This is a genomic window from Streptomyces sp. NPDC048507, assembly GCF_043199995.1.
In the GTDB taxonomy this organism is placed as follows: domain Bacteria; phylum Actinomycetota; class Actinomycetes; order Streptomycetales; family Streptomycetaceae; genus Streptomyces.
Genome location: NZ_JBICWZ010000005.1, coordinates 170,941 through 347,547, shown reverse-complemented (window position 1 = coordinate 347,547; position 176,607 = coordinate 170,941). Strand labels below are relative to the sequence as shown.

148 protein-coding genes and 2 riboswitches (1 of these 150 only partly in view) are annotated in these 176,607 nt (G+C 72.3%); of the genes, 87 read left to right on the top strand and 61 right to left on the bottom strand.

Annotation, left to right across the window (positions count from 1 at the left end; all coding sequences use genetic code 11):
• Positions 1-110: 110 nt before the first annotated feature.
• The 5 genes from ACGFXC_RS17530 to ACGFXC_RS17510 all read right to left on the bottom strand — a co-directional run bounded on the left by ACGFXC_RS17530 (position 111) and on the right by ACGFXC_RS17510 (position 3,513).
• Positions 111-707 carry a PepSY domain-containing protein gene (locus ACGFXC_RS17530; protein ID WP_393713640.1) on the bottom strand — a complete coding sequence of 199 codons (597 nt, stop codon included), beginning with the start codon at positions 705-707 and terminating at the stop codon, positions 111-113.
• A gap of 140 nt (positions 708-847) precedes the next feature.
• Complete coding sequence (locus tag ACGFXC_RS17525; RefSeq protein ID WP_393713817.1) at positions 848-1,324, bottom strand: MarR family winged helix-turn-helix transcriptional regulator; 477 nt, start codon at positions 1,322-1,324, stop codon at positions 848-850.
• Positions 1,325-1,409: 85 nt separating this feature from the next.
• Positions 1,410-2,210 carry an AIM24 family protein gene (locus tag ACGFXC_RS17520; protein WP_393713815.1) on the bottom strand — a complete coding sequence of 267 codons (801 nt, stop codon included), beginning with the start codon at positions 2,208-2,210 and terminating at the stop codon, positions 1,410-1,412.
• 14 nt (positions 2,211-2,224) lie between these two features.
• On the bottom strand, positions 2,225-2,875 hold the full coding sequence (locus ACGFXC_RS17515) for an AIM24 family protein (protein ID WP_351830126.1): 651 nt from the start codon (positions 2,873-2,875) through the stop codon (positions 2,225-2,227).
• A complete protein-coding gene (locus ACGFXC_RS17510) occupies positions 2,875-3,513 on the bottom strand; it encodes an AIM24 family protein (RefSeq protein ID WP_351830128.1) in 639 nt (212 codons plus the stop codon). Before ACGFXC_RS17510 ends, ACGFXC_RS17515 begins: the two co-directional genes overlap by 1 nt.
• 150 nt (positions 3,514-3,663) lie before the next feature.
• On the opposite strand from ACGFXC_RS17510, the gene ACGFXC_RS17505 reads away from it, so the two are divergent.
• The gene (locus ACGFXC_RS17505; RefSeq protein WP_393713638.1) at positions 3,664-4,008 is read left to right on the top strand and encodes a DUF3817 domain-containing protein; all 345 of its coding nucleotides are present in this window, start codon (positions 3,664-3,666) and stop codon (positions 4,006-4,008) included.
• Positions 4,005-4,301: an MTH1187 family thiamine-binding protein gene (locus ACGFXC_RS17500; protein WP_351830131.1), complete on the top strand. Its 297-nt coding sequence runs from the start codon at positions 4,005-4,007 to the stop codon at positions 4,299-4,301. The genes ACGFXC_RS17505 and ACGFXC_RS17500 overlap by 4 nt, the downstream gene beginning before the upstream one ends.
• Before the next feature lie 30 nt (positions 4,302-4,331).
• Here the strand turns inward: ACGFXC_RS17500 and ACGFXC_RS17495 are convergent, their stop codons facing one another.
• Entirely contained in the window at positions 4,332-5,330 is a 999-nt protein-coding gene (locus ACGFXC_RS17495; RefSeq protein ID WP_393713636.1) for a DUF5937 family protein, read from the bottom strand.
• Between the two features lie 279 nt (positions 5,331-5,609).
• On the opposite strand from ACGFXC_RS17495, the gene ACGFXC_RS17490 reads away from it, so the two are divergent.
• The 4 genes from ACGFXC_RS17490 to ACGFXC_RS17475 all read left to right on the top strand — a co-directional run bounded on the left by ACGFXC_RS17490 (position 5,610) and on the right by ACGFXC_RS17475 (position 9,748).
• Positions 5,610-7,037 carry an MFS transporter gene (locus ACGFXC_RS17490; RefSeq protein WP_393713634.1) on the top strand — a complete coding sequence of 476 codons (1,428 nt, stop codon included), beginning with the start codon at positions 5,610-5,612 and terminating at the stop codon, positions 7,035-7,037.
• 21 nt (positions 7,038-7,058) lie between these two features.
• Positions 7,059-7,568 carry a MarR family winged helix-turn-helix transcriptional regulator gene (locus tag ACGFXC_RS17485; protein ID WP_393713632.1) on the top strand — a complete coding sequence of 170 codons (510 nt, stop codon included), beginning with the start codon at positions 7,059-7,061 and terminating at the stop codon, positions 7,566-7,568.
• A gap of 63 nt (positions 7,569-7,631) precedes the next feature.
• Positions 7,632-7,961, top strand: a complete 330-nt coding sequence (locus ACGFXC_RS17480; RefSeq protein ID WP_393713630.1) for a DUF3817 domain-containing protein — start codon at positions 7,632-7,634, stop codon at positions 7,959-7,961.
• A gap of 86 nt (positions 7,962-8,047) precedes the next feature.
• Positions 8,048-9,748 carry a methylmalonyl-CoA mutase gene (locus ACGFXC_RS17475; protein WP_393713628.1) on the top strand — a complete coding sequence of 567 codons (1,701 nt, stop codon included), beginning with the start codon at positions 8,048-8,050 and terminating at the stop codon, positions 9,746-9,748.
• A 76-nt stretch (positions 9,749-9,824) separates the two neighbouring features.
• Here ACGFXC_RS17475 and ACGFXC_RS17470 read toward each other — a convergent pair whose 3' ends face one another.
• Positions 9,825-10,463 (bottom strand): TetR/AcrR family transcriptional regulator, encoded by a 639-nt coding sequence (locus tag ACGFXC_RS17470; protein ID WP_393713626.1) that lies wholly within the window; start codon positions 10,461-10,463, stop codon positions 9,825-9,827.
• A 248-nt stretch (positions 10,464-10,711) separates the two neighbouring features.
• Here ACGFXC_RS17470 and ACGFXC_RS17465 point away from each other — a divergent pair, with 248 nt between their 5' ends.
• The 4 genes from ACGFXC_RS17465 to ACGFXC_RS17450 all read left to right on the top strand — a co-directional run bounded on the left by ACGFXC_RS17465 (position 10,712) and on the right by ACGFXC_RS17450 (position 14,937).
• Positions 10,712-11,704, top strand: a complete 993-nt coding sequence (locus ACGFXC_RS17465) for a tetratricopeptide repeat protein (RefSeq protein ID WP_393713624.1) — start codon at positions 10,712-10,714, stop codon at positions 11,702-11,704.
• Between the two features lie 594 nt (positions 11,705-12,298).
• On the top strand, positions 12,299-12,949 hold the full coding sequence (locus ACGFXC_RS17460; protein ID WP_393713622.1) for a DUF6230 family protein: 651 nt from the start codon (positions 12,299-12,301) through the stop codon (positions 12,947-12,949).
• Between the two features lie 103 nt (positions 12,950-13,052).
• Positions 13,053-13,607, top strand: a complete 555-nt coding sequence (locus ACGFXC_RS17455; RefSeq protein ID WP_393713620.1) for a DUF6114 domain-containing protein — start codon at positions 13,053-13,055, stop codon at positions 13,605-13,607.
• Positions 13,597-14,937 (top strand): hypothetical protein, encoded by a 1,341-nt coding sequence (locus tag ACGFXC_RS17450; protein WP_393713618.1) that lies wholly within the window; start codon positions 13,597-13,599, stop codon positions 14,935-14,937. The genes ACGFXC_RS17455 and ACGFXC_RS17450 overlap by 11 nt, the downstream gene beginning before the upstream one ends.
• Positions 14,938-15,009: 72 nt before the next feature.
• On the opposite strand, the gene ACGFXC_RS17445 is transcribed toward ACGFXC_RS17450, so the two are convergent.
• The 5 genes from ACGFXC_RS17445 to pta all read right to left on the bottom strand — a co-directional run bounded on the left by ACGFXC_RS17445 (position 15,010) and on the right by pta (position 24,604).
• Positions 15,010-15,549, bottom strand: a complete 540-nt coding sequence (locus ACGFXC_RS17445; protein ID WP_393713616.1) for a hypothetical protein — start codon at positions 15,547-15,549, stop codon at positions 15,010-15,012.
• On the bottom strand, positions 15,546-19,421 hold the full coding sequence (locus ACGFXC_RS17440) for a hypothetical protein (protein ID WP_393713614.1): 3,876 nt from the start codon (positions 19,419-19,421) through the stop codon (positions 15,546-15,548). The genes ACGFXC_RS17445 and ACGFXC_RS17440 overlap by 4 nt, the downstream gene beginning before the upstream one ends.
• A 301-nt stretch (positions 19,422-19,722) precedes the next feature.
• Complete coding sequence (pyk, locus tag ACGFXC_RS17435) at positions 19,723-21,153, bottom strand: pyruvate kinase (protein ID WP_393713613.1); 1,431 nt, start codon at positions 21,151-21,153, stop codon at positions 19,723-19,725.
• 62 nt (positions 21,154-21,215) lie between these two features.
• Positions 21,216-22,430: an acetate kinase gene (locus ACGFXC_RS17430; protein WP_393713611.1), complete on the bottom strand. Its 1,215-nt coding sequence runs from the start codon at positions 22,428-22,430 to the stop codon at positions 21,216-21,218.
• 77 nt (positions 22,431-22,507) lie between these two features.
• Positions 22,508-24,604, bottom strand: a complete 2,097-nt coding sequence (gene pta, locus ACGFXC_RS17425) for a phosphate acetyltransferase (RefSeq protein WP_393713609.1) — start codon at positions 24,602-24,604, stop codon at positions 22,508-22,510.
• A 275-nt stretch (positions 24,605-24,879) separates the two neighbouring features.
• Here pta and ACGFXC_RS17420 point away from each other — a divergent pair, with 275 nt between their 5' ends.
• Positions 24,880-25,905: an ATP-dependent 6-phosphofructokinase gene (locus tag ACGFXC_RS17420; RefSeq protein ID WP_393713607.1), complete on the top strand. Its 1,026-nt coding sequence runs from the start codon at positions 24,880-24,882 to the stop codon at positions 25,903-25,905.
• A 136-nt stretch (positions 25,906-26,041) separates the two neighbouring features.
• On the opposite strand, the gene ACGFXC_RS17415 is transcribed toward ACGFXC_RS17420, so the two are convergent.
• Entirely contained in the window at positions 26,042-26,665 is a 624-nt protein-coding gene (locus tag ACGFXC_RS17415; RefSeq protein ID WP_393713605.1) for a helix-turn-helix domain-containing protein, read from the bottom strand.
• A 383-nt stretch (positions 26,666-27,048) separates the two neighbouring features.
• On the opposite strand from ACGFXC_RS17415, the gene ACGFXC_RS17410 reads away from it, so the two are divergent.
• Both ACGFXC_RS17410 and trxA read left to right on the top strand, forming a co-directional pair.
• Positions 27,049-27,480 (top strand): MerR family transcriptional regulator, encoded by a 432-nt coding sequence (locus tag ACGFXC_RS17410; protein WP_393713603.1) that lies wholly within the window; start codon positions 27,049-27,051, stop codon positions 27,478-27,480.
• A gap of 29 nt (positions 27,481-27,509) precedes the next feature.
• Positions 27,510-27,872, top strand: coding sequence for a thioredoxin (gene trxA / locus ACGFXC_RS17405; protein ID WP_393713601.1), 363 nt, complete (start codon positions 27,510-27,512; stop codon positions 27,870-27,872).
• Here the strand turns inward: trxA and glgB are convergent.
• The 4 genes from glgB to ACGFXC_RS17385 form a co-directional block, all read right to left on the bottom strand.
• A complete protein-coding gene (glgB, locus tag ACGFXC_RS17400; protein ID WP_393713599.1) occupies positions 27,859-30,189 on the bottom strand; it encodes a 1,4-alpha-glucan branching enzyme in 2,331 nt (776 codons plus the stop codon). The two genes, trxA and glgB, sit on opposite strands and share 14 nt — an antisense overlap.
• Positions 30,186-31,622, bottom strand: a complete 1,437-nt coding sequence (locus tag ACGFXC_RS17395; RefSeq protein WP_393713597.1) for a maltokinase — start codon at positions 31,620-31,622, stop codon at positions 30,186-30,188. The genes glgB and ACGFXC_RS17395 overlap by 4 nt, the downstream gene beginning before the upstream one ends.
• A 156-nt stretch (positions 31,623-31,778) precedes the next feature.
• Positions 31,779-33,485, bottom strand: a complete 1,707-nt coding sequence (treS, locus tag ACGFXC_RS17390) for a maltose alpha-D-glucosyltransferase (RefSeq protein ID WP_393713595.1) — start codon at positions 33,483-33,485, stop codon at positions 31,779-31,781.
• The gene (locus ACGFXC_RS17385) at positions 33,482-35,476 is read right to left on the bottom strand and encodes an alpha-1,4-glucan--maltose-1-phosphate maltosyltransferase (protein ID WP_393713593.1); all 1,995 of its coding nucleotides are present in this window, start codon (positions 35,474-35,476) and stop codon (positions 33,482-33,484) included. The genes treS and ACGFXC_RS17385 overlap by 4 nt, the downstream gene beginning before the upstream one ends.
• Before the next feature lie 486 nt (positions 35,477-35,962).
• Between ACGFXC_RS17385 and glgP the strand changes: the two genes are divergently transcribed.
• Positions 35,963-38,599 carry an alpha-glucan family phosphorylase gene (gene glgP / locus ACGFXC_RS17380; protein WP_393713592.1) on the top strand — a complete coding sequence of 879 codons (2,637 nt, stop codon included), beginning with the start codon at positions 35,963-35,965 and terminating at the stop codon, positions 38,597-38,599.
• Positions 38,600-38,608: 9 nt separating this feature from the next.
• Here the strand turns inward: glgP and ACGFXC_RS17375 are convergent, their stop codons facing one another.
• Complete coding sequence (locus tag ACGFXC_RS17375; RefSeq protein WP_393713591.1) at positions 38,609-39,610, bottom strand: Lrp/AsnC family transcriptional regulator; 1,002 nt, start codon at positions 39,608-39,610, stop codon at positions 38,609-38,611.
• 125 nt (positions 39,611-39,735) lie between these two features.
• Between ACGFXC_RS17375 and ACGFXC_RS17370 the strand changes: the two genes are divergently transcribed.
• Positions 39,736-41,277, top strand: coding sequence for an MFS transporter (locus tag ACGFXC_RS17370; RefSeq protein ID WP_393713589.1), 1,542 nt, complete (start codon positions 39,736-39,738; stop codon positions 41,275-41,277).
• A 212-nt stretch (positions 41,278-41,489) separates the two neighbouring features.
• Complete coding sequence (locus ACGFXC_RS17365; protein WP_393713587.1) at positions 41,490-41,978, top strand: hypothetical protein; 489 nt, start codon at positions 41,490-41,492, stop codon at positions 41,976-41,978.
• Between the two features lie 67 nt (positions 41,979-42,045).
• Here the strand turns inward: ACGFXC_RS17365 and ACGFXC_RS17360 are convergent, their stop codons facing one another.
• Both ACGFXC_RS17360 and ACGFXC_RS17355 read right to left on the bottom strand, forming a co-directional pair.
• A complete protein-coding gene (locus ACGFXC_RS17360) occupies positions 42,046-43,509 on the bottom strand; it encodes a nitronate monooxygenase (protein WP_393713585.1) in 1,464 nt (487 codons plus the stop codon).
• A 225-nt stretch (positions 43,510-43,734) separates the two neighbouring features.
• The gene (locus ACGFXC_RS17355) at positions 43,735-46,008 is read right to left on the bottom strand and encodes a M4 family metallopeptidase (RefSeq protein WP_393713583.1); all 2,274 of its coding nucleotides are present in this window, start codon (positions 46,006-46,008) and stop codon (positions 43,735-43,737) included.
• 381 nt (positions 46,009-46,389) lie between these two features.
• Here ACGFXC_RS17355 and ACGFXC_RS17350 point away from each other — a divergent pair, with 381 nt between their 5' ends.
• Positions 46,390-47,877: a sugar transferase gene (locus ACGFXC_RS17350; protein WP_393713581.1), complete on the top strand. Its 1,488-nt coding sequence runs from the start codon at positions 46,390-46,392 to the stop codon at positions 47,875-47,877.
• Positions 47,878-47,892: 15 nt separating this feature from the next.
• On the opposite strand, the gene ACGFXC_RS17345 is transcribed toward ACGFXC_RS17350, so the two are convergent.
• Entirely contained in the window at positions 47,893-48,843 is a 951-nt protein-coding gene (locus ACGFXC_RS17345) for a GDP-L-fucose synthase family protein (RefSeq protein WP_393713579.1), read from the bottom strand.
• 236 nt (positions 48,844-49,079) lie between these two features.
• Between ACGFXC_RS17345 and gmd the strand changes: the two genes are divergently transcribed.
• The 4 genes from gmd to ACGFXC_RS17325 all read left to right on the top strand — a co-directional run bounded on the left by gmd (position 49,080) and on the right by ACGFXC_RS17325 (position 54,230).
• Entirely contained in the window at positions 49,080-50,093 is a 1,014-nt protein-coding gene (gmd, locus tag ACGFXC_RS17340; RefSeq protein WP_393713577.1) for a GDP-mannose 4,6-dehydratase, read from the top strand.
• A 246-nt stretch (positions 50,094-50,339) separates the two neighbouring features.
• The gene (locus ACGFXC_RS17335; protein ID WP_393713575.1) at positions 50,340-53,114 is read left to right on the top strand and encodes a LamG-like jellyroll fold domain-containing protein; all 2,775 of its coding nucleotides are present in this window, start codon (positions 50,340-50,342) and stop codon (positions 53,112-53,114) included.
• A 78-nt stretch (positions 53,115-53,192) separates the two neighbouring features.
• Complete coding sequence (locus ACGFXC_RS17330; RefSeq protein WP_393713573.1) at positions 53,193-53,891, top strand: hypothetical protein; 699 nt, start codon at positions 53,193-53,195, stop codon at positions 53,889-53,891.
• A 108-nt stretch (positions 53,892-53,999) separates the two neighbouring features.
• Positions 54,000-54,230 carry a hypothetical protein gene (locus ACGFXC_RS17325; protein ID WP_393713572.1) on the top strand — a complete coding sequence of 77 codons (231 nt, stop codon included), beginning with the start codon at positions 54,000-54,002 and terminating at the stop codon, positions 54,228-54,230.
• Between the two features lie 8 nt (positions 54,231-54,238).
• Here ACGFXC_RS17325 and ACGFXC_RS17320 read toward each other — a convergent pair whose 3' ends face one another.
• Positions 54,239-55,363, bottom strand: coding sequence for a glycosyltransferase (locus ACGFXC_RS17320; protein WP_393713570.1), 1,125 nt, complete (start codon positions 55,361-55,363; stop codon positions 54,239-54,241).
• On the bottom strand, positions 55,360-55,899 hold the full coding sequence (locus tag ACGFXC_RS17315; protein WP_393713568.1) for a WcaF family extracellular polysaccharide biosynthesis acetyltransferase: 540 nt from the start codon (positions 55,897-55,899) through the stop codon (positions 55,360-55,362). Before ACGFXC_RS17315 ends, ACGFXC_RS17320 begins: the two co-directional genes overlap by 4 nt.
• Before the next feature lie 105 nt (positions 55,900-56,004).
• On the opposite strand from ACGFXC_RS17315, the gene ACGFXC_RS17310 reads away from it, so the two are divergent.
• Complete coding sequence (locus tag ACGFXC_RS17310) at positions 56,005-57,504, top strand: hypothetical protein (protein ID WP_393713566.1); 1,500 nt, start codon at positions 56,005-56,007, stop codon at positions 57,502-57,504.
• A 30-nt stretch (positions 57,505-57,534) separates the two neighbouring features.
• Here the strand turns inward: ACGFXC_RS17310 and ACGFXC_RS17305 are convergent, their stop codons facing one another.
• A complete protein-coding gene (locus tag ACGFXC_RS17305; protein WP_393713564.1) occupies positions 57,535-58,515 on the bottom strand; it encodes an Lrp/AsnC family transcriptional regulator in 981 nt (326 codons plus the stop codon).
• Between the two features lie 314 nt (positions 58,516-58,829).
• Between ACGFXC_RS17305 and ACGFXC_RS17300 the strand changes: the two genes are divergently transcribed.
• Positions 58,830-60,290, top strand: coding sequence for an MFS transporter (locus ACGFXC_RS17300; protein ID WP_393713562.1), 1,461 nt, complete (start codon positions 58,830-58,832; stop codon positions 60,288-60,290).
• Positions 60,287-61,468, top strand: a complete 1,182-nt coding sequence (locus ACGFXC_RS17295) for an amidohydrolase (protein ID WP_393713561.1) — start codon at positions 60,287-60,289, stop codon at positions 61,466-61,468. The genes ACGFXC_RS17300 and ACGFXC_RS17295 overlap by 4 nt, the downstream gene beginning before the upstream one ends.
• A gap of 15 nt (positions 61,469-61,483) precedes the next feature.
• Here the strand turns inward: ACGFXC_RS17295 and ACGFXC_RS17290 are convergent, their stop codons facing one another.
• Genes ACGFXC_RS17290 through ACGFXC_RS17280 form a run of 3 tightly spaced genes read right to left on the bottom strand, consistent with a single transcriptional unit; the run spans position 61,484 to position 65,633 of the window.
• The gene (locus ACGFXC_RS17290) at positions 61,484-62,698 is read right to left on the bottom strand and encodes a hypothetical protein (protein ID WP_393713559.1); all 1,215 of its coding nucleotides are present in this window, start codon (positions 62,696-62,698) and stop codon (positions 61,484-61,486) included.
• Entirely contained in the window at positions 62,695-64,431 is a 1,737-nt protein-coding gene (locus ACGFXC_RS17285; protein WP_393713557.1) for a lipopolysaccharide biosynthesis protein, read from the bottom strand. The genes ACGFXC_RS17290 and ACGFXC_RS17285 overlap by 4 nt, the downstream gene beginning before the upstream one ends.
• Positions 64,428-65,633: a glycosyltransferase family 4 protein gene (locus ACGFXC_RS17280; protein WP_393713813.1), complete on the bottom strand. Its 1,206-nt coding sequence runs from the start codon at positions 65,631-65,633 to the stop codon at positions 64,428-64,430. Before ACGFXC_RS17280 ends, ACGFXC_RS17285 begins: the two co-directional genes overlap by 4 nt.
• 172 nt (positions 65,634-65,805) lie before the next feature.
• Between ACGFXC_RS17280 and ACGFXC_RS17275 the strand changes: the two genes are divergently transcribed.
• Entirely contained in the window at positions 65,806-66,288 is a 483-nt protein-coding gene (locus tag ACGFXC_RS17275) for an adenylyltransferase/cytidyltransferase family protein (protein WP_393713555.1), read from the top strand.
• Here ACGFXC_RS17275 and ACGFXC_RS17270 read toward each other — a convergent pair.
• A complete protein-coding gene (locus ACGFXC_RS17270; RefSeq protein ID WP_393713553.1) occupies positions 66,269-66,991 on the bottom strand; it encodes a CDP-alcohol phosphatidyltransferase family protein in 723 nt (240 codons plus the stop codon). The genes ACGFXC_RS17275 and ACGFXC_RS17270 overlap by 20 nt on opposite strands.
• An 89-nt stretch (positions 66,992-67,080) precedes the next feature.
• Positions 67,081-69,285: a glycogen debranching protein GlgX gene (gene glgX / locus ACGFXC_RS17265; RefSeq protein WP_393713811.1), complete on the bottom strand. Its 2,205-nt coding sequence runs from the start codon at positions 69,283-69,285 to the stop codon at positions 67,081-67,083.
• A 286-nt stretch (positions 69,286-69,571) separates the two neighbouring features.
• On the opposite strand from glgX, the gene ACGFXC_RS17260 reads away from it, so the two are divergent.
• The 8 genes from ACGFXC_RS17260 (at position 69,572) to ACGFXC_RS17225 (ending at position 79,288) form a co-directional block, all read left to right on the top strand.
• Positions 69,572-70,768: an Ig-like domain-containing protein gene (locus ACGFXC_RS17260; protein WP_393713551.1), complete on the top strand. Its 1,197-nt coding sequence runs from the start codon at positions 69,572-69,574 to the stop codon at positions 70,766-70,768.
• Positions 70,769-70,925: 157 nt separating this feature from the next.
• Entirely contained in the window at positions 70,926-73,070 is a 2,145-nt protein-coding gene (locus ACGFXC_RS17255) for a choice-of-anchor A family protein (RefSeq protein WP_393713549.1), read from the top strand.
• A 149-nt stretch (positions 73,071-73,219) separates the two neighbouring features.
• Positions 73,220-73,924 (top strand): L,D-transpeptidase family protein, encoded by a 705-nt coding sequence (locus tag ACGFXC_RS17250; RefSeq protein WP_393713547.1) that lies wholly within the window; start codon positions 73,220-73,222, stop codon positions 73,922-73,924.
• 112 nt (positions 73,925-74,036) lie between these two features.
• Positions 74,037-75,284, top strand: coding sequence for an Ig-like domain-containing protein (locus ACGFXC_RS17245; protein WP_393713545.1), 1,248 nt, complete (start codon positions 74,037-74,039; stop codon positions 75,282-75,284).
• Positions 75,285-75,371: 87 nt separating this feature from the next.
• Positions 75,372-76,139, top strand: a complete 768-nt coding sequence (locus ACGFXC_RS17240) for an enoyl-CoA hydratase/isomerase family protein (protein ID WP_393713543.1) — start codon at positions 75,372-75,374, stop codon at positions 76,137-76,139.
• A gap of 167 nt (positions 76,140-76,306) precedes the next feature.
• The gene (locus tag ACGFXC_RS17235; RefSeq protein WP_393713541.1) at positions 76,307-76,915 is read left to right on the top strand and encodes an ATP-binding protein; all 609 of its coding nucleotides are present in this window, start codon (positions 76,307-76,309) and stop codon (positions 76,913-76,915) included.
• 391 nt (positions 76,916-77,306) lie between these two features.
• A complete protein-coding gene (locus ACGFXC_RS17230) occupies positions 77,307-78,104 on the top strand; it encodes a polysaccharide deacetylase family protein (RefSeq protein ID WP_393713539.1) in 798 nt (265 codons plus the stop codon).
• Complete coding sequence (locus ACGFXC_RS17225) at positions 78,101-79,288, top strand: YncE family protein (protein ID WP_393713537.1); 1,188 nt, start codon at positions 78,101-78,103, stop codon at positions 79,286-79,288. Before ACGFXC_RS17230 ends, ACGFXC_RS17225 begins: the two co-directional genes overlap by 4 nt.
• Before the next feature lie 162 nt (positions 79,289-79,450).
• Here the strand turns inward: ACGFXC_RS17225 and ACGFXC_RS17220 are convergent, their stop codons facing one another.
• Positions 79,451-80,692 (bottom strand): cytochrome P450, encoded by a 1,242-nt coding sequence (locus ACGFXC_RS17220; protein ID WP_393713535.1) that lies wholly within the window; start codon positions 80,690-80,692, stop codon positions 79,451-79,453.
• Positions 80,673-81,422 (bottom strand): tRNA-dependent cyclodipeptide synthase, encoded by a 750-nt coding sequence (locus tag ACGFXC_RS17215; protein ID WP_393713533.1) that lies wholly within the window; start codon positions 81,420-81,422, stop codon positions 80,673-80,675. Before ACGFXC_RS17215 ends, ACGFXC_RS17220 begins: the two co-directional genes overlap by 20 nt.
• A gap of 256 nt (positions 81,423-81,678) precedes the next feature.
• Here ACGFXC_RS17215 and ACGFXC_RS17210 point away from each other — a divergent pair, with 256 nt between their 5' ends.
• The gene (locus tag ACGFXC_RS17210; protein WP_393713809.1) at positions 81,679-81,891 is read left to right on the top strand and encodes an EF-hand domain-containing protein; all 213 of its coding nucleotides are present in this window, start codon (positions 81,679-81,681) and stop codon (positions 81,889-81,891) included.
• Positions 81,892-81,939: 48 nt separating this feature from the next.
• Here ACGFXC_RS17210 and ACGFXC_RS17205 read toward each other — a convergent pair whose 3' ends face one another.
• Genes ACGFXC_RS17205 through ACGFXC_RS17185 form a run of 5 tightly spaced genes read right to left on the bottom strand, consistent with a single transcriptional unit; the run spans position 81,940 to position 85,179 of the window.
• Positions 81,940-82,491: a PadR family transcriptional regulator gene (locus ACGFXC_RS17205; protein ID WP_393713531.1), complete on the bottom strand. Its 552-nt coding sequence runs from the start codon at positions 82,489-82,491 to the stop codon at positions 81,940-81,942.
• A gap of 38 nt (positions 82,492-82,529) precedes the next feature.
• A complete protein-coding gene (locus ACGFXC_RS17200) occupies positions 82,530-83,369 on the bottom strand; it encodes an energy-coupling factor ABC transporter ATP-binding protein (RefSeq protein ID WP_393713529.1) in 840 nt (279 codons plus the stop codon).
• Positions 83,366-84,115, bottom strand: a complete 750-nt coding sequence (gene cbiQ, locus ACGFXC_RS17195; protein ID WP_393713527.1) for a cobalt ECF transporter T component CbiQ — start codon at positions 84,113-84,115, stop codon at positions 83,366-83,368. Before cbiQ ends, ACGFXC_RS17200 begins: the two co-directional genes overlap by 4 nt.
• A gap of 3 nt (positions 84,116-84,118) precedes the next feature.
• Positions 84,119-84,475: an energy-coupling factor ABC transporter substrate-binding protein gene (locus tag ACGFXC_RS17190; protein ID WP_393713807.1), complete on the bottom strand. Its 357-nt coding sequence runs from the start codon at positions 84,473-84,475 to the stop codon at positions 84,119-84,121.
• Positions 84,476-84,480: 5 nt separating this feature from the next.
• Positions 84,481-85,179, bottom strand: coding sequence for an energy-coupling factor ABC transporter permease (locus tag ACGFXC_RS17185; RefSeq protein ID WP_393713525.1), 699 nt, complete (start codon positions 85,177-85,179; stop codon positions 84,481-84,483).
• Between the two features lie 27 nt (positions 85,180-85,206).
• Positions 85,207-85,400, bottom strand: a riboswitch (cobalamin riboswitch).
• Positions 85,401-85,675: 275 nt separating this feature from the next.
• On the opposite strand from ACGFXC_RS17185, the gene ACGFXC_RS17180 reads away from it, so the two are divergent.
• Positions 85,676-86,410 (top strand): flavodoxin family protein, encoded by a 735-nt coding sequence (locus ACGFXC_RS17180; protein WP_393713523.1) that lies wholly within the window; start codon positions 85,676-85,678, stop codon positions 86,408-86,410.
• A 54-nt stretch (positions 86,411-86,464) separates the two neighbouring features.
• Here the strand turns inward: ACGFXC_RS17180 and ACGFXC_RS17175 are convergent, their stop codons facing one another.
• The 8 genes from ACGFXC_RS17175 to gcvT form a co-directional block, all read right to left on the bottom strand.
• Positions 86,465-87,001, bottom strand: coding sequence for a hypothetical protein (locus tag ACGFXC_RS17175; protein WP_393713522.1), 537 nt, complete (start codon positions 86,999-87,001; stop codon positions 86,465-86,467).
• A gap of 76 nt (positions 87,002-87,077) precedes the next feature.
• Positions 87,078-87,485, bottom strand: a complete 408-nt coding sequence (locus ACGFXC_RS17170) for an SsgA family sporulation/cell division regulator (protein ID WP_393713520.1) — start codon at positions 87,483-87,485, stop codon at positions 87,078-87,080.
• Between the two features lie 320 nt (positions 87,486-87,805).
• Entirely contained in the window at positions 87,806-88,120 is a 315-nt protein-coding gene (locus tag ACGFXC_RS17165; protein WP_393713518.1) for a hypothetical protein, read from the bottom strand.
• Between the two features lie 211 nt (positions 88,121-88,331).
• Complete coding sequence (locus ACGFXC_RS17160) at positions 88,332-89,714, bottom strand: L-serine ammonia-lyase (RefSeq protein WP_393713516.1); 1,383 nt, start codon at positions 89,712-89,714, stop codon at positions 88,332-88,334.
• Positions 89,715-89,845: 131 nt separating this feature from the next.
• Positions 89,846-91,501 carry an APC family permease gene (locus tag ACGFXC_RS17155; RefSeq protein ID WP_393713514.1) on the bottom strand — a complete coding sequence of 552 codons (1,656 nt, stop codon included), beginning with the start codon at positions 91,499-91,501 and terminating at the stop codon, positions 89,846-89,848.
• A gap of 156 nt (positions 91,502-91,657) precedes the next feature.
• On the bottom strand, positions 91,658-92,914 hold the full coding sequence (glyA, locus tag ACGFXC_RS17150; RefSeq protein ID WP_393713512.1) for a serine hydroxymethyltransferase: 1,257 nt from the start codon (positions 92,912-92,914) through the stop codon (positions 91,658-91,660).
• Between the two features lie 17 nt (positions 92,915-92,931).
• A complete protein-coding gene (gene gcvH / locus ACGFXC_RS17145; protein WP_393713511.1) occupies positions 92,932-93,315 on the bottom strand; it encodes a glycine cleavage system protein GcvH in 384 nt (127 codons plus the stop codon).
• A 115-nt stretch (positions 93,316-93,430) separates the two neighbouring features.
• Entirely contained in the window at positions 93,431-94,546 is a 1,116-nt protein-coding gene (gene gcvT, locus ACGFXC_RS17140) for a glycine cleavage system aminomethyltransferase GcvT (RefSeq protein ID WP_393713509.1), read from the bottom strand.
• A 183-nt stretch (positions 94,547-94,729) separates the two neighbouring features.
• Positions 94,730-94,833: riboswitch (glycine riboswitch) on the bottom strand.
• A 178-nt stretch (positions 94,834-95,011) separates the two neighbouring features.
• Between gcvT and ACGFXC_RS17135 the strand changes: the two genes are divergently transcribed.
• The 11 genes from ACGFXC_RS17135 (at position 95,012) to ACGFXC_RS17085 (ending at position 107,244) form a co-directional block, all read left to right on the top strand.
• On the top strand, positions 95,012-95,671 hold the full coding sequence (locus ACGFXC_RS17135; RefSeq protein ID WP_393713507.1) for an AAA family ATPase: 660 nt from the start codon (positions 95,012-95,014) through the stop codon (positions 95,669-95,671).
• Between the two features lie 66 nt (positions 95,672-95,737).
• Positions 95,738-96,472, top strand: a complete 735-nt coding sequence (locus tag ACGFXC_RS17130) for an enhanced serine sensitivity protein SseB (protein ID WP_393713505.1) — start codon at positions 95,738-95,740, stop codon at positions 96,470-96,472.
• 56 nt (positions 96,473-96,528) lie between these two features.
• Complete coding sequence (locus ACGFXC_RS17125; protein WP_393713503.1) at positions 96,529-97,269, top strand: enhanced serine sensitivity protein SseB C-terminal domain-containing protein; 741 nt, start codon at positions 96,529-96,531, stop codon at positions 97,267-97,269.
• Positions 97,270-97,978: 709 nt separating this feature from the next.
• Complete coding sequence (locus tag ACGFXC_RS17120) at positions 97,979-98,971, top strand: ABC transporter permease (RefSeq protein ID WP_393713501.1); 993 nt, start codon at positions 97,979-97,981, stop codon at positions 98,969-98,971.
• 94 nt (positions 98,972-99,065) lie between these two features.
• On the top strand, positions 99,066-100,775 hold the full coding sequence (locus tag ACGFXC_RS17115) for an ABC transporter substrate-binding protein (RefSeq protein ID WP_393713805.1): 1,710 nt from the start codon (positions 99,066-99,068) through the stop codon (positions 100,773-100,775).
• Positions 100,776-100,937: 162 nt separating this feature from the next.
• The gene (locus ACGFXC_RS17110; protein ID WP_393713499.1) at positions 100,938-101,939 is read left to right on the top strand and encodes an ABC transporter permease; all 1,002 of its coding nucleotides are present in this window, start codon (positions 100,938-100,940) and stop codon (positions 101,937-101,939) included.
• Positions 101,940-101,971: 32 nt separating this feature from the next.
• The gene (locus ACGFXC_RS17105) at positions 101,972-103,033 is read left to right on the top strand and encodes an ABC transporter ATP-binding protein (RefSeq protein ID WP_393713803.1); all 1,062 of its coding nucleotides are present in this window, start codon (positions 101,972-101,974) and stop codon (positions 103,031-103,033) included.
• Entirely contained in the window at positions 103,030-104,151 is a 1,122-nt protein-coding gene (locus ACGFXC_RS17100; RefSeq protein ID WP_393713497.1) for an ABC transporter ATP-binding protein, read from the top strand. The genes ACGFXC_RS17105 and ACGFXC_RS17100 overlap by 4 nt, the downstream gene beginning before the upstream one ends.
• 258 nt (positions 104,152-104,409) lie before the next feature.
• Positions 104,410-105,066, top strand: a complete 657-nt coding sequence (locus tag ACGFXC_RS17095) for a trimeric intracellular cation channel family protein (RefSeq protein WP_362123862.1) — start codon at positions 104,410-104,412, stop codon at positions 105,064-105,066.
• A 42-nt stretch (positions 105,067-105,108) separates the two neighbouring features.
• The gene (locus ACGFXC_RS17090; RefSeq protein WP_393713495.1) at positions 105,109-105,963 is read left to right on the top strand and encodes a thioesterase family protein; all 855 of its coding nucleotides are present in this window, start codon (positions 105,109-105,111) and stop codon (positions 105,961-105,963) included.
• Positions 105,964-106,080: 117 nt separating this feature from the next.
• A complete protein-coding gene (locus ACGFXC_RS17085; RefSeq protein ID WP_393713493.1) occupies positions 106,081-107,244 on the top strand; it encodes a cysteine desulfurase family protein in 1,164 nt (387 codons plus the stop codon).
• On the opposite strand, the gene ACGFXC_RS17080 is transcribed toward ACGFXC_RS17085, so the two are convergent.
• Positions 107,241-107,969, bottom strand: coding sequence for an N-acetylmuramoyl-L-alanine amidase (locus ACGFXC_RS17080; RefSeq protein WP_393713491.1), 729 nt, complete (start codon positions 107,967-107,969; stop codon positions 107,241-107,243). The genes ACGFXC_RS17085 and ACGFXC_RS17080 overlap by 4 nt on opposite strands.
• Positions 107,970-108,040: 71 nt before the next feature.
• On the opposite strand from ACGFXC_RS17080, the gene mnmA reads away from it, so the two are divergent.
• Positions 108,041-109,171 (top strand): tRNA 2-thiouridine(34) synthase MnmA, encoded by a 1,131-nt coding sequence (mnmA, locus tag ACGFXC_RS17075; protein WP_393713490.1) that lies wholly within the window; start codon positions 108,041-108,043, stop codon positions 109,169-109,171.
• Positions 109,172-109,181: 10 nt separating this feature from the next.
• On the opposite strand, the gene ACGFXC_RS17070 is transcribed toward mnmA, so the two are convergent.
• Positions 109,182-110,105, bottom strand: a complete 924-nt coding sequence (locus ACGFXC_RS17070; RefSeq protein ID WP_393713488.1) for an NADP-dependent oxidoreductase — start codon at positions 110,103-110,105, stop codon at positions 109,182-109,184.
• Between the two features lie 123 nt (positions 110,106-110,228).
• Between ACGFXC_RS17070 and ACGFXC_RS17065 the strand changes: the two genes are divergently transcribed.
• From ACGFXC_RS17065 to ACGFXC_RS17010, 12 genes are all read left to right on the top strand, one after another.
• Positions 110,229-111,209, top strand: coding sequence for a GlxA family transcriptional regulator (locus tag ACGFXC_RS17065; protein ID WP_393713486.1), 981 nt, complete (start codon positions 110,229-110,231; stop codon positions 111,207-111,209).
• Between the two features lie 107 nt (positions 111,210-111,316).
• Positions 111,317-111,658, top strand: coding sequence for a DUF1330 domain-containing protein (locus ACGFXC_RS17060; protein ID WP_393713801.1), 342 nt, complete (start codon positions 111,317-111,319; stop codon positions 111,656-111,658).
• A 46-nt stretch (positions 111,659-111,704) separates the two neighbouring features.
• Positions 111,705-112,394: an SDR family oxidoreductase gene (locus ACGFXC_RS17055; protein WP_393713485.1), complete on the top strand. Its 690-nt coding sequence runs from the start codon at positions 111,705-111,707 to the stop codon at positions 112,392-112,394.
• Positions 112,391-113,374: a methionine synthase gene (locus tag ACGFXC_RS17050; protein WP_393713483.1), complete on the top strand. Its 984-nt coding sequence runs from the start codon at positions 112,391-112,393 to the stop codon at positions 113,372-113,374. Before ACGFXC_RS17055 ends, ACGFXC_RS17050 begins: the two co-directional genes overlap by 4 nt.
• Before the next feature lie 30 nt (positions 113,375-113,404).
• Entirely contained in the window at positions 113,405-115,609 is a 2,205-nt protein-coding gene (gene ligA / locus ACGFXC_RS17045; RefSeq protein WP_393713481.1) for an NAD-dependent DNA ligase LigA, read from the top strand.
• A 407-nt stretch (positions 115,610-116,016) separates the two neighbouring features.
• The gene (locus ACGFXC_RS17040; protein ID WP_393713480.1) at positions 116,017-118,224 is read left to right on the top strand and encodes a putative bifunctional diguanylate cyclase/phosphodiesterase; all 2,208 of its coding nucleotides are present in this window, start codon (positions 116,017-116,019) and stop codon (positions 118,222-118,224) included.
• A gap of 130 nt (positions 118,225-118,354) precedes the next feature.
• A complete protein-coding gene (gene gatC, locus ACGFXC_RS17035) occupies positions 118,355-118,651 on the top strand; it encodes an Asp-tRNA(Asn)/Glu-tRNA(Gln) amidotransferase subunit GatC (RefSeq protein ID WP_007266718.1) in 297 nt (98 codons plus the stop codon).
• A gap of 5 nt (positions 118,652-118,656) precedes the next feature.
• Positions 118,657-120,150, top strand: coding sequence for an Asp-tRNA(Asn)/Glu-tRNA(Gln) amidotransferase subunit GatA (gene gatA, locus ACGFXC_RS17030; protein ID WP_393713478.1), 1,494 nt, complete (start codon positions 118,657-118,659; stop codon positions 120,148-120,150).
• On the top strand, positions 120,147-120,392 hold the full coding sequence (locus ACGFXC_RS17025; RefSeq protein ID WP_393713477.1) for a hypothetical protein: 246 nt from the start codon (positions 120,147-120,149) through the stop codon (positions 120,390-120,392). Before gatA ends, ACGFXC_RS17025 begins: the two co-directional genes overlap by 4 nt.
• A 36-nt stretch (positions 120,393-120,428) precedes the next feature.
• Positions 120,429-121,922: an Asp-tRNA(Asn)/Glu-tRNA(Gln) amidotransferase subunit GatB gene (gene gatB, locus ACGFXC_RS17020; RefSeq protein WP_393713799.1), complete on the top strand. Its 1,494-nt coding sequence runs from the start codon at positions 120,429-120,431 to the stop codon at positions 121,920-121,922.
• Positions 121,923-122,072: 150 nt separating this feature from the next.
• Positions 122,073-122,585 carry a hypothetical protein gene (locus ACGFXC_RS17015; protein WP_393713475.1) on the top strand — a complete coding sequence of 171 codons (513 nt, stop codon included), beginning with the start codon at positions 122,073-122,075 and terminating at the stop codon, positions 122,583-122,585.
• Between the two features lie 92 nt (positions 122,586-122,677).
• Positions 122,678-123,412, top strand: coding sequence for a siderophore-interacting protein (locus tag ACGFXC_RS17010; RefSeq protein WP_393713473.1), 735 nt, complete (start codon positions 122,678-122,680; stop codon positions 123,410-123,412).
• A gap of 26 nt (positions 123,413-123,438) precedes the next feature.
• On the opposite strand, the gene ACGFXC_RS17005 is transcribed toward ACGFXC_RS17010, so the two are convergent.
• A complete protein-coding gene (locus ACGFXC_RS17005) occupies positions 123,439-124,248 on the bottom strand; it encodes a GNAT family N-acetyltransferase (RefSeq protein WP_393713797.1) in 810 nt (269 codons plus the stop codon).
• Positions 124,249-124,308: 60 nt separating this feature from the next.
• On the opposite strand from ACGFXC_RS17005, the gene ACGFXC_RS17000 reads away from it, so the two are divergent.
• The 5 genes from ACGFXC_RS17000 (at position 124,309) to ACGFXC_RS16980 (ending at position 131,317) form a co-directional block, all read left to right on the top strand.
• Complete coding sequence (locus ACGFXC_RS17000) at positions 124,309-124,704, top strand: signal peptidase I (RefSeq protein ID WP_393713471.1); 396 nt, start codon at positions 124,309-124,311, stop codon at positions 124,702-124,704.
• A 251-nt stretch (positions 124,705-124,955) separates the two neighbouring features.
• On the top strand, positions 124,956-127,187 hold the full coding sequence (locus ACGFXC_RS16995) for an MMPL family transporter (protein WP_393713469.1): 2,232 nt from the start codon (positions 124,956-124,958) through the stop codon (positions 127,185-127,187).
• Between the two features lie 56 nt (positions 127,188-127,243).
• Entirely contained in the window at positions 127,244-127,828 is a 585-nt protein-coding gene (locus ACGFXC_RS16990) for a hypothetical protein (RefSeq protein WP_393713467.1), read from the top strand.
• A 188-nt stretch (positions 127,829-128,016) separates the two neighbouring features.
• Complete coding sequence (locus ACGFXC_RS16985; protein WP_393713465.1) at positions 128,017-128,184, top strand: hypothetical protein; 168 nt, start codon at positions 128,017-128,019, stop codon at positions 128,182-128,184.
• A gap of 79 nt (positions 128,185-128,263) precedes the next feature.
• Positions 128,264-131,317, top strand: coding sequence for an AAA family ATPase (locus ACGFXC_RS16980; RefSeq protein ID WP_393713463.1), 3,054 nt, complete (start codon positions 128,264-128,266; stop codon positions 131,315-131,317).
• An 87-nt stretch (positions 131,318-131,404) separates the two neighbouring features.
• Here the strand turns inward: ACGFXC_RS16980 and ACGFXC_RS16975 are convergent, their stop codons facing one another.
• From ACGFXC_RS16975 to ACGFXC_RS16965, 3 genes are all read right to left on the bottom strand, one after another.
• Entirely contained in the window at positions 131,405-131,566 is a 162-nt protein-coding gene (locus ACGFXC_RS16975; RefSeq protein ID WP_393713795.1) for a DUF6191 domain-containing protein, read from the bottom strand.
• 52 nt (positions 131,567-131,618) lie between these two features.
• Positions 131,619-132,866 carry a PQQ-dependent sugar dehydrogenase gene (locus ACGFXC_RS16970; RefSeq protein WP_393713461.1) on the bottom strand — a complete coding sequence of 416 codons (1,248 nt, stop codon included), beginning with the start codon at positions 132,864-132,866 and terminating at the stop codon, positions 131,619-131,621.
• 176 nt (positions 132,867-133,042) lie between these two features.
• Positions 133,043-134,050 carry an aldo/keto reductase gene (locus tag ACGFXC_RS16965; protein WP_393713459.1) on the bottom strand — a complete coding sequence of 336 codons (1,008 nt, stop codon included), beginning with the start codon at positions 134,048-134,050 and terminating at the stop codon, positions 133,043-133,045.
• A 73-nt stretch (positions 134,051-134,123) separates the two neighbouring features.
• Between ACGFXC_RS16965 and ACGFXC_RS16960 the strand changes: the two genes are divergently transcribed.
• From ACGFXC_RS16960 to serA, 6 genes are all read left to right on the top strand, one after another.
• Entirely contained in the window at positions 134,124-135,071 is a 948-nt protein-coding gene (locus ACGFXC_RS16960) for a 2-hydroxyacid dehydrogenase (RefSeq protein WP_393713457.1), read from the top strand.
• Between the two features lie 318 nt (positions 135,072-135,389).
• Entirely contained in the window at positions 135,390-138,260 is a 2,871-nt protein-coding gene (locus ACGFXC_RS16955) for a putative bifunctional diguanylate cyclase/phosphodiesterase (RefSeq protein WP_393713456.1), read from the top strand.
• Positions 138,261-138,488: 228 nt separating this feature from the next.
• On the top strand, positions 138,489-140,375 hold the full coding sequence (locus tag ACGFXC_RS16950; protein ID WP_393713454.1) for an acetolactate synthase large subunit: 1,887 nt from the start codon (positions 138,489-138,491) through the stop codon (positions 140,373-140,375).
• Between the two features lie 31 nt (positions 140,376-140,406).
• Positions 140,407-140,931 carry an acetolactate synthase small subunit gene (gene ilvN / locus ACGFXC_RS16945; protein ID WP_351824957.1) on the top strand — a complete coding sequence of 175 codons (525 nt, stop codon included), beginning with the start codon at positions 140,407-140,409 and terminating at the stop codon, positions 140,929-140,931.
• Between the two features lie 122 nt (positions 140,932-141,053).
• Positions 141,054-142,055: a ketol-acid reductoisomerase gene (gene ilvC, locus ACGFXC_RS16940; RefSeq protein ID WP_393713451.1), complete on the top strand. Its 1,002-nt coding sequence runs from the start codon at positions 141,054-141,056 to the stop codon at positions 142,053-142,055.
• A 303-nt stretch (positions 142,056-142,358) separates the two neighbouring features.
• Positions 142,359-143,948: a phosphoglycerate dehydrogenase gene (gene serA / locus ACGFXC_RS16935; RefSeq protein WP_351824951.1), complete on the top strand. Its 1,590-nt coding sequence runs from the start codon at positions 142,359-142,361 to the stop codon at positions 143,946-143,948.
• A gap of 72 nt (positions 143,949-144,020) precedes the next feature.
• On the opposite strand, the gene ACGFXC_RS16930 is transcribed toward serA, so the two are convergent.
• Positions 144,021-145,553 (bottom strand): MFS transporter, encoded by a 1,533-nt coding sequence (locus ACGFXC_RS16930; RefSeq protein WP_393713449.1) that lies wholly within the window; start codon positions 145,551-145,553, stop codon positions 144,021-144,023.
• Positions 145,554-145,642: 89 nt separating this feature from the next.
• Here ACGFXC_RS16930 and ACGFXC_RS16925 point away from each other — a divergent pair, with 89 nt between their 5' ends.
• Positions 145,643-146,245: a TetR/AcrR family transcriptional regulator gene (locus ACGFXC_RS16925; RefSeq protein WP_393713447.1), complete on the top strand. Its 603-nt coding sequence runs from the start codon at positions 145,643-145,645 to the stop codon at positions 146,243-146,245.
• Between the two features lie 186 nt (positions 146,246-146,431).
• Here the strand turns inward: ACGFXC_RS16925 and ACGFXC_RS16920 are convergent, their stop codons facing one another.
• On the bottom strand, positions 146,432-147,637 hold the full coding sequence (locus ACGFXC_RS16920; RefSeq protein ID WP_393713445.1) for a PucR family transcriptional regulator: 1,206 nt from the start codon (positions 147,635-147,637) through the stop codon (positions 146,432-146,434).
• Between the two features lie 199 nt (positions 147,638-147,836).
• On the opposite strand from ACGFXC_RS16920, the gene ACGFXC_RS16915 reads away from it, so the two are divergent.
• The 4 genes from ACGFXC_RS16915 (at position 147,837) to ACGFXC_RS16900 (ending at position 151,750) form a co-directional block, all read left to right on the top strand.
• Positions 147,837-148,763 carry a proline dehydrogenase family protein gene (locus tag ACGFXC_RS16915; protein ID WP_393713443.1) on the top strand — a complete coding sequence of 309 codons (927 nt, stop codon included), beginning with the start codon at positions 147,837-147,839 and terminating at the stop codon, positions 148,761-148,763.
• A 32-nt stretch (positions 148,764-148,795) separates the two neighbouring features.
• Positions 148,796-150,427 carry an L-glutamate gamma-semialdehyde dehydrogenase gene (pruA, locus tag ACGFXC_RS16910; protein ID WP_393713441.1) on the top strand — a complete coding sequence of 544 codons (1,632 nt, stop codon included), beginning with the start codon at positions 148,796-148,798 and terminating at the stop codon, positions 150,425-150,427.
• A gap of 259 nt (positions 150,428-150,686) precedes the next feature.
• On the top strand, positions 150,687-151,556 hold the full coding sequence (locus tag ACGFXC_RS16905) for a hypothetical protein (RefSeq protein ID WP_393713439.1): 870 nt from the start codon (positions 150,687-150,689) through the stop codon (positions 151,554-151,556).
• Complete coding sequence (locus ACGFXC_RS16900) at positions 151,541-151,750, top strand: hypothetical protein (protein WP_393713437.1); 210 nt, start codon at positions 151,541-151,543, stop codon at positions 151,748-151,750. Before ACGFXC_RS16905 ends, ACGFXC_RS16900 begins: the two co-directional genes overlap by 16 nt.
• Here the strand turns inward: ACGFXC_RS16900 and ACGFXC_RS16895 are convergent.
• A complete protein-coding gene (locus ACGFXC_RS16895; protein ID WP_393713435.1) occupies positions 151,747-152,448 on the bottom strand; it encodes a nitroreductase family protein in 702 nt (233 codons plus the stop codon). The genes ACGFXC_RS16900 and ACGFXC_RS16895 overlap by 4 nt on opposite strands.
• Before the next feature lie 441 nt (positions 152,449-152,889).
• On the opposite strand from ACGFXC_RS16895, the gene ACGFXC_RS16890 reads away from it, so the two are divergent.
• Positions 152,890-153,435: a GNAT family N-acetyltransferase gene (locus tag ACGFXC_RS16890; protein ID WP_393713433.1), complete on the top strand. Its 546-nt coding sequence runs from the start codon at positions 152,890-152,892 to the stop codon at positions 153,433-153,435.
• Here the strand turns inward: ACGFXC_RS16890 and ACGFXC_RS16885 are convergent.
• Positions 153,432-155,462, bottom strand: coding sequence for a phosphocholine-specific phospholipase C (locus ACGFXC_RS16885; protein WP_393713431.1), 2,031 nt, complete (start codon positions 155,460-155,462; stop codon positions 153,432-153,434). The genes ACGFXC_RS16890 and ACGFXC_RS16885 overlap by 4 nt on opposite strands.
• Before the next feature lie 823 nt (positions 155,463-156,285).
• On the opposite strand from ACGFXC_RS16885, the gene ACGFXC_RS16880 reads away from it, so the two are divergent.
• The 3 genes from ACGFXC_RS16880 (at position 156,286) to ACGFXC_RS16870 (ending at position 158,896) form a co-directional block, all read left to right on the top strand.
• Positions 156,286-156,417, top strand: a complete 132-nt coding sequence (locus ACGFXC_RS16880; protein WP_256462237.1) for a hypothetical protein — start codon at positions 156,286-156,288, stop codon at positions 156,415-156,417.
• Between the two features lie 122 nt (positions 156,418-156,539).
• Positions 156,540-157,580, top strand: a complete 1,041-nt coding sequence (locus ACGFXC_RS16875) for a 3-isopropylmalate dehydrogenase (protein WP_393713429.1) — start codon at positions 156,540-156,542, stop codon at positions 157,578-157,580.
• 230 nt (positions 157,581-157,810) lie between these two features.
• Entirely contained in the window at positions 157,811-158,896 is a 1,086-nt protein-coding gene (locus ACGFXC_RS16870; RefSeq protein WP_393713427.1) for a branched-chain amino acid aminotransferase, read from the top strand.
• Between the two features lie 84 nt (positions 158,897-158,980).
• Here ACGFXC_RS16870 and ACGFXC_RS16865 read toward each other — a convergent pair whose 3' ends face one another.
• A complete protein-coding gene (locus ACGFXC_RS16865; protein WP_393713426.1) occupies positions 158,981-160,414 on the bottom strand; it encodes a cytosine permease in 1,434 nt (477 codons plus the stop codon).
• Between the two features lie 157 nt (positions 160,415-160,571).
• On the opposite strand from ACGFXC_RS16865, the gene ureA reads away from it, so the two are divergent.
• From ureA to ACGFXC_RS16835, 6 genes are all read left to right on the top strand, one after another.
• On the top strand, positions 160,572-161,327 hold the full coding sequence (gene ureA, locus ACGFXC_RS16860; RefSeq protein ID WP_393713424.1) for an urease subunit gamma: 756 nt from the start codon (positions 160,572-160,574) through the stop codon (positions 161,325-161,327).
• A gap of 47 nt (positions 161,328-161,374) precedes the next feature.
• The gene (locus tag ACGFXC_RS16855) at positions 161,375-163,057 is read left to right on the top strand and encodes an urease subunit alpha (protein ID WP_393713793.1); all 1,683 of its coding nucleotides are present in this window, start codon (positions 161,375-161,377) and stop codon (positions 163,055-163,057) included.
• Positions 163,058-163,077: 20 nt separating this feature from the next.
• On the top strand, positions 163,078-164,118 hold the full coding sequence (locus ACGFXC_RS16850; RefSeq protein ID WP_393713422.1) for an agmatine/peptidylarginine deiminase: 1,041 nt from the start codon (positions 163,078-163,080) through the stop codon (positions 164,116-164,118).
• A gap of 38 nt (positions 164,119-164,156) precedes the next feature.
• Entirely contained in the window at positions 164,157-164,777 is a 621-nt protein-coding gene (locus ACGFXC_RS16845; RefSeq protein WP_393713420.1) for a TetR family transcriptional regulator C-terminal domain-containing protein, read from the top strand.
• A 334-nt stretch (positions 164,778-165,111) separates the two neighbouring features.
• Positions 165,112-166,734 carry a citramalate synthase gene (cimA, locus tag ACGFXC_RS16840; protein ID WP_393713418.1) on the top strand — a complete coding sequence of 541 codons (1,623 nt, stop codon included), beginning with the start codon at positions 165,112-165,114 and terminating at the stop codon, positions 166,732-166,734.
• A gap of 56 nt (positions 166,735-166,790) precedes the next feature.
• A complete protein-coding gene (locus ACGFXC_RS16835; protein WP_393713416.1) occupies positions 166,791-168,152 on the top strand; it encodes a hypothetical protein in 1,362 nt (453 codons plus the stop codon).
• Between the two features lie 36 nt (positions 168,153-168,188).
• On the opposite strand, the gene ACGFXC_RS16830 is transcribed toward ACGFXC_RS16835, so the two are convergent.
• Positions 168,189-168,800, bottom strand: a complete 612-nt coding sequence (locus tag ACGFXC_RS16830) for a YceI family protein (RefSeq protein WP_393713414.1) — start codon at positions 168,798-168,800, stop codon at positions 168,189-168,191.
• A 259-nt stretch (positions 168,801-169,059) separates the two neighbouring features.
• Between ACGFXC_RS16830 and ACGFXC_RS16825 the strand changes: the two genes are divergently transcribed.
• Together ACGFXC_RS16825 and ACGFXC_RS16820 are read left to right on the top strand one after the other, a co-directional pair.
• The gene (locus ACGFXC_RS16825) at positions 169,060-170,643 is read left to right on the top strand and encodes an acyl-CoA carboxylase subunit beta (RefSeq protein ID WP_393713412.1); all 1,584 of its coding nucleotides are present in this window, start codon (positions 169,060-169,062) and stop codon (positions 170,641-170,643) included.
• Between the two features lie 25 nt (positions 170,644-170,668).
• On the top strand, positions 170,669-170,869 hold the full coding sequence (locus ACGFXC_RS16820) for an acyl-CoA carboxylase subunit epsilon (RefSeq protein WP_351830195.1): 201 nt from the start codon (positions 170,669-170,671) through the stop codon (positions 170,867-170,869).
• Between the two features lie 176 nt (positions 170,870-171,045).
• Here the strand turns inward: ACGFXC_RS16820 and ACGFXC_RS16815 are convergent, their stop codons facing one another.
• The 5 genes from ACGFXC_RS16815 to ACGFXC_RS16795 all read right to left on the bottom strand — a co-directional run.
• On the bottom strand, positions 171,046-171,639 hold the full coding sequence (locus ACGFXC_RS16815; RefSeq protein ID WP_319192543.1) for an ATP/GTP-binding protein: 594 nt from the start codon (positions 171,637-171,639) through the stop codon (positions 171,046-171,048).
• Positions 171,620-172,177, bottom strand: coding sequence for a DUF742 domain-containing protein (locus ACGFXC_RS16810; protein ID WP_393713410.1), 558 nt, complete (start codon positions 172,175-172,177; stop codon positions 171,620-171,622). The genes ACGFXC_RS16815 and ACGFXC_RS16810 overlap by 20 nt, the downstream gene beginning before the upstream one ends.
• 93 nt (positions 172,178-172,270) lie before the next feature.
• Positions 172,271-172,684, bottom strand: a complete 414-nt coding sequence (locus ACGFXC_RS16805) for a roadblock/LC7 domain-containing protein (RefSeq protein WP_030037347.1) — start codon at positions 172,682-172,684, stop codon at positions 172,271-172,273.
• Positions 172,685-172,694: 10 nt separating this feature from the next.
• Positions 172,695-175,892 carry a nitrate- and nitrite sensing domain-containing protein gene (locus ACGFXC_RS16800; protein WP_393713408.1) on the bottom strand — a complete coding sequence of 1,066 codons (3,198 nt, stop codon included), beginning with the start codon at positions 175,890-175,892 and terminating at the stop codon, positions 172,695-172,697.
• Positions 175,893-176,184: 292 nt separating this feature from the next.
• A protein-coding gene (locus ACGFXC_RS16795) for an ATP/GTP-binding protein (RefSeq protein WP_266573764.1) crosses the window boundary here: on the bottom strand, positions 176,185-176,607 show its 3' portion. It continues 162 nt past the right edge of the window; only the last 423 of its 585 coding nucleotides appear in the window; its start codon lies off the right edge, out of view — the gene reads right to left on this strand; the stop codon is at positions 176,185-176,187.

Sequence of the window (176,607 nt, the reverse complement as noted above, 5' to 3'; positions counted from 1 at the left end):
GGCCCCCCCCCCCCCCGCCCCCGCCGGCGGGGCGGGCGGGGCGGCGGGGGGGGGGGGGGGGGGGGGGGGCGCCCCCCGGGGGCCCCCCCCCCCCGCCCCGGCGTCGGACGTCAGCCGTTGTCGTCGCTGCCGTCGTTGTCGTCGTCGGAGTCCGCCGGGACCACCTTGCCGGTCCCGGCGTCGATGCCGACGTTCTTCGTCTTGCCGTCGGAGGCCTTGACCTCCACGTTCCAGTAGTCGGCGACCCCGTTGTCGTTGTCGTCGTCCCATTCCAGCGACCAGACCTTGCCCGGGCCGGCGGCCAGCGCCGCCTTCATCGCCTTCGCGGCGTCGACCTTGGCGGCGACCAGGCTCTTGTACTCGTTGCCGTCGTCATCGTCGTTGTCGTCCTGGTTGCGCTGGGTGACGGCGCCGGAGGAGGAGACCTCCACCTCGGAGTGGCTCTTGCCGTTCTTGCCGACCACGTCCACGTGCCAGACGGACCCGTCCTTGTCGAGGGACTCGACGAAGCCCGGGTACTTCTTCAGGGCCGCGGCCGCCGCTCCCGCGGCGTCGACGTCGGCGCGGGCGGCGGGGGCCGCGGCGGCGGACGGGAGGGTTCTCGTCGCGGCGGACGCGGCCGCTGCGGACGCGGCGGCCGGGCCCGCGAGGAGCAGTCCTCCGGCCAGCAGGGCGGTGACCACGGGGGCGTGGAGCGTGCGCTTCATGGGACCTCCTCGGGCCGGTCGGGGGCCGGCCGGCGATGGGCGGTACCGCCCATTCTGCGGCCGGCCGCCCGACGGGGCGCGGCGGAGCGTCCGCAGGCCCGGGGAGGGCGTCCCCCGCCCCCGGTGGGGGCGGGCTGCGCTCAGATCTTGCCGCGGTTGTCGCGCAGGTGCTCCGCGACGGGCCGCAGCGACTCCCGCAGGGCCGCGAGGGCCTCGGGGGGCAGCAGGTCGATGAAGTGCTCGCGCACCGACGCCACGTGCCGCGGGGCGACCTTGCGCATGGTCTCCATGCCCTCGTCCGTGAGCACGGCGTACAGGCCGCGGCGGTCGGACTCGCAGTTCACCCGGCGCACCAGGCCCGCCGTCTCCATGCGGGTGATCTGGTGGGACAGCCGGCTCTTGGACTGCAGCGTGGCGGTGGCCAGATCGCTCATGCGCATCCGGTGGCCGTCCGATTCCGAGAGGTTCACGAGGATCTCGTAATCGTTGTTGGTGAGTCCGAAGGGCTGGAGATCCTTTTCCAGCTGGTGCATCAGCAGCCTGCTGACGTCCAGGTGGGTGCGCCAGGCGCACTGTTCGGCATCGCTCAGCCAGCGGGTGGCCGTCTCGGTCTCCATGGTCTCCATGAATGAACTCTACCTAAGAAGTTGAATTACGTACAAAGATGGGAGGTGCGGCCGCCGTATCCGGCCGCACCGGGTCTCACAGTCCGAGCCGCCGCTGGATGTCACCCAGCTGTCCGGGCATCCGCGGCACGCCCAGCTGCCCCAGCGGGCCCTGACCGGCCCCCGGGACGCCCTGGGCGTTGCCCGTGGCGGCTCCGGCGCCCACCGCTCCGACCGACTGCTCGGCCATCAGCATCTCCGACGACTGGAGCAGGACCGTCCCCGCCCCGACGAACTCGAACTGGTGCTCCTCGCCCGAGGTGCCGCCGAGGCCGGTGAGCGAGCGCAGCCCGCCCATCACGCCCGTCATGTAGCCGTGGTCGTAGTGGTGGCACGGCGAGGGGCAGTCCGCCCAGCCGACCAGTGCCTGCGGGTCCACGCGCATCGGCGGCTCCATGAACACCACCGGTCCGTTGGACGCCGCCACGAACTTCCCGGTTCCGATCAGGGTCAGGAACCCCGGCACGATCGACTGCTTGAGGGCGAGCGTGGGCTGGTACGCCAGCAGGTTCCCCGACCGGATGGTCAGGTTGCCGTTCTCCAGGTCGTACGAGTTCACGTCGAAGGCCCGGTCGGCCAGCAGCATCTTGCCCTGGCCCTCGGCCACCACCCAGTCGCTGGCGTGCAGCGGCGAGTGGAAACTGGTGCGCAGCAGCCGGTCGAAGCGGCCGTTGCCGATGCCGTTGAACTCGATGCGCCCGTAGTAGGCGATCATCTTGCCCTTCTGCAGGAACCACTGGCTCCCCTTGAGCTCCACGCAGAAGGTGTAGGCGTTCACGTTGTCGTCGGAGGGCAGGCTGTGCGGGTCGAAGACCGTCGGGCCGCCGGGACCGCCCATCACGGGACCGAAGTTCACAGCTTTTCCTCCGAGGCCTGTACGAAGACGGCGCCCTGGCCGGACAGCTCCAGCTGGAACGCCTCGCCCGAACCGCGTCCGACCATGTCCCGCCAGCCCAGTGCGGCGGACAGCTTGTTCCTGACGTCCCCGTGGTGGGCCACGTACGCCTGCGGGTCGACGTGGACCGGCCGGTTCGGGGTGATGGGGAGCTCGATGACCCCGCCGTGGGCCATCACGGCGACGGAGCCGTGGCCCTTGAGGGTGGTGGTGAACAGGCCCTGCCCGGTCACCTGACCGCGCACCATGCCCATGACACCGCCCTGCGAGCCCATGAACATCGTGCCCTGCTGGAGGGTGCCGTCGAAGGCCAGCAGCCGGTCGGCCTCGACGTAGAGCGTCTCGCCGGTCAGGCCGATCACCTGGATGTGGTGGCCGCCGTGGCCGAACATCACGGTGCCGTTGCCCTCGACGCTCATCAGCGGCGTCTGCTCGTTGGCCACCCGGCGCCCGATCATGCCCATCACGCCGCCCTGGCCCCCGGTCAGGCTCGGCGTGAAGGAGACCTCGCCGCGGTAGGCGAGCATCGCCCCGCGCTGGCTGTACATCTTCTGCCCGGGCACCACCTGGGCCTCGACCATCTTCGAGTTGATCTCGCGGAACGGCATCAGACGTCGCCCCCGATGGTGTTGCGCTCGCTGGGCTGCACGTAGACCAGGCCCTCGCCCTCGAAGCGGATCTGGAAGGCCTCGCCGGAGCCCTCGCCGATCAGGGTGCGGAAGGTCACACCGGACTGGAAGGACTGCTGGAGGTTCCCGGTGTGCGCGATGTACGCCCCCGGGTCCACCGACAGCGGGTACTGGGCGCTGACCCGCAGCACCACGGCCGGCCCGTCCGACATGATCGCCGCCTGGCCGGAACCCTCGACGGTCGTCGTGAAGAGCCCGTTGCCGGTGGTCGCGCCGCGCAGACCGGTGAAGGTCGTGCCGGTGCGCAGGCCGGCGTCCGTGCACAGCAGGTTGCTGGACTCGACGTAGAGCTTCTCGCCGCGCAGATTGACCAGATTGATCTCACTCGCGCGGTCTGCGAAGAAGCAGGTGCCGTGTCCCTGTACTTCCATCACCGTCATCTGTTCGCCGGTCAGCCGGCGGGTCACCATGCCGCGGAGGCCTTCGCCGCCGCCTGTCATCTTCTTGAAGGCCATCTGGCCGTCGTACGCGACCATGGCGCCGTTCTTCGCTTTCACGGCGTCACCGGTCAGGTCGACGGCGAGCACCTTGCTGCCTTGGAGTCGGAACTGAGCCACGGGAAAGAAGGTATCGGCAGCGGGCGGGCCCGAACAGGGCCCCGTGGCCGATATGCGCCACACTCGCGCGGGCGCGGGGGCCCGGAACAAGATCGGCGGGGGCGGCTGAGACACTGGTGGGGCCCCGGCCGCCACTCCCGAAGGTTCCACGTGGACATCAAGACCGCCTCCGCCCTGCACCGGCTGCGCCTCATCTCCGTTCCGGAGGCGCTGTCGTTCCCGGCCCTGCTGATCTTCGGTTCGCTGCTGAAGCGGACGACGGACATCGACTACCTGATGATGCCGCTCGGGATCCTGCACGGGATCCTGTTCGTCATCTACGCGCTCTTCCTGCTGGACGTGTGGAACAAGGCGAAGTGGCCGCTCAAGAAGGTCGCCCTCTTCTTCCTGCTCGCCCTGGTGCCCTTCGGCGGGCTCTACGGCGACAAGCTGCTCAAGCGCGACGAGACCGACAGCGTCATCGCCGCCCGCGCGCGTCAGGCGGCCGACGCATGATCATCGCGTTCTCGGTGACCCCGCTGGGGGTCGGTGAAGAGGTCGGCGAGTACGTCGCCGACGCCGTGCGCGTGGTGCGCGAATCCGGGCTGCCCAACCGCACCGACGCGATGTTCACCACCGTCGAGGGGGAGTGGGACGAGGTGATGGACGTGGTCAGGCGTGCGGTGGCCGCCGTGGAGGCGCGGGCGCCCCGGGTGTCCTTCATCCTCAAGGCCGACATCCGGCCCGGGGTCAGCGACGGCATGACCTCGAAGATCGAGACGGTGGAGCGGCACCTCGCGGAAGGCTGACCGCCACCGCCCCGGCCCTCCGCGGCCGGGTTACGGGGAGGCGCCCGCGGCCAGTGCGATGGCCAGCGGGGTGCGTTCGTAGAGCACCTGGCGGCCGTGCCGGGCCGGGATCAGCAGGCCCGCCGCGCGCAGTGCCGACAGGTGGGCGGAGACCGTCGAGGGCGCCAGGCCCAGGCGCGCGGCCAGCGCGGTGGTCGAGGCGGGCTCGTCCAGCGCGCACAGCACCTCCGCCCGGGCCCGCCCCAGCAGCCCGGCCAGCGCGCGCGGGGCCGGTCCGGGCGAGGCCGTCCACAGCGCGCCGATGCCCCGCGCCGGGTACGCCAGCGTGGGCTGCCACGGGGGGTCGTAGCCGCCGGCCACCTCGGGCCAGACGAAGGCGCTCGGCATCAGCAGGAGCCCCTGGCCGCCGAGTTCGCGGTCGTGGTGGGAGGGGCGCTCGACGGTGAGGGTGGCGGTCCCGCCGGACCAGCGCAGACCGGGGTGGAGGCCGTCGAAGAGGGCTTCGAGCCCGCCCGCCGCCAGTCGCCGGGAGTGGAAGAGGACGTCCGCCTCCAGCAGGGCCCGCAGCCGCGGCCAGTGCGGGGCGACCAGCGCCCGCCAGGCGGCCTCCGTCAGATCGGCCAGCTCCGCCACCGCCCGCGCGGGATCCGCCAGCATCCGCCGGCCGAGGGGACTGTCCAGGGCGCCCGGGGTGCAGGCCAGCGACCTGCGGAGGTCTTCGTGCGCCGCCCGGGGATCGTCGGCGGCCGCGCGGACCCGGGCCAGCTCCTCCTCGAAGGTCGCCGAAGGGCCGAGCGGGGGCGGGCTCAGCAGGTCCGGGTGGTGTCCCCGGCGCGGCATCAGCAGCCACAGCGGCCGCAGGTCCAGCCCGGCCGCGTCGGCCCGGACGCGGCGCAGCCAGGGCAGGTGGTACGCCTGCCGGTCCGGGCGCCGCAGCACGCGCACGGCCTCCTGCGTCTCCCAGCGCGGGGAGATCCCGAAACGGCAGCGCAGCAGGTCGGCGGGGCCGAAGCGGTAGTGGTTGCCCATGGGTGCAGTCTCCCCGTCACCGGGCCCGGATTCGCCCCGTACCGAATCCATGGCCCCCGCCCCTCGGTCCGCCCGAAGCTACCTCCCATGTCCCTCTCCCCGGCCCCCGACCCGTCCCGCCCGCCCCGGGCGCCCGCCCCGACCCCGCCGCCCGTTCCCGCGCCCGGTGCCGGCCCGCCGCCCGTTCCGGGCCCGCCGCCCGGTCCGGTGTCCGGTGCCGGCCCGACGCCCGTTCCGGGCCCGCCGGGCGTTCCCGCGCCCGGTTCCGGTTCCGGTCCGGTGTCCGGTGCCGGGCCCGTCCCGGCGCCGGGCCCGCCGGGCGTTTCCGGGCTCGGTTCCGGTTCCGGTCCGGTGTCCGGCTCCGCTCCGGTTCCGGCGTGTGGTTCCGGTTCCGGCCCGGCATCCGGCTCCGGACCGGAACCGGCGGCCGGGGGTTCCGGCGCGGGGTACCGGGGGCTGTTCCGGGTCGGGGAGTTCCGGGCCGTGTTCGCCGCGCACCTGCTGTCGCTGCTCGGCGTCGTCGTTGCCGAGATCTCCCTCACCGTCCTCGTCTACCGAGCCACCGGCTCCGCCCTGATGAGCGCGCTCACCTTCGCCCTCGGCTTCCTGCCCTACGCCCTCGGCGGCACCCTCCTCGCCGGGCTCGCCGACCGGTACCCGGCCCGCCGGCTCCTCGTCGCCTGCGACCTGTTCTGCGCGGGCTGCGCGGCGGCGATGGTCTGGCCGGGCACCCCCGTCGCCGGGATCCTCGCCCTGCGCTGCGCCATGGCCTTCGTCGCCCCGCTGTTCCAGGGGGCCCGCAGCGCCTCCCTGGCCGACATCCTCGGCCCCGGCGAGGCCTTCGTCCTCGGCCGCTCGCTGCTGCGCATGGTGTCCCAGAGCGCCCAGCTCGCCGGCTTCGGCCTCGGCGGGCTGCTGCTGACCTTCCTCGCCCCCCGCGGGGCGCTCGCCCTCACCGCCGCCGGGTTCCTCACCTCCGCCCTGCTGCTGCGCCTCGGCACCCGCGCCCGCCCCGCCCGCACCGCCACCGCCCGCACCGCCACCGCCGCACGGGGCGCGCTCCGCGCCGGGCTCGGCGCCCTGCTCGGCGACCGCCGGATGCGGGCGCTCACCCTGCTGTGCTGGCTGCCGCCCGCCTTCGCCGTCGTCCCGGAGGCGCTCCTCACCCCGTACGCCGACGGCATCGGCGCGGGCACCGGCGCGCTCGGGCTGCTGATGTGCGCGCTCCCCGTCGGCACCATCGCGGGGGAGCTCGCCGCCGGCTCCCTGCTCACCGCCCGCACCCGCGCCCGGCTCACCGCCCCGCTGGCCGCCGTCGCCCTGCTGCCGCTGCTCGGCTACGCCGTCCGCCCCGGCGTGCCCGTCGTCCTCGCGGCGCTCCTGCTGTCCGGGCTCGCGCACGCGTACGCGCTCGACCTCGACCGGATGTACGTGGACGCCGTCCCCGAAGAGCTGCGCGGCCGGGCGATGACCCTGCTCGGCACCGGCCTGATGACCCTCCAGGGCGTCGGCATGGCCCTCGCCGGAGCCGCCGCCGAGTTCTTCCCGGCGCACGCCGTGGTCACCGGCGCCGCGGTCCTCGGCACGGCCGCCGTCCTGCCGCTGCTCGCCGCGCTGCGCGCCACGGAGCCCCCGCGCACGCCGGACCGCCCCGCGCGCTCCGCGCGCCCCGGGCCGAGTGGTGAGACGGGGCTGACCGCCAAATAGCGGCCCGGTAGGGTCTGGTGGGTGCCCAAGCCGCTCAGCCTTCCCTTCGACCCCATCGCCCGCGCCGACGAGCTCTGGCAGCGCCGCTGGGGACCGGTCCCCTCCATGGCCGCGATCACCTCCATCATGCGCGCCCACCAGATCCTCCTCGCCGAGGTCGACGCGGTGGTCAAGCCGTACGGGCTCACCTTCGCCCGGTACGAGGCGCTCGTGCTGCTCACCTTCTCCCAGGCGGGCGAGCTGACGATGTCGAAGATCGGCGAGCGCCTGATGGTCCACCCCACCTCGGTGACGAACACCGTGGACCGGCTGATGAAGGCCGGCCTGGTGGCCAAGCGGCCCAACCCGCAGGACGGCCGCGGCACGCTCGCCTCCATCACGCCCAACGGGCGCGCCGTGGTCGAGTCCGCGACGAAGGCCCTGATGGACATCGACTTCGGGCTGGGCGCGTACGACGCGGAGGAGTGCGCGGAGATCTTCGCGCTGCTGCGCCCCCTGCGCGTGGCCGCCGCCGACTTCGAGGACAAGTAGGGCGGGCGGCGGGGGACGGGGCCGCGTCAAGATCGCGCAAAACGGACGGTTAGGCTCGACGCCATGAAACGAAGCGTGCTGACCCGCTACCGCGTCATGGCCTACGTGACCGCGGTCATGCTCCTGATCCTCTGCGCCTGCATGGTGGCGAAGTACGGCTTCGACACCGGGGCCGGCCTGACCCTCGCGGTCTCGCAGATCCACGGCGTGCTGTTCATGATCTACCTCGTGTTCGCCTTCGACCTCGGCTCCAAGGCGAAGTGGCCCTTCGGCAAGCTGCTGTGGGTCCTGGTGTCGGGCACGATCCCGCTCGCCGCCTTCTTCGTCGAGCGCAAGGTCCGCGCCGAGGTCGAGCCGCTGGTCACGGACGGCCTCGCGACCGCGAAGGCCTAGAGCGGGGCTCGACCGGAATCCCCGGGGAAGGACTCCCCGGGGTTTCCCATCGACATTTACTAGGACGTCCTAGTAAATTCATGGGTATGGATGCTGACGCCATCGAAGAAGGCCGCCGTCGCTGGCAGGCCCGCTACGACAAGGCCCGCAAGCGCGAGGCCGATTTCACGACGCTCTCCGGAGATGACGTCGAGCCCGTCTACGGGCCCCGCCCCGGCGACGCCTACGAGGGGTTCGAGCGCATCGGCTGGCCGGGCGAGTACCCCTTCACCCGAGGCCTGCACGCCACCGGCTACCGCGGCCGGACCTGGACCATCCGCCAGTTCGCCGGCTTCGGCAACGCCGAGCAGACCAACGAGCGCTACAAGATGATCCTGGCCGCGGGCGGCGGCGGCCTCTCCGTGGCCTTCGACATGCCCACCCTCATGGGCCGGGACTCCGACGACCCCCGCGCGCTCGGCGAGGTCGGCCACTGCGGGGTCGCCATCGACTCCGCCGCCGACATGGAGGTCCTCTTCAAGGACATCCCGCTCGGCGACGTCACCACGTCGATGACCATCTCCGGGCCCGCCGTGCCCGCCTTCTGCATGTACCTGGTCGCCGCCGAGCGCCAGGGCGTCGATCCGGCCGTCCTGAACGGGACGCTCCAGACCGACATCTTCAAGGAGTACATCGCCCAGAAGGAGTGGCTCTTCGAACCCGAGCCGCACCTGCGCCTCATCGGCGACCTCATGGAGTACTGCGCGAACGGCATCCCCGCCTACAAGCCGCTCTCCGTCTCCGGCTACCACATCCGCGAGGCCGGGGCCACGGCCGCGCAGGAGCTCGCCTACACCCTCGCCGACGGATTCGGCTACGTCGAACTCGGCCTCTCCCGCGGCCTCGACGTCGACCACTTCGCCTCCGGCCTCTCCTTCTTCTTCGACGCGCACCTCGACTTCTTCGAGGAGATCGCCAAGTTCCGCGCCGCCCGCCGCATCTGGGCCCGCTGGATGAAGGAGGTCTACGGGGCGAAGTCCGACAAGACGATGTGGCTGCGCTTCCACACCCAGACGGCCGGCGTCTCCCTCACCGCCCAGCAGCCGTACAACAACGTGGTGCGCACCGCCGTCGAAGCCCTCGCGGCCGTCCTCGGCGGCACCAACTCGCTGCACACCAACGCCCTCGACGAGACCCTGGCCCTGCCCAGCGAACAGGCCGCCGAGATCGCGCTGCGCACGCAGCAGGTGCTGATGGAGGAGACCGGCGTCGCCAACGTGGCCGACCCGCTGGGCGGTTCCTGGTACGTCGAGCAGCTCACGGACCGCATCGAGGCCGACGCGGAGAAGATCTTCGAGCAGATCAGGGAGCGCGGCCTGCGCGCCCACCCGGACGGCCGGCACCCCATCGGGCCGATCACCTCCGGCATCCTGCGCGGCATCGAGGACGGCTGGTTCACCGGGGAGATCGCGGAGTCGGCCTTCCAGTACCAGCGCGCCCTGGAGAAGGGCGACAAGCGGGTCGTCGGCGTCAACGTGCACCACGGCTCCGTCACCGGCGACCTGGAGATCCTCCGGGTCAGCCACGAGGTGGAGCGCGTACAGGTCCAGGAACTGGCGGCGCGCAAGGACCGCCGCGACGACGCGAAGGTCGACGCCGCCCTCGCGCAGATGCTGGCCGCCGCCCGCGACGGCTCGAACATGATCCCCGCCATGCTGGACGCCGTCCGGGCCGAGGCCACGCTCGGCGAGATCTGCAACGTCCTGCGCGACGAGTGGGGCACCTACACCGAGCCGCCCGGCTTCTGACCGTCCCCGACGCGCACGGGCCGGCCCCGCCCCTCCGGAAGGGGCGCGGCCGGCCCGCGCGCGTCCGCGGGGCGCCTCAGGCGGAGCCGGCGCTGCGCAGACCGTGCATCAGCAGCGCGGTGAAGGCGGCCACCCACAGCTCGTCCACCGGCTCGGAGCTCACGAGCGCGCGGTGCACCACCGTGCCCGCGATCACGTCGAAGATCAGGTCCGTGGCAAGGCCGGCGAGCGCCGGGTCCTCCTCGTACGGAAGTTCCCCGCGCGCCTGGGCCCGTTCGCGTCCCAGTACGACGAGACGTTTCTGCCTGTCCACGATCGCCGACCGGATCCGGTCCCGGAGCGCCTCGTCGCGGGTGGACTCGGAGACCACCGCCATCAGGGCCGTCCGGGCCTCGGGGCGCCGCAGCAACTCCGCGAACTGCAGGACCACGTACTCGATGTCGGCTTCGAGGGAACCCCGGTCCGGGAGCTCCAGCGCGTCGAACAGCTCCGCGACCGCGTCGACGACCAGTTCGCTCTTGCCCGCCCAGCGCCGGTACAGGGTGGTCTTCGCGACGCCCGCCCGGGCCGATACGTCCCCCATCGTCAGCTTCGACCAGCCCAGCTCCACCAGCGCGTCCCGGGTCGCCGCCAGGATCGCGGTGTCCGCCGCCGCGCTGCGGGGGCGGCCGGTGCGGCCGGGCGGAGGGCTGGTGCCGGGGCTGGGGTTGCGCATGGCCGAGACCATACCCGCCAGTAGCGGAACCGCCGGGGGGCCCGTCGCTGTGGTTCAGATCACGGCGCGCGGGCGGCCCGGGGGAGTTACGCTACGGCTCGTAGCGAAAGAGCGACAACCACGCGAAGGCTACTGGCGCCAGGTGGGGACCCGGCGCCGCACCCAGCTCCACCGCGATCCGCACGTTTCGCGGGACGATCTTTCGGGATCCTTTTCGTCGGCGCGCGCACTCGGGGGAGGATGTACGCATGCAGCCCAGAAACATGTCCATGAGCGGCGTCGTCGACCTCGCCGCGGTGAAGGCGGCCGGCGAAGCCAAGGCGAAGGCCGAGCAGGCGCGCGCGGAGGCCGCCCGCCAGGGCGGCGCCGGAGCGGGCAGTGCGCCCGGCGGCGCCGTACCGCCGTCCGCGCTCGTGATCGACGTAGACGAGGCCGGCTTCGAAAGCGACGTCCTCCAGCTCTCCAACGAGGTTCCGGTCGTCCTCGACTTCTGGGCCGAGTGGTGCGAGCCGTGCAAGCAGCTCAGCCCGCTCCTGGAGCGGATGACCGTCGAGGCGAACGGCCGCTTCGTCCTGGCGAAGATCGACGTCGACGCCAACCAGATGCTGATGCAGCAGTTCGGCATCCAGGGCATCCCGGCCGTCTTCGCCGTCGTCGCGGGCCAGGTCCTGCCCCTGTTCCAGGGCGTGGCCCCCGAGCAGCAGATCCGCGAGACCCTGGCCCAGCTGGTCCAGGTCGCCGAGGAGCGCTTCGGCCTCATCGGCCTCCAGGTCGACCCCGGCGCCGAGGGCGCCCCGGCCGAGGAGGCCCCCGAGCCGGCCGGTCCGTACGACGCGCTGCTGGAGGCGGCGGTCGTGGCGCTGGACGAGGGCGACATGGACGGCGCCGTCCGCGCGTACCGGAGCGTCCTGGCCGAGGACCCGGCCAACACCGAGGCCAAGCTGGGCCTGGCCCAGGCCGAGCTGCTGGCGCGGGTGCAGCACCTGAACCCGCAGACGGTGCGCGCCGAGGCGGCCGCGAACCCGAAGGACCCGGCCGCGCAGATGGCCGCGGCCGACCTGGACCTGGCGGGCGGACACGTGGCCGACGCCTTCGGGCGGCTGGTTGACACGGTCCGGGTCACCTTCGGTGACGAGCGGAACTCCGTACGCGTCCGGCTCCTGGAGCTGTTCGAGGTCATCGGAACGGACGACCCCCGGGTCTCCGCCGCCCGTACGGCATTGGCGCGGGTGCTCTTCTAAGCACGTCCGGGCCTTCCCGGGCGCCCACGGGCCCCGGTGATTTGTTGACACGTAGATAAACAGCGGCCGCGCTTTGCCAAATCTTGGCAATCGCGGCCGCTGTTACTCGTAGTAAGTCCAACCCCGTGAACTGTCCGGTTGGTTCGCTCTTCCACCGATCTGTCGTGGCCCACGGTGACACCCTGTGTGGCCGCCCGACGGCGTCGGGTCGCACTCCGGTTATCCAGCCGTTACCCGCCAGTAACGAACCCCCTTGTGCCCCGGCCGGGAATGGACCACGATCGGCGACGCTCGGTCCTTCCCGCAGTGCCGCTCATCCGGAGCCGCGGCGGAGGGTCCCCACCGGGCCGGCCGGTGACAGTGGCACCGGCCGTGGGACAGGGGGGTCTCCACCACACCCGGCGGAGCCTGTCCTCCAGGTTGCGCGAACGCGTGGCCCAGTGGTTGTCGCTCGGGGGTGATCGCCGGTGTACGGGACGTGGCACAGCCATACCCCGCCCTCCTGCGCTCCTTCCCGAGGACGTAGCACTTCTCCCATCCCAGGACGGGCACGGCCCGGACCGGAGATGTACGTCCGAGAAGGAGGAACGAAGTATGAGTTCTCAGGTTCGTGGCGGGACCAGATGGAAGCGCTTCGCGCTCGTCATGGTGCCGAGCATCGCGGCCACGGCCGCGGTCGGTGTGGGTCTGGCGCAGGGTGCCCTCGCGGCGTCCTTCAGCGTCTCCGGCCAGGACTTCAAGGTCTCGGCCGACAAGCTCGACGGTGACGACCTGCTCCAGTACGGCAGCGTCGCCAAGGGCAAGGGCCTGGACGGCAAGGAAGCGTCGCACCCGGTCACCATCTCCGGGTTCAGCAAGGCCAAGATCACCAACATGTGCCAGTCGCTGGTGACGCCGATTCCCGGAATCGGCAACATCACGATGCAGCTGCGGACGGGCAACAAGGGCACGCCCGCGGTCGCGGAGAACATCTACCTGGACGTCGCCGAGCTCGACACCGACGCCACCTTCACCGACCTCGACATCGGTGTCGCGGTGGACGCGGCCAAGGACGGGACGCACCCGACCGGTCCGCAGGCGAACACGGTGGCCAACGGCGCCCTGTTCTCGCAGCGCGCCAAGAAGGCCGTGCTGACGAACGTGCGTCAGAAGGCGTGGGCGACGACGGCGGGGACCTTCACCCTCCCCGACCTCAAGCTCCGCCTGCTCAGTGGCGACGAGCCGTGCTACAAGGACGAGAAGTAGCCGGTTTTGGCCGGGTGACCGCGGGGGCGGGGGCGGACGCCGCCGTCCGCCCCCGCGGGCTCCACAGAGTTTCCGTACCACCGTTTCCAGGGAGCTGTTGTCCATGAACCCCCAGGCCCCGGTTCGCGCCGCAGACGACGCTTGGTTCACCGTGGTGTACTACCGCTTCCGCGCTTGGAGGGGGGAACGGCCCTTCTGGGCGGGTCTCTTCACCGCCCTCGGTGGCGTTCCGATCGCCTACTTCCCGTACGCGGACCTCCGGCTGGGCAACATCACCATCGCCATGGCGACGACCGCCGGAGCCGGCTCGCTGATCATCGGGATCCTGCTGATCACCCTCGGCATCGCCCTGTGGTTCCAGCAGGCCATGCGGGTGTTCGCCGGTGTCGCGGCGATCCTCCTCGCGCTGGTCTCGCTGCCGGTGTCGAACCTGGGCGGCTTCTTCCTCGGATTCCTCTTCTCCCTGCTCGGCGGCGCGCTCGCGCTGTCCTGGGCACCGGGGAAGCCGGAGGAGGCGCAGCCGCAGGACGCGGAGACGGCCGAGGCACACGGATTCGCCGGCGGCTCCCTGCCGTTCCCCGGGCCCCGTGACACGGAGACGGACTACGCGACCGAGAAGACTGCCCACGCCGATGGCGGGAGGAACAGTGCGGGGTGACGAGACGCAGCGGGGCGCGACCCCAGGCGCAGAGTCCCGTGAAAGAAAGGGCCCGCGACACGCGGCGCCCAGGAAGTCGCTGCTGAACAAGCTCCAGATACCCGTCGGGAAGACGATGGCGCTGGCCGCGATGCCGACCGCCGTGCTCGTCGGGATGAGCATCACGCCGAAGCTGGCCCTGGCCGACGAAAAGGACATCCCCTTCGCGCCGGGCCCCTGCGTGACGCGCTCCGACGAGCCCTCCGAGTCGGCATCGCCGTCGCCCTCGAAGACCCCGTCGCCGAGCACGTCGCCCACCGCGACGCCCTCGCCGGGCGCGAGCGGGACCCCGAAGCCGGTCACCACCCCCTCGGGCACGGCCTCCGGCTCCGGTACGCAGGAGAAGGGCAAGGACAAGGAAGCGGACAAGCAGGTGCCCCCGGCGCCCAAGCCGTCCGCGAGCGCGAGCACCTCGCCCTCCCCGTCCCCCTCGGCTCCGGCCAAGAGCACGAACCCGCTCGACCCGCTGGGAGTGGGCGACGCCCTCAAGGGGCTCGTCGACGCGCTCGGCAGGCCGCTCAAGGACGCGCAGAAGCCGGCCACCCCGGCGCCCGCGCCCACCCCGAGCGGAACGGCGAAGGCGAAGGACCCGGCGGCGGACGCCATCCGCGAGGCGGCGCAGAAGGCGGGCGCCGGCGTCAAGGAACTGCCGCAGGACGTCAAGGACACGGCCAAGACGCCGAAGGACGAGACGGGCAAGACCGCCGACGGCAAGAAGGCCGACGACGGGACCGACCCCGACGCCTCGCCCTCGCCGTCGCCCTCCACCTCGGCGTCCACGGACCCGGACGGCAAGCAGCCCTTCCCCTGCCCGACGCTGGACGCCAAGGCCCTGGCCGACGCGAAACTGGACCCGGGCGTCCCGCTCCTGCCGGACGAGCCCTGGTACCTGGACAGCTCGCTGCTGACCCTCTACGGCCTGGACTACGAGGGCATCGTCGAGGTGAAGACGGCGGGCGGCAAGATCAAGAAGGTCCTGAAGTTCACGGCCGACTCGCTGGACATCAAGGACCTGTACCAGACGGTCGGCACCGGCAACACCGTCGCCCACCTGAAGTCCCGCCCGGGCTCCACGTCCAAGATCCGGGACGCCAAGGTGACGATGTACACGGAGAGCCTCAAGGGCAACCTGTTCGGGCTCATCCCGATCGAGTTCACCCCGAACAGCCCGCCGCCCCTGAACGTCCCCTTCGCGTTCTTCACGAACGTCAAGGTCGTCCAGGCCGGCCAGTTCGGCGGCAACCTCACGGTCCCGGGCCTGAAGCAGTACATCGGCCCGGCGGAGAAGTAGTCCGCGACCCCCGCACACGGTGAAGCTCCCGGCAGCACGTTCGCTGCCGGGAGCTTCGTCGTTTCCCGGTGTTTACGGGGTCCAGAGGAAGGTGCTGACGGGGCCGAGCGGCCCCGCCTGCTGCTCCTGCTCCACGAGCCAGTGCTCGTAGGCCCCGGCGCCCTGGAGCCGGATGCCCCAGTGGTAGCCGGGGTCGACGAAGAGCCGTTGCCCGTACTCGAACTGGAACTCGATGCACCGCACCGTGCCGGCCGTCGGGTCCGACTCGGCGTTCAGGGCGTAGCGAGCAGCCGAGACCGACTGCTCGTGAGAGTCGCCGAGGTAGTGGTCGCCCCAGGCACCGAGAGCGAACTCCTCGTCGGTTCCGTCGAGCTCCGGGGGGAGCGCGGGTTCGGCCACCATGTGCAGGGACAGCTGCCCGTGATTGCCGAGGGACTGCAGCCGCAGGAGGCCGCCGTCCTGGACGGCCAGGTACACGCTGCTGCTCAGCGGCGCGAACCGCGGGGCGGGAGCGTGGTCACGGTCGATGTACCCCGGGACCTGGACATCCCAGATCCCGGCGGTGCGCAGTGGTGCGAACACCTTCTCGTACGGATCCGACGTGTGCGTCACTGCGCCCTCGAGACCCACTGCAGACCAGTGATCATTCCGGAGCCGTCCTCGAGCAGGGTGTAGAAGCTTCCGTCCAGCCTCAGGATCAGCGTAAGGCCGTCCCCCTGGAAGACGTAGCCGGCGGGCTCGTTCACCTTGATCGTCGCGATTCCCTTGAACTTCCAGTGCCCCCCGGTGATGCGGCCGAGCATGTCATCGAGCAGCTCCGCACCCTCGTCTTCCTTCCACTTGGGGTACTTCTTGCCGAGCAGGCGCTCCATGTACACACGCTTGCGCGTCCAGTGGTCCTTCCACTTGTTGCCCCCAGGCGTGATCTTGGTGATGCACGGCGGCACCGCGGGGTCGTCCGCTGCGATCGCGGCACGGGCTCCCTTGTCCACGGCCGGGGAAGGGGCAGTGCGCGCGGCGCTCTTGGCCCCGGGGACGAGGCACTGCGGGACCTTGTGTCCGTTCTTGCGGACCTTCTCGATGATGCTCTTCAGGCGCTTGACCGAGCGCGCGCCCGCTTCCGCGGCGTCGAAGAACTTGGCGACGCGCGTGACCACCTTGTAGATGGCCTCGATCACATCACCGACCTTCTTGAGCGGGATGAGGTTGCTGGCCACGTCGAAGAGGGCCCAGAGGCAGCTCTCGACCTCGCGCGTCGCGAAGCAGGCCTTGATGTTGTCCAGGCCCAGCATCGAGATGAGGATGTCGGCACCGTTCGCCTTGATCCAGTCGATGATGCTCGCTCCGACGGCGGCGAGGGCGGCGCGGTACTCGTCCACGCACTGCTGGCCGCATTCGGCCCGGAGGATGGCCTCGTCATCGGGTCCGAGAGCGGTGCCCACCTGGGCGGCGTCCGCAACGCCGGTGTTACCGGCCTGCATGGCCCGCTTGCGGTCCTCTTCCTGCTCCTTGCGCTCCTGCTCCTCGGCCCGGTCGGCCGCGGCGTCAGCGTCCTTGGCCGCTTGGTTGGCGTTGGTGGCAGCCGTTTCGGCCCGGGTGGCCCAGCCCTCGGAGTTGGTCGCGGCGGTGTTCGCGGCGTTCGCCTCGCGAGTGGCGGTGTCGGCGGACGCGTGGGCGTTCGCCGCGCTCTTCTCGGCTTCCGTGGCCTCGTTGTTCGCGGAGGCCGCCTCATTCGAGGCGTCCTGCGCCGCGGACTTGGCGGCGAGCGCTTCGCCGCCCGCGAGGGTGCTGTACTCCTTCGTCTTCGTGTCCGCCTTCTTCGCGGCGTCCGCGGCGCGTGCCGCCTCGGCGGCGGAGGCGCGGGCCGCGGCCATGGAGGTGAGGGCAGCGGCCGCGTCGGCCGCTGCCGCCGCCGACGCCTGTGCGGCGAGCTTGGCATCGCCGGAGGCCTTGTCGGCCAGTGCCTTGGCATCGGCTGAAGCCTGTGTGGCCTCCTTGGCCTTGGCGGTGGCAGCTGCAGACTGCTGCTCGGCCAGCGTCTTCGACGTCTGACCGACCAGGACCGCGAAGGCGGCCGCCGCATCGGTTTCCCGGAAGGTGGTGCCCACCGCGATGGCGGTGTTGGCGGGCTTGACCACTTCGGCGGCCGAGTCACGAGCCGCCATGGCGGCTTGCGCCGTGGCGAAGGCGTGTCCGGCGGTCACTGCCGACCAGGCCGCGGTCTTGGTGGCCTCGGTCTGGGCGGCGCCGGCCTCCGAGCTCGCCTTGACGGCCGCGGTCTGTGCCTTCTTGGCCTCGGTCTCGGCCTTGGTGGCGTTGCCGGCGGCCGCCTCGGCGGCATCGATGGCGTCGGCCGCGGCGGCGTGCGAGGTCGCTGCCGCGGAGAAGCTGGTCTCCCAGGCGGCCCATGCCTTGTCGGCCGCGCTGTTGGCGCGTTCCGCCGCCGCCGTCGAGCGGGTCGCGGCGGCACGCGCCTCCACTGCTGCGGTGCTCGCTTCGCCCGCGGCCTTGTGCGCGGCGGTCGCGGCGGTGGCCGCCTCGTTCGCCGCCGTGCGGGCGGCGGTGGCCGCTTCACGGGTCACGGTCGCGGCCTCGGTGCCGGCCTTCGCCGCGGCTGCGGCCTCGAGCGAGGCCGCCCGGGACGCGGTGGCCTGCTTCTGGCGTTCGGCTTCGGCCGCCCTGTCCCGGGCCTCGACGGCCCGTCGTTCGGCGTCCTCCGCCTTCTCCATTCCGTCCCACGCCGACCCGGCGGCTCCCTGAGCGGTGAGCCGCGCGGTGGATGCCGTCTTCTGCTCGTCCGCGGCGCGCTTCTCGGCGGCTTGGGCCTTCGCGCGTTCGGTCGCGGCGTTCTGGCGTTCCTTCGCGGCGGTGGCCTTCTCCTTCTCGGCCTTCGCGCGCTCCGTCTTCGCCGTGTCGGCCGCCTTGCGGGCGGTCTCCTGGGCGGCCTCGGCGGTGGCCTGCGCGGCCTTCGCCTTGGTGGCGTTGTCCGCGGCTTCCTTCGCCTGGGCCGCGGCCGCGGTGGCGGCGGCCTTGGCCTGGGCCGCGGCCTCCTGGGCGGCGATGCGGCGGAACTCCGTGTTCACCGCGTGCGACTGGGTCTGGGCCAGGGCGTAGAGGGTCTTGCTGTCCGCAACCGTCGCCTTCGCGGCGTTCGACGCGGTCAGGGTGGCCTTCGACGCCGCTTCGGCTGCCGCGGCCGAGGCCTTGGCGACCTGCACCGACTGCTGCGCGAACAGCAGGCCGCGCCCGCGCGGGGTCTTGGCCGCGTCCGCGATGGCCCACGCCTTGTTCTGCGCGGTGTTGGCCTTGTCCGAGGCGGTCTTGGCCGCCGTCGACGCGGCCGCGGCGAGCTTCACCTGGTCGCCCGCCCGGGTGCGGGCCGTCGCCAGGTCCTTCGTCGCCTGCGTGAACACCGCGGCGGCGGGCCGGTTGGAGGCGTTGGCCGGCTGGGCCGCCCAGTACTTCTGCCAGGTGAGGATCTGGTCGGCGAGCCAGGCCTGGCCGAGGGACTCGATCATGGCCTCGGTGGCCTTGCGGGTCTCCGCGGCGGCGCTGACCTCGGCGTTGACGATCTCGTTGCGCGCGGTGGTCTGGGCGGCGTACTCCTGCTCCCACTCCAGGTGCGCCGTGACGACGATCGGGGACATGACCCGGTAGAAGTCGACCGGGTTGCGGCTGTCGCAGACGCCCCAGGCGGCCTTGAGGGCCTCGACCTCGAGCCGGAACTCGACCGAGTCCTCGGCCGGCGCCTGCTTCATGTAGCCGCCGAGCCGCAGGTAGCGGGCGATGTCGCTGGCGGTCGAGGCACCGTAGTTGTACTCGGTCTTGGCCGCGTCGCTCAGCAGCGAGTCGGTGACGAAGTCCAGGTTGAGGTCCTGGCCCTTGAGCTGGGCGGCCAGTTGCCTCGCCTTGTCGGCCGCGGCCTTGGTGGCCGGAGCGTGGCCGTCCTCGCCCAGCCGGTAGTACAGGTTCCGCAGGTCGTAGGTGAAGGCGACGATGTCCTTGTCGAACTGGGGGGCGTACTGCGCGACCCCGCCGCGGCTCCCGGTCTCCCAGTAGACCTTGTTCGACGCCTGCCAGCGGTCCCGCCGGTCGATCGACTCGATGGAGGAGCCCGCGTAGGCGTCCCGGTCCGTGAGCATCGCCTGGCGCAGCGGGTCCATGCCCGTGCTCAGATCGGTGGCCGTGGCGAGCTCGGCCGGGGTGCCGGTCAGGGCCTTGGCGGCAGTCTTCTTCAGCTCCGGGCCGCCGACGTGCAGGGCGAAGCCGCCCGCGCAGCGGTTCAGCCGGGCACTGGTGCCCAGGCTGATGGGCCGGTAGGCGGGCTCGTCGTCCGGCGGGATCTCCACCGCCGAGGCCGGGGCGGCGCTGATGAGGCCGGCCAGCAGGGCGGCGCTGGTGGCGAGGGCGGTGCCGGCGAGGCCGCGGCGTACCGCGGCCCGGATGGCTGGGCTCCGGCCCCTCAAAAGGGTCGATCTGTGCACGTGTCTGCCTTTTCCTTCAGAGTTTTCGAGCAGCCCGAAGGAAGGCGCGTACGTGCGTATGCGCTGGTCAAACGCGTGTGATGAGTGTCCTGCCTTCCCCCAAGGCGTGGCCTGACCCTGTCACGAAGTGGGTTACCTCGGGTAGCGATTTTCAGCCATCCCTACCGGCAGGTAGAAATCGCACAGGAAACACACAGCACGGTCCGGTCCGCTCAACGCACCGAGGGCGGCACTCCGGATCCTCGTGGGGATCCGGAGTGCCGCCCTCGGTCTCTGTGCGGCAGAGGTGGGGTGGCGGGGGTCAGTCGCGGGTGCTGCCGCCCACGTGGTGGACGCGGACCATGTTGGTCGTGCCCGGGACGCCGGGAGGCGAGCCGGCCGTGATGACCATGGTGTCGCCCTCGTTGTAGCGGGCCAGCTTGTGCAGCTCGCCGTCCACGAGGTCGACCATCGCGTCCGTGTTGTCCACGTGCGGGACGACGTAGGACTCGACGCCCCAGCTCAGCGTGAGCTGGTTGCGGGTGTTGACGTCCGTGGTGAAGGCCAGGATCGGCTGGGTCGCGCGGTAGCGCGAGAGCCGGCGGGCCGTGTCCCCGGACTGGGTGAAGGCGATGAGCGCCTTGCCGTCGAGGAAGTCCGCGATCTCGCAGGCCGCGCGGGCGACGGAGCCGCCCTGGGTACGGGGCTTCTTGCCCGGGACCAGCGGCTGGAGGCCCTTGGACAGGAGCTCCTCCTCGGCCGCCGTGACGATCTTCGACATCGTCTTGACGGTCTCGATCGGGTAGGCGCCGACCGAGGACTCGGCGGACAGCATGACCGCGTCCGCGCCGTCGAGGATGGCGTTGGCGACGTCGGACGCCTCGGCGCGCGTCGGGCGCGAGTTGGTGATCATCGACTCCATCATCTGGGTCGCGACGATCACCGGCTTGGCGTTGCGGCGGCACATCTCGATGAGCCGCTTCTGGACCATCGGGACCTTTTCGAGCGGGTACTCGACGGCGAGGTCGCCGCGGGCCACCATGACCGCGTCGAAGGCCGCGACCACGGCCTCCATGTTCTCGACGGCCTGCGGCTTCTCCACCTTGGCGATGACGGGGACGCGGCGGCCCTCTTCGTCCATCACCTTGTGGACGTCCTTGACGTCGTTGGCGTCGCGGACGAAGGACAGCGCGACCATGTCGCAGCCCATCCGCAGGGCGAAGCGGAGGTCGTCGACGTCCTTCTCCGACAGGGCCGGGACGTTCACCGCGGCACCGGGCAGGTTGATGCCCTTGTGGTCCGAGATGACACCGCCCTCGATGACGATGGTCTTGACCCGCGGGCCCTCGACCGCGGTGACCCGCAGCTCGACGTTGCCGTCGTTGATCAGGACCTGGTCACCCTTGGTGACGTCGCCCGGGAGACCCTTGTAGGTGGTGCCGCAGATGGACTTGTCGCCCGGGACGTCCTCGGTGGTGATGGTGAACTCGTCACCGCGCACCAGCTCGACGGGACCCTCGGCGAAGGTCTCCAGGCGGATCTTGGGGCCTTGGAGGTCGGCGAGGACGCCGACCGCTCGCCCGGTGTCCTCGGAGACCTTCCGGACGCGGTCGTACCGCTCCTGGTGTTCTGCCTGGGATCCGTGGCTGAAGTTGAATCGGGCCACGTTCATACCTGCCTCGATGAGCGCTTTCAGCTGCTCATACGAGTCGACGGCGGGGCCCAGCGTGCAGACGATTTTGGAACGGCGCATGGAGCGGATCCTATCGGTTTGTTTCGTAGCGGAATATTCCGTCTGGTGGAAAGTCCAAGTGACTACTGGGTAACCAACGCGTACGCCTGGTTCGCGATCTCCAGTTCCTCGTCCGTCGGCACCACGGCCACGGCCACCCGCGCGTATTCCGCCGAGACGAGCCGCGGCCGGTCGGACCGCTCCGCGTTGGCCTGGAGGTCCAGCGCCAGACCCAGCTCCTCCAGACCGGCCACCGCAGCTTCCCGGACGCCGGCCGCGTTCTCGCCGACGCCCGCCGTGAACACCACCGCGTCCACCCGCCCGAGTACCGCCGTATAGGCGCCGATGTACTTCTTCAGACGGTGGACGTACGCCGCCAGCGCGAGCCGCGCCGCCGGGTCGCCCTCGTCCGCGCGCCGCTGCACCTCGCGCATGTCGTTGTCGCCGCACAGACCCAGCAGACCGCTCTTCTTGTTCAGCAGCGAGTCGATCTCGTCGACGGACAGCCCGCCGACCCGGGCCAGGTGGAAGACCACCGCCGGGTCCAGGTCGCCCGAACGGGTGCCCATGACCAGGCCCTCCAGCGGGGTCAGCCCCATGGAGGTCTCCTCGCACACCCCGCCCCGGACGGCCGAGGCGGAGGCCCCGTTGCCCAGGTGGAGCACGATCACGTTCACGTCCTCGGCCGGCTTGCCCAGCAGCGCGGCCGTCGCCCGGGAGACGTAGGCGTGCGAGGTGCCGTGGAAGCCGTAGCGCCGGATGGCGTACTTGTCGGCCGTCGCCGCGTCGATCGCGTACCGGGCCACGTGCTCCGGCATCGTCGAGTGGAACGCCGTGTCGAAGACGGCCACCTGCGGGACGTCGGGGCGCAGCGAGCGGGCCACCTCGATGCCGGTCACGTTCGCCGGGTTGTGCAGCGGGGCCAGCGGGATCAGGCTGCGGATCTCCGCGAGCACCTCGTCGTCGATCACCGTCGGCCGGGTGAAGCGGGTGCCGCCGTGCACCACCCGGTGGCCGACCGCGGCGAGCTCGGGGGAGTCCAGGCCCATGCCGTCGGCGGCCAGTTCCCCGGCGACGGCCCGCAGGGCCGCCCCGTGGTCCGCGATCGGGCCGAGCCGCTCGCGCCGGCCGCCCTCGGCGCCGGGGCCGGTGAGCGGTTCGTGCACGAGGCGGGAGGTCTCCTCGCCGATCCGTTCCACCAGGCCGACCGCGAGCCGGGACCGGTCCGCCATGTCGAGGAGCTGGTACTTGACCGACGAGGAGCCGGAGTTGAGGACGAGTACGCGCGATGCGGTCACGGGTGCGGTGCCTTCTCGTGGGAGTGGGGGGAGGGTGGGGATGGCGGGGGCGGTGCGCAGCGGTGCGCCGCGGGCCGTCAGGCGGTGGCGGCGGGGCCCCCGGGGCGGGGGCCCTGCGCCTGGATCGCGGTGATCGCCACGGTGGTGACGATGTCCTGGACCAGCGCTCCGCGGGAGAGGTCGTTGACCGGCTTGCGCAGGCCCTGGAGCACCGGGCCGACCGCCACGGCGCCCGCCGACCGCTGGACGGCCTTGTACGTGTTGTTGCCCGTGTTGAGGTCGGGGAAGATCAGCACGCTCGCCCGGCCGGCCACCTCGGACTCGGGCAGCTTGGTGGCCGCCACCGAGGGCTCCACGGCGGCGTCGTACTGGATCGGTCCCTCGATCAGCAGGTCGGGCCGCTGCGCGCGGACGAGCTCGGTGGCCTTGCGGACCTTGTCCACGTCGGCGCCGGAGCCGGAGGTGCCGGTCGAGTACGAGAGCATCGCGATCCGCGGCTCCACCCCGAAGGCGGCGGCGGTGGCGGCGGACTGGACGGCGATGTCGGCGAGCTGCTCGGCGTTCGGGTCCGGGTTGACCGCGCAGTCGCCGTAGACGAGGACCTTGTCGGCCAGGCACATGAAGAAGACGGAGGAGACGATGGAGGCCTCGGGCTTGGTCTTGATGATCTCGAAGGCGGGGCGGATGGTGGCGGCGGTGGAGTGCACCGAGCCGGAGACCATGCCGTCGGCGAGGCCCTCCTGGACCATCAGGGTGCCGAAGTAGTTCACGTCGGTGACCACGTCGTTGGCCAGCTCGACGGTCATGCCCTTGTGCGCGCGGGCCTTGGCGTAGTACTCGGCGAAGCGTTCCCGCAGCGGGGAGGTGGCCGGGTCGATCAGCTGCGCGCCCGAGATGTCGATGCCCAGGTCCGCGGCCTTCTTCAGGATCGCGGGCTCCTCGCCCAGCAGGGTCAGGTCGCAGACCCCGCGGCGCAGCACCACGTCGGCGGCGCGCAGCACCCGCTCCTCGGTGCCCTCGGGCAGCACCACGCGGCGCCGCTCGGAGCGGGCCCGCTCCAGCAGCTCGTGCTCGAACATCATCGGGGTGACCCGCTCGGAGCGGGCGACGGAGAGCAGGCCGCGCAACTCGGTGGTGTCCACGTGCCGCTCGAACAGGCCGAGCGCGGTCTCCAGCTTGCGCGGGGTCGCGGAGTTCAACCGGCTCTGCAGCGCGAAGAGTTCGGCCGCCGTCGGGAAGCTGTTGCCGGCCACCGACACCACCGGGGTGCCGGGCGCGAGCCGCGCGGCCATCTTCAGGATGTGCGGGGCCGGCCGCTCGTTCAGCGTCAGCAGCACGCCGGCGATCGGCGGGGTCCCCGAGGTGTGCGCGGCCAGGGCCCCGATGACCAGGTCGGAGCGGTCCCCGGGGGTGACGACCAGGCAGCCGGGGGTCAGGGCGTTCAGGAAGTTCGGGAGCATCGCGCCGCCGAAGACGAAGTCCACGGCGTCGCGGGCCAGCCCCGCCTCGTCGCCGAGGAGCACCTCGCCGCCGAGCGCCCCGGTGATCTGGGCGACGGTGGGGGCGGAGAGGGACTTGTCGTCGGGCAGGACGTAGCAGGGCACGGGCAGCCGGGCCGCGAGCCGCTCGGCTATCAGGTCGCGGTCCTCGGCGGCCACCCGGTTGACGACCATCGCCACCACGTGGCAGCCCAGGCTCTCGTAGGCGCGGTAGGCGTTGCGGGCCTCGGCGCGCACGGACTCGGCGGGGTGTTTCGTGCCGCCCACCACGGGGACGACGACCGCGCCCAGCTCGTTGGCGAGGCGGGCGTTCAGCGCCAGCTCGTCGGGGAGGTTCGTGTCGGCGTAGTCGGTGCCGAGGACCAGCATGACCTCGTATTCGCGGGCCACCCGGTGGTAGCGGTCGACCAGCCGGGACACCAGTTCGTCGGTGCCGCGCTCGGCCAGGATCGCCGAGGCCTCGTGGTACTCCATGCCGTAGGCCGTCGTCGCGTCCTGCTCGATGCGGTAACGGGCCTTGAGCAGGTCGAACAGACGGTCGGGCCCGTCGTGGAGCAGCGGACGGTAGACGCCGACCCGGCCGGTCTGCCGGGTCAGGAGCTCCATGATGCCCAGTTCGACGACCTGGCGGCCGTCCCCCCGCTCGATACCGGTCACGTACACGCTGCGCGTCACGCGTGCTCTCCGTCCATGTGTGCCTGGGCATCGATTGACCCAGTTAGGGTGGGCTTGACCTCTTGACAATACCTCTGCGGATGGATAGGGCGCCCGCCGGAAAATGGGCCCGTCCGAGGGGGCCGAAAGGCCCTGGGGGTGGATCCGTACGGAGCGCGCCTCCCCCGTGGCACGTGGAACAATCGGACAGGCTTCATCAATACGCCCTTCATATGTACAGCCGTCCGTCCGCACGCGTACGGCCAGGTACGACCAGGAGCAGGAGACACAGCACGATGCGTATCGGAGTTCTCACCGCAGGCGGCGACTGCCCGGGCCTCAACGCTGTCATCCGGTCGGTCGTACACCGCGCCCTGGTCGGGCACGGGGACGAGGTCATCGGTTTCGAGGACGGGTTCAAGGGCCTCCTCGACGGCCACTACCGGCCGCTCGACATCAACGCCGTCAGCGGCATCCTCGCCCGGGGCGGCACGATCCTCGGCTCGGCCCGCATGGAGCGCGCCCGCCTCCACGAGGCCGCCGAGAACGCCCACGAGCTCGCGAAGCGCTACGGCATCGACGCCCTCATCCCGATCGGCGGCGAAGGCACCCTGACGGCCGCCCGGATGCTGTCCGACGCCGGGATGCCGGTGGTCGGCGTACCGAAGACGATCGACAACGACATCTCCTCCACCGACCGCACCTTCGGCTTCGACACCGCCGTCATGGTCGCCACCGAGGCCATCGACCGCCTCAAGACCACCGCCGAATCGCACCAGCGCGTGATGGTCGTCGAGGTCATGGGCCGCCACGCGGGCTGGATCGCCCTGGAGTCGGGCATGGCCGGCGGCGCCCACGGCATCTGCCTGCCCGAGCGCCCCTTCGAGGTGGACGCCCTGGTGAAGATGGTGGAGGAACGGTTCGCCCGAGGCAAGAAGTTCGCCGTCGTCTGCGTCGCCGAGGGCGCGCACCCGGCGGAGGGCTCCATGCCGTACGAGAAGGGCGAGATCGACCAGTACGGTCACGAGCGCTTCGCCGGCATCGGCAACCGCCTCGCCGTCGAGCTGGAACGCCGCCTGGGCAAGGAGGCCCGCCCCGTCATCCTCGGCCACGTCCAGCGCGGCGGCACCCCCACCGCCTACGACCGCGTCCTCGCGACCCGCTTCGGCTGGCACGCGGTCGAGGCCGTCCACCGCGGCGAGTTCGGCAACATGACCGCCCTGCGCGGCACCGACATCGTGATGGCCCCCCTCGCGCACGCCGTCACCGAGCTGAAGACCGTCCCCGACCACCGGATGTACGAGGCCGAGTCCGTCTTCTGACCGGCCCGCCCGGCCCGTGCGGCCGGGACTTGTGGCCCCTCTTGCCTGCCGAACGGCCCCGGTTCGTCTCCCCCTCGGAGCGTCCGGGGCCGTTCGCGCGCACCGGGCGGACGCCGCCCGGCGCCGTGCGTGTGAGCTATCCCGCACCGCCCGCCATCGACCAGAAGCGGTCCACGATCTCCGCGAGGAACTCCCGGCCCGCGTCCCCGGCCCCGGCCGCGCCCTGGCCGCCGCCCCAGCTCAGGGTGGCCACCATCCGCGACTGGTAGTCGTTGTAGAGCCGCTCCAGCACCCGCTCCAGATGGGCCTTGGGCACCGGCAGCAGCTTGGCCAGCGGTTTCACGTACGCCTGCCAGCGGGTGGTCACCGCGCTGCGCAGCAGCCCGGCGAGCTCCTCCTCCTTGCCGGTCGCCGTCACGAACTGCGCGAGGTTCAGACCGAGCGCCGAGGCGAGGGCGGCGGACTGGCGTTCGTTGCCCTTCCAGCGCCCGGTGTCCTCCATCTTCTGGTACGAGCCCGCGTCCAGCCCGACCCGGCGGGCCAGGTCCTCGGGGTCCATGCCCCGGGCCAGGCGGTGTTCGCGCAGGGTGACGGGCTCGGCGAGCAGTTCCCCGGGGGAGCACCAGAGCACGCCGGCGAGCGCCGTGAGTTCGGCGGAGGTGGGGGACTGTTCGCCCCGTTCCCAGGCCATCACGGTTTCGGGCGCGACGAGCAGTCCGTACTGGGCTCGCAGGCCGTAGGCGACATGACCGGGAGCCATGCCCAGGGCCGCGCGCAGACGACGCGCGGCGGGGGCATTGAAAGGTGGGCTGGAGTGCACAGGGCACACGGTAGAAGTGGCTGAGCCATGACGACTACCAACCAATCAAACAAGCTCATAACTCGTAGGAACGTCCTAGGGAGTTCGGCGGTTTGGCCGGGTTTCCCTGCGACTGTCCGGTAATCGGATTGGTCGATGATCCTTCCACAGCGTACGGATCCGGCCACTCCGATTCAGGCGCCTCCCGACACTCGTGGAGTGATCCCCGTCACACCCCGCGAACCCGCCGTCCGTCCCGTCCGTGACCCATGACGAGGGCCCTCGCCCACGGGGGCGGCGAGGGCCCTTGCCTTGACGCCGGCGTCAAGGAATACGGTCGGCCCATGCGCATCGGCGAACTGGCGAAGCGGGCCGGGACCAGCACACGGACCCTCAGGTACTACGAATCGCGCGGACTGCTGGCCGCGCGGCGGACCGGCAACGGCTACCGCGACTACGACGAGGACGACCTGCGCCTGCTGCGGCAGATCCGCACCCTCCGGGACTTCGGCTTCGACCTGGAGGAGACCCGGCCCTTCGTCGACTGCCTGCGCGCCGGCCACCCGGCCGGGGACTCCTGCCCGGCCTCCCTGGCCGTCTACCGCAGCAAGCTCGGCGAGCTCGACGAGCTCATCGGCCAGCTCGCCGGCGTACGGGAGCAGGTCGCCCGGCAGCTGGCCGCCGCCGAAGCCGCCGCCGATGCCGTCGCCGCCGGGGCGCTCGCCGCCGCGGCCACCGGGGACCCCCCGGCGCCGCGCTGCGAGATGACCGGCTGACCGCACCACCCACACGAGAGGGGAACGACATGATCCACGCCCGGGGCGTGTCCGAAGTGACCGACGCCGACTTCACCACGGAGGTGCTGGCGGAGCGACGGCTGCCCGTCCTGGTGGAGTTCACCGCGGACTGGTGCGGCCCCTGCCGCCAGCTCGCCCCCGTCCTGTCCGCCGTCGCCGCCGAGGAGGCCGGCCGGCTCAAGGTCGTCCAGATCGACGTCGACCGCAACCCGGCCACCGCCGCCCGCTACGGCGTGCTCGCCGCGCCCACCCTGATCGTCTTCCGGGACGGCGAACCCGTGCGCCAGATGGTCGGGGCCCGCGCCAAGCGCAAGCTGCTCCAGGAACTCGACGAGCACCTGGAGCAGCGGCCCGCCGTTACGACGGCCTGAGCCAGACCGTCGCCATCGGCGGCAGCGTCATCCGCAGGCTCGCCGCGCGCCCCTGGGCCGGTACCGGTTCGGGGCGCAGCGGCCGGGCGTGGTGGACGCCGCTCCCGCCGTACGCCTCCAGGTCCGTGTTGAGGACCTCGCGCCACTGCGCCACCTCCTGCGGCACCCCGACGCGGTAGCCGTGCCGCACCACGGGCGAGAAGTTCGACACGCACAGCAGCTGCGAACCGTCCTGCGCGTACCGCAGGAAGGCGAACACGTTGTCCTCGGCGGCGTCCCCCTCCACCCACGCGAAGCCCTCCGGCACGGAGTCGCGCTCCCACAGCGCCGGCGAGGCCGTGTACGTACGGTTCAGATCGCGCACGAGGTCCCGTACGCCCCGGTGGTCACCGGCCGCCGGGTAGGAGGAGTCCAGCAGCCACCAGTCCGGCCCGTACGACTCCGACCACTCCGAGCCCTGGGCGAACTCCTGCCCCATGAACAGCAGCTGCTTGCCCGGGTGCGCCCACATGAAGCCCAGGTAGGCGCGGTGCGTGGCGCGCTGCTGCCACCAGTCGCCGGGCATCTTCGAGACCAGCGACCGCTTGCCGTGCACCACCTCGTCGTGCGAGATCGGCAGCACGTAGTTCTCGCTGAAGGCGTACACCATCCCGAAGGTCATGTCGTGGTGGTGGTACTTGCGGTGCACCGGCTCCTTCGACACGTACTTCAGGGTGTCGTGCATCCACCCCATGTTCCACTTCAGGCCGAAGCCCAGCCCGCCCGAATCCGTGGGCCGGGTCACCCCGTCCCAGGCGGTGGACTCCTCCGCGATCGTCACCACGCCCGGGCAGCGCCGGTAGACGGTGGCGTTCATCTCCTGGAGCAGCGCCACCGCGTCCAGGTCCTCCCGGCCGCCGTGCGCGTTCGGCGACCAGTCGCCCTCCTCGCGCGAGTAGTCCAGGTAGAGCATCGAGGCCACCGCGTCCACGCGCAGCCCGTCCACGTGGAACTCCTGGCACCAGTACACGGCGTTGGCCACCAGGAAGTTGCGGACCTCCTTGCGCCCGTAGTCGAACTCCAGCGTCCCCCAGTCCGGGTGCGCGGCCCGGCGCGGGTCCTGGTGCTCGTACAGCGGCCGGCCGTCGAACTCGGCGAGCGCCCAGGCGTCGCGCGGGAAGTGCGCGGGCACCCAGTCGACGATCACCCCGATCCCGGCCCGGTGCAGCGCGTCCACGAGCAGGCGGAACTCGTCCGGGGTGCCCATGCGGGAGGTCGGCGCGTAGAAACCGGTGACCTGGTAGCCCCACGAGCCGCCGAAGGGGTGCTCCGCGACCGGCATCAGCTCCACGTGCGTGAAGCCCAGCTCCTTCACGTACGCGGGCAGCTGCTCGGCCAGCTGGCGGTAGGAGAGCCCGGGCCGCCACGACGCCAGGTGCAGCTCGTACACCGACAGCGGCGCCTGGTGCGGCGCCCGCTGTCCGCGCCGCGCCATCCAGTCGGCGTCCTGCCACTCGTACCGGGAGGCGGTGACGATCGAGGCGTTCGCCGGCGGGACCTCCGCGTAGCGCGCCATCGGGTCGGCCCGCAGGGTGTGGCCGCCGTCCGGGCGGGTGACCTCGTACTTGTACAGGGCCCCCTCGGCGACCCCCGGCAGGAACAGCTCCCACACCCCGCTCGCGCCGAGCGAGCGCATCGGGTAGGCGACCGCGTCCCAGTACGAGAAGTCCCCGCTCACCCGCACGCCCAGGGCGTTGGGCGCCCACACCGTGAACCGGGTGCCCCGCACCCCCTGGTGCTCCATCGGCTGCGAGCCCAGCGCCGTCCACAGCTCCTCGTGCCGGCCCTCACCGATCAGGTGCAGGTCCAGCTCCCCGAGCGCGGGCAGGAACCGGTACGGGTCGTGGACCTCGATCTCGTCGCTGTCGTACGTCACGAGGAGCCGGTAGTCCGGCACCCCGGTCAGGGGCAGCAGCCCGGAGAAGAGGCCGTCCCCGTCGTCGAAGAGCTCCGCGCGCAGCCCCTTGGCGACGATCGTGACGGCCTTCGCGTACGGGCGCAGCACCCGGAAGGCGACGCCGCCGCGCTGCGCACGGGCGCCGAGCACCCCGTGTGGATCGTGGTGGCGGCCCTCCAGGAGCCGGGCCCGTTCCTCCGCGCCGAGCGGGGGAGCCGGCCGCACCCCGTGCGGCGGGGCGCCGCGCCGGGCCCGGGGGGTGCGGGCCCCCTTCGGCGCGGCGGGCGCCTCGGGCTCCGGGACGGCGGCGGCGGGGGCGGATGCGGATGCGGCTGCGGCCTTGTCGCGGACGGTCGGTGACGGCTGTCGTGCGGCGCTCACGCGAGCGGCCTCCTCGGGGGCTTCGGGTGGGGGGTGGCGGCGGGGTTCGCCGGCGGGGGCATGCGGTGGGCCGGCCGCTGGGGTTCCGACAGCCGGCGGATCGCCGCCATCGGGACGTGCAGCCAGTCGGGACGGTGCCGGGACTCGTAGCGGGCCTCGTACACCGCCTTGTCGGTCTCGTACGCGCGCAGCAGGACCGGGTCCTCGCGCGGGTCGCGGCCGGTGGTACGGGCGTAGCCCTCGCAGAACGCCGCGCGGCAGGCGTCCGCCCAGGCGGGGGCGAACGGCCGGTGCGAGCGGGCGGCGTAGTCGAAGGAACGCAGTATCCCGGCGATGTCCCGCACGGCCGGTTCGGGGCGGCGCCGGTCGGCCAGCGGCCGCGCGGGCTCGCCCTCGAAGTCGATCAGCGCCCAGCTGCCGTCGGCGGTGCGCAGGGTCTGCCCCAGGTGCAGGTCGCCGTGGATGCGCTGGGCGGGGACCCCCGCGCCCCGGGAGGCGGCCAGGGCGTCGAAGGCGCCGCGCAGTCCGGCCTCGTACGGCTGGAGCGCGGGCACCTCGCGGACGGTGGCCGCCAGCCGGGCGGTCATCCCGGCGGCGAGCCGGGCCGTCTGCTCGGGGCCCAGCGCCACGGTGGGCAGGGCGGCGGCCAGCGCGCTGTGCACCTCGGCGGTGGCCCGGCCCAGCGCGTGCGCCTCGGCGGTGAAGTCGGCGCCGGCGCCGAGCCGGCGCAGGGCCAGCTGCCAGCCGTCGTGGGAGCCGCGCAGGTAGGGCTGGAGCACGCCCAGGGTCAACGGTTCTCCACCGGGCAGTGCCGCCTCGTACCAGGCGACGGGCGCGGGCACCCGGGAGCAGCCGGCGGCGGCCAGCGCCCTGGGCAGCTCCAGGTCCGGGTTGACCCCGGGACCGACCCGGCGGAACACCTTCAGGATGTACGCGTCCCCGTAGATCAGCGAGGAGTTGGTCTGCTCGCCGGACAGCGGGCGGGGGGCCAGTCCGGCCGGGACGGGGGCGTGCGGGTCCCGGTCGAAGCGCAGCGGCCCCAGGGTGCCGGGGGAGCGCAGGCGTTCCAGCAGCATCGAGGCGAGCCGGGGGTCGCCCAGCGCCTCGTACACGGCCCGGCCCGCGTGGGGTCCGCTCTGCGCGTGCCCGATCAGGGCGGGCGCGAGGGCGGGCGGCAGGGGCGCGGGGCGGATGCCCAGCAGGAGCTGGTAGCAGTCCCCGTCCACGTCGAGCAGCAGGTGCAGCAGCCCCGGGGTGGAGCCCGGTGGGAGCAGCTCGGCCGCGGAGACGGCCCTGATCCTGCTGATGGCGCGGCCCTTGCCCGCGAACCAGCGCTGGGCGGGCAGCCAGGCCCGCAGCATCGGTTCCAGCGGGCCGATCCCGGTGGCCCGGTCGGCCGTCAGCCGGCTCCGGGCGGATGCAGCCTCCGACATGGCGTCGAGTCCTTTCCCCGGGCCGTCACAGAATGCGCAGAGTGTCCCGGATGCGCGGCAGTTGCTTCTCCGGTAGGTGCGAGTGTCGGGTCAGGATGATCCGTACAGGGGCGGGCGATTGACCCGAACGAGTGCCCGCCCCGTACCTCGGCCCCGTCAGTCGGCGCGCTGGTCGCTCCGCAGGCGGAACCAGTAGAAGCCGTGGCCCGCCAGCGTCAGCAGGTACGGCCACTCGCCGATCGGCGGGAAGCGCACGTCGCCCGTGAGCTCCACGGGGACGCGTCCGTTGAACGACCGCAGGTCCAGCTCGGTGGGCTGCGCGAAGCGCGAGAAGTTGTGCACGCACAGCACCAGGTCGTCCCCGAACTCGCGGAGGAAGGCGAGGACGGCCGGGTTGGACGAGGGCAGTTCGGTGTACGAACCGAGTCCGAAGGCGGGGTTCGCCTTGCGGATCTCGATCAGCCGGCGGGTCCAGTGCAGCAGCGAGGAGGGCGACGCCATGGCCGCCTCGACGTTGGTGACCTGGTACCCGTGGACCGGGTCCATGATGACCGGCAGGTTCAGCCTGCCCGGATCGCACGAGGAGAAACCGGCGTTGCGGTCCGGGGTCCACTGCATCGGGGTGCGCACCCCGTCGCGGTCGCCGAGCCAGATGTTGTCGCCCATGCCGATCTCGTCGCCGTAGTAGAGCACCGGCGAGCCGGGCAGCGACAGCAGCAGGGCGGTGAACAGCTCCATCTGGTTGCGGTCGTTGTCCAGGAGCGGGGCGAGCCGGCGCCGGATGCCGATGTTGGCCCGCATGCGCGGGTCCTTGGCGTACTCGGCGTACATGTAGTCGCGCTCTTCGTCCGTGACCATTTCGAGGGTGAGCTCGTCGTGGTTGCGCAGGAAGATGCCCCACTGGCAGCGCTCCGGGATCGCCGGGGTCTTGGCCAGGATCTCGGAGACGGGGTAGCGGCTCTCTCTTCGGACGGCCATGAAGATGCGCGGCATGACGGGGAAGTGGAAGGCCATGTGGCATTCGTCCCCGCCCTTCGCGTAGTCGCCGAAGTAGTCGACGACGTCCTCGGGCCACTGGTTGGCCTCGGCGAGCAGCACGGTGTCCGGGTAGTGCGCGTCGATCTCGGCGCGGACCCGCTTGAGGAGCTGGTGGGTGCGCGGGAGGTTCTCGCAGTTGGTGCCCTCCTCGGCGTACAGGTAGGGCACGGCGTCGAGGCGGAAGCCGTCGATGCCGAGGTCCAGCCAGAAGCGCAGGGCGGACACGATCTCCTCGACGACGGCCGGGTTCTCGTAGTTGAGGTCCGGCTGGTGCGAGAAGAAGCGGTGCCAGTAGTACTGCTTGCGTACGGGGTCGTACGTCCAGTTCGAGGATTCGGTGTCGACGAAGATGATGCGGGCGTCCTGGTACTGCTTGTCGTTGTCGGCCCACATGTAGTAGTCGCCGTAGGGCCCGTCCGGGTCCTTGCGCGACTGCTGGAACCACTCGTGCTGATCGCTGGTGTGGTTCATGACGAAGTCGATGATCACCCGCATGCCGCGGGTGTGCGCGGCGTCCACGAACTCCACGAAGTCGGCGAGGTCGCCGAACTCGGGCAGGACGGAGGTGTAGTCGGCGACGTCGTAGCCCCCGTCGCGCAGGGGCGAGGCGAAGAACGGCGGCAGCCACAGGCAGTCGACGCCGAGCCACTGGAGGTAGTCCAGTTTGGCGGTGAGCCCCTTGAGGTCACCGACGCCGTCGCCGTTGCTGTCGTGGAAGGAGCGGACGAGGACCTCGTAGAAGACCGCCCGCTTGAACCAGTCGGGGTCTCGGTCCTTGGCGGGGGTGTCTTCGAAGGTGTCGTGGACGGGATCGTTGATCATCATGTGGTGGGTGACCCTCCGGTGGGCGGGGACGGTCGCAGAGCGGCCAGCACGTGCGCGGGCGTTCGGCCCGGCTCTAGGCGCACGTAGTTCGCCCTGCCCCAGTGATAGGTCTCGCCGGTGAGCTCGTCGCGCACCGCGAGGGACCCGTGCCAGTCGAGGCCGAGTACCGGCATGTCCAACGAGACCGTCGCCTCCTGGGTGTGGTGCGGATCGAGGTTGACGACCACCAGTACGGAATTGGCTCCGGCGTGCTTCGAATAGGCGATCACCTGTTCGTTGTCGGTCGTGTGGAAGTGGATGTCGCGCAGCTGCTGGAGGGCGGGGTTGCGCCGGCGCACCCGGTTCAGGGTGGTGATCAGCGGGGCGATGGAGCGGCCCTCGCGTTCGGCGGCGGCCCAGTCGCGCGGCCGCAGCTCGTACTTCTCGGAGTCCGCGTACTCCTCGCTGCCGTGGCGCACCGGCTCGTTCTCGCAGAGCTCGTAGCCGGAGTAGACGCCCCAGGTGGGGGAGAGGGTGGCGGCGAGCACGGCCCGCACCTCGAAGGCCGGACGGCCCCCGTGCTGGAGGTACTCGTGCAGGATGTCGGGCGTGTTGACGAAGAAGTTCGGCCGCATCACCGAGGCCGAACGGGTCCCGGCCAGCTCGGTCACGTACTCGGTCAGCTCGGCCTTGGTGTTGCGCCAGGTGAAGTACGTGTACGACTGCTGGAAGCCGACGGCGGCGAGCGCGCGCATCATGGCGGGCCGGGTGAAGGCCTCCGCCAGGAAGATCACGTCGGGGTCGGTCTTGTTGACGTCCGCGATCACCTTCTGCCAGAAGACGACGGGCTTGGTGTGCGGATTGTCGACGCGGAAGATCCGTACGCCGTGCTCCATCCAGTACCGCAGGATCCGGACCGTTTCCGCGACGATGCCGGCCATGTCGGTGTCGAAGTGGATCGGGTAGATGTCCTGGTACTTCTTCGGCGGGTTCTCGGCGTAGGCGATCGTGCCGTCCGCGCGGTGGCGGAACCACTCCGGGTGCTTCTCCACCCACGGGTGGTCCGGGGAGCACTGGAGGGCGAAGTCGAGCGCGATCTCCATGCGCAGCTCGCGGGCGCGGGCCACGAAGGCGTCGAAGTCCTCGATCGTGCCGAGCTCGGGGTGGACGGCGTCGTGGCCGCCCTCCGTCGAGCCGATGGCCCACGGTACGCCCGGATCCCAACTGCCTGCTGACAGAGTGTTGTTGGGGCCCTTGCGGTAGGTGGAGCCGATGGGGTGGATGGGTGGCAGGTACACGACGTCGAAGCCCATGGCGGCGATGGCCGGCAGCCGCTCGGCCGCCGTGCGGAAGGTTCCGCCGACCGGCGCCGCGCCCGGTTCGAGGACCGCGCCCTCGGAGCGCGGGAACATCTCGTACCAGGAACCGAAGAGCGCCCGCTTGCGTTCCACCAGCAGGGGCAGCGCCTTGGCCGCGCTGACCAGCTCCCGGTACGGGCGCCTGGCCAGCGCCGCGTCGACCGCGGGGGCGAGCGCCGCCGCGTACCGCGCGCCGGCCGGCCGGTCCTCGTCGCGCATCGCGTCGGCGGCCGCCAGTACGGCCTCGCGGCCGTCCCGCTTGGGAATCTTGGCCGCGGCCCGCGTGTAGAGCTCCGCGCCCTCCAGCAGGGTCAGGCCGGTGTCGAGGTCCGCCGGGATCTTGATGGCGGCGTGCGCGCGCCAGGTGGCGACCGGATCGCTCCACGCCTCGACCGTGTAGGTCCACCTCCCCTCGATCTCGGCGGACACCCGGGCGCCCCACCGGTCGGTGCCGGGGGCCAGCTCGCTCAGCGGAACGGGCGGGCGCAGCCGCCCGCTGGGATCGCGCAGGACGACGTGCGCCGCCACGGCGTCGTGGCCCTCCCGGAACACGGTTGCGGAAATTTCGAAGACCTCGTCCACGACCGCCTTGGCGGGTCTGGCGCCGCAGTCGACGGCGGGGCGGACGTCCAGCACGGGAATGCGACCGATCATGATGGGATCACCTGGGGGCAGTTCGCAGGGCTCGGTGACAACAGGCCGGCCGCGAGGGCAGCCGGTAGTGCACGCTCTGTTCGCTCTGTTTCTAGCCGCTCGGAAGACGGCTGGGCTGCGGGCATGGCCGCTCCTGTCCGCGTTCACTCGGGTGGCGGGGAAAGGTTGGTGGCGGGTGCGCCGTGCGTGTACCTCGCGTACCCGCAGAGCCCTGCCCCACTCACACCCCGCCCAATCCGCGCTCTCGGTTAACTACTCGTACGTAGTGGCACGCGGATCTCCAAGGCCCGGACCGGCATCCGCCGAGGCTCCGTCAAGTCGGCCGGTATCGAACGCGGTCCGCGGGGCGCGGCGCGCGCCGCCCGCCGCCGGCCGGGGCGGGATGGCCCGGGGGAGGGGGGTGGCGCTAGCCTTCCGGGGGCGTTGCGCGGGTGCACAGCGTGGTGCGGCCGCTCCGATCCGTCATCCCCTGCGAAGGTGGAACACGTGAAGGCTATCCGTCGATTCACCGTGCGCCCCGTCCTCCCCGAGTCCCTCATGCCGCTCGCCGAACTCGCGCGCAACCTGCGCTGGTCGTGGCATACGGAAACCCGCGAACTCTTCGAATCCGTCGACCCCGAAGGCTGGCAGGCCGCCGGCGGCGACCCCGTCCGGCTCCTCGGCGCCGTGCCCGCCGCCCGCCTGGAGGAGCTCGCCGCCGACCGGCGCTTCCTGCGGCGCCTCGCCGTGGCCGTCGCCGACCTCGACGACTACGTCCACGGCGGCCGCTGGTACCAGAGCCACGAGCACAGCGCCGAGCTGCCCGCCGCCATCGCCTACTTCTCCCCCGAATTCGGGATCACCGCAGCCCTGCCCCAGTATTCGGGCGGTCTCGGGATCCTGGCCGGCGACCACCTCAAGGCCGCCAGCGACCTCGGCGTCCCCGTCGTCGGTGTCGGTCTGCTCTACCGGCACGGCTACTTCCGCCAGTCCCTCTCCCGCGACGGCTGGCAGCAGGAGCACTACCCCGTCCTCGACCCGCACGAGCTGCCCCTGGCCCTGCTGCGCCACGAGGACGGCTCCCCCGCCCGGGTGTCGCTCACCCTGCCCGGCGGACGATCGTTGCACGCGCACATCTGGCAGGCCCACGTCGGGCGGGTCCCGCTGCTGCTCCTGGACTCCGACGTCGAGGACAACGACTCCGGCGCCCGCGAGGTGACCGACCGGCTCTACGGCGGCGGCAGCGACCACCGCCTCCTCCAGGAGATGCTGCTCGGCATCGGCGGGGTCCGCGCCGTCCGCACCTACTGCGCGATCACCGGCCACCCCGCCCCCGAGGTCTTCCACACCAACGAGGGCCACGCCGGCTTCCTCGGCCTCGAACGCATAAGGGAACTCGAAGGGGAGCAGGGGCTCGGCTTCGACGCCGCCGTCGAGGCGGTCCGCGCCGGCACCGTCTTCACCACCCACACCCCCGTCCCCGCCGGCATCGACCGCTTCGAGCGCCCCCTGGTGGCCCGCCACTTCGGAGAGGGCGGCGAACTGCCCTCCGTCCCCGTCGACCGGATCCTGGAGCTCGGCGCCGAGACCTACCCGGGCGGCGACCCCGGGGTGTTCAACATGGCGGTCATGGGCCTGCGCCTCGCCCAGCGCGCCAACGGCGTCTCCACCCTGCACGGAGCCGTCAGCCGCGGCATGTTCGCCGGGCTCTGGCCGGGCTTCGACGCGGCCGACGTCCCCATCGCGTCCGTCACCAACGGAGTGCACGCCCCGACCTGGGTGGCCCCCGAGGTGATGCGGCTCGGCGCCCGCCAGATCGGGCCCGGCCGCACCGAGGACGCCCTCGCCGTCGGCGGTTCGCCCCGCTGGGACGCGGTGGCCCAGATCGCGGACCAGGACGTGTGGGACGTGCGCCGCCTCCTGCGCGAGCAGCTCGTCCAGGAGGTACGGGAGCGGCTGCGCGCCTCCTGGAAGCAGCGGGGGGCGGCCGACGCCGAGCTGGGCTGGGTGGACTCCGTCCTCGACCCCGACGTGCTGACCATCGGCTTCGCCCGCCGGGTGCCCTCCTACAAGCGGCTCACGCTGATGCTCCGCGACCCCGAGCGGCTGCGCCGCCTGCTGCTGGACCCCGACCGGCCGGTGCAGATCGTCGTCGCGGGCAAGGCCCACCCCGCCGACGACGGCGGCAAGCGGCTCGTCCAGGAGCTGGTCCGCTTCTCCGACGACCCCCGGGTGCGCCACCGCATCGTGTTCCTGCCCGACTACGGCATGGCCATGGCGCAGAAGCTCTACCCGGGCTGCGACGTCTGGCTCAACAACCCCTTGCGCCCGCTGGAGGCCTGCGGCACCAGCGGGATGAAGGCCGCGCTCAACGGCTGCCTCAACCTCTCCGTCCTGGACGGCTGGTGGGACGAGTGGTTCGAGCCCGACTTCGGCTGGGCCATTCCCACCGCCGACGGCCTCGGAACGGACGAGGACCGGCGCGACGACCTGGAGGCGAACGCCCTCTACGAGCTGATCGAGAGCCGGGTCGCGCCCCGGTTCTACGACCGGGCGGGGCGCAGCGGACTGCCCGTGCGCTGGATCGAGATGGTCCGCCGCACCCTGGTGTCCCTGGGCCCGAAGGTGCTCGCGGGGCGGATGGTACGGGAGTACGTCGAGCGGCTCTACGCCCCCGCCGCCCTCTCCCACCGGGCCCTGGACCCCGCCGCCGCGCGGGACCTGGCCGCGTGGAAGGGGCGCGCCCGGGCGGCCTGGCCCCGGGTTGCCGTCGAACACGTCGAGGCGGTCGCCGAGGCGCCCGTCGGCGGCACCGCCGAGCTCGGCGCCACCCTGACCCTGCGGGTCCGGGTCGCGCTGGACTCGCTCGCGCCCGAGGACGTCGAGGTGCAGGCCGTCGCGGGCCGGGTCGACGCCCAGGACGTGATCCGCGACGGGCGCAGCTTCCCGCTCAAGCCCGCCGCCGGTCCCGACCTGGAGGGCCGCTGGGTCTACGAGGGCCCGCTCGCCCTCGACCGTACGGGGCCCTTCGGGTACACCGTACGGGTGCTGCCGGCGCACCCGCTGCTGGCGACCCCGGCCGAACTGGGCCTGGTCGCCGCGCCGCCGGACGCCGAACCGGTGGGCGGCGTACTGCTGCGCTGACGGCGCGGCTCAGGGGACGGGCGGCGGGTCGACCAGCCGCCCGTCCTCCACCAGCATCCCGGCGCGCTTGATGTTGCGCAGCGTCGGCACCACCTCCACCTGCCGGATCCCGGGCAGCGCGCCGACCCGCTCGGTCAGGAACGTGTACAGCGCGTCGGTGTCCCGGCAGACCACCACCGCCAGCAGGTTCGCCGTCCCGGTCACCGCCGCCGCGAACGGCACCTCCGGGTACCCGCCCAGGGCCGCCCCCACCTCGGCCAGCAGGGCCGGCTTCACGGTCGCCATCAGTACGGTCTCGGCCTCGAAGCCCAGCGTGCGCGGCACGATCTCCACGTCCAAGTAGACCGCCCCCTCGGCGCGCAGCCGCTCCACCCGGCGCCGGGCCGTGGACTCCGACAGCCCGGTGGCCCGGGCCAGCTCCGGGTAGCCCGTACGGCCGTCGCGGCGCAGCACGGCCAGCAGGGACAGCTCGGTGGCGTCCATCGTGTACCGCTCCGTACCGCCCGTCGGGGCGGGCTGCTCCAGCGCGGCCACCTGGTCCGGCCGCAGCACGTCCAGGCCGAACCAGCGTTCCGGGCCGCCCGTGTACATGCGCAGGATGGTGTGCGCGCTGACCCCGGTCACCCGGCGGGTGCGCGGCAGCTTGTCCAGGAGCAGCCCGTCGCGGTCCTCCCGGGTGCGGGCGCGGGTGGTGCAGTGGATGTCGGTGCCGCCGGAGCCCAGGTTCACCCAGGCGACGTCCGGGCGGCGGGCCAGCGCCTCGGCGACCGCGAGCGAGGCGTCCGGCGCGCACTGCACCCGCAGCCAGGACTCGAACAGGCCGACCCGCGGGCCCATCGGCAGCGCGACCACCCGCAGCAGCCCGCTGGTGCGCAGCCTGCGGTAGCGGCGCACGACGGTCTGGTCCGACACCTCCAGCACCTGCGCGAGCCGGCTGAAGGTGGCCCGCCCGTCGATCATCAGGGCCTGGATGAGCGACATGTCGAAGGCGTCGAGCTCCGCGTCTTTCATGGTTTCCATCATCGCAGGGCCCCGGGTAGCGGAAATCCGTCGGCGAACGGGTCCTGGATGGGGGTGCGGCCCGTCGGGCTGTCACCTTGGGACCACCCCCCGCCCGGTTCCCGAGGAGACCTCCCATGCGTAAATGGCTACCCCTGACGGCGGTCTGCCTCGGGGCCTTCATGCTCCTGGTCGACGTCACGATCGTGACCGTCGCCCTGCCCGACATGGCCGAGGACATGGACACCGGCTTCGCCGGCCTCCAGTGGGTGATGGACGTCTACGCCCTCGCCCTGGCCGCCCTGCTGCTCGGCGCCGGATCGCTCGCCGACCGGATCGGGCGCCGCCGCGTCTACCTCGGCGGGCTCGCGGTCTTCGCCGCCGCCTCGCTGGCCTGCGGCCTGGCCACCGGCCCCGCCACGCTGATCGCCTTCCGCGCCGTACAGGGCCTCGGCGGCGCCGCGATGTTCGCCACCACCATGGCCCTGCTCAGCTCCGCCTACCAGGGCCGCGACCGCGGTGTCGCCTTCGGCGTCTGGGGCGCGGTCAACGGCGCCGCCGCCGCGGCCGGACCGATCATCGGCGGCCTGCTGACCGAGCACTTCGGCTGGCGCTGGATCTTCTTCATCAACCTGCCCGTCTGCGCCGTGGCCGTCTGGGTGACGCTCAAGGCCGTGGCCGAGTCCCGCAATCCGCACGCCACCGGCCTGGACCTGCCCGGCATGGCCACCTTCACGGCGGGTGCCGGCGCCCTGACGTACGCCCTGATCCGGGTCGGTGAGAACGGCTGGACCTCCGCCGCCACCCTGGGCCTGCTGGGGCTGGCCGCGGCCGCCTTCGCCGCCTTCGTGGTGATCGAACTGCGCAGCTCCCGGCCGATGCTGGACCTCTCGCTGTTCCGCAGCCCGAACTTCGTCGCCGTCATGGCGGGCGGCCTGCTGCTGTCCGGGGCCGCCTTCTCGTACCTGATGTACGTCTCCCTGTGGCTGCAGTCCGCCGAGGGCATGGGGCCGGTCCGGGCGGGCCTGGTCCTGGTCCCGCTGAGCCTGGCCGCCTTCGCGGTCTCGGCGGTGGCCGGGCGCCTGCTGCACGGGGCCCCCGCGCGGCTGAGCATCGGCGGCGGGCTGCTGCTGATCGGCGTCGGGGCGCTGCTCCAGGCCTGGATGCTGGACGCCGGGGACGGCTGGGCGGCGCTGGTGCCGGGGCTGGTCCTGACCGGTATCGGCGTGGGCATGGCGACCCCGCCGCTGGCGGCGACCGCGATGGCCGCGGTGGCCCCGGCCCGGGCGGGCATGGCGGGCGGCGCGCTGAACACCGCCCGGCAGCTGGGCAACGCCCTCGGCATCGCGGTGCTGGGCGTGGTGTTCCACTCCGGGCTGGTCTCCGGGCTCGGCGGGCAGCCGCGCGAGAGCGCCGACGTGCTGGCCTCCGGCGGGGCCGGGCAGCTGCTCGCGGCGGCCCCGGCCGCGCGGGAGTGGGTGGAGGCCGCCTTCGCGAGCGGGCTGCGGGACACCTTCGTGGCCTCGGGGGCGATGGGCCTGGCGGGCGCGCTCGTGGTGGTCCTGCTGATCCGCCGCCCGGCCGCCGCCGCCGGCGCCCCCACCGCCCCCGCGGCCGGGCGGCCCGGGCAGGCACCCGTACCGGCGCAGGGCGGCCCCGGGGACCGCACCCCGGCCTGACCCCGGCCCGCCGCCCCTGGCGGCGGCCCGCCCGGCCGCCCCGCCCGGACGCCCGGCGGGGCGGCCGGGCGGATGGCTCACGGGCGCTCCGGGAGGGTGAACCTTCGAACGCACTGCGCATGCCGCACCGTTTCCGGCGTCCGCTCCGCTCCTACGCTGCCCGCGGATGCCCACCGGAAGGGCACCCACGGAACCCGAGAAACGGAGCTTTCATGCGTCTGCGCACCACCGCCGCCGCGTTCCTGGCCTCCCTCGCGCTCGTCCTGCCGACCGCCGGAGCGTCGCTGGCCGACCCGCACCACGACGGCCTCGGCGTCCTCTACTACCGCTTCGCCGACGGGGACGGTGACACCCGCACCGGGCAGATCCACCCCGGCGACAACGACACCTGCTACCAGCTCACCCACGCCCAGCGCCACCCGGCCTTCGCCGTGAAGAACGAGACGGAATCCCTGGCGGTCCTCTTCCGGGACGGCAGCTGCGGCGGAGACGCCCAGGAGACCCTGCGGCCGGGCGAGCGGGCGGACGGCCTCAACGTCCGGTCCGTCCTCTTCAAGCCGGCCCGCGAACACCACGGCGGTCACCACGACGACGACAACAACTGGGACGACCGCTACGACGAGGACCGCAGCGCCGCCCCGCGCACCGTGCAGCACCGCGCGGGCGAGCTCTTCGGCCGCGTCATGGGCTCGATGAGCTGATCGAGCCCCGCGCGCGGACGGGCCCGGCACCCCCTGGGGGGCGCCGGGCCCGTCCGTCCGTCCGGCCTCAGGGGCGCGCCGCCGCTCCCGCTCCCGCCGACAGCCACCGCACCACGTCGGCCGCCGTGTAGGGGGAGGCGTCCGGGGACAGCCGGGGCAGGAACGACAGGTCCTTGCCGATCGTGACCAGGGGCGGCTCCGTGCGCCCGCCCGGCCGCCGCTGGGCCAGCCCGATCGTGGCCAGCAGCCCGTTGCACAGGCACCGCTTGCCCTCCGCGTCCGCCGCCGTGCCGCCCTTGCGGACGTACGCGGCCACCGGCTCCGCCGCGCACCGGTAGACCAGTCCGCGCGGACCCCGTACGGGCGTGCGCAGGAAACCCAGGTCGCAGACCCGGCGCCGGGCCGCGGCCACCTCCGGCTCCGAGACCGTCCCCGCCAGCTCCGCCACCTTGAAGGGGAACGAGGTCGGTGAGGCCGCCGGGTCGTTGCGGACCGTCAGGGTGCCGGCGTGCGCCCGGCCGAGGAGCTCCTCGCGCAGGTGCCGGGCCATCCCGGACTCCTCGCACAGCGCGAAGGCACTGCCGATCTGCACCCCCGCCGCTCCCTGCGCCCGGGCGGCGGCCACCGCCTCGGGGCTCGCCTGCCCGCCCGCGAGCCAGAACGGCAGCCCGAGCGCGGCCATCTTCGCCAGGTCGGGATGGTCCCGGGGGCCGTAGACGGGCTCGCCGGCCGCGTCCAGGTGCATCGGCCCGCGCGGCGGGGCGCTGTGGCCGCCCGCCCCGCTGGTCTCGATGACGAACCCGTCCGGGCGGGTGGCCGCGTCCCGGGCCAGGTACGCGGCCAGCACCGGGAGCGAGACGATGGCCAGCACCCGCGGGCGGCGCAGCGGACCGGGCAGGTGCCCCGCCAGCAGCGCGGCCGGATCGAAGAGGTGGTCCAGGGGTTCCTCGTCGCCCTCTACCGCGATCCGGGTGACGCAGCGCTCGTAGCGCGCCAGCCGGGTGGCGAGGGCCGGGATCTGACCGGGGACTCCCGCGCCCACGAGCACGTGGTCGACGCCTGCCAGGATCGCGCCGAACATCGCGGGGGCGGTGGCCAGCTGGATCTTCTCCAGGTAGTTGATGCCGATGACACCATCGTGTCCCTCCTTGGCGAGCCACACCTCGACGAAGTTGCCGAGGACGGTGAGGACCTCCGCCTGCGCCCCGCCGGTCGCGCGCAGCCGGGGGGTGGTGCGCAGCGGGGCGGTGTCGTCGGGCGGGCCGCCCTCGCGGAAGTAGCAGTCCAGCGCGGTCTGGGCGAGCTCGGGGAGCGGGAAGGCGGCCAGGGCGCGGCGGGCGTGACCGCCCGGGTCGCCGCTCTGCAGCACCCGGGCCAGTACGACGTCCAGCGCGGTTCCGGAGACGACGCCGAGCTGGCCGGTGACGGACACGGCCCGGGCCAGGCGCCAGCCGGAGACGCCGACGCCCATGCCGCCCTGGATCAGCCAGGGGTGCGCCGGGGCGGGTGCGTTCGTGGGGGACTGGGGCATGCGGCACGTCCGTCACTCGGTGGTCACCCGAACCTACGGTTGCGTAGGTTCGCTGGTTCCACTATCTCCCCGCCGCCGCCCGCGGCCCCGCGCCGAAGGTCCCGGCCTGACGCCGAAGGTCCTGCGGTCCGGGGGCACATGGAACAGGGCCGCCCGGGGAGGTCTTCTCCCGGGCGGCCCCGTGTCCATCGGTTCAGCTGTGGTTCACCGCGTTCCCCGGAGGGATCAGAAGGTGAGCTTCCAGCTGTCGATCTTGCCGGTGTCGGCGGACGCGAGGTCCGCGACGCGCAGCTTCCAGACACCGCTGGCGGCCTCGGAGGAGGCGTTCACGGTGAAGCTCTGGATGATGTTGTCCGCGCTGCCGCCGGTGCGGTTGCGCAGGTTGTAGACGGAGCCGTCGGGGGCGACGAGGTCGACCTTCAGGTCACCGACGTACGTGTGCTTGATGTCGACGTCCACCTTGAGCGTGCTCGGCGCGTTGCCGGAGCGCGACACGGTGATCGGCGACTCGACCGTGGCGTTGTCGTTGATCGCGTAGTCGTTCGTGTTCTCGAAGACGTTCTGCTGGGAGGTCCCGACCGTCCAGGTGAACGACGTCGTGCCGGTCTTGCTCGCCGAGTCGGTCACCGTGACGGTCACGTTGGACGTGCCCGCGGTGGTGGCCGTGCCGGAGATCAGGCCGGTGGAGGAGTTGATCGACAGGCCGGCCGGCAGGCCGGTCGCCGCGTAGCTCAGCGCACCCGGGTTCGTGCTGGTGGCCTGGACCTGGAGGCTCACCGCGGTGTTGATCTGGGTGGTCTGGTTCGGGATCGCGGTCACCGAGACGCCGCTGGCCGGCGGCCGGGCGCCGACGGCGATGCCGGCCCAGGCGTTGGCCACGTTGTTGTAGATGACCGAGTTCGCGCCGTACAGGTCGGTGGCGGCCTGGAGGGTCGCCGTACGGGCGGCCGCGTAGTTGGTGTTGGACTTGAAGTAGCCCACCGTCAGCGCGCGGAACCAGATCTTCGCGGCGGCCTCGCGGCCGATCGCGGTGACCGGGAGGTTGTCCGAGGTCGGCGAGTTGTAGCTGACCCCGTTGATGACCTTGGCGCCCGAGCCCTCGGACATCAGGTAGAAGACGTGGTTGGCCGGGCCCGACGAGTAGTGGACGTCGATGCCGCCGAGGCCGGAGTACCACGAGTCCTTGGAGGACCCGTCCTTGCTCGGCTTGTCCATGTAGCGCAGCGGCGTGCCGTTGCCGTTGATGTCGATCTTCTCGCCGACGAGGTAGTCACCGACGTCGTTGGGGTTGTTCGCCGTGAACTCGACGTTCGCCGCCATGATGTCGGAGGTCGCCTCGTTCAGACCGCCGGGCTCACCGCTGTACGTCATGTTGCCCGTGACGGAGGTGAGGCCGTGGGTCATCTCGTGCGCGGCCACGTCGATGGAGGTGAGGGGCTTGTTGTTCCCCTGGCCGTCGCCGTAGGTCATGCAGAAGCAGGAGTCGTCCCAGAACGCGTTGACGTACGCGTTGCCGTAGTGGACCCGGCTGTACGGGGCCACGCCGTCGTTGCGCAGGCCGTTGCGGCCGTGCACGTTCTTGTAGTAGTCCCACGTCAGCTGCGCGCCGTAGGCGGCGTCGGCGCCGGCGGTCTGACGGTTGGACGGAGAGCCGTTGCCCCAGGTGTCGGACGTGCTCGAGAAGAGCGTGCCGGTGCCGGAGCTGCCCCCGTTCAGGTCGTAGGTCTTGTGGTTGCCCCGGCCGGCGTCCGTCAGCGTGTAGTTGCTGCCCGACTGCGAGGTGCCCAGGGTGACCTGGCCGCTGTACTGGGTGTTGCCGACACCCTTCTCGATGGCCTGCCACTCGGTGATCTTCGCGCCGGTCTTGGCGTTGGTGATCACGTGCAGCTTGCTCGGGGTGACGCCGTCGCTCTGGAAGCCGCCGACGACGGTCTCGTAGGCGAGGACCGGGGCGCCTTCGGCGGCCCAGATCACCTTGCGGGCCCCCTGCTCGGCCTTGGCGTCCTTGCCGCCGGAGGCCGACAGCGCGGCGAAGGCGGTGCCCTCGGCGGCCGACGGGGTCACGGTGGCGGAGGTGTCCGCGACCTTGATCTCGTGGTTGGTGGCCTTGGTCACGCTCTTGGTGACACCACCCTTGGCGTGGACCGTGAGGTCGCCGCCGAGGACGGGCAGACCGTTGTAGGTCCGCTCGTACGTGGTGTGCGTGGTGCCGTCCGCGTCCTTGACCACATCGCGGACGACGAGCTTCTCGCCGCTGCCGAGGCCGAGGGCCTTGGCGGCCTGCACGGTGGTGGAGTTGGCGTCCGCCAGGAGCGTCGCACGCTCCGAGGCGCTGAGTGCGAGATTGGCCGCGCCCGGATTGGGCTGGGCGACCTTGGCGGCCTGCGACGCGGTGGCGTCGGCGTTGGCGGTACCGGCCTGTATGCCTACGGCGAGCAGGGCTGCCGCGGCTACGAGTGCTGAGGCCGCAGTGGCACGCCTCTGGGGGGTGGAACTCAACGCAGACTCCTTCTGCAAGGGGGGTTCCGGATGGCTGGGTGGGCCTCCGGGCAGATCAGGGCTGGTGCGATGAACGGTCGAAGAGTGCCATCTGTGGGTCGTGATGTCAGGGCCGCGTCAAAAGGTTGGCTGGAAACAGTTCGTTGTCCGAAGATACGTATCCGGTATCCGAACCATTCACCTTCGTGTGCAAGGAAGTGGCCCGAGGCTCGGAATAGTTGATACCGGTTGCTAACGCTTGGGCAACGAGAGGCGCCGTTAACCCAAACGGCATTTAACGTACGGGTGTTTGTCGTACTGTTTCCCGGTGCGACCGATGCCCGTCGCCAGGGGAAGTCACGGGCACGCGCCGCCGCCATAGACCACGTGCCAGGGGGGCCCATGAGGCATGTTCATTTTCCTGCGCAAAGTGTGGCCAGGCCGGCCGCTGATACGGAGGGGCTGACAACCGCTCCGGCGCGGCGGCTCGGTGACAAGGCCCGCCGGTACCTGCCCGCCGCCGTGACCGCGGACTTCGTCGGTGCCGCCGTGCCCGTCGGCCTGGTCTTCGACGCCGCCCAGCAGGCCAGGCCCGTCGCCTGCGCGCTCACCGCCGCCGTGGCGTGGACCGGAGTGCAGGGCCTGCGCCGACGTTACGCCTCGCGGACGCTGGGAGAATCCCGCGGCGTGCTGCCCGTCGTGCACGACTGGCTGATTCTCATCGGTGTCCTGGCCGTCGCCCGTGTGCTGACCGGCGAGAGCACCCCCCGGCTGGCCGCCCTCGGGGCCCTGCTGCCCGCCCTCCTCGTCACCGTCGCCTGCCACAAACTGACCTACCGCCACCTGTCGGCCGCCCGCCGCGAGGCGCAGGCCGTCAGCCGGGTGCTGGTGATCGGCGAACCCGGCGCCGCCGAACACGTCATCTCCCGCCTCGCCGCCCGTACCGACCACCCGTACGTCGTCGTCGGCGTGGTGCCGGTCGGCGAGGGGGCGCCGGCCAGCGGGGTACCCGTCGCCGCGCGGCTGGAGGCCGCGATGCCCGAGGCGGCGGCCGGTGACTGGCCCGCCGTCCTCGGCGCCGTCCGCAGCCACCACGCCGACCTGGTGCTGGTGGCGCCGGGCACCCGGTTCGCGGGGGAGCGGCTGCGCCGAATGGCCTGGGCGCTGCACGACGAGGGCCTGGAGCTGGCCGTCTTCCCCGGGCTGGTGGAGATATCCGTCAAGCGGCTGGAAACCCTCTCCGCGGGCGGGCTCGCCGTCCTGCGCGTCGCGCCGCCCCTGCGCAGGGGGATGCAGACCCTGCTCAAGTCGGCGCTGGACCGGGCCGGGGCGGCGGCCGGACTGCTGCTGCTCGCCCCGCTGTTCCTGGCGGTGGTCCTGGCGATCCGGCTCGGCTCGCGCGGTCCCGCCTTCTACAGCCAGCGCCGGATCGGACGCGACGGCGTCCCGTTCGTCATGTGGAAGTTCCGCACGATGGTGGTGGACGCCGACCGGATGAAGGCCGAGCTGGCGGGGGCCAACGAGAACGACGGCCTGATGTTCAAGATGCGCCGGGACCCGCGGGTGACCCGGGCCGGCCGGCTCCTGCGCCGCACCTCGATGGACGAACTGCCCCAGCTGTTCAACGTGCTGACCGGCAGCATGTCCCTGGTCGGCCCGCGTCCGCCGCTGCCCGAGGAGGTGGCGCGGTACGACGAGGTCGAACTGCGCCGGCTCACCGTGCGGCCCGGCATGACCGGCCTGTGGCAGATCAGCGGGCGGTCGGACCTGTCCTGGGACGAAACGATTCAGCTAGATCTTCAGTACGTCGACAACTGGTCGTTCACCAGTGACGTCGACGTGATGGGCCGTACGATCCGCGCCGTCGTCGACGGTCGCGGAGCGTACTGAGGGGCCGTGGTGGAGTCAGCCCTGCCGGCCCTGGTCGAGCCACCAGCGGTAGGTGGAGGCGATGCCGTCGCGCAGCCCGATGCCCGGCTTCCAGCCCAGCGAGGTCAGACGGGAGACGTCGAGCAGCTTGCGCGGGGTCCCGTCCGGCTTCGAGGTGTCCCAGACCAGGCGGCCGCGGAAGCCGGTCACCTCGGCGACGGTTTCGGCCAGCGCCCTGATGGTGAGGTCCTCGCCGCAGCCGATGTTCACGGGCTCGTCGCCGTCGTACTCGGCCAGCAGCACCGCGCAGGCAGCCGCGAGGTCGTCGACGTGGAGGAACTCCCGTCGCGGGGTGCCCGATCCCCACAGGGTGACCTCCTCGCGCCCCTGCGCCGCGGCCTCGTGGAAGCGGCGGATCAGGGCGGGCAGGACGTGCGAGGACTCCAGGTCGAAGTTGTCGCCCGGCCCGTAGAGGTTCGTGGGCATGGCCGAGACGTACGAGGCCCCGTACTGCTTGCGGTACGACTGGACCTGGACGATGCCGGCGATCTTCGCGAGGGCGTACGCCTCGTTGGTGGGCTCCAGCGGGCCGGTCAGCAGGGAGTCCTCGCGGATGGGCTGCGGGGCGAGCTTCGGGTAGATGCAGGAGGACCCGAGGAAGAGCAGCCGGCCCACGCCGGCGGCGTGCGCCCCGGCGATGACGCTCAGCTGGATGGCGAGGTTGTCCTCCAGGAACTGCACCGGGTAGGTGCTGTTGGCCATGATGCCGCCGACCTTGGCGGCGGCCAGCACGACCGCGTCCGGACGCACGTCGCGCAGGTACGCCCCGGTCGCGGCGGCGTCGCGCAGGTCGAGGTCGGCGCGGCCGCGGGTGAGCACCTCGTGGCCGTCGGCGGTCAGGCGGCGCACGACGGCGGACCCCACGAGGCCGCGGTGTCCGGCGACGAAGACGCGGGCGTGCGGCGGCAGGAGCGGCGAACTTGTCATACCGCCGATGATGCCAGTCCGCCGCCCCGCTCCCGCGCACACCCCGGCCTCCGGGACCCGCTGCCGGGCGCCCCGGGCACGGAGGCTCCCCGGCGAGGAAGTACGGTACGGATCCGGTTACGGAGCCCGGCCCGAACGCCCGGTACGCCCCCCGCCGGGGCCCGGTCCGCGCGACCCGCGCACACCCGAGGCACCGCCTCACCACGACGCACAGCAACGACAACCTGGGGGACCCCATGGGCAAGACCGCACTGATCACCGGCGTCACCGGACAGGACGGCTCGTACCTCGCCGAGCTCCTGCTCTCCAAGGGCTACACGGTGCACGGGCTCGTGCGGCGGTCCTCCAGCTTCAACACGGAGCGGATCGACCACGTCTACCAGGACCCGCAGACCGCCAACCGGTCCTTCGTCCTGCACCACGCCGACCTCTCCGACGGCGTCGCCCTGGTGAACCTGCTGCGCGACATACGCCCCGACGAGGTGTACAACCTGGGCGCGCAGTCCCATGTCCGGGTCTCCTTCGACGCCCCCCTCTACACCGGTGACGTCACGGGCCTGGGCGCGCTGCGGCTGCTGGAGGCCATCCGGGCCAGCGGCGTGGACACCCGGATCTACCAGGCCTCGTCCTCCGAGATGTACGGCGCGACCCCGCCGCCGCAGAACGAGGGCACCCCCTTCCACCCGCGCAGCCCGTACGGCGCCGCGAAGGTGTTCGCCTACTGGACCACGGTGAACTACCGCGAGGCGTACGGCATGTTCGCGGTCAACGGGATCCTCTTCAACCACGAGTCCCCGCGCCGCGGCGAGACCTTCGTGACCCGCAAGATCACCCGCGCGGTCGCCCGGATCAAGGCCGGCCTCCAGGACCACCTCTACCTCGGCAACCTGGACGCCGTCCGCGACTGGGGCTACGCCCCGGAGTACGTGGACGCGATGTGGCGGATGCTCCAGCAGGACGAGCCGACCGACTACGTGGTGGCCACCGGGGTCGCCGCGACCGTCCGCGAGTTCGTCGAGTCCTCCTTCACCCACGCGGGCCTGGACTGGAACGAGCACGTGCGCTACGACCCCAAGTACGAGCGCCCGAGCGAGGTCGACGCCCTCATCGGCGACGCGTCCAAGGCCCAGGAGCTCCTCGGCTGGAAGCCGTCGGTCCTGGTGCCCGAACTGGCCCGGATCATGGTGGACGCGGACGTCCGTCAGGTCGAGGACCAGCTGGCGGGCGCGAGCGTCCGCATCGACCGCTGAGGCTCCCGACTTCCCCTACGATTTGCCGTGTCCCGGTCATCTCCGCATTTCCGCGTGGGGGTGACCGGGGCAAACCTGCCGTATGTCTGAGATGCGCCCTCCGTGCTGAACCCGGTTGATTCCAAGTTGGTATGCAATGGGTCAAGGGAGGTGACCGGGCACTCGCGTGAGCCCTAGTCTGCGCCAGTACATATGGCTGTTCGGATAGTTCCAGCCATCAAACCGGGCGATTGCCCTGGGGGGCTCATGCGTAGATCCAGAGGGCTGACTGCTGCCCTCGCCCTGTCACTGGCCGGTGCCGGCACCGGCCTTGGCCTGGTGCTGATGCCCGAGGCGTCCGCCATCACGCCGCCCGTGGCATTCACCGCCGACGAACTGCCCACGTGGCAGCCGAACGGCGTCGTCTTTGCCATGGACCAGGCGGACGGCACCGTCTTCGCCGGCGGCACCTTTTCGGCGGTCCGGCCGCCCGACGGCAGCGCCGGCACCGAGCAGGACGCCGTGAACTTCGTGGCGCTCGACGCCGCCACCGGCAACCCCACCAGCTGCAAGCTGGACTTCACGGTCGGCGACGGCACCGCGACCGTCCGGGCGCTCGCCGTCTCGAAGGACAAGAAGACCCTGTACGCGGGCGGTTACTTCGGCGCCGTCAACGGCACCCCGGTCTCCAGCCTCGCGGCGATCGACATCGCGAGCTGCACCCCCAAGGCATCGTTCCACCCGAGCGTCCCCGCCACCGTGCGCGCGCTCGCCGTCACCGACGACACGCTCTACCTCGGCGGCGACTTCGGTACGGTCGAGGGCCAGACCCGCGAGCGGTTCGCCGCGGTCGACGCCGGCTCCGGCGCCCTCAAGCCGTTCACCGCCAACGCGGACGAGCCGGGCCGCGCGATCCAGCTCAGCAACGACGGCAAGAACGTCCTGCTCGGCGGGGACTTCTTCTCGGTCAACGGCTCCAACACGCACGCCCTGGCGGTCGTCAACGCCACCACGGGCGCCGTCGCCAAGACCTACTCCACCATCCCCTCCAACTCGGTGGTCAAGCACATCGCGGCCGACGCGACGGGCTACTACACCGGCAACGAGGGTTCGGGCGGCGGCGTCTTCGACGGCCGCATCGGCCTCGACACCTCCTTCAACGAGAAGTGGCGCGACCGCTGCCTGGGCGCCACCCAGTACGTGCTGCCCTACGACGGGGTGCTCTACAGCTCCTCGCACGCGCACGACTGCTCGCTGGAGAACCAGTTCCCCGACGGCAAGCGCAACTTCCTGCTGGCCCAGCAGACCGACCACCAGGGTGCCGCCCCCGCGCCCGTGGACGGTTTCGTGCCGAGCCCGCCGAAGCTGGGCTGGCACCCCACCGCGAACGACGGCATCGGCGAGGGCATCGGCCCGCGCGTCATGTCCGTTTCGGAGAAGGCCGACGTCAAGTACATGTGGGTCGGCGGTGAGTTCACCCTCATCAACGGCGAGCCGCAGCAGGCCCTGACCCGCTTCGCCTCCACCGGCGACGTCGGCGCCCCGACCACCCCGGTCGCCAGCGCGGGCAGCGTCAAGCCCGGCGAGGCCCAGGTCCGCTGGCGCACCAGCTACGACCAGGACGACAGCAAGCTGACGTACCGGATCTACCGCAACGGCTCGGCGACCCCGATCGCCACGGTCGCGGCGGACTCCCTGGAGTGGGAGCGCCCGCAGGCCTCCTGGACCGACACCACCGTCAAGGGCGGCCAGGCCTACAGCTACCGGGTCACCGCCACCGACGGCGCGGGCAACACCAGCGCCCTGTCGGCGAACGTCTCGGTCACCGTGCCGACCTCGGTCCAGTCCTACCCGGACAAGGTCCGCGCGGACGGCGCCAACCTGTACTGGCGCTACGACGACACCGTCAGCCCGTACGTGGCCGACTCCTCGGTCTCCGGCAACACCGGCGGCGTCCAGGTGGCCGCCCCCACGCTGCGCCAGAGCCCCGGCGCGATCACCGGCACCAGCACGGCGATGGGCTTCAACGGCACCACGCAGCAGGTCTACAGCGACCACCGCCAGTCGGTCGGTGCCGCCTTCTCCGTCGAGACGTGGTTCAAGACCAACACCACGCGCGGTGGCAAGCTGATCGGCTTCGGCAACAACACGGTCAACGCGAGCGGCTCCTACGACAAGCAGCTCTACATGACCAACACCGGCCGGCTGGTCTTCGGCGTCTACAACGGCTCCGCCCGCACCATCAGCACCGGTCTGTTCGAGACGTACAACGACAACAAGTGGCACCACGTCGTCGGCACGCAGGGTCCCGGCGGCATGACGCTCTACGTCGACGGCCAGAACAAGGGCACCAACAGCGCCGTCAACTCCACTCCCTACACCGGTTTCTGGCACGTGGGCGGCGACAACCTGAGCAGCTGGCCGACCCGTCCGACCAGCAACTTCTTCGCCGGATCCCTCGACGAGACGGCCGTCTACCCGTCGGCGCTCACCCAGGCCCAGGTCAAGTCCCACTTCGACCTGGCCAAGGCGCCCACCGACACGGTCGCCAAGGTCGTCGCGTCGGAGGACACCTACATCAACCAGGGCGCCCCGAGCGCCGCGTACGGCACGTCCACGCAGCTCGCCGTCCGCGGCAGCTCCGCGTACGAGTCCTACCTGCGCTTCACCCTCCCGGCCGCACCGTCCGGGCAGGTCCTCAAGAGCGCCTCCCTCCAGTTCAAGACCTCCACCCAGGCCGGGGCCGGCACCGCCGACACCGTCTCCGTGGTCCCGGTCACCGGCAGCTGGAGCGGCACGGGCACGACGTTCAACACCAAGCCCACCCTCGGCACCACCCCGCTCGGCACCATCGCGGGCGTGCCGGACGGATCGGCCGTACAGAACGTCGAGCTGGACACCACCGCGGTCTCCGCCGTGCTGGGCAGCGGCTACAGCCTCGGCCTGACCAGCACGGGCACCGACGCCATGTGGCTGTGGTCCTCGGAGTCGACGGCCGCGGACGCCGCTCCGCAGCTGATCCTCACCTTCGGCCAGAAGTAACCGCCTGACGGCGTACGGGGCCCGGTCGACACCTGCCGGGCCCCGTACGCCTTTCCGACCCCGTACGGGAGCCACCTGATGCACCGACGCCCCGCCGCGGCCGCCGTCCTCCTGGCCGCCGCCCTGACGCTGACCGCCTGCGGGTCCGACGGCGACGGCAAGGCCTCCGCCGACGCCGCGGCCACGCCGAAGCCGCCGGCCTCGTCCTCGGTCCCCGACCCGGCGGACGCCCCGCCCGGGACCGCCGCGCCCGCCGCGCCCGGCGCTCCCGATGCCAAGCCGACGGGCCCGGTCCTGCCGGACGCGAAGCTGACCCCGAAGACGGGCACCTTCAAGGAGAACGAGAAGAAGTACCTGAGCGGCCGCGTCCCCGCGAAGACGGACCCGGCCGCCGTCCTCCAGAACGGCCAGGAGACCTGCCAGCGGATCGAACGCACCGCCAAGCGGGACAAGGACGCGGCGGCCGCCGCCATCATCTCCGGCGACATCACCGGAGCGAAGGACGCCGTCGAGCTGCTGTGCCCCGAGCAGAAGCCGGTCCTGGCCGTCGCGGCCCGGGGGTTCGGCGACGCCCCGGCCACCGCTCCGGCCCCCGGCACCTACCGGGCGCTGACCCAGAGCACCACCTGCACCTGGGAGGCCACGGACAAGGACGGCGCCGTGCTCGCCTCGGGACCGCAGGCCCCGCTCAAGGCCGGCGACAGGATCACCGCCACCGTCCCGGCCGGCACCTCCACCTTCCGCTCGACGGGCTGCTACGCCTGGGTCCCCGCGTAGCCGGACCACCCGCCCCGGATCCGCCGCCGCCGCCGCCCGAACTCCCGGGCGGCGGCGGCGTTTCCGCGTCCGTTCGCCGGGTACCCGCGGGTCACCAAGCAGACCCCTGTGGAGGCGATTCCTGTGCGCGGTATAGGCGGTTGCATAGCCCTGATCGTGGTGGGGGCCATCCTCACCTTCGCGAGCGACTGGAAGATGGAGAGCGTCAACCTCGACCTGGTCGGCGTGATCATGATGCTGGCGGGCGCCGTGGGCCTCGGCGTCTACGCGAGCGTCCTCAAGCGCCGCCGGGCCCTGGGCGCCGTCCCCGTCGTCGAGGAACGCCGCGACGTCCTGTAACCCCGCCGTCAGCGCCCGATGCCCCCGTACACGTCCAGCAGGGTGTCGAGGACGGCGTCCATCGAGAAGGACTTCGCGGCCAGTTCGCGGGCGGCGAGCGAGGCCGCGGTGTTCGCGGCCGGGTCCAGGAGGGCGAGCACCGCCTCCGCCACGCCCGCCGGACCCGGCTCGACCGCACGGCCCGCACCCGCGCCCGCGATCTCCCGGGCCAGCCCGTTGGAGTGGGTCACGGCCGGGGGGACGCCCACCGCGAGGGCCTCCAGCACCGACATCGGGAACGGTTCGTCCACCGACGGCAGCACGTAGACGTGCGCCCGGCGCAGCTCCGCGAGGACCTCGTCGGCGGACAGCGCGCCCGGCACCGTGAACCGGTCCGACAGGCCCAGGGCGGTGATCCGGGAACGGACGGCGGGCAGTTCGCCCTCGTCGGGCCCGGCCAACACGAAGTGCGCGTCCGGGTGCGCGGCGAGCACGGCCACCGCCGCGTCCACGAAGTCCACCGGCCGCTTGCGGGCCTGGAGACGGGCCGCGTACAGGATGCGCGGCGGCCCCGCCGGAGCCGGCCGTCCCTCCTGCGCCGGAGTGCCGTTGACCAGCCGGACCGCGTGCGGCAGGGCGCCGCCCACCACCGCCTCCAGCCCCTCCCGCTCGTGCGGGGTCAGGTACAGCAGCGCGTCGGCGCGGCGCAGCAGACGGCGCACCGCCACCGCGTCGAGCACCTTGGCCAGCGCCTTGCCGCTCGGGTCCACCATGCCGTGGGTCTGCAGGACGAGCGGCTTGCCCGCCCGCAGCGCCGCCAGCGCCACCGGCAGCGTCACCAGGTCCCGCGCCAGGTGGACGTGGACCACGTCGGCCTCGCGCACCAGCCGGCCCGCCGAGGCCAGCAGGGCCGGCGACGTCATGCCGCTGAAGCCGAGCGGCAGGATCCGCCGGGCCCGGAACAGGGTGGCGGGAACCCCCTCCACGGAGTCCGGCCACGGGTCGAAGCCCTCCCCGAGGGCCAGCAGCCGGGCCCGGTGCCCGCGCTCCCGCAGCCCCTTGGCCAGGTTCAGCGCGACCCGTACCGGTCCGCCGAAGGCGTGCGAGGGCGAGTGCAGCGTGACCGCGTGCAGGACCTTCGACGTACTGCTCACTTGGGCTCCTCCACCGGGCGGCGGCGCCCGTCCTGGGTCTGCAGGGTCAGTTCCGGCAGGTCCCGGTGGACGACGGAACCGGCGCCCGCGACGGCGCACCGGCCGACCGTCACGCCGGCCAGCACGGTCGCCCGTACGGCCACCCACGCGCCGTCCTCGACCACGATCGGGGCGTTGCGGTAGCGGAAGTCGGTGGCGCGGTGCTCGTGCGAGCCGGTGCACAGCAGCGACTCCTGCGAGAGGCAGACGTGGGAGCCGACGGTGACGGGCTCCAGGTTCAGCAGCCAGGCGCCCTCACCGATCCAGGTGTGGTCCCCGACGGTCAGCTTCCAGGGCCACAGCACGCGCACCTTGTGCCGGATCAGCACGCCCTCGCCGATCTCGGCGCCGAAGGCCCGCAGCAGCGCGACCCGGAGCCGGGCCGGACAGAACCACGCCATGAAGAGGGTGTTCATCACGGCGAACCACAGCGCCTGCGTCAGCAGTCCGCGCCCCTTGTCGTACCCGGCCAGCGTGAAGGCAGGAAGATCGCGCAACAGTCGCCCCTCGTCGTCCCCCGACGCGCCTCCCCGGCCGTCGAACGCTCAGACTAGACTGCGCGCTGATCACGCACAGGGGTGGGGGCAACAGTGGTTACGGACATGCGCAAGCCCGCCGTCGCACCCGCGCCGCCGCCCCTCGCGGACGACTCCCGGTGGGGCCGGGTCACCACCCCGCGCACGCTGCTCTCGCGGGCGCTGTCGGTCCCCCTCGCACTCGGGTTCACCGTCTTCCTGCCGTTCTTCGTCGCCGTGCAGTCCGGCGACGGCCAGCGCGACGCCGCCTTCTGGCTCCAGCTGCTGCTGGCCATGTACGCGGGCGCGCGGCTCTCCGCCATGGTGCTGACCAGTCGGCGCAAGCTGCTCCAGGGCTCCTTCTGGCTCTTCGTCTACATGGCCATGGGCGTGGCCCCGCTCGCCCAGGCCGTCCTCGGCCGCGTCCCCACCCCCGTCGTCGGACCGCGCTCCGACCTCACCGTCGCGATCGGCCTCGTCCTGCTGGGCTGCACGGCCTTCGACGTGGGCGTCCTGCTGGCCCGCCACCGCCCCGCGGGCCGCGCGGGCGGCTCCCCCAAGGAGCCGCGGCCGCTGATGGTGCACCGCAGGCGGCTCCAACTGCTCACCGTCCTGGCCTTCCTGGGCAGTGCCGCCTTCATCGTGAAGCTGGGCGGACCGGCGGTGTTCTTCTCCAGCCGCCAGGAGATCATCGCGGGCATCGAGGAGGCCGGCGTCTCCAACGGCGACGGCCAGGCCGGGCAGGCCCTGCTGCGCGGCTTCGGCACCGTGCCGGCGCTGCTCGCCCTGCTGCTGTACACGCGCTGGCTGATCACATCGAGCTTCGCCCGCCGCAAGGTCTCCGTCATCGTGACCTGGGCGGCGCTCGCGGTCCTCAACCTGATCGTCAACAATCCGGTCTCCAACCCGCGCTACTGGTTCCTCACCGTCATGTTCGCGCTGCTCTTCACGGTCTTCCCGGTGAGCGCCGCCATGTACCGGGTGGCGCTGTCGATGGCCGTGGTGATCGCCCTGCTCGTCTTCCCCTTCGCGGACCGCTTCCGCTACGACGAGAAGAACTACAAGCCCGTCGAGACGACCTCGTTCCTGGAGCCCATGGCGCTCAAGGACTACGACCAGATCGGCATGTTCGCGAACACCATCACCTTCTCCCACTCCGGCCCGGGCCATTTCTACGGGCGCCAGCTGGCCGGATCCGTCTTCTTCGCGGTGCCCCGCTCGGTGTGGCCGGGCAAGCCGCGCGACACCGGCGTGATGGTCGGCCAGTGGATGGGCACGGTCAACACCAACCTCTCCTCCCCGGTCTGGGCCGAACTGTGGCTGGACTTCGGTCCGCTGGGCATGGGCGGCGGACTCCTGGCCATCGGGTACGCGGCCGCCCGCGTCGACCGCCGCTACGCCAAGCGCGCCACCCGCCGCTCACCACCGGGCAGCCTGATCTCCACGGTGGTCCCGCTGGTCGCCGGGTACTCCTTCATCCTGCTGCGCGGTCCGCTGCTCCAGGCCTCGGGCCGGGTGGCCATCGCGGGCCTGTGCCTCGCGCTGGTGGCCACGTACCGCACGGACCGGGTCGCCACCCTGCGCTGAGCGCTCCCCACGGGCGGCGGTCCCGGCAGGTCAGCGGCCGGGCGCCGCCACGATGCCCGCGCGCTTGTACGTCCGCATCAGCAGCGCGGTCTCGGCCGACGTGACGCCCTCCAGAGCGGCGAACACCCTGGTGGTGAAGGCGTGCAGGCCGGCGATGTCCCGATGGCTGGAGTAACCCAGGAGCGGTGCCGCGCCCGTGGTCACCACCAGGTGGCGCACGGCCGGCTCCCGCGCCAGCCGCCGGACGGCGCGGTCGAGCCGGCTGTGCGCCACCCCGAGCCGGAACCGGGCCTCCACCGGGTAACCGAGCACCGCCGGGTCCGCGTGCAGCCGCAGGTGCAGTACGTGCGAGGTCATCAGCCGGGCGAGCCGGCGGCGGGCGGTGCTCTCCCCGACGCTCAGCTCGCGCGCCAGCCGGGTCGTCGACATCCGGGCGTCCCCGTGCAGCAGCGCGACCAGGGCGCGGTCGAGGTCGTCGACGGGGATCGGCGCGGGCAGCGGGGCGCCGGCCGTCACGAGGCGGCGCACCTCGGTCGGCTCGTCGTCGTACGGGGCCCAGTCGGCCGCGGTCAGCAGCAGCCGGAGCACCACCCCCGAATGGAGGTCGACCACCCCGTCCAGGCGGCCCACCACGGTGTCCACCAGGGCCAGCAGCGCCTCGTGGCCGGGAGCGTTGACCTCGGCGTACACCTCCAGCGCGCCGGTGGCCACCTCCACCGAGCGGGTCTCGGGCCGCCGGGCGAGGGCGAGGGCCGTCTCGTGCACCCGGCCCGGGGCGCAGCGCACGGCGAGCTCGGCGGTGATCCCCTCGCCCTGGTACTCGGGGACGAGGGAGGCGGAGAAGCGGACGTGGCCGCCGGCGGTCATGCGGTCCAGGCGGCGGGCGACCGTCCGCTCGTGCACCCCGATGGCCGCGGCGACCTCGGCGAAGGCGGCCCGCGGGTCACGGTGCAGGGCGCGCAGCACCTGGTGGTCGACGGCGTCCAGCAGCGGGAGGGACCCGGCGGTCATCGGTGCCTCCAAGGGGACGGGGCGGGCGGTACGGCGCAGGTCCGCGACGGTACGCCCGCGTGGGCGGCCGGGGCGCAGCCCGCCCGAGACGGGCTCCGTACCGCGCCCGATTGACGGAATCCGCCGCGCGAACGGGTCTCGATGCCGCGTTCACCCGATTATGAGGCCCTCTCTTGCCCGCGGTGCGACCCGCACCGGACATTGTGATGCGGATCGTGCCCCGCCCCCCGCCCCCGCCCCCGCCGGTGCCGGGCCCGGCGCCACGCCCCCTTCCTGCACCGGCCGCCCGGCCGATCCCCGAACAGGTGGTACGTATGACGCCCACGGATGTCCGCGACACCAGACCCGCCGTACGGACGACCCCCGCCGCCGCCGTGATCGCCTCCGTCGCGCTCGTCGAACTCTCCAGCGGCATCACGCAGGGCTTCCTGTCCCCGCTGCTGCGCGGCCTGACGCAGACCCTCGGGGTCACCGCCGCCGACCTCAACTGGATCAGCATCGCCAACCTGCTGGCCAGCGTCGTCTTCACCCCGGTGCTCTCGCGCATGGGCGACCTGTACGGCCACCGCCGCGTCCTGCGCTGGAACCTGGCGCTCGTGCTGCTCGGCTCGGTCCTGGTCGGGCTCAGCCGCTCCTTCCCCGCCCTGCTCGCGGGACAGATCCTCCAGGGCGCCTTCGCGGGCTTCTTCCCGCTCCTCGTCGGCATCCTGCGCAACCGCGCCCGCGCCGGGGCCGACGGCGAGGGGGAGAGCCGCCGCGGCATCAGCTACATGGTCGCCGCCCTCGTCGGCGGCATCGCCCTCGGCCTGGTCGCCAGCGGGTTCGTCGCCAGGACCGTCGACAGCCCGACCGCCGCCCTGTGGGTGCCCGCCGTCGCCATCAGCCTGGCCCTCGCCGTCACCTGGCCGCTGCTCCCCGAGTCCGCGCACCGCCCCGGCGGCCGGATCGACTGGGCGGGCGGCATCCTGCTCTGCCTCGGCCTGGTCGCCGTCATGCTGGGGCTGGGCCTCGGCGGCACCCCGGGCTGGGAGTGGACCTCGGGGCGCACCCTGGGCTGCCTCGTCGGCGGAGTGCTCACCTGCGTCCTGTGGGCCGCCGTCGAACTGCGCGTGCCCGAGCCGATGATCGACGTCCGGATGTTCCGGCACCGCAACGTCGTCGTGGTCTCCCTGGTCACGCTCACCTTCACCTTCGGCATGATCGGACTGCAGGTCGCCAACCCGGTCTTCCTCGGCACCAGCCCGGCCGAGAACGGCTACGGCCTGGGCCTGGACCCCTTCGCCACCGCCCTCGCGATGCTGCCGAACATGCTCTGCCTCGCCCTCGGGGCGCTGCTGGCGCCCGCCGTCGCCGCCGCCGTGTCCGACCGGCTGACGCTGGTCGCCGGTTCGCTGCTGATGGCCGCCGGCTACCTGCTGTCGCTGACCTGCCACGCCGACGGGGCGCTGTTCCTGGCCGGCACGGCCGTCGCCGGGCTCGGCACCGGCTTCCTCCAGCACTCGACCCGCACGCTCGCGGTGGAGTCCGTCCCGGCCGACCGCACCTCGGTGGGTTCCGGCATCAACGAACTGCTGATCAACGTCGGCGGCTCCATCGGCGCGGCGGCCGTGCTCACCGTCTTCGCCGCCCGCACCCCGGCCGGCCGCACCCTGCCCGTCCTGGACGCCTACACCACCTCCTGGACGCTGTGCACGGTGGTCTCGCTGGCCGGCGCCGCCCTCGCCCTGCTCTACCGCACCCCGCGCGCCGCCGGCGCCGGAAAGGAACTCCGATGACCGCCGTGAACGTCCTGCGCGAGCGCGCCCGCACCGTGCTGAGCGCCCGCCAGGACGAGGTGCTCGGGCTGAGCCACGCCCTGCACGCCGATCCCGAACTCGCCTACGAGGAGCACCGCGCCGCCCGCCGGATCGCCGACCTCCTGGAGCGCGCCGGACTCACCGTGACCCGGGGGGCGTACGGACTGCCCACCGCCCTCTCGGCCACCCGCGGCAGCGGGGACCTCGTCATCGGGATCTGCGCCGAGTACGACGCGCTGCCCGGCATCGGCCACGCCTGCGGCCACAACGTCAACGGTGCGGCCGCCGTGTCCGCGGCCCTGGCGCTGGCCCCGCTCGCCGACGACCTCGGCATCACCGTCAAGCTGCTGGGCACCCCGGCGGAGGAGTCCGGCGGCGGCAAGGTCGACATGCTGCGCGCGGGCGCCTTCGACGACGTGGCGGCCGCGATGATGGTGCACGCCGCGCCCTCCGACTCGGTCGGCATGAGCTCGCTCGCCATCAGCAGCTGGAAGGTCGGCTACACCGGCCGTGCCGCCCACGCCGCGGCCATGCCCGAACGCGGCATCAACGCCGCCGACGCCATGATGATCGCGCAGGTCGCCATCGCCGCCCACCGCCAGCAGATGCGGCCCGGCGCGGTCGTCTCCGGCGTGGTCACCGGGGGCGGAACGGCCGCGAACGTCATCCCCGCCCACACGAGCGCCGACTACGACTGCCGGGCCGTCACCAGCGAGGAACTCGCCGAGCTCCAGGCCCGGGTGCGGGCCTGTTTCGAGGCGGGGGCGCTGGCCACCGGCGCGGAACTCGCCCTGGAGGGCGTCGGCAACGACTACGCCGACCTGCGCCAGGACTTCGCGATGGGCCGCAGCTACCTGGGCGCCGCCCGCGACCTGGGCCGCCGCGTCCAGGACTGTGATCCGACGATCCGGGGCGGGTCCACCGACATGGGCAACGTCTCCCACCTCGTGCCCACCATCCACCCGATGATCGGCTACGACTGCGGCGAGGCGATCATGCACAACCCGGAGTTCACCCGCTACGGCACCGGGGACGGCGCCGACCGGGCCGTCCTGGACGGCGGGCTCGCCATGGCGTGGACCGCCATCGAGCTGGCCGTCGACCCCCTGCACCGCGCGGGCCTGCTCTCCCGGCTGGCCGCCCGCTCCGCAGGCTGAGGCGCCCCGCGCCGGTCAGGCGGCCGCGGCGACCTCGGGCGCCGCGGCCGCCAGCCGGGTCACCCGCAGCCACCCCGCCGCCGCCTTCGCCGCCGATCCCAGGGCCAGGCCCCAGGCCGCCCCGGCCACGCCGCCCAGCGCGTACCCGGCCAGCAGCAGGCCCACGGACAGCAGGGAGAAGACCACCTGGAGCGAGAGGGTGGCCTTCGGGTTGAGCACCCGCAGCGTCAGCAGGGCGCAGGTGCCCAGCCCCATCACCGCGTACTGCGCGCCCGTCGCGGGCAGCAGCGCGGAGGCCGCCGCCCAGGTGTCGCCGAGCAGGTGGCGGCCGAGCCGGTCGGGCAGCGCGTACAGGACGGCCGCCCAGCCGCCGCCGAGCACGGCCAGGCCCGCGCCCATCAGCACGGTCAGCCGGACCACCCCGCGCTTTCCCGGGGCCCGGCCCACCAGCGGCGGGCCGAAGGCGTTCGCCGAGTTGAACAGCACGTTGAGCGGCCCGAAGAGGGTGGTCGCCCCGCGCAGCGCGCCGACGGCCAGCGGGGTGGCGAACGCGCCGAGTCCGAGCACCGCGAGCTGGCTGGAGCCGTTGCCCACCGCGAACTCGACCACGAACCGCTGCCCGAGGTGTCCGCGCCGCAGGTAGGGGCGCAGTTCGGCCCGCGCCCCGCGCACGGAGGGCCGCAGCAGCCACAGCCCCAGCGCGAGCGCGGGCAGCGCCGACAGTCCCCAGACCAGCACCAGCCGGGCGGGCGAGGCCCCGGCCGGCTGGACGGCCAGCGCCGCGACCACGCACACCAGCCGGAGGGTGTCGGCGGCCAGCGCCCGCTGGGGGGCCCGCAGCGCGGAGAAGCAGTAGCGCAGCCCGTCCTGTACGAGGACCAGCGGCAGGACGAGCCCCAGCGCGAGGAACCCGCCGCCGGTGGCGCCCGGCAGCGCCAGTCCCGCCACCGCCAGCGCGAGCCCGGCCACCGCGGAGGCGGCCGCGGTGAACAGCACGGAGGAGCGGCACACCACCGCGAGCCGCTCGCCCTTCTCCAGGACCACGGTCTGGCCGACGTAGGCCATGTTCAGCCCGAGGAGCACGGTGAAGGCCACGTAGACCATCGAGAAGCCGGCGAAACCGGAGGCCGAGGACAGCCGGGCGGCCAGCACCAGCACCAGGATGTTCGTGGCGCTGGAGGCGGCCTGGTCCAGGACGGAGGAGACGGCGGCGAGGCCCCGCCGGCTCACCGCCGGCCCGTACGGACCGTGCGCAGGGCCACGGTGTCGCTGCCGTCGCCCGTGAGGGTCTGCTCGGGCTCGGCGGCCCCGGCGGCCCCGGCGGGCTCCCGCGTGAGCGGCTGCGGGGCCGGGGGCCCGGCGGCGGCGCCCTTCGCGGCCCTGCCGCCGCCGGCCCGCTTCTCGCCCGGCAGCGGGGCGTGCAGCACCGCGCCGAGCACGGTGCCGCCTGCGCCGCTGATGAGCTCGCGGATCCGGGCGAGGTCGCTGCGGTGCACCGCGCGCGGATCGCAGACGACCAGGACGCCGTCGACGCGGTCGACGAGGGCGAGGGCGTCGGCGTACGAGAGCACGGGCGGGGCGAGCACCACGACGGTGGAGTTGGGGGAGTCGGCTTCGGAGACCAGCCGGGTGGAGCGCGGGGAGGTCAGCGCACGGGCGACGTTGCGCACGCGTTCGCCGGGGATCAGGTCGAAGGCGCCCGACTCGCCGGCGTCCACGACGAGCTGGCGTCCGTCGGGCCAGTCGGCCTCGCCGCCCGGCGCCGCACCGGAGGCGCCGGGCTGGCTCCAGCGGGGCCGGCCGCCCGCGTCGGTGGGCAGCTGGCTGGCCAGTACGGGGGTGCGCAGGTCGGCCTCGATGAGCAGGACGTCCTTGCCGGTCTCGGCGAAGGAGGCGGCCAGGTTCACGGCCACGGCGGCGGCGGTCTCGCTGGAGCCGCGCGGGGCGACCACCAGCAGCCGGCGCCGGTCGGCGAAGCGGGAGTCGTAGGCGAGGCGGAAGGCGACCGAACGGTACTCCTCGGCGAGCCGGGGGTCGGCCTCGCCGGCCGCGAGCAGCGGTCCGCCGCCGGTCTTGTCCCGGGGCAGGTAGCCCAGGACGGGGGCGCGCAGGGCCCGGGCCACGTCGCCCTCGGAGCGCGGCGCCGGGTCGAAGACGAGCCGGACCCAGGCGGCGAGCAGACCGAGGGCCAGGCCGACGGCCGCGCCCAGCGCGAGCGACATGGGCAGGCCCGGTCCGTCGGGCGCGCCGGGCGCGGTCGCGGGGCTGGTGACCCGGCCGGGGGTCATGTCCAGGGCGGCGAGCTTGGCGATGCTGCTGTTGAGGGTGTTGACCTTGCTCTGCAGGTCGGTCTTGGCGGACAGCGCGGCGTCGCGGGCCGTGCCGGCCGGCAGGTTGCCGGCCTGCCGGGCGGTCTCGTCGAGCTGCTTGGCGACCGGGTCGCGCTGGTCCTCGTACCCCTTGACCATCTTGTCGCGGGTGGCGTCGAGGGCCTCCTGCCGCTTGAGCAGGTAGGCCTCGGTCAGCGCGTTGGCCCGCTTGGCGGCCTCCCGGGGGGAGGAGGAGGTGTAGGTGAAGCGGAGCACCATCGTCTGCGGCGGGTTGGTCACCTGCAGTCCGCCGCGCAGCGCGCCGAGGTCCTTGGCGGGCGTGCCGAGCTTCTTGGCGGCCTGCTCGGCTATGGAGCTGGACAGCGCGACCTGGCGCTCCGAGCCGATGTTGATGGCCTTGTCGGGCGCCAGGCTCGGGTTGAACGGGTCGTCGGTGGGGGCGCGCAGCACGATGTCGGCGGTCGCGACGTAGGTGTCCGCCGTGGAGATGCCGAGGTAGACGCCGCCCAGCAGGCCGATGCCCACGCCCGCGCCGATGAGCCGGCGGTAGCGCAGCAGCTGCTTGAACTGGTCCCGCAGCAGATCCGGCTCGTCCTCGGCCGGGGCGGCTGCCGGGCGGTTCGTCTCGATCACGGCTGGAGACCCCCAAGTGCTTCGTCGATCAGTGCGTCGATGCGGGCCAGGCCCGCCTCACGGCTCAGGTGGGCCGCCACGTGGACGGGCCCGGCGGCGCCCAGCGCGTCCGCGCCCTCGGGGTCCTCGGCCAGGGCCCGTACGGCCTTGAGCAGGGCCGCGGGGTCCTCCGGGGGTACGAGCACCCCCGCGCCGGAACGTTCCACCTCCTGGGCGGTCCCGCCCGCGGCCGCGACGGACGCGACGACGGGCCGGCCGGCCTGGAAGTAGGAGGTCAGCTTGGACGGGACGCTCATGTCGAGCACGGCCGCGTGCTGGGTGACCGCGAGGACGTCCGCCGCCGCGAGGATATCGGGGAACTCCCCGTCGGCGGCAGGGGGGATGATGTCGAGGTTCGGCACGTCGGCGGCCAGCCCGGCGAGGGCGCCGCGCTGGCTGCCGTCGCCCATGAGGACGAAACGGACGCCGGGGTCGAGGCGGGCGGCGCCGACGAGGACTTCGAGCCCCTGCTTGAGTCCCATGTTCCCGGAGTGCAGGACCACGGTCTGGCCGGGCGCCCAGCCCAGGTGGCGGCGGGTCTCCCCGCGCGGCTTGGTGGGCTGCGGCACGTGCGACCAGTTGGGCACGAGGCGGATCCGCGCCGGGTCCACGCCCATGCCGACGACCCGGTCCACGAAGGTCTCGTGGATGACGCCGACCAGCGCGGCGCGCCCCAGCGCGTAGGCCTCCGCGCGCCCGGCCACCGCGGCCGCCTTGTCGCCGCCGCTGATCCCGCTCTGCGCGGCGGCGGCGCCCATGAGGTCCTGGACGACCGGGACGAAGGGCACCTTCCACTTCGCCGCGAGCCGGGCCGCGAGCACGCCGCCCGCCAGGCTGGGCATCTGGGCCAGTACCGCGTCCGGCTTCGGCATCCGGGGCGGGGCCACGGCGCCGTGCAGCAGAATCGATCCTTCAAAAAGGGCGCGCTTGACCGCGGTCTGACGCCGCGGCACCGTGTGCGCGCGCCGGTGCACGGTGACCCCCGCGCGCTGTTCCGTGCGCCGCAGCGCCCCCCGGTACTCCGGCTCGACGGACCAGGCCGGATAGTGCGGCATGCCCGCCAGGACATGGGTCTCATGGCCGGATCGTGCCCAGTGCTCCGCGATCTGGGTGGCGTACGGGCCTATGCCCGCGTGCTCGGGGGCGTAGTTGGTGGAAACCAGCAGCAGGCGCCGGTGACCGGATGTGGACACTGAACGTCCCCTTCTCCCCTGGATGATGCGCACGTCACCCTATGCGTTCACCCACAGGGTGGGGAACGTGCGCGCTATTGTCTGCTAATCCGCCACACCGGGGGGTGTGGCCGCTGGGGGGTAACTGATGACGGAGTACGACATGTCCGAACCTGCCGCGGCCGCGCGCAGACCGTACCGGGTCGGCTACGCGCCCGGGGCCTACGACCTGTTCCACATCGGACACCTCAACATCCTCCGGCACGCCCGGAGCCAGTGCGACTACCTGGTCGCCGGGGTGGTCTCCGACGAGATGGCCGAACGGGCCAAGGGGCGCCGCCCGATGATCCCGCTCGTCGAGCGGCTGGAGATCGTCCGGAGCGTCAAGTACGTCGACGCCGCCTTCGTCGAGACGGTCCCCGACAAGGTGGAGACCTGGAAGCAGGTCCGCTTCGACGTGATCTTCAAGGGCGACGACTGGCGCGGCACGCCCAAGGGCGACCGACTGGAGAAGGACTTCGCCCCCCACGGCGTCGAGGTCGTCTACTTCCCCTACACCGTGCACACGTCCAGCACCCAGCTGCGCCGGGCCCTGGACGCCCTCGCCGCGCCCCAGGCCGAACCCCTCACCGCCGAACGGCGCTGAGCTCCCGGAACCACTTCACGAGGAACGCCACCAGGAACAGCGCGGCGACCGCGCCCAGCCCCGCGTACGCCCAGCGGAACAGCGCCCCGCCGCCCAGCAGCAGGAACACCAGGCTGAACACCCCGTAGTCCACGGGCAGCAACGCCACCGCGCGCAGGGTCGACGGCGCGGCGGCGGCACTGCCCGGGGCGGGCCCGGGCTTGAGCTTCTCGGTCAGCAGACCGCCGAAGAAGGTGACGACCGCCGCGAACTGGAACCCCAGCGGAACCAGCAGCCAGCCGTCCGAGCCCGTCCCGTAGGCCTCGGGGAAGCGGTGGAAGGCGATCAGCACGCAGGTGTGCAGGGCGGTGAGCTTCGCGCAGTCCACGACGTGGTCCAGCCACTCGCCCGCCGCGCTGCCGCCCCCGCGCAGCCGGGCCAGCTGCCCGTCGGCCGAGTCGAAGGCGAAGCCCACCGCGAGCGCGGCCCACACGGCCGCGCCCATTGCCCACGAGGGGGCCGTCAGCGCGACCGCCGCCACGGCGGCGAAGCTGAAGGCGGCGCTGATCAGCGTCACCTGGTTGGGCGTGAGGCCCAGCGCGTACGACCCGGCGGCCAGGTACCGGCCGGCGGGCCGGTTGACGAACCGGGAGTAGAGCGACACGCCCTTCGCCGACTTCTGCGCCCCGCGCAGCTCCCGCAGCGCGGTCCCGACACTCGCCATGCGTACCCCTGAGCCCCTCGATGGCACACGCGTGCCGGTGCACGCGCGTTCGTACGAAGGGCACATCATCGCAGGGGCCCGCGCGCCCCCTACGACACCACCCGGAGCAGCAGCACCGACCGGGCCGGGACCGTCAGCGGCTCACCGCCCCGGTGCCGGGTGCCGGGCGCGTCGGCCTGCGCCTCCCGCGCCGTGTCCAGCACGAGCTCGTACGAGCCCGCCCACGGCGCGCCGGGCAGCACCCACTCCACCGGCCGGTCCCCGGCGTGCAGCAGCGCCAGGAAGCTGTCGTCCGTCACCTGCACGCCCCGCTCGTCACGGCCCGGGATGTCGCGCCCCGACAGGTACAGGCCGACCGCCGCGGCCGGCGCGTACCAGTCCCGCTCCGTCATCTCCTCGCCCCGCGGGGTGAACCAGGCCAGGTCCCGCAGTCCGTCCGCGCCCTGGGCCCGCCCCGAGAAGAACGCCCGCCGCCGCAGCACGGGGTGGGCCTGGCGCAGCGCGATCAGCCGCCGGGTCAGCGCGAACAGCTCGCTCCACGCCGGATCGGACAGCAGCGACCAGTCCACCCAGCCCGTCTCGTTGTCCTGGCAGTAGGCGTTGTTGTTGCCGCCCTGGGTGCGGCCGAACTCGTCGCCCGCCACCAGCATCGGCACCCCGGTCGACAGCAGCAGCGTGGTCAGCAGGTTGCGCAGCTGGCGCCGGCGCAGCGCCCCGATCCGGGGATCGTCGCTCTCGCCCTCCGCCCCGCAGTTCCACGACCGGTTGTCGTTGGTCCCGTCGCGGCCCGCCTCGCCGTTCGCCTCGTTGTGCTTGCGCTCGTAGGTGACCAGGTCGCGCAGGGTGAACCCGTCGTGCGCCGTCACGAAGTTCACCGAGGCGTACGGCCTGCGACCGCCCCACGCGTACAGGTCGCTGGAGCCCGACAGCCGGTAGCCGAGGTCCCGTACGTCGGGCAGCGCGCCCCGCCAGAAATCGCGCGCGGCATCGCGGTAGCGGTCGTTCCACTCCGTCCACAGTGGCGGGAAGGAGCCCACCTGGTAGCCGCCCGAGCCCACGTCCCAGGGTTCCGCGATCAGCTTGACCCGGCGCAGCACCGGGTCCTGGGCGATCACCGCCAGGAACGGCGAGAGCATGTCCACGTCGTGCATGGAGCGGGCCAGCGCCGCCGCCAGGTCGAAGCGGAAGCCGTCCACCCCCATCTCCGTCACCCAGTAGCGCAGCGAGTCGGTGATCAGGCGCAGCACGTGCGGCCGCCCGGCGTGCAGGGTGTTGCCGCAGCCCGTGTAGTCGGCGTAGCGGCGCTGGTCGGACTGGAGCCGGTAGTACGCCCGGTTGTCGATCCCGCGCAGGGACAGCGTCGGGCCCAGCTCCCCGGCCTCCGCGGTGTGGTTGTAGACCACGTCGAGGATGACCTCGATGCCCGCCGCGTGCAGCGCCTTCACCATCCGCTTGAACTCGCCGACCTGCTGCCCGGCGGTCCCGCTGGAGGAGTAGCCGGCGTGCGGGGCGAAGTAGCCGACCGAGTTGTAGCCCCAGTAGTTGCGCAGGCCCCGCCGCAGCAGGTGGTCCTCGTGCGCGAACTGGTGCACGGGCAGCAGCTCCACCGCCGTCACGCCGAGCCGAGTCAGGTGCTCGACCGCCGCCGGGTGCGCCAGCCCCGCGTACGTGCCCCGCAGCTCCTCGGGAACACCCGGATGGCGCATCGTGAACCCGCGCACGTGCAGCTCGTAGATCACCGAATCGGCCCAGGGGGTCTTCGGCCGGACGTCGTCCGCCCAGTCGTCGTCGTCGTGGACGACCACCCCCTTCGGGACGTGCGGGGCCGAGTCCCGGTCGTCGCGCACGGTGTCGGCGATGTACTGCTGGGGCCAGTCCCGCACGTGCCCGTACACCTCCGCGGGCAGCGTGAAGTCCCCGTCCACCGCCCGCGCGTACGGGTCCAGGAGGAGCTTCGCCGGGTTGTGGCGGGCGCCCGTCCAGGGGTCCCAGCGGCCGTGCACCCGGAAGCCGTAGCGCTGTCCGGGCAGCACGCCCGGCACGAATCCGTGCCAGATCTCGTGCGTCAGCTCGGTCAGGGCGCAGCGGGTCTCCCCGCCCCGCTCGTCGAACAGGCACAGCTCCACCGCCTCCGCGCCCTGGGCCCACAGCGCGAAGTTGGTGCCCGCGACCCCGCCGGGCCCCAGGTGGAAGCGGGCTCCCAGGGGATGTGAGGACCCCGGCCACACGGGCGGCGAGGGGTGCGCGGCGGCCCGCAGCACCTGCGCCTGGATCCGCTCGCGCACGACGTCCATGCCGTCCCTGCCCGTCGTCGTCTCCGGTCCGCCCACGGCATTGCTGGCGGCGGCATCCACCGCCTCTTGCTCGGCTGCGCTCGACACTGCCCGCCTCCACGGCTCCTGGGTACCGGCGGGGGAGTGCGGCCCCGGCGTCCCGGCCTGGGCCCGCCCCCGTCTGGTCCTTCCCACTGTTCTGCCCGGACAGTTCTGCCCGGAACGTGCCCGGCCCTCACGTTTCCCCCGGAGGGGGCCGGTCGTTGGACGGGGCGTGACTCTTCTGACGAGGCGGGCAGGGGCGGGCTTGGCCGCCGTGGCGGCGTGGGCGGCCCTGCTGGGCGGCCTCACCGGCTGCACCAAGGACGGCGGCTCCCCGGTGGAGATCGCCCTCCCCGGCAAACCGCGCTCGCCGGACGAGGCGATCCGGATCACCCCCGACGACAACGCCAAGGGGGTGCCGGCCGAGGGCCCGCTGCGGGTGCACGTGCCCGAGGGCCGGCTGGAGCGCGTCGTCGTCACCAAGGTCGAGGACGCCCAGGAGGAGCAGGTCCCGGGCTCGATCGCCGCCGACGGGCTCAGCTGGAGCCCGGACCCCTCGGCCGGACGGCTCGCGCTCGCCGCCAAGTACACCGTCGACGCGGTCGCCCTCGACGGGCACGACCGCCGTCAGGCCCGGCACACCACCTTCACCACCTACGTCCCCGAAGAGCGGTTCATCGGCTACTTCAAGCCCGAGAACCGCTCCACCGTGGGCACCGGGATGATCGTCTCGTTCAAGTTCAACCGCTCCATCAAGCAGCGCGCCGCCGTGGAACGGGCCATCAGCATCACCTCCGACCCCGCCGTGCCCGTCGTGGGCCACTGGTTCGGCGACGAGCGCCTCGACTTCCGGCCCAAGGAGTACTGGAAGCCCGGGACCGAGGTCACCGTCAAGATGGACCTGCGGGACGTCGAGGGCGCGCCCGGCTCCTACGGCATCCAGGACAAGACCATCCGCTTCACGGTGGGCCGCTCCCAGGTCTCCCTCGTCGACGCCGTCGCCCACACGATGGAGGTCCGCCGGGACGGCCGGCTGCTGTCCACGGTCCCCATCACCGCCGGGGCGCCGAAGAACACCACCTACAACGGCAAGATGGTGGTGATGGAGATGTTCGACGTGACCCGGATGAACGGCCAGACCGTCGGCTTCGGGGGCGAGTACGACATCCCCGACGTTCCCCACGCCATGCGGCTCACCAACTCCGGGACCTTCCTGCACGGCAACTACTGGGCCAGCCCCGACACGTTCGGCCACACCAACGTCAGCCACGGCTGCGTGGGACTGCGCGACGACAAGGGCGGCGGCTCGGACACCCCGGCGGGCTGGTTCTTCGACCGGACCCTGGTCGGGGACGTGGTGGAGGTCGTGAACTCGCAGGACCGGGTCGTCGCGGCCGACAACGGGCTGGGCGGCTGGAACATGTCGTGGGCGGACTGGGCCGCCGGCTCGGCCCTCGGCTGACCCCGCCCCCGCTCCGGCGTCCGCGCGGCCCGGCGCCCGCCCCCGCAATCGAGTGATTGTCGGACCGTAATTCCGCCGTGCGGGAGTGTCGTCCGGCCGCCGCGCCCGGGCCCGCCCGCAGCCTGTCAGGGCCATCAGCGGATACGGACGGAGCGTCATGTCAGCAAGGAAGTGGACCCTGGGGCTCGCGATCGGGGCCGTACTGGCCGCCGGGTCCCCCTCGGCCCTGGCGGCGGGCTCCGACGCCCGCCCCCCGGCCGCCCCAGTCCTGCGGGCGCCGCTGCCCGGCGGCCTCGGTCCCTGCGTTCCGGGCCAGTGCCCCAGCCCCTTCCCGCCGATCGGCAGCGACGGCAGCATCAAGGGCCGCGACAACGCCGTCAACATCTTCGCCGGGGGCCAGTACCGGGTCCGCGGACGCGCCTCCGAGGCCGAGGGCCGCCTGGTCGTCCTCGGCGGCTTCGACCAGGACAAGCTGGCCGGCGGGGACTCCCGCTACAACGTCGGGATCGTCGGCGCCGGATCCCTCGTACCGCCGCCCGACGGCGCGGACTTCCTCACCACGGGCGCCGGCGTCACCGTCGCGGCGGGCGAGACCCTGATCGCCGACCGGGGGGTGGTCCGGCACGCGGGCGACGTCACCGGCACCGTGACCGGCACCCTCGTCAAGGACGCGGCCGCCGTCGCCCCGTACGCCGGACTGCGCGACCGGCTCAGCGCCGCCAGCCAGTGCTACGCCAAGGTCGACGGCCGCCCCCGCCCGGCGACCGGCACGGTCGTCAACAGCGGTTCCGAGACGCTGTTCACCGGCGACGGCACCTCCCGGCTCCAGGTCTTCAACGTGGACGCCGACCTGACCGGAGCCCGGGGCGCCCAGCAGGGCGTGCGGTTCACCGGCATCCCGGCCGGCGCGACGGTCCTCGTCAACGTCCTCGGAACCGCCCGCACCATCAACACCTACAGCGGCGGACTGGTGGACACCGATCCGCTCAACGCCTACCGCGAGCGGCTGCTGTGGAACTTCCCGGACGCCGCCACGGTGAACCTGACCGGTACCGGCCAGTTCCAGGGCAGCTTCCTGATGGGCAACCAGGCCTCCGAGACCACCGTGACGCTGCCCGGCATCAACGGACGCTTCTTCACCACGGGCTCGGTCACCCACGGCAGCGACACGGCCGGCGGCGGTGGCCAGGAGTTCCACGCCTACCCCTTCACGGGCGACCTCCCCGACTGCGGTCCGGCTCCCGAGCCGACCGGCGCGGTGGCCGTGACCAAGGTGGACGAGCAGGGCGATCCCCTCGGCGGGGCCGTGTTCGAGCTGTGGCACGAGACCAACGGCCTGCCGGGCCTCCAGACGGGCACCGCGACCCCCGACACCAAGGTGGGCGACTGCACGACCCCGGCGAGCGGCCGCTGCGAGCGCACCGTGGCGCTCGGCACGTACTACTGGCGGGAGACGGCGGCCCCGGCCGGTCACGACCTGCCCGCGAACCCGGTCTTCCCGCTGACGCTGACCCGGGACAACGCCGCGGCCGGGGTCACGGTCCGGGCCGTCAACACCCGCACCCCCGTCCCGGGCGCCAGGGTCGTGCTCCTCAAGACCGACCTGGAGACCGGCGCCCCGCTGCCCGGGGCCCGCTTCGAGCTGTGGCGCGAGACCAACGGCCGTCCCGGCCTCCAGCCCCTCGGCGGGGACGCCGACGAGCGGCTCGACGGCCTCTGCGTGACCGGTCCCCGGGGCAGCTGCACGGTCGAACTGCCGGTCGGCGAGACCTACTACTGGCGGGAGGTCGGGCTCCCGGACGGCTACGAGGACCCCGCCGACCCCGTCACCGCCTTCGAGCTGACGGCGGGCGACGTCGCCCAGGGCCGCGTGGTCACCGTCACGAACCGCAGGACGGGCGAGGACCCGACGGGCTCCCTGCGCGTGCTGAAGAAGGACGACAAGACCGGGCGGCCGCTGCGCGGGGCGGTGTTCGAGGTCTGGAAGGAGACCAACGGCACCCCGGGCCTGCAGACCCGCGGCATCAACGCCGACCGGAAGGCCAAGGACGGCTGCGCGACCGACCGGGCCGGCGTCTGCGACTTCGACGCGCTCTCCGAGGGCTGGTACTACCTCGTGGAGACGGACGTCCCCGAGGGCTACGTCCTGCCGCGCGACCGGGTGACCGGACCGCTGCACGTGACGGAGCGGGCCCCCGGCAACCGCGTCGAGGTCACCGTCCGCAACAAGCGCGACGACCACGGCAAGGGCAAGGGCAAGGGCGAGCACGACGGGCGCGAGGACGACGGCCCGGAGGCCTGACCGCACCCCCGCGGCCGGCCGCGCCCGGCGCCCCGGCTGCGCCGGCGGAGTGAGCCCCTCACCCCGCCGGCGCAGCCGCGCGCGCGGCGCACGGCCCCCGCGGGTTGGCTGGGGCGCGACGGCCCCGCCGGCGGGCCCGAGGAGGACCGATGACCCCGCGCCCGACCCCGCGTACGGCCGCGGCGGCCGCCTTGGCCGCGCTCCTCGCGCTCGCCGCCCTGCCGGCGCCGGCCCTGGCCGCCGCCCCCGGGCCCGAACCGGCCTGCACGGCCGGCACCGGCCCCTACCAGCGGGAGCTGGAGGCCCATGTGGGGCGCCCCGTCGACGGGGTCCAGTCCCCGGCCGACTGCGCGGCCGTCCGCGCCTTCGAGCGCGCGAACGGCGTCACTCCCGCCGACGGGTACGCCGGTCTCGCCGCCTTCCGCACGATGACGGCCGTCGCCGCCCGCGCGAACCCCAACGCGGCGGGCCACTGTCCCGTCCGCGAGCACCGGGTGACCTGCGTCGACCTGGAGCGCCAGCTGCTGTGGGTGCAGAGCGGCCGCCGCGTCGTCTTCGCGCCGGTGCCCGTCCGGACCGGCCGCGACGAGCAGGAGACCCGGCCCGGCTGGCACGAGATCTACTGGCGGCACGAGGACCACTACTCCTCGCTCTACGACAACGCGCCCATGCCCTATGCCCAGTTCTTCGACGGCGGCCAGGCCCTCCACGGGCGGCCCGGGGACCTGTACGCGCACGGCGGCTCGGCGGGCTGCGTCAACCTCTCGGTGCCGGACGCCGAACGCCTGTGGAACCTGCTGTCGGAAGGGGACGCCGTCTACGTCTGGGGTACCAAGCCCGGCACCGACGACTGACGCATCCCCGGTGGCGCCACTTGGGACTGAACGGTGACACGACCGTGCCTTTTCGTACTCCGCCCGTGTGATTTCCTGTCGACAAGCGCGCGACTGTCCGTGCGCGGGGGACATGGGGAGAACACGAGTGAACCTGCAGCCGATACGCGGCCGCGTCCGCACCGGCCTGCCGGCCCTTGTGCTGGGGGCGGCCCTGCTGCTGACCAGCGCGTGCAGCGGCGGCGGAGACAACGGCGGGGGCGGCGGCGGGAGCGACGCCAAGGGGACGACGGCGGGGGCCAAGAGCGGCACCGAGGCCTCCAAGGCCAGCGTCAGCGTCAAGCCGGACGACGGGGCCAAGGAAGTCGCGACGAGCGGCGTCCTGAAGGTCTCCAGCACCGGCGGCAAGCTCAGCGCGGTGACGGTCGCCGACACCAAGGGCAACGCGGTGGAGGGCAAGCTGGCCGGCGACGGCCTGAGCTGGGAGCCCGCCCGCAACCTGGCCGCCGCCACCGAGTACAAGGTGCACGCGGTCGCCAAGGACGAGGCCGGCCGGGAATCCGCGAAGGACACCACCTTCACCACCCTCACCCCGCAGAACACCTTCGTCGGCCACTACACGCCCGAGGACGGTTCGACCGTCGGCGTGGGCATGCCCGTCTCCATCAACTTCACCCGGGGCATCACCAACACCGAGGCCGTCGAGAAGGCCATCACCGTCACGGCCGAGCCCTCCGTGCCCGTCGAGGGCCACTGGTTCGGCAACGACCGCCTCGACTTCCGCCCCGAGAAGTACTGGGCCGCGGGCACCAAGGTCACCGTGAAGCTCGCCCTGGACGGAGTCGAGGGCCGCCCCGGCGTCTACGGCAAGCAGACCCGTACGGTCACCTTCACGATCGGCCGCTCCCAGGTCACCACCGTCGACGCGAGCGCGCACACCATGCAGGTCGTCCGCGACAACCAGGTCCTCAAGGACATCCCGATCACCGCGGGCGCCCCGGCGACGACCACCTACAACGGGCAGATGGTCATCAGCGAGAAGTACAAGGTGACCCGGATGAACGGCGCCACCGTCGGCTTCGGCGGCGAGTACGACATCTCCGACGTCCCGCACGCGATGCGCCTTTCCAACTCGGGCACCTTCGTACACGGCAACTACTGGGCCCCCTCCAGCACCTTCGGCTCGGAGAACGTCAGCCACGGCTGCGTCGGCCTGGAGGACGAACGCGGCGCGGGTGACGACAGCACCCCCGCCGCCTGGTTCTACAACGAGTCCCTGATCGGCGACGTGGTCGTCGTGACGAACTCCAAGGACAAGCAGATCGCCCCGGACAACGGCCTCAACGGCTGGAACATGGGCTGGGCGGACTGGATCAAGTAGTCCCCTCCCCCTTCGACGCGCGTCGGCCCGGTGCTGTGACCCACGGCACCGGGCCGACCCGCGTTAACCGGCGCTAACCTACCCCGCATGACCATCTCTCTCGAAGTCTCCGAAGGCGTCGGCACCATCCTGCTGGACCGCCCGCCCATGAACGCCCTGGACGTCGCCACCCAGGACCGGCTGCGCGAGCTCGCGGTGGAGGCCACCGACCGCGCCGACGTGCGCGCGGTGGTCCTCTACGGCGGGGAGAAGGTGTTCGCGGCCGGCGCGGACATCAAGGAGATGCAGGTGATGGACCACGCGGCCATGGTCGCCCGGTCCCGCGGCCTCCAGGACGCCTTCACGGCCGTCGCCCGGATCCCCAAGCCCGTGGTCGCCGCCGTCACCGGCTACGCGCTGGGCGGCGGTTGTGAGCTCGCCCTCTGCGCCGATTACCGCATCGCCGCCGACAACGCGAAGCTCGGCCAGCCCGAGATCCTGCTCGGTCTGATCCCGGGGGCGGGCGGCACCCAGCGCCTGTCCCGGCTGATCGGCCCCTCCAAGGCCAAGGACCTCATCTTCACGGGCCGCATGGTCAAGGCCGAAGAGGCCCTGGCGCTCGGCCTGGTGGACCGCATCGTGCCCGCCGCGGAGGTGTACGCGCAGGCGCACGCCTGGGCCGCCAAGCTCGCACAGGGGCCGGCCCTCGCGCTGCGCGCCGCGAAGGAGTGCGTGGACGCGGGCCTGGAGGCGGACATCGACACCGGCCTGACCATCGAACGCACGTGGTTCGCGGGCCTGTTCGCCACCGAGGACCGCGAGCGCGGGATGCGCAGCTTCGTCGAGGAGGGCCCGGGCAAGGCGAAGTTCCTCTAGGGGTGCCACAGCGGCGGCGGAGCGGCGGAAGGGGCGTCGTCGCGCACCCCCTGCGGGTGGATTAGCCAGGCCTTAAGGGAACCTTAAGCGGGCCGGAAGATCCACTCACCGTGATCGCCGCACAGCTCAACGTCACCGCAGGTCAGGTCCGTTGTACGCGCTCCCGGTTGCCTTTCGCATATGCCGGGCCGCCCCTCCGGCGCCGGTGGCACCGGAGGGTGTATTCCCCGGGAACGGCCCGGACGGGCGTGTCGGCCGTCCATGATGGGTCCATGGCGGGCCTGGAGGGTGTGGAGCAGCCGCGGCAGCGCGGCGGCGCGTCGGCCGTGCGGCTCACGGCGGCGGTCGAGGACGAACGGGGCCTGAGGGCGCTGGAGTCGTGGGGGAACCCGGCCGAGGAGGAAGTGACGCTGCCGTCCATGCCGGAGTCCGCGAGCGCCGCCCGCCGGCTCACCCAGAGCGTGGTGATCCGCTTCTGGGGCCTCTCGCCGCAGATCGCCGAGCACGCCGTCCTGCTGGTCTCGGAGCTCGTCGGCAACGCGGTGCGCCACACCGGGGCGCGCACCTTCGGCTTACGGATGGTGCGCCGGCGGGGCTGGATCCGGGTGGAGGTGCGCGATCCCTCGCGCGGGCTGCCCTGCCTGATGCCGGTGCACGAGATGGACGTCACGGGCCGGGGGCTGTTCCTCGTCGACAAGCTGTCCGACCGCTGGGGCGCGGACCTGCTGCCGCGCGGCAAGATCACCTGGTTCGAGATGCGCGTCGCCGACCGTTAGGGCCGTACCGGCCCCGGAAAAGCCAGGAACCCCCTGTCGCCGTGATGGGGCGCTGCGGGGGTTCCAAGGGTGCGCCGAGGATCGATGGGGTGTGTGATCCTCGGCGGAGGACTTCGCTCGGGTCAAAGGGAAGCCGTGATTCCGACTATGGCAGACGAGGGTCCAAACGCCAAAAGTCCCAACTCGGACATAAGTGTGCATATCCTAAGAGTTTCCACCTAAATCTTAGGTGAGGTGGGCCACTCACCTCACATTCCATGAATAAGTATCCGCAGCTCTGTGTGAATCACCGACTACCCAGGGGGCGATCACCCACCCGGCCCTCCGGCGACGTAGGTCCCGAAAAGGGTCAATCGTTATCTTCTCGCCCATTCACCCCTTAAATGGGCAGGTGTTCTCACCACCAGGCCGCCGCGCGGCCCTGCGCGCGGGCGCCGCCGCCCTGGCCGGCCTCACCGCCGCCTGCGCGCCGGACCGGACCGCCGCCGGACCCGCCGCTTCCGCCCCCGCCTCCGCCCCCACCGGCCCGGCCCGGGCCAAGCCGGCCCCGGCCGGACCCGCCCCCGCGCCCCGCCGCTTCCCCGGCCAGCCCGTGGAGATCGGCCACGGACCGCGCGACCGTCCCGCCGTCGCCCTCACCTTCCACGGCAACGGCGACCCGGCCATCGCCCGCTCCGTCCTCGCCGAGGCGGAGAAGGGCGGCGCGCGGGTCACCGTACTGGCCATCGGCGCCTGGCTCGACGAGCACCCGGACATGGCCCGCCGGGTCCTGGACGGCGGCCACGAGCTCGGCAACCACACCCAGCGCCACCTGGCGATCAACGACCTGCCCGAGGCGGAGGCCTACGCCGAGATCACCGGCTGCGCGCAGCGGCTCAAACGGCTCACCGGCTCGATCGGCACCTGGTTCCGGCCCTCCCAGACCCAGTACGCCTCCCCGCTCGTCCGGGAGCTGGCCCAGCGGGCGGGCTACCCGCACGTCCTCTCGTACGACGTGGACTCACTCGACTTCACCTCGCCCGGCGCCGCGGCCGTCCTGCGCACCGTCACCGGGACGATCCACGGCGGATCGGTGGTGAGCCTGCACTTCGGCTACGCGGACACGGTCGACGCGCTGCCGCCCCTCCTCGAAGAACTCGCGCGCCGCAGGCTGCGCGCGGTGACCACCACGGAGCTGCTGACCTCATGACGACGAACCGCCTTCCCCGGAAGGCCACCGCGCTCCTCGCCGGACTGGTCCTCGCCGCCCTGGCGGGCTGCGGATCCGGCGCGAAGGGCGAACCGGAGGCGCTGGGCTCCAAGGGGCCGGCCCTCCCCGTCAAGGCCGTCCCGGCCGTCCCTCCGGGCCTCGCCGGGATGCCCCCGGTGCTCGACCCGAACGACGTGTACGCGGCGGACCGGCCGAACCGGCTGTCCCCGGTGGTCAAGGACTTCCCGTCGCGCGTCTACGTGCCGAACACCAACTCCAACACGGTGTCCGTCATCGACCCGGCCACGTACAAGGTCATCGACACCATTCCGGTCGGCATCCAGCCCCAGCACGTGGTGCCGTCCTGGGACATGAAGACCCTCTGGGTCAACAACAACCGCGGGCACACGCTCACCCCGATCAATCCGGCCACCGGTGAGGCCGGAGAACCGGTCGAGGTGCACGACCCGTACAACCTGTACTTCACGCCCAACGGGAAGTACGCGGTCGTCATGGCCTCCATGGACCGCGAACTCGTCTTCCGCGATCCGCACACCATGGACCGCGTGAAAACCGTCCCGGTGACCTGTTTCGGCGTCAATCACGCCGACTTCTCCGCGGACGGCCGCTACTTCATCGTGAGCTGCGAGTTCTCCGGCGAACTGCTCAAGGTCGACACCGAGAAGATGGAGGTCGTCGGCCAGCAGAAACTGCCCTTCGAGGGCGCGATGCCGCAGGACGTCAAGATCTCTCCCGACGGGAAGACCTTCTACGTCGCCGACATGATGGCGCACGGCATGTGGGTGCTCAGCGGCGACAAGTTCGACGTCCCCAAGCTGCTGCCCACCGGCAAGGGCTGCCACGGCCTCTACGTCAGCCGCGACTCCCGGGAGATGTACGTCTCCAACCGCGGCGAGGGCACCATCTCGGTCTTCGACTTCAAGGAGAACCGGCTCACCAAGAAGTGGGAGCTGCCCGACGGCGGCAGCCCGGACATGGGCGGCGTCTCGGCCGACGGCAAGGTGCTGTGGCTGTCCGGCCGCTACAACTCCGAGGTCTACGCGATCGACACCACCAACGGCAAGGAGCTGGCCCGGGTGCCCGTCGGCGACGGACCGCACGGCCTGGCCGTGTACCCGCAGCCGGGCCGCTACTCCCTCGGCCACACCGGCATCTTCCGCTAGGCGCCGGGCCCGCGCACGGGGTACGGCGGTGCCCCGGGAGCTCGCACAGCTCCCGGGACACCGGGTTCGGGGGCGGCGGGTCCGGCCCGGCCCGCTCGGCGGCTGGGCCGGCTCTTTCCGGATCTTGCCCGACCCGCGCCGGCGAGATCCGGAAGGGACGGCCTAGGCCCAGGCCACCGGCAGCCGCTCGGGCAGCCGCTTGATGAACCCCGTCCGCCAGACGAGGTTCTCCGCGGGGACGGCCAGCCGCAGCCCGGGCAGCCGCTCGGCCAGCACCTCCAGCGCGATCTCGGCGTGCGCCCGGCCCAGCGCGGAGGCCGGGCAGAAGTGCCGGCCGGCGCCGAAGGCGAGGTGGGCGTTGGCGGGCTCGCGCTCCAGGTCCAGCTCGTCGGGCCGCTCGAAGGCGGCCGGATCGAAGTTGGCCCCCTCCAGCAGGACCAGCACCAGGTCGCCCTCCTCGACCAGGACGTCCCCCACCCGGACGTCGGCCAGCGCGATCCGCGGCAGGCCGTCTCCCACGGACAGGTTCCAGCGCAGCAGCTCGTCCACCGCCCGGCCCGTGCGCTCCGGATGGGCGCGCAGGTACCCGATGAGCTCCGGGCGCTGGAGCAGGGCGAGGACCGCGAGGACCAGGAACGCGGACGTGGAGACCGCGCCCGCCCCGAAGAGGGACACGGCGACGGTCGCGAACATCTCGTCCGTCAGGTGCGCCGACTCGGGATCGGCCTCCCGCAGCGCGGCGAACCGGCCGAGGAGCCCCGTACGCTCCTCGGCGGGCAGCGCGAGCTGGGCCCGCAGGGCGTCGGCGAAGTGGCCGACGTCCTTGTACCAGTTGAGGGCGGAGTCGGCGAAGGGCTCGCGGGCGGTCATGAACGCGACGTCCAGCCCCGACATCAGCCGCCGCCACTCGGCGAAGGGCACCCCGAGGACCTGGCAGTGCAGGAACGCCGAGAAGGGGTCGGCGAACCCCGCCCGGAGATCCGCCGGCCCGCCCTCGGCGACGAGGGCGTCGATCAGCTCGCCCGCCATCGTGCGCAGTTGCTCCCGCAGGCCCGGCTGGCGCGGGTTGAGCGCCTTCATGACCGCGTTGCGCAGCCCGGCGCTCTGGATGTTCCCCATGTTGTTGACGACCTCGGGCGGGATCGTCAGCGCGTACTGGCGGGGCACCCCGGCGTTCGCGGTGTCCTTGAGGCTGAAGCGGTCGTCCTCCAGCACCTGCTTGGCCAGCGCGTAGCTGCTGACCAGCCAGGCCGGGTCCCCGGTCAGCGTGCGGACCCGGGCGACCGGCGCCTTCTCGCGCAGCCACGCGCACTCCTCGGGGAGCACGTCACCGCGCCGGGAGAGGGGGAAGTCGAGGAGCGGGCGGTCCCTCTCCTGCGTGCCCTCAAGCTGCTCGACGCTCATCGACGGTCCTTTCGGTGGGTGCGGTGGTGGGCGCGGCGGCCGCTTCGGGGCGTACGACGGCGTACGCCTGGTTGCGGGTCGCGCGCAGGCCGCCGCCCCGGGCGAAGAGGACGTCGGTCATCGGCATCTTGACGTGGTAGGCCGCCACCGAGGACGGCACGTCGAGAATGCTCGGGGTGTCCACGAAGAACGGCAGCTCCGCCGCCATGTAATCGAAACAGACCTGCAACTGGGCGTCCGTAATGGATTCACCCTCCGGCAACTTCGAGCCGACAAAGTGGAGGGCCATCTCCTCGCAGCCCTTACGGAATACGTCGTCCGTCTCCAGGAAATGCAGAACGCGTCGGTGCAGAAGTTGGTACACGGGATTGGACTGGAACTCGGAAAGTGCCCTCACGCGGATCTCGGCATGCTGGGGCGCTGATTCCTCGACGCCTTTGAGAATCCTTCTGCGGACCGCTTTGATCTCCTTCGCCGCACGCTTCTCCGCGTGTTCCCGGGTGTATCCGAAGGCGGCGAACATCCGGTCCACGTGGAGGTCCGCGTAGACGAAGTCGACCTGGGCGAAGCGGGTCGTGGCCCATCGGGCGAGGCTGGATATGCGCTCGGAGCTGAAGTAGCTGTTGCCAGGACTCACTCCGATGAGCACATGGTCGCCGTCTTCCCAGATATGGCGGCAGGTGCGAGTGAAGGGCAGAACTTCGAATGATGCGTCAGCTGTGATCGTCACCTGTGTGTGATCGCCCTTGTTGCCGCATGTCCCTGGGAGCCCTGCGCTCCTGGTGTGGCGGCAATGTCTGTACGTTATGCCGTGATCCCGGAGCGTGACAAGTGGAAGGCGTATTTCTTGGCTGGAATTATCACTTCCGCGTTACGGAAGGGTAATTGAATTTCTTTCTGCCGCCCGAACGGGACCCGCGGACGGCACCCGCCCGCGGTGGCGCTACCCTGAGCCGGTCAACAAGCACCAAGAAGGGGTGGACCCAGTGGCGGACATCGAGAGCGCGCGGGCGACGTTCAACAAGTTCGACGTGAACGGTGACGGCTTCATCACGGCCGACGAGTACAGCGCGGCCATGAAGGCGATGGGCGACGCGTTCGTCACCGCCGCGGTCGCGGACGCCGTCGTCGCCTCCAAGGACGCCAACGGCGACCGCCTGCTGAGCTTCGACGAGTTCTGGGCCGCCCTGAACGACTGAGGCCCCGCACCCCGCGCCCCCGCACCGGCCCCCGGTGCGGGGGCGCGCTCAGTTCCCGGGGGCCGCGCCGCCGTCCTCGACCTCTTCGATGGCCTCCGCGAGCCAGCTCAGCCAGAAGCCCTCCAGGGCGATCCCGCCGCGCAGCACCAGCCGGCGCAGCCGGTCCTCCACCGCGTCCCGGTCCGGCGGGAAGTCCCGGGCCTCGATGGCCTCGTACTTCGCCAGCTGCTCCCGGTGCAGCGCCAGATGGCGCCGCAGTTCCGGCCCCAGGCCCTGCAGCCCCACCACGCCCGCCGCGCGCAGCCGCAGCAGCAGCGCGTCGCGCATCGGCTTGGGGTCCTGGCTCTCGTCCACCCAGCGGGCCAGCTCCGCGCTGCCGTCGGGCAGCACCTCGTACTCCTTCTTCTGGCCGCGCACGGGCCCCTCGCTGGGCAGCGCCCGGATCAGCCCGGCCTCCTCCAGCCGCCCGAGCTCCCGGTAGATCTGCTGGTGGGTCGCCGACCAGAAGTATCCGATCGACCTGTCGAAGCGCCGGGTCAGTTCCAGCCCCGACGAGGGCTTCTCCAGCAGGGCGGTGAGGATGGCGTGCGGCAGCGACATGCGGCCATCCTAGGTTTGCCGCTGACCGGCCCGCGGCGCTACGTCGCGGGCGCGCCCGTGCGCCAGGCGGCCAGTTCCTCCGGGACGCGGGGGCCCGGGGCCCGCGCGGCGAGCAGCCCGCGGGCGCGCAGCAGGGCGGTCACGGCCGGGGACCAGGCCTGGCGCAGGCCGGCCGAGGCCAGCAGCTCCGGGTCGGCCAGCAGCTCGCCGGCCGGACCGGTCCGGATGCCCGCCGGGGTCAGCACCGCCGCGTCGTCGGCCCAGCGCACCGCGAGGTCCACGTCGTGGGTGGCCATCACCACCGTGGTGCCCGCCGCGCGCAGGCCGGCCAGCACGTCCAGCAGCCGCTCCTGTCCGTCCGGGTCCAGTCCGGCCGTCGGCTCGTCCAGGATCAGCACGCGCGGGGCCATCGCCACCGCGCCCGCGATGGCCGCCCGCTTGCGCTGTCCGTACGACAGGAGGTGGGTCGGCCGGTCCCGCAGCGCGGTGATGTCCAGCGCGGCGAGGGCGGCCCCGACCCGCTCGCGCACCTCCGGCAGGGGCAGCCGCAGGTTCATGGGCCCGAAGGACACGTCCTGTTCGACGGAGGCCGCGAAGAGCTGGTCGTCCGGATCCTGCACCACCAGCTGCACCGAGGTCCGCAGCCGGGTCAGCCCCGCCCGGTCGTGGGCCACCTCGGCGCCGTCCAGGCGCAGCGTCCCGCTCGCGGGCCGCAGGCCCCCGCTGAGCAGCCGCATCAGCGTGGTCTTGCCGCTGCCGTTGCGGCCCAGCAGGACCAGGGCCCGGCCCTCCTCGATCCCGAAGTCCACGCCGGACAGCACGGCCGGCCCGTCCTCGTAGGCGTAGCCCGCGCCGGCCAGTTCCACCACCACGCTCACAGGTACAGCTCCTTCAGTACGAGGGTCCCCGCGACCAGGGCGGCCAGCAGGGCGGCGGAGGCGGTGAGGAACCGCCAGGACAGCGACGCCTGCGGTACGAGGACCCGCAGCGCGCCGTCGTAGCCGCGCCCGGCCAGCCCCTCCTGGAGCCGGGCGGCGCGGTCGAAGGCCCGGACGAAGGTGGTCGCGGCGAGCCCGGCCAACGAACGCCACACCGCGGCCCGGCTCGTCTGCCCGAGCCGGGCCGCCTGGGCCCGGCGGACCTGCGCCATGGAGTCCAGCAGCAGGAAGCCGATCCGGTACATGACGAGGGCCACGTCCACCACCGGGGCGGGCACCCCGGCCCGCACCAGCCGGGGCAGCACGTCCGAGACCGGGGTGGTGAAGGCGAACAGCAGCACGCCGAGGGAGGCCGCCGAGGTGCGCAGCAGCAGCTCCGCCGCGTGCCGGGGCCCGTCCGGGGCGAGGGCGACGAAGCCGTCCGGGCCGCCCAGCGAGATCAGCAGCGGCAGCGCCCCGGTCACGCAGAAGCCCAGCGGCACCCGGAAGGCCCGCCACAGCTCGCGGCCCGCCACCCCGGCCGGGCCCAGCAGCACGGCGAGGGTGGCGGCGGCGACCAGCGGCCCGCCGGGCCAGGGCGGCAGGCACACGGCGGTGACCGTCAGCCCGAGTCCGAGGAGGGCCTTCTCCAGCGGGTGCCGGCCCCGCCAGCGGCTGCCGTGGGCCGCCACGTCGATCGGCAGCACCGCCTAGGCCTCCGGCGCGCAGGCCGCCGAAGGGGCCTGCGCGGGGCCCGGTGCCGCCGCCTGGGCCAGGCCCTGGCGGCGGCCCTTGCGGACCCCGAAGTAGTACGCGAGCACGCCCGCGCCGAGCGCCGCCTGGAGGGCGAACAGCGCCGACTCGACCTCCCCGGAGGGGGGTTCGTACAGCGGGGAGAACCAGGGCTCGTAGTCCGGCTTCAGTTCCGTGATGGCCGACTCCGCCTGCGCGTCCGCGCCCGCGAACGGCTCTTCCTTGCCGTCGCCGAGTCCCAGCGCGAGCGGGAGCACGGCGAGGGCCGCCACCACGAGCAGCAGCAGGGTGTTGATCTTCGCGTTCCGGGTCATCGCCATCAGAGCGCCGCCTCCCGCTTCGCCGGCGTGCCGCCGGTCAGCTTCGCCACGCCGAGCCGGACCAGGTCGGACCTGCTGGACTGCATCAGCAGCCGCATCACGAGGACGGTCAGCAGTCCCTCGCTCACCGCGAGCGGGATCTGGGTCAGGGCGAAGATGCCCGCGAACTTCTCCAGCGAGCCCAGGAACCCGCCGGCCGGGTCGGGGAAGGCCAGCGCCAGCTGGACGGAGGTCACGCAGTAGGTGACGAGGTCGGCGACGAACGCCCCGGCGAAGACGGTCACCATCAGCGGCGCCCCGGAGGTGCGCAGCAGCCGGTAGGCGGCGTAGCCGGCCCAGGGGCCCGCGATGGCCATCGAGAACACGTTGGCGCCGAGCGTGGTGAGTCCGCCGTGCGCGAGCAGCAGGGCCTGGAAGAGCAGGGTGATCGTGCCCAGCACCGCCATGATCGGCGGCCGGAACAGGATGGCCCCCAGCCCGGTTCCCGTCGGGTGCGAGCAACTGCCCGTCACCGAGGGGATCTTGAGTGCGGAAAGGACGAAGGTGAACGCGCCGGACGCGCCGAGCAGCAGGGTGCTCTCCGGGTTGGCCTTCACCTCGCGGGTGAGGGCGCGGACACCGTGGACGACGAACGGGGCGGACGCGGCGCCCCAGGCGGCCGCGTGCAAGGGGGGCAGGAACCCCTCGGCTATATGCATGGTCGGGAGACCTCTCCAGCACCTCGTGGATGGACGACGTGCCCCGGCCGGTCTCCTGGCTCACGGGTTGATGCCCTGTCTCCGCCTTCCCGGGCCCCTGCGGATTCCCGCGCGGGCCCAGTGGCTTCCCGCAGGAGTGGAGCCGGACTTCCCGATCACAGTGGCGAGGGCCGCACCGGTTTTGCACCGGTTTCCCGAACACCAAGGCCCGCTGACCCTAGTCGCCCGCACGGACCGGTAACAACCCGCCCCGGGCCCGCCGGGCGGCAGGGCGGATTCCGCTTGATGCTCACCCACGGTGGCGCCGGCGCCACCGTCCGCACCAACCGGCCCGCCCGAAGGGGGAGTTCCGCCCACCCCTGCTCCCGGGGACCGGTTGTCCCGGTCGCCCGCGCCGTTCCGCACCCGGCCGCGAGGAGGGTCCCGTCCGGGGGCCGCGGCCCGGACGGGCGCACCCGGCTGGCGTCCCGTCCGTCCCGGGGCGAGGGTGGGAGGCGTGCCAGCCGACTCCTCCGCGCCCGCCGGGTCCTTCGACTACTCGGACCTCTCCGCCGTCTACGTCAACTGCACCCTCAAACGCTCGCCCGAGACCAGCAACACCGAGGGCCTGATCGCCAGGAGCCGCGCCGTCATGGAGGCGGCCGGAGCCCGGACCTCACTGATCCGGGCCGTCGACCACGACATCGCCACCGGTGTCTGGCCCGACATGACCGAACACGGCTGGGAGAGCGACCAGTGGCCGGTCCTCTACAGCCAGATCATGGACGCCGACATCCTCGTGCTCTGCGGCCCGATCTGGCTCGGGGACAACAGCTCCGTGATGAAGCAGGTCATCGAGCGGCTCTACGCCTGCTCCTCGCTGCTGAACGACCGGGGCCAGTACGCCTACTACGGACGCGTCGGCGGAGCGCTGATCACCGGCAACGAGGACGGGGTCAAGCACTGCGCGATGAACGTCCTCTACAGCCTCCAGCACCTCGGTTACGCGATCCCGCCGCAGTCCGACGCGGGCTGGATCGGCGAGGCCGGGCCCGGTCCCTCGTACCTGGACCCGGGATCGGGCGGTCCGGAGAACGACTTCACCAACCGCAACACCACCTTCATGTCCTGGAACCTGATGCACCTGGCCGCTCTCCTCAAGCGAGCCGGGGGCTTTCCCGCGCACGGCAACCAGCGCTCCCTGTGGGACGCGGGCTGCCGCTTCGACTTCCCCAACCCCGAGCACCGCTAGAACCGGACGGGGCCGCCGCGTGCCGTGCGGGCTCCGCGGCGGCCGCCGTCCCGTTCAGCAGGTGTTCGGGTGCGCGATGTCCACCACGTAGCGCTCGGGCGAGTGCAGGACGCTGGTGGTGAAGGCCGGCGGGGTGTCGAAGGCGGCGCCGAAGGTCACGTACCCCTCGTAGTCGCCCGTGAGGGCGAGGCCCTTGAGCTTGCTGAGGTGGATCTGCTGGAGCCGAGGGCCCTGGTAGACGTTCTGCCCCGCGTCGTCGTGTCCGGCGGCGGGGTGCAGGCGGATCTCCAGGAAGTGCTTCCCGGCGAGCGGGACGGGCTTGCCGGACCCGTCGTAGACCAGCTGGGAGACGGGAGTGACGGTGACCGGCGGGGCGGCGCCCTGGAGGTCGATGACGATCCGGTCGTACGTGCAGTGACCGCCCCAGCGGGCGTTGACGACGAGCGGCGTCTGGGTGCGGACCGACGGTGCGGCGGCCGCGCCGGAGGCGGCGGCCGAGGCGGGCGCGCTGAGCGCGAGCCCGGTGACGAGCAGGGCGCCCGTGGCCAGGGCCACGGTCCGGCGACGGCGCGTGCGGTACGGGTGACGCATGACGTCCCCCCGATTCTCGTGAGACGGGGACTGGCCTGTCACCGGGAAGGACATCGTGGGGGGCCCGGCGGTTCCCTCAGTGCGCCAGCAGCGCGCTCAGCTCCGCGTCCAGGTCGTAGTGGCGCCGCTCCTGGCCGCGCGGGACCAGCTCGGTCATCCGCCGGCACAGCTCCCGCACGTCCTTGGCGCGGGCGGAGACCACACAGCTCTGCGCGCCGTTGCTGAAGGCGAGGAACACGCGCGGTTCGGTGCCCCGGCGCAGCGGCCACACCTGTATGTCGCCCTCACCGGTGCCGCAGGTCTGCCCGTCCAGGAGCAGCTCCCGCGAGAAGACCCAGCGGGCGAGGTGCGCCCCGGCGCCGCGGAAGTCGACGGCCAGCTCGTACGGCCGGTCCGTGCGGTAGACGAAGGCGCCGGTCAGGGGGACGGACAGCGGTACGGCCTCCAGCCGCAACGGCAGGACGCGGTGTTCGGTGGTGGCCATGGTGGCTCTGCCTCTCTTCGCGCGGTGGGCCCTCACGTGCCCCCCTTCGGGCACGCTAGCCGACGCGTCCGGCACTCCCCGGGGCCGAAGGTCCCGAGCCGGACGGGCCGCTCGGCCCGATTCCGGGCCCCTCCCGGGGCCCGCGGGCGCCCGCCCCGCGGCCGCGGCGGGCCGGTCGCGCCCCCAACGGTCCACGGGCGGGCCGCACTTGGAGCCGGATGCGGTGCACCCGCGCGCCCGATCGTAGCCGGGACGCGGACGAGCCCGCCCTCCGGGGGAGAGCGGGCTCGAAGGGCCTGCGGCGGCAGGCCGCGCGACCGCTACGGAAGCGGGTTGTAGACCAGCGACTCGTGCGAGTTCGACTGCCCGATGGCGGTGAAGCCGGAGCCGTTGGACTGTGCGCCGTTGTTCTGGTTGGACGCCCCGAAGCCGGACGCGACCTGCTGCGCGGTGGAGGAGTTGCCGAGGTTGCTGCCGCCGACTCCGCTGCCGAGGATCTCGGCGAGTGCCGCGTTCGAGGCGGTGCCCGCCGCGCCGGCCCCGTTGTCCGCCTGCGCCACGCCTCCGAGGAAGGCGAGGGCGAGGGGGAGCGATGCGACAGCCGCCATCACACGGATGCTGCGGATGCTTGCCATGGTGAAGTCCTCCAGTACGCAAAACAGCAAGGTTCCAAGGCGGTTGGCCGACCGCCAGGGGGATTGCGACGTCGTGGGACCAGACTTGCGTACGTGATCATCAAGAAACCAGCCCAGACCGCCTTCTTCCCCCGCAAGCGTGATCAACTCGGTTCAAACATCGAACCGCAGGGAATTTCGCCGACGCGGGACGAAAGCGGCCGGGGCGGGGTCAGCACTCGATGACGTTGACCGCGAGACCGCCGCGGGCGGTCTCCTTGTACTTGACCTTCATGTCGGCGCCGGTCTCCTTCATGGTCTTGATGACCTTGTCGAGGGAGACCTTGTGGCTGCCGTCGCCGCGCATCGCCATCTTGGCGGCCGTCACGGCCTTCACGGCGGCCATGCCGTTGCGCTCGATGCAGGGGATCTGTACGAGGCCGCCGACCGGGTCGCAGGTCAGGCCGAGGTTGTGCTCCATACCGATCTCGGCGGCGTTCTCCACCTGCTCGGGGGTACCGCCCAGCACCTCGGCGAGCGCGCCCGCCGCCATCGAGCAGGCCGAGCCGACCTCGCCCTGGCAGCCGACCTCGGCGCCGGAGATGGAGGCGTTCTCCTTGAAGAGCATGCCGATCGCGCCCGCGGCGAGCAGGAAGCGGACCACGCCGTCCTCGTCCGCGCCCGGCACGAAGTTCATGTAGTAGTGCAGGACCGCCGGCAGGACGCCCGCGGCGCCGTTCGTCGGCGCGGTGACGACCCGGCCGCCCGCCGCGTTCTCCTCGTTGACCGCCATCGCGTAGATCGTCGTCCACTCGCTGCGGTGCATCATCGGGTCGCCCTCGGTGCGCAGCTGGCGCGCCGTGGAGGCGGCGCGGCGCTTGACGCGCAGCCCGCCGGGGAGGATGCCCTCGCGGGACATGCCCCGCGAGACGCACGCCTGCATGACCCGCCAGATCTCCAGGAGGCCCTCGCGGATCTCCTCCTCGGTGCGCCAGGCCTTCTCGTTCTCCAGCATCAGGGAGGAGATCGACAGGCCCGTCTCGTTGGCGAGGCGCAGCATGTCGTCGCCCGAGCGGAAGGGGTACTTCAGCACGGTGTCGTCGAGCTTGATCCGGTCCTCGCCGACCGCGTCCTCGTCCACGACGAACCCGCCGCCGACCGAGTAGTACGTCTTCTCCAGCAGCGGGGTCCCGGACTCGTCGTAGGCGAAGAGCGTCATCCCGTTCGCGTGGTACGGCAGCGAGCGGCGGCGGTGCAGGATCAGCTGGTTCGGCTCGTCGAAGGCGATCTCGTGGACCTCGCCTATCTCCGCGCCCAGCAGCCGCAGGCGCCCGCTCCGGCGGATGCGCTCCACCTCGGCGTCGGCGGTCTCGACGTTCACCGTGCGGGGGGAGTGTCCCTCCAGGCCGAGCAGGACGGCCTTGGGGGTGCCGTGGCCGTGGCCGGTCGCGCCGAGCGAGCCGAAGAGCTCGGCGCGCACGGACGCGGTCTGGGCGAGGACGCCGTCCTTCTTCAGCCGCGTCACGAACATGCGCGCCGCCCGCATCGGTCCGACCGTGTGGGAGGAGGACGGGCCGATGCCGATGGAGAAGAGGTCGAAGACGGAGATGGCCACTGGCGGACTCCCTTGTCTGCTCGTGGGTGGGGAGGGGGCAGGGGTGGTGGATCAGGGGTGGATCTGCGGATTTTGTCCGGCAGACGAGCGTAACGCGTGCAGGTGAACGGTTCGGCTCCCGGACGGGTCGGTCAGACGTGGGTCAGCTCGTGCTCCGGTGCCGTGGAGCCGTCGCCGGGGCCTACGGAGCCGTCCAGGACCGGGTCCGGGCCGGGCAGGCCCGCGTGGTGGGCCCGGACGCCGGCCCGTACCGCCCAGAAGTACGTGACGAGCGCCATGGCGGCCACCAGGGCGATGTCGACGCCCCCGGGGAGCACGCCGCGGCCGCCGAAGTCGGTGGAGCCGAGGAAGGACAGCAGGGACAGGGCGCCGAGGAAGAAGACGATCCACCAGGCGGGGGCGAACTGGCGGCCCAGGTCCTTCTCGCCCTTGCGGGCCAGGACCAGCGCGGCGACCGGGGCGGCCAGCAGGGTCAGGGCGGTGACGATGCCGGTGTTGGGCCACTTGGACCAGTACAGGGCGCAGGCGGCGAAGACGAAGGTCAGGGGGCACAGGAGCTTCGCGGCGGGCAGCCGGAAGGGGCGGGGCAGGCCGGGCTTGGTGCGGCGGAAGACGCCGACCGCGACCGGGCCGATCAGGTACGAGATCACCATCGCGGCCGAGATGATCGGGGCCAGGGTCTTCCAGCTGTGGCCGACGGTCACCAGCAGCAGGACGGAGAAGCCGAGGTTCGTCCACATCGCCGGGCGGGCGGTGCCGTAGACGGGGTGGGTCTGCTTGAGCCGCTTGGGGAAGAACCCCGTCTCGGAGAGGTTCTGCACCATGTACGCGGCGGAGGCCACGTTGGCGATGTTGGAGCCGGCGGGGGAGATGAAGGCGCCGAACTGGAGCATCACCACGACCCAGTGGATCATGAGCAGCTTGGCGAGCTCGGCGAAGGGGCTGTTGAAGTTCACGCCCGACCAGCCGCCGGCCTGGGCCAGGTGCTCCGGCGGTACGGAGCCCAGGAAGGCCGTCTGGAGGGCGAGGTAGATCACCAGGCCCAGGGAGAGCGCGCCGACCAGGGCGATCGGGATGGCCCGGCCCGGGTTCTTGGCGGCGCCGCCGAGGTTGACGACGGCCTGGAAGCCGTTGAAGGCGAAGACGACGCCCGAGGTGGTGACGGCGGTCAGGACGGCCGTCCAGCCGTTCGGGGCGAAGCCGCCGTGGGCGGTGAAGTTCTCGGTGTGGAAGCCGGAGGCGATCAGGGCCGCCACGGCCAGTACGGGGATGGCGAACTTGACGAGGGTGAGGGCGGCGTTGATCTTGGCGAGCAGCTGGACCGACCAGTAGCAGGACAGCCAGAGCAGGAGGGTCAGGCCGAGCGCCACCGCCATGCCGAAGGCGGTCAGCTGGTGGGACTGCGCGTCGACCAGGTCCTTGGCCCAGGAGAAGCTCCAGGAGGACATGTACTGCGTCGCGGCGATCGATTCGATGGGGATCAGCGAGGCCACCGCGATCCACACCGCCCAGCCGGTGATGAAACCGAGCACCGGCCCGTGCGAGATGGCGCCGTAGCGGGCCATGCCGCCGGGGATCGGATAGGCCGCGCCCACCTCCGCGTAGGACATGGCGATCATGCCGATGAACACCGCGCCGATGACCCAGGCGACGAGCGCCGCGGGACCCGCGACCTGTGCGGCCGTACCGGCGCCGAAGAGCCAGCCGGACCCGAAGATCGAACCGATGCCGATCATGATCAGCGCGAAGAGACTGAGGCCCTTCCGGTTCGCTGCGCTCATGTCCATGGGGTGGGTGTCCGTCCTGAAGAGGATTCCTTTATGTGCAGGCTATTTGCCGTTTTTTGAATGTTTCAGGGGCAATGGGTGGCATAAGTCGGGGACATTGGTCACGAAAAGGGCCCGGCCCTGTGGAAAACACGGCCGGGCCCTCCCCCCTCGCCGTTACAGGGAGGGGTACAGCGGGAACTTCGCGGCGAGCGCGGAGACGCGCGCCGAGAGGTCCGCGGCGTCGAAGTCGGGCTTCAGGGCGGCGGCGATGATCTCCGCGACCTCGGCGAACTCCTCGGCGCCGAAGCCCCGGGTGGCGAGCGCCGGCGTGCCGATGCGCAGGCCGGAGGTGACCATCGGCGGACGCGGGTCGTTCGGGATCGCGTTCCGGTTGACCGTGATGCCGATCGAGTGGAGGCGGTCCTCGGCCTGCTGGCCGTCCAGCTCGGAGTTGCGCAGGTCCACCAGGACCAGGTGCACGTCGGTGCCGCCCGACAGGACGGAGACGCCGACCTCGGTGACGTCCGGCTGCACCAGGCGCTCGGCGAGGAGCTTGGCGCCCTCCAGGGTGCGGACCTGGCGCTCCTTGAACTCCTCCGAGGCGGCGACCTTGAAGGACACGGCCTTGGCGGCGATCACGTGCTCCAGCGGACCGCCCTGCTGGCCCGGGAAGACCGCGGAGTTGATCTTCTTGGCCAGCTCCTGCGTCGACAGGATGACACCGCCGCGCGGACCGCCGAGGGTCTTGTGCGTGGTGGTGGTGACGACGTGGGCGTGCGGCACCGGGTTCGGGTGCAGGCCCGCGGCCACCAGGCCGGCGAAGTGCGCCATGTCGACCATCAGGTACGCGCCGACCTCGTCCGCGATGCGGCGGAAGGCGGCGAAGTCCAGCTGGCGCGGGTAGGCGGACCAGCCGGCGACGATCAGCTGCGGCTTGGACTCCTTGGCGAGGCGCTCGACCTCGGCCATGTCGACCTGGCCCGACTCGTCGACGTGGTACGGAACCACGTTGTAGAGCTTGCCGGAGAAGTTGATCTTCATGCCGTGGGTCAGGTGACCGCCGTGGGCCAGGTTCAGGCCCATGATCGTGTCGCCCGGCTTCAGCAGCGCGAACATCGCGGCGGCGTTCGCCTGCGCACCGGAGTGCGGCTGGACGTTCGCGGCCTCGGCGCCGAACAGCGCCTTGATGCGGTCGATCGCGATCTGCTCGACCACGTCGACGTGCTCGCAGCCGCCGTAGTAGCGGCGGCCGGGGTAGCCCTCGGCGTACTTGTTGGTCAGGACCGAGCCCTGGGCCTCCATGACGGCGACCGGAGCGAAGTTCTCCGACGCGATCATTTCCAGGGTCGACTGCTGGCGCACGAGTTCGGCGTCGACGGCGGCGGCGACGTCCGGGTCGAGCTCGTGGAGAGGGGTGTTCAGTACGGACATCAGGATCCCCTGGGGTCTCAGTTGTCGGAGTGGGTGAGCGCGGCGTACTCGTCGGCGGAGAGCACGTCCTTCGGCTCCTCCGAGAGGCGCACCTTGAACAGCCAGCCACCCTCGAAGGGAGCGGAGTTCACCAGCGACGGGTCGTCCACGACGTCCTGGTTGGCCTCGACGACCTCGCCGGAGACGGGGGAGTACAGGTCGCTGACCGACTTGGTCGACTCCAGCTCGCCACAGGTCTCGCCCTCGGTGACGTTGTCGCCGACCGCGGGGAGCTGGGCGTAGACGACGTCACCGAGCGCGTTGGCCGCGAACTCCGTGATGCCGACCGTCGCGACGCCGTCGACGGCGTCCGACAGCCACTCGTGCTCCTTGGTGTAACGCAGCTGCTGGGGGTTGCTCATGACCTGATTCTCCTGGATGCGGGGGAGTGGATGTGAACAGTGGTCTCGCGTACCGGGACGGGCGCACGGGGCGCCGGAACCGCCGTGCGGCCGGCCGGCCCCACGGCGGCGGTGACTACTTCTGCCGCTTGTAGAACGGCAGCGCCACGACCTCGTACGCCTCATGCCTACCGCGAATGTCCACGCCGACGCCGGAGGTGCCGGGCGCGGCGTGCGCCGCGTCGACGTACGCCATGGCGATCGGCTTGCCCAGGGTCGGGGACGGGGCGCCGGAGGTGACCTCGCCGATCACCCGGCCCCCGGCGACGACGGGGAACCCGGCGCGCGGGACGCGGCGGCCCTCGGCGATCAGGCCGACCAGCTTGCGCGGCGGGTTCGTCCCGGCGCGCTCGGCGGCGGCCTCCAGCGCGGCGCGGCCGACGAAGTCCCCCTCCTTCTCGAACTTCACGACCCGGCCCAGGCCCGCGTCGAAGGGGGTGAGCGCGGTGGTCAGCTCGTGCCCGTACAGCGGCATGCCCGCCTCCAGGCGCAGCGTGTCGCGGCAGGACAGGCCGGCGGGCACCAGGCCGGCACCCTCGCCCGCCTTCGTCAGCGCCTGCCACAGCTCCACGGCGTGCTCCGGGGAGACGAACAGCTCGAAGCCGTCCTCACCGGTGTAGCCGGTGCGCGCGATCAGCGCGGGCACGCCCGCGACGGTGCCCGGGAGGCCCGCGTAGTACTTCAGGCCGTCCAGGTCGGCGTCGGTCAGCGACTTCAGGATGCCGGGGGACTCGGGACCCTGCACGGCGATCAGCGCGTAGGCGTCGCGGTCGTCGCGCACCTCGGCGTCGAAGCCGGCGGCCCGCTCGGTGATCGCGTCCAGCACGACCTGGGCGTTGGAGGCGTTGGCGACGACCATGTACTCGGTCTCGCCCAGGCGGTAGACGATCAGGTCGTCCAGGATCCCGCCGTCCTCGCGGCAGATGTGCGTGTAGCGGGCGCGGCCGACGCCGACGGTGGAGATGTTGCCGACCAGCGCGTAGTCCAGCACCTTGACGGCCTCGGGGCCGGTCAGCGTGATCTCGCCCATGTGGGACAGGTCGAAGAGGCCGGCCTTGGTGCGCACGGCGTTGTGCTCGTCGCGCTCACTGGCGTAGCGCAGCGGCATGTCCCAGCCCGCGAAGTCGGTCATGGTCGCACCGAGCTGGCGGTGCAGCGCGTCGAGCGCGGTCAGGCGGGGGGCAGTGCTCATGGGTGTGGCTCCCGGGTCCCAGGGCATGACATGACGAGGACGATCCTCCCCATCTGTCATCGGAACCTGAGAGGTTCGCCGAGAGTTCCCCGTGTGAAGGACGGGACGCCCTGGCTTGCACCTTGGGTGGAGCGCACGGCGGCCGTCGGGGACGGACGCGCGCGGCTCGCTTTTCAGATCTGCCTCATCCACGCGGTACGGGGCCTGAGAGATTCAAGGGAGGTACTTGCTCCTTCGGCGCCCGGGCACGGCCTCGCGGCGTGCCGGGACTCTCCCGCGCGGATTCAAGCGGCCGGTATGCAGTTGGTGTCCAGATGGCGCACATCATTGCACGGGCCGCTCGGGAACGGGCAGTGGGGCCCTGCAGAACGGACGGACCGGAACCGGGACCCCGGGATTACCGTCTCTTTACACTCAGTGGGCATCGGGGTCCCTGCGGCCCGGCATCGGGGGGAGACGATCACTGTGCGGAGATTCGCGGCGCTGACGACGACGGGGCCCCAGCGGTGCGCCGAGGGGGTCCCGGCCCGGCGCGGCCCCCGGGAGCGGACCGCCGGCCCGGTGCGCGACCTGCGCGGCGCCGCCGTCCGAGGGCCGCGGCGGCTCGGCTTCCGGGACGGGGACATCGTGGTGGTCTCCGGGCTGCCCGGCGGCGGCAAGAGCACCCTGATCAAGCGCGCGGCCGAGGACGGCATCGACTCCCAGGACGCCCGCGAACGCTGGGAGCGACGGATGCCGGGGGCCCTGCCGTACGCCGTGTACCGGCCGCTGGTGCGCGCCGCCCACTACTGGGGGCTCTGGCGGCGGCTGCGCTCCGGGGCCTCGGTGGTGGTCCACGACTGCGGCACCCAGGTGTGGGTGCGCGCCCTGCTCGCCGCCGCCGCCCGCAGGCGGGGCCGCTCGCTGCACCTGCTGCTGCTGGACACCACCGCCGAGGAGGCCAGGTCGGGGCAGGCCGCGCGGGGCCGGCGGGTCTCCGCGTACGCCTTCGCCCGGCACCGGGGCGCCGTGGGCCGGCTGCTCCGCGAGGCCGAGGCGGGCCGCCTCCCGGCCGGCTGCGCCTCCGCCGTCCTCCTCGACCGCCGCTCGGCGGCCGCCGTGACCCGGATCGCCTTCCACCGCTGACCGGCGGGCCCGCGGCGGGCGGTAGCCTCGGGGCGACATCGGGGCGGAGCCTTACGGAGGGCGTACATGCAGGGCAGCGGCTGGCCGGCGAACGAATTGGAACAGGTCCTCGGGGCGGCCCTGGGCGCCGCGGACGCCGGTCCGCGCATCCTGGAGGCGCTCGGCCGCAGCCAGGTGTGGGTCCCGCTGCCCCACGGCGGCAGCCCCGGGCACGCCGCCCTCGACCTGCCCACGATGCAGATCGGCGGGGAGGCGTACGTCCCCGTGTACAGCTCGGAGGCCCAGTTCCGCTTCTGCGCCGGGCCCGCCATGGACTTCGCCGTCGCCCCCGCCGTCGAGTTCGCCCGCGGGCTGCCCCCGCAGCTGGGCATCGCCGTGAACCCCGAGGGCGCCGTCGGCGTACCGCTGCCCCCGGCCGCCGTCGCGGAGCTGTGCCGCACCGGGCGGACCGCGCTCGACGGACCCGCCGGCGGCGGCCGCGTCCGGCTGTTCGAGCCCGACTGGCAGGAGGATCCGGTCGACTTCCTCGCCGCCGCCGCCGAGGAGTTCCGCGCCACGGGCGTGGTCGCCGCCGCGCACCGCTGCCTCGCCAGCATCGAGGCCGGGCCGCCCCAGCTCTTCGTCGGTGTCCGCCTGGTGGGATGGGATCCCGCGGCCCGGGACGCCCCGCTGGCGGCCCTCGAACGCGCCCTGGCCCGCGTACCGGCGCCCTGGCCGGTGCAGTTGATCCTGCTGGACGCCGCGGAGGACCCGGTCACGGACTGGATTCGTGAGCGCGTACGCCCCTTCTACCTTCCCTAGCGCCGCTTAAGCTGGTTGGTACGGGTGGACGACGGGCGGACGAAGAGGGGTACCGGGTGAGTGCGTCAGGCACGGCCGCGGCCGGGCAGGTCGAGCACATGCTGCGCCAGGTGACTCCCGGGCGCTATGAGGGCTACGAGTCATTCCTGCACGCCCTCGCCGAGGGCCGGCTCTGGATGCTGCTGTGGCAGGGGCAGCCCGGTTCGCCGGACGCCCAGTACGGCGGCATGGAGGTCGAGGGCCTCGGGTACGCGCCCTGCGTGACCTCGCCGCAGGAACTGGCCGCCAGCGGCTGGAACCGGGGCTACGAGGTGGTCACCGGCCGGGACATCGCCCGCGCCCTGTACCCCGACCGGTGGGGCCTGTGGGTCAACCCGCACGCGCAGGGCGGCGGCCTCGGCGTGCCCTGGGCCGACCTGCGCCGCGTCGCCACCGGTCTGGACCGGATGCCCGCGGGCCCGCTGCGGCTGTCCGAGCCGTCCCTGGAGCTCCCGCAGTTCTACGGACTGCTCACCCAGCACGCCCACCGCACGCCCGCGGTGCGCTCGCTGCGCCGCGCCTGGGTGCAGCCCGCGCTCGGGTCGGCGTACCTGGCGGTGGGGCTCGACCTGTACGACGCCTCAGCGCCCGCGCTGGAGTCCGTACGGGAGATGATGCGCCAGTCCGTCGGCGCGGTGCCCGAGGGCGTGCCGGTGTGCACGGTCGCGCTGGCCGACGAGCACGACCCGGTGGCGATGTGGCTGCGCGCCCAGACCCGCCCCTTCTACGACCGGGAAGGCCAGGCCGCAACCTATTAGGGTCCCGGCCGGCATCGCCGGGGGCCCGCACGGGCCGAGTACCGACCCGCCCACAGGGAGTTGTCCGGCGCTGCCCGGGACCTGAGACGGGTCCCCGCGACGGACCACGGGCCGCCCGGAACCACGGTTCCCGGCGGCCTTCCGCTTGTCCGGATATCGCCCCTGATGGGCGCCCAATAGGCGCACTCCTCTTGCGAGTTGGGCGTCATGTCCGTTTGCGTACCGAACGGACGGTCTTGCTCCGCTGAGCCGTGAGCGGAGTCCGGATAACGGGAACTCAAGGCTCAGATCACGTTTGCGCATCCATTCATCTGCGGGTCTGGCGGCTGGTCGAGCGCCCGATGAAGACTCCCCACCCAAGAGCCGGTCAGTCCTCCCAGGGCCCGGTTCGGCACGTGGTCTTCGCTTGTTGTTTCACACAGCACTCCCGCACTCCCTGCACCTCCCGCACTCCGGCTGCACCGCACTGAGCTCCGCATCCGTTCCGGCATTTCGCACGGCAGTTCGCACCACGCCCCATCCGCACCACCGCACCGCAGCACCACCGCACCGCAGCACCACCGCACCGCAGCAACGTTTCACCGCGCACCTCCCACCGCACTTCGCACGCGCTCCACGTGTCCCGAGCACCCGGAGCGCCCCGCACCAACGCCGCCACAGCGGCGGGCATGGGCCGGCCACCCGTCGGCCGAGAGGGGTCCCCACCACGATGACGGCACCACTGCACGACACGAGCGCGGAAACGCCCGCACCCGTGTCCGTAGCCGACGTCCCTGCCAAGGCCATCGAAGGCCGCTCGCCCGGCCGCATCGCCTGGATGCGGCTCAAGCGCGACAAGGTCGCGCTGACGGGCGGTGTGGTCGTGATCCTCCTGATCCTGGTGGCGGTCTTCGCGCCGCTGATCGTGAGCCTGCTGGGGCACGACCCCAACGAGTTCCACGAGGACATGATCGACCCGGACCTGGGTACGCCGATCGGCTCCTTCGGCGGCATCAGCTCCGACTTCCTGCTGGGCGTCGAACCGACCAACGGACGCGACGTGTTCAGCCGCATCGTCTACGGCGCCCGCATCTCCCTGATCGTCGCCTTCCTGGCGGCCTTCGTCTCGGTGGTCCTCGGCAGCTTCCTGGGCGCCCTCGCCGGCTTCATCGGCGGCTGGGTCGACGGCGTCATCAGCCGCCTCATGGACCTGCTGCTGGCCTTCCCGCAGCTGCTGTTCACCATCGCCCTGGTCTCCGTGGTCCCCAACTCCGTCTGGGGCTTCGAGGGTTCGGGCGTGCGGATGGGCGTCCTCATCCTCGTCATCGGCTTCTTCGGCTGGCCGTACATCGGACGCATCGTCCGCGGCCAGACGATCTCCCTGCGGGAACGCGAGTACGTGGAGGCGGCCCGCAGCCTCGGCGCCGGCCGCGGCTACATCCTCGTCAAGGAGCTGATGCCGAACCTGGTCGCGCCGATCCTGGTCTACGCCACGCTGATCATTCCGACCAACATCCTGACGGAAGCGGCCCTCAGCTTCCTGGGCGCCGGCGTCAAGCCCCCCACCTCTTCCTGGGGAAAGATGCTCTCCGACGCCGTCCCCATCTACCAGGACGACCCCATGTACATGGTGGTCCCCGGTATGACGATCTTCATCACCGTCCTGGCGTTCAACCTCTTCGGGGACGGGCTGCGCGACGCACTCGACCCCAAGGGCAGCTGAACCGCTTCTTCGCTTCACCACCTATGGAGGTTGGACCACCGTGATCCGCAGAAAGCAGGCCCTCGCGATCGCCGCCGTGATCGCCGCCCTGTCGATGACCGCCGCGTGCGGTGGCGACGGGGGCACGAAGGACGCCAACAAGCCGGACGCCGACAGCGCCAAGGGCTACAGCGGTGCCGCCGACGGCGTCATCAACGCCTCCGACACCAAGGGCGGCGAGCTCAAGCTCTGGTCGCCGCAGGACGTCGACTACCTCGACCCCGCCCGCGCCTACTACGGCTTCGTCTGGGACATCCAGCGCCTGTACGTCCGCAGCCTGCTCGCCTACGACGCGAAGCCCGGCAAGGACGGCACCAAGGCGGTCCCGGACCTCGCCGAGGCCCTGCCGGTCGTCTCCAACGACGGCAAGACCTACACCGTCAAGCTCAAGGACGGCGTGAAGTTCGAGGACGGCACGCCGATCACCTCGAAGGACGTCAAGTACGGCATCGAGCGCGTCTTCGCGCAGGACGTGCTGTCCGGCGGACCGACCTACCTGATCGACGTCCTCGACCAGGGCCAGAAGTACCCCGGCCCGTACAAGGACACCGACCCGGACAAGATGGGCCTGAAGTCCGTCCAGACGCCGGACGACAAGACGATCGTCTTCAACCTGGCGAGCCCCAACGCCGACTTCAGCTACCTGCTGGCCATGCCCACCTCCTCGCCCGTCCCGGTGGGCAAGGACACGGGCGCCACCTACACCAACAAGCCGGTCTCGACCGGTCCTTACAAGGTGGAGAGCTTCACCGCCGGCAAGGGCGCGACCTTCGTCCGCAACGAGAACTGGGACCCGAAGACGGACCCGATCCGCAAGGGCCTGCCGGACAAGGTCTCCTTCACGGTGACCACCAACCCGGACGACATGGACCAGCGCCTGCTCTCCGGCGACATCGACCTGGCCATCGACGGCACCGGCGTGCAGCAGGCGGCCAAGAACAAGATCCTCAAGGACTCGAACCTCAAGAAGAACGCGGACAACCCCTTCACGGGCTACATCCGCTACTTCGCCTTCCCGACCACGGTCGCGCCGTTCGACAACATCGAGTGCCGCAAGGCCGTCATCTACGCGGCCGACCCGAAGTCCCTGCAGACCGCCCGCGGCGGCCCGACCAGCGGTGACCTCGGCGCGAACATGCTGCCGCCCGGCGTCCCCGGCTCGGACAAGGGCTACGACCCGTTCGGTCTGACGAAGGGCAAGCCGCAGGAGGCCAAGGCCAAGGAGGCCCTCAAGGCCTGCGGCAAGGAGGGCGGCTTCGAGACCACCATCGCGGTGCGCAACAACAAGGCGCCCGAGGTGAAGACCGCCGAGTCCCTCCAGGCCTCGCTCGCGAAGGTCGGCATCAAGGCGACCATCGACCAGTACGACGGCAAGCTCAACTCCTCCGTGATCGGTTCGCCCGAGAACGTGAAGAAGAAGAACTACGGCATCATCGTCATGGGCTGGGGTGCCGACTACAACTCCGGCTCGGGCTTCCTCCAGCCCCTGGTCGACGGCTCGTTCATCCTGCCGAACGGCAACAACAACTACACGATGATCAACGACCCGGAGATCAACGGCCTGTTCAAGACGGCCGCCGCCAAGTCTCCGGAAGAGGCCGCGCCCTTCTACACGCAGATCAACCAGAAGGTCATGGAGAAGGCGCTCTACCTGCCGATCAACTTCGACAAGGCGCTCGTCTACCACAACCCGCGCCTGACCAACGTCTACTTCAACGAGTCCTTCGGCAAGATCGACCTCGCGACCGTGGGCATCAAGCAGTAACAGCACCGGCCGGCCCCCGGCCCGAGCCTCACGTACCACGTAACACCACAGGCAAGTGCCTTCACCGCACATGCGCTAGTCCGAAGGGCAGGTGAAGGCCGCAGGCGGTGGCCGCCGCCCCCACGAGGGGCGGCGGCCACCCGCGCCGGGCGGCCGACTGCAGTGCTCGTCTACCTCATACGGCGGCTGTTCAACGTCGCCGCCACGCTGCTGGTGGTCTCCGTGGTCACCTTCGGCATCTTCTTCGCGGTCCCGAAGCTGACCGGCAGCGATCCCGCGCTCATGTACGCCGGACGCGAGACCAACGAGACCGCCCTGGCGGGCATCCGCGTCAAGATGGGCTTCGACAAGCCGATCTCCGAGCAGTACCTGCTCTTCGTCAAGGGAATCTTCGCCGGCCGCGACTACGACGGCGGTACGGGCGTCACCCACTGCGCCGCCCCGTGCTTCGGTTACTCCTTCAAGACCGAGGCGCCCGTCTGGCAGACCATGATGGACCGCATCCCCGTCACCCTCTCGCTCGCCCTCGGCGCGGCGGTCATCTGGGTGCTCGCGGGCGTGGCCACCGGCGTCGTCTCCGCGCTCAAACGCAGGACCGCCATCGACCGCACCGTGATGGTCGGCGCGCTCGCGGGCGTCTCGCTGCCGATCTTCTTCACCGGCATGGTCGCCCCGGCGATCTTCGTCTACAGCCTCGGCTGGCTGGACGTCTCCAACTACAAACCCCTGACCGAGGATCCACTGGCCTGGCTCAACAGCCTGATCCTGCCCTGGGTCACCCTCGCCTTCCTCTTCGCCGCGACCTACGCCCGCATCACCCGGGCGACCATGCTGGAAGTCCTCGGCGAGGACTACATCCGCACCGCCCGGGCCAAGGGCCTCAAGGAGGGCGTGGTCATCCGCAAACACGCCCTGCGCTCCACGCTCACGCCGATCGTCACCATGTTCGGCCTGGACCTCGGCGGTCTCCTCGGCGGCGCGGTGCTCACCGAGACCACGTTCAACTTCCAGGGCCTGGGAACGGCGGCCGTCGCCGCCATCAGCCAGGGCGACCTGCCCGTGATCATGGGCGTCACCCTGCTCGCCGCGCTCTTCGTGGTGATGGCCAACCTGATCGTGGACCTGCTGTACGCCGTCATCGACCCGCGCGTGAGGCTGACGTGAGCAAGAACCAGAACAACGGCGCGCCCGCCTTCGTGCCCGAGCAGGCGGGACCGGCCGACGGGGCCCCCTTCCTCTCGGTGCGCGACCTGCGGGTGCACTTCCCGACCGACGACGGCCTGGTCAAGTCCGTCGACGGCCTCTCCTTCGACCTGGAACGCGGCAAGACCCTCGGCATCGTGGGCGAGTCCGGCTCCGGCAAGTCGGTCACCTCGCTGGCCATCATGGGCCTGCACCGCACCGGCAACGCCCGCAGCCGCCCGCACATCTCGGGCGAGGTCGTGCTCGACGGCGAGGACCTGGTCGCGGCCGACGCCGACCGCGTGCGGCGCCTGCGCGGGCGCAAGATGGCGATGGTCTTCCAGGACCCGCTGTCCGCGATGCACCCGTACTACTCGGTGGGCAAGCAGATCGTCGAGGCGTACCGGACCCACCACGACGTCGACAAGAAGAAGGCCCGCACCCGCGCGATCGAGATGCTCGACCGCGTCGGCATCCCGGAGCCGCACCAGCGCGTGGACGCCTACCCGCACGAGTTCTCCGGCGGCATGCGCCAGCGCGCGATGATCGCGATGGCGCTGGTCAACAACCCGGAACTGCTCATCGCGGACGAGCCGACCACGGCCCTGGACGTCACCGTCCAGGCGCAGATCCTCGATCTGATCCGGGACCTCCAGAAGGAGTTCGGCTCCGCGGTCATCATGATCACGCACGACCTCGGCGTGGTCGCCGAGATGGCCGACGACATCCTCGTGATGTACGGCGGCCGGTGCGTCGAGCGCGGGACCGCCGAGAAGGTCTTCTACGGCCCCCGGCACCCCTACACCTGGGGCCTGCTCGGTTCCATGCCGCGCATCGACCGCGAGCAGACCGAGCGGCTGATCCCGGTCAAGGGCTCGCCGCCCAGTCTCATCAACATCCCGGACGGCTGTGCGTTCAACCCGCGGTGCCCGTACGCCGACGTCCCCAAGGGCGGCATCACCCGCACCGTGCGTCCCGAGCTGACCCAGGACGAGAGCCTGCACTGGTCCGCCTGCCACATGTCGCAGGAGGAGCGGACCCGGATCTGGACCGAAGAGATTGCGCCGAAGCTGTGAGCGAGACCGTGACCGAGACGCCCGAGAAGCCCGAGACGCCTGAGACTCCCGAGACGCCCGAGGCCGACCACGGGGACGCGCTGCTGAAGGTGAGCGGGCTGGTCAAGCACTTCCCGATCAGCAAGGGGCTGCTGCGCCGCCAGGCCGGGGCCGTCAAGGCCGTGGACGGCATCGACTTCGAGGTCCGGCGGGGCGAGACCCTCGGCATCGTCGGCGAGTCCGGCTGCGGCAAGTCCACCATGGGTCGGCTCATCACCCGGCTGCTCGAACCGACCAGCGGGAAGATCGAGTTCGAGGGCCGGGACATCACTCACCTGGGCGTCTCCGGCATGCGCCCGCTCCGCCGCGACGTGCAGATGATCTTCCAGGACCCGTACGGCTCGCTGAACCCGCGGCACACCGTCGGCACGATCGTCGGGGCGCCGTTCCGGCTGCAGAAGGTCACCCCCGAAGGCGGCCTAAAGGCGGAGGTGCAGCGGCTGCTGTCGCTGGTCGGGCTGAACCCCGAGCACTTCAACCGCTACCCGCACGAGTTCTCCGGCGGCCAGCGCCAGCGCATCGGCATCGCGCGGGCGCTCGCCCTGAAGCCGAAGCTGGTCGTCGCGGACGAGCCGGTGTCGGCGCTGGACGTGTCGATCCAGGCGCAGGTGGTGAACCTGCTGGACGACCTCCAGGAGGAGCTCGGCCTCACGTACGTGATCATCGCGCACGACCTGTCGGTCATCCGGCACGTCTCGGACCGCATCGCGGTGATGTACCTCGGCAAGATCGTGGAGCTGGCCGACCGCACGTCGCTGTACGGGGCCCCGATGCACCCGTACACCACGGCGCTGATGTCGGCCGTGCCGGTACCGGACCCGAGGCGGCGCGGCGCGAAGAGCGGCCGCATCCTGCTGAAGGGCGACGTGCCCTCGCCGATCTCCCCGCCGTCCGGCTGCCGCTTCCACACGCGGTGCTGGAAGGCGACGGAGATGTGCACGAAGGTGGACCCGCCGCTGGTGGCCCTGAAGACCGGGCACCAGGTGGCGTGCCACCACCCGGAGAACGCCCCCGACCAGGCGCCGGGCGACCCGGCGCTGCCGGGCGCGGCGGACGCGGTGGAGGCGGTCGCGCCGTAGCCCGGCCGGGCGCAGGGGCCGCGGGGGCGGTGGGCCGGAGTAGCGGCCTGCCCACCACCCCCGCACGCCCGGCCCGGCCCCGCCGCCGTCCGGGGCAAGCGGGCCCGGCACCCGACAGGGCCCGCCGGCCCGGCCCCCGCCGGCCCCCGGCGCCCGTGGGTCCGGCACCCGGGCGGCCCGCCGGCCGGCTCCGCCGTACCGTGCGACCGGCGGAGCCAACCGGCGGAGCCACCCCCACCGGCGGGCGACAATGTCGGGGTGCTCCACGATCTCTTCCCGCCCGACGTCCAGCACGCCCTGGACCTCGCGGGCATCTTCGTCTTCGCCACGGCCGGCGCCCTGCTCGCCGTACGCAAGAACTTCGACGTCTTCGGCATCGCCGTCCTCGCCCTCGTCACCGCCCTCGGCGGCGGTCTCTTCCGCGACCTGGTGATCGGCGCCGTGCCGCCCGCCGCCTTCGGCGAGCTCAGTTTCTTCGTCACGCCCCTGGTGGCCGCCGCGCTCGTCTTCTTCCTGCACCCCGAGGTGCAGCGCATCAACCGGGCGATCAACGTCTTCGACGCCGCCGGCCTCGCCCTGTTCTGCGTCACCGGCACCACCAAGGCCTACGAGTACGGCCTGGGCCTGACCGCGTCCGCCGCGCTCGGCCTGGCCACGGCCGTCGGCGGCGGCGTGCTGCGCGACGTCCTCGTCAACGAGGTGCCCTCGCTGCTGCGCGACCGCGAGATGTACGCCGTCCCGGCGATGGCCGGCGCCTCGATGGTGGCCGTCTTCATCGGCCTGGACGTGCTCAACGCCGTGACGACCGGCATCGCCATCGTCACCACCTTCGTGCTGCGCCTGCTCGCGATGCGCTACCACTGGCGGGCACCGCTGGCCTGGAACCGCCGGTCCGCCGTGGCCGAAGAGCCCTAGAAAAAGCTACCGCTCAGTAGCTTAGCGGTGTACCGTCGAGCCATGTCATACGCAGCTGCCCAGGCCGCCATCGGCGACAGCGAGTTCGACCGCGACACCACCATCGCCCCCCGCGCGGGCGAGCCCGGGGTGTACGACGCGGAGCTCTCCGCCGGCTGGACGATCATCACCGCCGTCAACGGCGGATACCTGCTGGCCCTGGTCGGCCGGGCCCTGTCGGCAGCCCTGCCGCACCCGGACCCCTTCACCGTCTCCGCCCACTACCTGACCTCCTCGGTGCCCGGCCCCGCCGTGATCCGCACCCAGGTCGTCCGGGCCGGCCGCGGCCTCTCCACCGGCCAGGCCTCCCTGTTCCAGTTCGACGAGAACGGCGCCGAGGTCGAGCGCATCCGCGTCCTCGCCTCGTACGGGGACCTCGCGGCCCTCCCGGACTCCGCGCACACCACGGCGCGGCCGCCCGTCATGCCCGCCTACGAGGACTGCCTCGGGCCCGAGGCCGGCCCGGCCCCGATCCCCGGCAGCTCCGCCATCGTCGACCGCCTCCTGCTGCGGCTGGACCCCGCGACGGCCGGCTGGGCGGTCGGCGCACCCTCCGGCAAGGGGGAGATGCGGGCCTGGTTCGGGCTGGCCGACGGCCGCGACGCCGATCCGCTCTCGCTGCTGCTCGCGGTGGACGCGCTCCCGCCGACCGCCTTCGACCTCGGCCTGGTGGGCTGGGCGCCGACCGTGGAACTCACCGCGCACGTCCGCCGCCGCCCGGCCCCCGGGCCGCTGCGGGTGGCCATCGTCACCCGCAACCTGGCCGGGGGCTTCCTGGAGGAGGACGCCGAGGTCTGGGACTCCGCGGACCGGCTGGTGGCCCAGTCCCGCCAACTGGCCCGCGCCCCGCGCCCGTAACCCCCGGCCCCCGCCCGGCCCGGGAGCCGCCCCGCGGGGGCCCGGGCGGCCGCCCGCGCGCCTTGCTCGTACCGCGGGGAACCCCCGGGCCGCGGGGACTCGTAGAATCGGGGGATCATGGCCTACCTCGACCACGCCGCGACCACGCCGATGCTGCCGGAAGCCGCCGCGGCGATGACCGCGCAGTTCGCCGCCACGGGCAACGCGTCCTCCCTGCACGCCGCCGGCCGCCGGGCCCGCCGCACCGTCGAGGAGGCCCGCGAGTCCTTCGCCGAGGCCCTCGGCGCCCGCCCGAGCGAGGTGGTCTTCACCGCGGGCGGCACCGAGGCGGACAACCTCGCCGTCAAGGGCCTGTACTGGGCCCGCCGCGACGCGGATCCCGCCCGCACCCGCGTCCTCGCCAGCCCCGTCGAACACCACGCCGTCCTCGATGCCGTGCACTGGCTCGCCGAGCACGAGGGCGCGCGGGTGGAGTACCTGCCCGTCGACCGCTACGGGCGCGTCCACCCCGAGGCCTTCCGCGAAGCGGTCGAGCGGGCCCCCGAGGACGTGGCGCTGGCCACCGTCATGTGGGCCAACAACGAGATCGGCACCGTCCTGCCGGTCCGCGAACTGGCCGCCATCGCGCGCGAGTTCGCCATCCCGATGCATTCCGACGCGGTGCAGGCCCTCGGTCAGCTCGACGTCCGCTTCGGCGACAGCGGCCTCGCCGCCATGACCGTCAGCGGGCACAAGATCGGCGGCCCGTACGGGATCGGCGCGCTGCTGCTGGGCCGCGACCAGAGCCCCGTCCCCGTCCTGCACGGCGGCGGGCAGGAGCGGCACGTCCGCTCGGGCACCCTCGACGTCCCGGCCATCGCCGCCTTCGCCGTCGCGGCGGTGCTCGCCGCCGAGCGGCGCGAGACCTTCGCCGCGGAGGTCGGCGCCCTGCGCGACGACCTCGTCCGCGCCGTGCTGGCCGCCGTCCCCGACGCCGTGCTCGGCGGCGACCCGGACGACCGGCTCCCGGCCAACGCCCACTTCAGCTTCCCCGGCTGCGAGGGCGACTCCCTGCTGCTGCTCCTGGACGCGCAGGGCATCGAATGCTCCACCGGCTCCGCCTGCACCGCCGGCGTCGCCCAGCCCAGCCACGTCCTGCTGGCGACGGGCACCGACCCGCAGCTCGCCCGCGGCACCCTGCGGTTCTCCCTCGGCCACACCTCCACGAAGGAGGACGTCGCCGCGGTGGCCGCCGCCATCGGCCCGGCCGTGGACCGCGCCCGCACGGCGGGCCTGAGCTAAGCGGGGCCCGGCGTCCGAGTCGGCGTCGGCGTCGGTACGGGGGCCGGGGCCGCGAGCTCGGCGCGGACCAGCCCGAGGTAGCGGTCCCAGTCCCAGTGGGGGCCCGGATCCGTGTGGTCGGCGCCCGGGACCTCGGAGTGCCCCAGGAAGTGCGTCCGGTCCGCCGGTATGCCGTAGCGGCGGCAGACATCGGCGGCCAGCCGCGCCGATGCCGCGTACAGGGCGTCCGTGAAGTCCTGCGGGCGGTCCACGAACCCCTCGTGCTCGATGCCGACGCTGCGCTCGTTCATGGAGCGGTTGCCGGAGTGGAAGGCCACGTCCAGCTCGCGCACCATCTGTTCCACGTGGCCGTCCTTGCGGACTATGTAGTGCGCCGACGCCTTGTGGAAGGGGTTCTTGAAGGCGTCCACCGACGACGCGAAGCTGCCCTGGGTGACATGCACCACGATCCGGTCCACCCGGTAGTCCTCGGGCCGGTCCGCCCTGCGCCAGTTCGCCGGGGAGGCGGCCGTCCAGCTCGCCTCCGCGTGGTCCAGCTCGCCCTCCTTGCGGGGCTTGCCCACCCCCGGCAGCAGCCACCAGGCCCGGCCGATCTCCTCCCGGCCCGCGAGCCCCGCCACGGCGAGCACCCCGAGCCCGCCGAAGAGCACCGCCCGCCGGGTCCGCCGCCCGCCCCCCTTGCCCGGATTCCCCCGGTCCTCCTTGCCCTGCCGATCCCGTTCCACCACGTGATCCACCCCCCACAGGCGATAACGCGCCGTACCCCCGCGCGGTTCCCCGTACCCTGGACGGTGCTATGACTGAGAACCTGCCGCGCACCGCCCGCCCCCTTCGCGTCCTGGCCGCCATGTCCGGCGGCGTGGACTCCGCCGTCGCCGCCGCCCGCGCGGTCGAAGCCGGGCACGACGTCACCGGCGTCCACCTGGCGCTCTCCGCGAACCCGCAGTCCTTCCGGACCGGCGCCCGCGGCTGCTGCACCATCGAGGACTCCCGCGACGCCCGCCGCGCCGCCGACGTCATCGGCATCCCCTTCTACGTCTGGGACCTCGCCGAGCGCTTCCGCGAGGACGTCGTCGAGGACTTCGTCTCCGAGTACGAGGCCGGCCGGACCCCGAACCCCTGCCTGCGCTGCAACGAGAAGATCAAGTTCGCGGCGCTCCTCGACAAGGCCCTCGCCCTCGGCTTCGACGCCGTCTGCACCGGCCACTACGCCACCGTCGTCCTGAACGCCGACGGCACCCGCGAGCTGCACCGCGCCAGCGACATGGCCAAGGACCAGTCCTACGTCCTCGGCGTCCTCGACGAGAAGCAGCTCGCCCACGCCCTCTTCCCGCTCGGCGACACCCTCACCACCAAGGAAGAGATCCGCGCCGAGGCCGAGTCCCGCGGCCTCGCCGTGGCGAAGAAGCCCGACAGCCACGACATCTGCTTCATCGCCGACGGCGACACCCAGGGCTTCCTCGCGGACCGCCTGGGCCGGGCCGAGGGCGACATCGTCGACGAGACCGGCGAGAAGGTCGGCACCCACGAGGGCGCCTTCGGCTTCACCATCGGCCAGCGCAAGGGACTGCGCATCGGCCACCCCGCGCCCGACGGCAAGCCCCGCTACGTCCTCGACATCTCCCCGGTGAACAACACCGTCACCGTCGGCCCCGTCGAGGCCCTCGACGTCAGCGCCCTCACCGCGATCCGCCCCCGCTGGTGCGGCTCCACGGCCGCCGCCCCGGGCACGTACACCGCTCAGCTGCGCGCCCACGGCGGCGAGAGCGAGGTCTTCGCCGAGATGGTGGACGACGAGCTGCGCGTCAGCTTCGCCGAGCCGGTCCGCGGCGTGGCCCCCGGCCAGGCGATCGTCCTCTACGACGGCACCCGCGTGCTCGGCTCCGCCACCATCGCCACGACCACCCGGGCCGCCGCCGCGGTCTGATCCGGGGCGGCTACGCCACCGTCAGGACGATCTTGCCGGTGGTGCGGCCCCGCTCGCCGATCTCGTGGGCCTTCGCGGCCTGTTCCAGCGGCAGGACCGTGTCGATCAGGGGCTTCAGCAGGCCCTGGTCGGCGAGGGCGGCGATTTCCCGCAGGCCTCCCAGGTCCGGCTCCACCAGCACCCAGGAGGCGTGCACGCCCCGCGGGTCGGCCGGCAGGCCGTCCGGGCCCGGCAGCGTCACCAGGTGCCCGCCGGGCTTGAGGACCGCCAGCGAGCGCCGTCCGTAGTCCCCGCCCACCGCGTCGAGCACGACGTCCACGTCGCTCACGGCGTCCTCGAAGTCCGTGGTGCGGTAGTCGAGCACCTCGTCGGCGCCCAGCTCGCGCAGCAGCCCGTGCTTGGCCGCGCTGGCCGTGCCGATCACGTACGCGCCGCGGGCCTTGGCGATCTGCACCGCCAGGTGGCCGACCCCGCCGGCCGCCGCGTGGACCAGGACCCGCTGTCCGGCCGTGACCCCGGCCGTGTCCACCAGGGCCTGCCAGGCGGTCAGCGCCGCCAGCGGCAGGGCCGCCGCCTGTACGTGGTCCAGCGCGGCCGGCTTGCGGGCGAAGTGCCGGGCCGGGGCGACCACGTACTCGGCGTAGCCGCCCGCCTGACGCGGGAAGTGCGGCATGCCGTACACCTCGTCGCCCTCGCGGTACAGCGTCACGCCGGGGCCGACCGCCGCGACGGTGCCCGAGACGTCCCAGCCGACCATCGGGACCTCGCCCCAGGCGATGAGCCCGCCGCTGGCCCGGGTCTTCCAGTCCACCGGGTTCACGCCGGCCGCGTGGACCCGGACGAGGATCTCGTTCAGGCCCGGCTCCGGACGCTCCGTCTCGACCTCGGTGAGAACCTCCGGTCCGCCCCACTGGCTCACGACGACCGCGCGCATGACTGTCTCCTTGCTGGTGTTCGGGGTGCTCCGGACGGGGTTTCCCGGCCGGTGACCCCAGCCTGGCGGCATCCGGCCCCGCATGGTGTTGGCCGGACGGCCACCATCTGACAGAATCTGGCCATGTCCGTTGTGCAGAGAATCGCCGTACTCGCCCTGGAGGGCGTCGCCCCGTTCGAGCTCGGCATGCCCTCCCGCGTGTTCGGCAACGCCCGCGCGGAAGACGGCGGCCCCCTGTACGAGGTCACCGTCTGCACCCCCGACGGGCAGCCCGTCGCCAGCGACGCGGGCTTCACCATCGGCGTCACGGCCGGCCCCGAGGCGCTCGCCGCGGCCGACACCGTGATCATCCCGCCCACCCACGCCATGCCCGGGCTGCTGCGCGGCGAGCCCCTGCCGCCGGCCCTCGCCGCCGCCCTCGCCCGGATCCGGCCCGGGACCCGGACCGTGTCCATCTGCACCGGCTCCGAGGTGCTCGCCGCCGCCGGACTGCTCGACGGACGGCGCGCCACCACGCACTGGGTCCACGCCCCGGAGTTCCAGCGCGCCTTCCCGCACGTGCTGCTCGACGAGGACGTGCTCTTCGTGGACGACGGCGACGTCCTCACCTCGGCGGGCGTCGCCGCCGGCATCGATCTCTGCCTCTACCTGATCCGCGCCGACCACGGCACCGCCGTCGCCAACCGCGCCGCCCGCCTGTGCGTCGTACCGCCGTGGCGCGACGGCGGCCAGGCCCAGTACATCGACCGGCCCGTCCCCGAACCCACCGTCGCCACCACCACCGCCACCCGTGCCTGGGCCCTGGAGCGGCTCGCCGAGCCGGTCACCCTCGCCGAGCTCGCCGGTCACGCCCGGATGAGCCTGCGGACCTTCACCCGCCGCTTCCGCGACGAGGTCGGCATGACCCCGGTCCAGTGGCTCACCGTCCAGCGCCTGGAACTGGCCCGCGACCTGCTGGAGTCCAGCGACCTGCCGGTGGACCTGGTCGCGCACCGGGCCGGCTTCGGTTCGGGCAACTCCCTGCGCCAGCACATGAGGGCCTCGCTCGGCACCTCGCCGATCGCCTACCGGCGCACCTTCCGCCCCGCCCTCGCGGAGGCGTGAGCACGCGGGCATGACCTCCGGGGTCATCGCCGCCGCGTGCGCCCCCTGACATGATCGGCACCGAGGGCCGCACCACCGGGTCCGCCGACACGACAGGGGAGTACACCGTGACCGCCTACGCCATAGCCCACCTGCGCCCCGTCACGATGAACGAGGACATCCTCCGCTACATCGAGACCATGCAGTCGACGCTGGACCCCTTCGAGGGCCGGTTCCTCGTGCACGGCGCGGAGGTGGAGGTCCTGGAGGGCCCCTTCCCCGGCACCGTCGTCGTCATCGGCTTCCCCGACATGGACCGGGCCCGCGCCTGGTACGCCTCCGACGCCTACCGGGCCATCCTCCCGCTGCGCACGGACCACATCCCCGCCGAGGTCATCCTCGTCGAAGGGGTCCCGGCCGGCTACGACGCGGCGGCGACGGCCGCGGCCCTGCGCGGGGCCGCGCTCTGAGGCAGCGCGACGCGGCGGCACCGCGCCGGGGTGCGAGCATGGCGGTATGGCTACTCACCTGATCACCGGTGCCGGATCCGGCATCGGCGCCGCCGTCGCGGCCCGCCTGCACGCGCGCGGCGACGACCTCGTCCTCCTGGCCCGCGACGCCGCGCGCGGCAAGCAGCTCGTCGAGCGCTTCCCCGGCGCCGGAGTGCTCGTCGGGGACCTCGCGGACCCCGACCGGCTCTCCTGGGCCTTCTCCAAGCAGGCCGTCCCCGAGCGGATCGACTCCCTCCTGCACATCGCCGGGGTCGTCGACCTCGGACCCGTCGCGGAACTGCGCCCCAAGACCTGGCACCAGCAGCTCAACGTCAACCTCATCGCCCCCGCCGAGGTCACCCGGCTGCTGCTGCCCACCCTGCGCGCCTCCAAGGCCACCGTCGTCTTCGTGAACTCCGGAGCAGGCCTCGCCGCGCACGCCGACTGGAGCGCCTACGCCGCCTCCAAGCACGGCCTCAAGGCCCTCGCCGACTCCCTGCGCGCCGAGGAGAAGCCGAACGGCATCCGCGTCACCTCCGTCTACCCGGGCCGCACCGCCAGCCCCATGCAGGCCAAGGTGCACTCCCAGGAGGGCAAGGAGTACGACCCCGCCCACTGGATCGACCCCGAGTCGGTGGCGACGACCGTCGTCATGGCCGTCGACCTGCCGCGCGACGCCGAGGTCAACGACCTGACCGTGCGGCCGGGCCGGTGACCGCGAACGCCACCGGCGTCGGCTCGCTGCCCGGCGGAGACGCCCGCGAGGCCGCCAAGACCGTCACCGGCTCCTTCGAGGAGTTCCCGTACCTGCCCGAGCTCCCCGCCCGCGGACCCGGCGCCGACATGATCGGCCGCTCGCTCGGCCTGCTCGTCGACCTGTACGCGCACGTCGAGCCCAGCGGCTGGCGCATCAGCGACCGACCCGGCCGCGACACCCGGCGCGCCCGCTCCTGGCTCGGCGAGGACCTCGACGCCCTGGAGGAGTTCACCCAGGGGTACACCGGCCGGCTCAAGGTCCAGGCCGTCGGCCCGTGGACCCTGGCCGCCGCCCTGGAACTGCACGGCGGCGAAGCCCTGCTCCAGGACCCGGGAGCCTGCCGAGACCTCGCCGGATCCCTCGCCGAGGGCGTGCGCGAGCACCTGGCCGACGTCCGCAAGCGCATCCCCGGCGCCGAGATCGTCCTCCAGTACGACGAACCCTCGCTCACCGCCGTCCTGCTCGGCCGGGTCCGCTCCGCCAGCGGCTACCGCACCTACCGGGCCGTCGACCGGCAGGTCGTCGAATCCACGCTCCGGGAGCTGTTCGCCGTCCACGACGGTGAGGTGACCGTGCACTCCTGCGCCCCCGAGGTCCCCTTCGCGCTGCTGCGCCGGGCCGGTGCGACGGGGGTGTCGTTCGATTTCTCCTTGCTCACCGAGCGCGAGGACGACGCCATCGGCGAGGCGGTCGAAGGCGGCACGAAACTCTTCGCCGGAGTGGTACCCGGCGTCGACGGCCCGTTGTCGGACCCGGGCGGTAGCGTCATGGGTGTCAGGAAGCTCTGGCGCAGGCTGGGGCTGTCCCCGGGGACTCTCGCCGAGTCCGTCGTGGTCACCCCCTCGTGCGGGCTGGCGGGCGCCTCGCCCGCCTACGCGCGCGCGGTGCAGGCGCACTGCGTCAGAGCGGCGAGGTCGCTCGCCGACAACCCTGAGTGACGGTCGAGACGGGCCACGGGAGGACACGGCATGGCAGCCGAACAGCAGGACACGGCAGTACCGGCGGCGGTGCGCGAGCAGCACCAGCTGCTCGCCGAGCAGGTCGAGGAGCACCGCTTCCGGTACTACGTGAACGACCAGCCGGTCGTCAGCGACGCCGAGTTCGACACGCTGCTGCGCTCGCTTGAGGCGCTGGAGGAGCAGTACCCCGAGCTGCGCACGCCCGATTCGCCCACCCAGAAGGTCGCCGGGGCGTACGAGACGGACTTCGCGTCCGTCGAGCACCGGGAGCGGATGCTCTCCCTCGACAACGCCTTCGACGACGAGGAACTCGCCGCCTGGGCCGAGCGGGTGGCCCGTGACGCGAACACCTCGGACTACCACTACCTGTGCGAGCTGAAGGTCGACGGCCTCGCCGTGAACCTCACCTACGAGCACGGCCGCCTCACCCGCGCGGCCACCCGCGGCGACGGCCGCACCGGCGAGGACATCACGCCCAACGTCCGCACCATCGCCGAGATCCCGGACCGCCTCAAGGGCGAGCGGATCCCGGCCCTGGTCGAGATCCGCGGCGAGGTCTTCTTCCCGATGGAGAAGTTCGAGGAGCTCAACGCGAGACTCGTCGAGGCCGAGGGCAAGCCCTTCGCCAACCCGCGCAACGCGGCCGCCGGTTCGCTGCGCCAGAAGGACCCGAAGGTCACCGCGACCCGCCCGCTGCACATGGTGGTGCACGGCATCGGCGCCCGCGAGGGCTTCGCGATCGAGCGCCAGTCGCAGGCGTACGAGCTGCTGCACGAGTGGGGGCTGCCCACCGCCCAGCACAACAAGGTGGTCTCCTCGCTCGCCGAGGTCCGCGCCTTCATCGCGCACTTCGGCGAGAACCGGCACTCGGTGGAGCACGAGATCGACGGCGTGGTCGTCAAGCTCGACGAGATCGGCCTCCAGGGCCGGCTCGGCTCCACCGCCCGCGCCCCGCGCTGGGCCATCGCCTGGAAGTACGCGCCCGAGGAGGTCAACACCAAGCTCATCGACATCAAGGTGGGCGTCGGCCGGACCGGGCGCGTCACCCCGTACGCGCAGGTGGAGCCGGTGACGGTGGCCGGCTCTGAGGTGGAGTTCGCGACCCTGCACAACCAGGAGGTCGTCAAGGCCAAGGGCGTGCTCATCGGGGACACCGTCGTGCTGCGCAAGGCCGGGGACGTCATCCCCGAGATCCTCGGGCCGGTGGTCGACCTGCGCGACGGCAGCGAGCGGGAGTTCGTGATGCCCGCCGAGTGCCCCGAATGCGGCACGGAGCTGCGGCCCATGAAAGAGGGGGACATCGACGTCCGCTGCCCCAACGGCCAGACCTGCCCCGCCCAGTTGCGCGAGCGGCTCTTCTACCTCGGCGGCCGCCAGAGCCTGGACATCGAGAACTTCGGCATGGTCGCCGCGGCCGCGCTCACCGGCCCGCTGGAGCCCACCGAGCCGCCGCTGCTGGACGAGGGCGACCTCTTCGGGCTGACCATCGAGCAGCTGCTCCCCATCAAGGCGTACGTCCTCGACCACGACAGCGGGCTGCCCAAGCGGGACCCGAAGACCGGCGAGGAGAAGATCGTCACGGTCTTCGCCAACCAGAAGGGCGAGCCCCGCAAGAACGCCCTCGCCATGCTGGAGAACATCGCGGCGGCCAAGGAGCGCCCGCTCGCCCGCATCATCAACGGCCTGTCGATCCGGCACGTCGGCCCGGTCGCCGCCGAGGCCCTCGCCCGCGAGTTCCGCTCGATCGAGCGCATCGAGCGGGCCACCGAGGAGGAGCTGACGGCCACCGAGGGCGTCGGGGCGATCATCGCCGCCTCCCTCAAGGAGTGGTTCGCCGTCGACTGGCACCAGGAGATCCTGCGCAAGTGGCGCGAGGCCGGGGTGCGGATGGAGGAGGAAGGTTCCGGCGAGGAGGTGGGGCCGCGGCCGCTGGAGGGCCTGACCGTCGTCGTCACCGGCACCCTGGCGAGCCACACCCGGGACGGCGCGAAAGAGGCCCTGCAGAGCCGCGGGGCCAAGGTGACCGGATCGGTGTCGAAGAAGACCTCCTTCGTCGTCGTCGGCGACAACCCCGGCTCCAAGTACGACAAGGCGGTGCAGCTGAAACTGGCCGTCCTCGACGACGCCGGATTCGCGGTCCTGCTCGAACAGGGCCCGGACGCGGCCCGCGAGGCTGCCCTCCCGCTGGACGGCGACGGCGCGGCCGAGCAGTAATCGGGGGACCGCCGCGGCGGCTGCCCGCACGCGGGCACCGCAAGGGAGCGGCCGGGGCGGACGGATGCGCGGCGTGCGGCCGTACGGGCGGGCGCACGCCCGGCGCGGTGTCCGGTGGTAAACGGCCGGTACAGGCCTGGCCGGGGGGCGGTGGCCTGTCGGATCATCGGACGGGTGACCCGGGGGTCCTGGTCCAAACTCACCCGTTCGGCGGATACCGTACTGATGAGGATGGCTGGGTCGCATTCGGGCAACCGCCGCCGACCGCTGCCCCTGGGAGCCTCTCGCGTCCTACTGTTGTGGGGTGTGCCTGTCGTGCACGGCTGCCTGACGCGCTTCCGGCCGTGATGGCATGACACCGGGGCCATCGCGTGACATCGGCATCGCCGGCTGTGAGAGGGACGGGCATGAAACCCACCGAAAGCGCCGACCCGTCACCTGAGTTCGGCGGGGACATCCCGTCCATGCGGGCGGGCCGGCTCGGTGTCCTGGGTGCCAGGACGCCGGGGAACCGCGCCCCCGACGCGGGGCCGGGCGGCCCGGGACGGCGGCGGCGCACCGTGCTGCCCGTCGTCATCGTGGGTCTGTCGGCCGTGCTCCTCCTCGGCGGCTCCCTCTCGGCACTGACCGGCCGTCAGGCGCTGTTCCCCGGGGGCACGGTCGGCTGGGCGCTGGCCCTGCTCACGGGAATCATCGTCGGCCACCTGGTCGCGCTGGGCCGGGACCGCTGGTGGGGCGGCACCGGATCGGGCGCCGCCCTCACCCTCGGCGTCCTGCTCCTCTACGGCTGGGTCCCGGCCGGACTCGTCTCGCTCGCGGTGGTCTCCCTGGTCGGTGCCGCGCGCCGGCACCGCTGGCGGCAGGGCCTGCTGCACGGCTCCGTCGACCTCCTCGGCATCGCCGCCGGGGCCCTGGTCCTGGCCGCCTTCGGCGACGCGCCGACCGTCGAGTCCCCGTGGCTGCCGACCACCTGGGACTTCGCGGCCGTCCCCGAGGTGGTCCTGGTGGCCGCCGCCTACCTGCTCGTCACCCGGATCCTGCTGTGGTCCGCGCTCAACCCGCCCGGCAGCGGGCTGCCCACGGTGGCCCGCACCGCCCTGCTCCGCCAGGCGCTGGTCGCCGCGGCCCTGCTCGGCATCGCCCCGCTGATCTGCGTGGTCGCCTGCGCGAAGCCGGTGCTGCTGCCGCTGTTCGCCGTACCGCTCATCGCGCTCGACTCCACCCTGTGGATCGCCCGGGCCCGGGCCGAGGAGCAGCTGCGCGACACCCTGACGGGCCTGCCGAACCGGCAGTGGCTGCTGGAGCGGACCTGGTCCGCGCTGGACGAGGCGGAGCGGTCGGGCACCCGCGCGGCCCTCGTGCTGATCGACCTGGACCGGTTCCGGGCCGTCAACGACACGCTCGGCCATCTGGCGGGGGACCGGCTGCTGCTCCAGATCGCGGACCGGCTGCGGGAGGCGCTGCCGCCCGACGCGGAGGTGGCCCGGCTCGGCGGCGACGAGTTCGCCGTCCTGCTGCCCGTCGCGGACTCCACCACCAGCGCCCAGCGCGTCGCCCGCCACCTGGTCGCCGAGCTCAGCTCGCCGCTGGACCTGGACGGGCTCACCCTCGTCCTGGAGGCCAGCGCCGGGCTCGCCGTCTTCCCCGACCACGCCCTGGACGCGGAGGGCCTGCTGCGGCGCGCCGACGTCGCCATGTACCAGGCGAAGCGGGACCGGACCGGCGTCGAGGTCTACGAGTCCAAGCGGGACAGCAACACCCCCGACCGGCTCGGCCTCCTCGGTGACCTGCGGCGCGCCCTGGACGCCGGCGAGGTGGAACTCCACTACCAGCCGAAGGTCCGCTTCGACGGGCACGTCGCCGGGCTGGAGGCGCTGGTGCGCTGGGTGCACCCGGAGCGCGGACGGGTCCCGCCCGACGAGTTCATCGCCATCGCGGAGACCTCCGGGCTGATGCCGCACCTCACCGAGTACGTCCTGGAGACGGCCCTCGCGCAGGTCGCCCGGTGGCGGGCCCAGGGCCTGAAGGTGCCGGTCGCCGTCAACGTGTCGCCGCGCGACGTCCACACCCCCGGCTTCGCGGGGGCGGTCGCCGCACGGCTGGCCCGGCACGGGGTGCCGGCGAGCGGTCTCCAGCTGGAGATAACGGAACACGTCCTGCTGGAGGACCCCCAGCGGGCCGCGGACACCATGGCGGGGCTGACCGGGCACGGGGTGAAGATGTCGCTGGACGACTTCGGCACCGGCTACTCCTCGCTCGTGCACCTGCGGCGGCTGCCGGTCAGCGAGCTGAAGATCGACCGGTCCTTCGTCGCCCGCCTGGCGGTCGACGCGCAGGACGCGGAGATCGTCCGGTGCACGGTCGACCTGGCGCACTCCCTCGGCCTGCTGGTCGTCGCCGAGGGCGTCGAGGACGACGAGACCTGGGAGCGGCTGCGGGACCTGGGCTGCGACGCCGTCCAGGGGTGGCTGGTCGCCGCCGCGATGCCTCCCCAGGAGGCCACGGCGTGGCTGCTGGCCCGCGGTGAGCGCGGCTGGCGACGTCCGGCCGACATCACGGCCGAGCTCGCGGCCGCGGCCGCCGCCACCTCGGAAACCCCGACCGGCGCCGGCTGAGGCGCGGCCGGGGCGGCGGGTACGGCGGGCCCGCCGGGCATCCGGGGGTAACCGTTTAGTGGGTCGGGGGGCGGGCCCCATAGGATTGGGCGCGAAACCTACACACTCACCACCCCCAGAGGATCGCTGCATGCCTGGCATCACGCGCGAGGAGGTCGCCCACCTCGCTCGGCTGGCACGTCTGGAGCTGAAGAGCGAAGAGCTCGACCACTTCGCTGGACAGCTCGACGACATCATCGGCGCGGTCGCCCGCGTTTCCGAGGTCGCCGACCAAGACGTTCCGCCGACCTCCCACCCGCTGCCGCTGACGAACGTCATGCGCGCCGACGAGGTCCGTCCGTCGCTCACCCCCGAGCAGGCGCTTTCCGGCGCTCCCGCCCAGGAGCAGCAGCGTTTCAAGGTGCCGCAGATCCTGGGGGAGGACTAACAGCCATGACCGACATCATCAAGCTCACGGCGGCCCAGACCGCCGAGAAGATCGCCTCCGGCGAGCTCACGGCCGTCGAGGTCACCGAGGCCCACCTGGCCCGCATCGACGCGACCGACGAGAAGGTGCACGCCTTCCTGCACGTGGACCGCGAGGGCGCCCTCGCGCAGGCCCGCGCCGTCGACGCCAAGAAGGCCGCCGGCCAGAAGCTCGGCCCGCTGGCCGGCGTCCCGCTCGCGCTGAAGGACATCTTCACCACCATCGGGGTCCCGACCACCGTCGGTTCGAAGATCCTCGAAGGCTGGATCCCGCCCTACGACGCCACCCTGACGCGCAAGCTGAAGGAAGCCGACGTCGTCATCCTCGGCAAGACCAACATGGACGAGTTCGCCATGGGGTCCTCGACCGAGAACAGCGCCTACGGCCCGACCGGCAACCCTTGGGACCTCACCCGGATCCCCGGCGGCTCCGGCGGCGGCAGCGCCGCGGCCCTCGCCGCCTTCCAGGCCCCCCTCGCCATCGGCACGGACACCGGCGGTTCCATCCGCCAGCCCGCCGCCGTCACCGGCACCGTCGGCGTCAAGCCCACGTACGGCGGGGTCTCCCGCTACGGCATGGTCGCCTTCTCCTCCTCCCTCGACCAGGGCGGCCCCTGCGCCCGTACGGTCCTGGACGCGGCCCTCCTGCACGAGGTCATCGCCGGCCACGACCCGCTCGACTCCACCTCCATCGACGCCCCGGTCCCGCCGGTCGTCGAGGCCGCCCGCAACGGCTCCGTCGCGGGCATGCGCGTCGGTGTGGTCAAGCAGTTCGCCGGCGAGGGCTACCAGGCCGGTGTCGTCCAGCGCTTCAACGAGTCGGTGGAGCTCCTCAAGGAGCTCGGCGCCGAGATCGTCGAGCTGGACTGCCCGTCCTTCGACCTCGCGATGGCCGCGTACTACCTGATCGCGCCGTCCGAGTGCTCCTCGAACCTGGCCCGCTTCGACGCCATGCGCTACGGCCTGCGCGTCGGCGACGACGGCACCCGCTCCGCCGAGGACGTCACCGCCCTGACCCGCGAAGCCGGATTCGGCGACGAGGTCAAGCGCCGCGTCATCCTCGGCACGTACGCGCTCAGCTCCGGCTACTACGACGCGTACTACGGCTCCGCGCAGAAGGTCCGCACGCTCATCACGCAGGACTTCGAGAAGTCCTTCGAGAAGGTCGACGTGATCGTCTCCCCGACGACCCCGACCACCGCCTTCCCGATCGGCGAGCGCAGTGACGACCCCCTGGCGATGTACCTCGCGGACCTGTGCACCATCCCGACCAACCTGGCCGGCAACTCCGCCATGTCGCTGCCCTGCGGCCTGGCACCGGAGGACGGTCTGCCGGTCGGGCTCCAGATCATCGCCCCGGCGATGAAGGACGACCGGCTCTACAAGGTCGGTGCCGCCGTCGAGGCCGCCTTCGTCGCGCGCTGGGGTCACCCGCTGCTTGAGGAGGCACCGTCGCTGTGAGCACCAGTGCACTGTCCAAGGCCAAGGGCTTCAAGAAGTCCAAGTCCGGTACCTACCTGTCGATCGGCACCACCGCCTTCGGCGCCATCAGCGTGATCAAGCAGGCCCGCAGGGCCCGCACCGACCACGACACGCTGAAGCTGATCGACGCCGTCGTGTCCGCCGCCGCCATCGCCACCGGCCTCGCGATCCTGTACCGCGAGCTGAAGCGCCTGGGCGACGACGACGTCCTGCTGGGCTGAGAGGGAAGTTTCACCGTGAGCACCTACACCGAACTGATGTCGTACGAGGACGCCCTCGCGTCGTACGACCCCGTCATGGGCCTGGAGGTCCATGTCGAGCTCGGCACCAAGACCAAGATGTTCTGCGGCTGTTCCACCGAGCTGGGCGCCGAGCCCAACTCGCAGACCTGCCCGACCTGCCTCGGTCTGCCCGGCTCCCTCCCGGTCGTCAACGCGATCGGCGTCGAGTCCGCCATCAAGATCGGTCTCGCACTGAACTGCGAGATCGCCGAGTGGTGCCGCTTCGCCCGGAAGAACTACTTCTATCCGGACATGCCGAAGAACTTCCAGACCTCCCAGTACGACGAGCCGATCGCCTTCAACGGCTTCCTCGACGTGCAGCTGGAGGACGGCGAGATCTTCCGCGTGGAGATCGAGCGCGCCCACATGGAGGAGGACACCGGCAAGTCGCTGCACGTCGGCGGCGCCACCGGCCGCATCCACGGCGCCTCCCACTCCCTGCTGGACTACAACCGCGCCGGCATCCCGCTCATCGAGATCGTCACCAAGCCCATCGAGGGTGCGGGGTCGCGGGCTCCGGAGGTCGCCAAGGCGTACGTCGCCGAGCTGCGCGAGGTCATCAAGGCGCTCGGCGTCTCCGAGGCCCGCATGGACAAGGGCCAGATGCGCTGCGACGTGAACCTGTCGCTGCGCCCGACCCCCGAGTCCGCGTTCGGCACCCGCAGCGAGACGAAGAACGTCAACTCGCTGCGGTCCGTAGAGCGCGCGGCCCGCTTCGAGATCCAGCGCCACGCGGCGGTGCTCTCCTCGGGCGGCTCGATCGTGCAGGAGACCCGGCACTTCCATGAGGAGGACGGCTCCACCACGGCCGGCCGCATCAAGGACAACGCCGAGGACTACCGCTACTTCCCGGAGCCGGACCTGGTCCCCGTGGCCCCGGCCCGCGCCTGGGTCGAGGAGCTGCGCGGCGGTCTGCCCGAGATGCCGCGCGTGCGCCGCAACCGGCTCCTCCAGGAGTGGGGCGTCACCGAGCACGACATGCAGTCGATCCTCAACGCGGGCGCGGTGGACTCCATCGTCGCCACCATCGAGGCGGGCGCCGACTCGACGGCCGCGCGCAAGTGGTGGATGGGCGAGCTGGCCCGCAACGCGAACGAGCAGGGCGTCGTCGTCGACGAGCTGCCCATCACGCCCGTCCAGGTCGCGCGCGTCGCGGCCCTGGTGGCGGCCGGTGAGCTCAACGACAAGCTGGCCCGCCAGGTCCTGGAGGGCGTCCTCGCCGGCGAGGGCACCCCGGACGAGGTCGTCGACAAGCGCGGCCTGAAGGTCGTCTCGGACGAGGGTGCGCTGGGCGCGGCCGTGGACGAGGCCATCGCGGGCAACGCGGCCATCGCCGACAAGATCCGCGGCGGCAAGGTCGCCGCCGTCGGCGCCCTGGTCGGCGCGGTCATGAAGACCACCCGCGGCCAGGCCGACGCCGCGCGCGTCAAGGAGCTCATCCTGGAGCGGCTCGGGGTCTCCGAGGGCTGATCCGCCGCCACCTCCCGGCCGTGCAGCGGCCCGCCCCGGACCCCCGGGGCGGGCCGCTCGCCGTTTCCGCTGACGGACGGCCCCCGTCGGATTACCTTGATCCATGTCGGTCCGGCGCGGGGCGGACGGGTTCGACGAGGGGGCGTGCGGGTGGAGATCGGGGCGATGGTCATCGCGATCGTGGGGGTGACGGGCACGCTGGGCGGGGCGCTGCTCACGCAGCGGGGCGCGGAGCGGGCGAAGCGCCGGGAGATCGAGCTCGTCCGGGGGCATGCGGAGGCCCGCGACGACCTGGCGCTGCGGCGCGGCTGTTACGCGGCCCTGAACCGGGACGCGCGCCAGTTCACCACGGCCCTCAACCACCACCTGCACGTGCTGCGGGAACGCTCCGCGGAGGAGGCCGACCGGGAGGCGCTCGACGCGGCGAAGAGCGCGCACCGGGACAGTTACTCCGAGGCGCAGATGATCGCGCCCGACGCGGTGCTGGAGTGCGCCGCCGCCGTCAACCGGGCCCTGAACTCCGTGTACGGGCAGGTCAAAGGCCTGGAGCGGGACGCCCCGGTGGCGGGCGAAGCGATGGTGGCCGCGTCCCGGGCCCAGCACGGCATCTGGGAGCAGACCCGCGCGATGCGGGCCGCCATGCGCGCGGACCTCGGGGTGTAGGGCGTCCGGCCGAAGTCGTTCCCGCATGCGGCCCCGCATCGGCATTTAGGTTAGGCTGCCCTAACTATAGGCCGGTGGGGGAAGGGGCGGACATGGCGGTCGGCAAGGGCTGGGAGGGCGTGGTCCTCAGGCTCATGAGGGGCAAGGACTTCACGTTCACCGTGACGGGGGTGGAGGACGTCACCGAGCACGTCCGGCGGATCCGCTTCACCGACGGCGGGCTGCTGGCGGCCGCCGGGGAGTCCCTGCACCCGACCATGTGGGTCCGCGCCTGGTTCGAGGGCGGGGCCCGGGCGCACCAGCGGGCCTACACCCTGGTCGATCCGGATCCGGCCACCGGGACCTTCGCCTTCGAGTTCGTCCTGCACGACGGGCTCGCCAGCCGGTGGGCCCGCGCGGCCCGGCCCGGCGACACCCTCGAAGCCACCGTCCAGGGCACGGGCTTCGACGCCCCCGCCCCGGAGCCGGAGCGGCTGCTCGTCATCGGCGACCCGGCCTCCCTGCCCGCGATCAATTCCCTGCTGGACGCCTACCCGCGGACCCCGGCCACCGTCTGGTTCGAGACGCAGCACCCCTCGGACGGGGAACTGCCCGTACGGGGCGGGGCGGCCCCGCGCGACGTACGGCGGGTGCCCCGCGGCGGCACCGCCCTGGCCGACCGGGTCAGGGCCGAACTGCCGGAGCTGCTCGGGGCGGACCGGGACGCGGCGTACGTCTGGCTGGCCTGCGACACCGCCACCACCCGCGCCCTCACGGCGTACCTCCGCAAGGACCTCGCCCTGCCCAGGCAGCGCGTGCACGGACTGGGGTACTGGCGCCCGTCCTGAGCGGCGGCCGCCCCGGCGCGGCCCGGTCAGGCGGGCGCGGACCGCAGGTAGGGGGTCGTCACGCCGAGGACGCCGAAGCCCAGCCGCTCCAGGATCGGGCGGCTGTCGTCCGAGGCGTCCACCTGGAGGTACGGGATGCCGCGGGCCGCGGCCACCCGGGCGCGGTGGGCCACCAGCAGGCGGTAGATGCCCCGGCCGCGCCACTCGGGGTCGGTACCGCCGCCCCACAGGCCGGCGAAGGGGCTGCCCGGCCGCATCTCCATCCGCGCCGCGCTCACCGGAACCTCCCCGGCCATCGCCAGCACGGCCTCGATCGTGTCGGGCTCGTCCCGCAGCAGGGTGAGCAGTTGCTCCCGGATCCGGGGCCGGTGCGTGCCGAAGGCCCGGTGGTGGACCTCCATCATCAGCTCCACCCCGGCCTCGTCGGTGACCACCCGCAGGGTGATCCCCTCCGGCGGTTCGACGGCGAGCTCGGCGAGTTCGGCCGTACGGGCCACCAGCAGCGTCTCCGGCGGCTCCGGCACGAAGCCCGCCGCCCGCAGCCGCTCCCCGAGATCGGCCGGCCGGTCGTGGGAGTACAGCTTCCACTCGAACTCGCCGCCGCCCTCCCGCGGCGGGCGGGAGCCGAAGTACGCCACCTGCGCCGCGATCTCCGCGTCCGCCGTGGCCTCGTCGAGGTCCGACCACAGCACGCCGTTCCAGCCGAGCGCGGGCGCGCTCTGCCGGACCACCCCGCCCACCCGTTCCACCCGCGCCCGCGGCGCGTCGGGCGCGGCATCGCGCCGCATCCGCGCGTCGTAGAGGTCGCGCACCTTCAGCAGTTCACTCGCATCCATCGTCATCGGAGCAGCTCACCAGGTTCGGACCGGGTGCGCCAACTGCATTAGCCTCGCCCCGTGAACGACGAAACCGCCATCTACACCGGCCGGGCCGCCCCGGACGCCGCCGCCGACCGGGGCTGGCTCCTGGGACACTTCAAAGAACCCGGCGACCCCCGGCACAGCGAGGACGTCGAGATCAAATGGGGCGTCCACCCCCGCGGCGACGAACGCGCCCGGTGGGTCACCGGCGAGCGGCGCACCGCCCTCCAGGTCCTCATCAGCGGCCGGTTCCGGCTGGAGTTCCCCGGCCGGACCGTGGTCCTCGCGGAGCAGGGGGACTACGTGGTCTGGGGGCGCGGCGTCGACCACTCCTGGTACGCCGAGGAGGACTCGGTCGTCCTCACGGTGCGGTGGCCCTCGGTCCCCGGCTACCGGGCCGATCCCCCGACCTCGGTCCCGCCCGCCGGCTGACCAAGGTCCCGCGCCGCCCCCGCGGCCTGTGACGATGCACACGAAACGGGCCAACGATCACCAAACGCTGAGATCGTCTGACCGAGGTGTAGACCACCCCCGCCCCACCGCACCTCGCCGCACCCCCTCGCGCCCCCGCGCGTCCGGCCGTTCACCCACGCACCGGAACCGTCGGGTCCGCGCGACCGTTCAAGCGTCCTTCGCGTCGGGCCGTACCCCGGTGAGATGCGCACCACCAGGGAGCACGTCCGTTGGCAGCAATCGCGCGGTGGTGCATGCGGCACCGTCTGCTCACCGTTCTGATCTGGCTGCTCACCCTCGGCGCGAGCGCCGCGGCCGCCGGCGCGGCCGGGACCGCGTTCTCCAACGACTACGAGGTCCCCGGCACCGAATCCGCCCGGGCCCACGCCCTCCTGCGCGAGGGCTTCCACGGCCGGGGCGGCGACACCGACACCGTCGTGTGGCGGACCCCGGACCACCAGAGCGTGCGCGCACCGGACGTCGAACGGCGCATGACCCGGGCCCTGGAGACCATCGCCGCCCTCCCCGGCGTCGGATCGGTCGCCGGCCCCTACGGACCGGACCCCGCGGCCGCCGCGCAGATCAGCCCCGACGGGCGCACCGCCTACGCCGTGGTCACCTTCGACCGGCAGGCCGACTCCGTGCCCACGCCCCAGGCCAGGGCCGTGGTGGACGCGGCCCGCAACGACACCACCCGCGCCGACGGCCTCCAGGTGGAACTCGGCGGCCGGGCCGTCGGGCTCACCGAGGCACCCAGCCCGCACCTCGCCGAGGTCATCGGCGTCGCCATCGCCGCCGTGGTCCTCTTCCTCGCCTTCGGCTCGCTCGCCGCGAGCCTGCTGCCCATCGCGACGGCCCTGGTGAGCGTCGGCAGCGCCTACTTCGGGATCACCCTCCTCGGGCACGCCATGCCCGTCGCCGACTTCGCGCCGATGCTCGGCACCCTCGTCGGGCTCGGCGTCGGCATCGACTACGCCCTGTTCATCGTCACCCGGCACCGCAAGGGGCTGACGGGCGGTCTCACCGTCGCCGACGCCGCCGAGCGCGCCGTCGCCACCACCGGCCGGGCCGTCGTCTTCGCCGGGGCCACCGTCTGCATCGCCCTGCTCGGCATGCTGGTGCTGCGGCTGAACTTCCTCGACGGGGTCGCGCTGGCCGCGTCCCTCACGGTCGTCCTGACCGTCGCCGCCTCCGTCACCCTGCTGCCCGCCCTCCTCTCCTGCATCGGGCCGCGGGCCCTGTCGCGCCGCGAACGCCGCAGGCTCGCCGCCGAGGGCCCCCGGCCCGGGACGCCCACCGGGTTCGCCGCCCGCTGGTCCGCCTTCGTCGAACGCCACCCCAAACCGCTCGGACTGCTCGCCGCCCTCCTCATGGCGGTCCTCGCGCTGCCCACCCTCTCGCTCCACCTGGGCACCTCGGACCAGGGCAACAATCCGGCCGGATCCACCACGCGCAAGGCGTACGACCTGCTGGCCGAGGGGTTCGGGCCCGGTACGAACGGCCCGCTCACCGTCGTGGCCCGGCTCGGCGGGGCCGCGGACCACGTCGCCGTGGACCGGCTCGCCGAGGCCGTGCGCGCCACCGAGGGCGTCGCCTCCGCGGGCCCCGCCGTCTTCAACCGCAGCGGGGACACCGCCGTGCTGACGGTCGTGCCCCGCTCCGCCCCGCAGTCCCGGGCGACGAGCGAACTGGTCGACACCCTGCGCCGGGACGTCATCCCGCGCGCCGGGGAGGGCAACTCGATGCGGGCCCACGTGGGCGGGGTGACGGCCGGCTACGACGACTTCGCCGAGGTGATCGTCGGGAAGCTGCCGCTGTTCGTGGGCGTGGTCATCTCGCTGGGCTGCGTCCTGCTGCTCCTGGCCTTCCGCTCGCTGGGCATCCCGCTCAAGGCGGCCGCCATGAACGTCGCGGCCGTCGCCTCCTCCTTCGGCGTCGTCGTCGCCGTCTTCCAATGGGGCTGGGGGAGCGAGCTCATGGGCCTCGGCAGCGCGGGCCCGATCGAACCCTTCCTCCCGGTGATCATGGTGTCCGTGCTGTTCGGACTCTCCATGGACTACCAGGTCTTCCTGGTCAGCCGGATGTACGAGGAGTGGCTGGAGACCGGCGACAACCGGCGGGCCGTGCGCGTGGGACTCGCCGAGACCAGCCGCGTCATCAACTCGGCGGCCGTGATCATGATCTCGGTCTTCCTCGCCTTCGTGCTCAGCGGCGACCGGCTCATCGCGATGTTCGGCATCGCGCTCGCCGTCGCCGTCGCCCTCGACGCCTTCGTCCTGCGCACCCTCCTCGTCCCCGCCCTCATGCACCTGCTCGGCGGGGCGAACTGGTGGATCCCCCGCTGGCTGGACCGCCGGCTGCCCCGCATCAGCATCGAGCCGCCCGAAGGCCGCCCCCGCGCGAAGCTTCCGGCGCCGCGGCCGGACGCCGACCGCGAACGGGCGGCCCCCGCGTCCCGCTGACGGGCGGGGCGGGCCTTCTCAGGAACCTCTCAGAAACGCCGCCTACCGTGCCCGGCATGGACACCACGAAGACCGCCCCGACCGCCGCCGAGGCGGACACCGCCGAGGACAAGGCGGCACAGAACACCCCGGCCGACGCCGGTACCCCCGAGGCAGCCGCCCCCGGGACGTCCGTTGAGGACGCCCAGGTGGACGCGGACGCCGACGAGGACGTCGAGGACGCCGACCCGGCCGCCGCGCAGGGCTCGGGCGTCGGCTCCGCGGCCTCCGCCATCGTCGCCGCCGGTCTCGGTCTCGTCGCCCTCAGCGGCAGCTGGGTGTCCCGGGTGATCGCCGAGCGCCAGACGCTCATCGGCCAGATCGAGTCGGCCAACGCGACCACCGCCAAGGAGAAGATCGCCGCCCTGTACGGCGACGCCTGGCACATGACCGCCCTCGTCAACGGCGTCCTGGCCACCCTGGCCCTCCTCATCGCCGTCTTCGTCCTGGCCCGCCCCGCCTTCGGCGCCCCCGGCCGGGTCCTGCCCGTCTGGGTCCGCTCCGTCTCGTGGGCCGCCGTCGCCCTCGGCATCATCGGCGTCCTGGTCTTCGGCCTCATGTACTTCGACCTCCTCGTCGCCCTGCCCACGGCCGCCGAGTAGGCACCGCCTTAGCCGCCCCCGGCCCCGTACGGCCCCTCCCTAAGTCCCCCGAGGGGCCCCGGGCCGGGGACTAAGGCACCGCGCACCCCGCAGATGCGGCATGCGCCCCATGTGGCGGACCCCTCTGGGACGCGATTCTTGGATCACACCGAACGAGGTGCCCGAGAAACGCAACCAGGGAGTACGAGATGTTCGAGTACGAGATGGCCACCGCCCGCCGCGCCGACCTCATCCGCGAGGCCGAGCTGTTCCGGATGGCCAACGAGGCCAAGAAGGCCCGCGCCGCCTCCTCGCGCGGCCAGGAATCCGAAAGGCCGGTGAGGGCACACCGCAACCTCTTCACCCGCGCCGCGTAGCCCGCGCCGCGGACCGCGCGATCCGGCCGTGATGAGGAGCGCACCGATAACGGGTCCCGCCGAACCGCACTCGTGTGCGATGCTCGGCGACGTGGAGACCAGATCTGTCAGCCCGGTGTTCGTCGGCCGAGCCGACGAACTGGCCGTACTCGTGGACACCCTGACCCGTGCCGCCGGACAGGAGCCGCAGGCCCTGCTCGTCGGAGGAGAGGCCGGTGTCGGCAAGACCCGGCTGACCGAGGAGTTCCTCGGCGAAGCCGCCCGCCACGGCGCAGTGGTGGCCGTCGGAGGCTGTGTGGAGATCGGGGCGGAGGGCCTTCCCTTCGCCCCGTTCTCGACCGCCCTGCGCACCCTGCTGCGCCGGCTCCCCGAGGAACTCGCCGCCGCGGCCGCCGGCCAGGAGGACGAACTCGCCCGGATCCTGCCCGAACTCGGCGAGACCTCCCGGGGTCCCCACGACGAGGAGAGCACCGCCCGGCTCTTCGAGCTGACGGCCCGGATGCTGGAACGCCTCGCCGCCGACCGCACGGTCGTCCTCGTCCTCGAAGACCTGCACTGGGCGGACACCTCCACCCGCCACCTGCTCGCCTACCTCTTCCGCACCCTGGCCAGCGGCCGGCTCGTCCTCGTCGCCACCTACCGGGCCGACGACATCCACCGCCGCCACCCGCTGCGCCCCCTGCTCGCCGAACTCGACCGGCTGCGCACCGTCCAGCGGATCGAACTGCGCCGCTTCAACCGCGCCGAAGTGCGCCGCCAGCTCACCGGGATCCTCTCCGCGCAGCCCGAGGAGAGCTTCGTCGACTCCGTCTTCGACCGCTCCGACGGCAACGCCTTCTTCGTCGAGGAACTCGTCGCCTCCCGCGAGAGCGGCTGCCGCACCGGCCTCACCGAATCCCTGCGCGACCTGCTCCTCGTCCGCGTCGAGGTGCTCCCCGACGCCGCCCAGCGCGTGGTGCGCATCGTCGCCGAGGGCGGCTCCACCATCGAGTACGCCCTGCTGCGCGCCGTGGCCCAGCTCGGCGAGGACGAACTGATCGAGGCCCTGCGGGCCGCCGTCGGCGCCAACATCCTCCTCGCCACCTCCGACGGTGACGGCTACCGCTTCCGCCACTCCCTGGTCCGCGAAGCCGTCAGCGACGACCTGCTCCCCGGCGAACGCGCCCGCGTCAACCGGCGCTACGCCGAGGCCGTCGAGGCCGACGAGACGCTGGTCCGCGCCGAGGAACGGATCATCCGGCTCGCCAACTACTGGTACGCGGCGAACAGCCCCGCCAAGGCGCTGCCCGCCGTCCTCGCCGCCTCCGTCACCGCCCGCCGCCGGCACGCCTACTCCGAGCAGCTCACCCTGCTGGAGCGGGCCATGGACCTGTGGGACACCGCCCCCGACGAGGTCCGCGAGGCCCTGCGTCCGGCGGACTACACCGACGTGTACCCGCCCTGCGGCTGCGACCCGGCGACCACCCCCCTCCAGCGCCTCGACCTGCTCGCCGAGGCCACCGTCGCGGCCCGCTTCGGCGGCGAGCGCGAACGCGCGCTGAAGCTGGTCAAACTGGCCCTGCGGATCCTCGACGAGGACGGCTCCGACCCGCTGCGGGCCGCCTGGTTCTGGACCGAGCGCTCCCGGCTGGTCGCCAACCTCGCCCGCGGCGACGGCTGGGAGGAGATCGCCAGGGCGCAGGAACTGGTCAAGGGACTGCCCCCGTCCCAGGTGCACGCCGACGTCCTGGTCCGGGCCGCGGGCTGGGGCATGCTCCACAACCCCGGCCCCGACAACCTGGCCGCCGCCGAACGCGCCGTCGAGTACGCGCGGATGGTCGGCGCCGAGGAGACCGAACTGGGCGCCCGCATCACCCACGGCAGCCTCCTCGTCGACTCCGGCGACCCGGAGCGCGGCCTCGCCGAGATGCGGACGGTCATGCACCGCGCCGCCGAACTCGGCTTCATCCAGATGGCGGGGCGCGCGCACATCAACCTGAGCTCCCAGCTCGAAGCGATGGGCCGGTCCCAGGACGCGGTGGAACTGGCCGAACAGGGCATCCGGCTCGTCGCCAAGTCCCGGCTGCTGGACACCGAGGCCTGGCTCCGCGGCAACATGGCCGAGAGCCTGTACAGCCTCGGGCGCTGGGACGAGGCCGCGACGGAGGCCCGCCGCACCCTGCGCGACGGACAGGGCGCGCCCCCGCGCGGCATGGCCGCCGCCCGCCTGGTCTACCTGGCCCTGGCCCGCGGCGAACTGACCGAGGCCGCCCACCAGCTGGCCGCCGCCCACACCCACTTCGGCACCCACGACGCCCAGCCCCAGCACCGGCTGCCGCTCCACCGGCTGGCGATCGGCATCGCCGGGGCCGAGGGCCGGCTCTCCGACCTCCGGGCCGAGACCGCCGGGGCCGTCGCCCACGGATTCCCCCTCGGCCACCACCGCTACGCCTGGCCCCTGCTGCTGGCCTCCGCCTCCGCCGAGGCCGACGCCCTGGGACTGCCCGCCGCCGACGCCGGCCGGGAGGAGGCCGTGTCCCTGCTGCGCACGGCCGCCAGGGCCCTGCCCACCCCGGTGCCCGTGTGGGCCGCCCACGCCGAGTACCTCCGGGCCGAGCTGCTGCGCGCCGAGGGCCGCGACACCCCCGCCGACTGGGCCGGGGTCGAGGCCGCCATCCGCCCGCTCCAGCGCCCCCACCTGCTGGCCCGGGTCCGCCACCGCCTCGCCGAAGCCCTGCTGGCCTCCGGTGGTGACCGGGAGCAGGCCGCCGCCCTGCTCCGCGACGCCCACGCCGTCGCCGACCGGCTCGGCTGCCGCCGCCTGCGCGAGGACCTGGCCCTGCTCGCCCAGCGCGCCCGGCTCACGCTGACCCCGGACGACACCCGCCCGGAGCCTGCGGCCCAGGACACCGACCCCCTCGAAGCCCTGGGCCTGACCAGCCGCGAGCGGGACGTCCTGCGCCTGGTCGCCGTCGGCAGCACCAACCGCCGGATCGCGGAGGAACTCTTCATCTCGCCCAAGACGGCCAGCGTGCACGTCTCGAACATCCTGGCCAAGCTGGGCGTCGCCGGCCGGGGCGAAGCCGCGGCCCTGGCGCACCGGCTGCGCCTGTTCACCCCGCTCACCCCGGCCCCGTCGGCGGACCGCGGCTAGGCCGTCTCCTGCGGATCGTGCCGGGTGAAGCGGGCCGGGTGACGCGGGCCGGGCGGCATGGGTCGGGCGGGATCCGGCAGAGGAGGCCTAGGGAGCCCCGCCCTCCGGGCGTATGAGGACCGTGCCGGAGTCGAGGTCTATGGGGCCCCGCCCCGGATCGCCGTCGGTCACATCGGTCCGGGACAGCTCCAGCCGCTTCTGTTCCTCCCGGGTGTGCCGCCTACCCGGGCCGAACAGCTCCTGGATCATGTTGAACACCGCGCCCACCGTGCCTTTCCGCCCCCTCGGGGGCACGAGTCGCTCACTTCACCGTCAGGTTCAGGATCCTGTCGTCGCCCGGTTGCGGCGAGCCGCGCCCGTCCGTCTCGCTCGTGACCAGCAGCAGCTTGTCCCCGCCGAGCGGGACCACCGTGCGCAGCCGCCCGTACTTCCCCTGGAGGAAGGCCTCGGGCTCCGCCACCGGCACGGCCCCCTTCAGCGGGATCCGCCACAGCCGCTCGCCCTTCAGCCCGGCCATCCACACCGACCCCTGCGCCCAGGCGATCCCGCTCGGCGAGGCCTCGTCCGTCTTCCAGACCGCCACCGGATCGCGGAAACCCGCTCTGCCCGCCTTCCCCTCCGCCTCCGGCCAGCCGTAGTTGCCGCCCGGCTCGATCAGGTTCAGCTCGTCCCAGGTGTTCTGGCCGAATTCCGAGGCCCAGAGCCGCTTGTCGTCGTCCCAGGCCAGCCCCTGCACATTGCGGTGCCCGTACGAATAGACGACGGAGTCGGCCTCGGGATTGCCGTGCACCGGCTGCCCGTCCGGGGTCATCCGCAGGATCTTGCCGCCCAGCGACTTCTTGTCCTGGGCCAGCGCCTTGTCCCCGGTCTCCCCGGTACCGGCGTACAGCATCCGGTCCGGGCCGAAGGCGATCCGGCCGCCGTTGTGCACGACCCCCTTGGGAATGCCCCGCAGCACCGTGTCCGGGGCGCCCAGCTGCTGTCCCGGCGCGCGCTGCTCGTCGTAGCGCATCCGCGCGATGCGGTTGTCGGACTCGGTGGTGAAGTACGCGTACACCAGCCGGTCCGAGGCGAAGGAGGGGGACAGGGCCAGGCCCAGCAGTCCGCCCTCGCCGCCCGGCGCCACACCGGGCACCCTGCCGATCTCCGTCACCGCCCCGGTGTCCGTCCGGACCCTGCTGATGGTGCCCTTGTCCCGGGAGGCGACCAGCAGGTCCCCGCCCGGCAGCGGCGCCACGCCCCAGGGCGACTCCAGCCCCTTGGCCGCCTCGCCCGCCACCGACACCGAGCCCTGGGCCGGTGCCGCCGGCCGCTGCGCCGGGCCCGTCGCGCCCGGCGAGGACGCCCCCGCGGGCGGGGGTCCCGGTGGGGATCCGCCCGTACCCGCCGGCGCCCCTCCCGAGGCGGAACAGCCGGCCGTCAGCAGGGCCCCGCAGCCCGCCAGCGCGAACACCGCCAGCCCGCCCCGGCGCCGCGCCCGCCCACCTCCGTACCCCACCGCACCGACCGCCCCGTCCGCACCGTTGCCGGTCCCTCGTCCGTACCGCATGGCCGCACTCCCCTCAGGTCCTCAGGTCCTCCGGTCCCGCCTTCCACCCTTCTCAACATCGCGGGCCCGCCGTCGAGTTCCACCACTCGTACACCCGATCGAGTGGTTGTGCGGATCCGGCCGGGCCGTCCGCCGGTCCGGCCCCCACAGGTCCGGGCCCCCGGGCCCGGGACCCGTCAGTCCCAGGCCCCCACCGCCGCCGGCAGCGCCGCTATCTCGGCCAGCTCGGCGGCCGTGAGCCGCACCTCCGCCGCCCGGGCGTTCTCCGCCGCCCAGTGCGCCCGCTCCGCCCCCGGAACCGGCACCACGTGCGGCCCCTGGGCCAGCACCCAAGCCAGCGCCACCTGCGCCGCCGTGACCTCGGGCCCGCGGCGCCCCGCCACCCGCCGCAGCCCCGCCACGAGCACCTGGTTCGACGCCATGGCGTGCGCAGTGAACCGGGGATGGCGGGCCCGTACGTCGGCGTCCTCGAACCCCTGCCCCGGAGTCAGCGTCCCGGTCAGGAACCCGCTGCCGAGCGGCATCGCCGCCAGCACCCCGACCCCCCGGGCCGCACACCACGGCAGCAGCTGCCACGCCGCCTCCGGGGACCACACCGAAAGCTCCGCCTGCACCGCCGTCACCGGGAACACCTGCTGCACCCGCTCCAGCTGCCGCAGCGTCGAGCGGTAGCCGCGGTCCCCGCGCCGCCCCGCCCCCGGCCCGGCCGCCGCGCCCAGCGCGCAGAACCCGAGCGCCCGCACCTTGCCCGCGCCCACCAGCTCCGCCATCGCGCCCCAGGTCTCCTCGACGGGGACGTCCGGATCCACCCGGTGCAGCTGGTACAGGTCTATGACGTCGGTCCGCAGCCTGCGCAGCGAGGCGTCGCACGCCCGCCGCACGTACCCCGGCCGCCCGTCGGCCACCACGTGCTGCTCACCGGCGCGCAGCCCCACCTTCGCGGACACGAAGGCCTCCGCCCGCCGCTCCCGCAGCACGCGCCCGACCACCAGCTCGTTGGTGAAGGGCCCGTACAGATCGGCCGTGTCCAGCAGGCTGGCGCCCAGGTCCAGCGCCGTGTGCACGGTGCGCAGCGACTCCTCGCCCCGGCGGCGCGAGGGCGCGTAGGCCCAGCTCATCGGCATGCACCCGAGCCCGATGGCCCCGACCGTCAGCGGCCCCGCTCCGATCGCCCTGCGCTCCACCCCTGCGTCCCCCTCCCGCTCCGGACCTCAAACTAACGGCTCGATCCGGTTCCCTTCGCATAGCCTCGTGATCATGACTGCTGCGACCGGGGACGTCTGGCTCCCCTTCCCGGCCGAGGAGATCGAAGGTCTCCCCGGCTCCTTGCGCTACCGACGGTGGGACGGCGAGGAATCGTTCCCCGGCGACCCCGCGGACTGTGTCTTCTACGTCACCCCCTACATGAAGTCCCCGGCGGTGACGCTGCGCCCGTTCGCGCACATGCCCGCCCTGAAGGTCGTCCAGACGCTCACCGCGGGCATCGACAACGTCCTCGGAGGCCTCGACGACCTGCCCCCGGGCGTCCGGCTCTGCAACGCCCGCGGCGTCCACGAGGCGAGCACCGCCGAACTCGCCCTGACCCTCGTCCTCGCCTCCCTGCGCGGCATCCCCGGCATGGTGCGCGGCCAGGACCGCGAGGAATGGCGCGGCGGCTTCTACGACGCCCTCGCCGACCGGTCCGTCCTGATCGTCGGCTACGGATCGATCGGCGCGGCCGTCGAGGACCGGCTGCTGCCCTTCGAGACCGGGACCGTCACCCGCGTCGCCCGCTCCGCCCGCACCGCCCCGCACGGGCCGGTGCACGCCCTGGCCGAGCTGCCCCGCCTCCTGCCCGACGCGGACGTGGTGGTCCTCTGCACCCCGCTGACCGAGGAGACCCGGGGCCTCGTGGACGCCGGCTTCCTGACCCGGATGAAGGACGGCGCCCTGCTCGTGAACGTCGCGCGCGGCCCCGTCGTGGACACCGGGGCGCTGCTGGCCGAGCTGGAGACCGGGCGGCTGCGCGCCGCGCTCGACGTCACCGACCCGGAACCGCTGCCGCCGGGCCACCCGCTCTGGCACGCTCCGAACGTCCTGATCACACCCCATGTGGGCGGCAGTAGCTCGGCGTTCGAACCCCGGGCGAAGCGGCTGGTGGCCCGCCAGCTCGGCCGGTTCGCCGCCGGGGAGCCGGTGGAGAACACCGTCCTCGTCACCGGCTAGCCCCGGGCCGGACGACCGGACCGGCCCCCGGCCGGGCCGCCGACGGGCACGCAGCGCGACCACCCGAATGCGCGGGGTGTCCACAACTCCCCAGGTGGTGACGGAGAGTAGAGAAGGTATGTCGCTGAGTGACGAAAGTGGTGTATCGTCCGGAACAGGGGGCTGCGCCACGTACGTCTGGCGCTGGGGAGTGATCGGACACTTTGGGGGGCGACGGGCGATGCACGGCCAATGGACGAAGGATCCGACGCGGCAGAGCCGCCGGAGGCGACGCTGCCGGGACTGGGCTGCACCGGAACCAGCCGGCGAGGGGGACCGGTGAGCGCCCCGGGGGCGGCGCTCCTGACCCGGCCGCCCGTCGCGGGCGGCGGCAAGGGTCTGGCGGGGCAGCTCGTCCTCGCGGTGGTCAGCGGCGGGTACGCCGTCGGGGCGGCCCTCGGCTGGGGATCCGAGAAACTCGCCAACTTCATGGGCGACTTCGGCCTCAGCGCGGCCGGGTTACTCGCCGCGGTCTCCTGCTACCACTACGCGCGGACCGTGGACCGCCGCGAACGCGGCGCCTGGCTGATGTTCGCCTTCTCCTCGTTCATGGGAGCCCTCGGGAACGCCGTCTGGGGCTGGTACGAGGTGCTCCTCGGCCGGCAGGTCCCCGAGCCCTCGCTCGCCGACTTCGCCTTCCTCTGCTTCGCCCCGCCCGCCATCGTGGGCCTGCTCGTCCTCGCCAAACGCCCGGTCACCCGGGCCGGGTGGGTCTGTCTCGGACTCGACTCCTGGCTCATCGGCGGCTCGCTGCTCACCCTGTCGTGGAGCCTGGCCCTCGCCAACGCCGCGCGCACCGCCCAGTCCGGAGCCCCCGGCAGCGTCCCGCGCGCCGCCCTCTCGCTCGCGTACCCGCTCCTCGACATCGCGCTCGTCTCGATGGTCCTGGTCCTGCACTTCCGCCGCTCCGCGAACAACCGCTCCGCCGTCAACACGGCCATCGCGGCCCTCGCCCTCACCGTCCTGAGCGACGCCCTCTTCACCTCGCCGCTGCTGAACACCACCTACCGCTCGGGCGAGATCCTCGACGCGGGCTGGTTCGCCGGCTCCCTGCTGCTGGCCTACGCCCCCTGGGGCGCCCACCGGCCCGAGCCGCTCGACCGCGGCGGGCAGCGCGCCGACCGCCCGCACAGCCGCCCCATCAGCGGCTCGCTGCCCGCGCTCACCCCGTACCTCGCGGCGGCGGTCTGCACCCTCGGCATCCTCTACAACGTCGTCGACGGCCGGAAGGTCGACCGGATGGTCGTCTTCACCGGCTGCACCGTGGTCCTCGCCCTCGTCATCCGCCAGGGCATCATGCTCCTCGACAACATCGCGCTGACCCAGGAACTGGCCCAGAAGGAGAACCACTTCCGCTCCCTGGTCCAGGGCTCCAGCGACGTGATCATGATCGCCGCGCCCACCGGGACCCTGCGCTACGTGAGCCCGGCCGCCGCGGGGGTCTACGGCCGGGAGGCGGAGGAGCTCGTCGGCAGCGAGCTGGCCACCCTGATCCACCCCGACGACCTCGGCCGCGTGGTCCACGAGGTGCGCCGCTTCCTGGCCGCCCCGCCCACCGAGGAGCCCACGACCCGCATCGAATGCCGGTTCAGATCGGGCGGCGGCGAGTGGCTCAACGTGGAGTCCACCGTCAACCGCCACCAGGGCGGCCTCATCCTCAACAGCCGCGACGTGACCGAACGGGTCCGCCTCCAGGCCCAGCTCCAGCACAGCGCCGAGCACGACCCGCTGACCGACCTCCCCAACCGGGCCCTGTTCACCCGCCGGGTCCGCCAGGCGCTCACCGGCCGCCGGGCCGGGGACCACAGCAGCGCCGTGCTCTTCATCGACCTCGACGGCTTCAAGGCGGTCAACGACACCATCGGCCACCAGGCCGGCGACGAGCTGCTCGTCGAAGCCGCCCGCCGGCTGCAGGACGCCGTCCGCGCCGGGGACACCGCCGCCCGGCTCGGCGGGGACGAGTTCGCCGCGCTGATCCTCGGCGACGGCAGCCGCGACCGCAGCGCCCGCGAGTACCAGGTGCACGAGATCGCCGAGCGGCTGCGGACCACCCTCTCCCAGCCCTACCGCATCGCCGGGAGCGAGGTCCGCGTCGCCGCCAGCATCGGGGTGGCCTTCGCCGACCCCGGCATCACCCCTTCGGACCTGATGCGCAACGCCGACCTCGCGATGTACCGGGCCAAGGCGGGCGGCAAGGACCGCGTCGAGCTGTACGCCCCGCAGATGCAGGCCGAGGTCGTCCGCAAGGCCGAACTGGCGGGCCGGCTGCGCACGGCCCTGCACGAGGGCGAGTTCGCCCTGCTGCACCAGCCGGTGGTCTCGCTGGTCACCGGAGAGGTCGCGGTGGTCGTCGCCCAGGCCCGCTGGCGTTCCGCCCAGGGGATCCTCTTCACCCCCGCCGAGTTCCTCCGGGTGGCCGAACGGGGCGAGGGCGGCGGCTCGGGCGGCCCGGACGCCTCGCGCACCGCCGAACTGGGCCGCTGGCTGCTCGAAGAGGCCGTCGAGCAGGCCGCCGAACGCCACCGGGCCGGTCACGGCGTACCAGTGGCCGTACGGATGACCGCGCAGCGGCTGCTCGACCGCTCCCTGCCCAGGGGCTCGGTGGAGGCGCTGCTGGCCCGGCACGGACTGCCCTCCGGGGCGCTGGTGCTGGAGCTGGCCGCCTCCGACCCCAGAGTGCCCTTCGACGAGCTGGAGCGCCGCCTGACGGCCCTGCACCGCCTCGGGGTCCGGATCGCCCTCGACGGTTTCGGCAGCGGCTACGCGGCCATCAGCGCCCTCCGGCGGCTCCCCGTGGACCTGCTCAAACTCGACCGGGGGCTGGTCGAAGGGGTGGTCGAATCCGCCCGCCTGCACAAGATCACGGCGGGATTGTTGCGGATCGCAAATGACCTGGGCATGCAATCCGTGGCGGACGGCGTCGACCTGCCCGAGCAGGTGGCGGCGCTGCGGGCGATGGGGTGCACTCACGGCCGGGGAGCGGCCTTCTCCGGCCCGCTCGACGAATACAGGCTGCGGCGCGCGCTCGTCAGGGGTACGTTTCCAGTACCGGGCGGTACGGCCCAGCACGCCTTGGCCGCAGGCGCGTCCGGTGGCTCGATGGCCATCCGCAGAGGCTCAAATAATGAGACGCCCGTCCCACCCACTTGACATCCACCTCCCGCCGGAGGGAGGGTCAATGCCATGCGCACCCGAATTCTCGTACTTGGAAAGCGCGTCGGCTGAAGCTGGGACCGTCACGTCCCCGCTCAACGCTACCGACGCGCTCCCCTCGCTTGCCACCCGGCACGAGGGGTTTTTTGTTGCACTGGCACACGCCCCCGGCCCTGATCCGGGGGAACCCCCGCTCCTCGTAAAACCCTCAGCTTCGAGAAGAGAATGCCGATGACCGAGCAGGCCACCGGGGCCCACCATCCGCAGCCGCGGCCCCGTACGGGTGGACACCAGCCCACCGCAGTTGAGCACGTCACGGGTGCGCAGTCCCTCATCCGCTCTCTCGAAGAGGTGGGGTGCGACACCGTCTTCGGTATCCCGGGCGGCTGCATCCTCCCGGCCTACGACCCGATGATGGACAGCGAGAAGGTCCGTCACATCCTGGTCCGCCACGAGCAGGGGGCCGGCCACGCCGCCACCGGCTACGCGCAGGCCACCGGCAAGGTCGGCGTCTGCATGGCGACCTCCGGTCCCGGCGCCACCAACCTGGTGACCCCGATCGCCGACGCGCACATGGACTCCGTCCCGCTCGTCGCGATCACGGGGCAGGTCTCCTCCAAGGCGATCGGCACGGACGCCTTCCAGGAGGCGGACATCGTCGGCATCACCATGCCGATCACCAAGCACAACTTCCTGGTCACCAAGGCCGAGGACATCGCGCGGACCATCGCCGAGGCCTTCCACATCGCCGCGAGCGGCCGCCCGGGCCCGGTCCTGGTCGACATCGCCAAGGACGCCCTCCAGGCGAAGACCACCTTCTCCTGGCCGCCCGCCATGGACCTCCCGGGCTACCGGCCGGTCACCAAGCCGCACGCCAAGCAGATCCGCGAGGCCGCCAAGCTCATCTGCGCGGCCAAGCGCCCCGTCCTGTACGTCGGCGGCGGCGTCATGAAGTCCGGCGCCACGGCCGAGCTGAAGGTCCTCGCCGAGCTCACGGGCGTGCCGGTCTGTACGACGCTGATGGCGCTCGGCTCCTTCCCCGACAGCCACCCGCTGCACGTCGGCATGCCGGGCATGCACGGCTCGGTCACCGGCGTCACCGCCCTGCAGAAGTCGGACCTGCTGATCGCGCTCGGCACCCGCTTCGACGACCGCGTCACGGGCAAGCTCGACAGCTTCGCCCCCTTCGCCAAGGTCATCCACGCGGACATCGACCCGGCCGAGATCGGCAAGAACCGCGAGGTCGACGTCCCGATCGTCGGCGACGCCCGCGAGGTCATCGCCGACCTGATCCAGGCCGTCCAGGCCGAGCTCACCGACGGCAACGCCGGCGACTACACCGCCTGGTGGAAGGACCTCAGCCGCTGGCGCGAGACCTACCCGCTGGGCTACGACCTGCCCGAGGACGGCAGCCTCTCGCCGCAGCAGGTCATCGAGCGGATCGGCGCGCTGGCGCCGCACGGCACGATCTTCACCGCGGGCGTCGGCCAGCACCAGATGTGGGCCTCCCACTTCGTCAAGTACGAGGAGCCCCGCACCTGGCTGAACTCCGGCGGCGCCGGAACCATGGGCTACGCGGTCCCCGCCGCGATGGGTGCCAAGGTGGGCATGCCCGAGCGTGCGGTCTGGGCCATCGACGGCGACGGCTGCTTCCAGATGACCAATCAGGAACTGGCCACCTGTGCGCTGAACAACATCCCGATCAAGGTCGCCATCATCAACAACGGCGCCCTGGGCATGGTCCGCCAGTGGCAGACCCTGTTCTACAACCAGCGGTACTCCAACACCGTGCTGCACGCGGACGACACCGGCCACGGCACGGTGGGCTCCCAGCTCGGCGAGTCGGTCGCCCCGCGCCAGGGCACCCGCGTCCCGGACTTCGTCAAGCTGTCCGAGGCCATGGGCTGCGTCGCGCTGCGCTGCGAGGACCCGGCGGACCTGGACAAGGTCATCGCCGAGGCCAACGCGATCAACGACCGCCCCGTCGTGGTCGACTTCATCGTCCACGAGGACGCCATGGTGTGGCCGATGGTCGCCGCCGGCACCTCCAACGACGAGGTCATGGCAGCCCGGGGCGTCCGCCCCGACTTCGGCGACAACGAAGACGACTGAGCCCAGAGAGCCGAGAGAGAGAACGCCCCACATGTCCAAGCACACGCTCTCCGTCCTGGTCGAGAACACGCCCGGCATCCTCGCCCGGATCGCCGCCCTGTTCTCCCGCCGCGGGTTCAACATCGACTCCCTCGCGGTCGGCGTCACCGAGCACCCCGACATCTCCCGCATCACGATCGTCGTGAACGTCGAGGACCTCCCGCTGGAGCAGGTGACCAAGCAGCTCAACAAGCTGGTCAACGTGCTCAAGATCGTCGAGCTGGAGCCGCACAACGCCATCGAGCGCGAACTCGTTCTGGTGAAGGTCCGCGCCGACAACGAGACGCGCTCGCAGATCGTCGAGATCGTCCAGCTGTTCCGCGCCAAGACCGTCGACGTCTCCCCGGACGCCGTCACCATCGAGGCCACCGGCGGCACCGACAAGCTGGGCGCCATGCTCAAGATGCTGGAGCCGTTCGGCATCAAGGAGCTCGTGCAGTCCGGCACGATCGCCATAGGGCGTGGCGGACGGTCCATCACGGACCGCAGCCTGCGCTCGCTCGACCGCAGCGCCTGACCCCCGCCGCCGCGCCGGAAGCCCGCCCCGGTTCACCGGCTCGAATGGCGAGACCGACAAACTCAGATTCCGTTCCCCGCCGTACGGTGGGAGCAACACCAGCGCACCAAGGAGATATCCCAGTGGCCGAGCTGTTCTACGAGAACGACGCCGACCTGTCCATCATCCAGGGCCGCAAGGTCGCGGTCATCGGTTACGGCAGCCAGGGCCACGCCCACGCGCTGTCGCTCCGTGACTCCGGCGTCGACGTCGTCGTCGGCCTCAAGGAGGGCTCGAAGTCCAAGGCCAAGGCCGAGGAGCAGGGTCTGAAGGTCGTCTCCGTGTCGGAGGCCGCCGAGTGGGCGAACGTCATCATGATCCTGACGCCGGACCCGCTGCAGGCCGAGATCTACGAGGAGTCCATCAAGGACCACCTCAAGGAGGGCGACGCGCTCTTCTTCGGTCACGGCTTCAACGTCCGGTACGGCTTCATCAAGCCGCCCACCAACGTCGACGTCGCCCTGGTGGCCCCGAAGGGCCCGGGTCACCTGGTCCGCCGTCAGTACGAGGAGGGCCGCGGCGTTCCGTGCATCGCGGCCGTCGAGCAGGACTCCACCGGCAAGGCCTTCGAGCTGGCGCTGTCGTACGCGGCCGGTATCGGCGGCACCCGTGCCGGTGTCATCAAGACGACCTTCACCGAGGAGACCGAGACCGACCTGTTCGGTGAGCAGGCCGTTCTCTGTGGTGGTGCCTCCGCCCTGGTCAAGGCTGGTTTCGAGACCCTGACCGAGGCCGGTTACCAGCCGGAGATCGCCTACTTCGAGTGCCTCCACGAGCTGAAGCTCATCGTCGACCTGATGTACGAGGGCGGCCTGGAGAAGATGCGCTGGTCGGTCTCCGAGACCGCCGAGTGGGGCGACTACATCACCGGCCCGCGCGTCATCACCGACGCCACCAAGGCCGAGATGAAAAAGGTCCTCGCCGAGATCCAGAGCGGCGAGTTCGCCAACACCTGGATGGCCGAGTACAAGGCCGGCCTGCCGAAGTACAACGAGTACAAGAAGGCCGACGAGGCCCACCTGCTCGAGACCACCGGCAAGAAGCTGCGCAAGCTGATGAGCTGGGTCGACAACGACGAGAGCTGATCTCGTAGGCGGCGGGGCCGGGACGGATCGTCCCGGCCCCGCCGCGCATCACCCCATCGGCGGGGGGCAGCCGGGCGGGAGGTGGCGGGAATGTAGCCGTCCTGTAGTTCGGATTGTCCACCCCGGCCAATCCCGGACGGGTGATCCTTCCGTACAGGCGGAATTCCGGTTCGGATCCGCCACTACACTGCTCAACACAACGCGTCAGGCCCACAGTGTCGTGCGTCTTCCACGCGGCTACCCCCTCCACCGCCTGCGGCCGTCGGGACGGCCGTCCGCACTGGACTTGTGAGGATGACCCACGTGAGCTCGAAACCTGTCGTACTCATCGCCGAAGAGCTGTCGCCCGCCACGGTGGACGCGCTCGGTCCGGACTTCGAGATCCGGCACGTCAACGGTGCCGACCGCGCGGAGCTGCTGCCCGCGATCGTCGACGTCGACGCGATCCTGGTCCGCTCCGCGACCAAGGTGGACGCCGAGGCCATCGCCGCCGCCAAGAAGCTGAAGGTCGTCGCTCGCGCCGGTGTCGGCCTCGACAACGTCGACGTCTCCGCCGCCACCAAGGCCGGCGTCATGGTCGTGAACGCCCCGACCTCCAACATCGTCACCGCCGCCGAGCTCGCCTGCGGCCTGCTCGTCGCCACCGCGCGCCACATTCCGCAGGCGAACACCGCCCTGAAGAACGGCGAGTGGAAGCGGAACAAGTACACGGGCGTCGAGCTCAGCGAGAAGACCCTCGGCGTCGTCGGCCTCGGCCGCATCGGTGTCCTGGTCGCCCAGCGCATGTCGGCCTTCGGCATGAAGGTCGTCGCGTACGACCCCTACGTGCAGCCCGCGCGCGCCGCCCAGATGGGCGTCAAGATGCTGACCCTGGACGAGCTGCTGGAGGTCGCCGACTTCATCACCGTGCACCTGCCCAAGACCCCCGAGACCCTCGGTCTCATCGGGGACGAGGCCCTGCACAAGGTGAAGCCGTCGGTCCGCATCGTCAACGCCGCGCGCGGCGGGATCGTGGACGAGGCCGCGCTGTACTCGGCCATCAAGGAGGGCCGCGTCGCCGGCGCCGGTCTCGACGTCTACGCGAAGGAGCCCTGCACGGACTCCCCGCTCTTCGAGCTCGACCAGGTCGTCTGCACCCCGCACCTCGGCGCGTCCACGGACGAGGCCCAGGAGAAGGCCGGCATCTCGGTCGCCAAGTCGGTGCGTCTCGCGCTCGCCGGTGAGCTCGTCCCGGACGCGGTCAACGTCCAGGGCGGCGTCATCGCCGAGGACGTCCGTCCCGGCCTGCCGCTCGCCGAGAAGCTCGGCCGCATCTTCACCGCGCTGGCGGGCGAGGTCGCGGTCCGCCTCGATGTCGAGGTCTGCGGCGAGATCACCCAGCACGACGTCAAGGTGCTCGAACTCTCCGCGCTCAAGGGCGTCTTCGAGGACGTCGTCGACGAGACGGTCTCCTACGTCAACGCCCCGCTGTTCGCGCAGGAGCGCGGCGTCGAGGTGCGCCTGACCACCAGCTCGGAGTCCCCGGACCACCGCAACGTGGTGACCGTGCGCGGCACCCTGTCGGACGGTCAGGAGGTGTCGGTCTCGGGCACCCTGGCGGGCCCCAAGCACCTGCAGAAGATCGTGGGCGTCGGCGAGTACGACGTGGACCTGGCCCTGGCCGACCACATGATCGTGCTGCGCTACACCGACCGCCCCGGCGTGGTCGGCAAGGTCGGGCAGGTCCTCGGCGAGGCCGGTCTGAACATCGCGGGCATGCAGGTCGCCCGTGCCGAGGAGGGCGGCGAGGCGCTCGTCGTCCTCACCGTCGACGCCGAGGTTCCGGTGGACGTCCTCGCCGCCATCTCGGACGAGATCGGCGCCGCGTCGGCCCGTACGGTCAACCTCGGCTGACCCTCGCACGACGTCCGAAAGGGCCCGGGGTACCCACCCCGGGCCCTTTCGCGTACCCCCGTCGTACGGTGCTCAGCTCGCCGGAGCCGGAGCCGGAGCCGGAGCCGCGCCGGCCGGGTTGGCGGAGCCGCGGGCCAGGGCCAGGGCGAGGACCGCCGCCGCGAGCAGCAGCGCCGCCCCGCCCCAGGCCGCGTAGTGCATCCCGTGGACGAAGGCCTCCCGGGCCAGCGCCAGCAGCTGCCCGCCCGCCTCGCCGCCGGCCTGCCGCGCGGTGGCGACCGCGCCGCCCAGGGTCTCCCGGGCCGCGGGTGCGGCGCCGGTCAGGTCGGAGCGGTAGACGGCGGTGCCGAGGCTGCCCAGCAGTGCCATGCCGAGGGCGCCGCCGAACTCCTGGCCCGTCTCCAGCAGGGAGGCCGCCGTACCGGCCTTCTCGGCGGGGGCTGAGCCCAGGGCCAGTTCGGTGACCAGGCTCATCACGGTCACGATGCCGCTCGCCAGCACTCCGGCTCCGGCCAGCACCAGCCACAGGGAGTCGGTGCCCGCCAGCGAGATCAGGCCGAATCCGGCGGCTGCCAGGACGAAGCCGGCCGCGATGACGTGGGCCCGGTCGGTCTTCTGCGCCACGGCGGCGCTGACGGGCGCCGCGGCGCCGATGACGACGGAGGGGGCGAGGCTCCAGAGCGCGGCCTCCAGGGTGCCCATGCCGAGTACCGACTGCAGGTACTGGGTGGTGAAGTAGGCCGAACCCATCATGGCGAAGGCGGCGACGGTGATGAGGCCGATGCCGGCGCCGAAGCCGCGGCCCCGGAACAGTGCCCGGCTGATCATCGCGTCCTCGCGGCGGCGCTGGCGGCGGACGAAGACGTACCCGAAGGCGAGACCGACGGCGACGCAGCCCAGGGAGAGCGGCTCGAAGCCCTCGGCGGCGATCTCCTTGAGCCCGTACACGAGGGGCAGTACGGCGGCCGTGGACAGCGGGACGCTGATCAGGTCGAAGCGGCCGGGGGCCGGGTCCCTGAACTCCGGCACCAGCACCGGGACCAGGAGCAGCAGGAGCAGCATCGCGGGCACGTTGATCAGGAAGACCGACCCCCACCAGAAGTGGTTCAGCATCACTCCGCTCAGCACCGAGCCGAGGGCGATCCCGCCGGTCATGGCCCCGGACCACAGGGCGATGGCCTTGGCGCGCTGCTTCTCGTCGCGGAAGAGGTTGCGTACGAGGGCCAGGGTGGACGGCATCAGCGTCGCGCCGCCGACGCCGAGCAGGACGCGGGCCGCGATGAGCATCTCGGGGCTGGTGGCGTACGCGGCGGCGACGGAGGCGAGGCCGAAGGCGGCGGCGCCCATCAGGAGCAGCTTGCGGCGGCCGATCCGGTCGCCGAGCGAGCCCATCGTGATCAGCAGGCCGGACAGGGCGAAGCCGTAGCTGTCGAAGATCCAGAGCTGCTGGGTGGCGCTCGGGTCGAGCTCCCGGGTGATGGCCGGGATCGCGAAGTACAGGACGGAGACGTCCATCGAGACCAGGAGCAGGGGCAGCAGGAGGACGGTGAAGGCGGTCCATTCGCGTCGTCCGGCGAGGCGTGCCGTAGCGGCGGGGTTCGTCATGAGAAGGAATGTACATCCGTCATAAACGCTTGTCTATGACGAATGTATGGAACTTTCGTCTAGGACAGCTGTCTTGCTACGGTGGCGGCATGGGACATCGCGAAGATCTGCTCGAAGGCGCCAAGAAGTGCCTGGCCGAGAAGGGTTTCGTGCGCACCACCGCACGCGACATCGTCAGCGCCTCCGGCACCAACCTGGCGTCCATCGGCTACCACTACGGCTCCAAGGACGCCCTGCTCACCCAGGCGTTCATCGCCCTGATCGAGGAGTGGGGGGAGGGCGTGCACGGTGCCGGCCTCGGCGGAACGGACCGCTCCCTGGAGCGCATGCGCGCCCTGTGGGACGGGGTCCTGGGGCAGCACGAGGCGACCGCCCCCGTCTGGGCCGCCAGCATGGAGGTCGCGCTGAGCGGCGACCGGCTCCCGGAGCTGCGGTCGCTGCTCGCCGCCTCGCAGGCGGAGGGGCGCCGGGGCCTGATCTCGATGCTGACCGGGACACCGGAGGAGGAGGTCACCGAGGAGGACGAGCGCACCCTCGGCACCGTCTACCAGGCGCTGCTCAACGGCCTGATGCTCCAGTGGCTGTTCGATCCGGCGAGCGCCGCCTCGGCGCAGGAGTTCACCGAGGGGCTGCGCCGGGTGGCCGAGGGCCTGACGGGCGCCCCGGTCCCGTCCGCGCCGGAGGCGGGCTGAGCACCCGCCGCGCCCGGGGTGCCCGCCGCGCCCGCCGCGCCCGCCGTGCCGGCCGCGCCGGCCGGGCCCGCCGTGCCGGCCCGGGCCTTCTCGGAGCCGCGTGAGACGTTTCGCCGACCGGGGGCCGAGGGCGCTCCCCAGCCGCTGATCCGGGTCCACCCGTAGCGATGCGTGGACCCCGGGCCGTCAGCCGTGCAGGTGGGAGGCTTTGAGGGCCATGTGGAGCAGGAGCCGGTCCTCGCCCTCGTCCAGGTCGAGCCCCGTCAGCTGCTCCACCCGGCCCAGCCGGTAGTACAGGGTCTGGCGGTGGATGCCCAGCGCCGCCGCGGCCCGGCCCGCCTGGCCGGCGCAGTCGAGGAACACCTCGGCGGTGCGGGCCAGTTCGCGGTGGGCCGGGCCCAGCAGGGAGCGGGTGGCGGGGTCGTCCACGGGGTCGGCCGCCAGTGCGGCCAGCATCCGGTACGGCCCGATCGCCGACCACTGCGCCACCGGCCCGAAGCGCGGCTGCGCGGCGGCCGCCCGGGCGGCGGCGGTGGCCTGCGCCCAGGCCTCGGGCAGCCCGGTGAGCGCTCGGACGGGATCGGACAGCCCGGCGGTGACGCCGTGGCCCCGGCCGCCGCCGCCCGGCGCGCCCGGCGCGGGCGGGGCCGCCGGGGCGGGTGCCGGGCGGGGGAGGAGACGGGCGACCGCGGTGAGGGCCGGCGCCAGGGCGTCCGCCGAACGCAGCCGGAGCAGTACGGCGAGCACCGCCGGGCCCCCCGCCGGCCCGCCCGGGTCCCCGGGGACCACGCACACCGCCGACGCCCCCGGCACCGTCGCCGGAGCCTCCCCGCTCCACGGAGCCACGCACACGGCCGCGTGCAGTCCCTCGGCCCCCGGCCCCAGTGCCAGCCGCAGCGCCGCCACCGCCATGTCCTGCTGCCAGCCCCGGCCCGCGGTGAGCACCGCCAGGAACTCCCGGGACAGGTCGGCGCCCGCCCTGGCCTCCTCGGCGAGCAGCACCCCGATCCGCTGGGCCACCTCCATGGCCGCGTCCAGTGCCTGCGGCCCGGGGCCCGGATCCCGGTCGAGGAGCCACACGTAGCCCTGCACGATGCCCCGGTGGCGCACGGGCAGGCAGATCCGCCCCCGGAAGACCCCCGCCTCCGGGTCGGCCGGGATCCGGACGGGGGCGGTCGCGCGGGTGATCCCGTACGCCTCGAACCAGGACCGGACGGCCGCCGTCGACTGGCGGGTCAGGATCGACCGGGTGCGGACGGGGTCCATGGCGAGGTCGTCGTCGCTGTCGTGGGCGCCGAAGGCGATGAGCCGGAAATCCCGGTTCTCCAGCGTGGCGGGGGCGCCGAGCAGCGCCGAGATCTCATCGACCAGGTCCTGGTAATCGCCCTTCACGCGCCCATTCTCCCACCCCGCGGACGGCCCTTCAGACAGATGTATGAGATCGGGGACACGGATGCGTGACAGCTGTCGATGGCAGAGGATCGTGGAGATCCTTAGGTTTCACGGTGGTTTTACTTGCGTTTTCCTTACGGCCGCGGCCCACCCCGCACGCGTGCCGTAGTCCGCTTCTGCCACCCGTTGGAGGTGCCCCGTGCTGGGTCCCGTGATCCTCGCCGCCTCGCGCAGCGACAAGATGCGCCGCATCGTTTCCGCCGCTCCGGTGACCAAGCCCGTGGTGAACCGGTTCATCCCGGGTGAGACGGTCGACCAGGTCATCCCGATCGTCGGAGAACTCACGAAGGCCGGCCTGGAGGTCACCCTCGACGTCGTCGGCGAGGACATCACCGCCGTGGAGCAGTCGCACGCCGCCCGTGACGCCTACCTCGCGCTGATCGAGCGCCTCGCCGCGCTGGGCCTGGGCGAGACCGTCGAGATGTCGGTCAAGCTCTCCATGTTCGGCCAGGCCCTGGACGGCGGCCACGAGCTGGCCCTCGCCAACGTCCGCCCGGTCGTCGAGGCCGCCGCCGCCATCGGCACCACCGTCACCCTCGACGCCGAGGACCACACCACCCTCGACTCGATGTTCGCCATCCACGAGGAGCTGCGCCGGGACTTCCCGCAGACCGGCTGCGTGATCCAGGCCTACCTCTTCCGCACCGAGGCCGACGCCCGCCGCCTGGCCGCCGCCGGCAGCCGCGTGCGCATCGTGAAGGGCGCCTACAAGGAGCCCGCCGAGGTCGCGTACCAGGACAAGGCCGAGATCGACAAGGCGTACGTCCGGATCATGAAGATCCTGATGGAGGGCGACGGCTACCCGATGATCGGGTCCCACGACCCGCGCCTGATCGCCATCGGCCAGGAGCTCGCCCGGCAGGCGGGGCGCAAGCTGGACGAGTACGAGTTCCAGATGCTGTACGGCATCCGCAGCGAGGAGCACGTGCGGCTCGCCGCCGAGGGCCACCGCATGCGGGTCTACACGGCCTACGGCACCGACTGGTATGGCTACTTCATGCGCCGCCTCGCGGAGAAGCCGGCCAACCTGCTCTTCTTCCTCCGCTCGATGATCACCAAGAACTAGGCACCCCACTAGCTCAAGGAGTTACCAGCCCCATGGATGCTGTCACCCAGGTCCCCGCGCCGGTCAACGAGCCGGTCCACTCGTACGCCCCCGGCAGCCCGGAGCGCGCGCGCCTCGAGATCCAGCTGAAGCAGCTGTCCGAGAACCCCCTCGACCTCCCGATGACGATCGACGGCGCCAAGCGGATGGGCGGTGGCGAGCGCTTCGACGTCGTCCAGCCGCACGACCACAAGTCCGTCATCGGCACCTACGCCAACGCCACCGAGGCCGACGCGCGGGAAGCCGTCGACGCCGCCCTCGCCGCCGCCCCGGCGTGGCGCGCGATGTCCTTCGACGACCGCGCCGCGATCATCCTGCGCGCCGCCGAGCTGCTGTCCGGCCCGTGGCGCGAGAAGCTGGCCGCCTCGACGATGCTGGGCCAGTCGAAGACCGTCCAGCAGGCCGAGATCGACACCCCGTGCGAGCTCGTCGACTTCTGGCGCTTCAACGTCCACTTCGCCCGGCAGATCCTCGCCGAGCAGCCCGCCGCGAACTCCGCGGGCGTGTGGAACCGCAGCGACCACCGCCCGCTGGAGGGCTTCGTCTACGCGATCACGCCGTTCAACTTCACGGCCATCGCCGGCAACCTGCCGACCGCCCCGGCCCTGATGGGCAACGTGGTCGTCTGGAAGCCGTCCCCGACGCAGACCCACTCCGCGGTGCTCCTGATGGAGGTCCTGGAGGCGGCCGGCCTGCCCAAGGGCGTCATCAACCTGGTGACCGGCGACGGCATCGCCGTCTCCGAGGTGGCCCTGAACCACCCCGAGCTGGCCGGCATCCACTTCACCGGCTCGACCAAGACCTTCCAGTACCTGTGGAAGACGGTCGGCAACAACATCGAGAAGTACCGCTCCTACCCGCGCCTCGTCGGCGAGACCGGCGGCAAGGACTTCGTCGTCGCGCACCCGTCCGCCGACCGCGGCATCCTGAAGACCGCCCTGACCCGCGGCTCCTTCGAGTTCCAGGGCCAGAAGTGCTCGGCCTCCTCCCGCGCCTACGTCCCGGCCTCCATCTGGAACGACGGCTTCAAGGAGCAGTTCGCGGCCGAGGTCGACGGCATCGCCATGGGTGACGTCCGCGACCTGGGCAACTTCATCGGCGCGGTCATCGACGAGCGCTCCTTCGCGAAGAACAAGGCCGCGATCGACCGTGCGAAGGCCGACCCGACCTGCACGATCGTCGCCGGCGGCACCTACGACGACTCCGAGGGCTACTTCGTGCGCCCGACGGTCATCGAGTGCACCGACCCGGAGAACGAGGTCTTCACGACCGAGTACTTCGGCCCGATCCTCGCGATCCACGTCTACGAGGACGACAAGTACGACGAGATGCTCGCGCAGATGGAGAACGTCTCGGCGTACGCCCTGACCGGCGCCGTCATCGCGCAGGACCGCTACGCGGCCGCCGACACGATGGAGAAGCTCCGCTTCGCGGCGGGCAACTTCTACATCAACGACAAGTCGACCGGTGCCGTCGTCGGCCAGCAGCCCTTCGGCGGCGGTCGTGCCTCGGGCACGAACGACAAGGCGGGCGCCGCCTCGAACCTGCTGCGCTGGACCTCGACCCGCTCCATCAAGGAGACCCTGGTCCCGCCGACCGAGTACGGCTACCCCCACATGGGCTGACAGCCCCCAGCCGAACCCCGCCCCCGCTCCGGTACCCCCAAGTCCGGAGCGGGGGCGGTCCCGTTTCCCCTCCGGCATCCGTCGACCAGTGCTAGCGTGGGCGCAGTTGTCGGTACGGCGACCCGTCTCCTCAACCTCGGACCCCGGCGCGTCCGAGGGGAGCCAAGCTCTCTCACGAGACCCCGTACGCGCAGTACCGACCGAGGCTGTACGTCGGATCCTCACGCCACCGGGCCGGGCGGAGCGCAGGAGGACACGTATGCCCGGAACCACCCGCAACCGTGACCGTGCGGCAGAGCTGTGCAGCGAGGCCACGGGTGTGCCGTACCGGACCTCGCGGAGCTGGGCCGCCCGCGGGCTGATCACGCGGCGGTGCCCCGTTCCCGACGCCGATCACCCGGACCAGCGCGCCCTCGAAGCAGCCGTGGTCCTCCACCTCACGGGCGATCCGCTGAAGAGCGGGCTGCTGAGCATCACCCGGGTGGTCCCCGCAAGGGACGGGCTGGAAGTGTGGCTGTGCCCGGAGCGGGCACGCCAGGTCATGGCCCTGCTCCTCCCCAGGTGGGACACGGTCCTCGGCGGCCTCGGAGGGATCGTTGGGCTGCGGCCCGCACGGGAGGGCAGCGCCCTGCGCCTGCACAGCCTCGTGCACGGGGGGTCGGTCCTGATCCGGCACCCGGATCCGGCCTGGGCCGAGTCCTTCTTCGCACGGAGATCGTGTTCCGTACACATCTGGAGGGACACGCCCGAGCGGCTGCACGAGGACGAGCGGGACTGGTTGAGCGAACCTGCCGGTGACGACGCGGTGGCCGTGGCGGAACCCGACCGGGACCGGCTGTTGAGCCGGATCATCCGGCGCAGCCGGCTGCTCAGGGCTGCCGGAAGCGGGCACGCATGGTCGGGGACGTACAGCGAGGGGCGCCGCGAGCTGGCCATCGAATGGTGCTGCGCGACGGAGCCGGAGGACCTCGCCGCCCGTCTTCGGCGGAGCGGTCTGACCGTCGGCCCCGGTGGCGTCGAACGGGGGGAGGGCTGCACCCTCGCCTTCGGCGGAGCCACCGTCACCATGAGGCGGCTGCCCTGCGCATCCGGGCACCCGCGCGTGCTGCCGGCGTGCAGCACGTGCTGACGACGGCGCTCGTGCTGGCCGCCGTGCTCGCCGTGGCCAAGGTGGTGCGGGACGCCCTGATCCTGCGCCAGCTGCGGGCGGCCATGGAGGCGGCCACCGCGGAGGACCGCGTGCGCATCGCGATGGCCCTGGCCGGAGCACTCGGCGGCCGCGCGGAGGCACCGCCGGCGGCCGAGTCCTCCGGCGGCGGCTAGACCTCGACCAGGACCTGGGGGAGGGACTTGCGGATCAGGTCCGGGACCTCGCAGTCTTCGGCGGGGTAGCCGACCGGGATGACCGCGAAGGCCTTCTCGTTCTCGGGGCGGGCCAGGACGTGGGACAGGAAGCGCATCGGGCTCGGGGTGTGGATGAGGGCCGCCAGGCCCGAGAGGTGCAGGGCGGACAGGAGCATCCCGACCGCGATGCCGACCGACTCGTCTACGTAGTAGTGCTTGCGCTTCGTGCCGTCCGGGCCGAGCCAGTAGCGCTGCTGGAAGACCACGATCAGCGCCGGGGCGTCCGTGAGGTGGGTCTTCACGGCGTCGGTGCCCATGGGGCGCAGCGCCGCGAGCCACTCGTCGCCGAGGCGGCCGTCGTAGGAGATCTGCTCCTCCTGCTCGGCGGCCGCACGGATCTGCCGGCGGATCGCCGGGTCCTTGACCAGCACGAAGGTCCACGGCTGCTGGTGCGCCCCGGAGGGGGCGGTGGCCGCGCAGGCGACGGCGTCGCGGACGACCTGGTCCGGGACGGGGTCCGGGGAGAAGTGGCGTACGGTGCGCCGCTCGTCCATCCGGGTCCGCAGCTCGGCCGCGCGCGCGAGGGATTCCTGACTCGGCATGCGCGCGGGCCGGTAGGCGACGGGCCGGTAGGGCTGGCCATGGGTCGGGGTCCACTGCTGGGTTTCGGGCGACATGCGCAGATCTTCACGCGGAGGAACCCCTGAGGCCAGAGTCGCGTCCTCCGCGGCTGTCCGATGTGTACGGAAGGGGGAGCTATGACCGTGACGAACGTCGGTCGATTCGTGGACGGGGAGGGCGGTTCCGACGCCCCCGGCCCCGGTTGTCCCGGGACGCCGGCGCGCGGGGCCCGGTACGGGCCGACGACCTCGACGGGCTCACCGCCCGGGGCTGGACCGCGCCGGCCGAGCACGGGGTGCGGACGGTCATCGACCTGCGGGGCGACGGCGGGCCCGGACTGGACCACGCGCCCCGCCCGGCCGGGCCGACGACCCTGCGGATCCCGCTCGACGGGAGCGGGCGCCGGGACTTGCGGTACGCGGGGCGGAGCACTCCGGGTTCCGGAACCCCCGCGCATTTCCGGCCTTTCCCGCGCGGCCGGGCGGGAGACTGGGGGGATGACGTCTTCGCGTGCGCGCCTCGTGCACACCTCGCAGCTCGGCCCGGACGACCTCGCCGGGATCCGCGCCCTGCTCGACGCCGCCTTCGAGGGGGACTTCGACGACGCCGACTTCGAGCACGCCCTCGGCGGGATGCACGCGCTGGTCCACCGGGGCGCGGAGCTCGTCGCGCACGGCAGCGTCGTCCAGCGCCGGGTGCTGCACCGCGGCCGCGCCCTGCGCACCGGGTACGTGGAGGCCGTCGCCGTACGGGCCGGCCTGCGCCGGCGGGGGCTGGGCGGGGCCGTGATGGACGGGCTGGAGCGGGTCATCGGCGGGGCCTACGTACTCGGCGCCCTGTCCGCCTCCGAGGCCGGCGCCGCCCTGTACCGGGCCCGGGGCTGGTGCCCGCACCCCGGGCCGGTGGGGGTGCTCGGACCGGACGGCCCCGAGCGGCTCCCCGGGGAGGAGGGCTCGACCTACGTGTGGACGCCGCCCGGCGGGGCCGTGCTGGACCCCGCCGGACGGATCGATTTCGACTGGCGCGAGGGCGACGTCGTCTAGGAACCGGAGACGGACGCCGCGCCCGTCTCGATGTGGCCGGTGTAGCGGCGCGACCAGGTCCCGTCCGTGTTCGCCAGGACGGTGAAGTCGTACCAGCCCTTGTTGTAGGCCACCGCGTTGAAGAAGTCCTCGCGCGAGGAGTTCGCCGGGACGGTGTACGTCCACGGGCCGTCCGTGCGGTAGGCGTTCGAGCGGATGGTGAAGGTGACCGGCGCCGACGAGGTGTTCGTCATCTTGAACCAGATCGCCATCTTGCCGGTGCCCGGCTCCACCGCGAAGCGGGACGCCACCTCCAGGGACTTGCCCGGCTTCGCCGCGTCGCCGATGAAGCGGCGCAGGAAGCGGTTCGGCCCGTACATGGAGATGTCGTACTTGCCGGCGCCGTTGCCGAGGCCGATGTTGAAGAAGTCCGTCGAGGTGGAGTTCGGCTCGACGGTGTACTGGTAGGGGGTGGTGTCGCGGTACTGGTGCGGGTGCAGCGAGAAGTGTGCCGCCCGCTTGGCCTCCGGGCCCTGGTTCGCCATCGAGAACCAGGCCAGGACCTGTCCGCCCGCCCCGAACTCCAGCCGGTCGAGGTTGCCGTTGACCTGGTACGGGAGGGCGCGCGCCGGGCGGGTGCCGGGCTCCTGCGCCGGGAGGGCGTTGTCCTGCGGGACCGGGTTGGGCATCGGGCCGCAGGTTGCCTGCCCGATCACCTTGGCGGTGGAGGGCAGGCCCGTGGGCACCCCGTAGACCGGGCGCTTGAAGTCGAAGACGCCCGTCAGGTCGCCCACCACCTTGCGCCGCCAGTCGCTGATGTTGGGGCAGGTGGCCGGGGTGCCGAGGGCGGCCGTCCAGGTCTCCATGAAGCGCAGCACGGAGGTGTGGTCGAAGACCTCGGAGCTGACCCAGCCGCCGCGGGTCCACGGGGACATCACGAGCATCGGCACGCGGAAGCCGAGGCCGACCGGGAGGCCGTCGATGTACTCGCCGGGCGTGCCGGGCGGGGCGATCGGCGGCGGCACGTGGTCGAAGAACCCGTCGTTCTCGTCGTAGTTGAGGAAGAGGACGGTGGAGTCGAAGACCTCGGAGTCCGCGGCGAGGGCCCGGTAGACGAGGTCCACGAAGTGCGCGCCGTCGCCGGGCGGGGCGTAGGGGTGCTCGGAGAACGCCTCGCTCGCCACGACCCAGGACACCTGCGGCAGCGTGCCCGCGACGACGTCCGCGCGGATGGCGGCGGCGATGTCGTCCGGGGTGGAGCCGGTGACCTTGGGGACCGAGCCCATGCCCCGCTCGCGCAGCGGGGTGCCGGGGGCGGCGTCCGTGAACTGCTTGAAGTAGGCGAGGCCGTTGTCCCCGTAGTTGTCCTGGGCGTTCTGGTAGACCTTCCAGGTCATGCCGGCCCGCTGGAGGGCCTCCGCGTACGTCTCCCAGGTCAGCCCGGACTCCTCGCCGCCGTCCTTGCTCGTCGGGTCGACCTTGCCGCTCCACAGGAAGGTGCGGTTGGGGCCGGTGGCGCTGAGGGTCGAGCAGAAGTAGGCGTCGCAGATGGTGTAGTTGTCGGCCAGCCCGTAGTGGAAGGGGATGTCGCCGCGGTCCAGGTAGCCCAGGGTGCGGGTGTTGCCGACGCCGGTGACGAAGTTGTCCATCCGGCCCTTGTTCCAGGCCGCGTGCTGCGAGGTCCAGCTGTGCGGGAGGTCGCCGGTGCACTGGGCGAGGGTCTCGCCGTCGGCGCCGCCGGCCGGCGGGGTGGCGGACAGCTTCCAGGGGTACTGGCGGCCGCCCCAGTTCGGCTGGTTGAAGGTGCCCCAGCCGCCCGGAATGTTGCCGGCGGCGCGGTCCGCGAACCCGCGGACGCCCTTCAGCCTGCCGAAGTAGTGGTCGAAGCTGCGGTTCTCCTGCATCAGGATCACCACGTGCTTCACGTCGGTGATCGTGCCGCTCGCGGCGGCCGCGGCCGCCGACGTCGGCGCGAGCGCGGGCAGGGTCGCCCCCGCCACGAGCCCGGCGCCGATTCCCACGAAACCTCTGCGGCTGATGGGTGTCACTGGCTGCTCGCCTCCAACTCAGGTGCCCCGCTGGCACATTGACGGACAGCGTGGCGGCAGCCGCTGCAAAGGTCTACATCCGTGCGGTAAGAACTCGGTGAACATCCGGTTGGCCGGAATCAGTCCTTGAGACGGGCGGGCATCCTGCCCGGATCGTCTCCCCGGGGCGTGCCCGGGAACGCCCCGCCGTGCGGTCGAATCCCTGGACAGAGCTGGTGTCGGAGCCAACCCGGCGCTCTGTGGGCGGGGGAGCGGGAGATCCTCCGGCTCGTCCTGCGGATTGGTGTGGTTTCGAACCAATGCGCCGTTCGGGCGGGGCGCATCGTGTACGGCCTCGACGTGATCGCGCGGCGGCGTCCCGCCCGGGGGAGCGGGAGCGGTGTCCGGGCGGCTGCGGACGCCCGGGAGATCGCCCCACCGGGGCCGGAGGGGCCGGAGGGGCCGGAGGGGTCGGAGGGGGCGAATGGACGGGCGAGGCGGGTGGGATACGTCACCACACCGGAATCGACGACATCTTTCCTCACAGGGCTCTGATCAGGGGATTCATGGCCTTGGAGAGTCGAAAGCGGAGTTCCCGGCAGGGCCTTTCGGGCGGTCGTGCGTCTCAGATAGTAGGAAGTCCGAGTAATTGCGGGGACAGACAGCCGGACCTGGCCTAGCTTTGTAGGAGCCGAACGTCTCGCCGATCAGGCGAATGGCGGTCGAGAGCGCGCGCCCCTGGCAGGCAACCCCTGCGGCGCCCCGCTCCCCGCCTCTTCCGGCGCCTTGAAGGAACCCCTCATCCGTGGCCCCGCCACGCCGTGATCTCAAGGAGTCGATCACCATGACCCCCACCTCCGCCGCCACCCGTCGCGTCCGCCACTCCTCCCCGGCCGACGCCGACCGCAAGAACGCCGCCGCCGCCCTCCAGCGCGCCCTGGACCGCCGCGACAACGGCGGCTCGACCGGCCACTGAGCCCGTACGGCCGTCCGGTCCCACCCGGCCGCCCGGCCGTCAGGCCACCCCGTCGGGTCATATCGCGTCCATATGGTGGACGCGATATGCCCGAGGGCTGATACACGGAGTACGGTTCCGTCATGTCGACCAGCATCAATCTCGCAGTGATCCCCGGTGATGGCATCGGCCAGGAAGTCGTGGCTCAGGGCCTCAAGGTCCTTACCGCGGTCCTGCCCCAGGATGTGAAGCTGGAGACCAAGGAGTACGACCTCGGCGCCCAGCGCTGGCACCGCACCGGTGAGACCCTCCCGGAGGCCGAGCTCGAAGCCCTCAAGCACCACGACGCGATCCTGCTCGGCGCGATCGGCGACCCCTCGGTCCCGTCCGGCGTCCTGGAGCGCGGTCTGCTGCTGAAGCTCCGCTTCGCGTTCGACCACTTCATCAACCTGCGCCCCTCGAAGCTCTTCCCGAACACCGCGACCCCGCTCGCCGGGCGTCCGGAGATCGACTTCGTCGTGGTCCGCGAGGGCACCGAGGGCCCCTACACCGGCAACGGCGGCAGCCTGCGCACCGGCACCCCCGCCGAGGTGGCCACCGAGGTCAGCGTCAACACCGCCTACGGCGTCGAGCGCGTCGTCCGCGACGCGTACGAGCGGGCCAACGCCCGCCCGCGCAAGAAGCTGACGCTGGTCCACAAGAACAACGTCCTCGTGTACGCGGGCCACATGTGGAAGAACATCTTCGACGCGGTCGGCCGGGAGTACCCCGAGGTCACCACCGACTACCTGCACGTCGACGCCGCGACGATCTTCTTCGTCACCCAGCCGGAGCGCTTCGACGTCATCGTCACGGACAACCTCTTCGGTGACATCCTCACCGACCTGGCCGCCGCCGTGACCGGCGGAATCGGCCTGGCCGCGTCCGGGAACATCAACCCGACCGGCGCCTTCCCGTCCATGTTCGAGCCGGTCCACGGCTCCGCCCCCGACATCGCGGGCACCGGCAAGGCGGACCCGACCGCGACGATCCTCTCGGTCGCCCTCCTGCTGCGCCACCTCGGCTACGAGGCCCAGGCCGTCCGCATCGAGGACGCCGTCAGCGCCGACCTCGCCGAGCGCGACGGCACCTTCCGTTCCACCGAGGCGATCGGCGACGCCCTCGCCGCCCGCGTAGCCGGCTGACCCGGCAGCTCCACCCCAGGAAGCCGCCGGGCAGCGACCACCGACCCGGCGGCTTCTCCTGTGCGGCCCCGGGTGCCACCATCTCCCCAGGGCCGCTAAAGACCCCGTTTCACCGAACCCACCTCCCGGGCGATAATCGAACGCGAGGCCGCGGAATACGGGGAAGCTCGGACGTCCTAGTACGACATGAGCGCGGTCCGCCCTACCCAACCGGTGAAGGACAAGCACTCATGACGACCCCCACGATCGAGCTCAAGCCCTCCTCGAACCCCCTGTCCGACGCGGAGCGCGAGGCGATCCTGGCCAGCCCCGGCTTCGGCCGCCACTTCACCGACCACATGGTGACGATCAAGTGGACCGAGGGGCGCGGCTGGCACGACGCCGAGCTGGTCCCGTACGCGCCGCTGTCGATCGACCCGGCGAACATGACGCTGCACTACGCGCAGACGATCTTCGAGGGCCTCAAGGCCTACAAGCAGCCCGACGGCACCGTCGCCACCTTCCGTCCGCGCGCCAACGCCGAGCGCTTCCAGGCCTCCGCCCGCCGCATGGCGATGCCCGAGCTGCCCGCCGACCTCTTCATCGAGGCCTGCGACGCCCTGATCAAGCAGGACCGCGCCTGGGTGCCGGACTCCGGCGAGGCCTCCCTGTACCTGCGGCCGTTCATGTTCGCCTCCGAGGTCGGCCTGGGCGTCCGCCCGGCCAACGAGTTCCTCTTCATGGTGATCGCCTCGCCCGCCGGCGCGTACTTCCCCGGCGGCGTCAAGCCCGTCTCCGTCTGGCTCTCCGAGGAGTACGTCCGCGCCGCCAAGGGCGGCACCGGCGCCGCCAAGACCGGCGGCAACTACGCGGCCTCCCTCGTCGCCCAGGCCCAGGCCGCCTCGCACGGCTGCGACCAGGTCGTCTGGCTGGACGCCGTCGAGCACCGCTGGATCGAGGAGATGGGCGGCATGAACCTGTACTTCGTGTACGGCGACCGCATCGTCACCCCCGAGCTGACCGGATCGCTCCTGCCGGGCATCACCCGCGACTCCCTCCTCACCATCGCCCGCGACCTCGGCTACACCGCCGAGGAGGGCCGGATCACCACCGAGGACTGGAAGCGCGACAACGAGAACGGCACCCTGACCGAGGTCTTCGCCTGCGGCACCGCCGCCGTCATCACCCCGGTCGGTTCGGTCAAGTCCGAGCGCGCCAACTGGACCCAGGGCGACGGCGAGCCCGGCGAGGTCACCATGAAGCTGCGCACGGCGCTCCTGGAGCTCCAGACCGGCCGCGCCGCCGACGCCCACGGCTGGATGCACCCGCTCGGCTAGGCACCCCCGCACGAGGTCCCCGCACGTACGAAGGCCCGCGCCCCCCGATCCGGGGGCGCGGGCCTTCGTACGTGCGGGGTGGCCTCAGACGCCGGCCGGCTCCTCCGCGGCGGCGGGCGCCGCGGCGGGGGCGGCCGCGGGCGCGCTGCGGGCGGTCAGCGCCGTGTAGACCAGGCCGCCGACCAGGCCGGAGAGGACGAAGGAGCAGTCCACGCCGCCGGTCAGGGCGAGCAGGGGCCCCTCGTAGAAGGGGGTGGTCACGGCGAGCAGGCCGGTGCCCGCGCCGATCGCCCAGGCGGCGGTGGCCTGGATGTTCCATCCGGCCCGGTACCAGTAGACGCCGCCGACCGAGCGGCGGTTGAAGACCTGGAGGGCGTCGGCGTCGTAGCGCCCGCGGCAGCGGACGTAGCCGATGAGGGTGATCACGGCCCACGGGGTGCCGATCGCGGTCAGCACCAGCACGAACGAGGTCATCGCGGACTGCACGTCCCACTCGAAGGAGCCCACGAAGACGAAGGCGGTGGCCACGGTCGCGGCGATCACGGTGGCCTTGGTGCGGGTGGCCCTGGGGACGATGGCGTCCAGGTCGAGGCCCATGGAGTAGAGCATCAGCCCGGCGTTGCCCACCGAGCCGGCCGCGGCGGCGGCGAGCAGCGGGACCAGGTACCAGAAGGGCGCGGCGGCCACGAGGGGACCGGCGTAGTCGGTGCCGGCCCGGGCGGCGAGCGCGGTGTAGGTGCCGAACAGCTGCGGGATGAGCAGGCCGATCAGGAGTCCGAAGCCGGTGGCCCAGAACACCTTGCGGGGGGTGTGCCGGGTGGGGGAGATGTAGCGGGTGTAGTCGCCGAGCAGGGTGATGAAGGCGACGGGCCCGCTCAGGCCCGCGGCGACGGCGGCCAGCAGCCAGGTCGGCCAGAAGGAGCCGAGCAGGTACGAGGTGTCCGGCGGGGCGGCGCTGGTGAAGCCGGGGGCGTACGCGTAGACGCCGATGGCCAGCAGGATCACCATGCCGATGGACAGGACCTTGCTCATGCGCAGCAGCAGCCGGTAGCCGAAGACGGCCCCGACGACGGTACACGCGGCGAGGACCCCGTACATGGCGGCCCGCGAGATCCCGGTGTCGGGCAGACCGGTGAGCCGGGACAGCGCCCCGACCATCACGTCGCCGCCGATCCACAGGGTCAGGGCCGTGTAGCCGAGCGAGAGCAGCAGACCCACCACCGAGCCGACCAGCCGTCCCCGCACGCCGAACTGGGCGCCGCTGGAGGTGGACAGGTTGGTCGCGGTGCGCAGGGAGACCAGCGCGAGCGGCGCGGTGAAGGCGATGCCGACGAGCGTGCCGGTCACGATGGCGGTGACCGAGGGCACCAGGCCCAGTCCGAAGGACGGGGGCAGCCAGCCGAAGACGATGACGCCGAGGCAGAGGTTGGAGCCGAGCAGGATCGAGATCAGGTCACGCGGACCGCTCGTTCGCTCCTCTTCCGGGATGGTGTCGACTCCGCGCTGTTCGATGGGCATGGGGGGACTCCCTTGGCAGGGCGGGGGGTGGTTGCGCATGTGTTTGAGCGACATTCAATGTGACCTAAGCCCTGGTCCCAGGTCAATGATTCCTTGAAAGCAAATGAAGAGTTAGAGTGATGCTCTAACCCATCGACTCAAAAGGTGGTGGATCGGCGTGCGCCTGACCCCTACGGAGCGTGACCGCCTGCTGTTGCGCGGCGCCGCGGAACTGGCCAGGGCCCGACGGGCCCGGGGTCTGCGGCTCAACGTCCCCGAAGCCACCGCGCTGATCGCGGACACGGTCTGCGAGGCCGCGCGCGACGGCAAGCGGCTCGCGGAGGCCATCGAGGAGGCCCGCGGCGTCCTCGGCCCCGACGACGTGCTGCCCGGCGTGGCCGACGTGGTCACCGAGGTGCACGTGGAGGCCGTCTTCGACGACGGGTCCCGGCTCGCGGTCGTCTCCTCCCCGGTCCGCGGAGCCGCCGGCCTCGGCGAGGACGCCCCGGGCGCGGTCCTGCCGGGCCCGGGCTCCCCGCAGCCCGAGCCGGCCGTGACGCTGCGGGTGCGCAACACGGCCTCCGTCCCGGTCAGCGTCACCTCGCACTTCCACTTCTTCGAGGCCAACCCGCGCCTGGACTTCGACCGGGCCGCGGCCTACGGCATGCGGCTGTGCGTGCCCGCCGGCTCCTCCGTACGGTTCGACCCGCACGGCGAGGGCGAGGTGGGCCTCGTCCCGATCGGCGGCGACCGGATCGCGATCGGCTTCGCGGGGCTGGTCGACGGCCCCCTGGACGCCCCCGGAGCCAAGGCGGAGGCCCTGCGCCGGGCCGCGGCCTGCGGCTACCTCGGCGTGGCCGCCGAGGGGGCGCCCCCCGCCGCGACCCCCGCCGCGACCGGCGCCCCCGAGAGCGCGGACGGAGAGCGGGCGTGAGCAAGCAGACCCCCCACAGCGACCACTGCGCCCCCGGCAGCCGGCACATCGACCCGCACGAATACGCTTCCGTCTTCGGCCCCCGCGCCGGAGACCGGGTCAGGCTGGGCGACTCCGGGCTGACCGTGCGCGTCGAGTCCGACGCGCAGAAGCCGGGCGACGAGTTCCTGGCGGGCTTCGGGAAGACGGCCCGCGACGGCCTGCACCTGAAGGCGGCCGCGGTCCGCGAGACCTGTGACGTCGTGATCAGCAACGTCCTGGTGATCGACGCGGTCCTCGGCATCCGCAAGGTGTCGATCGGCATCCGCGAGGGCCGGATCCACGCGATCGGCCGGGCGGGCAACCCCGACACCCTCGACGGCGTGGACGTCGTCGTCGGCACCGGCACCTCGATCGTCTCCGGCGAGGGCATGATCGCCACCGCCGGCGCCGTGGACACCCACGTGCACCTGCTCTCCCCCCGGATCATGGAGGCCTCGCTCGCGGCGGGCGTCACGACGGTCATCGGCCAGGAGTTCGGCCCGGTGTGGGGCGTCGGCGTCAACTCCCCGTGGGCGCTGAAGCACGCCTTCAACGCCTTCGACGCCTGGCCCGTCAACATCGGCTTCCTCGCCCGCGGCTCCTCCTCCGCCCCGGCCCCGCTCGTCGAGGCGCTGGCCGAGGGCGGCGCGTCCGGCTTCAAGGTCCACGAGGACATGGGCGCCCACACCCGGGCCCTGGACACCGCGCTGCGGGTGGCCGAGGAGCACGACGTACAGGTCGCCCTGCACAGCGACGGCCTCAACGAATGCCTCTCCGTCGAGGACACCCTGCGCGTCCTGGACGGGCGGACCATCCACGCCTTCCACATCGAGGGCTGCGGCGGCGGACACGTCCCGAACGTCCTGAAGATGGCGGGGGTGCCGAACGTCATCGGTTCCTCCACGAACCCCACGCTGCCCTTCGGCCGCGACGCGGTCGCCGAGCACTACGGCATGATCGTCTCCGTCCACGACCTCAAGCCGGACCTCCCCGGCGACGCCGCCATGGCCCGCGACCGGATCCGCGCGGGCACCATGGGCGCCGAGGACGTGCTGCACGACCTCGGGGCGATCGGCATCACCTCCTCCGACGCGCAGGGCATGGGCCGCGCGGGCGAGACCGTCCGGCGGACCTTCGCCATGGCCGCCAAGATGAAGGGCGAGCTCGGTCCCCTGGAGGGCGACGGCGAGGGCGACGACAACGCCCGCGTCCTGCGCTACATGGCCAAGCTGACGATCAACCCGGCCATCGCCCACGGCCTGGCCCACGAGATCGGCTCCATCGAGGTCGGCAAGCTCGCCGACATCGTGCTGTGGCGCCCGGCCTTCTTCGGCGCCAAGCCGCAGCTGGTCCTCAAGTCCGGCTTCCCGGCCTACGGGGTCACCGGCGACCCCAACGCCGCCACCGACACCTGCGAACCGCTCGTTCTCGGACCGCAGTTCGGCTCCTACGGGGCCACCCCCGCCGACATCTCCGTCGCCTTCGTCTCCGCCGCGGCCGCCGCGCTGGGCTCCGACGGGATGCCGACCCGGCGCCGCCGCGTCGCCGTCCGCGGCACCCGCGGCATCGGCCCCCGCGACCTGCTCCGCAACTCCCGGGTGGGCGCGGTCGATGTGGACGCACGCAGCGGCCTCGTCTCCCTCGACGGGGAACCGCTGCGCTCCGAAGCCGCCGAATCGGTCTCCCTCAACCGCCTGTACTTCCTGTAGAGCCCTTAAGGACGCCTGCCATGACCTCGAACACCCCCGCCGACGCCGGCTTCCGGATGCCCGCCGAGTGGACCCCCCACGAGCGCACCTGGATGGCCTGGCCCAGCCCCAACCCGACCTTCACCAACGAGGAGGAGCTCGCCGAGGCCCGTGCGGCCTGGGGCGCCGTGGCCCGCGCCGTACGCGCCTACGAGCCCGTGACCCTGGTCGTCTCCCCGGGGGACGCCGAGTCCGCCCGCGCGGTCGTCGGCGAGGACGTCCAGCTGGTCGAGCGCGAGCTCGACGACGCCTGGATGCGCGACATCGGTCCGACCTTCGTCACCAACGACGCCGGTGAACTGGCCGCGGTGGACTGGACCTTCAACGGCTGGGGCGCCCAGGAGTGGGCCCGCTGGGACCACGACGCCAAGATCGCCCGGCACGTCTCCGACCTGGCCGGCACCCGCACCTTCAGCACCCGCCTGGTCAACGAGGGCGGCGCCATCCACGTCGACGGCGAGGGCACCGTGCTGCTCACCGACACCGTGCAGCTCGGCGAGGGCCGCAACCCCGGCTGGACCCGCCGGCAGGTCGAGGCGGAGATCCACGCCCACCTCGGCACCACGAAGGCCATCTGGCTCCCGTACGGCCTGGCCGGCGACTACGGCACCTACGGCACCCAGGGCCACGTCGACATCGTCGCCGCCTTCGCCCGTCCCGGCGTGGTGCTGGTCCACACCCAGCCCGACCCCGCCCACCCCGACCACGAGCGCTGCAAGACCATCGCCGCCCTCCTGCGCGCCTCCACGGACGCCCGGGGCCGGCAGCTGGAGGTCGTGGAGGTGCCCGCGCCGACCGTGCTGGAGGAGAACGGCGAGTGGGTGGATTACTCCTACATCAACCACTACCTCTGCAACGGCGGCGTGGTGCTCTGCGCCTTCGACGACCCGCGCGACGAGGAGGCCGCCGAGATCTTCCGCGGTCTGTTCCCCGAGCGGACCGTGACCCTCGTCGACGCACGTACGATTTTCGCCGGGGGTGGCGGTATCCACTGCATCACCCAGCAGCAGCCGAAGGTCTGATCCACGGACCGCCGGCGTACCTCGTGAAGGAGTGGCCCATGGTGGCGGGTGGAGTACCGGTACGGGCGGCGCGCAAGAACGCGCCCCCGCGCGAGGACGTACTCGTCGCCGCCATGGCCACGATCGCCGAGCGCGGACTGGAGGGCCTGACCATGGCCGGCCTCGGCCGGCAGGTCGGCATGAGCAGCGGCCACCTCCTCTACTACTTCGGCAGCAAGGACGAGCTCCTGCTGCAGACCCTGGAGTGGAGCGAGGCGGCCCTGGGCACCGAACGCCGGGCCCTGCTGTCCCGGCCCGGTACGGCGCACGAGCGCGTCCGGGCGTACGTGGACCTCTACGTGCCCGACGGTCCCCGGGACCCGCACTGGACCCTGTGGCTGGAGGTCTGGAACCGGTCCCAGAACGCCGGCCCCCAGGAACGCGAACGGCAGGCCGCCATCGAGGGGGCCTGGCACCGCGACCTGGTCGCCCTCCTCGCCGAGGGCATCTCGCGCGGGGAGTTCCGGCCGGTGGACCCCGACCGGCTGGCGGCCCGGGCGCGGGCCCTGCTCGACGGGTTCAGCATCCAGCTGGCCGTCGGGCTGCCGCTGGTCTCCCGCGAGGCCATCCTGGAACACGTACGGGAGTTCCTCGCCGACGCGCTCGCCCCCCAGGGGTGAGCCCGTCCGGCGGGCCGCGGGAGCGGCCCGCCGGACCGGTGCCCGGATGCTGAGACCGCGGTCCACGGACGCGGGCCGGTGTGGCACACTGCGAGCGTGCCTGCTCAGCTCATGATTATGGACAGCAGCGCGCCGGTCCCCTGTGACCGCTGAGACCGTGGAAAACCTTCGCGGCAGCGGCCACCGTGCCTCGGACCCGCGCGCAGACCTCTCGCACCCGCGAGGGGTCTTTTCGTTTCCCGGCGAAAAAACGCGCCGGACCGGCAGCGCGCGATGATGGGGGCAGTGGATCCCGGGATTCCGGAACCACTCATCCGACAGGAGTCAGATCAGCATGACGACGCCAGAGGCGACTGAGCCGACAGAGGCACTCGACGACAGCTTCCACGTCTTCGACACCACCCTGCGCGACGGCGCCCAGCGTGAGGGCATCAACCTCACGGTCGCGGACAAGCTGACGATCGCGCGGCACCTGGACGACTTCGGGGTGGGCTTCATCGAGGGCGGCTGGCCCGGCGCGAACCCCCGCGACACCGAATTCTTCGCCCGGGCCCGTGCCGAGATCGACTTCAAGAACGCCAAGCTCGTCGCCTTCGGCGCCACCCGCCGGGCCGGCGGCTCCGCAGACAAGGACCCGCAGGTCCGCGCCCTGCTGGAATCCGGCGCCCCGGTCATCACCCTCGTCGCCAAGTCCCACGACCGGCACGTCGAGCTCGCCCTGCGCACCACCCTCGAAGAGAACGTCGAGATGGTCCGGGACACCGTCTCCCACCTCGTCGCCCAGGGCCGCCGCGTCTTCGTCGACTGCGAGCACTTCTTCGACGGCTACCGCGCCAACGCCGAGTACGCCAAGTCCGTGGTCCGCGCCGCCCACGAGGCCGGAGCCGACGTCGTCATCCTCTGCGACACCAACGGCGGCATGCTCCCCGCCCAGGTCACCGCCGTCGTCGCGACCGTCCTCGCCGACACCGGCGCCCGCCTCGGCATCCACGCCCAGGACGACACCGGCTGCGCCGTCGCCAACACGCTGGCCGCCGTCGACGCGGGCGCCACCCACGTGCAGTGCACCGCGAACGGCTACGGCGAGCGCGTCGGCAACGCCAACCTATTCCCCGTCGTCGCCGCCCTGGAGATCAAGTACGGCCGCCAGGTCCTGCCCGAGGGCGCGCTCGCCGAGATGACCCGCATCTCGCACGCCATCGCCGAGGTCGTCAACCTCACCCCCTCCACGCACCAGCCCTACGTCGGCGTCTCGGCCTTCGCGCACAAGGCGGGCCTGCACGCCTCCGCGATCAAGGTCGACCCCGACCTCTACCAGCACATCGACCCCGAGCGGGTCGGCAACACCATGCGGATGCTGGTCTCCGACATGGCCGGCCGGGCCTCGATCGAGCTCAAGGGCAAGGAGCTCGGCGTCGACCTCGGCGAGGACCGCGCGCTGATCTCCCGCGTCGTCGAGCGCGTCAAGGAGCGCGAACTGCGCGGCTACACCTACGAGGCCGCCGACGCCTCCTTCGAGCTGCTGCTGCGCGCCGAGGTCGAGGGCCGGGCCCGCAAGTACTTCCGCACCGAGTCCTGGCGGGCGATCGTCGAGGACCGCCCCGACGGCACCCACGCCAACGAGGCCACCGTCAAGGTCTGGGCCAAGGGCGAGCGGATCGTCGCCACGGCCGAGGGCAACGGCCCCGTCAACGCCCTGGACCGGGCGCTGCGCGTGGCCCTGGAACGCTTCTACCCCCAGCTGGCCAAGTTCGAGCTGAGCGACTACAAGGTCCGCATCCTGGAGGGCAAGCACGGCACGGAGTCCACGACCCGCGTGCTGATCGCCACGACGGACGGCACCCGCGAGTGGTCCACGGTCGGCGTCGCCGAGAACGTCATCGCCGCCTCCTGGCAGGCCCTGGAGGACGCCTTCACCTTCGGCCTCCTGCACGCGGGCGTCGAACCGGCGGAGTGACGTGGGCTTATGTCCAGCTCACACGGGAAAATGCCGGTTCGGGTAGCGTCGTAGGCATGAGGACCAGGCTGATATCCGTACGATCCGGTCGGCTGCTGGCCGGGCTCCTGCTGGGGCTCTCGGGGGCCGGGCTCGTGGCTGCTCCCGTGGCGGCCGCGGCCACCGGGGTGTCCGACGTCGGGGCGGCCCTCAAGAAGGGACCGGTCTACGTCGACCCCGGGGCGCGGGCCCAGCTGTCCCCGGCGCAGGCCGACGCCCTGGCCGCGAAGATCAAGGACGCCGGGAAGCCGCTGTTCGTGGCGGTGCTGCCGAGCGGCGCGGCCTTCCCGCAGGACAAGGTGCTCGCCGCCGTCCGTGCCGAGACCGGCGTCACCGGGCTGTACGCGATCCGCCTCGGGGACGGCTTCAACGCGGGCGCCGACCGGGCCGTGATGCCCGTCAACGCCGTCCGCAACCTCACCGAGGCCGTCAAGACCGGTACCCCGGTGGACGCGAACACCCAGCTCAACAACTTCGTCGACCAGGCCCTGCCCCAGGTCAAGGGCCGCGCCCCGGCGTCCTGGGGCGCCGCCTCCGGCGACGACGGCTTCCCGGCCGGCACCCTGATCGGCCTCGGCGCGGTCGCGGTGATCGGCGGCGGCGGCGCGTACGCGCTGGTCCGGCGCAACCGCAGGCAGAAGGAAGAGGCCCGCCGCGAGGCCGTCGCCCGCCTCGCCGTGGTCGTCGACGAGGACATCACCGCCTTCGGCGAGGAACTCGAACGGCTGGACTTCCACCCGGGCGAGCCCGGCGCCGACGACGCCATGCGCGGGGACTACGAGCAGGGCCTCGACTCCTACGAGAAGGCCAAGCAGATCATGGCCACGGTGCAGCGCCCGGAAGAGGTCCAGGGCGTGACCCAGGCACTGGAGGACGGCCGCTTCGCACTGGCCCGCCTCGACGCGCGCCGCCAGGGCAGGCCGCTGCCGGAGCGCCGGGCGCCGTGCTTCTTCGACCCGCGCCACGGACCGAGCAGCGAGGACGCCACCTGGGCCCCGGCCGGCGGGGCCGCGCGCACGGTGCCGGTCTGCGCGGCGGACGCCGTACGGCTGCGCGACGGTCTCGATCCCGCCGTGCGCACCGTGGAGACCGACCGCGGACCGCGTCCCTACTACGACGCGGGCCCCGCGTACGGTCCCTGGGCCGGCGGCTACTTCGGCGGTGGCATGCTGCCCGGGCTCCTGGTGGGCACGATGCTCGGCTCGATGATGTCCTCGCCCGCCTACGCCGCCGACTTCGGCGGGGGCACGGGCTCCGGCTTCGAGGGCGGCGACGTCTCCGGGGCCGACTTCAACCCGTCCGACTTCGGCGGCGGGGACTTCGGCGGCGGCGGCGGGTTCGACGGGGGCGGCGGTTTCGACGGCGGGGGCGGCTGGTAGCCGCCCCCGGGCCCGGCGCCGGACCGGTGTCCGGCGTCAGGCCTGCTTGATCGCCGAGATGTCGAAGGTCAGCTTCACCTTGTCGCTGACCATCACGCCGCCGGCCTCCAGGGCCGCGTTCCAGGTCAGGCCCCAGTCGGAGCGCAGGATCTCGGCGGAGCCCTCGAAGCCGACGCGCTCGTTGCCGTAGACGTCCGTCGCGCTGCCCGCGAACTCCAGGTCGATGGAGAGCGGACGCGTGACGTCCTTGATCGTCAGCTGGCCGCCGATCCGGTACGTGTCGCCCCCGAGCCGCGCCGCGGAGGTGGAGCGGAAGCGCATCAGCGGGAAGGCGTCGGCGTCGAAGAAGTCGCCGCCCCGCAGGTGCGCGTCGCGGTCGGCGATGCCCGTGTTCACCGAGGCGATCGTGACGTCGATCGCGGCGGTCGAGCGGGACGGGTCGGCGCCGTCGAGGTGCAGGGTTCCCTCGTGCTCGGCGAAGCTGCCGCGGACGTTGGTGACCATCGCGTGGCGCACGGTGAAACCGATGCTGCTGTGGCCGGGGTCGATGACGTACTCACCGGTGAGCGCGGCGAGCGCCGGGTCCACTTCGAGCGTGCCGACGGCCGCGGCGGGGGAGTTGTTCTGGCGGCGGGTGAAGAGACCCATGGCTTCCTCCTCGGGAGATCCTGCTGGCGAAAGTTTCGTTGAAGTTTCAACGAGAATGACGCTAGACCCATTCCGTTCAAATTTCAACTTCATGGCGCGTGTCGTGGACTTTTGTGGGACCTCCACAAAGGCCATTGGTCCCGACTGGGGGAGTCCCTACATCCCGCGCAGGTTCTGTCCGGCCCGCACAGCGGAAGGGGTCCGAGACTGTGTAGAACCAACGGAGGGTTTTCGTGGCCGGGCTTCGTAAGGTCGGTACATGACCGTTGTGGACCAGACTCCGAGCGAGCCGACGGACGCCCGCGGGCGCGTGGCCGAGCTGCACTCCCTCCGCGAGGAGGCCCGGCGCGGCCCCAGCGACCGGGCGACCGAAGCGCAGCACGCCAAGGGCAAGCTGACCGCCCGCGAGCGCATCGCGCTCCTGCTCGACGAGGGTTCCTTCAAGGAGGTCGAGCAGCTCCGCAGGCACCGCGCCACCGGGTTCGGCCTGGAGGCCAAGAAGCCCTACACCGACGGTGTCATCACCGGCTGGGGCACCGTCGAGGGCCGCACGGTCTTCGTCTACGCACACGACTTCCGGATCTTCGGCGGCGCGCTGGGCGAGGCCCACGCCACGAAGATCCACAAGATCATGGACATGGCCATCGCGGCCGGTGCCCCGCTGGTCTCCCTCAACGACGGCGCCGGCGCCCGCATCCAGGAGGGCGTCTCCGCCCTCGCCGGCTACGGCGGCATCTTCCAGCGCAACACCAAGGCCTCCGGCGTCATCCCGCAGATCTCGGTCATGCTGGGCCCCTGCGCCGGCGGCGCCGCGTACTCCCCGGCGCTCACGGACTTCGTCTTCATGGTCCGCGAGACCTCGCAGATGTTCATCACGGGCCCGGACGTCGTCCGCGCGGTGACCGGCGAGGAGATCACCCAGAACGGCCTCGGCGGCGCGGACGTGCACGCCGAGACCTCGGGCGTCGCGCACTTCGCGTACGACGACGAGGAGACCTGCATCTCCGAGGTCCGCTACCTCATCACGATGCTCCCCTCGAACAACCGCGAGAACCCGCCGGTCCACGAGACCGACGACCCGAAGGACCGCCGCTCCGACGTCCTGCTGGACCTGGTCCCGGCCGACGGCAACCGCCCGTACGACATGCTCAAGGTCATCGAGGAACTCGTCGACGAGGGCGACGTCCTGGAGATCCACGAGCGCTGGGCCCGCAACATCATCTGCGCCCTGGCGCGGATGGACGGCCAGGTCGTCGGCATCGTCGCCAACCAGCCCGGCCACCTCGCCGGCGTCCTGGACATCCACGCCTCCGAGAAGGCCGCGCGGTTCGTCCAGCTCTGCGACGCCTTCAACATCCCGATCATCACCCTGCTGGACGTTCCCGGCTTCCTGCCGGGCGTCGACCAGGAGCACGGCGGCATCATCCGCCACGGCGCGAAGCTGCTGTACGCCTACTGCAACGCCACCGTCCCGCGGATCTCCCTGATCCTGCGCAAGGCCTACGGCGGCGCGTACATCGTCATGGACTCCCAGTCCATCGGCGCCGACCTCACCTACGCCTGGCCGACCAACGAGATCGCCGTCATGGGCGCCGAGGGCGCGGCCAACGTCATCTTCCGCAAGCAGATCGCGGACGCCGAGGACCCCGAGGCGATGCGCGCCCGGATGGTCAAGGAATACAAGGCCGAGCTGATGCACCCGTACTACGCGGCCGAGCGCGGCCTCGTGGACGACGTCATCGACCCCGCCGAGACGCGCGAGGTGCTCGTGAGCGCCCTCGCGATGCTCCGCACGAAGCACGCCGATCTGCCGTCCCGCAAGCACGGCAACCCGCCGCAGTAAACGAGCGAAAGGAGACCCGCCACCGATGAGCACCGCCACGGACACCCTGCTGAAGGTCGAGAAGGGCAACGCCGAGCCGGAGGAGCTGGCCGCGATCACCGCGATCCTGCTCGCCCGCGCCGCCGCCACCCCGGAAGAGGCCGTCACCACCCGCCGCTCCCAGGCCGGCTGGCGCCGCCTGGAGCGCAGCCGGGGCTTCCAGGCCCCGCACAGCTGGCAGGGCTGACCTCCCGCACCACCGCAGCACCCGACGGCCGTCCGGCCGCACCACCGCCCCCGGGGCGTGGCGCGCCGGGCGGCCGTTCGGCGTCCCCGGCGCGGCGGGGCGGGCCGCAGGGGGAAACGCGGAACGCCGGGATCCCGTGGCGGGATCCCGGCGTCCGGAAGTTCAGGCGGGCGCGGTCAGCGCAGACGCGCCATCAGCGCGTGCTCGACGAGCGTGATGAGGGCGCTCTTGGCGTCCCCGCGGTGGCGCGCGTCGGTGGTGATGATCGGGGCGTCGGGGCCGATCTGGAGGGCCTCGCGGACCTCCTCCGGGGTGTACGGCTGGTGGCCGTCGAAGCCGTTCAGGGCGATCACGAACGGCAGGCCGCTGTTCTCGAAGTAGTCCACGGCCGGGAAGCAGTCCGCGAGGCGCCGGGTGTCGACGAGGACCACCGCGCCGATGGCGCCGCGGACGAGGTCGTCCCACATGAACCAGAAGCGGTCCTGGCCCGGTGTACCGAAGAGGTACAGGATCAGGTCCTGGTCCAGGGTGATGCGGCCGAAGTCCATGGCGACCGTGGTGGTCGTCTTGTCACCGGTGTGGGTGAGGTCGTCGATGCCCGCGCTCGCGGACGTCATGACGGCCTCGGTGCGCAGCGGGTTGATCTCGGAGACCGCGCCGACGAACGTGGTCTTGCCCACGCCGAAGCCGCCCGCCACCACGATCTTCGCGGAGGTGGTGGAGCGCGGTGCCCCCCCGGCAGAACCTCCGTTAGAGCTTGCGAAGTCCACTGAGCACCCTTTCGAGCAGTGTCACATCTGGCTGGCCGCCGGCAGACTCGTCGCCGCCGGGCTGGTGAATGGCGACAAGGCCCGCCTCCGCCAGGTCGGCGACGAGGATGCGGGCGACACCAAGAGGAATGGAGAGGAGTGCCGAGATCTCCGCGACGGATTTGATCTCCTGGCACAGACGGCAGATGCGCTGGTGCTCGGGCAACTGCCCTTGCAGCCGCGCGGGATCGGCCGTGGTACTGACCAGCGCCTCGATGGCGAGCTGGTAGCGCGGCCGGGTACGGCCGCCGGTCATCGCGTACGGACGCACCAGCGGGTTGTGCGCCTTCGGAGCCTGCGGCTGGGAACCGCGCAACGGCTGCTGCGAGGGGCGCTGGGGCTGCTGGTGCGGCTGGGGCTGACCGTACGGCTGCTGCTGGTAGGGATTGTGCTCCGGCATCTGCCGGCTCGGAGCCGAGGGGAAGTTGAATCGGTTCTGGTCGTGCCCACCCTGCGGCTGCTGCGCGCCGCCATAAGGATGTCCTCCGGGTGTTGTCACGTTTCCTCCTCCGACTCCAAGAACGCAGTACTCCCTGTGGAACCGCGCCACCGCACCCTACGGTGCGATGACGCGAAACACACGGCCTGTCTGTTAGTTGAGAAGGCTTCCCTGCAGTTCCGCGCGCAGGTCCGGAGTGAGGACGCTGCCCGCGCGGTCCACGAGGAGGGCCATCTCGTAGCCCACGAGGCCGATGTCGCACTCGGGGTGCGCGAGCACCGCGAGCGAGGACCCGTCGGAGACGGACATGAGGAAGAGGAACCCCCGGTCCATCTCCACCACGGTCTGGTTGACGGCGCCGCCCTCGAAGATCCGGGAGGCCCCGGCGGTCAGCGAGGTCAGCCCGGAGGCCACGGCCGCCAGCTGATCGGCGCGGTCGCGCGGGAACCCGTCGGACATCGCCAGAAGGAGTCCGTCGGCGGAGACCACCACGGTGTGGGACACCCCTGGGGTGTTGTCCACGAAGTTGGTGATCAACCAGTTCAGGTTCTGTGCCGCCTGGCTCATCGGGCTCACACTAACGCTCCTGGTCATAGCTGTTACTTGACTGCTCGGAACCCGCGCTGCGTCCCTGCTGGACACCACGGCGCAGGTTGCTCAACCTGCCCCGGACGTCCTCCGGTGCGCGGGAGACCTGGGGGCCGCCCTGCGGGGTCGTCTCCGCAGCGCCCTCGACCAGGTTGGCCTTGGGCACCCGCCGAGGGAGACCGGACGGGGTGACCCCGCCCGCCTTCGGCTCACGGAGCTTGCCGGCCTGCTGCCAGCGCTCGTCGTTGCGCGAACGCCAGGCGGCGGTGCCTTCTGTTTCCTCCGGGGCCCGCTCCGCCTCAGCGGGCTGCTGCTGACGCTGCGGCCGCTGCTCGAAGAGGGATCCGGTGGACTCCGCTTCCTGCTGTGCCGGCTGCCACTGCTGCTGGCTGCCGCGCCTGGGCAGGCCCGCTCCGGTCATCTCGTGACCGGTGTCGGCAGCGGCGCCCGGACGGTCGAAGCCTACGCGGTCCGGGGCCGGTTCGGGAGCGGGCTGGGATTCCGATTCGGCCGCGTACTCCTGCTGGTAGGAGCCCGGGAAGGTGTTCTGCGCGGGCCACTCGGCCTGCGCGGACTGCTCACCGTAGCCGCCCTCGTACGCCTGAGCGGGCTGCTGCTGTTCCTGGTAGCCGTCTTCCGGATAGGCATAGCCCTGCTCCGGGTACGGCGTGTAGGCCTGCTGCTGCCGGCCGTCCTCGTACGGGGGTTCGTACGCGGGCGCCTGCTGCTGCTCGTAGCCCTGGTACGGCTGGTACGCGTGCTCCGGCTGAGGTTCCGGATACTGCTGGCCGGGCTGCTCCTGCTGCCCCTGCGGGTAGCCGAGCTGCGCCTCCAGCTGCGCCCTGCGCTCCTCGCGGCCCAGGGACCGCACGACCGGGTCCGCCGGCGGCTCGGCGCCGTCCTGGCCGCCCTGCCCGCCCTGGGCGCCGTAGCGCGAATCGTCGAAGCCGAGCTCGGCGGCCGTCCGCAGCGGGGCGGGCAGCTGGGCCTGCTGCTGCGGGATCATCGACGAGACCGTGAAGTCGTCGTCCGGAATGCCCTCGCCACCGCCACCGTGGGTGATGGCGTCGGGGAGCATCACCAGCGAGGTGGTGCCCGCGGCCTCGCCCGAGGGGCGCAGCTGGACGCGGATGTCGTGGCGGTCCGCCAGCCGGCCGACCACGAAGAGGCCCATGCGCTGCGAGACGGCGGCGTCCACGGTGGGCGGGTTGGCCAGCTTGTGGTTGATGTCCGCGAAGTCCTCGGCGGTGAGGCCGATGCCCTTGTCGTGGATCTCGACCATCACGCGGCCGTCGGGCAGACGCGTGGCGTTGACGCGGACCTTGGTCTGCGGGGAGGAGAACGTGGTGGCGTTCTCCAGCAGCTCGGCGAGCAGGTGCACGAGGTCGGTCACGGCCTGGCCGTGGATCTCGGCCTCGGAGACGCCCGAGAGCTCGATGCGCTCGTACTGCTCCACCTCGGAGGAGGCGGCGCGCAGTACGTCGACCAGCGGGACCGGCTGGTCCCAGCGGCGGCCCGGGTTCTCACCCGCGAGGATGAGGAGGTTCTCGCCGTTGCGGCGCATACGGGTGGCGAGGTGGTCCAGGCGGAAGAGGTTCTCCAGCTGGTCCGGGTCCGCCTCGTTGTTCTCCAGGTCGGTGATGAGGGTCAGCTGGCCCTCGATCAGGGACTGGTTGCGAATGGAGAGGTTGGTGAAGATCGCGTTGACGTTGCCCCGCAGGAGCGCCTGCTCGGCGGCGAGCCGGACCGCTTCGCGGTGGACCTGGTCGAAGGCGCGGGCGACCTCGCCGATCTCGTCGCGCGAGGTGATCGGGATCGGCTGCACCCGGGTGTCGACCTTGCCCGGGTCGGTGCGCGAGAGCTGGTCGACGAGCATCGGCAGGCGCTGCTCGGCGATGTCGAAGGCGGAGCTGCGCAGCCGGAGCATCGAGCGGCTCATCTGGCGGGCCATCATGCCGGCCAGGATGAAGGCGGCGAGCAGGGCCACGACGACGATGGCGCCGGTGAGGACGGCGTCGCTCTGGGACTTGTCGGACACCGCGACGGCGTCCTGGACGGCCTTGTCGAGGAGGTCCTTCTCGATCTCGGCGTAGCCGTCGAACTTGGCGGTGGCGGCGGCCTGCCAGGCGGGGGCGGTGGTGCCGCCCAGCGCGAGCTTGGCGGGCTTCTCGCCGCCGGCTATCGCCTCGGTCATGCCCGTGAGGGCGGAACCGTTGACCACGGGCGGTGCCTTGAAGGTGCTGCCGGACTGCTCGGCGGCCGTCTTGGCGGCGGCGAGCTTCTCCGCGCCCTCCTTGGACTTGTTGCCCATGACCTCCTTCAGCCGGTTGGTGTCCTCGTCGGTGCCGGCGGCGACGTACTCGCCGATGGCTATCTCTTCGAGGTAGGCGTAGGAGGAGAAGGCGACGAGCTGGGCCTTGCGGACGTTCTCGTCCTCGTTCGGGCGCACCAGCAGGTGGGTGCCGACGGAGCGCTGGAGCGAGTTGGCCGCCTTGGCCAGCTCGACCGCGTAGACCATGCGGCCGTAGCTGGTGACGTTCCCGGTGCCGAGGCCCAGTTCGTTGGAGAACTGCATGAGGTAGTGCTGGACCAGCACGTACCCCTCTTCGGTCGGGATCGGGCCGCCCTGCGCGGGGAGGTTCTTCTTGGCGGTCTCCGGGATGGCGTACGCCGTCTTGCGGACCTGTTCGAGCTTGGGCTCCTCCTGGCGGAAGAGCTGGAGGCGGCGTTCCAGACCCTGCTTCTTCGGCAGGTTCTTGACGGCTTCGCCGAACTTGGCCTTGGCCGCGTCGGTGGCCGCGTAGGCCTTCGTCACGACCTCGTTGTTGCGGTCGCCCTTCAGCAGGGGTTCCGCCGTGAGGTCGCGCTCGTTCAGGAGCGCCTGGCCGTATTCGGTCGCGGCCTGGACGATCCGCGCGGTCTGCTCGGCGTCCTTCGCCTCGTTCCAGCTGTCGACCGAACCCTTGACCTGGAAGCCGCCCATGACCAGTCCGACGAGGACGGGCACGAGGAGGATGGCGTTCAGGCGGGTCGGCACGCGCCAGTTACGGGGCGAGAACTTGCTGGTGCTGCCGCTTCTCGCGGGTGGTTCCACGGGCATGTCGACGGGCGACGTGGCCGCGCGCGGCGGCGGGGTGAAGTTGCCGCGCGCGGGTTCATCCGCGGGGCTCGAGTTGCTTCGCCTCACTCGACCAACAACCTCTCGGCGGTGCTACTAGCTAGTTCGATGAATTCCAGCACGGGCAGCCGTCCTGTTCCAAACAGTTGGAACAGGCCATTCCTAGAGCCTTATGACCCACATAAACCGGACATAAAGAGCGAGCGGCGGCAAAAACGGGGCCGATTGTGCGCACTGTGGCACCGCCCGAACGCACGCTGTGCCCAACTCGCGGCAATTCTCTGTCGAAACGTTATGAACGACGGGGGCGGGCCGTGTCGGATGACACAGCCCGCCCCGGCGTATTCACTTGTGAACCGTGCTACTTGAGACGCGCCATCAGCGCGTGCTCGACGAGCGTGATGAGGGCGCTCTTGGCGTCCGCGCGATGGCGGGCGTCGGTGGTGATGATCGGGGCGTCGGGGCCGATCTGGAGGGCCTCGCGGACCTCCTCCGGGGTGTACGGCTGGTGTCCCTCGAAGCCGTTGAGCGCCACGACGAACGGCAGGCCGCTGTTCTCGAAGTAGTCGACCGCGGGGAAGCAGTCGGCGAGACGGCGGGTGTCGACGAGGACGATGGCGCCGATGGCGCCGCGGACGAGGTCGTCCCACATGAACCAGAAGCGGTCCTGGCCCGGTGTACCGAAGAGGTACAGGATCAGGTCCTGGTCCAGGGTGATGCGGCCGAAGTCCATGGCGACCGTGGTGGTCGTCTTGTCACCGGTGTGGGTGAGGTCGTCGATGCC

Bases quoted from the DNA above. Each gene is read 5' to 3' on its own strand.
- ACGFXC_RS16895 (WP_393713435.1), bottom strand. From the start codon at position 152,448: ATGTCGCCCGAAACCCAGCAGTGGACCCCGACCCATGGCCAGCCCTAC.
- glyA (WP_393713512.1), bottom strand. From the start codon at position 92,914: ATGTCCGTACTGAACACCCCTCTCCACGAGCTCGACCCGGACGTCGCC.
- ACGFXC_RS17495 (WP_393713636.1), bottom strand. From the start codon at position 5,330: ATGGGCAACCACTACCGCTTCGGCCCCGCCGACCTGCTGCGCTGCCGT.
- ACGFXC_RS17165 (WP_393713518.1), bottom strand. From the start codon at position 88,120: ATGGCAAGCATCCGCAGCATCCGTGTGATGGCGGCTGTCGCATCGCTC.
- ACGFXC_RS17190 (WP_393713807.1), bottom strand. From the start codon at position 84,475: ATGACCCGGAACGCGAAGATCAACACCCTGCTGCTGCTCGTGGTGGCG.
- ACGFXC_RS17175 (WP_393713522.1), bottom strand. From the start codon at position 87,001: ATGCGTCACCCGTACCGCACGCGCCGTCGCCGGACCGTGGCCCTGGCC.
- ACGFXC_RS17115 (WP_393713805.1), top strand. From the start codon at position 99,066: ATGACCGCCGCGTGCGGTGGCGACGGGGGCACGAAGGACGCCAACAAG.
- ACGFXC_RS16805 (WP_030037347.1), bottom strand. From the start codon at position 172,684: ATGAGCCAGGCGGCACAGAACCTGAACTGGTTGATCACCAACTTCGTG.
- ACGFXC_RS17480 (WP_393713630.1), top strand. From the start codon at position 7,632: ATGAAACGAAGCGTGCTGACCCGCTACCGCGTCATGGCCTACGTGACC.
- ACGFXC_RS16820 (WP_351830195.1), top strand. From the start codon at position 170,669: ATGAGCACCGCCACGGACACCCTGCTGAAGGTCGAGAAGGGCAACGCC.
- ACGFXC_RS17360 (WP_393713585.1), bottom strand. From the start codon at position 43,509: ATGCCCCAGTCCCCCACGAACGCACCCGCCCCGGCGCACCCCTGGCTG.
- ACGFXC_RS16925 (WP_393713447.1), top strand. From the start codon at position 145,643: ATGGGACATCGCGAAGATCTGCTCGAAGGCGCCAAGAAGTGCCTGGCC.
- ACGFXC_RS17525 (WP_393713817.1), bottom strand. From the start codon at position 1,324: ATGGAGACCGAGACGGCCACCCGCTGGCTGAGCGATGCCGAACAGTGC.
- mnmA (WP_393713490.1), top strand. From the start codon at position 108,041: ATGACTGAGAACCTGCCGCGCACCGCCCGCCCCCTTCGCGTCCTGGCC.
- trxA (WP_393713601.1), top strand. From the start codon at position 27,510: ATGATCCACGCCCGGGGCGTGTCCGAAGTGACCGACGCCGACTTCACC.
- ACGFXC_RS17500 (WP_351830131.1), top strand. From the start codon at position 4,005: ATGATCATCGCGTTCTCGGTGACCCCGCTGGGGGTCGGTGAAGAGGTC.
- ACGFXC_RS16880 (WP_256462237.1), top strand. From the start codon at position 156,286: ATGACCCCCACCTCCGCCGCCACCCGTCGCGTCCGCCACTCCTCCCCG.
- ACGFXC_RS17415 (WP_393713605.1), bottom strand. From the start codon at position 26,665: ATGGCTCCCGGTCATGTCGCCTACGGCCTGCGAGCCCAGTACGGACTG.
- ACGFXC_RS17370 (WP_393713589.1), top strand. From the start codon at position 39,736: ATGCGTAAATGGCTACCCCTGACGGCGGTCTGCCTCGGGGCCTTCATG.
- ACGFXC_RS17515 (WP_351830126.1), bottom strand. From the start codon at position 2,875: ATGCCGTTCCGCGAGATCAACTCGAAGATGGTCGAGGCCCAGGTGGTG.
- ACGFXC_RS17245 (WP_393713545.1), top strand. From the start codon at position 74,037: ATGGGGAGAACACGAGTGAACCTGCAGCCGATACGCGGCCGCGTCCGC.
- ACGFXC_RS16905 (WP_393713439.1), top strand. From the start codon at position 150,687: ATGCCCGGAACCACCCGCAACCGTGACCGTGCGGCAGAGCTGTGCAGC.
- pruA (WP_393713441.1), top strand. From the start codon at position 148,796: ATGGATGCTGTCACCCAGGTCCCCGCGCCGGTCAACGAGCCGGTCCAC.
- ACGFXC_RS17310 (WP_393713566.1), top strand. From the start codon at position 56,005: ATGCGCAAGCCCGCCGTCGCACCCGCGCCGCCGCCCCTCGCGGACGAC.
- ACGFXC_RS16870 (WP_393713427.1), top strand. From the start codon at position 157,811: ATGACGACCCCCACGATCGAGCTCAAGCCCTCCTCGAACCCCCTGTCC.
- ACGFXC_RS17295 (WP_393713561.1), top strand. From the start codon at position 60,287: ATGACCGCCGTGAACGTCCTGCGCGAGCGCGCCCGCACCGTGCTGAGC.
- ACGFXC_RS17465 (WP_393713624.1), top strand. From the start codon at position 10,712: ATGCAGCCCAGAAACATGTCCATGAGCGGCGTCGTCGACCTCGCCGCG.
- ACGFXC_RS16865 (WP_393713426.1), bottom strand. From the start codon at position 160,414: ATGCCCATCGAACAGCGCGGAGTCGACACCATCCCGGAAGAGGAGCGA.
- ACGFXC_RS17220 (WP_393713535.1), bottom strand. From the start codon at position 80,692: ATGAGCGTCGAGCAGCTTGAGGGCACGCAGGAGAGGGACCGCCCGCTC.
- ACGFXC_RS17205 (WP_393713531.1), bottom strand. From the start codon at position 82,491: ATGTCGCTGCCGCACGCCATCCTCACCGCCCTGCTGGAGAAGCCCTCG.
- ilvN (WP_351824957.1), top strand. From the start codon at position 140,407: ATGTCCAAGCACACGCTCTCCGTCCTGGTCGAGAACACGCCCGGCATC.
- ACGFXC_RS17410 (WP_393713603.1), top strand. From the start codon at position 27,049: ATGCGCATCGGCGAACTGGCGAAGCGGGCCGGGACCAGCACACGGACC.
- ACGFXC_RS17040 (WP_393713480.1), top strand. From the start codon at position 116,017: ATGAAACCCACCGAAAGCGCCGACCCGTCACCTGAGTTCGGCGGGGAC.
- ACGFXC_RS17090 (WP_393713495.1), top strand. From the start codon at position 105,109: ATGTCATACGCAGCTGCCCAGGCCGCCATCGGCGACAGCGAGTTCGAC.
- ACGFXC_RS17385 (WP_393713593.1), bottom strand. From the start codon at position 35,476: ATGATCGGTCGCATTCCCGTGCTGGACGTCCGCCCCGCCGTCGACTGC.
- ACGFXC_RS17475 (WP_393713628.1), top strand. From the start codon at position 8,048: ATGGATGCTGACGCCATCGAAGAAGGCCGCCGTCGCTGGCAGGCCCGC.
- ACGFXC_RS17460 (WP_393713622.1), top strand. From the start codon at position 12,299: ATGAGTTCTCAGGTTCGTGGCGGGACCAGATGGAAGCGCTTCGCGCTC.
- ACGFXC_RS17470 (WP_393713626.1), bottom strand. From the start codon at position 10,463: ATGCGCAACCCCAGCCCCGGCACCAGCCCTCCGCCCGGCCGCACCGGC.
- gcvT (WP_393713509.1), bottom strand. From the start codon at position 94,546: ATGAGCACTGCCCCCCGCCTGACCGCGCTCGACGCGCTGCACCGCCAG.
- ACGFXC_RS16930 (WP_393713449.1), bottom strand. From the start codon at position 145,553: ATGACGAACCCCGCCGCTACGGCACGCCTCGCCGGACGACGCGAATGG.
- ACGFXC_RS17365 (WP_393713587.1), top strand. From the start codon at position 41,490: ATGCGTCTGCGCACCACCGCCGCCGCGTTCCTGGCCTCCCTCGCGCTC.
- ACGFXC_RS16975 (WP_393713795.1), bottom strand. From the start codon at position 131,566: ATGATCCAGGAGCTGTTCGGCCCGGGTAGGCGGCACACCCGGGAGGAA.
- ACGFXC_RS17335 (WP_393713575.1), top strand. From the start codon at position 50,340: ATGCGTAGATCCAGAGGGCTGACTGCTGCCCTCGCCCTGTCACTGGCC.
- ACGFXC_RS16875 (WP_393713429.1), top strand. From the start codon at position 156,540: ATGTCGACCAGCATCAATCTCGCAGTGATCCCCGGTGATGGCATCGGC.
- pyk (WP_393713613.1), bottom strand. From the start codon at position 21,153: ATGCGCCGTTCCAAAATCGTCTGCACGCTGGGCCCCGCCGTCGACTCG.
- gatB (WP_393713799.1), top strand. From the start codon at position 120,429: ATGTCGTACGAGGACGCCCTCGCGTCGTACGACCCCGTCATGGGCCTG.
- ACGFXC_RS17155 (WP_393713514.1), bottom strand. From the start codon at position 91,501: ATGGACATGAGCGCAGCGAACCGGAAGGGCCTCAGTCTCTTCGCGCTG.
- ACGFXC_RS17185 (WP_393713525.1), bottom strand. From the start codon at position 85,179: ATGCATATAGCCGAGGGGTTCCTGCCCCCCTTGCACGCGGCCGCCTGG.
- ACGFXC_RS16950 (WP_393713454.1), top strand. From the start codon at position 138,489: ATGCCGATGACCGAGCAGGCCACCGGGGCCCACCATCCGCAGCCGCGG.
- ACGFXC_RS16960 (WP_393713457.1), top strand. From the start codon at position 134,124: ATGACTGCTGCGACCGGGGACGTCTGGCTCCCCTTCCCGGCCGAGGAG.
- ligA (WP_393713481.1), top strand. From the start codon at position 113,405: ATGGCAGCCGAACAGCAGGACACGGCAGTACCGGCGGCGGTGCGCGAG.
- ACGFXC_RS16830 (WP_393713414.1), bottom strand. From the start codon at position 168,800: ATGGGTCTCTTCACCCGCCGCCAGAACAACTCCCCCGCCGCGGCCGTC.
- ACGFXC_RS16850 (WP_393713422.1), top strand. From the start codon at position 163,078: ATGACCTCGAACACCCCCGCCGACGCCGGCTTCCGGATGCCCGCCGAG.
- ACGFXC_RS17530 (WP_393713640.1), bottom strand. From the start codon at position 707: ATGAAGCGCACGCTCCACGCCCCCGTGGTCACCGCCCTGCTGGCCGGA.
- ACGFXC_RS17520 (WP_393713815.1), bottom strand. From the start codon at position 2,210: ATGGGCGGTCCCGGCGGCCCGACGGTCTTCGACCCGCACAGCCTGCCC.
- ACGFXC_RS17250 (WP_393713547.1), top strand. From the start codon at position 73,220: ATGACCCCGCGCCCGACCCCGCGTACGGCCGCGGCGGCCGCCTTGGCC.
- ACGFXC_RS17010 (WP_393713473.1), top strand. From the start codon at position 122,678: ATGGCGGTCGGCAAGGGCTGGGAGGGCGTGGTCCTCAGGCTCATGAGG.
- ACGFXC_RS17375 (WP_393713591.1), bottom strand. From the start codon at position 39,610: ATGAAAGACGCGGAGCTCGACGCCTTCGACATGTCGCTCATCCAGGCC.
- ACGFXC_RS16845 (WP_393713420.1), top strand. From the start codon at position 164,157: ATGGTGGCGGGTGGAGTACCGGTACGGGCGGCGCGCAAGAACGCGCCC.
- cimA (WP_393713418.1), top strand. From the start codon at position 165,112: ATGACGACGCCAGAGGCGACTGAGCCGACAGAGGCACTCGACGACAGC.
- gmd (WP_393713577.1), top strand. From the start codon at position 49,080: ATGGGCAAGACCGCACTGATCACCGGCGTCACCGGACAGGACGGCTCG.
- ACGFXC_RS17395 (WP_393713597.1), bottom strand. From the start codon at position 31,622: ATGTCGGAGGCTGCATCCGCCCGGAGCCGGCTGACGGCCGACCGGGCC.
- gcvH (WP_393713511.1), bottom strand. From the start codon at position 93,315: ATGAGCAACCCCCAGCAGCTGCGTTACACCAAGGAGCACGAGTGGCTG.
- ACGFXC_RS17275 (WP_393713555.1), top strand. From the start codon at position 65,806: ATGTCCGAACCTGCCGCGGCCGCGCGCAGACCGTACCGGGTCGGCTAC.
- ACGFXC_RS17305 (WP_393713564.1), bottom strand. From the start codon at position 58,515: ATGACCGCCGGGTCCCTCCCGCTGCTGGACGCCGTCGACCACCAGGTG.
- ACGFXC_RS17255 (WP_393713549.1), top strand. From the start codon at position 70,926: ATGTCAGCAAGGAAGTGGACCCTGGGGCTCGCGATCGGGGCCGTACTG.
- ACGFXC_RS17455 (WP_393713620.1), top strand. From the start codon at position 13,053: ATGAACCCCCAGGCCCCGGTTCGCGCCGCAGACGACGCTTGGTTCACC.
- ACGFXC_RS16835 (WP_393713416.1), top strand. From the start codon at position 166,791: ATGAGGACCAGGCTGATATCCGTACGATCCGGTCGGCTGCTGGCCGGG.
- glgX (WP_393713811.1), bottom strand. From the start codon at position 69,285: ATGGACGTCGTGCGCGAGCGGATCCAGGCGCAGGTGCTGCGGGCCGCC.
- ACGFXC_RS17170 (WP_393713520.1), bottom strand. From the start codon at position 87,485: ATGGCCACCACCGAACACCGCGTCCTGCCGTTGCGGCTGGAGGCCGTA.
- ACGFXC_RS16970 (WP_393713461.1), bottom strand. From the start codon at position 132,866: ATGCGGTACGGACGAGGGACCGGCAACGGTGCGGACGGGGCGGTCGGT.
- ACGFXC_RS16985 (WP_393713465.1), top strand. From the start codon at position 128,017: ATGTTCGAGTACGAGATGGCCACCGCCCGCCGCGCCGACCTCATCCGC.
- ACGFXC_RS16825 (WP_393713412.1), top strand. From the start codon at position 169,060: ATGACCGTTGTGGACCAGACTCCGAGCGAGCCGACGGACGCCCGCGGG.
- ACGFXC_RS17345 (WP_393713579.1), bottom strand. From the start codon at position 48,843: ATGACAAGTTCGCCGCTCCTGCCGCCGCACGCCCGCGTCTTCGTCGCC.
- ACGFXC_RS17225 (WP_393713537.1), top strand. From the start codon at position 78,101: ATGACGACGAACCGCCTTCCCCGGAAGGCCACCGCGCTCCTCGCCGGA.
- treS (WP_393713595.1), bottom strand. From the start codon at position 33,485: ATGATGATCAACGATCCCGTCCACGACACCTTCGAAGACACCCCCGCC.
- ACGFXC_RS17005 (WP_393713797.1), bottom strand. From the start codon at position 124,248: ATGGATGCGAGTGAACTGCTGAAGGTGCGCGACCTCTACGACGCGCGG.
- ACGFXC_RS17130 (WP_393713505.1), top strand. From the start codon at position 95,738: ATGCAGGGCAGCGGCTGGCCGGCGAACGAATTGGAACAGGTCCTCGGG.
- gatA (WP_393713478.1), top strand. From the start codon at position 118,657: ATGACCGACATCATCAAGCTCACGGCGGCCCAGACCGCCGAGAAGATC.
- ACGFXC_RS17420 (WP_393713607.1), top strand. From the start codon at position 24,880: ATGCGTATCGGAGTTCTCACCGCAGGCGGCGACTGCCCGGGCCTCAAC.
- ACGFXC_RS17055 (WP_393713485.1), top strand. From the start codon at position 111,705: ATGGCTACTCACCTGATCACCGGTGCCGGATCCGGCATCGGCGCCGCC.
- ACGFXC_RS17120 (WP_393713501.1), top strand. From the start codon at position 97,979: ATGACGGCACCACTGCACGACACGAGCGCGGAAACGCCCGCACCCGTG.
- ACGFXC_RS16890 (WP_393713433.1), top strand. From the start codon at position 152,890: ATGACGTCTTCGCGTGCGCGCCTCGTGCACACCTCGCAGCTCGGCCCG.
- ACGFXC_RS17085 (WP_393713493.1), top strand. From the start codon at position 106,081: ATGGCCTACCTCGACCACGCCGCGACCACGCCGATGCTGCCGGAAGCC.
- gatC (WP_007266718.1), top strand. From the start codon at position 118,355: ATGCCTGGCATCACGCGCGAGGAGGTCGCCCACCTCGCTCGGCTGGCA.
- ACGFXC_RS17070 (WP_393713488.1), bottom strand. From the start codon at position 110,105: ATGCGCGCGGTCGTCGTGAGCCAGTGGGGCGGACCGGAGGTTCTCACC.
- ACGFXC_RS17270 (WP_393713553.1), bottom strand. From the start codon at position 66,991: ATGGCGAGTGTCGGGACCGCGCTGCGGGAGCTGCGCGGGGCGCAGAAG.
- ACGFXC_RS17330 (WP_393713573.1), top strand. From the start codon at position 53,193: ATGCACCGACGCCCCGCCGCGGCCGCCGTCCTCCTGGCCGCCGCCCTG.
- ACGFXC_RS17300 (WP_393713562.1), top strand. From the start codon at position 58,830: ATGACGCCCACGGATGTCCGCGACACCAGACCCGCCGTACGGACGACC.
- ACGFXC_RS16980 (WP_393713463.1), top strand. From the start codon at position 128,264: ATGCTCGGCGACGTGGAGACCAGATCTGTCAGCCCGGTGTTCGTCGGC.
- ACGFXC_RS17065 (WP_393713486.1), top strand. From the start codon at position 110,229: ATGTCCGTTGTGCAGAGAATCGCCGTACTCGCCCTGGAGGGCGTCGCC.
- ACGFXC_RS17350 (WP_393713581.1), top strand. From the start codon at position 46,390: ATGAGGCATGTTCATTTTCCTGCGCAAAGTGTGGCCAGGCCGGCCGCT.
- ACGFXC_RS16990 (WP_393713467.1), top strand. From the start codon at position 127,244: ATGGACACCACGAAGACCGCCCCGACCGCCGCCGAGGCGGACACCGCC.
- ACGFXC_RS17240 (WP_393713543.1), top strand. From the start codon at position 75,372: ATGACCATCTCTCTCGAAGTCTCCGAAGGCGTCGGCACCATCCTGCTG.